Raw genomic sequence first — 182,557 nt, forward strand, 5'->3', positions numbered from 1 at the left:
AAAGATCTGTCGACGATTATCGGTAACTTAGCACCTAGCTTTTCTCCCAGTCGTCAGAAGATGAGCAACACAGGTGAAACCTTAAGAGGTCGTCCACCACTTATCATGATCGATGGCGTACCTCAATCTAACCCACTCCGTAGTGGCGGGCGTTCGGGCCAGACTATCGATCCGGCCATGATCGAACGTATCGAAATCATCCATGGCGCCAATGCTATGCATGGATTAGGTGCACAAGGCGGCATCATCAACTACATCACCAAGAAAGCGACTGGTGATAATGAGCATCAAGTGAGCTTCGATGTCACTATGCCTAACAACTTAGAATCCGATGGCATCAGCTTCGGTACTAGCTATTCCTTCTCAGGTGAGTCAGACCAGCTAGATATGATAGGTTCTGTCAGCTACCGCAATAATGGCGTCTATTATGATGCTAATGATCAAATGATCGGCGTCGACACGACTCAAGGCGAGTCCATGGACAGTCAGAGTGCCGACTTCTTCATTAAGCTAGGTCATAACTTCGATGAGTCTCGCCTAGAGTTGATGGTTAATCACTATAATATGGAAAACAACGGCGACTATATGGCCGTGACAGGTGATAAAGAAAACGATATTCCAACTGGTGCCATCAAGCAAGAGCAGCCATGGGAAGCGGCTAACAACCAAGTTACCACCACCAGCCTGACCTATACCCATGAAGATATCGCTGGCCAGCAGCTGCACCTTCAATTTTTCAATCAAAACTTCGAAGCCGTATATGGTGGTGGTTGTTGGTCTGACTTTTACGATCCAAGTATGGAAGGCAACGATCAAGTCACCGTCTGCGGTACCGGCGATAATGGTGAGTCTCTCTATTATGAGCAGTCTCGTAACAAGTCAGTTAAGTGGGGCATGAAAGCCTCTATGATCGCCAACAATATCGCCGAGTCAGGTATTAACTTAGCCTATGGTATCGATATGTTCAGAGATACCACAGAGCAAGATATGGTGGTTAGCGGCGCCTCTTGGGTACCTGAAAGCACCTACGAAAATATTGCGCCCTTTGCTCAGCTTGATTATGATCTTATCGAAAACCTAACCCTATCCGGTGGTGTGCGTTACGAATATGCCAAACTCAAGGTCAATGACTATAAGACCATGTACGGCTATGGCGACAAAGAGATCCAGGGAGGTTCACCTGACTTCAATGAGACTCTGTTTAATATAGGCGCTTCATATCAGATAAACCCATCGATTAGACTCTACACCAGCTTCAATCAGGGATTCGGCATGCCGGATATCGGCCGTGTCCTACGTGATGGCGATAGCTTCCCAGATGAGAATCCTAGTATCGATGACTCACTAGCCCTAACACCAATAGTCACAGACAACATAGAGTTTGGCGCAGACTATCAGGGAGAGTACTTCACCGCCAAAATCGCCTTTTATCGCTCATCAACCGACTACGGCAGTCGCATGGTAGAGAAAGAGGATGGCAGTGGTTCATTCGTGGTTAAACGTGAAAAGAGCGTTATCGATGGCCTAGAATCTAATATCACTGCCTATATCGGTGACTATGATGACGTCGGCGTTAATATCGCCATACAGAATGGCGAATATGATTCAAACGATGATCAGAGTGTCGATACCGACTTAGACGGCGCCAATATCTCACCAAACCGTATCAACCTGTTCTGGACCCATAACTTCGACAACGATATCTCGACTCGAGTTCAGGCGAACTTCTTTATGGACAAAAACTTCAAAGATGCCAGTGATGAGGTTTACTCGAGCTTCGATGGCTACACAACTGTGGATGCATCAGTTGCCATTCCTGTGTATAGCGGCACTTTGAGCGTGGGAATTCAAAACCTGTTGAACGAAGATTATTATACTTATTACTCACAGACAGTAGGCAAAGATACTCGCTACTTTAAAGGCATGGGCCGCACAGCTACCATCGGCTTCACCATGCCATTCTAAAAGCTAATACCGATTGGTATAAGTCCAAGAAAATCATCAATAAAAAACGCAGCCATTGGCTGCGTTTTCTCTCTTTCAAGCCAAGCAGTGCTCAGCTTACTCGAATCTAAAAACTACTTAGTCACGACCCATAATGCATGCAGCAAACCTGGAATGAAGAAGAGTATGCATAAGATGATGTTGATCAACAGATCTTTGCCCATACCCGACTTTAGAAATACCGCTACCGGTGGCAATAAAATCGCTATAATAATTAGCAGTAGTTTATTTGTATCCATGAAAATTTCTCCCTTAATAACATCATTTTCGTTTAGGCCAGCCTAATTTCTCAGGCTCAGACCATATTTGCAACTGCTTTATCGTATCCGCAGCTGTAAATTCCTCTCCCTGTGATGGGTAATTCAAGTATCGATAGTCCTTACCACGAAAGCTAAAACTTAAGCTAAAGGCATGTAAGTAACCTCTATCTGACTCTGCGCCTCCATAGAGTTTATCTCCTAAGATTGGGACGCCTATGCTTGCCAAGGCAACTCTGAGCTGATGAGTTTTACCACTCAAGGGCTTAAGCAGATACAAGCGTAAACCTTCGGCCACAGACTGAGAGAAGAATTGCGTTAACGCCGGATTTTCAGTGGTGCGCAGCAACTTGTACATGCTACGTCTGGATTTGGCCATATCACCAACCACCCAGCCCTGCTTCTTCTTCGGTTTACCTTTAGCTAAGGCAACATAGTATTTTTGTATCTTATGCTGGGTAAATAACTCGGTGAACTCAGCCGCAACTCGACTGCTCTTAGCAAACAGGAGTAATCCTGAGGTCAGACTATCCAATCTATGTACGGAGTAGAGCTTAATGCCCAGATCTTGCTCCAGACTTGCCATTACCCCGGCTGAGCCATCTTGGCTATGAAAATGAACATTGGCAGACTTAGCGATCACCAAGAAATCATCTTCATCGAAGACTATCTTATACATTGACTAGCATCCATTATTTTTCCACTATCTATCATTATGTTACCACTAAACCAACAAAATTTGAGAGGCTTGTTGGTATCAAATCTGTAGCACTTAAAAGTTAATACGGACCACTAAACCGGGCTCATTATCACCGAGCGTAACTTTTGCATTATGCCTGACGAGTATCGCTTTCACTAAAGATAGCCCCAGACCCGTGCCCTTATTATGTCGACTAGGATCTAGCCGCACTAAACGTTCGAATACTTTTTCTTTTGCCTCATTAGGAATTCCAGGGCCATTATCACGGATCAAGATCTCTTTACCCGTTTGCACTATCTCTATGGTCGCCCCTTCACCGGCATATTTGATCGCGTTATCCACCAGATTAAATAGTGCCTGAAACAGCAGATACTTATCTCCTGTCACTTTAATATCTTCACCTGTTGCAAGTAATAGCTTCTGTTGATTCAATTCGGCCATTGCCTCAGCCATCTCGAATAGGTCTTCACACATATCCTTGATACTCAGATCCTGCAGTTCTAACGTCTGCTGTCCCTCTTCGATACGTGTCAGAGACAACATGGCATCGAATGTCGCCAAACAGTGATCTAGCTCTTCGGTCAAGATGGCGCAGGCTTCGGGTAACTCCTGGGAGGTCTTGTCAGGAAGCTGCTCCAGACCGATCCTAAGATGAGAAAGTGGTGTCCTGAGATCATGGGCAATATTATCCGTCGCCCCCCGCACTGCAGTCAGATTATTCTCCAGCGTATCGAGTACACCGTTAAATTTTCGCGCCAACATATCGAACTCATCCTGGCGCCAACTCACTGGTAGACGTGTTGAATACTCACCTTTCTCAATCAATCGACTCAGCCGATTGTATTGCACCAACCTACGTAAAATAGCCTTAGAAAACAGGTAACCTAACGCCAACGTCAGCACTATGGTCAACATCAAAGCCGTGATTGCTGCATTGACGAAGCGCTCAATGAGAGTCCCTAACTGATCGGTTCGGGTGGCGATCAATACCGGTCCATAGCGAGTAACCACTAAACCGCCGGTCAAGATATGTAGTTTATCTGGACCGCCGGTCAGAATAGGAAATTCACGGGTCTGGGGCAGCAGGGGCATATCATCGGGAATTAAACTTAACGCGCCTACGAGATCGAAGGAGTTACGCCATACCACCAAGGCGGTATTGGGATCGGCAGTCTTAACTTGAGTGCCGAAACTTCTGCGATCTAACGTCAACGCCATCTGCTGATAGCGGGCTTTTTCCGCCGCCAGATGCTGATCTGTTTGCAACTCCTGCTCATTCATTAATTGGCGGTACATGCCAAACAGCAAGGTACCGATAATCAATGTCACAAGCGCCGAAAAAATAATGGTAATGCGCCATGCACTGCTCTGGTATGGCTTAATGCCCTTCACGGAGGCGATAGCCAGCACCTCTAACGGTCTCGATCAATTCACCGAAACCCAGCTCTTCAAACTTACGTCTGAGCTTGGCGATATGAACATCGATAACATTGGTACGAGGATCGAAGTGATAATCCCATACCGCTTCAAATAACAAAGTTCGGCTGATCACTTGGTTTGGGTGCTCCATCAAATACTTGAGTAACTGGAACTCCTTAGGCTGTAACATAAGCTCGCTACCATCTAGCGTCACCTTACGGGTTAGTAGCTCCATCACCAGATTGCCCACCGATAATTCGGTCTCAGCAGGCTGGGATAAGCCTCTCTGCATTAATTTTTCGGCTCGTACCAATAATTCAGAGAAAGCAAATGGCTTAGTCATATAATCATCGCCGCCAGCACGTAAACCTTTGACTCTCTCATCCACATGGCTAAGAGCAGATAGGATTAACACGGGAGTCTGACTACCGGTAGCCCTTAAAGCGGCCAGTAACTTGAGTCCATCAAGCTGGGGCAACATACGATCCAAGATCAACAGGTCATACTTCATACTAGTTGCAAGCAGCAAACCCTGATGGCCATCACTAGCCGTTTCTATGTTGTGCCCCTGCTCAATAAATCCCTTAACCACATATTCGATTGTGGTTGTATCATCTTCAACGAGTAAAATTTTCATGGTAATAACTTAGTCCCATTTAAGCAGAGGTAGAGGGCGTAACGTCTTAATGTCAAAGGCCATCTTGCTCTTGCCATCGCCATTGATTAGTTTCAATTCCAGATAACTGATGCCAAGATCATGATCTAGTTGTGCTTCGAGTATAAATGCTTGCTTGTCTTTCATGGCCTTATCCACCAAGGTATAGAAAGTCAGTGATTTATCTTCCATCAGATTAACGGCGATGAGTTCATCGCGGTCGTCGGCTTCTAATGTTGACACTTGCTGAGTCACCAGTCGCCCGTCTTTAGCCCTGAATTCAAATTCGGTGACAGTCTCGGCGCTGGTATCTATCATACTTAACTCATAGATCAACTCACCATTTTCAATATCTATCTCAAACTCAGAGATGATACCGGGATAATCTTTTTCAACTTGTAGTAAAAATGCCTGTGGAGTGAGGTTTCCCTCATCGGAAAGTAGTTCAAGAATCGATGTTTCGGCCCAAGCGGCTACCGAAAAACCTGATGATGAAATGAGCACTAAACCAACTAACCAACGAGCCATGGCTCCTCCAGTAAAATCTACGATGCCGCTATCTTATCGCATTAAACCAAGAACAGTTAATTCAATCTAACTCGTCGATGATTCACTTAGGAAATCTTGCTATCTGCTTCACACGTTGAAGCGGCTATGATTCTAAAAATAAACTTAATAAAAATGAACTCGACGTAAAATAACTGACCTGACACGATCGGTTATTCCGCCACTAATTCTATGCTGTCAATCTCAATTTCAATCCCTTGCCATTCATCATCGACCTCGCCTCTCAAGGTGACAGTGGTGTCGCTAGACACTTCGATATCACGCCACAGGGCATTATCGATCTCAACTTCGACTTCACCAGAGTTATCACGAAACAGGTATTTCTCATCACCTAGGCTCTTTATTAGATGACCCGTCAGTACTACAGGAGTGTCATCTTTAGCCTTACTGGCATCGGCGGCAGTTTTTGCTTGAGTGCTGCCACCTGGACCATTGTAAGCGGCAAATGCAGGTAGAGTGAGCACACAAGATAAAATAATGGAACCGGTGAATTTCTTATACATGGCTTGCTCCTCTTCTAGTTAATGTCAATTCTAGACGAATGACTATAAAACCCAGATGGAATCAAGATTAATGTTTGATCATAAAGCTAGGCAGGCTCTAAGATATGAATGAGTTCAGACTTGAGTGCCACGGTGGTTTCTACGCCTTTAGCCAGCTCAAGTTTCTGCGCAAGATAAAGAGGCACCTCGGCGTTGATCTGATGGCGAACTCCTCTCACACTGGCTATGACCCTAGCGCTCTCCCCCATGGTCAACATAGACTCTATGGTGATATCCAACTTATTGAAACTCTTGCACAATCTGCCTTTCTTGATCGAATTGAACCTCACTCCCTGATTGGGTATGACCCAGCGAACCTTAGTGCCAATATCCAGATGTTCGAAATAAGTACTGGCTATGAGATGCTCACCAAATTTAAGCCAAGTGATTTGCCGTTCTTCTTCCTGAGCTATCACACGAGCATCGAAGATATTACGTAACCCCATCTGCTTGGCCACGGCTTCGTTATGAGGACGAACTAATACATCATGAGGCCTACCTTGCTGCAGCATTTTTCCCTGGCTGATAAGGATCATTTTATCCGCCAATAACAGAGCTTCGTTGAGATCGTGGGTCACCATGATAACTGGAATAGCCAGCTGCTCTTTCAGTCTGGCTAGCTCTAAATAGAGACGTTCGCGGGTTTCCCTATCGACTGCAGAGAAAGGCTCATCGAGTAATAGTACCGAAGGTTCACGAGCCAAAGCCCTGGCCAGTGCGACTCTCTGACGCTGCCCTCCCGAGAGGTTTGCCGGCAAACGATCCGGCAAACCATGTAAATTCACCCGTTCGAGCCATTCTTTAGCTCTGCTCTTACGTTCCGACTTGGGAATATGGTCCAATGCGGCCACCACATTTTCCATTGCAGTTAGATTAGGGAACAGACCAAAATGTTGGGGAACATAGCCTAAATGACGTTGTTGGGGTGATAAGCTTAGCTTTTTATCGCTGTCGTACCAGACTTGGTCTCCATAATGTATCTCACCCGATTCAGGCTGATTAAGACCGGCAATCATACGCAGCAAGGTGGATTTACCACCGCCGGAAGGACCGACAACCGCTAAGACCTCACCTGCTTTACAGGTAAATTCGGCATCTAGCTTGATATGTTTCTCTTGTTTTATCAGACAGTAAAGATCAGCTATGTCTTGAGCCATATGCTCTCCCTAACCTTCTTGACATGCTGGTCGTCAGCGCAAGTACTGTGATGGCAAATAACAGCAGTACTAAGGACATCTGGCCGGCACTGGCAAAGTCGAATGCCTGCACACTATCATAAATTGAAATAGCCACAGTCTTTGTCTCTCCTGCAATATTACCGCCCATCATCAAGACCACACCAAATTCTCCCAACACGTGGGAGAAACACAGAACCAGAGCGGTTAATACTCCAGGCCAAACCAGAGGCAGTTCAATTTTGAAGAGTATTTTTAAAGGACTCATGCCACAACAAGCCGCAGCATCGCGAACCTCTTGGGGGACAGACTCGAAAGCACGTTGGATCGGCTGAATGGCGAAGGGAATATTGACTATGATCGAGGCAACCACCAGACCGGAGAAGTGAAATACCAGTTGCTGACCTAAAACCTGCTCCAGAAAGCGCCCAAGCCAGGACTGGCTACCCAAGCCCACCAGCAGGTAATAACCTATCACGGTCGGTGGCAACACCAGGGGCACCATGATCAAGGCCTCGACCCAAGATTTACCGGTGAAGTGATGATAAGCCAAAAAGCGACTTGCCAAGATAGCAAAGGGGATCAAGATGATAACGGTAACGCTGCTAAGCTTTATCGATAACCACAGGGCTTCCCAATCCATAGACTAGTTACCTGTTTCTGGTTGAGACAGCTCAGGTTTAACCAGCTTAGATTTAACTAATGCAGGCTTAACAGTCTCAGATTGATCCGGTTCAGGCAAACCGAAACCAAAGTCACTAAATACCTGACGGGCACTGTCAGACTGAAGATACTGATAAAATACTTTAGCGGTTTCTCCTGCCTTACTGGTCAAAATCATCCGTTGAGTAAGGGGAGTGTGTAGCGCTTCGGGGATCACTTTATAATGCCCCATGGCCTGAAACTGCGGGGCGATAGCTAGGGATAAGGCGATAAGCCCCCCTTGAGTTGAACCACTCACGGCAAACTGAGCCGCTTGGGAGACATTCTCTCCGTAGATAAGCTTAGGCTTAAGGCTATCCCATAATCCTAATCCCTGAAGAACTTCTCGGGCACGCTCGCCGTAGGGAGCATGATCTGGGTTTGCGATCGCAAATCTCTGCAACTTGCCGGCTTTAAGTAAGGATTTTAATCCCTCCAATTCAGGGTCGAGTTCCAGTGGGGAATATTTAGGTGCAGCAATCGCCAGTCGACCCACCGCATAGAGGGTACCTTCACCTAAGCTTGCATCATACTTCTGTAGCTGATGAATATACTTCTCATCGGCAGAAAGGAATAACTGAAAAGGGGCACCGTGTCTGATCTGGGCAACGAAATTCCCCGAAGAACCATAGGAGATATTCACCTTACGGCCCGTATCTTGAGTAAACTGGCTAGCGATCTCATCGAGGGCAAACTTGATATTCGATGCCGCCGCAATCGCCGGAACATCGTCACTCCTAGCCGGTACAGATACCAGGCTAGACACTAACACCACACATACCGATACTAGCTTAAACCAGTGCTTCATCGCTTTTCCCTTACGTTACTTAAATTGACTACAAGTGAGGGCCAAATTTATTCTTTATCCCTTAAGTTACTCTTTTACCCACATTTTGGCGGCTTGCTCATCGGCATCTTTTGCCTCTACCCAGTTTGCGCCTTTATCCCCCGCCTCAAGTTTCCAAAATGGCGCCTTAGTCTTGAGAAAATCGATAAGGAATTCACAGGCGGCGAATGCCGCTTTTCTGTGAGCGCTAGTCACACCGATAAAGACTATCTGTTCACCCAAGGCCATAGTGCCGACGCGATGGATAATGGTGACATTATTTAAAGGCCAACGCTCTCTAGCCTCAACAGCGATTTGATTTAGTACGGCTTCGGTCATGCCAGGATAGTGCTCTAAGGTCAGGTCGGTCACAACACTGCCATCGTTAAAGTCGCGCACTTTACCGACGAAGGTCACTACGGCACCATCGCTGTTATCACCTGCGATCAGTGCATACTCACTGGGCACACTAAAATCTTCGGTCTGGACTCTGACAGCATTTAACTCAGTAGCCATATTAACCTCCAGTCACAGGAGGGAAGAAAGCAACTTCATCGCCGTCTTCAACTGGTGTATCCCAACTACTAATAGTCTGGTTAACCGCGACTAATAACTTATCTGCGGCTAATACTTTACCCCATTTATCATCTTTTGCGGCAAGTTGTGCACGCAAGTCTTCGGCAGTCACGGTGGACTCACTGGCTTCAACGGCAAGTGCACTCTGGCCTAATAGCTCACGAACCTGAGCAAAAAAAAGTACGTTTATCATCTTTATCTACCTTCAGAAACAGGGCTATTTAAACCTTAAAATGACCAGACTTACCGCCACGTTTTTCTAGCAGACGAGTCTGGGATATCACCATATCTTTCTGTACAGCCTTGCACATATCATAAATGGTCAGAGCCGCCACAGATGCTGCCGTTAAGGCCTCCATCTCGACACCGGTTTTACCCGATAGCTTACAAAGGCTAGTGATACGTACACGGTTAAATTCAGGTTGAGCTTCAAGTTCAACTTCAACCTTGGTCAACATCAGCGGATGGCAAAGAGGAATAAGATCCGATGTCTTCTTCGCCGCCTGAATCCCAGCAATACGTGCAGTGGCGAATACATCACCCTTGTGGTGACTACCACTCATGATCATCTCAAGAGTCTCAGGCATCATCTCTATGAAAGCCTCGGCTCTCGCTTCTCTTTCTGTGACAGTTTTATCAGTCACATCAACCATATGGGCATTGCCATCGGCATTGATATGGGTAAATTCACTACTCATTAGATTTAACCTTAAATTTATTCAGCAATTACTTTTCACACGTATCGCAGAGTTACAAACTCCATGCCTTGCATATGACACTTGTGTGGTAATCACTTAAAATGAATGTAGAAATTATATCTGAGGCCTGATGCAAAGTATTATCGGTCAAATACCCAGATAATACTCTAATCAGGCTGCAACAGAGGATTAACCACCTATGGAGGCTAAGTGTTGAGTCACACCGGTAATGCCATCATGAAGGAAATGAGTTTCCTTCTTTGCGGCTAGCTGACCGTGGAGTCGCTCGACCAGTTCAGTCCTTTGATCTTGATGTTGCAACAGATCTCTAAGATCCACACCATTTTCGGTAAACAGGCATAAGTGCAACTTACCTTTTGCCGACACTCTTAAGCGATTACAGCTGGCGCAGAAGTGCTTATCGTAAGGCATAATCAAGCCTATACGTCCCTTATGGTCGTCACGACTGAAATTTTGCGCGGGACCGTCATCCGCTGCTGGTGTATCTAAGCTCCAGCCATCTTCAACCAACTTGGCTCTGATATCGGATCCAGCAAGATGATGTGCCTTGAAATAGTCATGGCCTAAACCTGTCTCCATCAATTCGATGAAACGCAGATCGATGGGCGTGTTTTTAATCCAATGCAGGAACCTTGGCAGATCTTTATCATTTAGTCCCTTGAGTAATACCGCATTGATTTTTACTCGCTCAAAGCCAGCTTCGAGAGCAGCGTCGACACCTCGCATCACCTCATCAAACTTATTTTGACCCGTGATCTGATAAAACATGCGGGGATCCAAACTGTCTATCGACACATTGATACGTCTTAAACCGGCGTCATACCACTCTTTGGCATTCTTTTCTAAACGATAGCCATTGGTTGTCGTTGCGATTGTCTTTATCTTGTCGTTATCGGCAACCACACGAATGATATCGGTGAAGTCTTTACGCATGGTGGGCTCACCGCCTGTGATGCGGATTTTCTGGGTGCCGACTTCAGAGAATGCGCCGATCAGGTTTTCAATTTCATTGAGTCCAAGAAACTGAGCACGACCATCGGGGCGGTAGCCATCGGGGAGGCAGTATGTACATTTGAAATTGCAAACGTCGGTCACCGACATCCGCAAATAGTGAAACCTTCGACCAAATTTGTCTTGTAGTTGAGACATGATCACCTTTCCAAGTTAGGGGAGGTGTGATCATTTCTTTTCACACCCCGGTGGCGTTATTGCCACGGCTTAGCGCCCGTATCTGATGACGTAGGACAAGAAGCTCGGAGAACCGTCAGTGAATAATTATAGGCTTTTTTGCCTTCATTCCCTAGTTTTAAAAGTGCATTACTTGTGCAGGATCAATCGAGCGTTAACAATCTGTGACAGTGCTCACACCTCTTTTTGAATTCAAGTAGACTTAAATCACTGTTTATTCTCTGTGCCATTACATAAATTTAATGTAAGGTGGAGTTAACGATTAAAACACCCGTTTAACGGGGAAAAGTGACCTAAGAGGTGAAGTGATGGAACGCGAATCGATGGAATTCGATGTCGTCATTGTTGGAGCTGGCCCGGCCGGTTTAGCAACGGCATGTAGACTGATGCAGATATCCCAGGACAGTGGCAACGAGCTTACTGTTTGTGTTGTGGAGAAAGGCTCCGAAGTCGGCGCTCATATTCTTTCTGGAGCGGTATTCGAGCCCAAGGTGCTCGGAGAACTATTCAGTGACTGGAAGGAAAAAGGTGCACCACTCCACACTCAGGTCACAGACGACGAAATCTACATGCTCAGTTCAGATCAGAACGCTCGTCTGATGCCAAATTCCCTCGTACCTAAAACCATGCACAACGATGGCAACTATGTCATCAGTGTCGGCAACCTCTCCCGTTGGCTTGCCGAACGCGCCGAAGAGTTAGGCGTCGAGATATTTCCAGGCTTCCCCGCCAGTGACCTGCTGTTCAATGAAGATAACAGCGTCAAAGGCATCATAATCGGTGACATGGGCGTCGACGAAGATGGCCAACCAAAAGATGCTTACGAGCCTGGCATGGAGTTACATGCAAAATACACTATTTTCAGCGAAGGTTGCCGTGGCCACTTAGGTAAACAGCTGATCGAAAAGTATCATCTTGATAACGGTAAGACGCCGCAGCACTACGGTCTGGGCTTCAAGGAGATCTGGAAAGTCCCCAGCGAACAACATGAGCCAGGTAAAGTGGTACATACCGGTGGCTGGCCTCTCACCGAAGGCGCATCGGGCGGTGGCTTCCTCTACCACTTAGAGGATAACCAAATTGCCGTGGGCCTTATCGTTGACCTCAACTATAAAAACCCACATCTGAGCCCTTTCGACGAGTTTCAGCGATATAAAACCCACCCCGTGATAGCCAAGCACCTTCAAGGCGGTGAACGAGTCTGTTATGGTGCCCGGGCCATTACCAAGGGCGGGTTAAACTCACTGCCTAAGATGACCTTCCCTGGTGGACTCATCATAGGCTGTAACGCTGGAACCCTGAATTTCGCCAAGATTAAGGGTACCCACACCGCAATGAAGAGCGGTATGTTAGCCGCTGAGACCATAGCCCATGCATTACAAGCTGGTGTGGACGGCGGTAAAGATCTCGATTGTTATAACGAACGCTTCGAAAAGAGCTGGCTACAGGCTGAGCTATTTAGCTCCCGCAACTTCGGCCCGGCTATGCACAAGTTCGGTACTTATCTAGGTGGTGCGTTTAATTTTATCGACCAAAACTGGTTTGGCGGTAAGTTCCCTATCACCCTAAGGGATGAGCAACCAGATTACGCACAGATGGCGGAAGTTAACGCCTATAGCAAGATTGATTACCCTAAGCCAGATGGGAAACTCAGCTTCGATAAGCTGTCATCGGTTTACCTGTCTAATACCTTTCATGAGGAAGATCAGCTCTGCCACCTGCGCCTCAAAGATGAACGCATCCCAGTGGAAGTTAACTTAGTAAAATTCGACGAACCGGCTCAGCGCTACTGCCCTGCCGGTGTCTATGAAATAATCGAAGAAGCAGGCGAAAGCAAGTTTGTGATCAATGGTCAGAACTGCATTCACTGTAAGACCTGCGATATTAAAGATCCAAGTCAAAATATCACTTGGGTTACTCCCGAGGGCGGCGGTGGTCCGAACTACCCAAATATGTAGCCCCGTTTAAACAAGCTATGCAAAACGCGCCCGTTAATGGCGCGTTTTTTTGGTAAAGATTGTAATAAATAGGTTGCGTATAAGCTAAAAAATAACCATACTCGCATCCCCTAATAAAAGCGCTATCTAAATACCCAAGTGCTTAGTTTATATCTGAAACTCAATATCCTACAAAACAAATCTAATCGAGCAAGCATGGCTATGCTCAATTTTAGATCCTCGGGTCACAAGCCTAATGACATTGACACGATAGCTTTCGTTTCAATCTCAGACTAGTTGCGAAAAAAGAAACTAACTATGCTTACTATCAAACAGAAAATATTACTGACGGTTACGTTAGCCGTGCTGCTATCCACCATACTCGTTGGCGTGCTGAGTCAACGCAGCGCTAAACAAGTCATCGAACAACGTATGTTGACCTCCGAACTACCCAACATGTTGCTGCAGATCCGTAACAAGGTTGAGCTGGATATCTCAACTTTAATGAATGCCGCTGAGCAGCTTGCTAATAGCCCTATGCTGATTCAATGGCTGAAAAATGGCAGACCCGAGGCCGAAGAGGCTCTGGTGGTCGATCAGTTAAAAAAGATAACCCGCCAATATGACCTAGTGCAGGCCTCCTTCGCCGACAGAGATACAGCCGCCTATTATACCCAAGACGGTTTCCTCAGAGAATTAACCCCCGGCCAAGATGCCTGGTTCTTCGACTATAAGAACAGCGGTCAGGAGCGAATGCTTAACGTGTTCACCGAGGCCAACGGTGAAGTAAAGCTGTTTATTAATTACCAGCAGCCCTATGGGCGTGGTTTAGTCGGACTGGCTAAGTCACTGGACGATATGGTTAACCTGCTCAGTTCGTTCAAGATTGAAAAGAACGGCTTCGTCTATCTTGTCGACGCTAAAGGCGAAGTCAAACTGCATCAAGACACTCGCCGTATCGGCAAAAACCTGAGTGGCATATACAATAATCAAGGGAATAACTTACTCAACCGCGATGAATTTAGCCTAACTAAAATTGAACAAGATGGCCAAACCATCTTGGTCGCCAGCAGTTATATCCCCTCCATGGATTGGTATCTGATTGCCCAGGTGCCACAAAATGAAGTCTTCGCTATGCTCGAGGAGTCTGCCTATCAAATTCTGATCTGGAGCCTGATAATCTCTATCATACTCATCTCTTTGGCAGTCTTAGTCGCTAGCTCAATAAGCCAGCCGATAGCTAAGGTCGCTAGCATGCTACAAGATATCGGTGAAGGTGAAGGCGATCTGCGTCAGCGCCTCCCCGTGAAAGGAAATGATGAGTTGGCTAAATTAGCCATGGGGTTCAATAGCTTCATCAGCAAGATCCAGGCATCGATTATCGAAGTCACAGAAACCAGCGAGCAGCTGAGTCAATCAGCTAAAGATGTCGCCAATCAGGCACAGCAAACTTTATCCGATAGCCAACTACAGAAAGACCAAACCATAATGGTTGTAACTGCCATCAACGAGATGGGTGCCACAGTCAATGAAATAGCGGGCAATGCAGCCCTAGCCGCCGATACAGCCAGAAATGCCGACGCTCAGTCTAATACAGGCCAAGAAGTTGTGACCCGAGCCCGTGATACCATCAATCTTCTTTCAGATGACGTTGAACAAGTTGGTGAAGTCATCGAGTCTCTGGCCACACACACTAAGTCTATCGAAAGTATTCTAGATGTTATTCGTGCAGTTTCCGACCAAACCAACTTGTTGGCACTCAATGCAGCTATTGAGGCCGCAAGGGCCGGTGAAGCGGGTCGTGGTTTTGCCGTCGTTGCCGATGAGGTAAGAAGTCTCGCTTCCCGCACGGCAACTTCGACGAATGAAGTGCAGATCATGATTGATAAATTACAGACAGAAGCGACTCGTGCCGTCGATGCTATGACCCAGAGTCGAGCTCGCTCTCAAGAAGGCGTCACCGCCGTCGATGAGGCCAGCCAGTCACTGACAGGCATAAGCGAACAGATAGGGCATATTACCGATATGAATATTCAAGTGGCTGCGGCAACGGAAGAGCAATCGACAGTAGTGGAAGATATCAATCGTAATGTCACCGAGATCAACGATATCACCCAGAGAACATCCGATACCGCCCATGCGGCTGCACAAGCGAGCCAATCTTTGAATCAGTTGGCGAGCCGATTAGATACGTTAGTGGCAGGATTTAAGGTTTAAAATGGCTTAAGTTCCTAGGCTCTAGAGCCTAGGAACTTAAGCTTTTAAATCACCTAGACTCGTGGTTTTATGAAGGTGAGCGACAAGGGATATTTATAACTAATCCCTTCGCTGGCCTTCATTGCAGCGATAACCGTCAGCACTATATCCACTATAGCCAGCAAACCGATCAGGATGAAACCGATACCGATAAACATCAGCACACAACTTATCATCACCCAAATAATCATACTAATCTTAAAGTTCAAACAGTTACGGCCACATTCATCAACAAAGGGGATCTCATCACGCTTCATCAGCCAAACAATAAGCGGCCCGAGTATGCTGCCAAATGGGATGAGGTAGCCGGCAAAACTGGCGACTTGCACCAAGATCCCCATGTTCATCTCATCTCTGGTGAGCTCTTGTACTTCTTCTGTTTGCTCTGTCACTCGTTTCTCTCCTTGAAATATCACATTAACAACGAAATTCTAACTAGCCCCACCACTTATACCGATTGGTATTACACAGGACCAATGAGGCGCATCTGCCAATTTTCAATCTTTTTATTTTCTAGTCGTCTATGCAAGCTATTAACCCAAGAAGTAGCAAGACCTTCACAGGAGGCCAGACGATCATAGCTCTTGGCATCGAATTCAGTAGAAAAATAAATTTTCATGGCATCTCGCACGCTGATATCAGTGCGGCGCTCTTTCAGATAAACACTCGCACCTTGAGTTATCTCACCGGTTTTAACTACACGATAAAACCAGCCACACAAACCACTTGTCTGCATAGCGAGGGCAAATTCTTTATGGCCAAACTGGCTATTTAACTTAAAGCAAGGCGATCTAGGCTGTGTGACTTGAAGCTCGACATCACCGATGGATATGATGTCACCGATATTGATCTGAGTCTCATCCAGTCCTACGGTACTGATATTCTCACCCATGGCTGGCGCATCTTTAAAACCAGCCATCATGTCCCAACGACGATACTGGCCATAATGCTCCCGTGGGAAATGATGCAGCACCCTATCTAGGCCACCATGATGCTTAGGGTCTGCCTGAGCATCACCTATCACACGCTCGCTTTCGACCCGTAGCGAAACAGAAGGCTTTTTATGAGACATTCCACTAACGATACCTGCGGTTTCGCTGAGTTGTTCCCCTAGATAAATCCCTGATAAACGTTTGATCAGTAATTGTCCCGACATCTATCTATTCCTTAAGTTACGGCATATAAAAATAAGCTAGTAGGCTAATACAAATCTGGGCCTGAAGCTATCGACATCTTGTTGCACTGCTTCAGTGAACTAACCTTGAATCAATCGTTCGGTCTAGGTAATGAAATTCACTGCCATGCTACTGAGATAACACCACACGATCCCTACCGTACTCCTTGGCTTGGTATAGGGCAATATCAACGCGATTTATCATCTCCGCAGGGGTCTCATTAGGTAGATATTCGGCGACACCTATACTTACGGTGACATTCAGTTCATGCTCATTCACCCTGATTTTACGCTTGGCTATGGTGTCTCGTATACGCTCGGCAATATCCGCCCCATGGCTCAAATCTATATTAGGCAGCAACAGCAGAAACTCCTCTCCCCCCCAACGACAGACAATATCATGTTCTCGTAACTGGTTTCTTAGTATGTTAGTCACTGTTTTTATAACAAGATCGCCAATACTGTGACCATAATTATCATTCACTCTTTTAAAATTATCGATATCCAACAGCACTATCGAAACACTGGTCTGGTTTTCACTGGCTTCAATTAACGCCTTTTCGAAATACTCTTCAAATACCTGGCGGTTAGCGGCTCCGGTTAACTTATCCGTTGAGGCCATATGTTCTAATTTTCGTTGATAACGACCCAAAGTCAGATTAGCGATGATAAGGATCCCAATAGTGACTAGAAAGCTAATGAGTAAATTTCCCCAGAAAGTGGTCAACAACTTACGCTCACTCTCCACTTCCTCCTGCTCAACGATGAGATACCACTTAAACTCAGGCACTAAACGGCTATTGATATACACAGTCTTACCGTCTCTGACATAAGAGAGAGAGGCGCTGGGGCTAGTTAAAATCCGCGTCGCCAGTTTATCTAATCCCGGCGTGTCTTGCAGTGTCTGACTCCCATTGAAAGAGCCTCCATTTAGCGTGACTTTACCCTCTCTATCGACGAAGAATACGTGACGGTTATATCTTTTCTGATAAAGCTCCACCAGCTTCTTCACTTTATCAACTGCCAAGCCAACTCCAGTAACACCGATAAAGTTACCTTCAAAATCAAAAACTTTATAATTTACATAAACCACTGTACGGCTACTATCCGCCGAATCGGGATCGATATTAATCTCATAAAGTTCAGACTCTGGCAGAGACCGAACACGAAAATACCAGGCATCATCGGGCTCAGTATCTTGGATCTGTTTTAAAATCCCTGTGGAGTGATAATAATTTCTACTCTTCTCTGAGATAAAAAAACTAGTCACGGTATCGTATTTACCTTGGATCTCGCGCAAATACCGGATCAGCTTTTCCGGATCTTGCTCCTCGTCCAGAGTCCAGTCACGAACGAAGGTATCTTGTGCCATCAGAGAAGAGATAAAGATGGGTCGCAGCAGATCTTGTTGAATTTCGGAGTAGATGTTGTCACTTGTGAGCGGCAAGGTATTCTCTTCAATCTGCTCACTTAGAGAGTCATGGGCTACACGGTAACTGATACTGCTGGTTAACAGAAACGCACTCAAGAGTAGAATCGACAGGATCCAGACGAACTTTTTCTTATCATTCCAAGCAGTATTACCCATACTAAGTCATCCATTACGGCAGAAACAGTCATCTTCCGGAAACAGTCAACTTCTGGAAATAGTCATTTCCCAGAAAAAGCCACCCACCAGAAAAGCAACCTTATTATAACAACTTATTAAATATTAACCTGAAATCGCTTGAAATAGCATCGAAATTGGAGAACGGAAATAAGAAACACAATTTGATGGCAGAGTTAGATTGCCGGAATAAAAAAATGCCCTGCTGGGGAGCAGGGCAAAGCACATGATAAAAAACATATAGAAGCCAATGCAGAAAGGTGCAAGTTCAGTCTATAAAGCTAGAATAAAGTTGTAAGGTTACAGGCATATGGCTAAATGATGAGAGATTTATGACACAAAGAGCAGCTCAAGACAGAGCTAAGGAAGTGTCGAATTTTAAGCTGTAAGACTCAAGCTTCTCTATTCAAGATATGTCTTTAATGCTGCTCCAGGAATTGAGCTTTGAGTCGCTACGGCAAATGCTGCCCACTGAGCGCCCTCTTTCATGGCATCTGTGATGGTCAATCCTGTTGTCATGCCATGAATCAGACCCGATGCATAGGCATCACCGGCACCAGTGGTATCGATAACTGTAGAGGTAATCGCCACTACGTGTGTGCTGTCATTGCCAGAATACAGCATTGCCCCATCGACACCGTCGGTAACGATAAAGTACTTAAGAGAGTCCCCAGCTATGCTCAAACCATATTCCCATGGAGATAGCTCACTTCGCCCTGCCATATCAGTCTTAGAGGCGATCAAGATATGACAAGGCCTGAGTCTGTCATCTTTCGCCAGCTGAGCAAACACTAAGCTATGATTCAAGGCGGTTTTAGCCCAACTCACCACGCCTTCCGCCGACGAGTTAAAATACACTGCATCCCACTGAGACCATACAGGCGGAGCGGCTAATTCGAAGATGGGTCTTTGGGGTCTAATGATGGTTCGCTCACCGTCCGGCGTCATCACTAATAACATCTCATTGCTGGTTTCATCGTGCCTTTGGATAAGATGACATTCGATGCCTTGAGTACTCGCCTCAGCTAGCAACCAGTCACCAATCTTATCTCGTCCTACCTGACTAACCAAGGCGACTCTATGATGTGCCCAGACTAATCCTAACCCAGTATTGGCACCTCCTCCTCCCAACCTTTGCCCCCCATCCTGATAATGAAAACGCCCACCAGTTTGCAGGGCTTTATCCAACTGCAGGATACGGTCACAGTTCAAATTAGCAATCAGAAGAATATTGGCCATTAACAGGCTCGCAATAGAGATGTCATAAAATGATGGTAAGGGATTTTTCCAATGTAGCCAACTCTGATTGAGTTAACTTAGTGGTTAGAGCAAGAAAAATTACAGAAGTAGTGAATATTTATAAAGCCTTCTTAATAAAAAATCACTTCACAATATACATGCCTTCACTCTCGGGACTACTGAGCTTAAAACCAAACTTATTATACAAATCAGGCACATCAGCCATCAAGGTAATATAAGCGCCGATAGGTGCTTCACGCTCGAGATAATTCATAATCTGTTGCATTATTTCACGCCCTAAGCCCTGGCCCTGATAATCAGGGTCCACAGCAATATCGACTATTTCAAAGTTCAGTACCCCATCACCAACCACACGACCCATGGCTATTATTTGGTGTTCGAGATTTGAGTCATCGACTCTGACATATACTCCATACAGACTACAAGGCAGGCCTCTCACCACAGCCTCTCTCGGTCTTGGCGTCAGTCCTGAGATGTATCTCAATCTGATAAAGTCATCCACTGGTGCGACTTCTTGTACTACGGATAAGTTAGCAACTAGCTCAGGCATAGGTATTAACCAACACAGGGCCTCCATTCTGAAGCTAACATAGCATATTGAAATTCACTGCCCCAAGCCCCCTTAAAAAACACATTCTCGATAAAATGAGCTTCCCGTCTAAAGCCCACTCTTTCTAACAGCAACCAAGATGGGACATTTTCAGCATCTGTAGTCGCTATCACTCTATGGGGTTTTAGCTGGGTAAATAGGTATGTCAGCAGACCGAGTACGGCTTCGGATGCAAAACCTTGCCCCTGAAAATCAGGCGCGAAGGTGAAGCCTATCTCTATCTGCTCATCATCGATAAAATGAACCGCAAGATCGCCCAGCAACTGACTAGCTTCAACTTTGGAATCCGTTTTCGTGGTGATCGCCAACTGAAACCAGTGGCCTACCGCACCAAATGGCACCCTTTGCATCTCTTCGAACAGAGACAGAGCATCCTGATAGCAATATTCACTCCAACTCTGATACTTAGCCACATCGGGCAAGGCCCTGTAATCGGCAAAAAATTGCAGATCATTTAGCTCAAACTCACGACAGATAATACGTTCAGTCTGAAATAAAACTTTCATATTTAACATCTCCAAAGTGTTGCCAGAAAGAGATTAATCACGACAGGTAATAATTCCCTTTAGGAACCCCGCCAAAGAGTGGCATCGCAGCCTGCATCTGATCTTTAGGGAAATTATCGACTGAAGCCTGATGGGCTTCTACACTTAGCCAACGTTCGATGACGGCAAAAGATTCCGGACTATCCTGTTTCCGAAGTAGATCATAGGAAACACATCCCTTTGACTGGATTATATATGAGCTAAGCGATTGTAAAAAAAGATATAACTCTTCGCTTTTACCTTCGGCAGCCTGAAATTCTCCAATACGCACAATCATCTAAACATCCTTATTAAATGCTATCATTAGTACATGCCAAACTACCTGAAACTGAAATATTTTCAACCGTTTCCAGCGTTTTTCGCAGACTAATACCAATCATAAACATATATATTATTAATGACTTTGATTAGCTAATCTCAATGTAAGAGATCTCTCAAGCCCATGTCAGATATAGATAAATAATCTAATTGATCAAAACCAAGGGGTTTCCCAACCTATTGTTTTTCATTCAAATAAATAATGATCATCTATATTTCAGAAAAAAAAACCTATAATTCTGCATTTACCGCAGCTGTAATTTCGTAGAATAGGCTTAGACCATGGATGAAATTTTAGGATTGTTGAATGGAATCAATAATTAATTTTGAAGAGATCTTAGATCTTGTCGGTAGCCCCGAAAATAGGCTTAAACGTTATCGCGCCTGCGTCAATGAATTTGACCGCCTCCAATATGATGATCCCTTCATCAAACAGATCCGCTTAGAAATCATCCATCTTGAAGAGCAAGTCAAGAAGTTGCAACCCATCTAATAACTCAATAAACACCCAATAAAATGCTTAGTGAACTGTAATTTCGCTAAGCATTTTCACGCCACTCAAATATAAAAAGCATTAACTCATTAGGAAAATCAACAGCTTAATACTTAGATGTGATAAGTAGTTATTACATATCACATGGCTTGAGCGGTTTACGCAGCTGAGCACGCACATTATCCATACCTGAGTAGAACTCTTTCATCATCAAGAGCCCCATCATCTTGCCGTTATCGGTAACAATCAAGTTATCCGGATTTCTTGGGTCATTCTTAATTGCGCCGATCATTTTCATCGAACTCATCTCTTTAAACAGCGCCGTGTCTAAATTAACTCCGAAAGTATCGCGAAAATATTTACGGGATAAACGGCCTGAGAACATGCCTAATAAGAAGCGGTACTGCATCACATCTTTCTTACTGTAATTTTTCTGCTGCTCGACTCCCATACGCCCAGCGGCAATATTATCTTGGTACTTGCGTAATGAAAAATTATTCACATACAAGGTGTCATCTAAGAAGCTAAACGAACCAGATCCTACGCCTAGGTATTCGTCATAATCTATCACGTACTCGTCGAAACCTTCGTCGTTAGCCTTACCGAAGGCCCATGAAGAGAGCTGAGTATATTGACCATTTAAACTGTTTAAGATCTGACGATACTGACGGGCCATATCTCCCTGAGGAGCCGCAAGCTTACCTTTAACGCTTTTACGAGTCTGATGAGTGATCATCAAGGGGTAAGTGGTAATTTGACGTGGATCCAACTTAGAGGCCATATCTAAATCATGTTGAATAATCTCATCGGTCTGGCCTCTGAATCCAAAAATAAGATCGACATTTATAATAGGAAACAACTCTTTAGCCGCCATAATTTTATCAAACGTCTGCTGACCCGAGCCAAACTTCTCGATGCGGTCCGTCATAGTAAGAATATCATCGTTAAAACTCTGCACCCCAATGGACATACGGTCCACTAGTCCCTCTAATTGCTTAAAGCCAGGACTATCTAAATGCTGAGGATCTGACTCACAAGAGACCTCTTTGATACTCGGAAACAGCTTCTTAGCATGCTCTATAGTACGGGCAAGCTCATCTTCCAGCACAGTAGTCGTACCGCCGCCGATGTACATGGATTCGAAGTCGTAACCAAGCGCCTTAACCATATCCATCTCTTTACGCAGGGAGATAAAGTAAGCGCGAGCCTTATCTTCCTTAAACAAGAATCGATGGAAAGTACAAAATGAACAGAGCGTATGACAGAAAGGTACATGGGCATAGAGCATATATTTCTTGCCCTCCACCGGAGCAGGCATCATGTCGGCAGACTGAGTATCGAGTCTCAGGTTTTTATCCACATAGAACTGCATGACACGTTCCATAGCGCCGAGCATCCAATTAGGAACAGTAATATCTGCCTGATATGGCTTAATAATTTCACTGTTTTCTGGTTGAATAATTGATGACATAAAATTCCTAACTGAGCTGGCCTCAGAGAACAAGGTCCATATTGGATTCGAGGAGATAAAGAGGCGCACATCCTATATACGCGGCACAAAAGTATCACTTTAGTTATAGGTAAAACGTGAACTGGTTATAAGTTATGGCAGGGAAGGAAACAATCAATTGGGTTTTGTTAAGCCAGTCATGTTTTAGCCATTGCTCAATAAAGCGCCAGCGGCTATAAGGAGACAAGGTCCAAGTTAAATATGTTCTAGTTAGATTCAGGCTTAACACTAGCAGACATAAAAACACCCCATCAGTTTTCCAATGAGGTGTTTTACTTACTGCTTACTGCTTACGGCTCGAAACTCGCGTCTCGAAACTAAAGCTTATTCCTTATACTTCAGTGTGCCATTTTCTTTGATCTCGTCATACCAAAGATTATGGTGCTGTGTCGCCCAAGTCTCGTCACAATAACCTGACTTCATACATTCCATACCACCTTCAGACATAACCGTAGCCATAAAGATATGTACGATAGAGAAAGCTGTAATCACGATAGCACTGACCGAGTGCAATACTAACGCAATCAGGCTCAATGTACGGCTAGGCTCGAACAAGTTCGGGAATAGCAGTAACATACCTGAAGCCGAGATCAGCAGTCCAAATAGAGCAAAAGCCCAAAACCACAGCTTCTCACCGGCATTAGCAAAGCCTGCGTCTGGGTGCTTGCCCTTAAATGGACCGAAATTGATATAGCCACCAACCACCATCATCCACTTGATATCATACATCTTAGGAAGTTGATTCTTAGCCCATAAGGTAACCATCAAGGCCCAACCTAACATGAAAGGAATCGCCATAAAGTCATGTATCTGCTTGGCAGCATATACAAAACCTGCCCATACATTTTCAGGTATATAAGGTTGGAAGAAAAAACGCCCAGCCAGTAGAGTCAGACCTGTCAATATCAGCAGCAGACACGGAATAGCACCTAGCCAGTGAATGGATACATCAAGCTTAGACCAGCGGTAAACCAGCTTACCTGAGAATCCACCATGCAGCTTAGAGATGCCATTCACCTTGATAAACAAGATAAAAATGATGATCATGCCAAATAGTGCAGCCATCAAAGCAGGTGCAAGCAGATCACTACGTAACTCTAACACGCGTAGATCATAGGTATTGATAGCTTGATTGTGAAACTGACTCTGTGAGCTTGTCTCACCGGTTGCTCCAGCCTGCAATTGAGACCAAATTTGGCCTTCAGTCGCAACAGGCTGCTCAGCTCCCTGCAAAGAACCAGCTTGAGCTAAACCGATAGCACTAAACATCAGTACTAAGGTTAAGCCTATCTGTGTGAACCATGTGTTCATATTACATCCTTAGAAATGCGCAGCAGATCTATTAACCCCAGATTGCATTTTTAGAGCCACGGTATGCCACACGCTCACGGAAGATAGATGAGATAATCTCAGCATCACCCGCCAGTAACGATTTGGTCGCACATAGCTCGGCGCACATAGGTAGCTTACCTTCCGCGATACGGTTTGAGCCGTACTTCTGACGCTCTGCATCTGAATGGTTCTCTTCAGGACCACCGGCACAGAATGTACATTTATCCATCTTACCGCGAGTACCAAAGGCGCCCTTCTTAGGGAACTGAGGTGCACCGAATGGACAAGCATAGAGGCAGTAACCACAACCAATACAAGTATCCTTGTTATGTAGTGTTAAACCGTCTTCAGTCTGGTAGAAACAGTTTGCCGGGCAAACAGCCATACAAGGTGCATCTGTACAATGCATACATGCTACCGAGATAGAAGCCTCACCTCTTTGACCGTCGTTGATAGTAACAACGCGGCGACGTTGAATACCCCACTCTAGAGCCGAGTCGTTTTCGTTCTTACAAGCTGTGACACAACCGTTACACTCGATGCAGCGTTTGGTATCACACAAAAATTTCATTGTAGCCATAATGGCAATTCTCCTAGCTTACGCTTTCTCAATCTGACAAAGCGATGCCTTGGTTTCCTGCATCTGAGTCACAGGGTCATAACCATAAGTCAGTGCAGTGTTCGCAGACTCACCAATAACATAAGGAACCGTACCTTCCGGATAGTTAGCTGCCAGGCTTTCGCCGTGCATCTCGCCCGCGAAGTGGTAAGGCATCCAAGTCACACCAGGTTTAACCCGAGGCGTTACCATAGCTTGGATCTTAATACGACCACCCTCAGCCCCTTCAAGCCAGACATTATCACCATTACGAATACCACGGTCTGCAGCATCTGCAGGGCTTATCTCAACAAACATCTGCTGCTGAAGCTCGGCAAGCCACGGGTTAGAACGAGACTCTTCGCCACCGCCTTCATACTCAACTAGACGACCTGAAGTCAATGCGAGTGGGTACTTAGCTGCCGTGTCTTTCTCTTGGATTGACTTATACAGAGTCGGTAGACGATGCACCTGCATATCATCATAAGTTGGATACTTAGATACGAGATCACGACGAGGGGTATAAAGTGGCTCACGGTGAACCGGAGCCTGATCAGGGAAGGTCCATACGATACAACGCGCCTTCGCGTTACCGTAAGGAATACAGCCATGCTTCATAGCCACACGTTGGATGCCACCGGAAATATCTGTCTTCCAGTTCTTGCCATCGGCTTCGGCTTTCTCTGTCGCGGTTAGATCATCCCACCAACCCAACTGCTTAAGCATCTGAGAGGTAAACTCCGGGTAACCATCGGTGAGCTCAGAACCTTTAGAGAAACTGCCTTCGGCAAGAAGGTTCTTACCTTTGTACTCAACACCAAAACGGGCACGGAAGTTACCGCCGCCATCGAGCACATGCTTGTGTGTGTTATAAAGGATTTGAGTACCTGGATGCTTCTGCTCAGGTGTGCCCCAACATGGCCAAGGTAGACCATAAGTATCACCCTTAGCCGGTCCGCCAACCGCTTCAAGCGTCTTGTTGCTGAATGTACCCCAGTTCTGGGTGTGCATCTTCAAACGCTCAGGGCTCTGACCTGACATACCGATAGTCCACATACCGCGATTAATTTCGCGAGTAATGTCTTCGATAACCAGAACGTCATTAGCGTCTTTAGCGATACGTTTAGTGAACTCTTTTGCAAAGCCAAGCTTCTGAGACAGGCGATACATGATCTCAAGGTCGGTCTTAGACTCAAACAATGGCTCAATCACTTTTTCGCGCCACTGTTGGCTACGGCCTGAGTTTGACACAGAGCCTTCAGTCTCAAACTGAGTACACGCTGGTAGTAAATAAACACCATTCTTACGACGGTGCATAACACCTGCCATAGTCGGGAATGGATCGACAACAACCACTGTATCCATCTTATCTAGTGCATCACGAACTTCACGCTGACGGGTCTCAGTGTTAACCGATTGTCCCCAGAAAAAAGCCATACGAATACGATCTTTCTGCGCTAATGCTTCAGGGGTCTCGAGTACACCGTCATGCCAACGAGAACAAGGAATACCTGGCGTGTTCATTGGCACACGACCTAGGTATTCGTTCTGATCGAAACGAGACTTAACCCAGTCGAACTCAAGATCCCATACATGAGACCAGTGCTTCCAAGAGCCAGTCTTAAGACCGTAGTAACCAGGTAGCGTATCGAATAACAGACCTAAGTCGGTTGCACCTTGTACGTTATCGTGACCACGGAAGATGTTAGTACCACCACCTTGCTTACCCATATTACCTAGAGCTAGCTGAAGAATGCAGTAGGCACGAGTGTTAGCATTACCTACGTGATGCTGAGTCCCACCCATACACCAAACAACGGTACCTGGACAGTTATCGGCCATAAGCTTAGCCGCTTGGTAAACGTCAGCTTCGCTTACACCTGTGACGTGTTCAACTTCTTTAGGCGGGAACTTCTTCGCTTCTTCGCGAATCGTTTCCATCTCGAAAACACGTTCTTTGATAAAGGTCTTATCTTCCCAGCCATTTTTGAATATATGCCAAAGCATACCGTAGATGAATGGAATATCGGTACCCGGACGAATAGCACAGTGCAGGTCAGAGTGAGCCGCAGTACGCGAGAAACGAGGATCGACAACGATAATTTTTGCGTTGTTTTTCTCTTTCGCGATCAGAATATGCTGCATAGCAACGGGATGCGCTTCAGCCGGGTTTGACCCGATGAAGAAGATCGCGTTTGCATTCTGAATATCGTTGAAAGAGTTAGTTTGCGCACCGTAGCCCCAAGTGTTTGCAACACCAGCTACCGTGGTAGAGTGACAAATCCGAGCCGAGTGATCGACGTTGTTAGTGCCCCACATAGCCGCAAATTTGCGGTACATGTAACAGCCTTCGTTAGAAAACTTAGCGCTACCCATGAAGTAAAGTGAATCAGGGCCAGACTCTTTACGGATATCCAGCATCTGGTCGCCAACTTCATTGAAAGCTTGCTCCCAAGATAATTTCTGCCACTTGCCATCAACAAGCTTCATGGGATACTTAAGACGCTTCTCACCATGACCATGTTCACGCAGCGCTGCACCTTTAGCACAATGTCCGCCGGCATTGAATGGATGATCAAATGCAGGCTCCTGACCAGTCCAAACACCATTTTGAACTTCAGCATATAGACCACAACCTACCGCACAAGCACTACATACGGTACGCTTGATCTCGATAGGTGTATCATGTGGAACATCTTTGGCTTCTGCACGACGCATCATGCCTGTACCTAAGAGTGAAGCCGCAGCAATACCACCTGAAGTGATACCGGCATGCTTCATAAACTGACGACGGCTAATGCCTAGAGTCTTCTTGTCGACTTTAGGTGCCTCGTTAGATTTGCGAGTTAACTGCATATCTAAAACTCTCCTAACTAGCTTCTCAAGCTATTGTAATAACTACGTATATGTGTAGTTTCATGATAGCCATTCGCACTTTTTGTGCTCACATTACTCTCGGTTGCTTGAGCGGCACTTATATCAGTAGCGGCAAGGGCGACCGTCGCCGTACCACCTACTGTGAGTGCTTTCAGCAAAGATCTCCGATTCAGATCAGGCTGTTGCTTCTTCATTTTTACTCCTGGGAAGGAATCGTTAAGTATTAAGAATGCTTATTTTCATGTTTGATGCCGACCAAATGCTGTCAATTTGTTAATTCTGTGGTATTGCTCAGCACCAATTTTTATTATCAAAAAGCACCCAACAAATTGCCCAGCCAATATAGGTAAGTTTTATCGAAAGAATATTGATCTAAAACGGATAAGAATCGCTATTAAGCTCACCTGCTTTCTAAAGTGTTAACCCAATCATGTTTTGAAATTTATTTTAATTTTACGACGTAAATATGAGGCTGTGTTCGAGCAGAATTTGTTACTGGAATGTACAAGCAATAAACTGATACTTAAGGCAAAAACCAATTAATAATGGTTTTTATTTCGGCTTTAAACAAGGTACAACATATTCTTAGCACAGTAAAAAATTGACGAGTATCTAACTGTAGTAAAGTGATTCAAGAAAGCGCTAACAAAGCCATAAACATAACCTCCATTTATGATTATCCACAACTACCTGCTCATGACTTAAAATCATGCCAACCATAATATATATTGATTATATATCATGGTTGGTTACGCCTTATAGTGAAGTCAAAGTAGAGTAAAACGAATAAAGGTGGCACAAATTAAAACACTATCGCTGGCATTATTAATAACCGCAGCCTTGGTTTCTTTTGCTACAACCAGAATCCAAAGTGTCATTCATCAACTCGGTAATACACAGGAGATGAAGACTAAACAGCAGGACCTCAGCCTAGAGAAGAAAAAGCTCAGGTTACGGATAGAAAGAATGCTCGTTTCTGAAGAGATGATCAAAAAGTGGCGCGAAGGACATCTGTAACTTAGCTGCAAGTACAGTTAGATATAACCACATATAGAGAGGTGTATAATGTTTTTAAAAATAGTAGAAGTAACACCAGAAGTTGATAGCCTTGTATGCGCAATAATCAAGAGAGTTGGTGAGGAGTACGGGGCTGTTGGGGAAGGCTATGGCCCCTCAGATGCTGAAGTAGAAAATATGAGTCAGCATTATAGCAATATCAATAGCCTCTATTTGGTCGCAAAATTAAATGGAACAGTAGTTGGAGGCTGTGGTGTTGCCCCCTTTAACAAGAGCAGTGACATTTGCGAACTAAAAAAACTATTTCTATTAAAAGAAAGCCGTGGACATGGTTTAGGAAAAAGCCTAACGATAAAGTGTTTAGAGTACGCCAAGCAGCAAGGGTATCAACAATGTTATTTAGATACCCTGTCTAATATGGATTCAGCGATTCGTCTTTATGAAAAACTAGGTTTTGAGCATTTAAGTGAATCTTTGAGCGGAACAGTACATAACGCGTGTGATGTATGGATGCTAAAAACACTATAAAGCCAATCCTTAATATGGCTCTGAGAAGATATAATGAATAACTACAAGTTACTTCGACCGCTATTATCATTATTACAGACGCGAAATTTAACCTTATCAGCCCATCAGCTGAACGTTACACAATCTGCAATGAGCAGGAGCCTGTTGCAAATTAGAGAGGCATTCGATGACCCCATATTAATTCGTGAGGGTCAGAATTTTATATTGACACAAAGGGGGGAAGAACTTCTCATCGAGCTCCCAGGTATACTCACCACGCTTGACTCCCTTTACTTAACTGAGACATTTAACCCGGCAAGCTGTAAACGACGCTTTCATTTAGCCTATACCTCTTTCTTATCATCAATAACGAGTGCTCTAATTTGCTCTGAGCTAGAGAAGGTCTCACCATACCTAAGCATTGACAGCCAATTATGGCAAGGACAGAGTCTCTCCGATGACGAAATGAAAAAGGTAGACTTAGTTGCTTCAATTGCAGATACAATTCCTGAGAATATCTATGGGAAGAAATTGATTGAAGACTCGTATGTAGCTGTCATGTCAAAGAGCTGTACGCTTGCGAATGAGCCTCTTACGCTCGAAAGCTATGTGAGATCTAAACATGTGCTAGTGCGCAGTATTACCAATATCACCAAGCAAGTTGATAAAGTTATGCAGCCTACTGGATATGAAAGAAAAGTATTAGCAAATGTCCCCTCATTTTTCGATGCCTTTAAAGTCATTGATACAACAGAAGCCATCATCACAGTGCCCCGACATATCATTGCTGAGTATTGCAATATCTTTGATTTAAAAGTGAAGCCACTCCCCTTTAAATTAGAAACACACCCATATTATTTACTCTGGCATGCCAAGTATCAAAACGATCCTGAACACAAATGGTTTAGAGAGTTTTGCTTTCCGTTACTAAAGAATTATCTTGAAACTGCAATCGAAAAAGGGCAACAACTGACTTTATCTAAAGTACCTAGAGCCTAGGTTCCTTATAGTATCGAGCTCAAAACACAACAAAGAAAGCTTCGAGTCGCGAGATAGATAGGCTCATCATTCGTTCTCATTGATGCGTCAGCATCACACTCAAGATTTAGATATAAAACTCCCCTTCTACTACGACCTTATAGTTCGAGGATAATCACATCCATATGAAACTACCCTCCAACTACATCCATATAGTCCGGGGATAATCACATCCATATGAAACTCCCCTCCAACTACATCCATATAGTCCGGGGATAATCACATCCATATGAAAAAGCCCCAGCGAACTAAATCGACTGGGGCTTTTTATTAAGTTCCTAGGCCTAGGTTCTAGTTCCTAGGATCTTTGACCTTAATCTTTATATTCTAAACTGCCATTCTCTTTGATCTCGTCGTACCAAAGATTATGGTGCTGCACAGCCCAGTTCTCATCACAGTAACCAGACTTCATACACTCCATGCCACCTTCACTCAATACTGTCGCCATCCAAATATGAACGATAGTAAAGGCGATAATGATGATCGCGCTGATAGCATGTATCAGTAGTGCAGCCATAGAGGCTTCCCGGGGAAGATCAAGACCAGGTAAAACCAGCATGATGCCCGAAACACAGATGAAAAGACCGAACACAGTTAATGTCCAGAACCACATTTTCTCACCGGCATTAGCAAAACCACTGTCTGGATGCTTACCCTTGAATGGTCCAAAGTTGATGTAACCACCAACCACGAGGAACCATTTAAGGTCGTACATCTTAAATGTCTGCATCGGCATCCATTTTACGACGCACAAAACCCAAGCCGCCATGAAAATCGGACCCACATAATCATGGATAGTCTTACTGCCATAGATCATTGCAGCCCATATTCCTTCAGCAACATAAGGCTGCAGAACATGTTTACCTAACATTATGGTGAGACCGGTAAATATCAGCCCCAAACAAGATAGGGCTAGTACCCAGTGGATCCACAAATCGGCCTTAGTCCAACGCAATACCATTTTGCCAGAGAACCCTTTACTTAACTTAGAAGGTCCATTAACAAAATAAAATGCTAAGAAGGCACCGAACACACCTAACACAGCAAAAGCCATCGCTGGGGTAAGATAATTATTTTTAATATCTTTCCCTTGATTGCCAGCGATGTTAATTAACACATTAGCTTCGACACCCTGGGCCGTCGTATAACCTGAATCACCAGCCTTCACTGCACGCCAGAGATCTGCATCGCTGGTTTTAGCATTAGCCATTTGCTGGCTGGTTTGACCATCGGCTGCATATGCAGTCGTGCTCATTCCTAAACCAGCCGCTAACACACTAGTTAACACCAGAGGCAAAACCAACAGTGCAAACAGGCTTCGTAGTGATTTAAAATTCATAGTCACTCCTTATTGGACTTTATTATCGAGCTGCAAAAATCACTCACAGCCCTATAGTCCTAATTGCCCTATGCACTCGTCTGAGGTGTGTAACCCCAGATTGCACCTGGATTGCCACGTGCCGCGGTACGCTCTCTATAGATACTGGATACTATCTCAGCATCACCGGCAAGTAGCGCCTTGGTCGAACAAAGTTCGGCACACATAGGCAACTTACCTTCGGCGATACGGTTAGCACCGTACTTCTGACGCTCTGCATCTGAATGAGTCTCTTCCGGGCCACCGGCACAGAAAGTACACTTATCCATCTTGCCACGGCTACCGAATGCAGTCTTTTTAGGGAACTGAGGCGCCCCAAATGGACATGCATACAAGCAATAACCGCAACCGATACAAGTATCTTTGTTATGCAGCACTATGCCGTCTTCGGTACGGTAGAAACAATCGGCCGGACAAACTGCCTGGCAAGGTGCATCGGTACAGTGCATACATGCCACTGAGATCGACGCTTCACCGGGCTCACCATCGTTAATTGTTACCACACGGCGACGTTGAATTCCCCACTCGAGAGCGGAATCGTTTTCGTTCTTACAAGCTGTGACGCAACCGTTACACTCGATGCAGCGTTTGGTGTCACACAAAAATTTCATGACTGCCATGTTGGCTATCTCCTCATCAAGTTCAGTTAGGCTTTAGTGATCTGACACAAGCTAGACTTAGTCTCTTGCATCTGAGTAACCACATCATAGCCATAGGTCAGTACAGTATTAGCCGATTCGCCAACAACATAAGGTACAGTGCCTTCAGGGTAATATTTACTCAGGTCTTCACCTTCGAATACACCCGCGAAGTGGTAAGGCATAAAGCACTCACCTTCGATAACGCGAGGCGTTACCATGGCTTGAACCTTGATTTTGGCGCCTTCCGGACTGTGAACCCAAACATCATCACCGTCACGAAGACCGCGATCTGCTGCGTCCGCTGGACTGATCTCAATAAACATCTCTTGCTGCAGCTCAGCGAGCCAAGGGTTAGAGCGCGTCTCTTCACCACCGCCTTCGTATTCCACTAAACGACCAGAGGTCAGTGCAATTGGGAAGTCTTTAGCGAAGTCCTGATCCTGAATGGTTTTATACAGGGTAGGAAGACGAGCAACCATACGGTCATCATAAGTCGGGTACTTAGCGACCAGATCACGACGCGGCGTATAAAGTGGCTCACGGTGCAGAGGAATATCATCGGGGAAGTTCCATACGATACAACGTGCTTTGGCGTTACCATAAGGAATACAACCATGTTTAATGGCCACACGCTGGATACCACCAGAGATATCAGTCTTCCAGTTTTTACCTTCGGCATGTTGCTTTTCTTCAGCAGTCAGATCATCCCACCAGCCGAGTTGTTTAAGCATATCAGCGGTAAATTCAGGATAACCATCCTGGATTTCAGAACCTTTAGAGTAAGAACCCTCAGCAAGAATATTATTGCCATCGTGTTCGACACCGTAACGGGCACGGAAGTTACCACCACCATCTTTCACTTCACGATCTGTACGATACAAGATCTGTGAACCTGGGTGTTTCATCTCTGGAGTCCCCCAACATGGCCAAGGTAGACCATAGGTCTCACCTTTTGCTGGTCCACCTGGTGCCTCGAGAGATTTAATATCGAAAGTACCCCAGTTTTCCTGGTGCATCTTCAAACGCTCAGGACTTTGGCCTGTGTAACCAATGGTCCACATACCCTTGTTAAATTCGCGAGTCATGTCTTCGATTAATGGCTCATCACCATTGACCTTAATATGCTTACAGAGTTCTTTCTCTATGCCCCATTTCTTAGCCAATTTATACATGATCACATGATCTGGCTTAGACTCGAACAAGGGCTCGATAACCTGTGTACGCCACTGCAGTGAACGATTTGATGCAGATACTGAACCGTAAGTTTCAAATTGAGTCGATGCAGGAAGCAGATATACACCGTCTGTACGGTTGTGCATCACGCCTGCCATCGTTGGGAATGGATCGACAACCACTACAGTGTCCATCTTATCCAGTGCTTCACGCACTTCGCGACCACGTGTTTCGGTGTTAACTGACTGACCCCAGAAGAATGACATACGTATGTTATCTTTCTGAGCGATCTTAGTCTTGTCTTCCAGTACACCGTCATGCCAACGAGAACATGGGATACCAGTAGAGTTCATCGGCTTTTGGCCTAAGTATTCATTCTGGTCAAAACGGCTCTTAACCCACTCGTAATCCAGATCCCACACGTTACACCAGTGCTTCCATGAACCTGTCTTCAGGCCATAGTAGCCTGGCAAGGTATCGAACAGCAGACCGAAATCAGTCGCGCCCTGTACGTTATCGTGACCACGGAAAATATTAGTACCACCACCAGAGACACCCATGTTACCTAGGGCTAGCTGAAGGATACAGTAGGCACGAGTATTGGCGTTACCTATGTGATGTTGAGTACCACCCATACACCAGACAACGGTACCAGGCTTAGTCATAGCCAGCATCTTGGCTACACGGTGCATCTGAGCTTCAGGGACGCTGGTCACATTCTCAACTTCGGCGGGATTCCACTTAGCCGCTTCCTCGCGAATACGTTCCATACCGTATACACGTTGGTCGATAAAAGTTTGATCTTCCCACTTGTTCTTGAAGATATGCCAAAGTAGACCATAAATATAAGGAATATCAGTACCAGGGCGAATATGTACATATTCATCAGACTTAGCAGCAGTTCGGCTAAATCTCGGGTCGACGACGATGATTTTCGCGCCCCGTTCTTTACCTTCGAGGATGTGCTGCATTGCAACCGGATGCGCTTCACATGGGTTGGACCCAATGAACATCATCACTTTTGCATTACGGATATCGTTAAAAGAATTGGTTTGCGCACCATAGCCCCAAGTGTTTGCAACACCGGCTACAGTGGTAGAGTGACAAATACGTGCAGAGTGATCGACATTGTTGGTGCCCCACATAGCTGCTAATTTGCGGTACATATAGGCTTGTTCGTTAGAGAACTTAGCCGAGCCCATGAAGAATACTGAATCAGGACCAGATTCCTTGCGGATCTCTAATGCCTTACTACTCACTTCTTCTATGGCCTGATCCCAAGAGATCTTCTTCCACTTTCCGCCTTCAAGCTTCATTGGATATTTAAGACGCTTTCCACCATGGCCATGCTCACGTAGTGCTGCACCTTTTGCACAGTGACCACCAGCATTGAAAGGATGATCGAATGCAGGCTCTTGGCCGGTCCACACACCGTTTTGTACTTCGGCATAGATACCACAACCCACAGAACAGTGAGAACATATGGTACGTTTTATTTCCGTTGGTGCATTATGTGGCACCTCTTTCGCTTCGGCTTTGCGCATCATACCTGCGCCAAGCATAGACGCCGCAGCAATACCACCAGTTGCAAGACCTGCAGACTGAAGGAACTGACGGCGGTTTAGACCTAAGGCAGGCTTACTAGCCGTTGTTGCCTGGTCTGTTTTGCGAGTTAGTCGCATCACACACTCCTAATCTTATTGATTTAATATGAATATTTACTAATCAGATCAAAAAGCTACAGTTACTTAGTACGCAAAGATGCGTAATAACTGCGAACATGGTCAGTCTCTTGGTAGCCTTCATCTTTCTCTGTAGTCGGTGCTACAGCAGGCGATGCCGCAAGAGCTTGTCCACTAACAGTTGCAACTGCACCAGCCGCGCTACCAACTGCCAAAGCCTTTAGCAGTTGACGACGACCCATGTCGGAAGCTTGCTTCTTCATAGTGTCTCCTAGTTTTCACTTGGTGTTTTAATTTGGGTCAATAACTTGATGACCCGACTATTTTTGAAGGTTTCCCTTCGGTTTTCTTGTATGTCAGCCCGTCACATTGACACCGAACTGAGATACATGATTCAGCTACTAAGCGTGCCGTTTACGAAGCCAACTCTTGTTTAGTAGATTCAAGGACACCTGTAGTCTCGGTTTTTTCGGCCTCAGAGCCAGGGCAGTTCACAGGAATATTCAGTTGCAACTGCTCAAATTCATTGGCTTCAATCTCGAAGAAAGCCTTAGCTAAGTGAGCTACTGTGGCATAAAAAGCCGCACTTGGCGTTGCCGCTAATGAGGTGCAGAAACGCTCTATCCAGCTACTGAGATGGCGCTGATAGAAGCCCAGTTGGCGATAACCAGGGGCTTCTAGCAATAAAATCCCCATCACCTCACAAAGTGCTGCAACATGATCTTCCGGCTCTTTGACGTTCTCTTCGCGCTCAAAACCAAGCTGCATCAGATCCTGACGTAACATAGCTAATGGCTTGTCCATCAAGGACCCCGTCATAAACCAGCTGGCATAAGGCATGATTTCACCGCTACCGACGCCATAAAAGATATTGAAATATTCTTCTTCCAGCTGCTCACTGGAAAATTGATTCGCGGCCAACTTAAGCGCCGACCATGCCTTGGTCATCTCGCTAGGATCATCGACATCCAGTTCAAGGTTGACAAGAAACTGCAATAACTCTGCACTTGGCTGGCTGCGTAACAGCGCGGCTAATAGCTGATAGATGTCGGCTCTTAACTGATCGTTTTCTGATACTTCTCTTGCTAATTCGGTCATAGCTACACTCTTATCGCAGTTGCTTTTCTGGGTCTTGAAGGATGTCTTCAAACATATCTTTCACACGGCAGTCACTACACATTTTTAAACGCTCTGTATTAGCACTGAATGCGCTGTGTCCACCGATCACTTCCTGCATACGCTGAATCATAGATTTAGTCGCAAATGGAGTACCACAGCGAATACATTCGAAGGGGTCCTCTTCTTTCAATGTCTTGATGGCTTGACGTTCTTGTTTATCTAAATTCATCTGAGAAGTCAGGCTAATGGCATTCTCTGGACAAGCTTTTTCACATAAGCCACATTGCACGCAATCTTGCTCAAGGAAATTCAATGCTGGCTTGTCGCCACCATCGGTCAAAGCTTGTGTCGGACAGGTAGACACACAAGAAAGACACAAGGTACAGCTGTCTGTATTTACACTGACGATACCGTAAGGTAGGTTAGCTTGAGTAAGACAGATCTCTACAGAGTCGGCTTGCTCATTGAGGTGATCAATCGCCGCATATAAGGTGTTACGCTTAGTGGTAGCCACAAATTCACCCGGTACAATCACAGGCCAATCAGAACTCACGGCGATTAAATCAGTAAGAGAAGCTAGGCTAGATTCATCAATCACAGAGATTCGCTCAGGCTGACCTACCTCACTAAGAATATCGTTTGCCAGCTGAAGTTCACCCTTAAGCATCTGGGTCAAGGTCGGCGCAGTAGCTGCAGTATTGAGCACCAGAATCTGACGTGCGCCCCAGGCCAGAGATGACATCCAATGATCTATGCTAGCAACAGTAATCTCTTCCAGGGCAACCGGAATAATTGCGCCAGGTAAATCATTAGCTATAAGTGCTGCACCATTAGCTTCATCATGAAATAAGATCACTGGGGCGATTTGAGCCTGGTCGCTAAAACGAGTGACAAGTTTATGCAGGTAAGAGTGCAGAGCTTGAGGCGTTGGCAGGTCGTAGCTAATCGCGCCTGTAGGACAAGCATTGGTACAGCTACCGGCACCGTGACAAAGATAGGGGTCTATCTCTATCATCTTATCTATGCTTTGAATCGCATCGGCAGGGCAGAAGTTAAGACAACGATTACAACCATCGATACCGTTACGGTTATGGGCACAGATCTCACTGTTCACCTTAACGTAGCGTGGCTTATCAAACTCACCAATCAGTTCAGGAAGTTGGTTAATGGCATCGTCTAATTTAGCTTCATCCTGACCCACGTAGAAATAACCTGGTGGTAGCATTTCTAAGTTGATACAAGGAGATTGACTCAAATCTAAGATAAGATCGAAGTGCGCCTTACGAATAGCCACTAAGCTCAAGTCAGTCACTGTAGCATCTTGCTCATTACCTGAGTCGACTTTAACCTGAAACTGGCCGAGGAAACCTTTGATCTCAATAAGCTTGTTATAGAAACTCTCGACATCTTCGGCGGCAGCCATCACCTTCTCAAGATGGTCTTCATCTTGGCTGGTAATAGATTCATTGGCCAGAATGGCTATTTTGCCCATGTTAGACAATCTAGAAGCCGCTAAACGAGCCAGATCTTCCGGCCCTATAACGAGCACATTGCCCTCAGTGGTGTAGCTGACAGTTGGCGGGATCAAGTTTTGAATGACCTGAGTATTCGCCAACACCTGCTGTCGAACTCCTTGAAGTTCAACTTGGGTATCACTTTTCAAATTTATGCTCACGTTGCGTTCCTGAACAGTTTGGCTGTTGCCATCGGCTGATCGCTAGACTCTTATCACATGTCGGTTAGCGTTTCATTGTTCAATCCTTTGGCTTCATCAGGGCCAAGGTTTCATGCCGAATTTTGCTAAGCTTTATCGCTTTTTGCTATATAGAGTAGCAATTCACATACCAAATCTGTGGTTATTAAACTTATGTAAAATGACGTTAAACGACCGTCTTCTTTGATTCACCCTCAAAATTTGGTGCATTTTGGGTCAAGTCATCACTCTCGATGTCCAAAATGTCCTCAGGTGCTTCACTTTCTAGATTTGTGTCATTGCTCAGGGAGGCGGTTGTGCTTTCATCGGCACTCTCTGTAGCATGGTCTTCAACTACTTGAGCCTGCTCCAGCTCTTCATCTTCTTTTTTGGTCACATGACGGAAAATCTTCTTGGCAATCTCTGCCGACTGTTTCGCACTCAGCTTAGGCTGATTACTGTAATCTAAGGCATATTCGAGTAAGCCATCTATCTCGTTATATTGAGGTTGCTTCCATAGCGATTTTAGCGCGGCCGCCTTGGCGGTTGGATCGACATTTGCCCCCATAAAGCTAGCGAAGCTGCCACCGACTTCAATTTTGTCCGGATCGGGCAAGTCTTCAGCCGTAATCACCTTAGCTTCATCTACCGACTCAGACTCTTGCTGAGATTCAGCGACTTCTCGATCACTAAGGTGTTGCTCATCTGTCTTTGTTTGTGCTTCAGCTGTGGCTGCCGCTTCTGCTAACCTTTCGTCTTCGACTTGTTGGCGGCGTTGAGTCCAGCGAGAGAATAATCCGCTCGATTTATCATTCATTGGCTTGCCGACCCACTAAAGTGATTGGTACTCGGACCCTGATTCTTGCGGCGATTAACATGTTTACGACGATGAGCACTTATCTCGACTTCACCGTGACGGGTAATAAAGGCTTCAATCCAGCAGGCAATAGCTTGTGGCATAGGCAAGTTCAACACAGGAGTATCGCCTTCGAGACAACCCGCCGCGACATTTTGATCTGCCGAGAGCATAGCGGGAACCCAAGTACCGTCTTCGAGTTCGTCACACACTATGTACAACATGGCATTGTCCATATCCAGATTGATACGGTAGCTACCACGCTCATCTTTATGTAGCTCAAGCAGGATAATATTTGAGTTTTCAGGGGCGTCATGAGTCGCAGGTAAAATCTGATCTAACTCCCAGGTCACTGAGGTCCAGCGCCCGACTAGCTTTTCGATTCTCTTAAGAGAAACATGCATGGGCCATTGGCTTTCGGTATGTTTCATTCAATCTCCACCTTACTTATAGCGTGCTTGTCGCGTTTGATAGCGAGTCGTTCAGTAATCACCGCATGAATACCCGCTCGATACCAAAATTCATATCTGCGTATGCGTAGACATCGACTTAGATACCTAGCATTAAGCAATATATGTGCCATGCATTTTATAGAGGATATTTGCGCTAGATCATCAATTCCATACTAAGAGTAGGACAATTTGTCCTAGACGCCATTTTTTATAGGACATAAATGGGCGTTTTAACGGTGAGTAATGAGAGAGATCACGCATTACTTCAAGGATCCAGCGTCTGGGTACAATAATTGCTAAGCTGAATTAGCCAATTTCCAATGATGAGTGATGAACCTTGAGCATACACAAGCCAACCTTGATAAAAACAGCAACCGATGTGCCTCTAACTATTGCCGTTAAGGCGATAAACGAGAACGGCGAACAGGTCGATAAGCATATCGCCTGTGAGCGCCCACTCACGGTTTATCTTAACTGGCAGCCAATTGTGACCTTGATGACCTTAGGAGCAAGAGCCGAGGCATTAGCCTTAGGTTATTTGAAAAACCAAGGGTTTATCTCCCAGCTCGATAAACTTGAATCTATTATTGTCGATTGGGAAGTCAGTTCTGCAGCGATTATCACCAAGGAAAGCACTGCCGATTTAGATGAGAAATTATCGGAAAAAACCGTTACCTCAGGCTGCGGTCAAGGCACAGTTTATGGTGGTTTTATGGATGGTCTGGATGAAATAAACCTACCGACACCACAAATCAAACAAAGCATGATCTATAGCCTGCTTAAGAACATCAGTGAATATAATGAAACTTATAAGAATGCCGGTGCCGTACATGGTTGCGGACTTTGCTATGGCGATAAGATTGTCGATTTCGTTGAAGATGTTGGTCGCCATAATGCGGTAGATACCTTAGCCGGTGAGATGTGGCTAAATGAAACCCAAGGTGAGGATAAGCTCTTCTACACCACAGGGCGTCTAACCTCAGAAATGGTAATTAAAGTGGCCAAGATGGGTATTCCCGTCTTGCTATCCCGTAGCGGCGCAACACAGATGGGCCTGGAGCTGGCACAACAACTAGGTATCACCATGGTAGCCAGAGCCAAAGGAAAACATTTCCTTATCTACAACGGCGCCGACAACATAGAGTTCGATGCAATACCTCCCAAGCGCCCCTCAAAATAGTAAATTTAAACTAGGGACGCTTTACAATCTTGGCTGCATGAAGCAGCCAAAGTACACACGAAATGGAAACTGTAATGACAGAGCCGAGTAAACTCGTCTACATGAGCGCCAAGCAAGTTGCTGAGTATCTAGATCTGAATGAAAAGAAGGTCTATGCGATGGCAAACGATCGCATTCTTCCCGCGACTAAGGTTACCGGGAAGTGGCTTTTCCCTAAAATTTTGATCGATCGTTGGGTAATGGACTCATGTCATAGCGGCATGCTGTCAGACAGGATGCACATCACAGGCAGTGATGATCCCTTACTGTCTATGCTGGTCTCTCGATTAATGACTCAGATAGGTAAGAGCGACCTTATCAGTTATAGCTCAACGGGTTCTCGTATGGGTTTGGACTTATTGTCCCGGGGCTACGCCGATGTATGCACACTACACTGGGGGAGTGTAGATGAGCGCAACATCCGCCATCCGGCACTGCTAAAAGGTTACCCGAATCATCAGCAATGGGTGATGATCCACGGCTACACACGTCAGCAGGGCCTGATGATGCGTACAGAGATGCATCATAGATGCCAGGAAGAAGACCAGATTATCTCTCTCCCCTGGCGCTGGGTAGACAGACAAGCCGGTGCAGGTAGCCAGCAACACCTGGAACACTGGCTCATGAAACAAGGCGCTGCCCTAACCCATATCAATGCCAATGTTACCGCGTATAGCGAGCGCGAACTCGCTGGCTTCATAGCCCGCGGCGATGCCGACATAGGTTTCGGCTGTCAATCGGTCGCCATGGAAAGCGGCCTAAGCTTCGTGCCACTAATCACCGAATCATTCGATTTTGTTATGCCACAGGGGATCTACTTCAGACGCCAGTTACAGCACCTGTTCGATATGATATCGAGCTCGCAAACCAGGCAATTGGCCGCCTCACTGGGTGGGTATGATTTGACTGATTGCGGCAAGTTGCTGTGGAATCCTTCATAACGGAAGGTTCGAGGTGTTAGAGTCTAGGGACGAGGTGCGAGGTAGGTAAAGCTAAGACGACGCTTCGCAGGTAGACGGCCTTTGGCCTATTAGGAATTGTCAGTTAACAATTATCTAAGTAACTTCTGTTAACGTCTGGCTTTATGACTACTTAGCTAGTTAGTAGATAACCATGAGTACATGGTTATCTATCGCCTCCAGCGGGGCATGTGCAGATACTTCTGCAAGACGCCGCAAGTACAGTCCCTGTAGGCTCTGTCAAAACGTCCCTGTTTTGGAAGCTCGCAGCCGGATATAAAAACCCAAACGTACCTCTTTGAAAGTTAGTATTTATTCTTTATTTTACCCTATGCCCTAAAACGGGTTTTGTCGCAAACTGAGATCTCGCCGCTATAATTTGAGGGCGCAAGATCTCTCAGATACAATTAGGCCGCCAAAGAATAAAATTGTTCCCATGGTGTCATCATTTCAGTAGTGTCCATTTGTCCTTGCTTAATCATGGACCAAAGCTCAACACCCACCAAGGTCGATTCAGCCCCTTCCCAAGACTTCCAGCCCAAACATTGGTGCATTTTCCCTTTCACTTTTCGATGGCTTTGCTCGACAATATGATTCAAATATTTAACGATCAAAACCTCAATCATAAACAGCATATCCCCAGACAGCCAAAGACGAATATTGATGGTATCTAATGCTGCGGCATTCGCACCACTTTTATCAATAACGACCTTTCCAGGTAAACCATGTTGATCAATGGCTTTATTGAAAAATACCCGTGCCGCTGGCTCATCACGGGTTTCACTCAAATAAAAGTCGATAATAGCGCCGAATTTATCCACGGTTCGATAATAGTAAACCCACCGACCTTTAATTTTATGTAGGTTTCGTCCATTCGCCAAGAGCCAGAGACTCGACGTTTTTTCTTCTTAAATACGGCTTCGAGTTGCGGCGTATATTTGATCACCCAGCGGTTCAGGGTTGAGTGATCAAAATGGATATTACGCTCAGAGAACATCTCTTCAATTTCTCGGTAACTGAGTTTATAAGCCAGGTAATAACGAAGCGCCTGCATGATGATATCTGATGGATAATGTCGCCCTGAGAAGTTGAGGGTCATGCAGTAGATGCTCCAAGTTGATGTTTGAATATCATCAACTCCTTAGCTTGCGTCGTCAACTTTGCGACAGAACGTCGCTTTGTCACTGTGGGCTCTTTATCTAGGATTAGGAGGAGGTGATACTAAGGTAGATCACGACTTCATTATCTCTATTTCGCCTTCACCAATACCAATACCAATACTTTTGATGCTAATCCCGGTGTTAAGCAGCGCAATAATATTACTAATCATCAGCAGTTTATGTTCAAGTTTAATCACTAGAGAATATCAGCTCAGCAAAACATAACGTTCAAATTGAAACGGCAGTTTCGCCTAGAGACTGCTAGTATCTTGATTCATTATCTCCGATAGCAGTCCAATCATACTCAACCTTAATATGACTACTTACGAGACTATTAGTCTCGATAATTCTAGCCCCGATATTTAGCCCATAGCGCCTGTTGCTTGGGCGTGAGGTAACTCCAAGCCAACACGCGAGTGAGCTTGTTACCTTGGGCCATATCTATGGTCTTTATGCTAACTGCACCCGCCTTTTCGAGAGCGACATAGCTAGGTTTCAGGTTTTCTTTCTTCGATACTAGGCTAGTAAACCACAGGCATTGGGTCTTAAAGTCGGCGCTCTCACGGATCATATTGAACAGGAACTGCTTCTCTCCTCCTTCACACCAGAGCTCAGCCTTCTGACCGCCGAAGTTAAGATCTACATTTGCGCCCTTAACCTTAGCAGCTTCGCTTTGGTGCCCTTTTGCCGTACGGTTAGCCGCGAGATTCTTTAGCTTACGCTGACTTCCCTCACCCGCCTCGGCCAGAGACGAATGAAACGGTGGGTTGCATAAAGTCACATCGAATCTGTCATCGGCTTTGATGATGCCATGGAATACTTTTTGATGATCGGTTTGCAGTCGAGTTTTAAACTTGCCTTGCAAGCAAAGATTCGCCTCAATAACCGACTCCACATTGGCAATAGAAACCGTGTCAACATCGCTAGCGGTAAACTGCCACCCATAGGATTGAATGCCTAAGAGGGGATAGATACCATTGGCTCCGGTGCCTATATCCAGCGCCTTAATCTTATAGCCAGTCGGGATGCTATTAGCTTTGGTTGCAGCTTTAGTTGAACTATTCTTTAAAACTGGGACATTTTGTTCACTTTGACTTTCTTCTGACGGCTCTAGGCTGATTTGTTGTTGAATATTTCCGGCAAGCAGGTCGGCAAGATAGTGAATATAATCCACACGTCCAGGAATTGGTGGACACAGAAATCCCTGAGGAATATCCCAAGACTCGATGTGATAATGAGCCTTAAGTAGCGCTAGGTTAAGCGCCTTTACTGCCAGAGGGTCAGAAAAATCGATAGATAGATTACCGTAAGGGTTTGGCCTCACGAAGATCTTTAACTCAGGGCTCGCGCCAATAAGCAGCTCAAAATCATAACCATCTCTATGTAGATTTCTCTCATGAAGACCTTTTTTATCGGCCGCTTGTACCGACTTAGGCTTATGTTCTGTAGGCTTGCTCTTCTGCCTAATAGACTTTTGCTTGTGAGCGGTTGATTTAACCTGAGGTTGGTTTTGCTTGCCCTTAACTGAACGGGTTTTGGTATTCGATTTAGGTGCCTGTTTGGGAGCTGATTTTGTCATAGGATCTCAGCCATTGGTCAATTCACAACGGCTCATAAATAAGAACTGAATTTTAGATAACTTAATTAATCGTAAAGATATTTAGTGAACAGTAAATTAACCACAATCGGTCGGCCGACCTCTTGTTCCATGAGTCGATTAACTGTGTCATAGCATTCGCGGCGGATCTCCTCACGCCCAGTTAAGGATTTTACCTTATCAGCGGTTTGACTGCCCATTATCTCCAATATCGATGCACGCAAAAGAGGGTCATGATGCTCTAATGCGATCAAGTCTTCAGGATCTTTAACCATCAACTCGATTCCTATGCGCACGAAGCCCAGTTTTTTTCCGTTGGAGATATAGTTAGTGATCAGATCGGGTTCGAACCCATAGTAGGCATAGTTATCAACAATCTCCTCGTCTTCTGCATAAACGCCAACACTGAAGCTGCTAACGGCAAAAATAAACAAGAGGGATGCGAATTTTCTAAGATAACTTGATCTCATATCGAACCTTTTCATATTGAACTGTATCTCCTTTGAATCCACTAATCTTTCTGACTAACCAATGACGGCATGATAGACTGCAGCTGTTTCTAAGCCGTATTGTACCGAGAAATAGATGAGTGTGACTAGGTTAAGCTTTCCCTATGGTGAATCAATTCAATGGTTTTCGCCAGAACAAATCTCTGAACTCCCAGATTCCCCACTAAGTGAATGGTTGCTTTCATCAGGAAGTCTAACCCAAAAATTACGTTCTCACTGTACCAAGTTCGAAGTAAAGGTGCTTGGAGAGGGAAAATTAACCCCTTTCAGAGGTGAGTTTCCAGCTCAGAGACAAGCCTGGGTTAGAGAAGTATTACTCTGTCTCGACGACGTGCCTTGGATATTTGCCCGCACCTTAATCCCGGCAAACTTACTCGAGAAGAAGGAAACAGATTTCCTCACCCTTGGTACCCGTCCTTTAGGTGAACTGCTTTTCTCCAGCGATGACTTCACTCCAGGCAGAATAGAAGTGGCCCACTTTACCCCCTGCCAGCAACTTGCCCAATTGACCCAGTCCCTTAAGCAGCCCGTTACTCAGGAATTATGGGGACGTCGCCGATATTTCTCCTATGACGGTGAACAGCTCATCGTCAGTGAAACTTTTTTACCCGCTGCGCGCCAGCTCATAGAACAGATGTGAGCTTATGCCTATCGGTATTTTTTAGTTGAAGCCTTAAAAACAAAAACGCCCATTTGGGTAATGCCGGTAAGTTAAGAAAAAATATTGATAAAATAAGGGCTACAGGGGATTTAATCTAAATCTGGCTGTAGCCCTTACTCGTTCTGCTGTTAGTCAATGATTGCTACACAAATTCCGTTAATTCAGAAAGTGAATAAAAAGTGATTATGTATGCAAAATAGTGACTAAGTGATCGGCATTACCCATTTGGGCGTTTTTTAGTTTAGTCATCTAATGCCAATCTATGTAGCATCAACTTAATAACGCCTTCTTCTCAATCCCATCAGAGCCAGTAAACCTAAGCTTAGCCAACCTAGGCTACCACCGCCTGAGTCTCCGGAAGGTGTTACGACCGTAGCTGTCACATTGACAGGCGTACTCTGACTACTCACCACACCTAGGCTATCTGTTACTGTCATCATCACAGTATAAGACCCAGCTGAAGCATAGGTGTGGCTGGGAGATTGCGCTGTACTCGTCTGGCCATCGCCAAAGTTCCACAGGTAGGTTATAGCGCCTTCACCACCTGTAGTTGTATCGGTAAACGTCACACTAAGATCACTGCTCGAAAAGGTGAAACTGGCTTCAGGAGGCACAGGTAAATCAACAGTAATAGTCTGGCTGCTCACGACACTCGAGCCTAATCCATCGGTCACAGTTAGGCTAACTGTGTAGCTGCCTGAGGTTTCATAATTATAGGTTGGCATTTCCTCGGCACTGGTGGCTCCAGTTACACCAAAGCCCCACAAGTAAGAGTAATTTCCGTCACCACCAGTCACAGTTGCACTAAACACGACTGTACCAGCTACTTCCTGGCTTGTAATGAAGCTCGATGCTAAGTCTGATGCTGGAGGTGGAGTCGTAGCGCCACCATAATTAAATCTAACTGTCGCCGTGGACGAATCACCACTCTGTGCCACCACTTCCATGGTCAAGCCAAGTTCAGGCAAGATAATGCCAGACTGAGGCTGAGTCGGTGCACTGTAGTCTTGACTATCATCAAACATAGAGATGGACGACAGATGATTATCCCCGGCATAGCTGGATTGATTAAACATGCTGAAAGTCGCATCTCTAACCTGGGTGTCAGAATCTTTTGTACCTATAAGGTTCTGATCTGCGTCTATAACGCCAATCAAGCCTGCACCGGGGTGAGCATTAGAGTTATTATCGGAGTAACTAAAGTTCTCCAACCACATAAGCACGCCTGGCTCATAAGAGTGACTATCAAGTCCGGCATCGACACCGTTATGGCTTCGAAGTTGAACAATATAGCGGCGAGCCGCCCCAGGACGTTCACCATCAATACGCGAGAAGCCATTTAGCATCATAGTATTTGGCGTTTCCCCATCATCACTGTAAATTTCAGATGCACCACTTTTAATCTGCAGGTCATCTATGACAAACCCGTAATTACCAGCATTTTCGTCTGTCTTATAGACAATACTAAACTGGGCGTTAGTTCGACCAGCATAGGCACTAATGTCATATTCAAGATCTACCCAGTTATTGGGGCCTTCTGCACCAAAAATAATGCCTGAATCCCCCGTAATAATATCCCGGGCCATATTAACGGTATTGCTCGCCTTAGTGTGATTACCCGATATTGCGACTCCATCTACCATCACCTGAGCATAGTCATAGTTTATTTCAATATTCCAATGGGCTTTCATGGTCAACGTTAATGGCGTCGAGATTGGCAAGTCAATTTCGAATGATAAGGCATTGTTAATCAAATGCCCTTGGCCGGAGTAGTACTGATAAACACCGCCATAGGGCTGCTTAAAAGGAATAGTCGCCGACGGTAGTGGAATAGATACTTGATTCACCAATGAGTGATTTATCGCCTCATTTATGACAACATCAAGACCCGATGCTCCTATGCTACTTAGTAAGATTTCCTGCTCATTAATCCACCGCCCTTTATATCTATCCTGCAGATAAGAACGGGCATAGGGACTAAAACCTGTTGGCTCAGTTCCTGCGATAGTACCTGTCCAGCTGCCTGCGGACATCACAGACCAAGAACCAACCGGAGATCCATCACCAGTGTTACTGGTATCGTATTCATCGGGTAGACCAAGATCATGGCCAAATTCGTGTACAACTACGCCAGCTGCGGCATCGATCGGCTGTATTGTGTAACCGAAGACCTTCTTACCCGTACCAGGAATCAAATATCCTGGACTAGCTCCAGTAGAAACAGAGGAACTATGAGACCAAATCGCGTCCGCACCATTATTTCCTAATACGCCTCCTCCAGCTTCTTCACCTATGCTGGAATGAAACAACATAACATGATCGATAAAACCATCTGATTCATTGAAGTTGCCATCACCATCGGCATCGAATGGATCTTCAACATCATAGCTGGCCAGTTCAGAAGGTGACATGCCTACCACTGCCAGAGTCACGGCTTCCTTAACCAGAACGTCCACCGCCTTATCATCATTGTTATTATCGGGATCGTTACCACCATAGAAGGCAGCATTGTTGGCCGCGGTAAACCAACCTTTAATATCACCAGTAAAGTTGAAACGCTCACCAGATTCGGCTTGATAGTATTGATAGCCAGTCAGCAGATTTTGACCTTGAGGGCCAGTAAAACCAGTGGTAGAGAACATCAGATCATTGTAGTGAGACACTGGATAATTAGCATAAAACATAGGCGTATCACTAGCTGACAAGCGATTATTATCGAATGGCAGATCCGGGAAATCGATAAGAATCCCTAAGACCTTTACTGTCTTGGTGATGTCGGCATCGGCTAAGGTACCGACCATCTTTGCCATCGAATTGCGCTTAAATTCTTTACTCTGAGCCAGAGACTTGAGCCTGGCCTTCTCAAACTGGGCCTCAATCAAGCGTCCCTTACTCTGGAAACTGGTGGCTCTAAGAGTAAATTTATCGACGGCGGCACGCTTATCAGCTTCGCTGGCATCGGCAGCAAGCTCTCCCCGTTTTATTAGCCAATATTGAATCTGCTCTCTGTTGATCACTCCAGCATCTGCCCATGAAGTCGAAGCAAATTGGCCTGAGGACAAAGCAGGCGAAGACTCAAGCTTAGCATCAGTTTCTTTCGCCAATAGACTTGTTGAGGCCGTAACACTCAATATCAGGGATAATGACAAACTGATTAATGAACGCCTGCTTATATTATTTATTCTCTTCATAATGGCTTAATTCCTTCAGGCTTAAATTTGTTACAATCCTTAAAAGCTTGCTGTTTATTGCGGATAAATTCGGCGACTTTCTCATCGGCCTCTTCCAGGCTCATCTCGGGTGTAATGACACCACTCTTAATCAAATTCGATTTAAGTTTAGACCTATCCCGGATAGGTGGCATGGAACCACAGGAAATTATCTGTTTCTTGTCATTGGCCAGTTCTACAGAATGGGCATCGGGGCTTATCGTATTGCTCGATTCAATACTTTGCAGCCCTCGAGTATTGTCAGCCTCCTGAGGAATTGAAGAGCATGACGTCAAAAAAGCCAAAGATAAAATGCCCAGAAAAATGGGCATAAGTGATATAAAACGGATTAAGGAGAGAAGTCTTCTCATAGGTAACCAAAACAACATAAACAGAACAAAACATTAACAGCACTTTCGTCTGAGTTACAGTGAAAGTCCAATATTTACCTTGTTAAATTACAAGGTTCTGGCGTAAACCACAGAAAACAATGAAATTATCAAGCATCACAGCTTAAACAATGACTTACACGCATTCAATTGTAATAAGAAGTCACCATAATGGACTATTTATTCAACCACTCCTGATAAATCAACAACAAGACTGACGCCGACCAACTAAAATTAGTGCAATGCAAGCCATCTCCAGTCAGAGGGTCATAATTTTCCCTGATTGGAGCCTGAGAAAGTATACCCTCACCTTCCTCTACCAAGCGCTTCGCCAAAGTTTCAGCCTCAATTTGATAGCCATACTTCTCGAGTCCCAATAGGCCAAACAGGGCTTGATCCAGCCAAACGGGTCCACGCCAATACTTAGTGGCAGAAAAATTGGGGCTATCGGCACTCACGGTAGGGAATGGGATTTTAGTCGAAAATTGCTGATCACTAAGCTGACCTTCCACCATAATTTTTGCTTGTTCCGCTGTTGCCGCACCGGCCCATAGAGGCAACCAACCTTCGACTCCCTTACCTGCATCGATAAGCAACTTACTCTCTTTACCGTCGAAACGAATATCGTAGAAGAAGCCTGTCTTCTCATCGAACATCTGCGTCTGGATCTGATTTTTAAGCTTATCGGCCTCGGTTGTCCATTCACTGAATTGTTTATCTAAACTCTGCAATTTCGCCATCTTGGCCAAAATCACTTTCTCGGCATAGAGATAAGCATTGAGATCGACTGATTCCTGAGATAATGAGTAGCCGATCACCTCCCCCTGATTATTTCTGTTCTCCAATACTTGCACGCTACCATCGTCATCAAACCTGGGGGCGTTATCCATACCCGACTCCCAAGCAGCCGCCTCGATAATAGCCTCGCGGTTTAGCTGACCATTTTTCAGGTGAGCCGGATGTAGGTTGGCGCCATACTCAGCTAAACCATTAGCATTATGATCTCGGTTGCGATACCACCATGCATGATAGGCCACCAGCTTAGGGTACATCAGCTTCACGAAACTCAGGTCTTGGCTCTGCTGGTAAATTTCCCACACGGCCCAAGCAGCGAGCGGTGGTTTACCGTTACGTTCGTTCCAGTTGCCACCTTCTCCGCCTCTTTCTGTATCTCGGTTATAAAAAATGGCATCAGGCAAATTCCCCTCATCTTGGGGTCGAACCTTATCTTGGACAGTAAACTGATAATCAAACATAGAAAGGACATTAGACTTGGCCAATTCAGGGTCAAAATGAGACAGGGCGACCGCCTGCTTCCAGCTATCCCAAGCCCAGACGCCATTAAACCATTTGTAAGTGATCGAAGGCGTGACCGCGTCATGTTTGATTGCCCCTGCCGGACTGCGCCAGTTATGCAGTAAGGTCACCATGCTCTTAGCGGCTAACTTACGAAACTCAGGTATACCTTTATCTACGCCCTTACTTATCCTCTGCAGCCATAAGAGTCGGTTTTCTGCCAGTAATTGCTTCTGCTTAGTCCAATTGATATCCCCATGAGCCAACTTTTCCTGCTGAGTGTGAAAGTAACGCTGCGCACTCAAAACCTCTAGATTCTGGCCCGCCTTTAAAAGTAACACCTGAGTTTTAGCCATATAGCCATTGTTCTCGGATACAGTGATTTCAGTCTTGGGGCTAAACCAAAGTTCAAAACTGGCATCGGCTAGCTGTATATTCCAGGTATCCATGATGGGGTTAAGCTGCCAAGCCACGCCGTTGCTCCAGGTATCGACCCGCTTAACTAATTTATACTTGTCTAATTTGGGATGAGATTGAAACGGGGTACCTGACCAGGTTAATTGCCATTGCTGATCTTTTTTTGAGTGATTCACTAGCTTAGTCGTCACCACAGAGGTGCGGTTATCACTATAGTTAAGAGACAATAACACAGAGATTTCAGGCCAATCGAACTCTTGATACAAGCCATCGGGCTTACTATAGATACGGCTCTGCTTCGCCTCGCTAAAATCCAGCGTCTTCCCTGTAGACGGCTCCTGAAGAGTCAGCTTCTGTATGCTATCACTCAAGTGCAAACTGTACTCTTGGGCAATAAATAGTGGGCCGGTGAAACTGCCGTAATAATCCGGAGTGTCGGGCAGGTGGAAACCATGCCAGGCACCTTTATCTACATAGGTTGAGGCGATCTTTAGATTCCCCCTCTCATCCCGCTCCTCCATAGAAATGGGCGTGCCTTGATAGGGTAAAAGATCACGATATTCGACCGAATCGATGGCCGACAGATTAGATACACATAAGAGAAGACAAGAAAGCATGAAAATCACAGACTATTGAATACAATATACTGAGTATGTGATCAACTAGGTTTTGATGCAAGGGTCGCAACAAAAGGTAAACAAAAGTCAGCTGTTTAGAAGAAGGCCCCAGGATCTTGACCCTAGGACCTAGAATCGCGCTCTACTGAGCAGCTTGCCCCATATGGGCCATATAGCTGGCTATGCCATCGAGGAACATCTGCACCGATATCATCACCAACACCATCCCCATCAAGCGCTCGACCGCTGTCAGGCCTTTCTCGCCTAACACCTTAGTGAACACTTTATAGAAGAGTAAAATAACCGCACTCACGCCCCATGCAGCCAGTAAAGCAATAGTCCAATCTAACATTCTCGAACTGTCTGTATGTGCCAACAAAATAAGTGCCGCGAGCACCGAAGGCCCGGCCATCAGAGGGATCGCCATCGGCACGATAAAAGGCTCCTCACCCGCCGCCAGACCGACCACACCTCCAGGTTGTGGGAAAATCATCCTGATAGCGATTAAGAACAAAATAATGCCACCAGCGATGCTGACCGACTCAGATCTCAGGTTAAGAAAGTTAAGAATAGCTTCACCGGCAAAAAGAAACAGCAGCATGATACCAAGTGCAAATAGCAGCTCACGTATCAAGACTCTACGCCTTTTCTTCGGATCGATATGACGTAATATGGACGCGAAAATAGGCAGATTCCCTAGGGGATCCATGATAAGGAACAACATTACAGCAGCAGAGAAAGTATCCATAGAAACTTAAGGCCTGTCTTTTGAGCGCAAGGGTCTGTCTATATATTCTATAACTATTTGGAAACAATCAGATAGATAAATTACACAGGAAAGAGCACAAGCCATCAAATGATCAATCAGCTGTTGCTAAGCCTGATGCAAACATTGTTAACTTCAACACGAATAAAACCCGTAAAACAGCTCAATATCAGCTTTATTGACAGACTCGATGTAAATAGTTCTCGCTTACCTGCTTATTTTCCAGAAACTGGTATACTGTCCTGTCATTTTCTCAGGTCTCAGCTAAACAAATCATGCTCTATCTATTAGCCAGCTGTATCGCACTACTATTAGGTCCTATCTTCTATCGATTCTTTTCGGCAGAACACGGACTACAGAAAGGCCTGGACGGATTTATATTCGTTTCCCTAGGCGGACTTGTGCTGCTACATATTTTACCTGAGCTATTGGAACATGGCGGCTTCCTGGCAATCATCTTCGTCATAATAGGCATGTGGGGACCCACCGCCAGCGAAAAGCTGTTTCATCGTTATTCAGAGGTTACTCATAACCTCACCCTCACTTTAGGCATAGGTGGATTACTGCTGCACACCATCACTGACGGCGGTGCCATGGTGCTTGCCCAGCAAGATGACGTCTCTATTTTACTCGCACTAGGCATCATATTACATCGTCTGCCCGTGGGTCTTGCTATCTGGTGGCTAGTAAAGCCCCAAATAGGCAGTCGTTGGGCCATGGCAGTATTAGCCGCCATGATGGTGCTAACTGGCGTCGGATATTTTGCCGGTGAACAGATGCTGACTCAACTCAGTCTGGATAATACCGTATATCTACAAGCCTTCGTGACAGGTTCTATACTGCATGTCGTATTACACCAACCCCATGGCCATCATTCACAGGATGAAACCAGTAACGATAACCAGGAAAAATATGAGTATCATGCCGGTATTGGTAGCTTAATCGGCATAGGATTACTATTCCTACTCTTGATGATGGACTCGGGTGGACACGAGCACCATCACCATGGTCATAGCACGGAGCAACTCGTCGACTGGATGATGACTATTGGACCTGTGCTCTTGCTCAGTTATGCGGTCGCCGGAATCAGATTTAAGCTAGGTTTGTCGCCTCAGAGTAGCCATCTGGGCAAACGTTGGTTACAACGACTCGCAGGGCCAGAGGCCTTGATCATCACGGCCTTCCTACTTGGCCCCTTGGTGGCACTATTCCAGTTAATTAGCTTATTGGCTATCGGAGCCTTGCTGACTTTTATCCGAGTAGAACCGACAGATCCTCATCTTTCTATCCCAGAGTCTCCACTGCGTTTTGGCTTCGCCCACATAGTAGACAGGAGCGCACCTTGGATTTTACTTAGCTTAGTTCTGGCTAATCTGATTGGCCATCCTTCGGTACCATTAGAGAACCCGATTATTCAAGTGGCTGTGCTTATGGTGCTTTTCTTGCCAATGCGATTCTGTAACTTAGGCGGAGCGGTGTTAGCGCTATCTTTGGCATACAGTGGCTGGAGTATGCCTGCCGTTATGCTAGCTCTGGTGGCAGCACCAATCTTCAACTTGGCTCAGCTTAAACTAATGAGCTGGACACAAAGATCAGCAGTCATTGGACTCATCATCGCCATCTTAGCCATAACGGCACTGATACAGCCTAAATGGAGCATGATGATGACAATGCCTGAGTCACTGAGCATGTTATCTCTGATCGTTTTAGCCTGCTTATTTGCCGCTAGCCTGCTACGTTTAGGCCCGAGAAAATTTATGGCCCGTATCATGTTGCTAAAGTCTAAAACTCATAGTCATGATCACGGCGGCCATAAGCATTAAAGTTACATGAGTAATAAGCGATAAGTTGTAAGCTTTAAGTCAAAGCAGCTCGAGCCAAGGCCTCTCAATAAAAAGCCTAGCGAGCTGCGAGCTTGTCATCCCGGCGATGCTTTTAGCCGGAATCCAACTCTAAGACTTCTGAATAACAGCAGAAACTCAAACCACTAGCTTTCGATCTTACTTACAGCTTAAGACTTACCACTAACACCTCAACCCTTAACTTAGTTTGTCCTCGCAGCTCGAAACTCGTCACTTTCTTTACTTTTCCTTTGTCAAAAGCTGCAAATAAATAGCATTCGATTCAAATCAGGTATAAATTCAAAATATCTCTCTTCGATTTAGACCATCTATGTGCATTTTGTTTATAGCGCTGAACAAGCATCCTAAGTATCCCTTGATTGTGTGTGCGAACCGCGATGAGTTTCATCACAGACCCACAGAGCAGGCACATTTTTGGCAGCCAAATAATGAAATCTTAGCAGGTAAAGATCTCGAGGCGGGGGGAACATGGCTTGGCATCAATAGACGAGGCGGGTTCGCTGCATTAACTAACTTAAGAGATCCCCTAAGGCAGCAGAGTGAGATGAGAAGCCGCGGTGAACTAGTGCTTAAATCTCTCGAAGCCCACAGCCAGATAACACCTGACTGGCTCAAAGAACATGGCAGTCACTACAATCCTTTTAACCTGATCTATGGAGACGTAAGCAAGCTCTACTGCTTTAACAGCATAGCCAACTCTCTCACTCGACTAGATTCGGGGTTCCACTCCATTAGCAATGGAGCTTTAGACGATATCTGGCCCAAGATGTCTCGTGGCACACAAGCACTACAAGCGTCTATTTCAAGTTGTGAGGAACCCGATATAGACACTCTACTCACAATAATGAAAGATGAAACCCGCGCCGAAGACACTGAGCTGCCACAAACAGGTATTGGGCTAGAGTGGGAAAGGCTACTCTCTTCTATCTATATTAAGCATGAGGAATACGGCACCCGCTCAACCAGCATTATGTTGCAGGATAACGCAGGGAATAGTCGCTTTGTAGAGGTGAGATATGACGGCAAGGGTCGCAATCTAGGACGGCAGGAATTCCATATTTCTGGCTAACAGCACCAATACAGTAATTGAGACTCTTATCCCAAAGTGAATTCAAAATATTTGAGATAGTAAAAGCCTAATTTTTGATTTAAAAAGGGAAGCAAGATGAAAAAAGGATTAGCCATCATTGGACTGAGTGCGCTGGTACTAACAGGCTGCTCAACTCAAACTAGTAATGAAGCTGGAACTGGAATAGAAAGTATAACTAAAGCAGAAAACTCCTCTGCTCATGTAACTTGTGAGCATAAAGTCAGTATGCCCGGAAGCTGGACAGAGTCAGAGGTTTCACCAGATGCCGAGAAAGCATTAAACTCAGTATTGATGCAGATGAACACCACAGCTAAGCTTAAACAAGTATTGAGGGTGCAGACCCAAGTCGTTGCGGGGGTGAACTATGCTATCGAGTTTGAATTTGATAATGGTGAAATCTGGCACACTCAGGTATTTCGTAGTCTGGAAGGCTACTATTCTATGACGAAGCCTGCAGTTCAGGGGCGCTTACCCGACATTTGCCATAAGAAATAACTGGCATTAGGTTTTATTTTAAAGCTTGAGTCGCGGCTTCAGTCTTAGCAGCCACTCTTTTTCCATTCCGAGCTAAATGCTAATCTGAGGTGTGGTCATGGGTAATAACCCAACGATCATCTATCTTCTCAACCAGTAATGTAAACACGCCATTGGGCTTATCTTTGGCTCGAGTTAATTCCCAGCGCCCCACCACGATTGCCGCATAGTTGCTAAGCATCTTGGTGTCCTTGATAGTGAACTTCAAGTGGCCTAAAGTCGCCTTATCAGGATAGTTCTTCTTATAAGCCGCTAATGTTTCAACCCAGCCATAACGAAACTTCTTGCCGGAAACAAAACGCATCTTCTCGTTATTCCAATAACCTTGCATGTAGCCATCGAGATCCCCCCGGTTCCACGCAGCTTCCTGCTCAGATAATATATGCGCAATATCATCGCTTGGCACGGCTGAGGCGCTAAATGCCAGTAGCATTAATAGAACCGTAAGTCCTTTTTTAAACATGGTTTTCTCCATAAATACGAGATAGGCTATAGTATATATTAACTCAATGAGTGAAGTCATAAAGTCTATGACTAATATGTTGAGTACTTCGATAGATTAAAAGGATTATTTGCCTTTAGTTATGTTTCAGTATTTTTGTAAATTCATCTTAAAATTCTTTGGCTGGAAAATTTCTGGTTCATTGCCTACAGACCACCAATATGTAGCTATCCTTGGCCCCCACACCAGTAATTGGGACTTTATCGTCGGCCTATTAGCCCGCGGAGCCTTAGGTGCTAAGGTTAATTTTCTCGGAAAAAATCAGCTTTTTATTCCGCCATGGGGCTGGTTCTTCAAAGCTGTCGGCGGAACCCCGGTAGACAGAAGTAAATCCAATAACTTAGTCGATGGCGTGGTCCAACTCTACCAATCAAACCCTAACTTCTCACTGGCATTGGCACCGGAAGGGACTCGCAGCCCGGTAAAACGATGGAAAACGGGGTTTTATCATATTGCCAGTAAGGCTGGCGTGCCTATAGTTACCGTGGGATTAGACTTCGGCACTAAGACTGTGATGATCCCTGAGGGGGTACCGACCACAGATGATATGCAACAGGACATGGATAAAATAATCGGCTTCTACCGATCCATCAAGGGGCGTCACCCTAAAGTGATACCGGATTTCACTCGCTAATTTAAACGGGCAGAGAGCTTAATCTGATTCTCTCTGCTTGAATTGTTTGTAAATCTGCTTCTCCAGCACTTGTAGCTGCACATCTATGCTCGCATCTATAATGCCGACCTCGGTTTCCAATATACAGCCGCCATTCTTCAGACGAGCATCGGCAACCACCTCCACATAGCCCACCTCAGGAAATGCCGATAAGACTTCACTCACCCTCTCTTTGACTTGAACAACCTGCTCAGGATTGACATGCAATATCACCTGTTTCTGATTACTCACCAATTGCAATGCCTCTCTCACAACAGTGAGTGTCACCTCCACATCATCGAAGCCTTGCAGAATTGTCCCTACACAAGACAACACAGCCTGGGTAAGAGTCTTCTCCGATGAAATATAAAATCGATTACACTGAGCAACAGTATCGACTATCACCTCTGCGCACTCTTGCTTAGCCTGCTGCTGGCCATCTTCATAGCCACGTAATTTCTCTTGCTCATATACGGACTCGGCATCTTTAATTATCTGTGCAGCCTTAGCTTGCGCAGCTTGGATAAGATGCTCCGACTCCAGAAAATGCATATAGTCTGCTGACTTAAGAATTTTCTGACCCGGTACTAAATTAAGGTTATCGGTATCTACTTTAACAAATGACAGCATAGTGGAATAACTCGCTTAGATATTTTCTTAATTAGTTGATATGCCAGCACCCTATCTGCAATTTTTACATCACCAGCCGACGTAAAAAATGGATTCAGTTCATAGGGAAGCTTAAGCTTCAACCCTTTAATCAAATCAAGCTGACTTGAATCCAATAAAGAGGTGACGAAGGTGATACCACTGGCTTCGAAGTAGTTGACAGGTATAGACTCAGGTAAGGCCTTATCCCACTCATCTGGCCAATTTGATAGAAGAAACTGAGTCTGGTTCATACAAAACTGATAACCAGATGTACTCATACTCTCCAGCAGCTGCTGCCGGGGTAACTTCAAAACAACTTGTTTGCACGCTTGGCGGTGAAGGCTGATCCCAATATAATGCAGTAGTAGTCTCAACTCCTCAGTGGGCAACAAGGCGATGAAGCGCACGGGATGAGAGAACTCGGCAACAAGTAGAGGCTTTAACCCGGCGGCTCCCAAGAACCATTGATTTAACCTTGAATTATTCCGCCAGTCCGGTAATCGCGATATATGTCCAGCGTGTGGAATATGCTCAAGCCAGCTCTCATCGATATAACTTAAGGGCCGAAACTGGTATCTGTGCAGACACGCTTCATAATCCAGATTGGCCGGCCCATCCCCTTGCATCACAAGCACTAGCGGCCGCTCTCCTTTTGACTCCAGAAATATGTCGCCAGGTTGGTCCCAATTAACATCAAAAAGAAGAAAACGATAAAACCCATGAAGCGGTTTTCTGACGATGCAGTCATCTTGATTGAGAGGATATTAACCATTTTTTGTTGACTGGATACCAAGCGACTCTGGAGCGCGGGGACTAAGACAACACTGATACGATCATAATTTAGCCCCTCGATACTATTGTTCACTAACAACTTAATTTGAGGCACCAAAGACTCAATCTCTATATCCGGGGCATGCTTAATGAATACCGAAGCCGAAGAGTTCACTTCCCTGCTTCGTCCCCGCCTTCTCTCTTCTTCGGGATTAACGATATGAACCCTAGCCGTGATCACGCCATCGATTTGAGATAGAGTCGAAGAGATCTCCTGAGACTTAGCAAACATTAGACGAGCTCGCTCCTCCAAAGGAGAAGAGATCAGCCCCTCATCAGGAAATATATCCTCCAGACTGACAAATTGGTCTTTGGGATAGCCCTGGCTCTTCAAGGTCGCGAGTGCTAATGATAGTTGCGACTCCTCAACCATTAACTTCACCTTACCATCGCTATCGGGTAACTTCTGCGTACTTATTCCAGCGATTAATAAGATGGCTAACATCTCATTACCCTCTTTCTGGGATAAGCCATTATAGAGCTCGGTTTGACAAGCCGTTAGCATGATCATGCAGCTAAGCAGCACAATTTTGAACATTCTGTTTATCATCTTTACTGCGCTTTCATCAAGGTTTCGATATTTTGACTCGTCTTACCCGCCGTCTTGGCGATTAACTCTTCTTGCATGGTGATCCGGGTCAAGGCCCACTGAATTTCCATCAAGGCCGCAGGATCGTCGATCCCTGAGCTCATGGCTGTTTGTAAACTTTCCGTGGCTCCGGATAACTGCTTCTTCATATCGACGATCTGATCTAACACAGATTCGCCCAAGCCATTATCGACATTTGATTGCATCGCCTGCTCAAACTCGGCAACTGCGCCATGTTCGGCAATTTGTGAATCTTGTAACTGCTCGATGCTGGTATTTAACACCTGAGTAAAATTAGCGTCAATCATAAATAGCCTCCTAAAATATGTCTGGGCGTACCGTGTTAGTCATCATATTGCGTAACATGCTATTAAACTGAATCAGATGGCCTAATTCCCCCCGAATAAGATCGACCAGAGCCGCATTTTCTGGATCGCCTTTTAACTGAGCCCAAGCTTCCCAAAGCGCCGTCTCACGTCGGGCGCTGAGACGAAACTCAGACTTCAACTCGGCCTTCAGTTCTTCACTGGAAGTCGGAGGCGATGCCTGTAACCGACTAATAAAGTCGACACTAACCAACTCCTGTAGACGCTCACTCAACCCTGTCTGACTGCCGGATTTAGCTCGATTTAACGCAGACCAGAGCGCCTTATCGGCCATGGCTTTATCATCACCGAATGCCTGGTGTAACGCCCCTGAAATCTGCGTTCCAGATGGATTATCCAGTGCGGAAATTTCCTTATAAAAGGCATCAATTTCAGGATTAGCGCCGCCTTTCACATCGGCCGCCTTGGCTGTTTTTTTTACCTGCACCTTGGCAGGCTCAGACAAGGCTTGCTCCAGCCTAAATTGATCATCTCTGTTTACGGCTCGAGTACTAACATCCGCAGTATGCTGTACTTGACTCAGATCCGTATTAAGTTCAATCACTAAGGTGCCTGATAGCTAGTTGCAAATGCCTGGAGACTCTGGGAGCTAGACTGAGCCGCCTTTGCCAACCAAAAATCCAGCTTAGTTGCTAAACCCAACTCATCGGCACACAGAACGGTAAAACAGATCAGGTCCTGATGCTCTAAAGCCAAAGGCTCGAGCAGATCGAGTGCAGCCTGATATTGACCACGATTCATCAAGCTCAATGAACGTATGCTAGCAACGATCTCAGTAAACTGACTATCCGAAGACAGAGATGCGGCTATACTTTCCGCCTGTGAGTATTGATGCTGACCGATTGCTATCATGGCTAACTCAGCCAGTAGTTTCTTAGTTTCAATCTTCATAGGAAACCTTCTACACTTTTTGCATAATGCTCATCATCACATCTTTAATCGACTTAACGACTGTCGAGCGTATGTTGTACATCACAGACCAACTGTTGATCGCATGTTGTAACTCGGCCAGTTTAGCCGGGTCATCGGCTCCCTCACCCGAAACACCGCCAATTTTAGCCTTAACATTTGCATTCGCCGAGGCTAAGGCCACATCTATGCTGCTCACTACCGTGTTCAGATCCAGTTCAGCTGGACCTCCTGTGCCTGTCGGTCCTGTTCCGCCTACACCAGCCATAAAATTCCCCTTTATTTAGATTGGATTTGGTCTAACACTTGGTTAGCGGCATCTAGCGCCGCTAAATCTTTAGTTAGTTGTGTATATTCTTCGGGTCGACAACCAGCGTTCATCTGACGCTTAGTCCAGTTAGATGAATCCTGAAGATCTTGTCGAATACCCTGTATCTCTTTATCCGCATCATTGGCGCGCAAGCGCGCTTCCAATGTCGTCATACTGACTGGCGACGCTGTCATTTATGCCTCCAAAATTAATGGTAATTTGTTGATCTCCTTTGGCGATATCGATGCCAAATTCAGAGATCCTCATAATAAGATAGCCCGCTGGTGTACGTGTGCCTTGGGTATAGCGATTGTTATCGGCTAGTACCACATATGGCACAATCCCAAAATTTGCAGCCCGTACGATAAAATCGATATTTGCCCCTTTGCTTACCTTAGGGATCGACTTGAGTACCAGATAAGGCTTATCGCCAAATTTCTCTCTAAAATCTCTGGCCACCTGATAGAAGGCGGTACTTTCCACTTCGTTAAGCTCACCTCTAGCCTCAATTCTATCTGCGGCTTTAACCAGCTGTAACTTGGCTAACAGGTTGACGCCTTTCAGCATCTCTTTAAGCTCATCCAGGTAAGCACCGGCTCTTTGTAGTTCAACTTTCCATGCCAGCAAACCCGGTATATCACTCTCGATTATCTTCTCTACCTGGCTCCACCGGCTGGCATCATCTATATAGCCGGTCAACAGAATCGTACCTGCCGAATCGCCATTTTTGACCTGTACCTGCTGATAACCTAGATTCCCCAGAATGAACTTCACCCCACGACGTATGGTGTCCATCGCCCTCAGGTTACTCTTATAATTAACCCCCAAAGATTCGATCTCATTAAGAAGCTGAATTCTTTGAATATTAGTTTCAACATAGCCTTCTAGCTCCACTTGATTGGCTAAGCCATTCCATTCGACTCGCACATCATCGAGTTGCAAGTTTTCCAATGCATTACGAACCAAGACAATAGGTTCGGCCTCTGTTACGAGTGCATTCTTATCAGTATTTGAGTCCTGCATTTTGATCACTAAAAACGTACAGGGGATCAGGCTCAGTAACAGGCCTACCAATAAGGACTTCCGCCATGAATTTACCGATTGATTAACCACCTTATGCTTAATCTCACCGGCTTGAGGAATCGAGGCTTGCCCCAATTCATCTTCCTGCCAACCAACTATAAAACATAGGGCGCCGAGCCTGACCGAATCTCCCCGGGCTAAGACCAAACTTGAATGAGCTTGTTTCTGCTCATCATTAATGAAGATCTGACAGTCCTGAGGAAGCTCGACTAAGGTGATCACCTCCCCAACGGATAGAGTCACATGTTTGGCATCAATATCTCTGTCCGATAACACGATATCGGCGTTCAACTCATCACTACCTATAATGAATTCACCGGCACTGAGAGGTAATTCAACCTGAGCGTGGCTTCCCGATAGCAGTTTAATTTTCCATTGGGTCATTTGGTTCACCTATTCAGTCGGAAAAAAACAGCTAAGATCTGATTCATCACACTCACCGGGCACTATTCTCGCTCCCATCTCACCCGTGGGCAGTCTGCAGTCCTGACGGCGGGAACTTATTTCATCACCGAGCAGTCCCTGCTGCTGTTGAACTGCCTCCTCTGTTGTTTGACAGCGATAAAAGCTCAAAGCAGACCGGAAACTTTGGTTCAGATTTGAAATGTCTTCGATCCCAACCATCTGGCCGCGCAAATCTTGGTTATTACCCACCACGATATTATTACCTAGGCCTTGGGTAATGATTCTGGGCTCTACGATGAATAAGCGTACCGTTCGTCTCTTAGTGTTCGCTTGCGAACGAAACAGTTGACCCACCCAAGGTATATCGCCCAACCAGGGAACTTTACGTAATCTCTGGGTGATCTCATCACGATATACCCCACCAATGAGTAAGCTCTGCCCTTGCTTTACCGTAGCTAAGGTACTCATCTCTGTTTTACGAGTTGAGGGCACCCCATTGATTGCACCATCGGGAATTTGAGAACCGTCTTCAATCTGCAGACTCAAGTTAATATCTGGTCTGGCTGTATTCCTGTCGCCCACTATTCTGGGGATCACCTTGAATACCATTCCAGATGTTACCTTCTCAAGAGACTGCGACTTCTCACCGATCAATTGAATGTAGAAGGTCTCGCTTGTACTCAATACCGCTTGTACATTTTCTTGTGTCAGCAGAGTCGGTCGGGACACTATCTGGCCGCTACCTTCTTGCTGTAGCAGGTTAACTTGAGCGAGCAGGTAGTTAAGATTGGTTTTATCCAATACTGAGCTAAAATCCAGGCCATTGCCCAGGGTAATATCACCTGTAGTATCGCCTGTGGTATTGATATCGATAATTTGGTTATCACCAGCCTCGATACCTACGGTCCAATCGACCCCTAGTTGTTCGAGTTCGTTGACACTGATATCTATGATCGACAAACCTATTTCAATTTGACGTTGAGGCTTATCCAACTGTTGGATCAACCGACGATAAAGCGGCAATCTGGAGCGGGAGTCACGAACGATAATCGAATTAAGCCCAGGCTCGGCCTGCACTTTAGCCCCGTTACGAAAACGACTCTTCCCCTGAGTTTCCGCGTCTGAATCGGCTTCTCCCTCAGATTGACTCACTATATTGGCATCGACGCCCGATAGGATATTTTCTAATATGGTGGCAACACCGGGCACTATGATCTCTTGTTCGCGATAACTGATACTCCTATCGGTAGCAGAGGCATATTTAAGCGGGATGATCTCGATATAGAAATCATCATTCTTAGCCACTTGCTGACTCTCGTGGAGCTCTAATACTTCGGCAACTTGGGTCACCAGCTGCACATATCTGGGGGGACCTGCAAGGTAAACACTGCCTTTTCCGGTTATCGCTCTCCAGCCAAACCTTTCTTCCCAAATCCCGGTAGACTCTAAGGTCTCCTGTAGATCCTCAACCGGTACTTGATTCAACTGAATCAACTTAGACTGAGTTTCCACCGCCTTATAAACATATAAAACAGCACCATCGTAATACCAGGTCAGGTTGTATAGACTGGCTAAATAATTCAAGAATGCTTCGGGATCATCCGGTGAAAATCGACCACTTATCTGCTCAGAGACTTGTCCGCTTACCGCAGCTGAGACGCCATAATTAGTCGCAAAGTTAGTGATGACATCCCGTAATGAATCATTATTAGCGTAATATTTAAAATCACGATCCACCCAGTCCAATGGCTGTGCCAAAGCCGCCATGGACAGCAAGCTTAAGCTTATGCCCCACAAGGCTCTTGAGTAACTGCCTGGGTTAATCCATTTCATTAAGGTAACCACACACGGTTTTGATCCGAACTTGATAAAGTATGCTGCTGCATTAGCTCTTGATATCTCTCGGCAATATCCACCTGATGATTCACCATAGTGATAAAAGTACTAGGTAAGACTTCAGCCTCGACGCGCTGGATCAGGGTCAAACGGTTCATTTCATTTATTGCCAACACAGATGTATGGGCTCTCACATTCACCAGCGCCTGCTGCATGATCTTTTCCAGTGCACTTTCCTGTTGATAATTCAAACCTTGGGACAGATCACAATTAAGATCGCTCTCAATAATCAGCCAACCATGACTTAGATAAAATTCCACTGCAACATCATCGAAGCTGAGGTTATATCGCCCATCAGAATTAGCAACGAAGCTTGCTTGATTCAAGTCTTCACTCAAGGAAGCCAGTAGAGCGCTTAATGTTTCTTCTAGCTTCATTGGCTTACTTGCTTCCATAGGGGACTTATCAGATAACTCTTGGCTCTTTCCACTTCGAAAAGGGTATTGGATGGCATCGAATTGGCGTTTATCAACCAATGACCTAAGCTGGTGTGATCAGTTTCATGACCTAAAGCCAGATCATTTATCATATTCAACACACCAGTTAACTCTGGTAAATCCGAGGAGATACTGGCTAAACAAGAGGAGAACGATTGCGAACTAACTCCATGTAAAATCAGCTCATTAAGATTAAAAAGCAAAGTATCCACAACCTGCTTTCTATAGACTTTCAGTGCTTGGACGGAAGGCTCGAGTCGTGACAATTTCAACTCACACTGCTCTAGCCCGTTACAGGCTTCGCTTACATGAGCTTCTAAATAGGCTTTATTAACATCATTAACCACTAAGCCACGCCAAAACTTCACTTTAGTCTCTAATTGAGATTTTAAGATCACTAAGGCCTGATACTCACCAAGCAAGCCTTCATCATGATTATCATTTTTCTTCAATAACCAAGACTCGAAAGATTGATGTACCAGCTTGGCTAGCATCTCGATATGCCCCAGATTAAACTTGGGCGTCAAACCTGCGTTAACCTCGGATAAGAGCTCGTGCATCTGATATTTTTGGCTGTGTCTAAAAATATCGGCACTGATTTTCAGGAATATTTTTAAATCACTCTTAGTAAGAGAGATACCAAAGACGACACAGGCGTTTATGTAGTCACTAGCCAAGATACAATCGAGAATACGCCTCTCTATGACGCGTTTTAGCAAGAGTAGCTGCTGCTCACTCACCACCCCAATCTCGACCAGATTTTTGTGGCTTACATTGACAACTGATGAGGCCAAAGACAAATTAGTCCTAGAGCCGGATGTATCACCCGTCACTAAGCTAATTTTTCGTCCTTTAAATTTTGACTTATTCATCGATTCCCATGTCATTACACTTCCTCAGATAGTATTCATGACCAATTTTATAGTCGTTATCATTTTCAGGCTTACACAAAACGTCTGAAAATTTTAGTCTGAAGACAAACTCAGCTGTGTACGCACCTTACTCGGGGTGATCCCGAAGCGACGGCGATAACTCTGCGTAAAATAAGACTGACTGGAAAACCCAGCTTCGATAGCAATATCGACAATGCGCGTTTCACTGCTCAACAACAGGTTATAGGCATATAACAAGCGTCGTTCGGTGATCCAGGCTCGAGGGGAAACCCCAAAGACTTCATGGAATAACTCTTTAAACGTAGTCAAGCTTGCACCAAACTCTCTGGCATACTCACTCAACTTCCACTCTTTCAAGTAATGTTTTTCCATAAATGCATGCAGACGATCCGCAGAACGAGTCGTTTGCTGCCGTAGCAAACGACACAAGTCACCGCCTGAACTGGAATGAACGATCAGTAACAGCAACTCCTCGAGTTTTAGCTCATACAAGATGCCTGGCAACTTAAATTCGATCACAGAAAACAGACCATCCAGAGTCTGCTTTACTAACTCATTTATCGATAACTTAGCGACAACTCTCGATTGTTGGCCAACGGCAACAAAAGATGCGAGCGTTTCAGCATGACGCTGAACGAATGATTTAAGAAAATCTGTATTAAAAAAAACAGAAATAGTCTCAACCTTTTCCGCGCTAGTCTCACAAAAATATTCAAAAAGATATTCACCTCTGCGTATGAAACTCGCTTCACCAGCTTGAACGGTCAAGGTTTCATCTGCGGATTGAATAGTGATAGATCCCACTTGGACATACAGTAAAACATCGTCTTGAACCGTCTTAACTTCTGAACCACCAGAAGCAATACAATCACATACAAGACTCGTATTTATTTGTAAATCACATTGAGAAACAAGTTCGATTGGATTCCCCATAACCCCTTCTTACAGCTTCTGTATTTTATTTCGCCATGCATAACATGGTCGAAGAATAAGTTTACTCAATCAATGTCGAGTGTATTTTTAGGCATTTAGTCTTGTTGTTTTTATAGTTATCGCAGGTTGATATTTAACCAACCCAAATACGAAGCGAAGCATTCTAGTCTTATATTTAATAAAAAAAAAGACAATATTTCACATACCAAGCTCAATCCAAATTAAGATTTAACTTAATCCTTTTAAAAATAAAGCATTAGACACAAGTAAAAAAACACCCAACATAAAACTTTACCACCTAACCACCAAGAGCAACAAACATGACTAAACACATCCACAATAATTAACACCCACATAAGAAAGAGCTAATAACAAATAAATTTCACCTTATTAAATAAAAATAAAGCTCACTTATTAACCAGTGGGTCAATTTAAGTTTTAGATACTTGTTAAAAAGTAAGCAAATTGGAACAACAGCATAAATCACTCAATAGGCTTAAAGCCCCAAACCTTGATTGGCACCACTTAAAGAACAAACAATCATCAACAAATGTTAAAAACCACATAAATCTATAAAAAGCGGCTAGTTATAGTAAATCTAAAGCCAAAGATTACCGCCAAAACAAAAACAATAGAGTAAAAAATCAAGGTGAAACATATATAGAGAGAATTAATAGTCAAGATAAATGAATAGAAAATCGATAATAAAAAGCAAGGTGAAAAATATATACAAACACGGCAAGCACAAATTGATACATTTATATAGGAAGGGAAGTTTGGTGAGAGCCAAAAACCAAAGCCAAGACTAATTGAGGTTATTATTTGAGACAAATTAATATGTACGAAGGTACTAGATAATACGATTTCTAGCTGCTTCAGAGTGTTTATGGCTTAAAAAAAAAGATTTCAAACGAAAATAACAGCCAGATAAAGTATTAAAGAAATCATGAGGAAAGTTAATTAAGAGGGGAAGTATCGATAATAAACCTCAATAGTTCAAAGGTTATTCAATGGGATGATTTCAAGATTAAATCTAATTCGCTAACACCTAAGTGATACAGATACTCTGAACTGCCAATCCCCTTCAGTCTGCCATTAACCTCTAACTTAGCCTCAATCAACATAGGCCCCTGACCGGATTGAATCGGTGCAACGGCAAAAAAATAACGAACTGGCAGATGACTATTCTGGTAAACCTGTTTGGCGACAACCAATTGTTGACCTTCATATTCCATATATAAGGTGACGGTCAACTTAGAAGCATGAGCCGGGACATAGTTTGCGGCAGAAACCCAACCTGTCACATTGGCCCCTTGTTCCGAGTTCGTTTCAACTCGATTAGTCGTAGCGATAGGCTGTAGCACTCGAGTTACACTGACATCGACACAGGCACTTAGCAAACTAGCCCCCATTAACACCATAGATAATTGTTTAAACTTCACTATTCCCCTCATCTCTTCTCGCAAGCTTTTATGCCAATTACTGTCCAAAAGAATAGCACGAAGCATTCAAGCCGATAGCTGGTGAGAGATATGGCGACCACCAGCTAAAAAATCACAGCGAATTACAACAATTATTCGACCTACATATTGATAAAATGGCGCAATTATTGTTCAGCACTCCCCTTGCTTTAACAGGACTTAACTATGGATGTATCGCTAAAAATTAATTCCATTTTACAAAATTTTGGTGACAGCATAGGTCTTACAGATCTGGCTTTAAAAGATAATTCAGTCAGCCTTTCATTCGATGACAAGCTTGTTGTTCGCATCATCTATCAAGCTGAAAATGAGTTACTGATCTTCGAAGCCCAAATCACCGAATGCGCCAACCTGGATGATGCCATTTTACGCTCTTTGCTTGCATTCAATTATCACTGGAGTGAGCACAGGCTCGTATTCGGACTCAATTTGGAAGAGCAGCAGCTTTGCCTCTACCAACATATCGATGTCGAGACTCTCGACCTCGCTCAATTTGAAACGATATTGGCCGAACAAGTAGCACAAGCAGAGAGGTGGGCAGAACTCTTGAATATCGAAGATTTAGAGCCTGAAGCTGAACTCGAACGCCATCATTTGACTAATATCAGTGGGATCAAGGTATAGATATTATGGCTAATAATATCGGTGACAAACAAGGTGTGATCTACCAGACACCACAGACTCAAACTGAAGCAGCTAAGGCCCCTTCTGTATTGTTTAAGGATAAGAATGTCGGCTTAGTCTCTCAAGCTAGCCCCTTAGTCTCGAAACAACTATCAGCTCAAAGGCTACGCCACTTGCTTATCGACAGATTCCCCCAAGTACCTCAACAGAAAATTGATGAGTTATTCACAAATACGACCGATGAAATATCAACAAAATCGTTGAAAGATAGGCAGATAAAACAAGTCTAATAGCGATTGATATAGAAATTGAAAATGAGTGAGATATTTAGAAGTGAATAAAAAAGTGGTGAATCAATTCACCACTTTTTAGTATTAGCGAAATGCTTAGGCTGGAGTTGATGCCGCTTTCCAAGCCTGATTATAACTATCACCGATAGCACGCAAGATATCACGTACCTCTTTTAAGAAGTTATCATCGTAGCCGATACGGTCATCCGCCTTCTGCTTCTCTGCCTGACTTAAGGTACCTTCCGCCTCTTCCTCTTTTTGGGAGGCCTGAGCTTCAGTTTGATAAACACTACCGATATTATTCGATACTTGTCCAACACCTTGTAAAACAGCATTACGGGCTTGGCCACGAGAATCTCGAGCCTTGAGCAAGGTATCTATTTCAAAGTTTTGTTGACCCAGCTTCTTTATCTCAGACTTGGTTCCACGCAAAGCCCCGGCCACATTCTTGCCGTCATCTTGCAAGCCTTTCAGGGTATCTTTAAAATTCTGCTGTTGTGCAAGTTGATTGTTAACCTTACCGCTCTCCCCTAGCTGATTAATGCTCTTCTTGGCCGATAATGCACCCATAACGGCGCTGGTGACCGCAAGAACACCACTGACTACAGCCATGGCAATCAGAGCTCCCTTAGCACTTCTTAACTCACTCGCTTGAGCCTTTATCGAAGCAACTGATGCCGTTGTGGCTATATCCCGCTGAGCAATATTTAGCTCCCGATTATCCTTAGCCAGTTGAAACAATAAGATCATCAGCTCGAAAATATCCGATAATGCCCCCTTGCTGCTTGGCTCACTCTTGCCACCAACACCCACAGAGCTCAGAAACTCACCTAACGCCTTCTGTACCAGCTCGACCGCACTACCTATATTGGCCTTAAACTCTTTAGAATTAACCGACTCCAACAGCTGTGTTAGCTTGGCAGTCTGAAGCGGATCTAAAGCTGATAGGGGCGCTTCGAGTACGACTCGGTTACCTTGCTTAATACTGAGTAACTCAGAGCCTTCTGCCGCTGCTTGGGTCGTCTTATTGGAATTAACCTGATTGATCGAAGTGACATCACCCACAGAAGTCAGGGTTGTCGCACCATTTTGTATTACTAAACTCATAACTTACTCCTATACCGCCGCAGGACGGCTTAAGATCTCTTTCATAGAGTCACCATTAGCATTAATCATCTGCATGATCATCTGCATGACTTCCTGAAACTCCTGACTCATACGACTGATCTCCTCTTTGAGACGATCTATAACCGCTCGCATGGCCAATACCTCGGCCCTACTATCTTCAGTCTCGGCCTGTTTACCTACGGCATTAGCCTGAAAAGCAGTATTAACCGTACTCGCCGTACCTTGAGCAACGTTGGCACCGGTTTCGGTAATCGTAGATATGGTTCTGACCTTAGTGGCAGCGGTACCAAATTTATTAATTGCGGTGCCTAACTTGGCAAGGTCATCTAACTTATCGGCGACCTTTGTCAGTCCGGATGCTATTTTGGTACTCACTTTTCCGGCAAGCTGAGCGGCTTTACCTACGGCTGCGCCGCCAAACGAAGCCACGGTACTCACCACAGCCGAAATAATTTCTAGTGCCATCATCACTTTCTGAAATGCTTCGACATTAATGCCGGCATCTTTAAGCGCACTCTGTACTGCAGGTTCTTGTAATACCTGTGAGACGATACCAAATACGCCTCCGGCAATCATGGCTGCACCTGCTACAGCGCCTACACCCGTTGCTATCATTACTGCGCCAATAATAATCGACAAAGCAGCACTAATATAACCAAAAATCTTGCCAAAAAGACCTGATTTTTTAGCCTCTTGAGCCGCTTCTTCAGATTCTTTTATCTTGGTTTGGTTATCTTTCATCTGAGCTTCGTTCTCAGATCTAACACGTTTTATCTCTTCGGATTTTAACTTATTCTGCGCCCTTTCAAGCTCAGTGGTCGTCTTGGCTAACTCAATTTCAAAGTCTTCCACCGAAGATGCAGACAGAGCAATAAACGCACTGCCGATACCGTATTCGGCACCTTTAGCTAGCTCTTTAGGTAGACCCGCACCATTTTGAAATGAAGAGGTTAAAAACTTAGCAAACATATCACCGGTTTTATCCAATAAATCCTTAACGGCCTGCTGATTGCTATTCATCAACGAGCTGAGTTCATTGAAGGTTTTATCGGCGCTAGTAAGGGAACTGGTATTCATAAGCGGGTTAGGTTTATCCAGCATGACCCCCTGCTTATTGATGCCAACAGAAACTTGTTGCTCGGTATTTCTACTTACCGTAACTCCTTGTTCCTGCTGTTTCCCCAACTTAGCATTGGTGATCCCTTGATCCGTATCCAAGAGCGCTGCACTCTGAGCTAACGGATTAGTTAACGTGATCTGATTCATTATGTAACTCCTTGTTTAGTTATCTCCTCCAGCATTGCACTGGCTCGCTGCGCCAGCTCGGAGTAAGCTGGCTGTTTCTTTGCTAAATGACTGGCGGTATAAAACCCACTCTCGGCCGCTTCCATATTGCCCAGAGCTAAGTGACATTCTCCGGCATGGAAAGGGGCCCTAGGTTCATTAACATCAATCAAGGTGGCAAAACTGTAGGCGTCGACGGCTAACTCATACTGCTTCATCTCTTGACGGCAGGCTCCCAGCCCCATGAAGAATCGCACCTGATAATGATCTAAAGTACATAAGAGCTGAAATATCTTATGGGACTCATCATATTTAGCCGACTCGTAATAATTAAAGGCGACGGCATACATCTGCTCTATGGCATCATCGGGAATATTACGTAACATCCCCATGGTACCGCCATCTTCCAGAAATGAGAGCAGCTCATCTTCGTAATTGCTATCTTGTGTTTGTGTTTGTGTTTGTTCAGCCATAACGGATCCTATATTTGACGCAATATGTCCTGCATCACACTGTGATATTTCTGCACGAAACGATTTATCGCCTCGACGGTGCTGTTGTAGGTAGATGATATTTGATTCAGTTCTGTGGTCTTAAGGCTGACATCATCGTTGATAAGCTTAGATTTATCTGAGATAGACGTACCTAAGTTAGGCAGTTGCTCCTTTAAATCATCGCCTGAATATTTATCCTTAGCAGTGATGCCTATCGCCGTTAAAAAATCTTTACTCGATATAGAACCTGAAGTGTTTTTCGTAATACTTTTTAGCTTTTCATAGACGTCGGATGCCTTGTAATCGGCATCATTATCGAAGCCAAAATCACTATAAGTGAGCGCATCGGTTGGTTTGTATTCCGAGCCATTAGCCAGAGCTGCGTGTAACTTACTCTGGATGGTTCCATAGATTTTTAACTCATTGGACAAGCCTTTTAGCTCTTCCTGAGCGGCGTCACGTTTAGCTTGGTTGGCAAACAATCTATCTTGGTATGTCACTAAAATAGGACTATCTAATCGCTCAGAAAATACCGATAGCAGGGCAAGATGTTTCATATCTGAAGCATTAATCTTCTGGCCAGCAGGCACTGCACCTATGGTTTTTTGAAACAGGGATTCTAGATCTTGATTCAGCCTAGTAAATAATGGACCATCTGTTTTCAACAAGACTTGAGGATCTTGACCAGTTGAAGCTAACTGATTGACGACTAAGCTCCAGAAACGTTGAAAATCACTCAATTTCTGCTCAGGGGTGAGATCTGCGCCCGTCTTGGGCTCAAAAATATCATTGTCAGCGTCTAACCAGGTGCTGGAAGCTTTCAACTTATCCTCTATCACTTTAGCAAAAGCTATCAGATCAGCTAAGTTTTGGCCTTGTGACGCCTGCATCACCTGAGAAACGATGTCAGCCGGAGTTGTAGCTATAGGACTTATTGCCATACTTTCATTCCTTAGTTAAATCATCATGCCACGCATCATGGTCGGTCTACGTTTCTTGCTATCCTTGACGCCCAGAGTGGGATTGGCTGCCAATGCAGCTCGTCGCTGACGATGCACTTCATGGAGTAATTCTTTCTCCGCCTGTTGCGTCAGCTTAGGATCCGTGGTCTGGTTATCAAAAATGGCACTGGCAGCTAGATGACTCACTCCTAAACCTGCAAGCATCTCGCTTACCAATTCAGTTCTTTGATCCGCATTATCTATCGCCTTCTGTGCCTCGGCGATTGTAGCCACTAGTAGGTTATTTTCAGGTTCTGCCATATGCTCTCCATAGTAAAATGTGAATCTTTTTAAGGCTGTAACTCAGAGGCGTAAAATTATCACTTTGTGAAAACCAACAGCCAGATCAATGGATATTCCTCAGGTTGGCTAACAGAAGGGAGTATTGTCCCGTTTCCATGTCCAGCTCAGCTCCCGTGTGTTGGTAATAGCGTGCCAACCTCTTATTACTGAGACGACTACCACGAAATACATCCACCTCGCCTTCCAGACGATACCCTTTACCAAACACTTGGATGGCAGCCTCTGCCAAGATATACAGAGGTTTAAAGGGGCTACTCAGGCCAACTTTTGAATCTTTACGGCTGAATTTGACTATGAGTACTCGCTTACGCTCCGGCTCGACACGATAAACTAATAGGGCTTGATCCAACTCGATGGCCGTTCCCAGCTCTATGTCCGTCTGTTGCCAATAATAAGGTGAAATTTGATAACCTAGATCGATAAAATACTGGCTCAAGCAGTCATGATGCTTACTCACATTCCCACCCTGCCCAATGGCTGAATGTTGATCTGTTGCGTCAGCTCCTGAAACGACAGCACGGGAAGGTCGTAGTAATCCGCTTCGATTAATTTACGTACATAACGGCGTATATCCATGGACACCACCATCACAGGCTTATTATTCATCTTGCTTAAGTCACCCACGGTCAGCTTAACTTTTGAAAGAAACTCCTGGGTGACAGACGGATCTAAGGCGAGGTAGCTTCCTGCAGAGGTCTGGCGTACACCATTACGTATGGTTTCCTCCAGTTGCTGATCGAGTAAGTATGCCGGCAACACATTCTGGCCATTGGAATACTTGTAGCAGATGTAACGCTTGAGACTAGTACGTATATACTCGGTTAACTGCACCACATCTTTCTCTTTCTGACCCCACTCCACCATAGCCTCGAGTATGGTGCGCAAATTTCTGATGGAGATATCTTCCGATACCAATCTCTGCAGGATCTCTGTCATCTTCTGTAGTGGCACCATACGTTGGGCTTCTTTGACCAACTCACCATAACTTGCCTCCATCTCTTCCAGCAGATAGCGCGCCTCCTGTATTCCGACAAAATCTTCGGCGTACTCTTTAAGCACGTGGGACAGGTGATAAGTTAAGATCCGATCTGGGGTAAGGAAGCCGATACGCGATTTATCTAAGGTGTCCAACTTGCTATCCTTGACCCAGATAGTATCGATACTTGGCAGGAAATTTTCATCCCTGTCGTAATCTATATTCAATAGCTCAAGCTGCTCCGAACCTTCGGTCACCAGCAACTTCTCTTTGACTATTCGCCCCCTGGCAACAGGCACTTCCTGCAGATGAATCACATATTCTTGATTACTTAAGTTGGCATTAAAACGTAAGTGAATACCGGGAAATGGTACCCCGAGATCCAAATACAAAGCCCTTCTCACCCTGACGAGTTCATCATTAAGCGAGATGGCCTCTAGATGAGACTGTAAACTGGCATCTATGTCGATCATCAAGGGCACAGTTAAGGCAAACTCCTCCTTGTTACCTAGCTTATTACCACTATTTTGCGTTGGGGCTTTTTTAGACTTAGCCGTTGGCGCACCAGCACCATTGGCTAAGAAAGCAGGTAAATCATCAGACTGATTAACCTGCTGCTTTTTATAGTTAAAATTAATTAAAGCGCCGCCGCCCCCCACGATCAGAGCTAGAATAAGAAAGGTCCCGGTGGGAAAGCCCGGAATAAATGCAAACAGAATAAGCAGGGCACCGCCGATCATCAGGGCTCTTGGTTGTGCGGTGACTTGCTCACCAATTTCAGATCCCATATCCGATGCATTGTCATTATCGACACGGGTGACGATCATGCCTGCCGTGATGGCAATAAGCAGCGCAGGGATCTGAGAGACCAGACCATCACCTATGGTCAATACGGAAAAGAGCTGCAATGCCTCGGCCGCCGACATGCCCTTCTGGGTGATGCCTATGGTCACCCCCCCAAGAATGTTGACGAAGATAATCACTAAACCTGCGATGGCATCTCCCTTAACAAACTTCATCGCACCGTCCATAGAGCCATACATCTGACTCTCTCTCTCGATCACTGAACGGCGCTCTCTGGCCTCATTAACATCGATAACACCCGCGCGCATGTCACCATCGATACTCATCTGCTTGCCAGGCATGGCATCGAGAGAGAAACGCGCACTCACTTCAGCGACACGCTCCGAACCCTTAGTGATCACCAAAAATTGCACTATGGTGATGATCAAGAAGATAACCAGCCCCACAATCAGGTTGCCGCCGACAACGAAATTACCGAAGGTATAGACGATCTGACCCGCATCGGCTTGTAACAGAATCAGTCGCGTGGTGGTGATGGATAACGACAACCTGAAAATAGTCGTGATCAACAGAACCACAGGAAAAGCCGAGAACTCCAGAGGCGACTTGATATAAATGGCCAACATCAGCAAGACAACGGCTATGGTGATATTGATACCAATCAAAACATCCACTAATGCTGTTGGCAGCGGGAGAATCATCATAAAGATGACCCCGAGGAGTAAAACCGCCAACATGATATCTTTGCGCTGACCGACTTTGTTCAACACATTTATTAAATTGTTCATTGTGTACCGCTTAATTGTTCTGGCTGGCTGTTTACATTCATATCGATATAGAAGCCATAGGCTTCTCTCGCCTCTATTGTTTTATCTAAGCGCCAATAAGCACGACTCAGGCAAAGAAACAGGGCGGGCTTATCTGAGTCTTTACTTTCAACGAGTAATGTCCGGCACAATTTAACTGCAGATTCATATTCTTCCGCCTCCAGACACGCGAGTGCCAAGGTATATTGGGCGGGTTTAAACTCGGGGGCACACAAGACAAGCGCTTTAAGCAAGACAACAGCCTTCTCAGGATGTTGGTACTGCATCTGTAAACACCCATGCAGGTGCAGGACTTCTATCTGGGATTGATTTAATACCGACACTTTACACTCTCAGCAATAGGTGAAAGGCAAGGGACAGATAGTCTTGATCTAGCTTAGTCTGCTTCATTAGGGCTAGCGCATCTTGCAAGTCATCAGAATTTAGCTGGCTGGCTAATAGCTCGAGTTGCTCTGTGATTTCCTTAAACCTAGCTTGATACTGTTTCGGCCTCAGCAGACTCATATCACTGATTTTAGGATTAGATAGAGATTTTAAGGTGCGCTCACCCGGTGACAGCTCATAGAGCTTATCTAAATGTGAGGGAATAGCTTCCCCGTCGGGTGGCAAGCTAAAGCGTGCTGGAAATGAATGTTCTAGCTCATCATTCGAGTGAAAACTGAGGTGCTCTATGCCTATATGGGCAGATGTAACTTTACTCATCTCGCTTCGATCTCATCATGTAAACGGCTCAACAAGCCAAATGCTTGTTCTATCATCGGCAAAGTCACATCCTTGACGGGAATACTCGCCGACAAGACCAAAGACTCTTGACCTAACATGCCGCTTCTTACCATATAGGGCCAACCTTGCCCTATATGGCACAAGCGCAGGGCCTTAACTTGCGCCTCGCTACGATGATGCCACTCGAGATCACGGATCAGAAATAACACCAGGTGCTCCTGTACCACTTCGATATTCAATAAGCCTCTCTGCTCGAAAGAGAGTTGCACGATTGCCGATGCCGAAAAGTCAGAGACCACACCGGAAATACGACAGAACTCATCGACCGCACTATTAATCCAATCCATCAAACATATCCTCTTCCTCTTCAATGGCTCGGTCTTGAGCTTGTTGTGCCGCATTAATCATATTTTGACGTTGCTCTTCATCGGCAAATATCTCAGGTGGAATTAAGCGTATAAGCTTTTTTACTTCACGGAAAAATGAAATTTTCTGTGATATTTCGACCAGACTCGCCTTATCTGCCAGTCCCCAAATTTGATCTGAGCCCACCCATCTCTGCTCTACCAGATAGATAAGATCGGTCAAAAAATCAGTTGTCTTGTAAGCCATCCTGCCTATGCCGCCGGTGCTATCTTGACTCGCTCGAAAAGCTGAGCGACCTGTTCATGCAGGCCATTGATCACTTTTAACTTTTTAATATCATTCATGATCTGCTGTAACTTACTCTTATCTATCGATGAACCTTGTACCTGAAGATCTGCGCTCAAGCCCTTGAGTAGAAAACCAATGGCTTCGGTGACTTTTTTATCGCCAAAGCGTGCCAGCACTTTTTCGAAGGCATCCCCTAGGCCCGTATAATCCAGTACCGAATCACGATAGAAATCACGTAGCCCCTGCAGATCACCAATTTCGTTATCTGAACTAGCCTCTAAAGCGGCATCATAAACATTCAAGCCAGCTTTTATCTGTGGCCCCTGCTCCTTGGCCATCTTAGCCAAGCTAGCGTTAATCAACGCCAGCAGAGCCTTAGCCTCAGGTTTACCAGTTAACTGCTTTTTTGCTTCACTCAAGGCAACAAACTGCTCGCTGGCATCTCCCGAGTAACTACCTAAATAAGCCAGCAGCTGGTGAGCAACAGTCACATTTTGTTTGCTTAGATTACTGACAAAGTCTTTTAGTTTTTGCTGTTTTTCGAGATCGGGGACCTTCTTCAGGTACTCCTCGACCAGGGCGTGGATCTCAGAAACCGTACCATAATCGTCCTGAATTTTTCGCTTACTGATATCTTTCTCAACATATTCGGAAGCTTTAAATGTCAGCTCTTCTGCGGCATCAAGCAAAGATTTAGCATCGGGCACCAACTTAACAATATCACCGCGATAATTGCCTGAATTGATTGCTGTTCCAAGGGCTCCATTAGCCGAATTCTGTGCTAATACATTGCGGGTAAGATCGGCAGCTATCGTGCCAGTATTGATGCCAGGCATAGAATAAACTCTGAGAATTATTGATGTTATAAGTGTAAAAAATGGAAGAGAAAATCGATGCCAAAATCAGTCGTAATTTTGTAGTTAAAAAGCCTAAACTTAAACAAGAAATTTATTGCGTCATCAGCCGGTGTATTTTTATGGGATAGGAATCAAAAGGTGAACCCCAAGGCCGATGGTAACAACACCAGTCGTAAATTTGTAAGTTAGCAAGCTTAAACCAAATAAAAAGAAGGAGAAATTTTCGCCTTCCTCAATCCCAGCTATAGTTCCATAGCCCATTACACAAATTGTATTGAGCCACTGACCATCCTTGGTAAATTCTGGATATCTTGCTGCTTAGCCCTATAAAGAAAGTCATACAAGTACAACTTGAATGCTAGGGAATCAATTTGTTTTTCTATTGTACAATCAGACGCAACTTTTTAAGACTTCGTCAAATTTTACAACAGATGAGAATTCGCCCAACCTCAAAATTAAATCAGGATTTTTAGTCTGAATTTAGACGTTTTTCTACAAACTTACTGCCCAAATTTGATATATGTTTTTGACCAGCCTGCTTATGATCTCAACATATGAATACCGACTCCAATTCACTCAAAGTTGATCTGAGTTACATCCCGGAAACGATTAAACAGGCTGCAGAAAAAGGCAGGCTGATTCAAATCCGTGGCAGAGTAACCCAAGTTACCGGCACCATCATTAAAGCTGTGGTGCCAGGCGTTCGCGTGGGTGAGCTTTGTGAACTTAAGAATCCAGATCAGTCCCTCTCCTTGTTAGCTGAAGTTGTTGGTTTTCAACAACATCATGCCTTGTTGACGCCATTTGGCGATATGCAAGGGATCTCATCGAATACAGAAGTGAGCCCAACTGGCAAGACACATCAAGTCTCCGTTGGCGAACACCTCTTAGGTCAGGTTCTGGACGGACTCGGGCGACCACTCTCTGGCAATCATGTCCACGAGTCGACCCAGTATTATCCTGTGTATCAAGAAGCACCGCCGCCAATGAGTCGCAAGATGATCACTAAACCTATCTCTTTAGGTATCAGGGCCATCGATGGCTTACTCACCTGTGGAGAAGGTCAGCGCTTAGGCATTTTTGCCGGTGCAGGTGGCGGAAAAAGTACCTTACTGGCCAAGATGATTCGCTCTGCCGACGTCGATGTTATAGTGCTGGCGCTTATCGGTGAGCGTGGCAGGGAAGTCAGGGAGTTCATCGAGTCCGATCTCGGTGAAGAGGGCCTTAAACGTTCAGTACTGGTGGTGGCCACATCCGATAGGCCAGCCATGGAACGGGCTAAAGCCGCGTTCGTTGCGACGTCAATTGCCGAGTATTTTCGCGATCAGGGTAAGAGCGTCTTACTCCTGATGGACTCAGTGACACGTTTCGCCAGAGCCCAGCGAGAAATAGGCTTAGCATCCGGTGAGCCCCCGACACGTCGAGGTTATCCGCCTTCGGTATTTGCCGAGCTACCTAAATTGATGGAGCGTTCGGGTCAATCAGATAAAGGCTCGATCACAGCCCTATATACTGTGCTCGTTGAGGGTGATGATATGACGGAGCCCGTTGCCGATGAGACACGCTCGATCTTAGATGGACACATCATTCTCTCCCGCAAGCTTGCGGCTGCTAACCATTATCCTGCCATAGATATACTGCGATCAACCAGCCGAGTGATGAATAATATAGTCACCGCGGAGCAGAAAGCATCGGCAGGAGCATTAAGGGAGTTAATGGCTAAGTACGAAGAAGTAGAGTTACTGCTTAAAATTGGTGAATACCAACCGGGTTCGGATCTCTTAGCCGATAAAGCCATTACTCAGCATGATGCTATCAACGCCTTCTTACGCCAAAGATCTGAAGAACCTAGCGACCTCACTAGTGCCGTCAGTCAAATGACTCAGTTGACTCAGTCATGATCTCACAGCTAATTCAAATAAAGCAGATTAAGGCCGATCGCGCCGAACACGCACTAGGAAAACAGCAGCAGATACTCGCACAGGCGAATGGCCGTTTAAACAGAGCCAACCAAGAGGCAATTGATTATCTGGTCTGGCGCAAAGGAGAGGAGGAACAGCTTTTTTCTCAGGCTAAAGAGTCCTGCCTGAAGTTAAAGGAGTTGGAGCAGTTACAGCAACATATCGCCATTTTACACGACAAAGAGGCCAGCCTGAAACAAGAGGCCGCCGAAATTGAGCTGAGTCGAGATAATGAACAAGACATATTAAGACAGCGCCAAAAAGCCGTGTTATTGGCCAATAAAGCCACAGAAAAATTTAAACTATTGAAGCAACAAGATGACATAGAGCGAGAGTACCGGGCTCAATATCAAGAAGAGATGGAACAGGAAGATCGACGCATCATGTCTAAAGGAGAACTCCCTTGTTAACCCCAAAAGAGATCGTAAAGTCTAACGATAGTCATATTGCACCAAGCACCTCTGCGCCACGAAAAACCGCGAAAGAGAGTGTGATAAACCAGTTTGAGCAAGTCATGAATGCCCCTTTAATCAAGGCTAATTCAGGTGGAAATGTCAGGGAGTCTCAACAGAATCAAACAGGTCTTATGGCCCGAAACGCTAAGGCTATGCCCTTTAGTCCAAAAGGACTCGTTAAGGCCAATCCGGAGCAAGGTTCAACGGCTAACCTTAAACATTCTCAGCCCCGGCATGGTGTCAAAAATGAAAAACTTGATGGCGAAGCAATAGAAAAAGATCCCGAATTATCATCCGGCAATAGCACTAATCACCATGAGACATCGGCTGAAGGTGATATTTCACCCGAGAATAAGCAGATCCATCTCACTGCTGAATCAGGTCAAATTCCAGCGAGCCTTGCAACTTCCGAGGTAAAGCCAATTTCGGATAAATTAGCCACCAGCGATAAACAATCTAATCTGCAAAGCCTAAGTACGCTCGATGCATCATTTTCGCCCTTACCCAATAACAAGAAGAGACCAGTATTAGTCGCCAAAGGGCTAGTGAGTCCGATATTAGCCCAAGTTATTGATCCCAAAATTTCGCTTAGAGAGTTCAATACTCCATCGAGTGATACCAAGTTCCCCCCCCTAGGTAAGCAAGGACCCGAAACACTCAAGGATATGGAAGCTATCCATATCCCAAATCAAGCTAGCAGCCAACTAAACAATGCCCCAGGAAATATTATTCTGGCCAATATCAAGACCAGCGAGCCTATAAACCAACAACTGCACACCTTGGTCAGTCAGCTAGTTGAGCGTATTCAGATCTTAGTGCCCAATATTACCAATCAAGATCGAATCCAACTGATATTAGATAAAGGGCAACTCAAGGGAACAGAAATAACCATTAGCCTGAAAAACAATCAGCTCACTGTCACCTTAATCCATAGCAGTCAAAATGCTGAATTATTGCAGCATATGCGTCCAGAGTTGCTGGATAGATTACAAAGAATAAATATTGACCAGCAGGTTAGAGTTATCACCACCAGCCATGAGCAACAAGCTCATGGGGGACAGCAGGAGCAGGGCCAACAACAGGAATCGAGTCAGAAATCTCGTATTATCCATGATTGGTTAGAGGAGCAGAATGATGCTTAATCTACCGCTTCCTAGCATAAGCGAACAAGAACTCGAGCTGAACAATCGAGTCTATAGCAAGCAATATAAATTCGATGTTGATGAAGGGCTATCTATCGAAGCCGGACTTGCTAAACGTCCCGGCCTGAATGGCTATGAGCTAGAAATCTTTATCGGCTCAAGCAAGATAAGCTGTTTAATCCAAGCCGAACAGGTCCAAGCTTGCCTTGCCGATCTACTCACAAGCACCCCTTTCGCTATCTTGCCAGAAATCCTGCAACTTGAGTTTATCACCGCCGCGCTAACACCTTATCAGGCATTCTTAACCCAAGAGTTTGGCCAGCAACTGGTGCTATCCGCACTTAAATCTGTGGAGTTAAACCCAAGCCAGACTAAAACCGGGTTTATCAATTTTATCCGTAACGGTTCTGGCCTGACTTGCTGGATAGAGAATGATCCCCAGTTTATTTTCTCGGCTCTGCCAGCGGCAGAGTCGGTAATAGGCCCGAGTATAAAACTGCCATTAGCCTTAAGGATTGGCCACACAAGCCTAAGTTTGGATCAGGCTAAGTCTTTAGAAAGCGGCGATATAATTTTTTTTGATTCAAACCACTTAACAGATAACCAAGCCGTGTTGATTATCGCCAACAAACCCATATGGCGTTGCGGCTTGATTGATAATCGAGTCACCATAACTGCACCGGAAACAGAGAAACCTATGTCTTCAGAAGCAAGCGATATTCAATCCCTACCCATCAATATCTCATTTGAAATTGGGGAACAGACAGTCACAGTAGCCGAGTTGAGTCAGTTACAAGAGAACTTTGTCTTTGAGCTGGCTAATTCAGCAGATCAAGCCGTCAAACTCAAGGCCAATGGTCAAGTGTTAGCGACGGGGGAATTAGTGAAGATCAATGAACACTTAGGTGTTCGAATCACTAAGCTAACCAATCAAGAAATCAGCTAGCTATGTTTGAATTACCCGACACTTTCAACCTTATTATCACCTTAGCCTTAATGGCTCTGGTGCCTTTTATCGCGGTAATGGCCACCTCTTTTATCAAGATCGCCGTGGTCTTTTCCTTACTGCGAAATGCCTTAGGGGTGCAGCAGATCCCCCCAAATATGGCCATGTATGGCTTTGCCATCATATTAACCATCTACATCATGGCTCCAGTGGGCTTCGAAACCTTCGATTACATCAAGGAGCACAATGTCAGCATTGATAATACCGACAGCTTCGAAGGCTTTGCCAATGAAGGCTTAGATACCTACAGACAATTCTTGAAGAAACACATACGTGATGCAGAGCAGGATTTCTTTGTCGAAACGACCAAGACATTATGGCCTAAAAAATACTCGGATAGGCTCGAACCTGACAGCCTATTTATCTTGCTGCCGGCCTTTACCGTTAGTGAGCTAACCCGAGCCTTCGAGATAGGTTTCTTAATCTATCTGCCCTTTATAGCCATCGATTTGATCATATCTAACATCTTGTTGGCAATGGGGATGATGATGGTATCGCCTATGACTATCTCCTTGCCCTTTAAGTTGTTGCTCTTCGTGTTGCTCAATGGCTGGACCCAACTCACCCATGGCTTAGTCATGAGTTATAGCTAGGAGCTAAAATGGAAGTTTCTGAAGTTATTCATTTTACCTCACAGACACTAATGCTGGTAATGATGCTATCTATGCCGCCTATCTTGGCAGCGGCAATCGTGGGTACCTTAGTCTCTCTTGTGCAGGCGCTGACTCAGATCCAGGAACAGACATTAGGGTTCGTCGCCAAGTTAATTGCCGTCATAGTCGCCTTGTTTGCCACAGCGTCATGGCTCGGATCTGAGCTATATAATTTTGCCGACATGATCTTCGCAAAAATTCCTCTGATACCATGACAATAGAAGAGTTTCAGCAGTTTTTTCTTGTCTATAGCATGACCTTGCCTAGGTTATTTGGCTGCTTCATCATGCTGCCCATCTTAAGCAAGCAGATGCTAGGCAGCGCCTTGCTTCGTAATGGCGTACTCTGCTCCTTTGCAATATACCTTTACCCAGTGGTGGCGGATCAACCTCATCCATCCAGCGTCGACGGCATCATGTTGGTGATGTTATTGGCCAAAGAAATTTTACTCGGATTACTTATCAGTTTCATCGCCGCAATCCCCTTCTGGGCCATAGAGGCAACCGGTTTCTTCATCGATAACCAACGCGGGGCGACATTGGCTAGTGCCTTTAACCCTGCGTTAGGCCATCAGTCCACCCCCACAGGCGTCCTGTTTACCCAGACCTTAATCACCCTCTTCTTTGTCAGTGGCAGTTTTATTGCTTTTATGGGGGCCATTTTCGACAGTTACCAACATTGGCCCGTGATGACATTTTTTCCGGAAATAGGTGAGCAGTGGGTCGATTTTTTTTACGGTCAATTTGAACAGATGCTAAAACTCTGCGTGCTGATGGCGGCTCCCATCGTGATAGCCATGTTTATGGCTGAATTTGGGCTAGCCTTGATTAGCCGCTTCGCACCTCAGCTCAACGTTTTTGCCCTTTCCATGCCCATTAAGAGTGGCATAGCGAGCTTCTTGCTCATCATCTATGTCGTCACCTTGATGCAATTTTTCAGTAAAGAAATTCTTCAGCTGGCAGATTTCCCCTTTCTGTTAGGGCCAATTATCGGAGCCGACAGATGAGCGGTGAAAAAACCGAACAACCCACGGCTAAAAAAATACGGGATGCCAGAAACAAGGGTCAGGTAGCTAAGAGTAAAGAGATAGTATCTACGGCTATCATACTAATTTTATTCGCCTTCCTTGTCAGTATGTCGAGCTACTACTTAGAACATATCACCAACATCATTATGTTGCCTGCAGTCTATGGGTATCAATCATTCGATAATGCCTTAACCGATATTACCGATGCCTTAATCACAGAGTTACTCTATTTAATCATACCTATCGCGCTTTTAAGTGCTTGCATAGCCGTGGTTTCACACTTGATTCAATTTGGCTTGCTGTTTAGCGCCGAGCCCATTAAGCCAGAACTTAAAAAGATAAATCCGGTAGAGGGCGCTAAACGCATCTTTTCCATTAAAAGTCTGGTGGAGTTTTTCAAATCGATTCTGAAAGTAAGCCTACTAACCCTGATAATTTGGCTTGTGATCCAAGGTAATATTCAAGATATTCTACGTATCCCCCTCTGCGGGGTAACTTGCATCCCTTTGATCTTAGGTACCTTACTCAAGCAGCTTATCCTAACCGCTAGCGTGGGACTGATTATTATCTCCATCGGCGACTATGCCTTCGAGCGTTATCAGCACACTAAACAACTGAAGATGACTAAGGATGAAGTCAAACGCGAATATAAGGAGATGGAGGGTAGCCCGGAAATAAAGAGTAAGCGACGCCAACTGCATCAGGAGATGCAAGCCTATAACGGTCGGGACAACGTTAAACGTTCCAGTGTACTGGTGACCAATCCCACCCATATTGCCATCGGAATTTATTACAATAAAGGCGAAACGCCCTTGCCAGTTTTAACACTCAAAGAGAGAGGTGCTCAGGCACTGGACTTGATTGAGTACGCCAAAGAGTTAGGCATACCAGTTATTCAGAAGGTACCGTTAGCCAGAGCGCTACACGCCGATGCCGAACTTAACCAATATATTCCAACGGAACTGATTCAGCCCGTTGCCGAGGTCTTAAGATGGCTACAGACCTTAGAGCAAGAGCAGTAATACCAATCGGTATAAGCTTCTGCCCTAAGGATGAGTTCATGGGGGAATGACCTAGCCACAGCAGTATAACGGCATTACAAGGACGAGCAGCTAAACGCGAAAGCGGTTAACATCAAAACTAGGCTCTGTAATCACTACCGCCCCTTCCTTCACACTGTCTATCGCTATGTCACTGGCTTGGCTTAACTGCTCGAGTTGCTGGTACACAAGCTCTGAAGCGCCATTGCTCAGAGATTGTCGGCTCCAGATAACTGCACTGTTTGAGTGGGTATCTAAGCCAATAACGGGCTTATACACAGACTGGCTGAACATGTTGAGCTTTAGCAATTCCGTAAGATTAAAATTGTCGATCACACCTATATCACTAAACATCAATAACTGGCCTTCTGGGTGCTCGGTGATATGAGCGACTTGCTCACCTATCTGTAAGCTAGTGATTTTTTCGATCTCAGGCATGGTTAACGATAAAGCCTTATACAGGGATGAGATTGCTTGTTTATATTGTTCGCTCATGGTTCAAATCAACAGTCTAAAAAAAGAAAGCAGTAGACCCGATCTCGAGGGCGGCGACTATCATTATACGTCCGTAATTTGTAGGTTTTAAAAACAAAAAAATCTTGGATTTCAAAAGCTAAAAAACTACGACACATGCTGACATCTTCTGTTTTCAGACCTACATACAATGGCCTCAGCTTCAACGCATTCATCTATTATTAGGAATTAGTATGCCATTATCGTCCGTGAATTCAGTCCCGTTACCCATCTACAAGAAGCTAGAAGATACCCCAGCAACCAATGAGGTTGGCGATCTAAAAGGCAAGAGTGTCGGCTCTGCATCTGCAAATTCTGATGCAGTTCGACTCGCTACTCGCAGCGAAGAGCAGCAAACTGGTAGTCTTAAAAATAAGCTATTATCTAGCCTTTCTCATCTTGGGGAGAAAATTGAAAACTTCTTCAAAAACCTACTTCCAAGTAAAAGTACTAGCGAAAAGACCCAAAGTACAGCGGCTCCTCAAGCTCCATTATCACAAGAGCAAATTGCTAAAAAAATGGCTGAAATTGGTCTAAAGTTAGGTGTCGACGCTTTAGGGACTGCTAAACTCGATATCTTAGCTCAAATCTCCGGCAGTGGGCTAAAAGAGCAACATTCAGAACTCGCAACAGGCAACGGTGCATTGAGATCTGTCGCCACCGGGCTCAAATCCATAGAGAAATTAGGTTCGGCGGAACATCAGGTCAAGGCTAGCCAAATATTCAGCCAAGATGTCGCCGGTATTCCTTTCCAGCAATGGGCAACGACAGGTTCTACCGCCAGTGATTTTGTACAACAGGCATCAGCAGAAAACTTACAGCTTGCCGCTCAGTCTCTCAATGAGATAGCCAAATCCATAGCCGATTTAGCCGAAGATGTGCGTAATTTTCTAAACCCCAATGTTGATAGCGCAGCCATCAGCCCGCAAACAGAGATTACTACTGAATACTCAAATTCTTCTAACAGTGTGGCCAATAGATATGAAGCAGATAATGATTTGGGAATTGGCGGTGGACGTTCCGCTAAAGACCTAGGCCGTAAAACGGCTCTCGATGCGATCAGCTTTCTATCTAAAAGCGTTGCGCCGAGTAAGCAAGTACATATTAGCAGCGACACCATCAACAATTTACAAGATGCTATCGCCTCTAATGATGTTAATTTTTACCAGTTAAAAAATAGTGCCGTGAGCTTCGGCGATCTGCAGACCCTGAGAGAATTGGCCCTATCGACTAATCCTCAAAGCAGCGAGCTCAATGCCGCGGGTAATCTAGGGGCCAGCATCAATGAACTTTCAAGCACGCGTCCTAACTTAGGTAATATTCTAACCAGCGTTCAAACTTTCATAGAAGAATCGAACCAAGCTTGGTCTGAACATAATGAGGATAGACACAAGCAGTTTATGGCCACCAATACAAACCCTGAAAATAAGTATAAAGATAATTCTTTCGACGCCGGACTACGCTCTAAATTTAATGAACAGCTTATGACTAAACAGCTCAGTCAGATGCCAAGCAGTAACATTCAGCAAGCTTATGAACAACTCGATGGGCAGTTTGGCGACAGGATGCGCGGCATTATGGAGTTTTCAGCAGATCAAGTGGGAAAGGCTGACATCAGTGATGTAATGACCTCAGAGGCATTAAAGTACAGTACTGTTATAGATGGGCTAATGGATTCTTTGAATTTGAAACTGAATCCAGATTCAGATAAACCTCTCGGCAAACCAACTAACGTCTCAAACATCGCGCAACTAAGTCCATTGGAACAAGCAGCCTTATCCAGAATCGGCATAACCAAACAGATACTCGAAGAGTAAATAGCTAAAAGTAATTGTTTCATCAACCTTTGCATCGAACTTAAGGACCCCCTTAGATTCGGTGCTTTTTTATCTGCATATAAAGAAATATTCCTCCCCTTAATTCTTACAAAAGATAACTAGCGGCACACATTGCCAATTAAGATTGAGATCGTTATAGTTCCGCCACAACCGAACTCATTTTATACAAAATATGATATTTGATACTTGGCTACTCTACTTCTTCGCCGTACTACTGATAGCCATATCTCCAGGCACCATGGCTGTACTGTCCATGAGCCATGGTATGCATTATGGTAAGACTCGCAGCCTAGCAACCGCCTTTGGTAGTGTCACTTCTGCACTTATTCTAATGATGGCATCTGCAGCAGGCCTAGGTGCGCTACTGAGTGCGACTGAGTACGGTTTTACCATATTAAAATACTGTGGCGCCGCCTATCTAATACTTCTGGGAATAAAGCTTCTACTGACAAAAGCTAGTGGCCAGGGCTTAGATCTACAACACATCAAGAGTAAAGGCACCCCAAAGCAGATGTTCAAACAGGCCTTTATGGTAGGAATAAGCAACCCTAAAGATCTGCTCTTCTTCGCTGCTCTGTTTCCGCAGTTTATCGATATTTCCATGCCACAAGGGCCTCAATTGGCAATATTAGCCGCAACCTGGGCCGTGATAGATTTTAGCTTCGTGATGATTTACGCCAGCATGGCAAATGTACTGGCTCCAAGTCTCAGAACCAGCAATAAACTACATTGGTTCGACAGAACCAGCGGCGGCGTGTTTATCACACTCGCAGCGATATTAGTCACACGGGACAGCTAGACTTAACAGAAAAGTTGTAAGCTATAAGCTCAAGACAAGGCCAAGAAAGCTACGAGTTTCGAGCAAAGTGATCTGAATTACCGAGATTATCAGCCTAGTAAAAATAGGATGTCATCCCGGCAATCTTGTTAGCCGGGATCCAGAATTACTAAAAATCACCATCGAGCTCGTAGCTTAAAACTTACGACTTACAACTCATAGCTACCAAGTTACGGCTCGGCACTAGGAGCTAGAAGCTTCTTTCAAACTTCTAATATCCGAACCCGTTGGAGCCTGAAATGCTCTTAGGCCGAATTCAGGCAAGATGGCGAACACATGGTCGAATATATCCCCCTGAATATCCTCATAAACCACCCAACGAGTATCGTTAGTGAAGATATAGATCTCTATAGGCACCCCTTCTTTAGTCGAGGCGAGTTGACGAACCAGTAAGGTCATGTCTTTGTGTATTCTGTCGTGATTGGCTACAAACTCTTTTAAATAAGCCCTGAAAGTGCCTATATTGGTTAGTTTCCGACTGTTTACTGGCATATCTGCGTCCGAAACATGGCCGTTAAACTCATTGATCTCCTCATCCTTTTGCGCCAGATAATTCTTCAATAGATTAATCTTACTGAGTCTCACTTGCTCCTCATCGGAGAGGAAACGAATCGAATGAATATCGATGAGAATCGAACGCTTAATTCGGCGACCACCAGATTCAGACATGCCTCGCCAGTTCTTAAAGGCATCGGAAACCAGTGAATAAGCAGGGATCATGGTTATGGTCTTATCCCAGTTACGCACCTTAACCGTCGTCAAAGAGACCTCTTCTACTGAGCCGTCGGCGCCATATTTATCCATCTGGATCCAATCACCCGGACTCACCATACGATTAGCGGCCAACTGAATTCCAGCGACGAAGCCAAGAATGGTGTCCCTGAAAACCAACATCACCAAACCAGTCATCACACCTAAGCCACTAAGGAAGTAGACAGGTGATTGATCGGCCAAAATAGAAATAGACACAATTATCGCAACAAAGAAGAGAAATAACTTAAACAGCTGAACGAAGCTCTTTATGGGTAAACGCCGGCTTACCAAGTTAACGTCGGCAATCTCATTGGCTGCATCCAATGAGCTGTATACTGCACGGATCAACAGTATCACTATAGTCACACTCAAGAGGCGATGAATCATGCTGCTCATAAGCGCATGCTGAGTTAATGCCAATGGGACCAATATACTGAGTACGAGAGCAGGAATTAAAAATGCAAACTTCTCCAGCACCTTATGGCGCATGAAGATATCGTCCCAACTCACTTTTGACCTCTTTATGACTATATTCATCGCCCGAACAACACCACGTTTCACGAACAGATAGGCCAATATAGAGACAATAAGGCTGGCAATAACCATCACAGACGTAGAGACACCGTCCGATGGCGTAGTATTAATGCCCCAATTAGATAACCACTGAGTGATCTGTAACCTGATTTCTTGATCCACTATTAACTTCCCTTAGAAATACCGATATCGACAAACTATTACCAACATCTAACAAACACCAACAGAGTTTCCGATATAAAAAAACAACAAAAACACCACAAAGATTTCTTTTATAAGGATTTTTAAAATCCTGCATTGACTGCTGTACAAAGTTTAACAACAATCGACGTCTAAAGTCAGAGAGGATGATGTAGATGACAAAATATTTAATCATGTTGGCTCTTTTAACCACCAGCATACAGGCTCAGGCCAATATTCCAGCAGAAGATCCTAATCCGGGATTTAAGCCTAAAATCGGTATCACCGCCGATTACATACCTGCAATAAATAATATGTACGGTATCACCCTATCGCCTTATCACTACGACAGAGATTATGCTCAGTGGGGCTATTATATCGGCTACGCCAAAAGCAGCGAAGAAGATATGAATCTGACGTCACCGTCAGAAGGTTATACCCAAGACATTATGTGGCGTTTTGGACTAAGTTACAGCCTCACCAACAACTTCAGCATCTATGGTGGTGCAGCGTCTTATACCCATGAAACTCACTTCACAAATGGAAAAACACCTAAAATTGTCGACGGAAAGCCGATATGGGAAGAGGAATCTGACTCGACTTGGGGAGGTGAGGTAGGGCTCAGATATATGATGGATTCGGGTCTGATGCTCAGTACAGGATACAACTCGGCTTCTGAGTCTGCCGTTATCAGTATCGGCTGGGCTATGTAACTCCCCATAGACACAAGTCCCACCTTGCGACAGATATGAAAAATAATGGCTCTTCTCTGAGTCATTATTTCATTATGCCCTCTTTTGTAAATTCCTTATTTTTCCAGTAAGAAAGCGTGATAATTGACCTATCCCATATAAAGCCAATCTGCATAAGTAAGTGGTCTACTCAGCGCTATTTTGGGCAAACTAATTCGAGGCGAATAAGTAATGCAATGGTGCGCCCTTGTGAAGTTATTCAACGAAGAAGTAGGCAGCCCAAAAGCGCCTGAAAGGCGAGTTTTAGCGCTTCTAGTGCGGTGTTAACGAGCTAAAACGTAGAATAACTAAGCTCTTCACTCGTTGCAAAGAACATGGATGTTCTGAATGTCATTAATGCAGGAGTAATTAATCACCTTGCCCCAGAAGCGCTAAACTTTCGCTGAGCGGACACATCTTTATGCAGATTGGTATAATACTAGCTCACACATGTATAATTGATTGTTATCAACCCAAGCAATCTACTTTATTAGGTTCACTCCCATGTATAAACGTCTAAGACTCTTAAGCTCACTCGCCCTGCTAATATTTCTATTTCCCGGCTTAGCTATAGCGGCCAACGAGACTCTAGCCACAGTCACCTTAGAAAATGGTGCCAAGGTCCGTCTTAATGACGATTTCACCTGGGAGTACGTGATCCTCGAGACTCTTCCAGCCACGACCAGTGAAACAAGCGCCCAGACTACCACAGCCATTACAACAATTGCCGTGGGTACAACAAGCACAACCAATACAGCTACTCAAGCGGCCCGTCAAACAATGACAGCCAGCGCGATGTCTCAAGCCGAATTACTTAAATCCACAGCCAAATCTGGGGTTAAAGTCAGTTTTGCTAAGAGCGAGTGGGATGAGGATGGTCGCCTGGGTCTTACCTTCGACTTAGCCAGCAGCAGCTCTGAGCACTATGTGATGATAGAGATGGATGTCACCCTGTACGACGACTCAGGCAAGAAACTCAAGACAGAAACTATCAAGGTATGGCAAGCCATCTTCAGATCACCAGATACTTATCTACGTAAAGGTGAAAATCGCCAGAGCAGAACCTTTTGGCTCGAAGGCATTGACGCCAACCAGTGGTCAAAGCAACTACTCAGCCTCAAAATAGGCGAGATGAATTCGAGAATGTGATCTTAGAAAAGGCACTAGATGGTAGTGAAGGTAAAATCTAACCATCACTACCAGATAACAATAAAAATTAACACTAAAACAAGCAATAAAAAGGGCCTAAAGGCCCTTTCAATATCTATAGTGAATCAATAATTTCAAATCAACCAACTAGTTTCAGATAAAATTTCACCTAGTTTATTTACAAACTTGGTAAAACACCTGCTGGCAAGTAACTGTTAAAACTTGCAGTCATTAGCAGGTCAATCGATGCTTCAATATCTGGAGCGAAGAACCTGTCCTTATCATAATAAGTCACCAGTTCACGAATTTCGGCTTTCGCCTTAGCCACTGCAACACTAGGTTGTAGCGGTGCACGAAAATCCAACCCTTGGGCCGAAGCCAACAATTCAATCGCCAGTACGCCACGGGTATTCTCAGACATATCACGCAGACGACGCGCCGCGAAGGTCGCCATAGAGACGTGATCTTCCTGATTCGCCGATGTCGGCAAGCTGTCTACCGATGCAGGGTGAGCATAAGTCTTGTTCTCTGAGGCCAATGCTGCCGCTGTTACTTGAGCAATCATGAAGCCAGAGTTTACACCGCCATTTTCCACTAAGAATGGAGGCAGTTTAGATAGGTTAGGATCGATAAGCAGCGCGATACGACGCTCGGCGATAGAACCTAGCTCGGCAAGGGCAATAGCCAAATTGTCTGCCGCCATTGCAACAGGCTCGGCATGGAAGTTACCACCCGAGATGATGTCACCCGTGTCCTGAAATACTAATGGGTTATCTGTTACGCCGTTCGCTTCGACTTCAAGCACACCCGCCGCATGACGAATCTGAGTCAGACAAGCACCAAGCACCTGTGGCTGACAACGAAGTGAGTAAGGATCTTGTACCTTCTCGCAGTTAACATGATCTAAGCTAATCTCAGACTCTTCGCCGAGCAGATGACGGAATAGACCGGCAGAATCTATCTGACCCTGTTGGCCACGTGCCGCATGAATACGTGGATCGAAAGGACTACGGCTCCCCATGGCAGCTTCGACGCTCATGGCACCAATCACTGAGCTTGCCGCAAACAGGTCTTCTGCGTTAAACAGGCCTTCAAGCGCAAGTGCAGTCGATGCCTGAGTGCCGTTAAGCAGGGCAAGGCCCTCTTTGGCGGCCAGTTCAATTGGCTCAAGACCAGCAATTTCCAGACCTTCTTTAGCCGTCAAAATCTCCCCTTTATGGCTCATCTCACCTTCACCGAGTATCGACAAGCTCATGTGCGATAGCGGCGCCAAATCACCCGATGCACCCACAGAACCTTTCTCAGGAACACATGGGTACACTTCGGCGTTAACCAAGGCGATAAGGAAGTTGATCACCTCGAGACGAATGCCCGAGAAACCACGACTTAGTGAGTTAATCTTAAGTACCATCATCAGGCGCACAGTGGCATCTTGCATGTACTGACCCGTACCCGCCGCATGAGACAAGACAATAGAGCGCTGCAGTAGCTGCAGATCTTCGGCGGCAATCTTAGTATTCGCCAATAAGCCAAAACCTGTGTTGATACCATAAACCGTGCGGTTTTCATCTAAGATCTTCTGCACTATGCTTGAACTGGTATTGATACCGGCAATGGCGCTCTGTGCAAGTTCAAGGCTCACCTTGCCACGACTGATGTCGCGAATTTGAGAAAGGCTCAGTGTTCCTGGGGTTAATACTAAATGGCTCATTTCTTACTTCTCCAACATAGGCAGATCAAGGCCTTGCTCTTTTGCACAATTCTTAGCGAGTTCATATCCAGCATCTGCATGGCGCATAACACCTGTCGCAGGGTCATTCCACAGCACACGCCCTAGACGCACGGCGGCATCATCACTACCATCGGCAACGATAACCACACCTGAGTGCTGGCTAAAGCCCATACCCACACCACCACCGTGATGCAAAGAGACCCAAGTCGCTCCACTTGCGGTGTTCAATAATGCGTTCATCAAGGGCCAATCAGAAACAGCGTCCGAACCATCGAGCATAGATTCAGTTTCACGGTTAGGGCTGGCAACAGAGCCTGAATCTAAGTGATCACGCCCGATAACGATTGGAGCTGACAGCTCACCACTCTTAACCATTTCGTTGAAGGCTAGCGCCAGACGAGCACGATCTTTCAAGCCCACCCAACAAATACGTGATGGCAAGCCCTGGAAGGCGATACGCTCACGGGCCATATCGAGCCAGTTGTGCAGATGCGGGTTATCCGGAATAAGTTCCTTAACCTTGGCATCTGTCTTATAGATATCTTCTGGATCACCGGAGAGTGCCACCCAACGGAATGGACCAATGCCTTCACAGAACAGAGGGCGAACATAGGCTGGCACGAAACCCGGGAAGTCGAATGCGTTTTCCACACCTTCTTCGAATGCCATCTGACGTATGTTGTTACCATAATCGGTAGTTGCTGCGCCAGCTGCCTGCAGAGCAAGCATGGCTCTGACCTGAACCGCCATGGACTGCTTAGCCGCCTTAACCACAGCCGCTTCATCTTTCTTACGCATCTCGATAGCTTGCTCCAGAGTCCAGCCCTGTGGCAAATAACCGTTTAATGGATCGTGAGCAGAAGTTTGGTCAGTCACTACATCAGGTGTGATACCACGCTCCACCAGCTCGGCGAACACATCCGCCGCATTACCTAGAAGACCGACAGAAACCGGCTTACCGCTCTTGTTGGCCGCATCAATCATGGCCAAGGCTTCATCAAGAGATGTGGCTTTCTTATCGACATATTTAGTACGCATACGGAAATCGATACGAGTCTCATCGACTTCACAGGTCAAAACCGAATAACCTGCCATAGTACCAGCCAGCGGCTGAGCGCCGCCCATGCCACCTAGGCCACCGGTCAAGATCCACTTACCCGCCGACGATCCACCGAAGTGCTGATTAGCCATAGCAACAAAGGTCTCGTAGGTGCCTTGGACTATGCCTTGTGAGCCTATATAGATCCAAGAACCCGCCGTCATCTGGCCATACATGGCCAAACCTTTCTTGTCCAGCTCGTTGAAGTGTTCCCAGTTTGCCCAGTGAGGTACCAGGTTTGAGTTAGCAATGATCACCCGTGGTGCATTGCTATGAGTCTTGAACACGCCAACAGGCTTGCCCGACTGCACCATCAGGGTCTCGTCTTCTTCCAGACGCTGCAATACTTCGATGATCTTGTCATAGCTTTCCCAATCACGAGCAGCACGGCCAATACCGCCGTAGACCACGAGATCTTCCGGGCGCTCGGCAACATCAGGATGCAGATTGTTCATCAACATGCGCATAGGCGCTTCTGTCATCCAGCTCTTACAACTTAGCTTGCTGCCGTGTGGTGCGATTATGCGACGGCTTGGATCGTGTCTCTTATCCATTTCGAAAAACCTCTATTCAATTTATTGATTCTTAATACTCTTTTAGAGAGTTTTGATTTTGTTTATTTGTCTTTTACTTGTATATACATCTTCATTTCACTTTAACTCAACTAATCAATCTTGCTCTATCCATCATTACTACCAAGGCTCTTCGCCACGCAGAGTGGCATCATCGAAATGCGCAGCAGATCGATTTTTAGAACGTTAGGTGACCACCTAATCTGAATCTACTGCCCGGATGAATTAATCTGGCGTAACTCACCACGCCTTTACGTGACCAGGTGCGACGCAAGATCTGTAAACAAGGTTCACTCGCCTGGATCTGCAACTGCTCTTGATTATGCTTATTTGCCACTACGGCTTCTAAGGTGTGTCTCGCCTCGGTAAGCGGTGCCACCAAGGACAGGTATTCGTGGGGGGTCTGAACAGAAAAGTCCTGGAGCAGATAATCAGGAATAAGCTTGGGGTTAACGAAACGTTCCTCAAGCTGTAGCGGAGTCCCCTGCTCACAATGCACTAAGACCGAATAGTAAACAGGACTGCCGGTTTCTAACCCCAGAGCGATGGCAATAGGCGCAATAGCGTCAATCTGAGTCAGCTCAAGTTGCTTAACGCTGTAACCATGGCCTCTGTCTTTTATTTCATCGGCAATGTTACGAATAGCCATCATGGAAGACTGGGACTTGAGCTCGGCGACAAAGGTGCCTAAACCCTGAGATCGCTCGAGTACGCCATCGTCGGTGAGCTCAGTCAATGCACGACGGGCCGTCATGCGGCTGCACTCAAACAGCTCAGCCATCTGGTTTTCAGAAGGCACACGGCTGTGCTCCTCCCACTCGCCGGATTCGATGCGGGCTAAAATATACTGTTTAATTTCTGCAAACTTTGGCGTCGCCATACCTATCCTTAAAACCTGAATTTTGCGATATTAGATCCTAGGTTCTAGAATCTAGGAACTTGTCTTCCACCAATAACGCTTTTCAAACGGTTAAAATTACCGCTATAATCCTAGCTTGTATATACAAGTAAATACAAGTTGGATCACAACTTTATTTCTGAAAGAATAACAACACTTCAAAAGTGAGGAAAAAATATGTCTTGGGATCAGGTTTGGATTGACGTCAATGTAGCGACTATGTCTCCTGCTGTATCAGCACCTTATGGAGCGATAACAGATGCAGCCATTGCAGTAAAACAGGGCAAAATCGTCTGGGTTGGGCCACGTTCCGAGCTGCCTGAGTTTGATGTTTTGTCAACGCCGGTTTACAGAGGCAAGGGCGGCTGGATAACACCTGGGCTTATCGATGCCCACACTCATTTAGTCTTCGCCGGTAGCCGAGCCAATGAATTCGAACTTCGTCTCCAGGGCGCCAGCTATGAAGAGATCGCCCGCAGCGGTGGCGGCATTATTTCAACCGTGAAAGCCTGCCGAGAAGCTAGTGAGGCCGAGCTATTCGAACTAGGGCGCAAGCGCCTCAACGCCCTCGCAAAAGAGGGAGTCACCACGGTTGAGATAAAGTCAGGCTATGGTTTAAACACTGAGACAGAACTCAAACTGCTGCGTGTTGCCCGTGAACTCGGCAAGCATCATCACGTAGACGTGAAGACTACTTTCCTCGGCGCACACGCCATTCCCCCAGAATACAAAGATGACGTCGACGGCTATGTCGATCTTGTGATCAACGAGATGCTACCCGCAGTCATCGAAGAAGAGCTAGCCGATGCCGCCGATGTTTTCTGCGAAAATATCGCCTTTAGCGTCGAGCAGACCGAGCGAGTTTTGAGCGCCGCCAAGAAAGCAGGTTTAAATATCAAACTCCACGCCGAGCAGTTATCAAACTTAGGCGGCTCAGCCATGGCGGCCAAGTTAGGCGCTAAGTCGGTTGATCATATCGAATACCTCGATGAAACCGGCGTTATCGCCCTAAGTAAAAGCGGCACCTGCGCCACCTTGCTACCCGGCGCATTCTACTTCCTGCGTGAAACCCAGATGCCCCCTATCGAACTGCTGCGCAAACATAAGGTGCCCATGGTACTGGCCAGCGACTACAACCCAGGGTCATCACCACTTTGCTCAAGCCTATTGATGCTCAACATGGGCTGTACCCTATTCCGTCTGACACCAGAAGAAGCACTCGCGGGTATGACCCGCAATGCCGCCAAGGCATTAGGTATCGAGGATAAAGTCGGTGTGCTAGAAGCCGGCATGCAGGCAGATTTCTGCTTATGGGATATTACCACTCCAGCAGAGCTGTCCTACACCTATGGGGTAGGTGTATGCCTTGAAGTAGTGAAGGCAGGACACTTGGTTCACCAATAATATGGCAGCCTGAGCGATGAGGCTGATTCATCGTTTGGGTTGGTTTCATCTGGCGATATGGGTACTTGGTGGTTTTATGGTGCCCATGGCCTTCTTTGTGTTTAATGCTTACACCAGCTACAGCATATGAATATGCGAACCACCTATCACTCCATGAAGGCTCATTTTAAACATTTACTCGTAATGTTACCTATCACCTGCCGTGGGCTTACATGCAGATACTTCTACGAGACGCTGTAAAGCCATCCCTGGCCGCTTTACGGTTTCATCCTTGAAACCGAAACTCGTAGCCGCATCAACACTGGATCATTTTCTCTTCGATTTGACAAATTAGCACTTAACAAGCGCTCTTACTCTGCAAGCATTATAGGTGCCCGCTAAATGCACTTAGAGCGATATACCTTCCCCCTAAATCCCACACTTGGAGAGAGCCATCAAAAATTGTTTATCTATACCATATTCGCCACTTGAAGATTGAACGGAATTAGTACCAAACCCAATAACTCTCATTTTTAGTTTAGATCCATGCTTCATTTGTCGAATTATAAGATTAGCTTTTTCACCTGATGTTGCAGTGAATGGACTAGAAATTTTTTGAACATTCAGCATTGTGGCATTTATGGATTCTTGCATAGCTTGTTGATCTATTCCTTCTATATTTTTTAAGTAAGATAGATCAACTGTTTGAGCTGATGAAGCAGAGTAAAAAACGGGTGTTTCTGTATACGAAATTGTAATGGCTTTATTCTGATCGACTCGAATCTGAACATCTCCAACAGGTATGTTGTAGTCACCTTGCACACCAAAAATTACCTCATCGTTTACCTTTTCAATAAAAGGATAATAATGAATACCTCCTAATCCTTTATTGAACCCTTTTCCAAAATCACTCCCATAAATAATTTTACATGTTTTATTATCTGTAAATTCATCAATAGAAACTTTAGAAGTCCACGTCGTGGTGGCGCAACCTGAACACAAGATCACAGATATAAGGAAGTAAAAATTTTTCACGATTTAATTTTCTCTACTAAAGTAATGGATAACGAATCTATATTTGGTGATTAATACATAATATCTTTTTGAACTTAAACAATTTTATTGTTACCTACAAGGTAGAGATTCCATTTATAGAACGAAAGATGAACAAAGTTTGATCTTGCTCAGTTTAGTATAAACGCACATAAGGAAGTTTATTTTTAACTTCAATCGGCCCCTTTTAGAGATGTTTCATTACGACAACTGAAAATATCCTCTAGGTACAATAAATCCCCGTTGGAGGTTGCCGATGGGTGTTGGGATAAATAGTGTGAGACCGACATGGCCGTTCTCGTCCGTCCTTGGACTACACGGCATTCAGGCATCCTGCCTATCAGATGTGGGCCTAATTTTCGGGGGCAGGGTGAATGAAGACATAGTTTTCCGCTTATGAACGAGAGGCAGGGATAGCCGAACTGGATGGAATTATAGGGATATAATTCGGATCATCGGAAGTGTTAGCTACTTATCCATAAGCACTGAGGATCACAACTTCGCCGGGGCGTCATGGTGAATGCAAGGGCTAAGGTCATAACAATGACCTCTCTGAGCGAGAGGTAGGGTGAATATGGCAAAGCCATCGCTAATGAACGAGAAGCATGGAAGCTGAACTGGCACTTGTATAGGACATATTTTACCGAACTGGCTGTTAAACAGGGATGTTGTTGAGAGGACGAGCAGTCCTCCTTGCCCTGGTGTGGAATGGAATTCCACGACTTTAATCCAAACAAAGTTTGGAAATAAATACACAAGCAAACTGAAAAGTTTAGAAGCTACAGCACAAAAAACCTAAGCATGAGCGGTTTAGCTCACTGCACTTCCTTAGGGTCGACTCGCTCCTGGTCCGTGGCCAAAGTATCTTTTGTATGCTTTTGCAAAAGTGACATCGCTTCCATAGCCAACGTCTAGGGCGACCTTAAGTACAGTGTCTCCCGACATCAGTTGTTTCTTCGCTTGGGTCAGCCTCAGATGAGACAGGTATTCCAGGGGGGCTTGCCCAAAATATTGTTTAAAGTGGCTGGCAAAGCTGGCTCGTGAGTAACCACCGACACTCGCCAAACTAGCCAGATCCCAAGGGCTGGCTAGTTGCCCAAATATAGCCTGTAGCACTCTGGCCATCTTAGGGTCTTGCAGGGCTCGAAACAGGCCGAGATCTGTCTGTGTATCCAAGGATAAACTTCTCAACAGGGTGAGAAAGAACAGCTCGCTGAGACGTGACAATATGACATCGCTAGCTTGGGTACCTAGATTAGCCTCCTTGATCAGGCTATCTAAGATACTAATAAGGGTACCGTGTTGATCTTGTTTCTTTAACAGTATGCATTGGGGTAACTGAGTAATGAGTGGATGCTGTTTGTCTTCGCAAAAATCGAAATATCCGCAGATTAATCCTGTGCCATCCACATGTTTGCTGTCTATTGGGTAGGAGACAAAACTAGTGTCATGGTGCTCAGCGTTCGATTGCTCACAGCTATCGATAATATGAGACCCATCATGGGGAAATATCACCAGATCCCCGGTCGATAAGGACTCAGACTGATACTGTTCACAATGTAAGAATGCCTCACCAGAACTTATCAGGTGGAAGCTGGCTAACCCAGAGCCAGAGGTATCCGTGCTCCAGGGATTACACACTAAGGAACGATGAAAAATAGTCGCGTTGAGATGAAATCTCGACAGTAAATCATTAAATATCGACATATTTCCCTCTATTTAGACTGATGAACATAATGCTCAGACTCTCAGACATAGTGTAATTCAAGCCGTTTTTCTATCCTAAATGGGTTGATTCAACTTAAACCCATTAAGGAAGAGATATGAAAAAGTTACTCGCACAGTTTATTGCCCTTACGGCTCTGATAATCAGTGCCAGCGCATTCGCTGCGACACCGGTAAAGAATGCCGAAGGTGTGGTAGAAATACACTTAGATCAGCATGGCGGACACTTCACCGCTAGAGATACCCTGGCATCATTAAAACCGGGAAAGTATCAATTTATTATTACTAACAAGGCTGGAAAACTTGTTGGATTCCAACTGCAAAACTTCACCACCCATGAACCTCTGGATATGTTTCCTCTTGAACCTGGCCAAACACGTAGAACCGATGTAGTAGAAGTAACAGGTGAGGGAGTACGTTTTCGTTGCCCAATCAACCCTACCCCTTGGTACGATATAGACACCATCCAGGGTGCCTAAATCTAGTTAGTTTCCAAGCGTTAACTTGTCAGACAGTTCCTATTAAAAAGTGAGTATGAACAAAGTTAGCTGGCACAAAGAAGAGACCGTGGAGCGGGAAGAGATCTTTCCTCGCTCCCGATATTTTAGATACACAAAGTATAACCCCATCTACACTGGATAACTTGCCTCTCCGATAAATCCAAGAATCAACCAAAGCTAATGCCCCCCTTCATTCTTTTGGCGTAAAGCCTGTACAGAGTGGCGTTATCTCGAAAGATTAACGACCAGTTAACTTATATATTAAGCAGACATTTTAAAAGAGGGATAGACATGAAAAAGTTTCTGCATACAAAATTACTCGGCTTATCTTTACTCGGATTTAGCGCTTTTAGTCAGGCCATGCCTGTCGAAGTGACATTCAATGATTTGAGTCACCCAGAAGCAAATCGATTTCTCGAACAAACATTTGAGGTATTTTTAAATACCCCCAGTGAATTAGATAAACAGCTCTCTGATGACTTTGTGCAAGTTTTTGGCGGCGGGATAAATGACAGAACTGAGTTTTTGGCACACTCAACAGTTCTCTCTGATTCTCTATTAGGTGCAAAAATACATTTTGAAGACGTCAATGTTGATAGTGATGGTGTTATTTCAGAAATTCACACGATTGCTTTAACCAAAAAAGATGGATCAGAAGCGGTATTAAGGTTTTTAGCCTTCTACTATTTTAAGGATGGAAAATTAACTAAGATTGATGAATTGAATACCCTGGTGAAAGGTAGCAGTGAAGATAGTGACATAGGATCTAGGACTGAATAGTTAGCATCTGGCTCAATGATTTTTAAATATTTCAGTCCATTCAAAAGTTAGCGTAAATCTGCCCCAAGCAGATCGGACCGTCTTAGGTTTTATGACTGCACCGTCGATAGTATTGGCACTCCAATGGCTATTTCCATTAACTGATATCCATGGCTGGTCAATGCACAACACACCTAAAATAGGCTCATTGGATAGATGCCTTCTTATGCCGAGTAAGAAGGCCTTCCCTGACAGAAAAGGCACTGATATATTCAGAGCCTTAATGTGCAGCATACCTGTTGAGATAAGTATTAACTAGATTGTCTATTTCTATAATCCTGTACGAAATCATGCTAGTCATAACGATCTGTTTCCGATGAAATTCGAAAGCTGTATTTTGATAATACCCAAAAATATCTAAAAACAGGGGCTAACCATTATGTTCTTTTCTCATACATTGCAAATTGTTGAGGCACAAGAAAAGGCGCCGTTTCATTGCCATAATTCAGCCCAATTAGTTTATGTGCACATCGGCTGCCAAGTGATTTATACACGAGTAAGCAGTATCTTGGCTCTTGCGGGTCAATTAATTTGGTTGCCCCAAAATGTAGAGCATAAAGCAGAAGGCTTGAAACACTCGACCCTATCTCTTATGTATTCTACAGACGCTGACATGATGAATTTGGGTGACAGTATTTGCAGCCTTGAACTGACACCACTGATTATTCAAATCATGTCGATGAAGAAAAATGGGTTATTGCCCAACGGCTCTAAAACCCAGTTGCATTACGACTGGGTCCTTAAAGATCAAATTGCACGAACCTCTCCATCCGCCAGCATGATGACCTCAAAAGGCGAGCTTGACCGGCGTTTACTCCCAGTGATTAATGCTTTAACTAAGGTTCCGAATATTAAGATCCAGCTTGATGAATATGCTGAAACCTGTGGAGCATCAACACGTACCTTAAATCGATTATTCAAACAGCACTTTCAATGTTCATTCCGTGACGTTAGAAGCCGCGTAGTGATGGAAAAAGCCAAACAATTACAACGAGACGGGCAACAGGCGACTCAGATTGCTTTTGAGTTGGGCTATGCCAGCCTCTCAGCATATTCCGCAGCATTTCATGCCTACCGGAGATCTACTTATGAGAATTTGGAGTAAAATCTAACTCTAATGTCGTTTAACTGACTGTGCCAGAAACAAGCAACATCATTAGCATCTGCTATGAATTGAGCCGGGCACGAGTAAATGGATAACCATGACACCATGGTTACCCATCTCTTATTGATGCAAGATTATTTAAAACTGATAGGTAAGATCTAGGCTAAAGGAACGTCCCGGTGCTGGTACACGACCAGCCGGTGAAACGTCTAATCCTCTGAAATAATATTCGTTGTCGAACAGATTATTGACCGACAAGCCCACTTTTAATCCCTTATCATTTTTCTTAAACAGCTCGGTACTGATGTTGAAGTTAACCACGGTATATTCTGGTATCTCCCCCGCCGTGCCCGACTCATTCTCTTCGACGCTGTTGGCTAGATCTGCAAATGATTTACTGTAGTAGTAAGCCATCAAGCCCAGATCCACCTGATCCAAGCTATATAAGACACTGGCAGATAGCTGGTGCTTAGACACATAAGGCAGTTGGTTTCCGGCAAACTCACCCTCGAGTTGCTCTGTGTCCAGATAATTATAGGCGCCAGTTAGCGTCAGATCAGGCAGTGACTCAGGCGAATAGGTGCTTTCCAGCTCTATGCCCTGGTTACGGGTCTCGCCTATGTTAACGAACAGACTAATATCCTTGTCATATTCGGCTTTATTCTCGAAGTCGATACGATAGGCGGCCAAGGTCAGGCTGCTGGTATCGGTCGGCGTGAAACGCACCCCGGCTTCATAGTTCCAGGCCAGTTCCGATTCTAACGTCTGCCCTTCTGGCCATAATTGAGATATCTGTGGTGTACGCAATGAGCGTTGGGCATTGGTGTAAGCAAACCATGAGTCGGAAAACTCATAACCTAAGGTGATACCAGGCAGCCATTCTGTGACATGGTTATCTTGGCTGTAGCCCGCTCCCAGATTAGTGAACTCCATACGCACATCTTCATAGCGAAGGCCCGGCGTTAAGGTGAGCTTGTCATCGAAGAAGCCCAGCTCATTACTGATGTAGTACGCCATGGCATTGGTGTCCATATGCCAGTCTCTCGGGCTGGTAGTGACTAAGGTCGTCTTATCCATCTGATTGAGCTGGTAGCTGATGTCTTCGTTGACGTAACGAACACCGGCTATGATGTTCTGGGTGATATCACCATCAATGTAGATATTTGCCTTAGGCTCTATACCATAAACGGTAAATGTTCTAGGCGAGTTACGTAGATCTGTGGCGGTCTGAGTCGTGTCAGCCCAATGGTTACCTAGATCGCCGTCGGTGTCCTTGCTCTTGTCGTAGAAATCCCACTGAAAGTTACGTGAACTCTTGTTTCCGAAGGTGATCAGCTCGAGTTCGCCATCATCATAGAAGGATGAATCGCCGAGTGTGTGTTTATATTTAATCGTGATACGTTTGGTATCCGCGTTAAATTCATCGTTGGGTCTAAGAGATTGAGTCCTGTCTTCCTCATACGCCTCGGTATTAAGGGCACCGGGTAGCTCAGAAAACGCATCGTAATACTGGAAATTAGCATCGATACTATTGTTGTCGTCTATGTTCCACACAGTTTTTAACATGATGTTCTTCACATCTGTGTCCGAGTGGTCTCTGAATGACTCTCCCTTGGTGAAGTTGGCGTCTAAACGCATAGAAAAATCTTCAGTAACCGCACCACCTGTGCTCAGGTTAGTGTCATAGAGGTTTTTACCGCTACCGAAGAAAGTCATCTTCTCATTGAGGGTCGTCTCCCATTCGGTAGAGATAGGCTTCGAGATCAGGTTGATCACCCCACCTACGTTGTTAGGACCATATTGCACCGAAGCTCCGCCACGGGCCACATCGATACGGTCAATCATAAATAGAGTTGCCGGAAACAATGACTGCCCCGTATGACCGTATGGCGCTAAGGTCATGGGAATACCATCCATCAAGAACTGAGCATAACCACTGCGGCTGCTGTCTAAACCACGCACCGAGACATTAGGTAACACGCCTGTGCCCGTCTCATCCTTAATTTTAATGCCTGGGATCTGCTGTAGTGCGGTATCTATGGATCGCACCGCAGTACGCTCCATCTTGTCATGGGTGATGATACTCCGGTTACCGGCATAGGTTTTCAGATCGGCGACTTCCGAATTCCCCAGCACACTTCCCTTAACCTCCATGACTTCCATGGCGGGGGCATCTTGATCGGCAAAGGCAAAAGGACAGGCAATACTGGCGGTTATGGCCACGGAAAGCGTGGTCAATTTTAATCCCTGGTTTGGCATAAACATGATTATTCCTTGATGTTATTCATCGTGTTTTAAATGTTGCAGCTGGTGCTTCAGCTGTTTGAAAATAAGTCCCCTATCCTCACCTACGAGGAAGGCGGTGATCCCCTGCTTACACCAGGCAGATTTCTGCCCCGGCAGGCGCGGAATCGCACAAAAGGGCACGGCTTGTTGCAGACACAAGCTCGCCATAAAATGGATATTGTCCTGTACCGCCGGATGATTAAATTCGGTGCCTTGTCCCATAGACAAGCTGAGATCCAGTGCCCCTTCGAAGATCATATCGACACCATCTAAATGCAGAATTTCAGGCAAGGCATCAATGCCCTGGGTGTCTTCGATCATCAGACCAACGAAGGTCTCACGGTTTGCAATGTCGATATATTCCTGCAACGGCAAGGTGCCAAACCCGGTATTTCGACCACCTGTAATCCCTCGGCAGCCTAATGGCGGATATTTCGCTGCAGCAATGGCTTGCTTGGCGATTTCCAGACTAGACACCCGAGAAATGACAATCCCCTGAGCACCGGCATCGAGCAATTTTCCTATGTATGCAGGATTGGCATCGGCCACCCTGACCAGTAAAGGGATCCCGGCACTTTCGGCAGCGCGGATCGTATGTGCTACGGCATCATCTGAGATGAGTACATGTTCGGTATCGAGAATGACGAAGTCGTAGCCGGCGTAAGCCAACATTTCGCAAATTATGGGTGAAGGCACTGAGTTGAGCATGCCAAAGAGCGGTTTGCCTTCGGCAAGCTTAGTTTTCAATAAATTGGCTTTTATCATGCTATCCCTGCCACAACAGAAAATGATAATCGTTATTGTTATCATTTAAGTTAATAGGTCAAGTCTTTTTTCTGTGTTTTTTTATCCACTGTTATCATGATGTTACACCATACTGTATTTTTTAGAGACTTTTTAATCTCTTACAGAAAGTAGAAACAAATCATATTCAAACGTAAATGATCTTTATTTGAGAATGGTTTTCATTTAGATTCCTTTTCCATTGCGGTCATTGAACGCTCACTTATTGTACATTCCCAGCAGTCCTGCTCCCCTCACCGGGAGTCAGCGTATTTTATTTTTGTTGATAAGAGATACAGGTATGAAACCACAATTGATTTTGATCACTCATGTCGAAAACCGGGCAGTAACCGAGGGATTCGTCCCCGCCGCCTTGAATATGGGCTATGACGTTTTTTTACTCACCGACCATGGATTAGCACACAAACAATACTTCGCCGGTAAGCAAGCCAGTCCGACCCAGATTATTGAATGTGACGTGTTTAATCCTATGGCAATCATAGATCTGTTACACACATTGGCCATTTCGCCAGCAGTGATATTTTCAAATAGTGATCATCTACAGGCGAGCACAGCCATAGTCGCCGATTACTTCTTTTGCCCCGCTAAAGACTGGCACCTCTGCTATCAGGCGAAAAACAAGGCGGCTATGCGAACCCGGCTTACCAATCAAAATCAACCCAATGTGTGGACACATACCTGGTTAGCGGGGCAGCCATTGCCCAAAAATCTGCCATTTCCTCTAGTAGCTAAGCCCAGAGAAGGAGTCGCCAGCCTGAATGTAGCATTCTGTGACGATCTGAATGCCTTGATAAAATACGCATCAGCCATGGAGCAAACAGATACCTGTATCTTGCTGGAAGCTTATCTAGAGGGACCATTGTTCACCCTAGAAACTTTAGGTGACGGCGAGCATATTCAGGCCATTGGTGGCTTCGATGTTAGCTTGTCAGCCCTACCTCATTTTGTTGAGACTCAAGCTAGCTGGAACGGGCCTGTCAGTCTGAAATATCGCGAGCAAGCCTTGGCTCAAGTGGCGGCATTCGGTGTCAATTTTGGCGTCTGCCACAGCGAATTTATCCTCACAGATCAAGGACCTGTTTTAGTCGAGATAAACTATCGCAGCATAGGCGACGGACGTGAATTTTTACTGGATAAGCTTTTACCTTTCAGCTGGTTCGAAACCATATTATCCCTGCATTCTGGTAAGCCACTTGCCCCCCTGAAGCTCAGTAGTTCCGAGGCAATTATTCGTTATTTCCCTAGCGGAAAAGCGGGTGAGGTACAACTCAGTCCAGCGCCATTCGAATATCTGAATGGTGAGCAAAATATCAGTTTTATACCCATTAAAACTCAAGGCGATAGCGTCAAATTAACTCATTCAAATAAAGATTATCTCGGAGCATTAACCCTGATCGGCCCAGACAGACAAGTGTTGTCAGCCAAGGCAGATGAACTCAGTCGTGAACTACTCTGGGAGCTAAACTAATGTCTTTATCTCAATCCTATATTTGCCAAAGAATCATAGACACCTGCTTACGAGAAAACGTGTGCGAGCTTATGAGCCAAGGTTCTGTGATAAAGCAGCTAGCCAGTGACAAAGATATCTGGCCCGAAGCCCAACCTCAAGCTTGGCTAGAGGTAAGCCATCTTGGAACTAAAACCCTCTACATTCCTCTGACTCCAAGCGATTATATGCAGGAGTGGCGCGCCGTTTCCCCGGCATGGCTTACCCAGGAGGTTCCGGGAGCAAGTCTGAGCTATGTGAAGGGATATCGGCATTGGTTAGAGACCCTGTCCTCAGGTTTGACCCAGGAAGAGAGAGCGCTCTTCAGTCGCTATATTCACGAGGCGGATTGCGCTTCGGAGCAAGATCTTCTCTGTCGTCAGGCATATCAGCAACAGAAACAGGGATTGAGCGCTGAATTTACAAACATGAGCGATTGGCATCATCAGTTATTGTTCGGTGATCAGCTAGCTGCCTATCTGGATCACCCTTATTACCCTACTGCACGGGCCAAAGTAGGCTTCGATGCCGACGCACTCACTCGTTATGCCCCGGAATTCGCACCCAGATTCGAGCTTAACTGGTTGGCAATAGAAAAAAGCCTGGTTTCGCTGACGTCCACGACGCCGGATTGTTGGCCAAGTTTTTCCGATGTAGGGCTCGATATCGGCTACACACAAAGCCACCAGCTATTTCCCTTACACCCTTTGACCTTAGCAGGTCTACCAGAGCTACCTCTAGGGATCTTAATCGCCCCAAAGTCGGCGATTACAGTTCAGCCAACGCTATCGGTGCGCACCTTAGCCCTGGTCGATTTCCCCGGGGTTCATATCAAGGTACCGCTGATGATGGCGACATTGGGGGCGAAGAATATCCGCTCCATCAAACCCAGCACTATCTATGACGGTCATTGGTTCGAACAGACTCTGACCGAACTCGCCGAAAACGATCCTCAGCTGACTCCCCTATTCGAACATGTCGATGAACAGCACGGAGGACATATGGGCGAGCGTAAAGAGTTTGCCTATATCGTCCGCAGCTATCCATTATCTATGCAAGACAAACACTTGGTCGCGGTAGCAGCTCTAGCGAGCGAGATGCCCGATGGACGCCTATACCTGAGTCATCTGGCCGATAGCTACTATGGAGGTGACAGCCAGGCTTGGCTTACCCAATACCTGAGCCTCTTGCTAAAGGTTCACTTACGCCTATGGCTCAAATACGGCATAGCCCTGGAGTCTAATCAGCAAAATGCCGTCATTGCCTATAAAAATTCAAGCTTATCTCTGGTGATGAAGGATAACGACTCGGCTCGCTTACTGGCCAGGCGCTATCAACAATCAGCCCAACATCCTCAACGAGCCGAGCAGAGAGTGACTAGCCTTCTCGATCGCAGAATTCTGGTGGAAGACGATGAGGCGCTAGCACAGATGTTTACCACCATTACTTTGCAACTGGATATCGCCGCCATCATAGAAGCTATGGCGAGCAAAAACTTGGGTGATCGCAAAACCATGTACCGCCATTTACGTCAGCTGTTATTGGCAGAACTCGATGCCTTGGACAGAGATGGAGTCGACACAGAATACGCCCGTCATTATCTGCTGGGACAAACCTATCTGCCGATTAAATACCTGTTGAGTTCCGGCAGCCTGTTGAGTAAAGCCAGCTCGGGAGCCAGCGACGTCAATAAATTCTATGGCCATACGGCACCTAACTTCTTAAGTGAGCGATTCCTATGCGAGTGATCTCCGTGGTGTTGTTCTGCCACTTCTTAACGGCCTTCACCGCTCTAGGCATGCCCCTGTTCCTACCGAGAATGTTGACGAGTCTTGGGGTGAGTAGCTCGGGTTATCTTATAGGCATCATGTTTGTCCTGCCCACCATATGTGCGGCGCTGACAGCCCCCTGGTGGGGACGGTTTGCCGATAAGTTTGGTAAGAAAACCTCGCTGCTGCGGGCACAAGTCGGCCTAGTTGCAGGTTTTCTCCTGTCCGGCTTTGCCGACTCGATCTGGTGGTTTGCCGCCGGACTGATATTGCAAGGGATCAGTGGTGGCACGCTCGCGGCATCAAACGCGTATCTGAGCCGTTTGTTTAAAGACAAAGAACTGGCCAACAGCCTGAACCTGACTCAAAGTTCGGCGCGTTTAGCCTTAGTGTGCGCCCCCATAGCCTTAGGATTATTTACCCATATACAGGACCCCTTAATGATCTACCGGGCTCTGGCCCTGTTGCCTCTACTGGCATTTCTGGTGTGCTGGCGTCTGCCGGACGACACTAAACTTGCAGATACTCGGGCCTATGGCAGCACTAAATCAGCAGCTAAGCCTGGGAAACTGACAGCCAAAGCGGCCGTCATCAGCAGCCAGGCTTTGAATTCGGAAGAGAAGCGACCTTTCTCACACCTGTTATGGCTGCAATTTTTGTTCTGTTTCGCCATGGTGGTCACCTTTCCCTATTTCTTACTCTATAGCGAGCAATTAGGCACTCAGAGCGATGCCCTGAGCGGCTTCTATTACAGCCTGCCCCATCTGGTTTATCTCCTATTTGCCTTTCAGGCTAAAAAGTTAACTTGGTCGGCGAAACAACAGACCCAGCTAGGCTTCGCCTTGTTAGGCCTTGCTTGTTTCGGTCAGTTCTTATTGGTTGAAAGCAGCTGGCTTATCGCCCTGAGACTCCTGTTTGGTTTCGGCATGGTGCTGATCTTCAGTGGCCTCCACCTGTTTGTCAGCCAACGAATTAGTCAAAAACAAGCCGGTTTGAGTTTTGGCCGCTTCGATGCCTGGGGTAAGTGGGCAGGGGTGCTAGCTGGAGTAGGTGCCAGCTACGCCAGTCAATGGGGCTCACTGCATTGGCCCTTCCTACTTGCAGCCCTGAGTTGTGGCTTAGGTCTCTTGGTTCTAATGTTCTTTTTCAATGAGGTACAAGATCATGTCGGTACAACACAAAGCTGATACTTCCCAGACCCTTGACAAATATTGTGCTCAGGCTCATCGGCATATGGCTCAAGATAATGCCATAGCTTGCCTGCTCAATTGTTATATACGGGAATATGCCCTACCCCATAATCAGGTCTGTCTGGACGATAATAATCCTGACTGTCCCATGGCATTTACCCGAGGAGGATTAGCGGGTCATAGCAAGATCAGATTAATCTTCCCCGAGTCAGACGCGGTGTTGATCCTAGTTGCAGACCGCATCAGTTTACTGGGGCGATGCCATTTCATCAGCCAGCCATATCTGAAAAAGATGGGCTCATCCTGGCAGCCTCTCGACTCCCATTTCTTGGCTAAATTCATGCTTAAACACTTGGCCATAGTCACGAATACCGAGTTTAATCATGAGCTAATGGAGCAGATAAGTAACAGTGTCGATGTCACTCAAGCCTTTATTCAAAGAGCTCATGGTCCTTATAAACCACAGACCCAAGCAATGGATGCTTGCTCAGGTCTTATTGCCTCGGAGCAGAGCCTGCTCTGGGGTCATGCGATGCATCCGGCGCCTAAGAGTCGTCACGGGGTAGCATTCGATGACATGTTAGCCTGCTCGCCAGAGATAGGCGCCAACTTCCCCCTCTACTGGTTCAAAGTCGATAAATCTCTGGTCAAACAGCTGTATTGTAGCGAGTCTATGCCTCTGGATATGATCGACAAGCTCCACCCGGCAGAAGAATGCCTGTATCCCTGCCATCCCTGGGAAGTTAAGACCATCATGGCTCAGCCCCTTGTGCAAAAAGCCATAGAGCAAGGCTTACTCTTGCCTTTAGATTCTCTGGGCCACAAGGTTTATCCCACCTCTTCGGTACGAACCTTATACGCCCCAGAAATAAACCGCTTTATGAAATTCTCCATTCATGTACGCCTGACCAATTGCGTACGCAAGAATGCCTGGTATGAATTAGAGAGTGCTATAGTCCTGAGCCGCCTACTGATAGATCTGCAACAGGAAGCCTATTTTCACTGCCCTAAATTCACCCTGATGGCGGAACCTGCTGCCAGCACGTTGGATTTCAGTAGCATAGGAGAAAAAATCAGTGAGACACAGAGCCGCACCTTGAGTGAGTCTTTCGGCATCCTATACAGAGACGGTATCAACAACGAGCTGGAGCAAAAATATCGACCTCAGATGGCGGGGGCCTTATTCGCCTGGGATGTTGATGGCCAGAGTATCTGTCAGGGTCTGGTTGAACGTTTAGCCAAGCAAAGAGACTTAAGTTATGGGCAGATGGCAAATCAGTGGTTTAGTGCTTATTTGGACGCCCTACTACCCGGTGTTTTCTACTATTTTTTCAAGCAAGGTATCGCATTCGAGCCACATCTGCAGAACACTCTGGTTGGTTTCAGCGATGGCCTACCCGCCTTCGTCTGGCTGAGGGATCTGGAGGGAACTAAGCTGCTGCCGAATTTCTGGCCCAGAGAGAGCCTGACAGATCTGTCGGATAGCGCCATCTCCTCCGTCTACTACAGTCGAGAGCAGGGCTGGAACCGTATCGCCTACTGCACACTGATCAATAATGTCAGCGAAGCCATCTTCCATCTCGCTTCCGGTGAGAAAAAATTAGAGCTTAATCTATGGCACAGCCTGAAACAGGCCATAGCCCAGTGGCAGTTGGTCGAAGGGGAGCAAGCAGAGCTACAAGGCCTGTTAGAAGGCGATGATATTCCCTCGAAAAATAACCTAACCACCCGCTTACTCAAACAAGCGGACAAACTCTCTGGCTATAACCGCTTAGCCAGCCCGTTCTCTCACTTAGATCAGGTTTAATCATGGATAGAATTACCCAAGCAATCGATAAACTCACGGCTAAGCAAGATGAACATACACCGCTATGTGCCTACATCTATGATCTCGCCTCTCTACGGGATCACGCCAATGAGATAGTCTCTGCTCTACCGAGAAACTGTGAGTTTTATTATGCCGCTAAGGCTAATCCCGAGGAAAGGATTCTGGAAACTCTGGCACCTCTGGTAGATGGTTTCGAAGCCGCCTCCGGCGGAGAGCTCAATTGGCTGCATCAATGTCAGCCCAAGATGCCTCTTATCTTCGGTGGTCCGGGAAAATTAATCAGCGACTTATCCTATGCGATCGATATAGATATTGAAGCTATTCATGTTGAGAGTTTGCTAGAGCTGCGTCGCATCGCCAGTTTATGCTCACAGAAACAGCGTAGTTGCCGCATCCTGCTACGCATGAATATAGGTCTGGACGGCATAGAACACACTCGACTAACCATGGGCGGTAAGCCCACTCCATTTGGACTGGATGTCGACGCGCTTGACTCAGCCATCGCCATTATCCGCGAGCAACCTCATATAGAACTACTGGGATTTCATTTTCATCTGATGTCACACCAGCTAAACCCTCAGCGCCATCTAGCCTTGATGAAGCTGTACTTCCGCACTTTCAAGCGCTGGTGTCGGGATTACGATCTGAACTTGAGCCTATTGAACGTAGGCGGTGGTATAGGCATAGATTATGCTCATCCAGAACAAAGGTTCGATTGGCGCGAGTTCTGCGCCGAGCTGGCAAACCTTATTGAGCAAGAGTCCATGACAAAAATCAACATACGCTTCGAGTGTGGGCGCTTTGTCACCGCCAATGCCGGTTGCTATGTGATGCAGGTCTTAGACATCAAGCAGAGCCACGGGGAATGGTTCGCCATAGGACACGGCGGCACCCATCACTTCCGCACCCCAGCGGCTCAGAGCCATGATCACCCTTTCTTCGTGCACTCGAGATCGCCAGTAACAGCTGAGTCAGAGCCTGAAACATCGCCCAGTATAAAAGCGCAGAATGTTACCCTGGTAGGCCAACTCTGCACGCCAAAAGATGTGTTAGCCAGACAGCAATATATCGACAAGCTGAATTTGGGGGATTATCTGGTATTTACCCAAGCCGGGGCTTACGCCTGGAACATTTCCCATCAAAACTTCCTAATGCATGCCGCACCTGAGATGGTGTTTCTTGATTAATTAGAGGGGAAGGTAGCCTGAACGATGAGGCAGGCTCATCGTTTAAGCTTGTTTCATCTGCAGCTGTGGGAACTTAGTGGGATTATGATTTCTATGGCTATATTTATATAAGTCACCTAAGGTGAGCTATCTTCGAGTTTAGAGATTACGTTTACACTAGTTAATTAGCTCTAATCCTTCCAATTTAATGTTAAAACATTGATCCAGCTCATTTATTACATCAGGGATACCTTTATTAGCTGGTATCTGGCTTGTTCTTTGCGAATCTATTTCAGCTTTTCTATGTCATAACCTGCTTTGTATGGAGCCGGAGCTATATGGCATTCCTGCACTTCATAAATATGACAAGTGCTTGCACCGTCAGGCGAGGAAAGCGCAATAATTTAGATAAAAGGAACATGCAATGAAACACTCTAAAGAGTTAAGTCAAAGCGAGCACATCAACACCTCTGACAGCATTCCATTCGAGCTTGGTAATATTGTCATTAAGGAAACTGTGCGAACGCTCTTGAGAAAAACAATGGAAGCGAATCCTCAATGTGTAGGGGTATCCCTCTTGCTAGAAAGACATAAAAATCGTGACTGGGGAGAGCTATGCGCCGAGGGGAAAGCAAGGAATGATGAAGCCACAAAATCTGATGGCAGAATCTTCTCCAGCTATGCATTTGATAAAGAGCAGATCTGGATCATCACAGAGCAAGACAAAAAACAACGACTGTCTTACTCATGGATGACTACTGAATCCATTGAAGGCTCTTTCTTAGAAAGTATTTCTTAGAGAACCTTACTTAAAAGGTAGTGCTTACAACCATTTTACATAGGGTAATCTTGTATAGAAAGCTCTACGAAATAGCAATTAAGTAGAGAACGCCAGTTCTCTACTTTTATTCGATGTATTCCTTAAGAAGGACAAAGTAATGATAATAGCCTCTCTGCGAGAGAGGCATGATACCAAACGATTAGAAGCGGTAATGCAAACCGATTCCGTATTGTTTGAGGCTAATATCGGCAAAATAATTATCACGTTCGTCGGACTCAGGGTCTGTTTCACTGGCTTCGTAAAACACTCGCAACGCCAAAGACTCAGTTAAAGTCACATCCACACCCGCACCAAATAACCAACCCGTGCCTTCGTAGCTCTCATCAACATCATCGTCGTTACTATAAGTCCTATTGACTACCAGTCCCGCCTTCAAATAAGCCGTGATATTGTCAGTAAAAGCATGGCGTATCACTGGAGAGATTGTCATCGCCGCCATACGAAAATCCATTTCATCGACAAAACTATCGGTCGCGAAAATGCTCGCTTCAATACCAAAGCTGTCATTAAAGTTATAACCGCCATAAACGCCAAGCCCTACAGCCGACTCATCAAAATTACCTATGTTGTCTTCTATAGCAGTATTATTAACTTGACCACCTAGGTAAAAGCCTAGGTCTTTAGCGGCAAAAGCAGGTGTAGTCACCGTAACCAGTAACATGCCAGCGGTTAACAGAGAGTTGAATTTCATTGCAGTCCCTATATTTGTCTGTTTACTGTATCCAATGTACCAACTACATTGGGCTAACAATAAACCTCCTTAAAAACAGCTGCATATTAACTTTTTACAAACACAAAAACAAAACATCTTCACTAGAAGTCGACACGAGGATGCTAGTTAGCTTTCAAGGAAACGCATGCCACGATTTTAATCCAAGAAAAGTTTGGGAAAGCAACACAGAGAATGTAAGTCGAGTTGAACCACATAAATAGACTTGTCATTAGTGATCATCTTCCATGAAATAAGCAATCACCACTGAAGCAAACACGCTTTAGCTACTTTAAAAAGTAACAAGCTGATCATGCTTGTCTCAAGGGAATAGCTTAAATCGAGTTTTGGCAAATTTAATACAGTCTGAACACCGATTAAGCTAGTAATAGCGGAGATTTCAGCTTAGGATCGACATTGAAAATAACATTATCAGTTACTGGAACAACGATTCCGGGCACATTGTGGAGTAATCATGGGTATCAGAGCCATAGTTGTAGATACAGCAGGTACAACAACCGATCTTAGTTTTATTAAGGATACGCTTTTTCCTTATTCGGCCAAGGCACTCCCCGATTTTCTTAAAGAGAATGAACACAATGTTTTAGTAGAAAACTGCATCTGTGATGTGAGAGATATCGCTCTTGAGCCCGATGCGTCTCTCGAACGTGTTACTGAGATCCTCCAACAGTGGGTGGCCGAAGACAGAAAAGCCACATCACTTAAGACACTACAGGGCCTAATCTGGAAGCAAGGTTATGCCAAGGGCGAGTTCACTGGTCACATTTTCCCAGATTTTATCCAGGCGATAGATGGAATTAAGCAGCAAAACATGCGTATTTACAGCTTCTCATCTGGTTCAGCAGAAGCACAGAAGCTGCTGTTTGCTCACAGTGATGGCGGTGACCTAACGCCTAAGTTTGATGGCCATTTCGATACCCGTACCGGTAACAAATTGTTCAAGCAGGCTTACTGTAATATTATCAACACCATCAGCTTAGCGCCTAAGCAAGTGCTGTATATTTCTGATGTAGTTGAAGAACTTAAAGCGGCTGAAGAAGCGGGTATGCGTACCATGCAGATGGTTCGCTCAAATGATCAACGCACCGGCAGCCATAAGCAAATCTCTAGCTTTGCCGAACTAACGTTCTAACAGCCGAGCATCTTTTTATATAAAAAAGCACTCTAAATTGAGTAATGCCGATCACTTAGTCACTATTTTGCATACATAATCACTTTTTATTCACTTTCTGAATTAACGGAATTTGTGTAGCAATCATTGACTAACAGCAGAACGAGTAAGGGCTACAGCCAGATTTAGATTAAATCCCCTGTAGCCCTTATTTTATCAATATTTTTTCTTAACTTACCGGCATTACTCTAAATTGAGTGCTTTTTTATGCCTGCTTCTATATCCAGCGATTACTTAACCTTGCTTGGTAAAACACTATAGCGCTCTTTTAGCCTGTCCCAGTTTTCCGTTTGTCTGAAATACTCCTCCTCACAATAACTATCTCTTTCAATTTCTAGCTGAGCTTTAGAAATAACTTTGGCGTATTTTTCGGGATCACTGCCGTAAATTAAACACAAGGTACTAAAATATCGCTGGGCATCTAGACTATGTTCATCCCAGAAATGATCATCATCGAACTCTTTAATGTCTTCATCTTCCAGCGAAAACAGATCCGCTGCACTCAAGGCGATATCGGCACCATTATCGAAGGAATTGATGAGCATTAGTGTCGCTAAGGTATCGACCGCATCCTCCTCCTTGCCCAGTACTATGACCTGATTAGCATAAATATAAGCGTGGCCATACTCATGAGATAGAGTGTGCATCAAGGCATCACGGGTTGCATCTTCTGGACTCACACCTGTCTCTTGATAGTTATCATGATGGAAACGTGTATAAACCTCTGTCACAAACTCATAGGGAATCAATATCTGACTGGTATCGGGGTCAAACAGAGGACCATCTTCAGCGCCATAGATTACTGTCAATGCTTGCTTCATGGGAAGTTGCTCATCGAATAAGGCAAGCATCTGTTTTGATATGGGTTTAATCAGCTCTCTGGCTTGTTTATCTTCTGCGCTTTTCACTGCCAGATAACGGTCTGTAACGGCTACCGCATCAAGGCTAATACTCAATAGCGTTAGCCCGACTAACATCAGTCCAGCTGCTTGCGCACCGTATATGTTTGCTTGACGAATTATCAACCCCATAAGCAATAAACCTCATGCCATCTATATAATTTGTTCAACTTGTTGCCACTATGACATGCTGCTATGCTGGCCCTCAAGTTAAACAATCGTTTGAATGACGAGAGGCATCATGTTAGAACAGTTTATCGCGGAAAATCCTGTCCACACAGAGATCAGCGTAGCCTGGGGGGAGATGGATGCCCTACAGCACGTAAATAACGTGGTCTATTTCAAATATTTCGAGACGGCGAGGATCGATTTCTTTAACCAGATTAATTTGCTCGGCGACCTGCAGACCACTCAAGTTGGCCCGATACTCAGCGATAATCATGCCCGCTATAAGCGCCCAGTCACTTTCCCCGACACCTTATTGGTCAGTGTGAAGATTAGCGATATCAAGGCCGACCGTTTCATGATGAATTATACGGTTTTCAGCAAGACTCAAGCAGCTGCCACCACCTTAGGTAGCTCACAAGTAGTAATGTTTAACTTCAAGACAGGCAAGAAAGCAACACTGAGCCCGGAGCTAATCGATGTCCTCAGGAGCTATGAAGAAACCGCTAATGAATAATCCGCATCAGTGTAATGTTGAGATTAACCATCTAGTAGAAGAGCTAGTCCGATATGGTTTAAGTTGGGCTAAATCGGCTAACCTCGAGATTGAGGCTAGCTGCCGGTATGTGCAGAAATTTTTATAGCTTCTTATTTAATAACTATAAAAAACAACAACGAACTATTCTCCAATTAGCTTTTCAAGCTGAGTTTTGACCTCAGCTGAAATTAGCTGACTCTTATCGATACCGTAATCGTAATGCACTAATGTGGTCTTAGCTTCTGCGGTCATCTTGCCGCCCTGCCAGCTCTGCTGGGCCACCTCGAAACTAGAATTACCCACTCGACTGATCCAAGTTTTTACCGATACGGTAGAACCATAATTAGTCGGCGACGTATAGGCTATAGTAAAACCAGCCACTATCAGGTTCCACTGGCTTAGGTCCAGACTAGGATTAAAAATCTCAAATATTGGCTCACGAGCAGCCTCAAACCACACAGGAAGTACAGTGTTATTGATATGACCCAGGCCATCGGTCTCATTAAACCTTGGCTGGATAGTTAAGCTAAAAAAGGTCTCTGACATGATAAACATCCTTTTATTATTCCTGTTGTTCTAGCTTCATTATTGCTTGAGGACATCACGCTGTGACATACATAAGATGCGAAGCAGACAAAGCCGTTGCGAGTGTCGAGGATTGAGCAACAAGACAAAATCTTTGCTCGTAACTCACCGCTCGCAACTCGAGACTTTCTAAGTCCTTAAAAGCTCGAACTTAGCCTCTTACCTGCCATACATAGCACTGATCTCACGTGCATATTTATGATAAATCACCTTACGGCGCAACTTCATGGTTGGCGTGATTAGACCCGCTTCCATAGAGAAGGCTTCCGGCAGTAGGGTAAACTTCTTAATCTTCTCGAAACCAGCCAGATCCCTCTGCAATGTCTTAAGGCGTTGCTCGAAATGCTCGATGACATGACTATGGCGCAATAGCTCCATTGGTGATTCATAATGGATCCCCTTGTCTTTAGCCCAAGTTTCCAGAGCTTCAAATGCAGGTACAATCAAAGCCGAAACATAGTTCTTAGCATCGGCCACGATGGCAACTTGCTCGATGAAAGGACAACAACCCACCTTACCTTCAACACGCTGAGGCGCAATATACTTACCGTTAGAAGTCTTCATCAGTTCTTTGATACGGTCGGTGATAAACAGGTTGCCTTGCTCATCGATACGACCCGCATCGCCAGTTTTTAACCAGCCATTTTCGAAGGTATCAGCGGTTTCTTGTGGACGGTTATAATAGCCGCGCATCACAGTATCACCGCGCACCAGAATCTCGTTATCTTTACCTAATTTGATCTCGACTTCAGGTATTACACAGCCATTAGATCCAGGCACACGATTAGCCAAGGTATTACAGGTGGCTGTTGCCGTCGTTTCTGTCATGCCATAACCACACAACACAGGAACGTCGATACTCTGGAAGAAAGCACTCACAGTAGGATCCAGCGCTGCACCACCAACAGGCATAAACTTGAGTCGCCCGCCCAATACTTGCTTAAGCTTGCTAAACACCAGTTTATCGGCCAATTTCCATTGCAGGTTCAAACCTAATGATGCTTTCTCACGACCTTGACCCACCTCAGACTGCCTATGACCCACATTCATAGCCCAGGAAAACAGCTTCTGACGGGTACTCGGGGCCTTAGAGACTTTATCCTGTACCGCGCTGTACACCTTCTCTAAAAATCTTGGTACCACACAAAGCGTGTGTGGGCGTACTTGGACTATGGCTTCTTTTACCGCCATAGGGTTTTGCAGGTAGACGTTATGACCGCCACGGCTAAGCACGTAGAAGCTCCAGCCTCGCTCGAACACATGACTCAGAGGCAGAAAGGCCAAAGACACGTCACCTGGAGTAAATGGTAGGAAGTTATCGTGCTGACGCACCATAGAGGCAATATTACGGTAATCTAACATCACGCCTTTTGGATCGCCTGTGGTACCTGAGGTATATATCAGGGTAAGCAAGTCATCCAGGTTCGCCGCTTCGAGTCTTTTGTCCAACTCGATAAGCGTCTTAGCTGGATAGCTTTGAGCGATAAGGTCGTCGAAGTAATGATGGTTGTCATTATCTTGTAGGGTGATGCTCTTATCGAACACCACCACCTGTACCAAGCTGCTACATACGTCGGTCAGTTTACAGGCCATCTCATAATGAGCTTGATCGCCAGCGAAAATAAGTTTCGCCTCGGCGTCATCGATAATATAACTTGCCTGTTCGAAGGTACTGGTTGGATAGATTGGTACGACAACGGCACGTGTCTTAAGACAACCAATATCGGCACAGGTCCACTGAGGACTGTTTTGCGCCAAAATAGCTACACGAGCTTGAGTCTCGAAGCCAAAATGAATCAAGGCCTGGGCAACCTGAGTACTGATGCTATCGAAATCACTCCAGCTCACCTGATACCATGGGGCCGCCATTTCGAATCCTTCGAGCGCGATAGCCTCGCCTAGTTGCAGGCTCTGCTGTTTGATTAATCGTGTTAAATGATACTGCTCGAGTGACATACTATTGGGACCTTTTTAGCGTACAGGTGTTCCTCTTTCCAGGTATTTTACGCGAATGGCTCCAAAAAAATAAGAGCAATTGCTCAAATTTTGTTAGTTCGACCACAGAATTGCAAAACTTGTGGTCTTAAACCAGATCGCCTTTCCACAACTTTCTACTTCCCCACCATATAGTTAGTATGGATATACCAACTAAAGCTAGATCTACCGCTAGCCATGGCCAAACGTCGGTTTCTTCGGCAAACATGCGTAAACTTCCTGAAATCCATGCCGAATGTGCAATAATTATCAGCATAGTAGTGGACAGTTGTAGCGCTGTTTTACACGCGCAGCCTACCCCTAAGAGAAAACCACATCCGAAGAAGGTGCTCAATACCAGATGAGACCAGACGACAAGTGTAATCGTTGGATTAAATAGCGAAACCAGAGCCGCTGTAATCCCCATGATCAGAGTGAACAAGACTAACAGGTTAACTTGAGAGCGATTAAACGCATTTATCATTCCCTGCTTACCACTGAAGCCTGGCAACATAAACAGAGTTTCTACCGCTCGCCAACGCTGAATGCGGCTCCAATGCACCATAGTGCAAGCCACACAGCTAAACTGCACTAACATAAACAGCGTCGGTATCTCCACCCCCACCAGCTGAGCCAGCGCCGCAACCATAAGTGTGATTATCGGCATGGCTATAATCAACAGGGCCAGCAAGGGCCCCATAAAGAAATTAACCGGATGAAGATGCTTATCGAGCTTATTGATCAAGGGGTAAGACTTAGCATTAGGCAGCCAAATACCTCCCATCTCCAGCGCATTGAGGTAGATAGTCCTGGCATCGGGATGCCAGCCACTTACCGCGGCTCTTTTCCGTATTCCCCAAGCCAATGCCAAATTAACGATCACCAGCACTGCCATCATCGACGAAGAAACATGTGCAGCTATCGAGTCTATAAAGAGTAAAGATAGATAGAGCAAGATTGACAGATAATACACACTCATCTTTATCTGACACATGTAGACAAAAATTAGCCCTAAGCCAGTCGCTAATAGCAATTGAGAAAATGCCCCTTCCTCACCTACCAATAAACAGATGAAAGTACCGATCGTAAATGAACTCAGCAACATGAAGGCACACTGAAAGAATATATTCTGTCTATATTCAGGAAGCAGTATCGACCACTCTGTCGCCGCCAACCGATTAAGCTGCCAAGCTACCGCAGCCGATACAGAGATTTGCACCATACCTAACATAAGGGGAAGAATCTCGAGCTTATCGAATCCAATAATCGGCACCAGCATCAATAAACCCAGTAGTGCCACTCCCATAAAGCTGGCGCTACCGAGATCGTAGAACCAGAAACGGAGCACACCAGCGAATCGACGCTGCAGCAAATTTAATGACGGCCCATTATCATTCCTGGCCTGAACCAGCTCAGGGTTAGGGCGACTCATCTGTGCAGTTCCATAAACAGCTGTTCAAGGTTTAGAGACTCGGCACTCATATTGGCTGTATTTGAAAAATAGTCATCACAGAAATTATCTACCAACACCTTGTTGCCATGCTGGTTAAGTATATTGAGTCCTTCGGGGATCTCTTCACCATTTGCGAAAGTAACTAGCTTGACCTCTTCACGCACACAGTCCATCTCCTTGAACAGCACCAACTCACCAGACCTCATAAGTGCCAGATGGCTAGCGACACGTTCCAGATCTGAGGTTATGTGTGATGAAAACAGCACGGCCGAATCTGATTCAATGGCAAGCTCGAACAGATCAGACATAAATTTACGTCTGGCTATGGGATCCAAACTAGCAACAGGCTCATCCAGAATAAGTAGTTTAGGTCGGTATGCCATGGCCATGATCAAGGCCAGAGACTGACGCTGACCCACAGACATGCGTTGAACTTGTTGTTTAAGATCCAGATCGAAACGCTCAAGCCAGGTATTCTCAAGCTCTCTGTCCCACTTAGGATAGAAGCCTCTATGTAGTTCTAATGCCCTGGAGACACTGAAACCTTCATAGCCGAAAGGTTGTTGCGGCACATAACCTATCTGGGTCTTGGCCTCTGAACTAAGTTGATTAACCGGCTCACCTAAGGTGGTGATCTCGCCCGAGCTTGGCTCTATGATCCCAAGAGCACAGCGCATTAAGGTCGACTTTCCGGCACCGTTTTGCCCCAATAGACCCACAACCATACCTGGGAACAATTTTATTGAGAGGCTGTTAATCGCAGTCTTATCGTCCTCTGATTTAGCAGAAAAATGCTTGCTGACCTTGTTAAACTCAAGAATCGGCGCTTGGTTCATATCCATCAGTTCAATCCTTTGTTCTTATTCTGTTTATGCTTCTACCACTTTACCAACATCTATCGATGAGCCTTATTAACTCATCACGGCAGATGCCCAACTGTTTGGCCTGGGACACGAGATCATCAACCTCGGGCTTAAGCAGCTGAGCACTCGAGGTTGCCTCGCTAGGTTCACGTTTAGCCACCCTAGTCGGTTGACCACGGCGCCTCTCCAACCATCCTTGCTCAACCAACAACTGCACCGCTCTGGAAACTGTCATAGGATTTACCGATAGGTGTTCGGCCATCTGCCGCACCGAAGGCAGCACTTGCTCTGTTTCTAGCTGGCCACCCACGATTAAACGTACAATCTGTTCGCTCAACTGTCGATATATGGGTTCACCACTACTGGGGTTGACATTTATTAGTTCTAACATTAGCCTTTAGGTACTGTATTAATACATTGATACACCGATACAGTGATACAGTGATAATCTATCATAGATTGAGTAATTTTCAAGAAAGGAATAGCCAGCATGCTTCATGGAAAGCTAAATAGGTCTGAGACAAGAGAGGCCATAAATATAATAAAGGGTAAGCCATTAATGACGCTGATCAGCACACTCGTTATCAGCAGCATTATTCTAAGCCTTCCCGCCTTCGCCTCTGCAGATGCCGATAACAGCGTGAATGACACTGAAGCACCAGCTAGCCAGAATGAACAAACCTGTTATCTGGATGGCCTGTCTGAACAACTCAACTGCGGTTTTATCACAGTGCCAGAGAATCCCGCTAAGCCAGATGGAAAGCAGATAGAGATCCACTACGCAGTGCTCCCTGCAATAAAGAGCGATAACCATTCCGAAGCATTTCTTGCCATCGCGGGTGGTCCGGGTCAATCGGCCATAGATAACGCTGCTGGCTTCAGCCATATGTTCAGAAAGATACGTCAGAGTAGGGATATCTTACTCATAGATCAGCGTGGTACCGGCCGTTCCAACATCTTAAGTTGTGAAGGTGATGGCTTCGAAAGTGCCTTAGCCATTAACGAAGCTGATTTCGATGTGGTCACCGAAACTCAAGCTTGCCTGGATGAACTCGACGCCGATGTTACTCAATATGGTAGCCTAAATGCACTGGATGACTTTGAAGCCGTACGCAAGCATCTCGGCTATAAAAAACTAGATGTATATGGCATCTCCTACGGCACTCGCATGGCACAGCTTTATCTACGCCACTATCCAGAAGTGCTGTCCACCGTCACCATCGACGGCGTCGTCCCGATGCAGCAAAGTGTACTGGCCATCGGCGATGCCATCAGCCGCGCCTTCGATTTACTAATTAAAGATTGCAACACTAATAAGCTCTGCGGCGCTCAGTTTCCAAATCTAAAAGCAGACTTAACCCGTGTCGATGCCAAGCTAGCCATTGCGCCTATGGTCAACCAGGTACGAGACCCGCTAACTGGTGAGGCAACACAGCTCACCATGACACAGGCCAAATTTATGGGCGCTATCAGAATGGCCCTGTACATGCCTAATGTTCGTGCGCTTATCCCACACGCAATCAGCGAGGCGGCTAAAGATAACTTCCAACCTATATTAGGTCTCTATGCGCTCACAATTGATAGCACAGGTATCGCCATGGGGATGCATGCCTCGGTTATTTGTGGCGAAGACTGGCAACGCCTCACGGCTACCGAGCGAGACGCAGCCAACCAAACCTACTTTGGCAAGGAGATGGTGACCACATTCGAACAATCCTGCGCCATCTGGAACATGCCAGCCGTGGATAGCGATTTTTCTGCCCCCATAAGCAGCGATATTCCCACCTTAGTGTTATCGGGAGAGTTAGACCCAGCCACGCCGCCGAGTTGGGGAGAGTTAGCCATGGAAAAACTCACTAATGCCAAACACTTTATCGCTCCCTATGCCACCCACGGAGTCGCCCATCAGTCTTGCGGTAACGACCTTATTGCAGAGCTAGTCGATACTGGAAGCGTGCAAGAGTTAGACGGAGAATGTCTGAACAAGGATGTGAGTCGTAACTTCTATCTCAATGCCAGTACCGTCGAGGAAATCCCCGCACCTGAGAATGAACAAGAGCCAATACAAAAGCCAGAGCAAGCAGTAGCCCAAGGAGCGAGCCATGATTAAAGTATCTAACCTATCTAAGCGTATCGGAGAGGTGCAGGCACTGGATGACCTGAGCTTCGAGGCCAAAAATGGCCAAATAACCGGGCTCCTTGGTCCAAACGGTGCGGGCAAGACAACCTGCTTGAGAACCGTTTTCGGTCTACTTCAGGCCGATGCAGGTATCGCCGAAATAGATGGCTTAGACGTGTCTAAATCACCTATCGAAGCCAAACAACAGCTGGGGTTGTTCCCGGATCCTTTCGGACTCTATGAAAGACTAACACCAAGAGAATATGTGAGTTATTTTGCCGAACTCAATGGCTTGTCGAGAACAGAAGCTAAGACTGCCACTGCTAAAGTGCTCACCCAACTACATATGGATGATATTGCCGACCGTCGCTGCAAAGGCTTCTCCCAGGGTCAACGCATGAAAACGGCACTGGCTCAGGCCATAGTCCACCAGCCAACCAACATCATACTCGACGAGCCGACCCGAGGTTTAGATGTGATGAGCACTCGGGTGCTGAGAGATCTGTTAAGAGAGCTCAAGGATCATGGACACTGCGTCTTGTTCTCTAGCCATGTGATGCAAGAAGTGGCCGCACTCTGTGATCAGGTAATTGTAATGGCAGACGGTAAAGTCGTTGCCGTCGGTAGCCCCGATGAGCTGTGTCGCCAGACAGGGAAAGATTCTTTAGAGGACGCGTTTATCCAGCTTATTGGAACCGATGAGGGAATCGCAGCATGATGAACTTGGTAACAAATAATCAGCAGGATGCACACTTTCAATGCCAGCTTATCGGAACCGATGAGGGAATCGCAGCATGATTAACTTGGTAACAAATAATCAACATGGTGCACACTTTCAATGCCAGCTTATCGGAACCGATGAGGGAATCGCAGCATGATGAACTTGGTAACAAATAATCAGCAGGGTGCACACTTTCAATGCCAGCTTATCGGAACTGATGAGGGAATCGCAGCATGATGAGTAAGATAATAACTATGGTTCGCAAGGAACTTATCGATGCCGCCAGAGACAAGCGCTCAGTCATGGCCGGACTCTATTACGCTATTGGTACCCCTCTGTTGATGTGTGGCATGTTTATGCTACTCATAGGCCAGATGTCGAGCCCGAAAGATCTCAACATCAAGATAGAGAATGCCGATAACGCCCCAGATCTCGTCAAGTACCTATCCAGCCAAGGGATCACCCATGGTGATACTCATAGTACTGATGGCGAAGGCGAGCCCTTAGACGTGAAAGATATCCGTCTGGTGATCGGCGAAGATTATGCCACTCAGATGGCTAAAGGCCTGAGTGCCGAAGTCATACTTATAGCCGATAACTCTAACGAGAAGCTGCAAAACTCTATTCGTCGTCTCGAACGTAACCTGCAGACTTATAGCGCCGAGATGGGCAGCTTGCGCTTAATCGCCAGAGGCATAGATCCACGTGTGGTTCAGCCAATTAAGGTGAAAATAGAAGATCAAGCCACACCAGATTCTAAAGGTGGAGTCATCTTAGGTGTCGCCACCATGACCATGATCTACGCGGTCTTTATCTCGGGTATGAACTTGGCCATAGATACCAGTGCCGGTGAGCGGGAGCGAAATTCATTAGCCTTGCTGCTCAGCCATCCTGTATCGACCCGTAGCATAGTGCTTGCTAAGGTCTTTGCCGTTACTGTGTTCGCCATGTTGGGCCTGCTATTAACCCTAATCATCTCCAAAATATCCTATGCCTATGTTCCCTGGCATGAGCTTGGATTTACGGTAAACATAAGCACAGACTTTATCTTGCTCATGTTATTGATTGGATTCCCCATAGCCATGATGGCCGCCAGCCTACAACTCTTTGTCTCTTTTATGGCGAAGAGCTTTAAAGAAGCCCAGTCCTATCTGACCTTAGTACTCATAGTGCCTATGATGTTGTCGATGGCAGCCAGCTACAACATAGCCCCGGATACCCTACAGTGGCTACCTGTCTCCGGACAGCAACAGGCACTGATAGCCTTTATCAAGGGGCGCGAAATCCCCATGTTGCAGCTAGTACTGTCTTCGGTAGTGACCTTAATTATTGCCTTAGGCCTGAGCTTAGGCATGGAAAGATCACTCAAGAGCGAGAAAATAGTCTTCGGTTTGTAGATAAAAATGTGAGCCCGGGGCGTTCATGCACCGGGCTTATACCAATTGGTATTAATCAAAAGGAGAGTAAAAATGGAAAAAGAACTCATCATCATGGTTATCATGATCATATCTATTGCCAGTGTGACATTTACTGAGGGGTTTAAGCAGTACCTCAAGCTTAAGAAGGTGACAAAGGCCGATATAGATCAAGATGAAATAGAGCTGTTACGCAAGCAAAATCGTCATCTGGAAGAGAGAGTGAATACACTTGAAAAAATCGTTACCGACAACAGCTATGATCTCAAACGAGAGATTAATGCGCTCTAGGTTTATCTCCCTCTACACACCAACATTAAAAGCGGCATTTATGCTGAATTTCAGGAACGACCCACCCTGCTGCGAACTCATGAGTTTTAACAGCAGCTGTGGGTATTAAATTTTTCTCTGTATGCTCTAGGGGTGAGACTCGTCAGCTGGATAAACAACTTTCTAAATGAGCTCACATCTTCGTAGCCAACCCGATCTACTATCTGCTCTAGGGCCAGTTCAGTGGTTTCGAGTAAGCGCTTAGCCTCATCGACACGTAAACGCTGCATATAGCTAGCAGGGGTTTCATTGAGCGCCTTCTTGAAGCGCCTGATCATCGTTCGTTTACCCATAGCAAACTTATCGGCAATATCATCGAGCAGGAAACTCTGTCCTATGTGTGCCTGCATCCAGTTTTGGATTTTAGACACCAATTCATCTTTGTGATTATTAACCCCAACAGATAGATCCATAGACATAAAAGGTTGCTGTGAGGTTCTATTAGGGTCTATTAACAGTATCTTGGCCATCTGATGGGCGATCTGTTCACCGACAAGAATACCTATTAGGTGAAGTGCCAGGCTCAGGTTTGAGGTTGTCGCTCCGGCGGTGTGAATATGTTCATCAGAAATAACTAGTTTATCCATACAGAGATTCACATCGGGAAAATTCCTCTCAAACATCTCCCTTAACCACCAAACTGTCGTTGCCCTGCGACCATTGAGCACGCCAGAGGCGGCTAACATCAAGGTACCGGAGCAATAAGCCGCCACGGGTTTTCCACTGGCAGCAAACACTCTCAGGGGCTCGAACAAAGGTTCAAACTCATTGAGGTAGGCTTGAAACTCCTCTCTGCTAGTCACAAAAGCTGACGCCAGAATAACCGCATCGGCTTCCAAAATATCTTCAGGTTTATCAAGACCTATGGCTGGAATTTGAATATGCTGATTGGTATTCACCGGCTGACCATCATATGAAACCACATGGCAATGAAACAGATCTTCTTTTGCATCTGGATTCATACGCCGCCAATAAGCATTGCAGAAACTAAAAACATCGAGAAAACTGATGATACCGCCAGCAACGACATTACCTGCGGCCAATATTGTGATCTTCTTCATCCTGTCTCTCCTCAAGTTCAATTATCACAACAAAGCTATGACCAAAAAATTGTCACTTTTAACCCTTATTTTGTCAATAATGACACTTTAATAAGTTTTGTCTAGTTTTTATACTGAGATCACACTGGGAGGCTTTAAAGGAAGCTTCTATTGAAACCCATAAAGTTTTGCTGGCTCTTAGCATGAACACTAGTCATAAATAGGAGTAGATGATGTCACAATCAAATAAACATCTGGTGATGAGCCTTAGTTATCTAAGTTTAAGTTGGGCACTGCTCTTTTGGCTGCATTTTAGCACTGAGCCCAACATTTTTGCCCACTTAGTCGCGATACCCAGCTTGTTCATGTTTACCGGGTATAGCGCCTATCAGATCATTAAGAAGGGAACCTAGGGAAAATAATACGCTTCCCCTAAGTAGCTAGAAGGCTAGATTTTAAACTGCTGAACCAAAAGCTGCAGCTCCTTTGCCATCTCGGCTAAGCGCTCACTCTCGGTAGAAGTTGAGTTAGCACCTTCGGCAGCTTCTTCAGCAGCATGATTGATATTAACTATATTAGCGTTGATCTCCTCCGATACCGCCGACTGCTCCTCTGCAGCAGTGGCAATCTGAGTGTTCATCTCGGTTATGGTACCGATAGATTGAGTGATCATCTGCAGAGCCTCACCGGCAGATTTAGCATGGCTCACACTGTCATCGGCATACTTTCGGCTATCTGACATAACACTCACAGCTGTTTTCGCGCCGCCTTGCAGTTTCTCGATCATGGCCTGAATCTCTTCTGTAGACTCTTGGGTTCGACTAGCTAATGTACGAACCTCATCTGCGACCACGGCGAACCCTCTTCCCTGCTCACCCGCTCTAGCGGCTTCGATAGCCGCATTTAGCGCTAGCAGATTAGTCTGTTCGGCAATGCCTTTGATGACATCGAGAATGGTGCCAATTTGATTACTGTCATTTTCTAAATTTTGTATCACTTCGGCAGCACTTTCTATCTCAGCAGCTAAACCAACGATAGTATCCACGGTGTTATTGACGACCTGCATTCCCTCTTTCGACTGGTCATCGGTCTGATTGGCGGCATCGGCAGCATCATTGGCATTTTTAGCCACCTCGACAACCGTTGCCGTCATTTCATTCATCGCAGTAGCCACCATATCCAGCTCATGTCTCTGGCTTTGGACCGAAGCGGCTGTTTCTGAGGTAACCTGTGCCATGCCTAGGGCCGATTTAGCCAGTTGCTTCGAGGTATCAGAAACACTATTGATACTGGATTGAAACTTATCCAACATCAGGTTGAACGCTCTTGAAAGTGCAGCGAATTCATCCTTACTGCTAATTTCTATGCGACGGGTCAGGTCTGAATTCCTCTCTATATCATCGATGGACAGGGTCAAGGTGCGTACAGAATGTAAAATACCTCGCGCAACAAAGAAGAGCAGTAAACCACCAAGCACAAAAGAACATATGGTAATTAAGATCAGTTGCTGTTTCATGTCAGACATCGAGGCTATTGCTGCCTGCTGTATATCCTGCCTTGCATCTTCCTCGGCTTTAACTAGCTGTTTGAAACTAGCTCTAGCCTTGTTAGCAAAAGGACTTGCCCCTTTCCGATATGAACTCCACGCCGCCTGTAATACGTCCGAATTACGGTCAACGGATTTGAGCTGTAACATGCGAGCGCGGCCATCTTCTAAGAATGCTTTTGTCGCTTGTTTAGAATTCGTCATCAACTGATTAAGGCCATTTCTGGCTTCCTTATCGGAGACGATCTTTAGAGATGCTTCAAGATTATCGAAATGGCTATAGATATCTCGAATACGCGTGTCTAACAGAGAGTAATTTTTATCGAAGTCATCCCCAAGCATGATACTCCGTGATAGACGAGAGACATAATTCATGTCTCGACTGATAGATAAGATGTACTTTTGACTGTTCACACCCGCTTGATCATATTCATCAAACTTTTCTGCCACAAAATTAGTATTAACGATGACATCAACCAGTATGGTTACCCCAGCCAAGCCAAAAACTAACATCACAGCCATCAACTTACGTTTGATGCTCCATGAAGATAAAAACTCCATCCCACTCTCCTCAACATTTATACCAATTAATATGATTTCAGCCTAATAAAGTATAGGACATGATTTGATCTATAAGGATAAAACAGCGGAGTTGAAACAGGAGAAGCTAAATTATACAAAAACACTAAAAAGTTATGAAAAACTATAAACAAATCAACAAAAAGCCCGACAATAGCCAGGCCTTAAAAATTATTTTTTTAATATGCTTACTTAGCCTTTGGACGGAATGGTTTGATGACCGACTCGTCACATTCCAAGAAAGGTCCATTCATTAAGTCTATGCAATAAGGAATTGCTGGGAACACAGCATCAAGACACTCCCGAATAGATTTTGGCTTGCCTGGCAAGTTTACAATCAAGGTATCGCCGCGCAGACCCGCTGTTTGACGTGAAAGAATCGCGGTCGGTACAAACTTGAGTGACTCGGCGCGCATCAATTCACCAAAACCTGGCATCATACGGTCACAAACAGCTTCCGTCGCCTCTGGGGTTACGTCACGCTTAGCCGGACCGGTGCCGCCGGTAGTGACAATAAGACTACAGTTCTGCTCATCAGCCATCTTAATAAGCGTTGTTGAAATCACATCTTGTTCATCCGGGATCACCTCATAAACAGGTTCCCACTCAGATGTCAGATATTCATTCAATACTTCGATAATCGCTTTACCAGAGAGATCTTCATAGACGCCTGCACTGGCTCTATCACTGACAGTTACAATACCGATTTTAGCTTTAGTCATCTTAAGTCCTACTGGTGGTGTTATCTTCGGCAAGCCTTATCTATGGCACCGAAGCTGGAGATATTAGTTGCATCTAAACTAGCATGATTTGCGCCCAAAAAATGTGGCTTATCGACAAAAATGAGAGCCGATGCTTCGTATATTAACAATCGAAGGCTAGTTAAGTATTTGATTCTGATCAACAGGGCATAAACAACAGGCTTGAACTAAAAGAGCAACACTAAAAAGCAGTGCTATAGGCTTCTGGACAACCAATACTTACGCTTCCAATAACTATTATTCAGAGTGGATATCATCACACCTTGACTAGTCGATGCGTGCAGGAATTTGGAATGACCCAGATAAATGCCAACATGACGAGTCGACCAGCCCGTTTTGAAAAACACCAGATCACCGATTTTCAGATTTCCCTTAGAAACCTTACTTCCAAGGTTTTTCTGATCTGCCGTGGTTCTGGGTAATTTCTTACCTAGAATATCTTTGTAGGCCAAATACACTAAGGCTGAACAGTCGACACCATGCTTGCTCATGCCACCATAACGATATGGAGTTCCCTTCCATTCACTGTGAAACGCCATCAACCGCTGCTTTAATAGCTGTTCCTTAATCTTAACTGAATCTTGACCTGACGTTTTAGTCTTAGTGGTAGCAATATTGGTTGATGTGCCTGCTTCAACTTGTTCCGGCAACTGACTCGAACACCCGGACATAAACAGTAGAAGCAAGATAACTAAGATGAAAATAGGTCTAAACACATCTGTGCCTCAAAGAAAGTATCAAAAAACAAACAAAGAGAAGTAACTTAAAACCATGTTAACACTGCAGACATTAACAGAAAGTGAACTCAGTATTATTCCTTAATATTTCCATCCCAGTGGAGGTAAACCTTAAACCGCTTGTCCCGCTGCGACACCCGATGACCATGCCCACTGGAAGTTAAATCCACCTAACCAGCCGCTGACATCCATCACTTCACCGATAAAGAACAGCCCAGGTACAGACTTAGCTTCCATGCTTTTCGACGACAGCTCATTTGTGTCTACGCCACCGAGTGTGACCTCAGCGGTACGATAACCTTCAGTGCCATTCATCAAAATTTCCCAGGACTCAAGATCTACTGCAAGTTGTTCCAGCTCTTTATGGACCAGCTGATTCATCACCTTGTTGAGCAGGGCTTCATCAAATAGGGCTTCGACCAGACGTTTAGGCAACCAATGACTCAGAGTATTCCTCAAATTTTGCTTTGGATGATTGGCCAGCACTAGCTCGATTGCGGCTCTGGCATCGATACCAGGAAGCAGATTAATACTAATACTTTCACCTGGCTTCCAAAAGTTTGATATCTGAAGAATTGCAGGACCTGAAAGACCGCGGTGAGTGAAGAGTAATGCTTCACTGAACTGGGTACCATCTTTTGCCGTTATGGTACTGGGGACAGCTATGCCAGATAGCGGTTCAAACTTTAGTTTCTGCTCGGGCTGCCAGGTAAAAGGTACCAGGCCAGCGTAGGTAGGCAATACCTTTAAACCAAATTGCTCGGCAAGATGATAACCCAATGGGCTGGCACCTAGCTTAGGCATCGAGAGTCCACCTGTGGCTATCACTAAAGAATCGCAGCTGTAGATCTGTTGGTCAGTCGCTATTTCAAATTTTCCCGAATCGCCTTGAGTGATTTTACCAATCTCGGTGCGCAGTTTTATCTTGGCACCAGACCATTCACACTCGGTCTGAAGCATGGTAACAATTTCTTTGGCTGAGTCATTACAAAACAGCTGACCGTGATCCCGCTCGTGGTACTCGATACCATGACGCTCGACCAGCTCGATAAAATCGCTGCTGCGATATCTTGCCAGAGCTGACTTTACAAAATGTCCATTGCCACAGATGAAGTTATTCGGCTCAACTTTCTGGTTAGTGAAATTACATCGTCCACCACCGCTGATAAGAATCTTCTTCCCCGCCTGCTTTGCTGCATCCAGTACCAACACATCACGCCCACGGTAACCCGCTGTAGCGGCGCACATCAGGCCTGCGGCGCCCGCACCGATAATAATGACGTCATGATGTTTCACTCAATTCCCCTCAACTAGCCACGCAGCTTTACTGAAATATAACCAAAAAAATAAGGGCGCTATTTTAGCACCCTTTATTCATTTACCGGAGTTAAAGATAGACGTTATTCGTTATCTTGAGTCTCAGATTTTTTCTCTCTGGCTAGCAAGGTTACGGCAGCCTCATGGGGCGTACCGCCCTCATAGAGCACACGATACACCTGCTCGGTGATCGGCATCTCAACACCAAGTCGCTTAGCTAGAGCATAGACTTCTTTGGTATTACGGTAACCTTCAACCACCTGACCAATCTCTTTCTGAGCCTCTTCGACACCTTGACCCCGGCCTAAAGCCAGCCCGAAGCGACGGTTACGAGATTGGTTATCTGTACAGGTAAGTACCAGATCACCTAAGCCTGCCATGCCCATGAAGGTACTAGCTTGGGCACCAATAGCCTCACCTAGACGAGATAATTCGACCAGACCTCGAGTGATCAATGCCGTTCTGGCATTGGCACCAAAGCCGATACCATCCGACATGCCGGCGCTGATGGCGATAACATTTTTAACGGCGCCACCGAGTTGCAAGCCAATGAAATCATCGTTGGCGTAAACACGTAGCCGCTTAGGGCTGTGTAATAGCTCGACTAAGTCTTGAGTAAATCCATCATCGGTTCCGGCAACTGAGATAGCTGTCGGCATACCTGCCGCTAGCTCTTTAGCAAAAGTAGGCCCGGAAAGTACGGCTAAAGGATATTTATCGCCCAACACATCTCCGGCAACCTCTTGTAGTAGACGTCCGGTCTCAGGCTCAAGCCCTTTTGTCGCCCAGACGATACGTGAGTCTTCACGCAGCAGAGGCTTAGCTTGACTCAACACCATGCCAAAGACATGACTGGGAACCACGACCAATATATTATTCGATGCAGCTAGCGCAGTAGCCAAATCGGCTTCAGGAATAAGCAGGTCGGGAAGGGAGATCCCAGGGAGAAATGCCTCATTAGCGCGGTCACGCTTGAGGTTCTCGATACTCTCAGGGTCGTGACCCCATAACAGAGTTCGATGGCCGTTACTGGCTAAAGAAATAGCAAGGGCGGTGCCATAAGACCCCGCCCCCAGTACCGTAATATCGGCAGTATTTTTCATATAACTACTCAGATTTATGCCACTTTATTCGATAATAACATCCGAACAAAGTGGTCGCTATCTGAGCAGCGACTGAAAATGCTGAACAGATACGTTCAGTTTTTAATTACGCGCTTGCTTCTTCAGTTTTTGAAGCTTCTTCTGCACCTGCTTGACGCTGGTTAACGTACTGAGCAAAAAGCGCATCGAAATTAACTGGTGCTAGGTTTAGTTGTGGGAAAGTACCACGAGAAACCAGGCTACCCACTGCTTCACGAGCATATGGGAATAGGATGTTAGGACAGTATGCACCTAGTGAGTGAGCAAGTTGCTGCTCAGTCAGGCCATTGATTGCGAAGATACCAGCTTGCTGTACTTCACAAAGGAATGCAGTTTCATCACCGTTTTTAGCAGTAACAGTCAGAGACAGGACAACTTCAAAAACGTTGTCAGCTAGCTTAGCGCTACGAGTATCAAGATCTAGCTTAACTTCAGGGTTCCACTCTTTCTGGAAAACAGCAGGGCTGTTTGGAGTTTCGAAAGAGATATCCTTGGTGTATACACGTTGGATGTTGAATTGAGGATCTTGTTGTTCGTTATTTGCTACTTCAGCCATAATATTTACCTATCCAATTTATTAGGCTTCAAAATTGAAGCCAATTTAAGGGCTTTTGTTACTTGAGACCTGTAACTCGCTCTCAAACACCATCCCGGGTTATTGTTATTTCTTACTTTTCGTTACTGGCAGATTACTTGACTGCCATTCACCCATGCCGCCTTTGAGGTTATGTACAGATTCAAAACCTGCTTTAACCATCAATTGCGAGGCTTGTGATGACACCATACCTGCGTTGCATACCATTATAATGGGACTTGCTTTAAACTTTTCAAGGGCTGAAAGTTGATTATTTTTAATTTCAGATAAAGGCACATTCAAAGCATCGACAATATGACCCTTCTTAAACTCTGCTTTTTCCCTTACGTCTATAACTTTAGCGTCTTGCTTATTGATCAATAACGTCGCCTGTTGGTGATCGATTGTAGAGACTTTAGAGATGCTGGATTTGAAAACGCTGACGATAAGACCAATAAAAAGACCTATCCAGGCTAAGCTCAGCATAGGGTTCGCTTTCAAAAATTCAATATATTCTTGCATGGTGATCTGCCTACTTCTAAGGGCTGGAAATACAATTAGGGCACAGAGTATACCACTGCGATAGGAGATTGCAGCATCTTGTTGAAGGACAAAAAGTCTGTGAATAAAGAGTGTTAATAAGATAGATGCAAACTCGATTATATCAATCTAGGTAAATTCCTTTTTCAACTAGGCCGTACGTAGTAATATTTATCCAATTTCTGTTTTCAACTTTATCTTTCAAACTTAAAAAGGTACCACCATGACGACACGCAAACGCCCCTTGGCATTGCTGATCCTCGATGGCTGGGGTTACCGCGAAAACACGCAAAAAAATGCTGTTTTCCATGCTAAAACCCCGGTTTTGGATCGACTCAATGCCCAATATCCTAACAATCTAATTTCTGCTTCAGGTTTAGATGTGGGACTACCCGATGGACAAATGGGTAATTCTGAAGTTGGCCATATCAACATCGGCTCTGGACGTATTGTTTATCAAGAGCTTACTCGAATAGGTAAGGCGATTGATGATGGTGAGTTTCAGCAAAACCCAGCTCTACTAGAAGCCATAGATCTTGCTATCGCCAAAGAGGGCGCGGTACACATAATGGGACTATTGTCTCCCGGCGGTGTACATAGCCATGAGAATCATATCGAGGCCATGTGCCGTCTGGCAGTTGAACGCGGTGCTAAGCAAGTATATTTGCACGCGTTCCTCGATGGCCGTGACACTCCGCCACGCAGCGCGAAATCTAGCTTGGCTCATTTTGATGATCTATTTACTAGATTAGGTACCGGCCGGATCGCTTCAGTGATAGGCCGTTATTACGCAATGGATCGTGATAATCGCTGGGACCGTGTGACTTTAGCCTATGACTTGATCACTCAAGGCGAATCTCTGCATCAATACACCAATGCAGTCGACGCACTGGAAGCAGCTTATGAACGTGATGAAAACGATGAGTTTGTTGCAAGTTCGGCGATAACAGACGGGCAAGGTAATGTCGCTAAACTCAGCGATAACGATTCACTAATCTTCATGAATTTCCGTGCAGACCGTGCACGTCAGATCACCCGCAGCTTCGTCGATCCAGATTTCGATGGTTTCCAGCGCAAGGTGACAACAAAAGCACACTTCGTGATGTTGACTCAATATGCTGCCGATATCCCGGCAGTGATAGCCTATCCGGCGACAGAATTAGTCAATACCTTAGGTGAAGTCTTGCAGAGCCGAGATAAAACACAACTACGCATCTCTGAGACAGAGAAATATGCCCATGTGACTTTCTTCTTTAATGGCGGTAAAGAGCAACCATTCAAGGGAGAGGATAGAATACTTATTCAGTCACCTAAGGTAGCTACCTATGATCTGCAACCTGAAATGAGCTCACCCGAGCTGACAGACAAGTTAGTCGCGGCCATCGAGTCTACTGACTATGATGTCATCATCTGTAACTATCCAAACGGAGACATGGTTGGCCATACGGGGAGCTTCGAGGCCGCAGTTAAAGCCTGTGAGGCAGTCGATACCAGTATCGGTCGCGTTGTTGAGGCCTTAGCTAACGTGGGAGGAGAGTGTTTAATCACAGCCGATCACGGCAACGCTGAACAGATGACAGACGAGAAAACCGGCCAGGCACACACGGCTCATACTAGTGAACCCGTACCTTTGATCTATGTTGGACGTGATGCAAGTATCGAAGACGGCGGTCGCTTGAGCGATCTTGCTCCAACCATGTTAACCTTGATGGGAGATACAGTGCCATCAGAGATGACCGGGCGCTCCATAATAAAAATCAAAGAGTAACCACTGACACGTGAATATTCGTTTTTTCAGTAAAGCCAGCATTTTTGCTGGCTTTATCATGCTTTCAACACCACTGCTTGCCTCTGACCTGCAGCAGCGTCAATCCGATCTTAAAGCACTGCAATCACAGATAAGTAAGCAAGCATCGGATTTAAAAAATACCTCTAAACAGCGAGAGAAGCTAATCTCATTGCTGAAGCAAGACGAGAAAGCGATCGCCTCGGCGGCGAGAAAGGTCAATGAAACTAAGACTTCACTATCTACAACAGATAAGAAGCTAGCAGAATTAGATAAACGCCAAAACAAGCTGGATACGCTTAAGAAAACCCAGCAGGAAACATTAGCCAATCAATTAGCCAGTGCCTATTTAGCAGGTAATCATGACTATAGTAAGATGCTACTCAACCAACAGAGTCCCGCAAGCATCGAACGTCTACTCGCCTACTATCAATACTTGAACAATGCCCGCATGGCATCAATCAATGAGCTAAAGCAGACCATTGAAGAGCTCAATGATATTCAAATTGAACAAATAGCCCAGAAAACCCAGCTAAATAAACTCATCCTCAACCAACAGCAGCAAGCGAAACAGCTCAATCAGGAACAAAGCCAAAGACAAAAAACCCTGACGCAACTACAGAGAACTCTCAATAGCAGTGGCGCCAGGCTTGAGCAGCTACAGATAGAGGAAGCCAGCCTCAAACATGTTGTCGAGCAGGCTATAGTAGCCATGAAAAGTAATCCAAAGATGGAAGGCTTATCCCGTAGCAGAAAGCTGACATGGCCGACTAAGGGCCGTATTAAGTCGGGATTCGGCAGCCGTAGATCGGGTCAAGTAAAATGGAAAGGCGTCACTCTCTCGGCTCCTGAAGGTCAGAAAATAACGGCTATTGCACAAGGTAAGGTCATCTATGCCGATTGGTTACGCGGCTTCGGTATGGTGCTCGTGGTCGATCATGGTAAAGGCTACATGAGCCTCTATGGCCATGCTCAAACACTATTAAAAAATGCCGGAGACTCTGTAAATAAAGGAGAATCTATCGCATTAGTCGGTCGCTCGGGTGGACAGACTGAGCCTGGCCTATACTTTGAGGTAAGGCATAAAGGGCAAGCGGTCGACCCGGCGAGATATTGTAAACGCTAGGAAAGATACAGCCCTTAAATATAGGGGCTGGCATGTCAAAATATATTCGCTACCTTTGTTGTATTCTCGTTGGTCTAGGGCTTGGATTATCCGTTACCCTGTCTGGACAAGAAAACGCTGAACAATATCACCATAGTCTCAACTATCCACTCCTACTCGACGTTATTGATACAGTTGAGGCTTACTACGTCACAGAATTAAGCCAGGATGAGCTTATTTCTGCAGCAATCGAAGGGATTTTTGCTAAGTTGGACCCTTATTCCAACTTTCTCGATAAACAAGAATTCTCAAATATCAGAGATGCCAACAAAGGGGAGTATTTTGGTTTTGGCATAGAAATAGCCACCGAAGATGACAAAATAACCATAATTACTCCCTTTGCCGGCTCGCCCGCCGAACGTGCAGGTATAAGAGCGGGCGATCGAATAGTAAAACTCAATAATCATAAAGTCGACTTCAACAAGTTAGATGACCTGCTAAAAGAAATAAAAAATCATAGCCAAAATAATCAATCGATTGTACTCACGCTAGCTCACTCAAATATGAAAACCGTCTATGAAGTTACGCTTATGCCTAGCCTGATCTCAGTCCAGTCAGTCACAGCTGAATTACTAAAAGATAATATTGGCTATATCAAACTTGCCAGCTTTCAAGACAACTCTACCGAAGAAATGGTCAAGCAACTCACTCTGTGGCAGCCACTTAAACTCAAAGGACTAATATTAGATCTGAGGAATAACCCTGGAGGTCTACTGGACCAAGCCATAAATATTGCCGACATTTTTCTTGAAAAAGGAAGAATAGTCTCAACCGAGGGACGATTCTTCGATGCAAACTCAGATTACTATGCCTCACCTCAGACCATGCTTCTGGATATCCCCATGACGGTACTGATTAACAAAGGGTCGGCTTCCGCCTCAGAAGTGCTTGCAGCAGCTTTACAAGATAACAAGAGAGCCAAACTAATAGGCGAGACGAGCTACGGTAAGGGAACCGTACAGAGCTTAATTCCAACATTGATGGAAGGGAATGCAATAAAGCTAACTATCGCCAAATATACCACCCCTAATGGTAGAGATATCAATAGCAAAGGTATTGAGCCAGATATAAAACTTCAATTAGATACTGTCACAAATGAACAAACTATGCCTATAATCGACCAGACTAATGTCCATGATAAAATTGAAAATAATAAGGCTGAAGCAGATCTAATACTGGATTCAGCAATTACATGGATAAAAACTAATTCTTAACGCCTTTTGCTCTTAGTGTAAAAGGTATGGAAAATACCTAACACAGTGCGCTTCTTAATTTTTTGTTTTGCTTCATTTTTTTCAGGTAGCTATGTAAATGCCGCTCAAGTTGCGATCATCATTGACGATATTGGATATCGTCAATCCGATGAAGCCGTACTGACCTTACCCGATAATATTACCCTCTCAGTCCTGCCGCACACCCCTCTCGGCAGTTCCGTTGCGCATATTGCACACCAAAGAGGCTATGAAGTAATGTTACATCTGCCTATGCAGTCACTCAATGGCAAGAAACTTGGGCCGGGAGGGATCACCAATGACATGAGTGAAACAGATGTAAAGCAGATCATAAACCAAGCTTTCGAGAGCGTCCCCTTCGCTAAGGGGGCTAACAATCATATGGGAAGTTTATTGACCCAACTGGATGAGCCTATGCTATGGGTAATGGAAAGTTTAAAACAGAAACAGCTCTACTTTGTCGATAGTATGACAACACGTTTCACTAAGGCTGGTAGTACAGCTGACAAACTAGGGATCCCACAATTAAAGCGACAGGTATTTTTAGATAATGACGTCTCACAAGCCGCTTTAGAGCAACAATTTGAACGTATTATCGCCTTGGCACATAGACAAGGCCAAGTCGTTGCCATAGCGCACCCCTACCCTGAAACCATAGAATATTTACAACACAATCTCCCACGGCTACAACAGGCAGGCATTAGCCTGGTTAAAACCTCAGAACTTCTCCCTTATAGACTCGCAGTAAGTAAAAAGCAGGAGAAGGCGGGCAAAGACGCTACCATCAGATTGAAGTAGCGACAGATATCGCTCTAAAGGCTAACTCTAAGAGCTGATTCTAGGAATAAAATTTAAGAACTGAGTTCAAGTATAGGAATAGATAATTCAGGAAGAAGGTTAATCAACTCCTTATTATTACTTACTATATCCGACAAAGAGTATTGATCTAATACCGTTAAATAAGCCGTAACAGCCTCAGCCAATACACCTCTCAACTGACAGGAAGGCGTTAAGCGGCAGTATGGTTTACTGCAATCAATAGGAGCCAGAGAGTTTTCTAGTACTCTCACTAATTGACCTATATTGATCTCTTTGGGTGACTTACCTAAACGAAAGCCACCACTCTTACCTCGAATAGTTTCTAAATATCCCAGCTTACCTAAATGATGAACTATCTTGGAGACATGGTTAGGTGATAAATCAAAGACCTGAGTTATCTCAGAAATTCGAAATAGCGTCTCTCTGTCAGGCTGAATAGCTAAATACATTAAGGTACGAATACCAAAATCTGTATAACGAGTTAACTGCATTAGGCACCTTAAAAAGTTAGTCTAACTGGTTTGAGCCTCTAAAAAAGAGAGCAAATGAAGAGCTTCAGCGTTAGTACTGCCACAAACATCAATTGTTGCTGAAAAAGAACTGCAAACTTCGGGGCGATCTTTCATCCCAAAAATCATGCATAAATTGTCATCGGATAACTGGATACACCGCTCACCTGCTGGCTTGCCTTCAGGCATTCCAGGGATGGGACTCGTGATCGATGGGGCTATACAGCACGCTCCACACCCAAGTCGACAATTCATAAGATCTTCTCTTTTAACACATTATACCTATTATTGAGTAGCATGATAACCGCAATGAGCACAGCATCTTCTAATAAAGCTAATTCATTTAGACTAGTTTACTCTTTTTGTAACCCTCCCGTCTTTGATTCACAACAAAAGCAACTCATAGGTAGGAAGAATAAAGCTAGAAGAGGATAAGCTCGGAGTGGATGTTGTTAGACGGGACGGCCGTGACACATATAAGTACTAAAAATTAGACCTAATACCAATCAGTAATGAGTTGTGATCTAATATGGTCACCATCAATAACTCGTACCTTGCTTTGAAAAACTACACAGCAGAAGAGATCTTGGCTTTATCTAGAGCTGAAAAAGATCCCCGTAAACGTATCCGATTACTGGCAGTATCTCTATTTTTAGAAGGTCATAATCGAACGGAAGTTACCAAGAGACTTAAAGTAGCCCGTGCCAGTGTAAATGCATGGGTCTCAAAGTATCTTACTTACGGGCTCAAGGGGTTGGACGCCAAAAGAAATAAAGGGCGAGATAGCTACCTCACTACAAAGCAAAAGCAACAATTAATTGAATATATAGAAGCACAAAGCATGAGAGCTTCTGGAGGTCGGTTGACAGGGGATGCGATCTTAAAATATATTCAGCTGCATTTTAATGTTGATTACCATCCGAATGCAATTTATAAGCTACTGGATACGTTGAACTTTAGCTGGATAACCAGTCGTTCTATGCACCCAAAGCAATCAGCTGAAGCCCAAATGGCTTTTAAAAAAGTTCCAACTGGAAACGATCCTTAACATTCCTGGTAGTGTAGGCCTTGATCGGGTCGACATTTGGTTTCAGGATGAAGCTCGTTTTGGACAACAAAACAGCACGACACGCTTATGGGCAAGAAAAGGGTCACGTCCAAGAGCTGTTCGTCAGCAGCAATTTGAGTATGTTCATTTCTTTGGTGCAGTTTGTCCTGAAACTGGAGAAACAGAGGCAATAATTGCTCCCTATTTAAGTAAAGACATCATGCGTCAGCACCTATCGCTGATAGCCAAAAGAACTAAGCCTAGTCGGCACGCTGTAGTTGTAATGGATGGTGCTGGTTGGCATACCAATGATATAGCTGATGAGTTTATCAACCTCAGCATTATAAAATTACCCCCGTACTCACCAGAGCTAAACCCTGTAGAGCAAGTTTGGAGTTGGTTACGGCAACGTCATCTAGCTAATCGCAGCTTTAAAGGATACGAAGATATAGTCGATTCCTGTTCGATTGCCTGGAATAGCTTCATTAGTGATACAAAAAGAGTGATGTCACTATGTCGTAGGGATTGGGCAATTATGACTTAATGTTAAGATGGAATGGTATAACATATTGCTGTTAGGGCTTTTCGTAATGTTGGCGGAGCGGACGGGACTCGAACCCGTGTGCCTTCGGCACGCGTGACAGGCCACTTTCTATTCAAAAGAAGCTAACCAACTGAACTACCGCTCATTTGGTTCTTATCCGCTGTAACGAAAAAAGCCTCTACATTTCTGTAGAGGCTTTCGTCTTTGTGTTGGCGGAGCGGACGGGACTCGAACCCGCGACCCCCGGCGTGACAGGCCGGTATTCTAACCAACTGAACTACCGCTCCTTTAGTAAAGTGCTTGCGCATATTACTAAATTCTTTATAGTCTCTGATTTGTCACTATCAGTAGACTTTGACTTCACTTTCTAGAAAGTGGAAATCAAAATAGACGCCTGGAAATGACCTACTCTCACATGGGGAGACCCCACACTACCATCGGCGCAATTGTGTTTCACTTCTGAGTTCGAGATGGGATCAGGTGGGGCCACAATGCTATGGTTTCCAGACTAATTTGGCGATTACTTTCAGCTTTTAAAAAAAGCTAAAGGTAAAAGAATTTAGAAAGCTAACTGCTGTCACGACTCTGCTTTAAACTTATCGCTTAAAACTTATCACTTACAGCTAAAATAATTGGTCTAACTTAAATCAAATGCTATGTATTCTTTCGAAGTAACAACCATTTGCTACTCTATTTTATAAGAGTAAACCCATCTGGGTTGTATGGTTAAGCCTCACGAGTCATTAGTACAGGTTAGCTCAACGCCTCACAACGCTTACACACCCTGCCTATCAACGTCCTAGTCTCGAACGGCTCTTTAGAGGAATTAAATTCCTAGGGATGACTCATCTTAGGACTCGCTTCCCGCTTAGATGCTTTCAGCGGTTATCGATTCCGAACGTAGCTACCGGGCAATGCTATTGGCATAACAACCCGAACACCAGCGGTTCGTCCACTCCGGTCCTCTCGTACTAGGAGCAGCTTCCTTCAATCATCCAACGCCCACGGCAGATAGGGACCGAACTGTCTCACGACGTTCTGAACCCAGCTCGCGTACCACTTTAAATGGCGAACAGCCATACCCTTGGGACCGACTTCAGCCCCAGGATGTGATGAGCCGACATCGAGGTGCCAAACACCGCCGTCGATATGAACTCTTGGGCGGTATCAGCCTGTTATCCCCGGCGTACCTTTTATCCGTTGAGCGATGGCCCTTCCATACAGAACCACCGGATCACTATGACCTACTTTCGTACCTGCTCGACGTGTATGTCTCGCAGTTAAGCTGGCTTATGCCATTGCACTAACCGTACGATGTCCGACCGTACTTAGCCAACCTTCGTGCTCCTCCGTTACTCTTTGGGAGGAGACCGCCCCAGTCAAACTACCCACCAGGCACTGTCCTCAACCCCGATTCAGGGGCCAGAGTTAGAACATCAAAACTACAAGGGTGGTATTTCAAGGTTGACTCCATCAGAACTAGCGTCCCAACTTCAAAGTCTCCCACCTATCCTACACATGTAGGTTCAATGTTCAGTGCCAAGCTATAGTAAAGGTGCACGGGGTCTTTCCGTCTAGCCGCGGGTATACGGCATCTTCACCGCAATTTCAACTTCACTGAGTCTCGGCTGGAGACAGCGTGGCCATCATTACGCCATTCGTGCAGGTCGGAACTTACCCGACAAGGAATTTCGCTACCTTAGGACCGTTATAGTTACGGCCGCCGTTTACCGGGGCTTCGATCATGAGCTTCTCCGAAGATAACCCAATCAATTAACCTTCCGGCACCGGGCAGGCGTCATACCGTATACTTCCTCTTGCGAGTTTGCACAGTACTGTGTTTTTGATAAACAGTTGCAGCCACCTGGTATCTGCGACTGCCAGCAGCTTAAGGAGCAAGTCCCATCACCGCCGGCAGCGTACCTTCTCCCGAAGTTACGGTACCATTTTGCCTAGTTCCTTCAGCCGAGTTCTCTCAAGCGCCTTGGTATTCTCTACCCAACCACCTGTGTCGGTTTGGGGTACGATTCCTACTAACCTGAAGCTTAGAAGATTTTCCTGGAAGCATGGCATCAACTACTTCAACCCCTTAGGGTCTCGTCATCAGTCCTCAGTCTTGCAATTTAATGCGTATTCCCGGATTTGCCTAAGAATACAACCTACAACCTTAAACGCGGACAACCAACGCCGCGCTAGCCTAGCCTTCTCCGTCTCTCCATCGCAGTTAGCAGAAGTACAGGAATATTAACCTGTTTCCCATCGATTACGCCTTTCGGCCTCACCTTAGGGGTCGACTTACCCTGCCCTGATTAACATTGGACAGGAAACCTTGGTCTTTCGGCGAGGGAGTTTTTCACTCCCTTTATCGTTACTCATGTCAGCATTCGCACTTCTGATACCTCCAGCGTGGGTTACCCCTTCGCCTTCAACGGCTTACAGAACGCTCCTCTACCGCACTAGTGCAAGCACTAGTACCCATAGCTTCGGTGTATTGCTTAGCCCCGTTAAATCTTCCGCGCAGGCCGACTCGACTAGTGAGCTATTACGCTTTCTTTAAAAGATGGCTGCTTCTAAGCCAACTTCCTAGCTGTCTAAGCCTTCCCACATCGTTTCCCACTTAGCAATAACTTTGGGACCTTAGCTGATGGTCTGGGTTGTTTCCCTTTTCACGACGGACGTTAGCACCCGCCGTGTGTCTCCCGAGTAGTACTCATTGGTATTCGGAGTTTGCAAAGGGTTGGTAAGTCGGGATGACCCCCTAGCCTTAACAGTGCTCTACCCCCAATGGTATTCGCTCGAGGCGCTACCTAAATAGCTTTCGAGGAGAACCAGATATCTCCCGGTTTGATTGGCCTTTCACCCCCATCCACAAGTCATCCGCTCATTTTTCAACATAAGTCGGTTCGGTCCTCCAGTTGATGTTACTCAACCTTCAACCTGCCCATGGATAGATCACCGGGTTTCGGGTCTACACCTTGCAACTAAACGCGCAGTTAACACTCGGTTTCCCTACGGCTCCGCTATTCGCTTAACCTCGCTACAAAATGTAAGTCGCTGACCCATTATACAAAAGGTACGCAGTCACGGTCTCAAGAACCGCTCCCACTGCTTGTACGTATACGGTTTCAGGTTCTATTTCACTCCCCTCACAGGGGTTCTTTTCGCCTTTCCCTCACGGTACTGGTTCACTATCGGTCAGTCAGGAGTATTTAGCCTTGGAGGATGGTCCCCCCATGTTCAGACAAGATGTCACGTGTCCCGTCCTACTCGTTTTCATCTATAGTTAGTTTTCATGTACGGGGCTATCACCCTGTGCCGCTGAGCTTTCCAACTCATTCCACTAACACCCTATAGACTTAAGGGCTAATCCCCGTTCGCTCGCCGCTACTAGGGGAATCTCGGTTGATTTCTTTTCCTCCGGGTACTTAGATGTTTCAGTTCCCCGGGTTTGCCTCACATACCTATGTATTCAGTATGTGATACTCACTTATGTGAGTGGGTTTCCCCATTCGGACATCGTTAGCTCAAATGCTTGTTACTAGCTCGCCAACGCTTTTCGCAAGTTACTACGTCCTTCATCGCCTCTGACTGCCAAGGCATCCACCGTATACGCTTAGTCACTTAACCATACAACCCACATAAGTTTGAAACTCATATAAATTACATTGCAACTAATGGTGTTTACTTTCGCCAAAAGAATACTCATGACTCAATCGTTAAAGACCTTTTCTTACAAGAATCTCTAATGAATGAGTCGGCACTTGATTTAAGTGTTTGAGAACTCAATTATTTATTTTTCGCGCTAATGCTATTAACTACTGTAATCGTTATTTCTTACGAAATATCTTTCACAATAGTCCCTTTCACATTAACACTATCAGCTTTCCAAATTTTTAAAGAACGCTAAATCTCGCTTGGAGAATTAGTTTGCTCTAACAAGAACAAGTTATCTGTGTAGACACTCAGCGCACTTTACATGCTCAGAGTTGAGTTAGTCGTATAGGTAAGGAGGTGATCCAGCCCCAGGTTCCCCTAGGGCTACCTTGTTACGACTTCACCCCAGTCATGAACCACACCGTGGTAAACGCCCTCCCCGAAAGGTTAAGCTATCTACTTCTGGTGCAGCCCACTCCCATGGTGTGACGGGCGGTGTGTACAAGGCCCGGGAACGTATTCACCGTAGCATTCTGATCTACGATTACTAGCGATTCCGACTTCACGGAGTCGAGTTGCAGACTCCGATCCGGACTACGACCGGCTTTGTGGGATTAGCTTGACCTCGCGGCTTTGCGACCCTCTGTACCGACCATTGTAGCACGTGTGTAGCCCTACTCGTAAGGGCCATGATGACTTGACGTCGTCCCCACCTTCCTCCGGTTTATCACCGGCAGTCTCCCTAAAGTTCCCACCATTACGTGCTGGCAAATAAGGATAAGGGTTGCGCTCGTTGCGGGACTTAACCCAACATTTCACAACACGAGCTGACGACAGCCATGCAGCACCTGTCTCACAGTTCCCGAAGGCACCAATCCATCTCTGGAAAGTTCTGTGGATGTCAAGAGTAGGTAAGGTTCTTCGCGTTGCATCGAATTAAACCACATGCTCCACCGCTTGTGCGGGCCCCCGTCAATTCATTTGAGTTTTAACCTTGCGGCCGTACTCCCCAGGCGGTCTACTTAATGCGTTAGCTTGAGAACCCAGTGTTCAAGACACCAAATTCCGAGTAGACATCGTTTACGGCGTGGACTACCAGGGTATCTAATCCTGTTTGCTCCCCACGCTTTCGTACCTGAGCGTCAGTCTTTGTCCAGGGGGCCGCCTTCGCCACCGGTATTCCTTCAGATCTCTACGCATTTCACCGCTACACCTGAAATTCTACCCCCCTCTACAAGACTCTAGTTTGCCAGTTCAAAATGCAATTCCCAGGTTGAGCCCGGGGCTTTCACATCTTGCTTAACAAACCGCCTGCGTACGCTTTACGCCCAGTAATTCCGATTAACGCTTGCACCCCTCGTATTACCGCGGCTGCTGGCACGAAGTTAGCCGGTGCTTCTTCTGCGAGTAACGTCACAGATAGCAGTTATTAACTACTACCCTTTCCTCCTCGCTGAAAGTGCTTTACAACCCGAAGGCCTTCTTCACACACGCGGCATGGCTGCATCAGGCTTTCGCCCATTGTGCAATATTCCCCACTGCTGCCTCCCGTAGGAGTCTGGACCGTGTCTCAGTTCCAGTGTGGCTGATCATCCTCTCAGACCAGCTAGGGATCGTTGCCTTGGTAAGCCATTACCTTACCAACTAGCTAATCCCACCTAGGTACATCCAATCGCGAAAGGCCCGAAGGTCCCCTCCTTTCCCCCGTAGGGCGTATGCGGTATTAGCAGTCGTTTCCAACTGTTATCCCCCTCGACTGGGCAGTTCCCTAGGCATTACTCACCCGTCCGCCGCTCGACAGCAAAGTAGCAAGCTACTTCCTGTTTCCGCTCGACTTGCATGTGTTAGGCCTGCCGCCAGCGTTCAATCTGAGCCATGATCAAACTCTTCAATTAAAGTTTTTTGATGCACTTCCTTTCGAAAATGACATCGGCTCAATGAATTATACTGTTTAATGAATCTTGCGATTCATAAGTTTACATATTGCTATGGTCACTCCAGTTACTCTTAAAAAGAGCTTCATCGAGTTAAATTTTTGATTACCGACATTCCGAAGAACAGAAGGTAATTTCGAATAACTCAACACCTGTGAGTGCCCACACAGATTTCTTGTTTTGAATTGTTAAAGAGCGTTGCTAACATGAAGAGCGAATCTTTCAGCAGCAGCCTTGACGCTAGGTCGTTGGCTTGAGGAGGCGTATTCTACACTCTCCGAGGTTGGCGTCAAGGGCTTTTAAAAATTAAATTTTCAAGCGCTTACTTGTTGCCCTGACTGGGTTTCAGCTTCTGTTTAAGAAGACTTGTTTGCCGTGTCAGTGGATGCGCATTATAGGCATGTCAGTCCAGAGCGCAAGGGCTAATCTTAAGAAAGTTAACTAATAACTACTGAGTGGATGTTTAACGGGCGATAAGCTTATTTAAGCGACATATATGTACTTTAAAAGGACTATATAAACGAAAAAGGAGCCTTAGCTCCTTTAATGTATTCTTTACTCGCTATTGATTTAGCCAATAGCGAGCGGTGTTTATACTATTGACGAATGCTATTGGCTAAAGAAGCGGGATTCCTGTGTTGCTTCTATTAATTCATTGTCTGCAGTATTCATTGTCGTAACCTTGAATTTAATTTTGATCATGGGACGTGAAAGTTCGATAGGGTCGACTGCAACACTGACCGGCAAGTTTAACACTTCACCTGCTGCCACTTTGACTTGTTGTGGACCAAACCATTGATACTCAGGTAAACCTTCCACCGACAATTTATATTCGTGAGCCTGTTCGGTTTTATTGAGGACCTTTATGGTAAAGGTGTTCTCAATCAAACCGTCATTGTTGACTCTAAATAGCTGATTTCGATCTCGTATGATATCGCACCTTACAGGTGCAATAGTGGCACTTGCATAGACAAAGACCAATATCATCGCCGTTAACATCACCCCATAGCCGACTAATTTGGGCCTAAGGACCTTCTCTTTAATACCGTCGAGCTTATTCTCTGTGGTATATGAGATTAAGCCTTTGTTATATCCCATTCTATCCATGGTGTTGTCACATGCATCGATACAGGCACCACAGTTAATACATTCATATTGCAGACCATTCCTGATGTCGATTCCAGTGGGACAAACCTGAACACACAAATCACAATCGATACAGTCACCCAAACCAAGCTCTTTGGGATCAGCCTTACGGGATCTAGGACCCCGAGTCTCGCCTCTTTTAGTATCATAACCAACTATAAAGGTGTTCTTATCAAACATCACAGCCTGGAAACGAGCATAGGGACATATATGAATACACATGATCTCTCGCATCCAGCCAGCATTACCATAGGTAGCTAAGGTAAAGAGTACCACCCAGAAATAGATGCCTCCGGTCGCATTTAAGGTAAAGACCTCTATATATACCTCTCTACTGGGAACAAAGTAGGAGACGAAGGTCATTGCCGTTAGCAAGGACATCGCTATCCACGCCGTATGCTTAGCTGTCTTACGCCACAATTTATTAAAATTCCAGGGCAACTGATCTAACTTCATTCGCTTATTTCTCGCCCCCTCCAACTTCTCTTCGAACCAGATGAAGATGAAGGTCCAAACCGTCTGAGGGCAAGTGTACCCACACCAAACCCGACCAAGATAAGTCGTTACGAAGAAGAGTCCGAATGCGGCTATGGTAAATAGTGCAGCTAAGAGTGTCAGATCTTGCGGCCAAATGGTGAGTCCGAAAATATGAAACTTCTGTTCAGCCAAGTTAAACCACACCGCCTGACGGTTTCCCCATGGGATCCAAGGAAGTATGAGGAAAAATGACATAGTAACCCAACCTAGTCTTCTCCTGAGTTTAGTCCACAGGCCGTTGATAGCTCTAACGTAAATTCTATTGCGAGGGTTAAATCGATCTGCTTTACTAGCATCCGGTTGGTGGATTTTAATCCGCTTAGCCTTAGAATAATCCTTATTATTAGACTCAATGCTCATCTTTGTAACCTTACCGCTTTAATCTTGCACGAAAATTAGCTTATTATACCTCTATAGTACATCTAATAAACAAAGTTGGATTTAAAAATGAGAGGCTGGATAATATTAGGGTTAGGAGCTGGTGTACTGTATTACCTGGCAACTGAAACCAATAAGCTAGATGAGCCTATGGCACAAACAGATGCTCTTCTGCTGAAGATAGAGCGTAAGCTAGATGCCATGAGAGGCACTAAGATCATCAGAGTGGATAATAAGACATCTCAACTTAAGAAAGAGATATCCCAACGCATGTCTACCGGGGAACTAGGCGCACTCGATGATATATTGGAATCGGAATACAGTGTACAAACGTTTAAGGATGAATATTGTAGCGGCTCAGCACCAAGACACGAGAGCCTAAGCCGAGATAACCTGCAATATATCTGCGACAAACTCAGGTAACTCCTATCAAATAATCTTAGTCGCCTTATTTACGATCCTGGATTCAATCGGCATTTATCCCAGCCTAGGATTGACCTAGGTTCTGTTTCCGCCTAGCCTTTGGACACAAATGCCATTTAGGTATAACGTTAAAAAGGCTAGAGCAATGACCCAGCAGGTTTCAGACATATTTGATCCCACTCTGTGGGAACAGGTTTCCGGATTCGATTTCGAAGATATTACTTACCATAGAGCTAAAGATCAGGGAACGGTACGTGTTGCTATCAACCGTCCTGAGTGCCGAAACTCTTTCAGACCTAAAACTGTTGATGAACTCTACACTGCTCTGGATCATGCTAGGCAATGGTCAGATGTAGGCTGTGTCTTACTTACAGGCAATGGTCCCTCGGCTAAAGATGGAGGTTGGGCTTTCTGTGCAGGCGGCGATCAGCGCATTCGTGGTAAAGACGGCTACAAATATGAAGGTGCCGAAGGCGGTAAACCAGATCCCGCACGTATGGGTCGTCTGCACATACTCGAAGTTCAACGCTTAATCCGCTTTATGCCTAAGGTGGTTATTGCAGTCGTCCCAGGTTGGGCCGTAGGAGGCGGCCATAGTCTACATGTCGTTTGTGATCTGACTCTGGCTTCGAAGGAACATGCCATCTTTAAACAGACTGACCCAGATGTAGGAAGTTTCGATTCAGGTTATGGCAGTGCCTACTTAGCGAAGATGATAGGTCAGAAACGTGCCCGAGAAATCTTCTTCCTTGGTTTTAACTACAGCGCCGATGAAGCTTTCGACATGGGCATGGTCAACCGCTCTATCCCTCATGCAGATCTTGAAATTGAAGCGCTAAATTGGGCAAAAGAGATCAACTCTAAATCACCAACGGCGATGCGCATGCTGAAATATGGCTTCAATATGGCCGATGACGGCCTGGTTGGTCAGCAGCTCTTTGCTGGAGAGGCCACACGTTTAGCCTATGGAACCGAAGAAGCGAAAGAAGGAAGAGATGCCTTCCTGGAGAAGCGCGATCAAGACTTCAGTAAATTCCCCTGGCACTACTAACACCTCTATATTCTGAACGTAAGTAATACTAAGCCATCAATAACGATGGCTTTATGATTTTCCTGGCTAGAGAATCATCCCGCATATAGACAAAACAAGCGTCAAGGTCAAATTCTAATCGGTTAATGTAATTAAACTCATCTAGTGAACCCTCTTTACCCTGAAGATAGTAATGATTATCATTTAATTAAATCTTATAGAGAGGCTTTCACCATGACTAAAACACTCACCTTTGCCCTATTACATTTCACTGTCGCATTTACTGTGACCTATCTACTAACTGGCAGTGTAATAATAGGCGGAGCCGTTGCTCTAGTAGAGCCAGCTATTAATACGGTTGTTTTCTACTTCCATGAAAAAGTATGGAAGAGAATAGAGAGCCAACAAGAAAACTTGCTCGTAAGCTAGATTACTGGCTTTGAGTAAGTCTAGAGCCGACTATTAACTCATTTTAGTCAGCTAACGACTGGTCATGCTGATGCCAAATGTAACCAACGCCACCAACAGATAGCTGACAAGCTGCTGTCATAAAAGCTTCACAAAAAATTTATCAATTAGCAGCTAAATAGACTTGTTAACAAATGCCACAACCAAACTTAAAATAAGCTTAACCCAGTATAAGTACCACGAGTAACATACCTATATATAGTCTCATAATTTGATCCAAGCTCCCGTAGCTACTAAATCATGGACTCATATCTAACCTTAATAATTCTCCGTATAAAAATCTGTACAAACAGAGTAAAACCTACAAACCAGTAACAAAAAACGATCAAGCCTATTGTTCACTTCATCATGATTCCTCCCCTTCGAAAACACTGTAACTTAACTGTCATATAAGTCTGTCTTAATGCGCTTGCTTCCAGTGAGGAAGTCCTAATTTGAACTTGTATGACAATTTAATAAGAGTGGAACTTGTGATGAAAAAAGTTATTGGTTTATTAGCCGCTGTTAGCTTATTGACAGCACCACTTGCTCAGGCAAGTACTGTGACGGTATCGGGTTCGACCTCTGTTGCACATGTAATGGAAGTTCTCGCCGAGAACTACCAAAAAATAGCGAGCAAGAACGTTGAAGTACAGAGCACAGGCTCTTCTGCTGGCATCCGTGCAGCCAAAGATGGCACCAGCATGATAGGAATGTCATCTCGTAATGTTAAGCAGAGTGAATTGAACTCAGATACTAAAGAAATCGTCATAGCAAGAGACGGTATTGCTGCGGCTGTCAACAATGCCAATCCGGTACAAAACCTAACTCAAGAACAGATCTCGCAGATCTACCGTGGTGAGATTAACAACTGGAGTGAAGTTGGCGGCGAAGCTAAACCAATTGTCGTTGTCACTCGTGAAAATGGATCTGGCACTCGTGGCGCTTTCGAAGAGATAATGAAACTTCAACGTACAGTTAACGGCCATAAAGTCACAGCAATCTCGCCTAGGGCTCAAGTAGGTAATGGTAATGGCATGATAAAGACAATTGTAGCCAACAACCCTTACGCCATAGGCTACATATCATTGGGTAGCGTAGATGACTCCCTTCGTGCAGTAGATGTAAACGGTATTGCCGCAACAGATACCAATATCGCCGCTGGTGATTATCAAATTGCTCGTCCATTCATAGTGTTAATGGACAAGAATGCACATATCAATGCTCAGGACTTCATTAGCTACATACTGTCTGAAGATGGACAGAGCATAGTTGCCGAAGAAGGATATATCCGAGTTCAGTAATAAGTAGATTAAGAAACAGAGGAGCCTAGCTCCTCTTTATTGCTTAAATTCTTTATTTTTAATACCTATCTCACAAATAAACTAAACAAGTGCTCCCGAGGCAAAGTGATGAATACAGCAAGTAAAGTCCGTACCACAGGACTAGAGCTCGCTCCTGCAAAAACATTTGATTGGAAGGAACGATTCTTCCATCTACTCTTTCTTGCTTGCGCTATGGTTGGAGTGATTTCAGTCGCGACCATAGGTTGGTTTGTCTTTCAAGAAGGATTACCCGCCTTTAAAGAAGCTGGCGTATTAAATCTTGTGCTTGGGAAAGAGTGGCTACCACCAGCCTTATACGGCATATTCCCCATGATAATCGCCACGCTTATCTCTACGGCAGGCGCGGTAATCATAGGTGTTCCTATTGCAATTCTTACGGCTGTTTTTCTCGCCGAGCTTGCCCCAAGATGGCTGGCCAATATAGTAAGACCAGCGGTGGAGCTACTTGCAGGTATTCCATCGGTCGTTTATGGTTTTTTTGGTCTGGTCATCATAGTACCAGCCATAGAGACACTGTTTAATATTCCGGCTGGTAATACGATTCTAGCTGGGATCATAGTACTGGCAATAATGATTCTGCCTACGGTTATCACCATTTCAGAAACTTCATTACGGGCACTACCTAGTGTTTATAAAGAAGGAGCGCTGGCATTAGGTGCTTCCCATATCTACAGCATATTCAAAGTACTTATCCCAGCCGCCCGCAGTGGTATCTTTACCGGCGTGGCTCTGGGTATTGCCCGTGCAATCGGCGAGACCATGGCCATTATCATGGTCATGGGTAATGCTCCCGCTATGCCGGGTTCCCTGCTTGAACCAGCAAGAACCTTGACTGCTAACATAGCCATGGAGATGTCTTATGCCACAGGTATTCATTCGAGTGCTCTCTACTCTACTGGCATAGTGCTCTTGGTGTTTATCGTGTTACTCAACGCAAGCTTGCTATACCTGAACCGTAAGAGGAGCTACTAATGCTTCAAGATAAGCGTTTTTTCAACAGAGATGTTCAAGACAAGCTATTACTCGCCGCTATTTGGGGCGCAGCAGCTATCACTATTCTGTTTCTACTCTGGGTCGTGTGGCATATTCTTAGTAATGGTCTGACTCATGTTAGCTGGGAATTTATCACCAGTTCCTACACCCGCATAGGTGAAGCTTCTGGGATATGGGCCATGATAGTCTCGACTGTTTACATGGTGGGCTTATCACTGGCGATAGCGGCACCTATCGGCATAATGACCGCCATCTACCTCACCGAATATGCCAAACCTGGTAGTAAAATAGTCAAGACTATTCGCTTCTGTACCGAATCTTTAGCGGGTATCCCCTCTATCGTATACGGCCTATTTGGCATGACTTTCTTCGTTACCACCTTAGGCTTAGGTTTCTCAATACTAGCAGGCTCACTTACCTTAGCGATGTTGATACTCCCTGTACTTATTCGTACTACAGAAGAAGCACTACTCGCAGTACCTATGAGTTACCGTGAAGGGGGCTACGCCTTAGGTAGCTCAAAAATCTACACCATATGGCGCCTGATATTACCTAGTGCCATGCCGGGAATCGTCACCTCTGTGATATTGAGCATAGGTCGTGTCATAGGCGAGTCGGCGCCGGTTTTCTTAACCGCAGGCATGGTGACTCAAATACCTGAGTCAGTGTTAGATTCTGGCCGCACTTTGACCGTACACTTATATAAACTGACCCAAGAACTCTTTACTCAACATGAATGGGATCAGGCATATGCAACCGCAACAGTCTTGATTGTACTCGTTCTAATTTTAAACCTGGCAACCAAGTTTATTGCCACGCGTATTAATAAAGCATCTTAATGAAGGCCTGTAACATGAATAAATTAGAAGTGAGTAATCTCAACCTTTTCTATGGCGATAACCACGCACTGAAAGATATCTCATTGAAGATCCCATCACGTCAAGTGACGGCACTTATTGGACCTTCAGGTTGCGGCAAGTCGACGCTACTCAGAACCCTGAACCGCATGAACGATCTGGTTGAAGGGGTAAAGATCACTGGCGACGTTAAATTTGATGGAGAAAACATCTATGCGGATGTCGATGTGAAACAGCTTAGAATGCGTGTCGGCATGGTATTTCAAAAGCCAAACCCTTTCCCCATGAGTATTTATGAAAATGTCGCCTTTGGTTTAAAAGCACAAGGGGTCAAAGATAAAAGTAAGTTAGATGCTGTGGTTGAAGAGTCATTGCGAAGCGCCGCACTGTGGGACGAAGTTAAAGACCGCCTGGACTCTGCCGCATTTGGCCTATCGGGCGGGCAGCAGCAACGTCTTTGTATTGCCAGGGCTATCTCGATGCAGCCAGAAGTGATCTTAATGGATGAACCCACCAGTGCACTGGACCCTATTGCCACTCACAAGATTGAGGAGCTGATGGATGAACTGCGTAAAAAGTTCACTATTGTTATCGTGACTCACTCTATGAATCAAGCGAAGCGAATTTCAGATAAGACAGCCTTCTTCTGGATGGGCGAGCTGGTTGAACACGGTGAAACCTCTCAAGTATTTAATCAACCGAGCGACAAACGTACTCAAGGCTATGTCAGTGGTGAGTTCGGCTAATTGAGTTTTAATCGACTTAAACAAAAACCGCCATTTAGGCGGTTTTTAACGGCTTAAAACTGAGAATTACTGCACCAAGGTTAACAAGGGTGTCTGTGTTACCAATTGAAAATCCAAAGCCATGGTCACACTCAAGGCGGTAATGGTTACGATGGAAAAACCAAACACCTGACGTGCCCAGCTCTGCAGATTGATGCCATGGCGATAACCTCTCAATGCCATAGCTAGCCACCACAAGCTGGTAGCACAGGTAACCGCCATAAAGGCGATCCCCGTATAACCTGCCAATGGCAGCAAGGCACTGACTAAGGCAAATACCGCAATATAGAGCACAATATGCAATTTTGCCTTAGTGATCCCTTCCGCCACTGGTAACACAGGAATATTGGCGGCGGCATAATCATTGAAGCGAAAAATGGCAATGGCATAGGAGTGTGGCATCTGCCATAGGCTAAACATCAGCAGTAAAATGGCGGCTCCCGCATCCATCTCACCTCTGACGGCGCAATAACCAACAACCGGCGGCACGGCACCAGAGAAGCTACCTACTAAGGTGCCATATACGGAATGACGCTTCATATACAGGCTATAAACACCCACGTAGACCAGGTAACCAATGGCGGCAAACAGAACCGCCAAGCTATTGGTAAATATCCCCAACAAACTAAAACCGATGATACCTAAGCTTATGCCATAAATCATCACGGCACGCACTGATAGCTCCCCGGTCACAGTGACTCGATTACGGGTTCGCTTCATCTTGGCATCGATGTCACGATCGATACAATTATTGATCGAACACCCCGAGGCTACCACCAAGGACAAGCCAATCATGGTTGTAAACATCAAGGTCAAATCCACATTGCCCTTAGCGGCTAACAAGAAGCCACCAGCGACAGAAATCAGATTCCCCATGATAATGCCAGGCTTAGTGACCTGAACATAAGCTTGTAGACGTGACTTCAATTTTGCAGACATACTCAAACCTTGACTATTCATGATTGTTTCCCTACATCATCAAAGCGTTAGCTGCGTAGATGATCCACACAGATAAGCCCACGACCATGACAATAATCAGGGCGGTGAACAGAAATGAGAATGTATTGATCTTGCCTTCTTTAGAGAAGTCCAAGTGCAAGAAGTACTTTAAATGCACCACTATCTGCACTATGGCCATCACTAGCACTAAACCTAAGGTGAGAGGTTTCTCGAAGTGATGTGTCATGACCGCCCAAAATGGAATGCCAGTTAAGATAATCGACAGTACAAAGCCAACGAGATAAGACTTAACGCTAGCCATGAAATCATCTGAAGTAAGGCTTTCACTTGTATGTGTTTGACTCATCACAGCATCCCCAATAAATAAACCACGGTAAAGACACAGATCCAAACCACATCCAGGAAGTGCCAGAACAAGCTTAAGCAGCCCAAACGTGTGATGCTGCGATTATTTAAACCTGACTTAATGACTTCAAACATCATGATCGCCATCCAGATAAGTCCGGCTGTCACATGCAAACCATGCATGCCAACTAAGGCGAAGAAAGCTGACAGAAATGCACTACGCTGAGGTCCATTACCCTGCTCGATCAGATGATGGAACTCATAGACTTCCATGGAGATAAACGCGCAACCTAAGGCAAAAGTGATCAACAACCAGATCAAGGTTGCAGCCCTCTTCTGATGTTTAGCGCAAATTAAAGCGAAACCAAAAGTAATACTACTGATCAGAAGTGCAGCGGTTTCGATTGCGACGAAGTTTAATTCGAAAATATCTTTACCGGAAACACCACCGTCGGTATTCATATAGAGCACGGCATAGGTCGCGAAAACCGAGGCAAACAAGATGCAATCGGTCATCAGATAAATCCAGAAACCTAATAGCGTGTTACCACTGGTATCATGATGTTCGTCATGATGCTCATCAGCCTGTACAACTTCTATATCTGCTCGGATAGCAATACTCATGTCAGCCCCCTTGCAACCTTATCTAAGTGCGCATTTTCAATTCTGGCAATTTCATCAGGTTGAACGTAATAATCATGGTCATTGCTATAAGCACGGAACAAGAACACCACGAAGGCACTCAGCATTCCGGCGATAGCCAACCAAAGAATATGCCAAATAGCAGCAAAACCTGCGGCGGTAATACCTAAGGCCATCAAGATACCGCTAGAGGTATTTTTAGGCATATGAATTGGCTGATAACTTTCATGTCGCTGATAAGCCTCACCCTTCTCCTTCATGTCGGTAAAGCTGTCTATATCAGACACCTGAGGGTCCTTAGCAAAGTTATAGAATTGAGGCGGTGATGACGTTGACCACTCTAATGTATGGCCATTCCATGGATCGCCTGTGGTATCCATGTTTTGCTCACGATCACGGAAACTCACATACAGTTGTACAAACTGCAATATGATGCCGATGAAGATGATAAAGGCGCCCACAGCTGCAAAATAGATCCAGAAATTCCAAGCAGGATTATCTGTGTGACTGATACGACGAGTCATGCCCATGAAACCAAGCACATACAGAGGCATAAAGGCGGCGTAGAAACCTATCTGCCAACACCAGAATGATGCCTTGCCTAAGCGCTCATTAAGCTTGAAGCCCATGGCTTTCGGGAACCAATAAGCGAAGCCCGCAAAGTAACCAAATACCGCACCACCTATGATGGTGTTATGGAAGTGAGCGATTAAGAACAAGCTGTTATGCAATACATAATCGGCACCCGGCAAGGCCAACAAGACTCCAGTCATACCACCTATGGTGAAAGTCGTCATAAAGCCTAATGTCCACAACACAGGCACTGTCAATCGCAAACGCCCGCGATAGATAGTAAACAACCAGTTAAATAACTTAACCCCGGTTGGCACAGCAATGACCATGGTCATCACACCAAAGAAGGCGTTAACGTTAGCACTCGACCCCATGGTAAAGAAGTGATGCAACCAAACGATAAAACCTAAGATGGAGATGGCTCCACTGGCCCAAACCATAGATTTATAGCCAAATAAGCGCTTAGAAGTGAACGTCGATATCACCTCAGAGAAGATACCGAAGGCAGGTAAAATCAGAATATAGACTTCCGGATGACCCCAAGCCCAAAACAGGTTGATATACATCATGGCGTTACCGCCACCATCATTGGTAAAGAAGTGGAAGCCCAGATAACGATCTAAGGTCAGCATGCCCAACACAGCGGTTAAGATTGGGAACGATGCCACAATCAGAATGTTGGCCCAGGTACAGGTCCAAGTGAAGATAGGCATCTGCATCAACTTCATACCAGGCGCACGCATCTTGAGCACAGTGGCAATAAAGTTAACCCCCGTTAAGGTCGTTCCTATGCCGGATATCTGCAAGGCCCAAATATAGTAATCGACTCCAACTCCGGGACTGAACGACAGCTCAGACAATGGCGGATAAGCCACCCAACCTGTCTTAGCAAACTCCCCTAAGCCCAATGAGAGATTGATCAACAAGGCACCCGATGCGGTGAGCCAGAAGCTTAAGTTGTTCAGGAATGGGAAGGCTACATCCCGGGCACCAATCTGCAATGGCAACACTATGTTCATCAGGCCTATCATAAATGGCATAGCCATAAAGATAATCATGATGATGCCGTGAGCCGTGAAGATTTGGTCATAGTGCTCAGGCGGCAAGTAACCAGCGGCACCATTGGTAGCAAGTGCTTGTTGTGTACGCATCATGATCGCATCAGAGAAGCCACGGATCAGCATCACAAATGCCAACACTATATACATGATCCCTAAGCGTTTATGATCGACGGAGGTGAACCAGTCGTTCCATAATACGCCCCACTTTTTATATTTGGTGATCAAAGCCAGAAGGAGCACCCCAATCACAGCGACGACCGCTAGGGTCACCATTATGATAGGTTCGTCATATGGAATTGATTCTAAAGTTAAATTACCGAAAAAAGACATGATTACTCCGCCCCCTCATGTTTAGAGGTTGAATGTCCAGATTGATGTGACATGTCCATATCCATATCGTGATGCATATACTGCATAACGATATGTTTAAACATACCCTTGCTCACAGAGCCGTAATATTCGACAGGATTATTCTCACTTGGCTTAGCGAGTTGCTGATAACTTTGAGGGTCGAGTCTCTTTCCCTGCTGTTTAAGCTTGGCTACCCAGGCGTCGAAGTCTTTTGCTGTCGGCGTCGCGATAGCTTTAAATTGCATACCAGCAAATCCAGCACCGCTATAGTTAGCCGAGATGCCATCGAAGGTACCCGGTTCATTAGCAATCAGATGCAACTGAGTCGCCATGCCTGCCATAGAGTAAATTTGACTACCTAACTGAGGAATGAAAAATGAATTCATTGCCGTATCGGAGGTGATTTTAAAATTAACCGGCACATTGGCAGGAAAAGCCACCTCATTAACCGAGGCTACGCCCAGTTCTGGATAGATAAACAGCCATTTCCAATTGAGAGAAACGACTTCAACCGTGATAGGTGTTGCCTCATGCTCTAATGGCTTGTAAGGATCCAGATCGTGTGTAGAGGTCCAGGTAATGACACCCAGTATAATCACGATAATAATCGGCACGATCCAGACAACGATTTCAATCGTTTTCGAGTGCGCCCATTTTGGAGCATAAATTTCGTGATCGCGACCATCCCTATATTTCCATGCAAAATATAACGTCATGAAAATAACCGGGATAACGACAATCAGCATCAAGAGGGTTGCCACAATAATGAGATGTTTCTCATCTATGCCTATTTGTCCCTTGGGATCCAGCACACCGCCTTCACAACCAGCCAGCATAAACGTCAATGCAGCCAGTGCAGCCTTACTTAAATTTCTAATTAACAAAGGAAGATTCCTCTAACCTTAATGGTTTACGGCGTAATCCATAGATGATGGGTAGCCGTACAGTTGTGGCCTAACGCAGATAAAACAGACTGGTGATCCATAAAGAGTCCAACCTAAGCCGGCTCAAATCAACAATTCAAAGATCTGTTTAAATTAGCGAATAGCTAAATTTTGAACGAGAAAGATAAGATTATGCGGGAGGGGCACGGCAGCCGTGTGCCGTATGCTCAATGGAGCTGAATTCAAGAGAAGATAATACAGGGAAGCAGTTACTTAAACCTAAGCTATTGAGATATTTGAAAATAAGGTGGATTAAGCGCCACAGGATTTCAATGACTAAAGGGTTAATCAAGAGGCTAAAAAGACTCACACCCAGACATTCAGCAAACAAGCCATCACTCAGAGCCACCAATTCACCGATATCAACATAGCCACCAACAGACACAGATAAACCGTCAGACAGAGACAGCAAAAACACTGACCCTAGAAATAGAGTTAAGTTTGTCTTACCTAAATTGGTAAAGCTTGCTACAGAGCTCAACTTTTCAATAAGGAATTGGAAAACAGTTAATTTCAATGAACGTGTCCGGCTGGGCTTAAAATAGTTAAGTTGATCGAATAAAAAATATTCAGAGCGTGATATAGCGCGGAGAATAACAAAAAGAGGCTATCGAATGAAAGCAAATACCCCTGATAAAGTGGACTTAATATTAAATAAACCTTAATTAACACCTAACAAGCACAGGTTTAGATCAAATTTAACCAAATAAAAACAACTTCAACTCTCAAAATAAGAAAAACCGTGACGATACACATACATTAAAACTAACTAAAGGTGAGCACAAGCACCTTCCGTTAACGCCGCTTAGCTGAATAATCTAGCCATTAATAAAGCAAAAAACCGCCATTTTGGCGGTTTTTTATGACTCAACAGAAGACTTATTCAACCGTCACTGATTTAGCTAAGTTACGTGGCGGATCAACGTCGGTACCTTTAATTAAAGCAACATGATATGACAATTGCTGCATCGAAATGGTGTACATTCAGTGTGATCAATGTGCGCCATAAGCAATGACGCACAAATGGGTCTACTCAACCGTCACTGATTTAGCTAAGTTACGTGGCTGATCAACGTCGGTACCTTTAATCAAAGCTACATGATATGACAATAATTGCATTGGGATGGTGTAAATAAGTGCAGCCATAAACTCATCACAATGAGGCACTGGAATCACCTTCATGGTGTCATCAGATTTAAATTCGGCGTCCACATCGGCAAATACATACATCAGACCGCCACGAGCACGTACCTCTTCCACGTTAGATTTAAGCTTCTCAAGTAACTCATTGTTCGGCGCGACGACAATAACAGGCATATCGGCATCGATAAGCGCTAATGGACCATGTTTCAATTCACCCGATGCATAGGCTTCTGCGTGAATATAGGAAATCTCTTTAAGCTTGAGTGCCCCTTCCATGGCGATGGGGTACTGATCGCCGCGGCCAAGAAAGAGTGCATGATGCTTGTCGGCAAAGTCTTCAGCAAGCTCGGCAATGGCATCATCTAACCCTAGTGCTTGCTCAACTTTTGCAGGCATAGACTGTAGACTCTGAGTGATCTTGGCCTGTAGTTCTGCACTCATGCCGTTATGACGACCGATAACCGCCGTCAGCATTAGCAGGCCGGCTAGCTGAACCGTAAAGGCCTTAGTCGAAGCAACACCAATCTCAGCGCCGGCTTTCATCATGTAAGCCATATCAGATTCACGTACCAGTGACGAACCCGGAGAGTTACATATGGTCATAGTTGCTTTGTAGCCCATCTCTTTAGCCAGACGCAGCGCAGCTAAGGTATCGGCTGTTTCACCAGACTGAGAGATAGTCACTAACAAGCTATTAGGGAACATGTGCGACTTGCGATAACGAAACTCGGAAGCAATTTCCACGTTACATGAAACACCTGCCCAATCTTCTAACCAGTAACGTGCCGCCATACCCGCATGATAGCTAGTACCACAAGCGATGATCTGTACATGTTTAATATCTTTCAGAAACTCAGACGCGTTCTCACCAAAGGCACTGTCTAACACTTGGCCTGCGGCTATGCGTCCTTCTAGTGTATGTGCAATGGCGCGTGGCTGCTCATAGATCTCTTTAAGCATGTAATGACGATACTCACCTTTATCACCGGCATCGTGAGTCACTTCTGACTCTTTTACTTCACGTTCAACGGCGTTACCGTCCACATCATAAATATCAACGCTACGGCGAGTGACTTCGGCAACATCACCCTCTTCAAGAAAAGAGAAAGAACGGGTAACAGGCAGTAGTGCCAGCTGATCCGAGGCGACAAAGTTCTCACCTAGGCCATAACCAATCACTAATGGGCTACCTGAGCGAGCGACTATCATGCGATCCCTGTCGCGACGATCGATAACTACAGTGCCATAGGCACCTTCCAGCTGTTTAACTGTCGCCTGAACCGCTGATAATAAGCTATCGTTAGATTTAAGCTCATGATGAACCAGATGACAGATAACTTCGGTATCAGTGTCAGACGCAAAACTATAGCCTAAGCCTTTTAGCATTTCACGTAGCTTGTTATGGTTCTCGATAATGCCGTTATGAACAACCGCAATATCACCTTCGGATTGATGTGGGTGAGCGTTACGCTCACTGGGCTCACCGTGTGTAGCCCAACGAGTGTGGGCAATCCCGGTTCCACCACTTAAAGGGGCGGCGTCCAGTGCACTGGATAGCTCCTGAACCTTACCCACACGACGAGTACTCGTTAGCTCAGCGTTATTAATAACGGCAACACCAGCCGAATCATAGCCGCGATATTCCAGACGACGTAAACCTTCTACCAGTATTTCAGCCACATCTCTTTGCGCTACCGCGCCAACAATTCCGCACATATTGATACCTAAATTTTTAAATAAATTGAAAGTTAAAATCGAAATTTTTAATTAGTTTGAATAAGGCGCCACGATCACACGTATGCCTTGTTCGGAAATTTTTTCTGCCGCCTCATCGGGCAACTTGTCATCTGTGACGATAACGCTGATATCACCCCAGGGCAGTTCCAGATTAGGTATACGTCTACCTATCTTGTCCGATTCCAGCATAACGATGACTTCACGGGACACTTCGGCCATCACCTTACTAAGCCCAGTGAGCTCATTGAAAGTGGTGGTACCACGTTCGATATCTATGCCATCGGCACCGATAAACAGTTGGTCGAAGTTATAGGAACGCAATACCTGCTCAGCAACTTGGCCCTGAAAAGACTCAGAATGGGGATCCCAAGTACCGCCCGTCATCAAGAGCGTCGGCTCGTGCTCTAGCTCATGAATAGCACTAGCAAGCTGCAAGGCATTGGTCATCACCACCAAACCACGTTTATGACTCAACTCTTGAACTAGACCCGACGTAGTGCTGCCGCTATCTATGATGATGCGATTGTGGTCTTTTATCAGTCTCGCAGCGGCCTTGGCAATATTCTGCTTATTAGCAGAAATAGCTTCGGTGACAACTTGGGTCATCTCTCGAGGAACAGAAACCGCACCACCATAACGACGCAGTAGCAGGCCTGTTTTTTCTAATGCTGTTAGGTCTTTACGTATGGTGACTTCTGATGTTTCGAAACGTAATGCCAACTCATCGACACTCACCTCACCATCCTCATTTAAGAGACTGATTATGGTATGACGTCGTTGCTGAGTATTACGTTTGGTCATTGAAGTTTCACTTATGTTTCGTTTCGAAAGCGGAATTATATTCAAACGAAACTATTTTGCAAATTTATTAATCAGATTATAGACAAATAAATTGATTATACTTTCTTCATTATTGGTGGAAGGACATTTAATAAAGGGCACAGCAGAAATGAAAAAGGCAGCCAGTTGGCTGCCTTTGTAAAAATCTAAAGTATGCGTTTACGTGAGACTTAGAACTTAGCTTCTAACGCTAAACCAAGGTGACGTCCTTCACCTACCGTCACATCGGTAGTTGTACCACCCGCCAAATAATCGGTATCGAATAGGTTCTTCACATTCAGACGAACGCTGACATCACTCCCCATCACATCCATGGTGTATGCCGCGCCCATATCGAAACGTACGTAACCATCTTTAGTCACTGTATTGCTTGTATTAGCGAAACGCTCACCCACATAGATGGCACCGAAGTTGAGTGCCAGCGCATCCGTCATCTCGTAACGAGTCCAGACATTAGCCGACCACTCAGGTGCATCAACAGGCGTCATACCATTAAGCGAGTCACTTTCGGGGCGTACATACTCAGCATTTAGGTACATCATTGAGGCTGTCATAAACCAGTTATCACTGACCTGACCCTGAGCCCCCATCTCAAAACCTTTATGACGCTGCTCACCGCTTTGCGTGGTGATCTTTTCATGGTCAACTGTTGGCACTTCCAAATCTTCAGTGACTGTGACATTGGAGACTGTGATATCGAATACGGCACCGGTTAATAGTAGGCTACCGTCAAACAGCTCCCATTTAGTGCCGATCTCATACTGCTCGCCATATTCAGGTTCCAGATTCATCTTGTCATTCACATCTTTATCGTTATTGACACTACCCTGCGGGGTGAAACTCTTAGAGTAGTTGACATAGATGCTACCGTTAGCCGCAGGCGAATAGATAACACCAAACTTAGGTGAGACAGCGTAACTGTTGTTACCTTCACCCTCTTTCTTCTGCTCGTCATAACGCACACCGGCCAATACCTGCCAACTATCGTTAATGGTGATCAAGTCCTGAATATAGAAACCATAATGCTTATAGTCACTCTCATATTTTCCATCAGGATCATTGTTGTAGTCGAGATCTGGCCTAGGGATAGGCTGACCAGGCATAACAGGCTGTTTCTTATCACCTGACTCTTTCAACTGCCCATAATAATAATCCAACATATTAGCGCCGAGCAGGAACTGATGGTCTAGCCCGCCAGTCGAGAAATTACCAATAAAATCGACATAGCCCGTCTTGTGCTGCCAATCATCGTAACGATCGAATGGGCTAACAGTGTAACCGTCGGTAAATGGATCTTCTGAACCACTTATTAATGACGGTGAAGAGTCCAGGCGCTGGCGATTAAACTGCTGATCGTTATAACCCGCCTTTACCTTCCAATCATCACTGATGTGGTAGGTGATATCGGCGCCCATATTAGTAATAGTATTATCGGTAAACGCCCATGGCTGATCCCAGATGATGTCTTCTCCGCCGATCAAATCACCGCTGCTATCTAACCAACCACCACGGTCGATGCCTGTCTTATCTTGGGTATGATCGTATTTAAGTGAGAGTAATAGATCGTCGGTAATATCAAATTCTAGGTTCAGGTAACCTAACCAGCGATCACGCTCTTGGTTACTGCCGTCCTGATATTCGCGCCAATATTTAGTGTCTTGCTTAACCAGCACAGTGCGGTAACGAATCGTCTCGGCTTCATTGATAGCACCGCCAGCATCTAGTTGAAAACGGGTAGAACCATGTTCATCGGTATCGAAACCAAGGTCAAAAATAGTCTCAGTAGTAGGCTTCTTAGTCACCATATTGATCAAGCCACCAGGACCAGATTGGCCATACAACATACTAGAAGGGCCTTTAAGCACTTCTACCTGCTGCAGAGTTTCTATCGGCTGTACGTAGTGAGACCACTGCTGCTGACCATTGATCAAGTAGCCAGAACCAGAAGAAAGCTCAAAACCACGAATACTGAATACCTGACGGTTCCATTTCTCAGAGCCACCAGTCACACTGGAATCATTGACTAATACTTCAGAAAGGTTAGTAGCCAGCTGCTCATCGATAACGAAATCAGGAATAACCGTAACAGATTGTGGCGTATCCATAAGACTAATGTCGCCGCGCATAGCACCTGAAGCACTGCCAACCTTGTAGTCATTAAAGCTGCGACCCGTTACCGAGATACGCTCGATATTTGCGGTAGAAACTGCTTCAGCCTTTGCCTCTTCTGCGCTTTTATCTTCAGCAAGAACAGGAAAAACAGCAAGGGCAGAGACAACTGCAATGCTAAGTGGTGAGACTTTAAATGAACGAGAAACTAATGACACAGCCAACCCCAATATCGATATAAAACGAAAGTTGGCAGCAATATAAATGAGAATTATTTTTATTTAAGTTTCTTTACGGAAATTTACATTTGACTGTGATCTAGTGCTAAGTTACTAGGTAAATACGCTTATTTACGAAATGATTTTCATAGCTACAACAAATACCTCAAACTCAATAATAAGTTTCCCCCAAAAGCCAAAAACAAAAAAAGCGACCTGTTAACGTCGCTTTTAAATTATTTACTTCAAGCTTATAGCCTACTTAGGCTTTTTAATCGGTCTTGCCCAACCGCTGAGATGACGTTGTTTAACTCGGGTTATCACGAGTTCGTTCTCCGCTACATCACGGGTTATAGTAGAACCTGCGCCTAAGGTGGCACCTTTACCTATGGTCACAGGAGCCACAAGCTGAGTATCACTACCGACAAACACATTATCTTCGATAACAGTGAGATGCTTGTTAGCACCATCATAGTTACAGGTAATAGTACCGGCGCCTATATTCACCCCAGCACCTATTTGTGCATCACCGATATAGGCTAGATGGCCCGCCTTAGAACCCTCGCCTAATACGGCCTTCTTTATCTCAACGAAGTTACCTATGTGGGCATCCGTTTTCAATTCAGCTCCTGGACGAAGACGAGCAAAAGGTCCTGCACTGGCTTTAACACCGACTTTAGCATTCTCAACGATAGAGTAAGGCTTGATCTCGGCATTATCGCTAATCTCACAATCGATAAGAATGGCGCCAGCACCGATAGTCACATTATTACCTATGGTGACTTTACCCTGAATGATGACATTAATGTCGATCATCACATCCATACCAACAGATACATCACCACGGATGTCGATACGTGCAGGATCTCTTAAATTTGCACCTTCGAGCATCAATTTCTCGGCAGCACGAGCTTGATAAGCACGCTCAAGTTGCGCCAGCTGTACTCGGTTGTTGGCACCTTCAACTTCAACAGCCGACTCAGGCTGAGCCGTTGTAATAGCCACACCGTCTTTATTTGCCATGGCGACGATATCTGTCAGGTAGTATTCGCCTTGAGCATTATCTGATGATAACTGGCAGAGCCAGGCTTTAAGTTGCTTACCAGGGGCTGCCATAATACCTGTGTTAATCTCATTAATCCCAAGCTGCTCTGCATTGGCGTCTTTCTGCTCTATGATGCCGACTACCTTGCCTTCCTCGCGTACTATACGGCCATAACCTGTTGGATTAGGCAGATTAACGGTAAGAATCGCCAGACCATTATCGAGACGGGCAGAAAGCAGAGCATCGAGTGTAGATGCTTGAATAAGGGGCACATCACCGTAAAGAATAAGCACGGTATCGTCATCATTGATATTTGGATTAGCCTGAGCCACCGCATGGCCAGTGCCCAGCTGTTCAGCCTGAAGCACCCAATTAAGCTGCTGCTCACCTAAGACACTCTGTAGCTTATTCGCACCGTAGCCATACACTAACTGAATCGTATCACTGCCCGCCTGATGAGCGGTATCGATCACATGCTGTACCATGCTCTTATGGGCAATAGGGTGTAAGACTTTAGGAAGATCTGAGCGCATGCGGGTTCCCTTGCCTGCGGCCAAAATCACTACGTTTAGTGCCATGGAGTTATCCTTGAGCTAATGCTTATCAAAATAATAAAGAAAATGGGGGTAAATTTTGTGGGGCTGATTTTAACGGAAAAACGGGGGAAAAGCGAAGAAGAAGGTTATTGCTAATTGATGCTTATAAGAAATTTATTGGAGCTTGGGATCCAGTAATAAGATAACAGTTTTATATATAAGCTTCATGCATTCCTAAGGCTTTTATGTGCATAACAAACATAGAGAGGGATAAGAAGGTTTGAAGTGACTTCGCGATAAATAACCAAAATTGCAAAAATTAAAGCTAAAAATGACTAAATTGGTAGCGATAAAAAAATATGATGTGCCTAAGTTAATACAAAGGACATCAATATGCCAATTACAGTTCAGGTTCAGAAAAATGCACAATTACTAACAAGTTACATTGATCAGATAACTAAAGCAGATGTAAGCAACAGTCACACTCGAATGGGCGTGCTCGGTAATAAGGTTGTGCAAACTGGAGTGTCAAAAGCGGACTCACAAACAGCTCAAGCACTTTTAGCCCATGTTCGAGATATTGCCTTAACCCAAGATGAAACACGATCTTTATATGCCGCTCAGGCTGATGGTAAGTTTTCCCTTGGATCTGGGAATACAGAAAAAGATGGCTTTGTGCTAAAAGAAATAAAGGGAGAATTAACAGTAAAAGCTGCTGGAATTATTCTAGGCGCAGTGAAGCGAGAGCAAGCAGAACAGGCAGATCAAGCGCCAGCCGTACCTCCAAGAGGTGCACAGCTAGAGCGTGGACCACAAGCTCTTGCTAGTCATCCCCACTTATCGTCGCCAGATGTAAGCAACCATAGCTTGCAAGGTTCTCAGGTAGCTCAAATGTTCTATTCTGAGATTGATGAATTAGGTCTCAAACCGACAGAAATGAAGAGTGACAACATCGCCTTTTGGCCTAGCAGCAGAAAACCAGGCTCATTTGGGGTGAAACTTCCTGGTTCAACTCTGCTTTTAGCAGCCAAGAGTAAAGAACAAGCATTAGAAAAAATTGGGAATGGTATTCAAAATCATCTAGGTAATGATGTGCTTATTTTATCTAGTAAACCCAATAAAGCAGTAAATTCACTGGCTATATGGCCTAGTTCATCAGGGCAAGGATTTAGTGTTAAGTTACCAGGGGTTGGGCTCGCTAGAACAACAAACTTAGAGGCGGCAAAAGCTAAAATTGATGATTACAGAGCCACAACTCACTCACCGCAAGCTCAACAAACTCATGCGGCAAGAAATGTACTGACAACGGCCCCATCTTCACTGGAAGCTGATAGGCAAGAGTTAGATTCAAGATTAACCAACCTTAGGGGTAACTTAAACCCTAAGGCACATCCAGATCTCTATCAGCAGCAACAGCCTGGTACCTCGAAATTGAATCGGTTTGGCGATATACAATCAGCTCAACACACAAATGTTGCGTCAGACTTGAATGCTAACCGAATCAATATTGGTGGAAAAAATATTGCTATCGCGACTCAATATCCATTAGCACATCAGATTGAAAGTCACTTGAAGATGCTAGTACAAAACCGCACTCCGTCGTTAACCGTGTTAACTGAACAAAGTAAAATGAACGATCCAACGAAAGGAATGCAGGATTATTTTTCTAAATCTGCTCAATATGGCAGTGTGCAAACTAAATCTTCATTAGTTGAAACTGTCGATTTTGATGGTATCCATGCCGATGTTTATAAGCTAGTAATTAGAGAACCAGGCCAAAAATCAATTGAAGTCCCAGTTGTTCATATCACTAATTGGGAAGATATGACTGCTGTCGATGCTGAAGTAACTCTGAAAATCACAGCCAAAATCAAAGAGCTAACAGATGAAAAATTAAGCGGGTATCAGTCTATTGGAAGTCGTGCGGTAGGTGATCCTGATAAATTACTACCTGTTGTACATTGCCGTGCTGGTGTTGGCCGTACAGGTCAAATTTTAGGTGCGATGGCAATGCAAGAGCCTGCGAATAAAGCTAGCCTAGAGTCTATCGTGACAGATATGCGTACTAGCCGTAATGGTATTATGGTACAGACAGATAAGCAGCTTGATGTATTGGCTGAAATAGCAAATTCACAGAGTAGAGCTTTAGTTAGCTAATATGAGGTTGATATTCTCTTAAGTGTAAGAGCCAGCAATCTATTACTGGCTCTTGTTGTTTCTGATTGTTGAGTCATGTTTCTTAATAACCTAAAAAATAGCCTCCGTTATTGATAGTGAATAGCGCACTTATTTGGTCTACTTGTCTCATTGTAAAACAGGATGGATATCAAGCATGAGTCAACAATATACACTGGTAATTAGTGAGTTATATAAAGCATTAGGATTAGATGTACCAACCGAGATTGAAGAGGTAATGAGTTTGCAGATTGGAGAGATTATTTGCCATTTAACAGAGCAGCCTACCGATAACTTATTAATGTTTTCTAATCTTGGACCAGTGGACAATTTCGATATACAGCAGCTACTAAAATACAATATGTTTAGCCAAGCTCTACTCAAGCCTGCTCTAGGTATTGATGAGTCGAGCGATAGTATCATTCTTTGGAATCGGCAGTTTTTACCCAATGCCGATAGTAATACCTTATATCAGCAGCTAGAATTACTAAGCCAAGCGAGCGATAACTTAACGACCGATAAAAAGAGGAAAGTCGGCACTAAAACAAGAGTTGAGTTTAATCTTGCTAGTTTTCGAGTTTAATTCTACGGTAATAAGTATTGAAGTTACAAGAGATGAGACAGTAAGCATCCTTCTTTAAACACAAAAAAAGCGCCCTTAGGCGCTTTTTTTCATCAAACAATAACCTTATCTGGCAATGTTCTTCTTGATGGTTTCGACAACACGCAACTGAGCGATAGCCTGGGCTAGCTCAACTGCTGCAGCTGCATAATTGAAGTCTGCACCAGCTTCGGCCATAGCGGCTTCGGCGTGGCGTTTAGCTTCAACAGCTGCTTGCTCGTCAATTTCATCGGCACGCATAACGACGTCAGCCAATACTGAAACAGAAGAAGGTTGTACTTCCAGGATACCACCCGAAAGGTAGAACACCTCTTCTTTTCCGTCTTGCTTGACGATGCGCGCCATGCCAGGTTTGATATTAGTAAGCAGAGGTGCGTGACCAGGCATAATACCCAGGTCGCCTTCTCCACCGGTAACTTGTAGGTGTGCTACAAGACCAGAGTAGATGCTGCTTTCTGCACTTACAATATCAAGCTGTACTGTCATGGCTGCCATCAGTTCTCCTTAAACTAGTGCTGAACACCTAGTTATTTTTTGTTAGCTTTCTCAACGGCTTCGTCGATAGAACCAACCATGTAGAACGCTTGCTCAGGAAGGTGATCGAACTCACCCTCTAGAATGCCCTTAAAGCCACGGATTGTGTCTTTAAGAGAAACGTACTTACCTGGAGAACCGGTGAATACTTCAGCTACGAAGAAAGGCTGTGAAAGATATTTTTCAATCTTACGAGCACGAGCTACGGTAGTCTTATCTTCATCAGATAATTCATCCATACCTAGAATCGCAATAATATCTTTCAGCTCTTTATAGCGCTGAAGTACGGTTTGTACACCGTTAGCAATATCATAATGCTCTTGACCAACAACCAGAGGATCTAATTGACGTGAAGTCGAATCCAATGGGTCAACCGCTGGGTAAATACCCATAGAAGCGATATTACGTGACAATACAACAGTCGCATCTAAGTGAGCGAAGGTTGTTGCTGGTGACGGATCCGTTAAATCATCCGCAGGTACGTAAACGGCTTGAACAGAGGTAATTGACCCTGTCTTAGTCGATGTAATACGCTCCTGAAGTACACCCATCTCTTCAGCCAAAGTTGGCTGGTAACCTACCGCTGAAGGCATACGGCCTAGCAGTGCAGATACTTCAGTACCCGCTAAGGTGTAACGATAGATGTTATCAACGAAGAAAAGTACATCTTTACCTTCGTCACGGAACTTCTCAGCCATAGTCAGACCAGTAAGTGCCACACGTAGACGGTTTCCTGGAGGCTCGTTCATCTGACCATATACCATGGCCACTTTATCGAGAACGCCAGAATCTTCCATCTCGTAGTAGAAATCGTTACCCTCACGAGTACGCTCACCTACACCAGCAAATACAGATAAACCTGAGTGTGCTTTAGCGATGTTGTTAATAAGTTCCATCATGTTGACGGTCTTACCAACACCAGCACCACCAAACAGACCAACTTTACCACCCTTAGCAAACGGACAGATAAGGTCAATAACCTTGATGCCAGTCTCTAAAAGTTCAGTTGTGCTTGATTGATCTTCATATGAAGGAGCGTCACGGTGGATCACATAGCGATCTTCTTCACCGATAGCACCCGCTTCATCAATAGGCTCGCCCAATACGTTCATGATACGGCCTAGAGTCGCAGACCCAACCGGAACAGAAATTGGTGAACCTGTGTTTGTCACCTCAAGACCACGACGCAGACCATCTGAAGAACCCATGGCGATAGTACGAACTACACCGCCACCGATTTGCTGCTGGACTTCCAGCACCAAGCCTTCACTTTTGATCTCTAGAGCGTCATATATCTGAGGTACGGCATCTTGTGGAAACTCAACGTCCACAACCGCGCCAATAACTTGGACAACAGTACCTGTGCTCATGATAAATCCTCTAAAACTTGTATTTGTTACCTTGCCTAAACGGCAGCGGCACCTGAAACAATTTCCGACAGTTCCTGCGTAATCGCAGCCTGACGGGCCTTGTTATAGACCAACTCCAAGTCAGTGATAAGATCACCGGCATTGTCTGTTGCAGCTTTCATGGCGACCATACGAGCCGCCTGCTCAGATGCAATATTCTCGACAACACCTTGGTAAACTTGAGACTCCACATAACGTACCAGTAAGGTATCCAAAAGCTCTTTTGGATCTGGCTCGTATAAGTAGTCCCAATGATGAGACTTCTCATCATCTTCTGACTTAGGCAAAGGTAGCAGCTGCTCGATCACAGGCGTCTGACTCATAGTATTCACAAACTTGTTGAATACCACGTACAGACGATCCAGCTTGCCTTCGTTGTATGCTTCTAGCATGACACGTACTGTTCCGATCAGATCTTTCAACGACGGAGCGTCGCCTAAACCCGATGCAGAAGCAGATACTTTTCCGCCAAAGCTATTGAAGAATTGTATGCTACGTGCACCAATGGGACAGAATTCAACTTCTGCTCCGGCTGCACCTTGCTTCTTCACGTCTGCGACAACCTTCTTAAAAAGATTGACGTTCAGACCACCACAAAGACCACGGTCGGTTGACACAACTATGTAACCAACACGCTTAGCCTCTCTCACTTCCAAATATGGATGCTTATATTCGAGAGAACCTTGCGCCACGTGACCGATAACCTTACGCATATTTTCTGCATATGGACGACTCGCTGCCATGCGATCTTGTGCTTTACGCATTTTGCTCGCGGCAACCATCTCCATTGCAGACGTGATCTTCTGAGTATTTTGAACACTCGCGATCTTGGTTTTAATCTCTTTAGCGTTAGCCATCTTTGCTCTCCAATCTGGACCTGAGGTGCCTTACGACACCTCTTCGATTTACCAGGTTTGGGTTTCGACGAACTTATCGAGGCCAGCCTTCAACTCACCTTCGATGTCAGCGTTATAATCGCCAGTATCGTTGATGGTCTTCATAAGGTCAGCATGCTCGCTGTTCATGTATGAGAGCAGAGATGCTTCGAAATCACCGATCTTATTCAGCTCAACGCTCTGTAGGTAACCTTTTTCAGCTGAGAAAATAGACACAGACTGATCGGCAACGCTCATAGGTGCGTATTGCTTTTGCTTCATTAGTTCGGTAACACGCTCACCATGCTCAAGCTGAGCACGAGTTGCATCATCTAAGTCAGATGCAAATTGTGAGAACGCTGCAAGCTCTCGATACTGTGCTAGTGCGCTACGAATACCGCCAGACAGTTTCTTGATGATCTTAGTCTGAGCCGCACCACCAACACGAGAAACCGAAATACCTGGGTTAACAGCAGGACGTAGTCCAGAGTTAAACAGGTCAGTTTCAAGGAAGATCTGACCATCGGTAATCGAAATTACGTTAGTCGGTACGAATGCAGATACATCACCCGCTTGAGTTTCAATAATCGGTAGAGCAGTCAAAGAACCAGTCTGGCCTTTAACTTCACCTTTAGTGAACTTCTCAACATACTCAGCGTTAACACGTGAAGCACGTTCTAACAGACGAGAGTGAAGATAGAATACATCACCTGGATATGCTTCACGTCCTGGTGGACGCTTAAGCAACAATGAGATCTGACGATAAGCAACTGCTTGCTTAGAAAGATCATCATAGACAATCAGTGAATCTTCACCGCGGTCGCGGAAGTACTCACCCATTGAACAGCCAGAGTATGGAGCCAAGTATTGCAGTGCAGCAGCTTCAGAAGCTGTAGCAACAACAACAATGGTGTTCGCCAATGCGCCGTGCTCTTCAAGCTTACGTACAACGTTAGCAATAGTAGAAGCTTTCTGCCCTACAGCTACGTATACACACTTGATACCAGTATCTTTCTGATTGATGATGGCATCGATTGCTAAAGCGGTTTTACCGATTTGGCGATCACCAATGATCAATTCACGTTGTCCACGACCGATTGGGATCATAGAATCAACGGCTTTATAACCAGTTTGAACTGGCTGAGATACTGACTTACGTTCAATAACACCTGGTGCGATTACTTCAACAGGAGAGAAACCATCGTTGTCGATAGGTCCTTTTCCGTCGATTGGCTCACCCAATGTGTTGACTACGCGGCCTAATAGACCACGGCCAACTGGGACTTCCAAAATACGACCAGTTGTTTTAACTTTGTCGCCTTCTGCCAAAGTGGCATAAGGACCCATTACTACGGCACCGACAGAATCACGTTCTAAGTTCAACGCGATTGCATAACGGTTACCAGGCAGCTCGATCATTTCACCCTGCATCACGTCGGCTAGGCCGTGGATGCGAATGATGCCGTCACTTACTGCAACGATAGTACCTTCGTTGCGAGCTTCACTAACGACTTCGAACTGCTCGATCCGCTGTTTAATCAGATCGCTGATTTCAGTGGAATTCAGTTGCATGCTCAAACTCCCAATTACGATTGCAGCGTATCAGACAGACGCGAAATTTTTCCGCGAACCGAGCCATCTATGACTAGGTCTCCTGCCGTGATAATTACACCAGCAATAAGGCTGGCATCTATGCTGCAATTAAGCTTAACTTTGCGTGCTAGACGTTTCTCTAAAGAAACACTAATATCCTGTTGCTGAACTGAAGTAAGCTCAGTGGCTGAAACTACATTAGCTTCAATCTCTTTTGCCCATTCATGTTTCATTTCAACAAATAGTTGAAATACAGCAGGTAGCGTTTCTAAACGACCGTTTTCAGCCATTACCTTTAACAGGTTTTGAACTTGCTCATTGATCTGCTCACCACAAACTCCGATAAAGAGTTCAGCCAGTTTATCACTGGATAGTGCGCCAGATAGCAGAGGCTGTATGGTGTCGTTTTCACTTACCATAGCCGCGAAGTTCAGCATTTCTGCCCAACTATCTACTGCATTCTTTTCAATAGCGAAGTCAAAAGCTGCCTTTGCGTAAGGACGAGCGATGGTGGTTATTTCAGCCATAACTCAAACTCCTTATTTAAAGTTCAGCAACTAGTTTATTAACTATGTCACTGTGGGCGGCTTCATCAATCGAACGCTCAAGAATCTTCTCTGCGCCAGCGATGGCAAGAGCAGCAACTTGCTTACGCAAGTCTTCTTTAACGCGATTACGTTCAGCTTCAATTTCTGCTTGACCCTGAGCGATGATTTTCGCACGCTCAGTATCTGCTTCGGCTTTTGCTTCATCGACGATCTGAGCTTTGCGTTTGTTCGCTTGCTCAATGATCTCGTTAGCAGTAGCTTTGGCGTCTTTTAGCTGGTCAGTAGCTTTCGCCTGTGCCAACTCAAGGTCTTTGACGGCGCGGTCAGCATCAGCTAGACCGTCGGCAATCCTTTTTTGGCGTTCTTCGATGGCATTCATCAAAGGTGGCCAAACAAACTTCATGCAAAACCACACGAAGATAATAAAGGCAACCGTCTGACCGATTAGGGTAGCGTTGATATTCACAACAGCCTCCTATTTAGTTTAAAGACAGAAGCGTTTATTACAGCATTGCACCAAGAGGGTTAGTGAAAAGCATGAATAATGCGATACCAACACCGATCATAGTTACTGCATCGAGAAGACCCGCAACAATGAACATTTTAACTTGCAGCATAGGAGCCATTTCTGGTTGACGCGCAGCGCCTTCCAAGAACTTGCCACCTAGTAGGCCAAAACCGATAGCGGTACCAAGAGCACCCATACCAATTAGTAGAGCAACAGCGATAGCTGTCATGCCTAATACAGTTTCCATCTCTATCTCCAAATATTCTAAATCTAGTTAGTTTATGATTTAGTAAAAAAAGTTTTACAGCAATCCTTAATGATCTTCATGTGCCATGCTTAAGTAAACAATAGTCAACATCATGAAGATAAACGCTTGTAAGGTAATAACCAAAATATGGAAAATCAACCAACCTAGCTGTAAAGTTACACCTAGAGCCGAAAGTGCCATATTTGCACCATACATCAACGCAATAAGGATGAATATCAACTCACCTGCATATAAGTTACCGAACAGACGCAGTGCCAATGAAATTGGCTTAGCTATCAAAGTAACAGACTCTAACAGGAAGTTGACGGGTATCATTGCCCAATGGTTAAAAGGCTGCATTGTCAGTTCTTTAACAAAACCTGAAACGCCTTTGACTTTAATGCTGTAGTAAATAATCAGCAAAAACACACCGATAGCCATGCTAAAGGTAATGTTTAAGTCGGTCGTAGGTACGACTTTCATGTAAGGGATACCAGCTGCAGCAGCCAGTGATGGGATCCAGTCAACTGGAACCATATCCATGAAGTTCATCATGAATACCCAAACAAAAATTGTCAGTGCCAACGGAGCAATAACAGGGTTGCGGCCATGGAAGGTTTCTTTCACGCTAGAATCGACAAACTCGATGATCATCTCGACAAAACATTGAAGTTTGCCAGGAACACCAGTAGTTGCCTTCTTACCAACGCTACGGAATAGCCATAAGAACAGAACACCAAGCCCAACCGAAAAGAACAACGAATCAATATGCCATGTCCAGAAGCCTTCACCAACACTTAAGTTGGTTAGGTGGTGCTGGATATAGCCCTGCGGTGTTAACGCTTCACCAGTTGCAGCCATGATTCATCCCACTTAACTTTGCTTGAAAAATAAAGGAGCCGTCCAATGCACTATTAACGCTAAGGTATAACAAACAAAAAGTGGCATAAATCCAACCTTCCAATTGATAAACACTAACGAAAACATAGCTATGGTTAACAGCAACTTTACCGCTTCCCCCCAGTAAAAAGTCTTAACAACTTTTGCCGATGAACTTGCTCCCGTATGAGAGAAAGCTAGGGTTGCGAATACAAAATTAGGAAGTACAGCAATAGCAGCACCTGCCAAGGCAGATAGGCCATACTGAACTCCCCACAGAGCGAAAAAGAAAATCGAAGCACTCCCAGCCACCGCCGCCTGCATCAAAACCAACTTATAGGCAGACCACCGGCCACGACGAGCCAAAACTTTACTCAATTTATCCTCTCCGCATTAACGCTTTTTGTTTCGATGACCGGACTACATATATCCGAACACTGTCGAACGACAAAAAAGCTTGCGAAAGTATACCTTTTCAGGCTCTCAAAGCAAGTTTAAGCTGAGGAAAATCGACTCTTTTACCGTGATCTAACGCCAAATATGTAAAAGTACAAATTTAACATATGTCACAAAATTACATAATATGGCGTTAACTTGGGATTTTTAGTGGATTTTATTGATAATACCGTCTAATTCAGCTAGATCTTGATAGTTTATTACTAATTTACCTTTACCCTTTTTATTATGAGTAATGGAAACTTTCGCACCTAGCCTTTCAATTAATTGACTCTCCAGACGGGCGACATCATGATCTTTTACTGGTTTTTCGGCTATTTCAGGTTGGTTTAAGGTTTTATTAACTAATCGTTCAGTTTCACGAACGGATAATTCTTTAGAAGAGACCAGTCTGGCGATATTAGTTTGCTCATCACCTTCGATGGCAAGCAAAGCTCTGGCGTGACCCATGTCGATATCGCCGTACTCTAACATACGTTTTACTGGCTCATTGAGGCCATTGAGACGCAGTAAATTTGAAACTGTTGCGCGAGACTTACCCACTGCATTGGCAATTTGTTGATGAGTCAGCTCAAATTCGCGCATTAAACGATCGAGTGCAATCGCTTCTTCCATTGCATTGAGGTCTTCACGTTGAATATTTTCGATTAGTGAGATGGCTACAGCCGCTTCATCAGGTACCTGCTTGACGATACAAGGCACTTTATCTAGCTTAGCGATTTGTGCCGCACGCCAGCGACGTTCACCGGCGATAATCTCATACATGGTCGCTGAAACTTTACGTACAACAATCGGCTGAATGATACCTTGAGCTTTTATAGATTCGGCAAGCTCTTCGAGTGCTTCGGTAGACATATCTTTACGCGGTTGGTACTTACCTGGCTGCATCAAATCTATGTCTAGCATTAACAAGTCATCTGTTTTTGCCGTAACTTCTGCAGCTTCTTCAACAGAATTCAACTTCTTACTTGCCGCATGGCTAGTACTGAGTAGTGCATCCAGACCTTTACCCAGCCCACGTTTTTTCAATGTCATTTCCACTGCCTTTATTTAAGCTTGTTCTAGCTCTTGATGCTGTTCCGCTCTGCGAATTATTTCGCCTGCCAGTGCTAAATATGCCTTAGCGCCTGCACTCGACTTGTCGTAATACATGGCTGGTGCACCAAAGCTAGGAGCCTCGGCCAACCTGACATTCCTTGGAATGACGGTACGATACACTTTTTCACCGAAGTGCTGCTTAAGCTGATCGGACACATCATTAGCCAAACGATTTCTGGGATCGTACATGGTACGCAGAATCCCTTCGATATGCAGACCTGGATTGACCATGGCACCAATTTTACTGATGGTATCCATTAAGGCTGTTAAGCCCTCCAATGCATAATATTCACACTGCATTGGGACTAAAACCGAATCGGCAGCCGACATGGCATTCACTGTCAGCATGTTCAGCGAAGGAGGACAATCGATAAAAATGTAATCGTAATCGTCTTTAATTGGTGCTAATGCATTTCTTAATCTGATTTCACGGGCGAAGAACTCCATTAACTTGATCTCTGCCGCAGTAACGTCACCGTTTCCTGCGATCAGATCATATTTTCCGCTCGTATCTCTATAAACTACTTCATCGAAAGATTTTTCGTCGACTAACAACTCATAAGCGGTATTCTCGACACTATACTTGTCGATACCACTTCCCATGGTCGCATTCCCTTGGGGATCGAGATCAATTAAAAGCACCTTGCGCTTAGTGGCGGCCAAAGATGCTGCTAGGTTGACACAAGTTGTTGTTTTTCCGACGCCACCTTTCTGGTTAGCTACGGCAATCACTTTACCCACAATACCATCCTGTATTTCGCGTATATGTTATCGACACAATTAAATTCAATACCAAGTTGCTTGAATCACTAAAAGAAAGCAACTGAAACACTATTTTTTAACCACTCTTAGCAGGTGTCTCTGTTCATCCAGACGAGGAACACTGAGTTCGATAACATCAGTGACTTCATAACCTTCAGGGATCTTAGCGAGCTCATCTTCTGCCAATTGCCCCTTAAGAGCATAATAACAGCCGTTATCGGTGGGCAGATGATGGCACCAATGCAGCATATCTTCGATAGAAGCAAAGGCTCGACTAAGTACCCCATCAAACTTTTCTTCTGGCTCATAAGCTTCGACACGACTCTCTACTGAGCTGATATTTTCGATACCTAGATCAAACTGAACCTGCTTCTGAAAGCGAATTCGTTTACCTAAGCTATCCAATAAAACAAAATGTTTATCTGGATTCATTATTGCCAAGGGGATCCCAGGTAAACCCGGTCCGGTGCCTACATCGATAAAGCGTTTTCCCACCAGATGTGCCGACACAGCCAGACTATCCATGATATGTCTGATCAACATCTGCTTAGGGTCTCTAACCGATGTGAGGTTATAGGCCTTATTCCATTTGTTGAGCATCTCAACAAATCCAACGAGCTGTTTCTTCTGCTGCTCGGTGGCAGTCAAATTCATTTCAGCTAGATATTCATCTAATAGGGCTGATAACACGGGATTAATCCTTAATAACAAACTTAAATCGGCATGAACAAGCTATTATGAAGCCGTCAAAAGAGTAAGGGAAGCCTTTCGCGCTTCCCTTACTAACAATTCATGAAAAAGAGTAAGAAATTACGAAGCTTTTCTACGAAGTAAGCCACGTCTCTTCAGATGCACTAATAAAATCGAGATAGCAGCAGGAGTCATACCTGAAATTCTCGATGCCTGACCTATGGTTTCAGGCTTATGCTCATTCATCTTTGCGATCACTTCATTCGACAGTCCAGGTACCTCTTGGTAATCCAGATCTAACGGCAGTCCTGTAGTCTCATGTTTAAGGGCCTTGTCTATTTCATCTTGCTGACGCTGAATATAGCCAGAATATTTAACTTGGATCTGTACTTGCTCAGCTGCACGTCGGTCTTCCAATCCAGGGCCAAAGCCTTCAAGGCTCATCAACTTAGGATAATCCATCTCGGGACGACGTAGCAGATCTTCGAAAGACGCTTCACGTGATATTGGTGTATTTAACTCAGGATTTAGTACACCCAAAAGAGGTGAATTAGGGTGAACCCATAGGCCTCTTAAGCGTTGTAGCTCCAGCTCGATAGATTCACGCTTCTCACTAAACTGACGCCAACGATTATCATCGACCAAGCCAAACTCCCGACCCTTCTCGGTTAAACGCAGATCCGCATTGTCTTCACGGAGCAATAAACGATATTCGGCTCGGCTGGTGAACATACGGTAAGGCTCTTTTGTGCCAAGCGTCGAAAGATCGTCAACTAAAACACCTAAATAAGCCTGATCACGACGTGGGGCCCAAGATTCTTTACCTTGAACCTGCAAAGATGCATTCATGCCGGCTAATAATCCTTGAGCAGCAGCTTCTTCGTAACCAGTAGTACCGTTAATCTGACCCGCAAAGAAGAGTCCGCCGATCGATTTAGTCTCTAAAGAGTTTTTCAGATCCCTAGGATCGAAATAATCATATTCGATGGCATAACCAGGACGAATGATCTGCGCATTCTCCAAGCCCCTTATCGATCTAACCAAGTCTAGCTGTACATCGAAGGGCAGACTGGTCGAAATACCATTTGGATAAATTTCATTAGTATTCAGTCCTTCCGGCTCGATAAATATTTGATGAGAAGTCTTGTCGGCAAAGCGATTAATCTTATCTTCGATAGAAGGGCAATAACGTGGACCAATACCTTCGATAACCCCAGAGTACATAGGGCTACGGTCTAGACCACCACGAATAATCTCATGAGTTCGCTCATTGGTATGAGTCACATAACACGAGATTTGACGAGGATGATCTTTCACATCACCGATAAACGACATCACAGGCAGTGGTGTATCGCCTTTCTGTTCGGTCATAAGATCAAAATTTATGGTATTCGCATCGATCCTTGGTGGTGTGCCCGTTTTTAAACGACCAATTCGGATCGGTAGTTCACGCAAACGATCGGCGAGGGCGATCGATGGTGGATCACCTGCTCGTCCGCCGCTGTAGTTCTGTAATCCAATATGGATCTTACCACTGAGGAAAGTACCTGCTGTCAAAACTACGGTGGGAGCCTCGAAGGCGAGTCCCATCTGAGTAACAACACCTGTGACACGGCCGTTTTCAACAATCAGGTCATCGACGCCTTGCTGAAACAGTCTTAAATTCGGTTGGTTTTGCAGTATCTGTTGGATCTTAGCTCGGTAGAGTGCTCTATCGGCTTGGGCACGAGTGGCTCTAACCGCTGGTCCCTTGCTCGAATTAAGTGTTCGAAATTGAATACCTGCAAAGTCGGTCGCTACAGCCATAGCTCCGCCCAATGCATCAATCTCTTTTACCAGGTGTCCTTTACCGATCCCGCCAATCGCAGGATTACAGGACATCTGTCCTAAGGTATCGATGTTATGTGTCAGCAATAGGGTTTTAGATCCCATTCTTGCTGCGGCAAGGGCTGCTTCCGTACCAGCATGACCACCACCAACAACAATTACATCGAACCGTTCATGAAAATGCATTACAAAACCTTAAATTAAAACTGACGTCGATAAAGAACAAGTGTGAATTCGAGGTGCATATTTTAGCACCTGATGACCCCAAGGTGAAAGATCATTTTAGCTCGTTTGATCCGAAGAGGATCTGCT

At 45.2% G+C, this 182,557-nt stretch carries 176 protein-coding genes, 1 tRNA gene, 3 rRNA genes, 1 pseudogene and 1 riboswitch (1 of these 182 running past the window's edge); of the genes and pseudogenes, 60 read left to right on the forward strand and 121 right to left on the reverse strand.

What is annotated here, in order from left to right; genetic code table 11:
- A protein-coding gene (locus sps_RS26995; protein WP_077755328.1) for a TonB-dependent receptor crosses the window boundary here: on the forward strand, positions 1-1,965 show its 3' portion. Its footprint begins 192 nt before the window's first position; 1,965 of the gene's 2,157 nt are visible here — the last part of the coding sequence; its start codon lies beyond the left edge, outside the window; the stop codon is at positions 1,963-1,965.
- Positions 1,966-2,078: 113 nt separating this feature from the next.
- Here sps_RS26995 and sps_RS27000 read toward each other — a convergent pair whose 3' ends face one another.
- The 13 genes from sps_RS27000 to moaA form a co-directional block, all read right to left on the reverse strand.
- Positions 2,079-2,243 carry a YqaE/Pmp3 family membrane protein gene (locus sps_RS27000; RefSeq protein ID WP_077755329.1) on the reverse strand — a complete coding sequence of 55 codons (165 nt, stop codon included), beginning with the start codon at positions 2,241-2,243 and terminating at the stop codon, positions 2,079-2,081.
- Positions 2,244-2,265: 22 nt separating this feature from the next.
- Positions 2,266-2,940, reverse strand: coding sequence for a TIGR01621 family pseudouridine synthase (locus sps_RS27005; RefSeq protein ID WP_077755330.1), 675 nt, complete (start codon positions 2,938-2,940; stop codon positions 2,266-2,268).
- Between the two features lie 93 nt (positions 2,941-3,033).
- Positions 3,034-4,290, reverse strand: coding sequence for a sensor histidine kinase (locus tag sps_RS27010; RefSeq protein ID WP_179948437.1), 1,257 nt, complete (start codon positions 4,288-4,290; stop codon positions 3,034-3,036).
- Positions 4,291-4,339: 49 nt separating this feature from the next.
- A complete protein-coding gene (locus sps_RS27015) occupies positions 4,340-5,017 on the reverse strand; it encodes a response regulator transcription factor (protein ID WP_077755332.1) in 678 nt (225 codons plus the stop codon).
- Positions 5,018-5,026: 9 nt separating this feature from the next.
- Complete coding sequence (locus tag sps_RS27020) at positions 5,027-5,563, reverse strand: PepSY domain-containing protein (RefSeq protein WP_077755333.1); 537 nt, start codon at positions 5,561-5,563, stop codon at positions 5,027-5,029.
- 191 nt (positions 5,564-5,754) lie between these two features.
- Positions 5,755-6,105: a NirD/YgiW/YdeI family stress tolerance protein gene (locus sps_RS27025; RefSeq protein WP_077755334.1), complete on the reverse strand. Its 351-nt coding sequence runs from the start codon at positions 6,103-6,105 to the stop codon at positions 5,755-5,757.
- Between the two features lie 86 nt (positions 6,106-6,191).
- Entirely contained in the window at positions 6,192-7,301 is a 1,110-nt protein-coding gene (locus sps_RS27030) for an ABC transporter ATP-binding protein (protein ID WP_077755335.1), read from the reverse strand.
- Positions 7,282-7,962, reverse strand: a complete 681-nt coding sequence (gene modB, locus sps_RS27035) for a molybdate ABC transporter permease subunit (RefSeq protein ID WP_077755336.1) — start codon at positions 7,960-7,962, stop codon at positions 7,282-7,284. Before modB ends, sps_RS27030 begins: the two co-directional genes overlap by 20 nt.
- A 3-nt stretch (positions 7,963-7,965) precedes the next feature.
- Entirely contained in the window at positions 7,966-8,829 is an 864-nt protein-coding gene (gene modA, locus sps_RS27040; RefSeq protein ID WP_077755337.1) for a molybdate ABC transporter substrate-binding protein, read from the reverse strand.
- A 66-nt stretch (positions 8,830-8,895) separates the two neighbouring features.
- Positions 8,896-9,363, reverse strand: a complete 468-nt coding sequence (moaE, locus tag sps_RS27045) for a molybdopterin synthase catalytic subunit MoaE (RefSeq protein WP_077755338.1) — start codon at positions 9,361-9,363, stop codon at positions 8,896-8,898.
- A gap of 1 nt (position 9,364) precedes the next feature.
- Complete coding sequence (gene moaD, locus sps_RS27050; RefSeq protein ID WP_077755339.1) at positions 9,365-9,616, reverse strand: molybdopterin synthase sulfur carrier subunit; 252 nt, start codon at positions 9,614-9,616, stop codon at positions 9,365-9,367.
- A gap of 28 nt (positions 9,617-9,644) precedes the next feature.
- On the reverse strand, positions 9,645-10,121 hold the full coding sequence (gene moaC / locus sps_RS27055; protein ID WP_077755340.1) for a cyclic pyranopterin monophosphate synthase MoaC: 477 nt from the start codon (positions 10,119-10,121) through the stop codon (positions 9,645-9,647).
- A gap of 189 nt (positions 10,122-10,310) precedes the next feature.
- Positions 10,311-11,291 (reverse strand): GTP 3',8-cyclase MoaA, encoded by a 981-nt coding sequence (moaA, locus tag sps_RS27060; protein ID WP_077755341.1) that lies wholly within the window; start codon positions 11,289-11,291, stop codon positions 10,311-10,313.
- A riboswitch (molybdenum cofactor riboswitch) is annotated at positions 11,279-11,413 on the reverse strand. It overlaps the preceding gene by 13 nt.
- A gap of 225 nt (positions 11,414-11,638) precedes the next feature.
- On the opposite strand from moaA, the gene sps_RS27065 reads away from it, so the two are divergent.
- Together sps_RS27065 and sps_RS27070 are read left to right on the forward strand one after the other, a co-directional pair.
- On the forward strand, positions 11,639-13,288 hold the full coding sequence (locus sps_RS27065; protein WP_077755342.1) for an electron transfer flavoprotein-ubiquinone oxidoreductase: 1,650 nt from the start codon (positions 11,639-11,641) through the stop codon (positions 13,286-13,288).
- A gap of 297 nt (positions 13,289-13,585) precedes the next feature.
- Positions 13,586-15,484: a methyl-accepting chemotaxis protein gene (locus sps_RS27070; protein WP_077755343.1), complete on the forward strand. Its 1,899-nt coding sequence runs from the start codon at positions 13,586-13,588 to the stop codon at positions 15,482-15,484.
- Positions 15,485-15,537: 53 nt separating this feature from the next.
- On the opposite strand, the gene sps_RS27075 is transcribed toward sps_RS27070, so the two are convergent.
- From sps_RS27075 to sps_RS27105, 7 genes are all read right to left on the reverse strand, one after another.
- Positions 15,538-15,864: a DUF4870 domain-containing protein gene (locus sps_RS27075; protein WP_179948438.1), complete on the reverse strand. Its 327-nt coding sequence runs from the start codon at positions 15,862-15,864 to the stop codon at positions 15,538-15,540.
- 122 nt (positions 15,865-15,986) lie between these two features.
- The gene (locus sps_RS27080; RefSeq protein WP_077755344.1) at positions 15,987-16,679 is read right to left on the reverse strand and encodes an MOSC domain-containing protein; all 693 of its coding nucleotides are present in this window, start codon (positions 16,677-16,679) and stop codon (positions 15,987-15,989) included.
- Between the two features lie 148 nt (positions 16,680-16,827).
- Entirely contained in the window at positions 16,828-18,285 is a 1,458-nt protein-coding gene (locus sps_RS27085; RefSeq protein ID WP_077755345.1) for a sensor domain-containing diguanylate cyclase, read from the reverse strand.
- A gap of 420 nt (positions 18,286-18,705) precedes the next feature.
- Positions 18,706-19,542 (reverse strand): PfkB family carbohydrate kinase, encoded by an 837-nt coding sequence (locus sps_RS27090; RefSeq protein WP_077755346.1) that lies wholly within the window; start codon positions 19,540-19,542, stop codon positions 18,706-18,708.
- A 142-nt stretch (positions 19,543-19,684) separates the two neighbouring features.
- A complete protein-coding gene (locus sps_RS27095; protein ID WP_077755347.1) occupies positions 19,685-20,113 on the reverse strand; it encodes a GNAT family N-acetyltransferase in 429 nt (142 codons plus the stop codon).
- A 5-nt stretch (positions 20,114-20,118) separates the two neighbouring features.
- Positions 20,119-20,679, reverse strand: coding sequence for a GNAT family N-acetyltransferase (locus sps_RS27100; protein WP_077755348.1), 561 nt, complete (start codon positions 20,677-20,679; stop codon positions 20,119-20,121).
- 37 nt (positions 20,680-20,716) lie between these two features.
- Complete coding sequence (locus sps_RS27105) at positions 20,717-20,995, reverse strand: putative quinol monooxygenase (protein WP_077755349.1); 279 nt, start codon at positions 20,993-20,995, stop codon at positions 20,717-20,719.
- 348 nt (positions 20,996-21,343) lie between these two features.
- On the opposite strand from sps_RS27105, the gene sps_RS27110 reads away from it, so the two are divergent.
- The gene (locus sps_RS27110; protein ID WP_077755350.1) at positions 21,344-21,529 is read left to right on the forward strand and encodes a hypothetical protein; all 186 of its coding nucleotides are present in this window, start codon (positions 21,344-21,346) and stop codon (positions 21,527-21,529) included.
- A 133-nt stretch (positions 21,530-21,662) separates the two neighbouring features.
- On the opposite strand, the gene sps_RS27115 is transcribed toward sps_RS27110, so the two are convergent.
- The 5 genes from sps_RS27115 to sps_RS27135 all read right to left on the reverse strand — a co-directional run bounded on the left by sps_RS27115 (position 21,663) and on the right by sps_RS27135 (position 28,040).
- On the reverse strand, positions 21,663-23,000 hold the full coding sequence (locus sps_RS27115; RefSeq protein ID WP_077755351.1) for a coproporphyrinogen III oxidase family protein: 1,338 nt from the start codon (positions 22,998-23,000) through the stop codon (positions 21,663-21,665).
- 363 nt (positions 23,001-23,363) lie between these two features.
- Positions 23,364-24,350: a formate dehydrogenase subunit gamma gene (locus sps_RS27120; RefSeq protein ID WP_077755352.1), complete on the reverse strand. Its 987-nt coding sequence runs from the start codon at positions 24,348-24,350 to the stop codon at positions 23,364-23,366.
- A gap of 31 nt (positions 24,351-24,381) precedes the next feature.
- On the reverse strand, positions 24,382-24,951 hold the full coding sequence (fdh3B, locus tag sps_RS27125) for a formate dehydrogenase FDH3 subunit beta (protein WP_077755353.1): 570 nt from the start codon (positions 24,949-24,951) through the stop codon (positions 24,382-24,384).
- 18 nt (positions 24,952-24,969) lie between these two features.
- Positions 24,970-27,825 (reverse strand): formate dehydrogenase subunit alpha, encoded by a 2,856-nt coding sequence (locus sps_RS27130; RefSeq protein WP_077755354.1) that lies wholly within the window; start codon positions 27,823-27,825, stop codon positions 24,970-24,972.
- Between the two features lie 17 nt (positions 27,826-27,842).
- Complete coding sequence (locus tag sps_RS27135) at positions 27,843-28,040, reverse strand: formate dehydrogenase (RefSeq protein WP_077755355.1); 198 nt, start codon at positions 28,038-28,040, stop codon at positions 27,843-27,845.
- Positions 28,041-28,638: 598 nt separating this feature from the next.
- Here sps_RS27135 and sps_RS27140 point away from each other — a divergent pair.
- Genes sps_RS27140 through sps_RS27150 form a run of 3 tightly spaced genes read left to right on the forward strand, consistent with a single transcriptional unit; the run spans position 28,639 to position 30,369 of the window.
- Positions 28,639-28,863 carry a hypothetical protein gene (locus tag sps_RS27140; protein ID WP_077755356.1) on the forward strand — a complete coding sequence of 75 codons (225 nt, stop codon included), beginning with the start codon at positions 28,639-28,641 and terminating at the stop codon, positions 28,861-28,863.
- 48 nt (positions 28,864-28,911) lie between these two features.
- Positions 28,912-29,391, forward strand: coding sequence for a GNAT family N-acetyltransferase (locus tag sps_RS27145; RefSeq protein ID WP_077755357.1), 480 nt, complete (start codon positions 28,912-28,914; stop codon positions 29,389-29,391).
- A 33-nt stretch (positions 29,392-29,424) separates the two neighbouring features.
- Positions 29,425-30,369 (forward strand): LysR family transcriptional regulator, encoded by a 945-nt coding sequence (locus tag sps_RS27150; protein ID WP_077755358.1) that lies wholly within the window; start codon positions 29,425-29,427, stop codon positions 30,367-30,369.
- A 352-nt stretch (positions 30,370-30,721) separates the two neighbouring features.
- Here sps_RS27150 and sps_RS27155 read toward each other — a convergent pair whose 3' ends face one another.
- The 8 genes from sps_RS27155 to sps_RS27190 all read right to left on the reverse strand — a co-directional run bounded on the left by sps_RS27155 (position 30,722) and on the right by sps_RS27190 (position 39,381).
- Positions 30,722-31,747: a formate dehydrogenase subunit gamma gene (locus tag sps_RS27155; protein WP_077755359.1), complete on the reverse strand. Its 1,026-nt coding sequence runs from the start codon at positions 31,745-31,747 to the stop codon at positions 30,722-30,724.
- 68 nt (positions 31,748-31,815) lie between these two features.
- Positions 31,816-32,406, reverse strand: coding sequence for a formate dehydrogenase FDH3 subunit beta (gene fdh3B, locus sps_RS27160; protein WP_077755360.1), 591 nt, complete (start codon positions 32,404-32,406; stop codon positions 31,816-31,818).
- Between the two features lie 26 nt (positions 32,407-32,432).
- Positions 32,433-35,282: a formate dehydrogenase subunit alpha gene (locus sps_RS27165; RefSeq protein ID WP_077755361.1), complete on the reverse strand. Its 2,850-nt coding sequence runs from the start codon at positions 35,280-35,282 to the stop codon at positions 32,433-32,435.
- 62 nt (positions 35,283-35,344) lie between these two features.
- Positions 35,345-35,545, reverse strand: a complete 201-nt coding sequence (locus sps_RS27170) for a twin-arginine translocation signal domain-containing protein (RefSeq protein WP_077755362.1) — start codon at positions 35,543-35,545, stop codon at positions 35,345-35,347.
- A gap of 151 nt (positions 35,546-35,696) precedes the next feature.
- Positions 35,697-36,380, reverse strand: coding sequence for a TorD/DmsD family molecular chaperone (locus tag sps_RS27175; protein WP_077755363.1), 684 nt, complete (start codon positions 36,378-36,380; stop codon positions 35,697-35,699).
- Between the two features lie 10 nt (positions 36,381-36,390).
- Positions 36,391-38,076, reverse strand: a complete 1,686-nt coding sequence (locus tag sps_RS27180) for a 4Fe-4S binding protein (protein ID WP_149027371.1) — start codon at positions 38,074-38,076, stop codon at positions 36,391-36,393.
- A gap of 205 nt (positions 38,077-38,281) precedes the next feature.
- Entirely contained in the window at positions 38,282-38,911 is a 630-nt protein-coding gene (locus tag sps_RS27185) for a DUF3306 domain-containing protein (protein ID WP_077755364.1), read from the reverse strand.
- Positions 38,908-39,381: a DUF3305 domain-containing protein gene (locus tag sps_RS27190; protein WP_077755365.1), complete on the reverse strand. Its 474-nt coding sequence runs from the start codon at positions 39,379-39,381 to the stop codon at positions 38,908-38,910. The genes sps_RS27185 and sps_RS27190 overlap by 4 nt, the downstream gene beginning before the upstream one ends.
- A gap of 358 nt (positions 39,382-39,739) precedes the next feature.
- On the opposite strand from sps_RS27190, the gene sps_RS27195 reads away from it, so the two are divergent.
- Both sps_RS27195 and sps_RS27200 read left to right on the forward strand, forming a co-directional pair.
- On the forward strand, positions 39,740-40,582 hold the full coding sequence (locus sps_RS27195; RefSeq protein ID WP_077755366.1) for a formate dehydrogenase accessory sulfurtransferase FdhD: 843 nt from the start codon (positions 39,740-39,742) through the stop codon (positions 40,580-40,582).
- A gap of 74 nt (positions 40,583-40,656) precedes the next feature.
- On the forward strand, positions 40,657-41,562 hold the full coding sequence (locus tag sps_RS27200) for a helix-turn-helix transcriptional regulator (protein WP_077755367.1): 906 nt from the start codon (positions 40,657-40,659) through the stop codon (positions 41,560-41,562).
- Between the two features lie 425 nt (positions 41,563-41,987).
- Here the strand turns inward: sps_RS27200 and sps_RS27205 are convergent.
- The 3 genes from sps_RS27205 to sps_RS27215 all read right to left on the reverse strand — a co-directional run bounded on the left by sps_RS27205 (position 41,988) and on the right by sps_RS27215 (position 44,807).
- Positions 41,988-42,679, reverse strand: a protein-coding gene (locus sps_RS27205; protein ID WP_237157961.1) for an IS6 family transposase whose coding sequence is annotated in 2 segments (ribosomal slippage) — positions 41,988-42,433 and positions 42,433-42,679 — 693 coding nt in all. Because the reading frame shifts where the segments join, the coding sequence is not laid out codon by codon here.
- 410 nt (positions 42,680-43,089) lie between these two features.
- On the reverse strand, positions 43,090-44,319 hold the full coding sequence (gene rlmF / locus sps_RS27210; RefSeq protein ID WP_077755368.1) for a 23S rRNA (adenine(1618)-N(6))-methyltransferase RlmF: 1,230 nt from the start codon (positions 44,317-44,319) through the stop codon (positions 43,090-43,092).
- Between the two features lie 65 nt (positions 44,320-44,384).
- Positions 44,385-44,807 carry a flagellar basal body-associated protein FliL gene (locus sps_RS27215; RefSeq protein ID WP_077755891.1) on the reverse strand — a complete coding sequence of 141 codons (423 nt, stop codon included), beginning with the start codon at positions 44,805-44,807 and terminating at the stop codon, positions 44,385-44,387.
- A gap of 115 nt (positions 44,808-44,922) precedes the next feature.
- On the opposite strand from sps_RS27215, the gene sps_RS27220 reads away from it, so the two are divergent.
- Complete coding sequence (locus sps_RS27220) at positions 44,923-45,486, forward strand: chorismate--pyruvate lyase family protein (RefSeq protein ID WP_077755369.1); 564 nt, start codon at positions 44,923-44,925, stop codon at positions 45,484-45,486.
- A gap of 296 nt (positions 45,487-45,782) precedes the next feature.
- Here the strand turns inward: sps_RS27220 and sps_RS27225 are convergent, their stop codons facing one another.
- The 4 genes from sps_RS27225 to sps_RS27240 all read right to left on the reverse strand — a co-directional run bounded on the left by sps_RS27225 (position 45,783) and on the right by sps_RS27240 (position 52,183).
- On the reverse strand, positions 45,783-48,698 hold the full coding sequence (locus sps_RS27225) for an immune inhibitor A domain-containing protein (protein ID WP_077755370.1): 2,916 nt from the start codon (positions 48,696-48,698) through the stop codon (positions 45,783-45,785).
- Positions 48,695-49,021 (reverse strand): hypothetical protein, encoded by a 327-nt coding sequence (locus sps_RS27230; RefSeq protein WP_149027372.1) that lies wholly within the window; start codon positions 49,019-49,021, stop codon positions 48,695-48,697. The genes sps_RS27225 and sps_RS27230 overlap by 4 nt, the downstream gene beginning before the upstream one ends.
- A 260-nt stretch (positions 49,022-49,281) precedes the next feature.
- A complete protein-coding gene (locus tag sps_RS27235; protein ID WP_077755372.1) occupies positions 49,282-51,435 on the reverse strand; it encodes an MGH1-like glycoside hydrolase domain-containing protein in 2,154 nt (717 codons plus the stop codon).
- Positions 51,436-51,577: 142 nt separating this feature from the next.
- Positions 51,578-52,183 carry a YhgN family NAAT transporter gene (locus sps_RS27240; protein WP_077755373.1) on the reverse strand — a complete coding sequence of 202 codons (606 nt, stop codon included), beginning with the start codon at positions 52,181-52,183 and terminating at the stop codon, positions 51,578-51,580.
- 293 nt (positions 52,184-52,476) lie between these two features.
- On the opposite strand from sps_RS27240, the gene sps_RS27245 reads away from it, so the two are divergent.
- The 3 genes from sps_RS27245 to sps_RS27255 all read left to right on the forward strand — a co-directional run bounded on the left by sps_RS27245 (position 52,477) and on the right by sps_RS27255 (position 55,648).
- Complete coding sequence (locus sps_RS27245; protein WP_077755374.1) at positions 52,477-54,024, forward strand: metal transporter; 1,548 nt, start codon at positions 52,477-52,479, stop codon at positions 54,022-54,024.
- 349 nt (positions 54,025-54,373) lie between these two features.
- Positions 54,374-55,132: an NRDE family protein gene (locus tag sps_RS27250; protein ID WP_077755375.1), complete on the forward strand. Its 759-nt coding sequence runs from the start codon at positions 54,374-54,376 to the stop codon at positions 55,130-55,132.
- Positions 55,133-55,228: 96 nt separating this feature from the next.
- On the forward strand, positions 55,229-55,648 hold the full coding sequence (locus sps_RS27255) for a cystatin domain-containing protein (protein WP_077755376.1): 420 nt from the start codon (positions 55,229-55,231) through the stop codon (positions 55,646-55,648).
- 79 nt (positions 55,649-55,727) lie between these two features.
- On the opposite strand, the gene sps_RS27260 is transcribed toward sps_RS27255, so the two are convergent.
- On the reverse strand, positions 55,728-56,150 hold the full coding sequence (locus sps_RS27260) for a YybH family protein (RefSeq protein WP_077755377.1): 423 nt from the start codon (positions 56,148-56,150) through the stop codon (positions 55,728-55,730).
- Between the two features lie 121 nt (positions 56,151-56,271).
- On the opposite strand from sps_RS27260, the gene sps_RS27265 reads away from it, so the two are divergent.
- On the forward strand, positions 56,272-56,823 hold the full coding sequence (locus sps_RS27265; protein WP_077755378.1) for a lysophospholipid acyltransferase family protein: 552 nt from the start codon (positions 56,272-56,274) through the stop codon (positions 56,821-56,823).
- Positions 56,824-56,841: 18 nt separating this feature from the next.
- Here sps_RS27265 and sps_RS27270 read toward each other — a convergent pair whose 3' ends face one another.
- The 14 genes from sps_RS27270 to sps_RS27335 form a co-directional block, all read right to left on the reverse strand.
- Positions 56,842-57,471, reverse strand: coding sequence for an HrpE/YscL family type III secretion apparatus protein (locus sps_RS27270; protein ID WP_077755379.1), 630 nt, complete (start codon positions 57,469-57,471; stop codon positions 56,842-56,844).
- The gene (locus tag sps_RS27275) at positions 57,450-58,118 is read right to left on the reverse strand and encodes a SctK family type III secretion system sorting platform protein (RefSeq protein WP_237158155.1); all 669 of its coding nucleotides are present in this window, start codon (positions 58,116-58,118) and stop codon (positions 57,450-57,452) included. The genes sps_RS27270 and sps_RS27275 overlap by 22 nt, the downstream gene beginning before the upstream one ends.
- Before the next feature lie 8 nt (positions 58,119-58,126).
- Positions 58,127-58,873 (reverse strand): type III secretion system inner membrane ring lipoprotein SctJ, encoded by a 747-nt coding sequence (gene sctJ / locus sps_RS27280; protein WP_077755381.1) that lies wholly within the window; start codon positions 58,871-58,873, stop codon positions 58,127-58,129.
- A 2-nt stretch (positions 58,874-58,875) separates the two neighbouring features.
- A complete protein-coding gene (gene sctI / locus sps_RS27285; protein ID WP_077755382.1) occupies positions 58,876-59,220 on the reverse strand; it encodes a type III secretion system inner rod subunit SctI in 345 nt (114 codons plus the stop codon).
- Positions 59,221-59,230: 10 nt separating this feature from the next.
- Positions 59,231-59,842 (reverse strand): YopR/YscH family type III secretion effector, encoded by a 612-nt coding sequence (locus sps_RS27290; RefSeq protein ID WP_077755383.1) that lies wholly within the window; start codon positions 59,840-59,842, stop codon positions 59,231-59,233.
- Positions 59,842-60,189: a YscG family type III secretion protein gene (locus tag sps_RS27295; protein WP_077755384.1), complete on the reverse strand. Its 348-nt coding sequence runs from the start codon at positions 60,187-60,189 to the stop codon at positions 59,842-59,844. Before sps_RS27295 ends, sps_RS27290 begins: the two co-directional genes overlap by 1 nt.
- 10 nt (positions 60,190-60,199) lie before the next feature.
- On the reverse strand, positions 60,200-60,475 hold the full coding sequence (sctF, locus tag sps_RS27300; RefSeq protein WP_077755385.1) for a type III secretion system needle filament subunit SctF: 276 nt from the start codon (positions 60,473-60,475) through the stop codon (positions 60,200-60,202).
- An 11-nt stretch (positions 60,476-60,486) separates the two neighbouring features.
- On the reverse strand, positions 60,487-60,711 hold the full coding sequence (locus sps_RS27305; protein ID WP_077755386.1) for an EscE/YscE/SsaE family type III secretion system needle protein co-chaperone: 225 nt from the start codon (positions 60,709-60,711) through the stop codon (positions 60,487-60,489).
- On the reverse strand, positions 60,656-61,984 hold the full coding sequence (sctD, locus tag sps_RS27310; RefSeq protein ID WP_077755387.1) for a type III secretion system inner membrane ring subunit SctD: 1,329 nt from the start codon (positions 61,982-61,984) through the stop codon (positions 60,656-60,658). Before sctD ends, sps_RS27305 begins: the two co-directional genes overlap by 56 nt.
- 9 nt (positions 61,985-61,993) lie before the next feature.
- Positions 61,994-63,838, reverse strand: coding sequence for a type III secretion system outer membrane ring subunit SctC (gene sctC, locus sps_RS27315; protein ID WP_077755388.1), 1,845 nt, complete (start codon positions 63,836-63,838; stop codon positions 61,994-61,996).
- Positions 63,838-64,278: a CesT family type III secretion system chaperone gene (locus tag sps_RS27320; protein ID WP_169915956.1), complete on the reverse strand. Its 441-nt coding sequence runs from the start codon at positions 64,276-64,278 to the stop codon at positions 63,838-63,840. The genes sctC and sps_RS27320 overlap by 1 nt, the downstream gene beginning before the upstream one ends.
- The gene (locus sps_RS27325) at positions 64,275-65,210 is read right to left on the reverse strand and encodes a T3SS regulon anti-activator ExsD domain-containing protein (protein WP_169915958.1); all 936 of its coding nucleotides are present in this window, start codon (positions 65,208-65,210) and stop codon (positions 64,275-64,277) included. Before sps_RS27325 ends, sps_RS27320 begins: the two co-directional genes overlap by 4 nt.
- Positions 65,211-65,303: 93 nt before the next feature.
- Positions 65,304-66,164 carry a helix-turn-helix transcriptional regulator gene (locus tag sps_RS27330; RefSeq protein ID WP_077755391.1) on the reverse strand — a complete coding sequence of 287 codons (861 nt, stop codon included), beginning with the start codon at positions 66,162-66,164 and terminating at the stop codon, positions 65,304-65,306.
- Positions 66,165-67,171: 1,007 nt separating this feature from the next.
- Positions 67,172-67,606, reverse strand: a complete 435-nt coding sequence (locus tag sps_RS27335) for a YscW family type III secretion system pilotin (protein ID WP_169915960.1) — start codon at positions 67,604-67,606, stop codon at positions 67,172-67,174.
- 204 nt (positions 67,607-67,810) lie between these two features.
- Here sps_RS27335 and sps_RS27340 point away from each other — a divergent pair, with 204 nt between their 5' ends.
- The gene (locus tag sps_RS27340; protein ID WP_077755393.1) at positions 67,811-68,269 is read left to right on the forward strand and encodes a type III secretion system chaperone; all 459 of its coding nucleotides are present in this window, start codon (positions 67,811-67,813) and stop codon (positions 68,267-68,269) included.
- A 5-nt stretch (positions 68,270-68,274) separates the two neighbouring features.
- Entirely contained in the window at positions 68,275-68,559 is a 285-nt protein-coding gene (locus sps_RS27345; RefSeq protein ID WP_077755394.1) for a hypothetical protein, read from the forward strand.
- Positions 68,560-68,655: 96 nt separating this feature from the next.
- On the opposite strand, the gene sctB is transcribed toward sps_RS27345, so the two are convergent.
- The 12 genes from sctB to sctW all read right to left on the reverse strand — a co-directional run bounded on the left by sctB (position 68,656) and on the right by sctW (position 77,589).
- On the reverse strand, positions 68,656-69,666 hold the full coding sequence (gene sctB / locus sps_RS27350) for a type III secretion system translocon subunit SctB (protein ID WP_077755395.1): 1,011 nt from the start codon (positions 69,664-69,666) through the stop codon (positions 68,656-68,658).
- Between the two features lie 9 nt (positions 69,667-69,675).
- Positions 69,676-70,953 carry a type III secretion system translocon subunit SseC family protein gene (gene sctE, locus sps_RS27355; RefSeq protein WP_077755396.1) on the reverse strand — a complete coding sequence of 426 codons (1,278 nt, stop codon included), beginning with the start codon at positions 70,951-70,953 and terminating at the stop codon, positions 69,676-69,678.
- Positions 70,953-71,444 carry a SycD/LcrH family type III secretion system chaperone gene (locus sps_RS27360; protein WP_077755397.1) on the reverse strand — a complete coding sequence of 164 codons (492 nt, stop codon included), beginning with the start codon at positions 71,442-71,444 and terminating at the stop codon, positions 70,953-70,955. Before sps_RS27360 ends, sctE begins: the two co-directional genes overlap by 1 nt.
- A gap of 8 nt (positions 71,445-71,452) precedes the next feature.
- Positions 71,453-72,406, reverse strand: coding sequence for a virulence-associated V antigen (locus sps_RS27365; RefSeq protein WP_077755398.1), 954 nt, complete (start codon positions 72,404-72,406; stop codon positions 71,453-71,455).
- Between the two features lie 15 nt (positions 72,407-72,421).
- On the reverse strand, positions 72,422-72,727 hold the full coding sequence (locus sps_RS27370) for a hypothetical protein (RefSeq protein ID WP_077755399.1): 306 nt from the start codon (positions 72,725-72,727) through the stop codon (positions 72,422-72,424).
- Between the two features lie 85 nt (positions 72,728-72,812).
- Complete coding sequence (locus sps_RS27375) at positions 72,813-73,226, reverse strand: type III secretion system regulator LcrR (protein WP_169915962.1); 414 nt, start codon at positions 73,224-73,226, stop codon at positions 72,813-72,815.
- Positions 73,223-75,337: a type III secretion system export apparatus subunit SctV gene (gene sctV, locus sps_RS27380; protein WP_077755401.1), complete on the reverse strand. Its 2,115-nt coding sequence runs from the start codon at positions 75,335-75,337 to the stop codon at positions 73,223-73,225. The genes sps_RS27375 and sctV overlap by 4 nt, the downstream gene beginning before the upstream one ends.
- Entirely contained in the window at positions 75,334-75,699 is a 366-nt protein-coding gene (sctY, locus tag sps_RS27385; RefSeq protein ID WP_149027373.1) for a type III secretion apparatus assembly chaperone SctY, read from the reverse strand. Before sctY ends, sctV begins: the two co-directional genes overlap by 4 nt.
- Position 75,700: 1 nt before the next feature.
- A complete protein-coding gene (gene sctX / locus sps_RS27390) occupies positions 75,701-76,078 on the reverse strand; it encodes a type III secretion apparatus assembly protein SctX (protein WP_077755403.1) in 378 nt (125 codons plus the stop codon).
- Positions 76,075-76,446, reverse strand: a complete 372-nt coding sequence (sycN, locus tag sps_RS27395) for a type III secretion chaperone SycN (RefSeq protein ID WP_077755404.1) — start codon at positions 76,444-76,446, stop codon at positions 76,075-76,077. Before sycN ends, sctX begins: the two co-directional genes overlap by 4 nt.
- Complete coding sequence (locus sps_RS27400) at positions 76,433-76,711, reverse strand: TyeA family type III secretion system gatekeeper subunit (protein WP_077755405.1); 279 nt, start codon at positions 76,709-76,711, stop codon at positions 76,433-76,435. Before sps_RS27400 ends, sycN begins: the two co-directional genes overlap by 14 nt.
- A 5-nt stretch (positions 76,712-76,716) precedes the next feature.
- Positions 76,717-77,589 carry a type III secretion system gatekeeper subunit SctW gene (gene sctW, locus sps_RS27405; RefSeq protein WP_077755406.1) on the reverse strand — a complete coding sequence of 291 codons (873 nt, stop codon included), beginning with the start codon at positions 77,587-77,589 and terminating at the stop codon, positions 76,717-76,719.
- Between the two features lie 575 nt (positions 77,590-78,164).
- On the opposite strand from sctW, the gene sctN reads away from it, so the two are divergent.
- The 8 genes from sctN to sctU are packed head-to-tail and all read left to right on the forward strand — an operon-like array spanning position 78,165 to position 84,876.
- The gene (gene sctN / locus sps_RS27410) at positions 78,165-79,511 is read left to right on the forward strand and encodes a type III secretion system ATPase SctN (RefSeq protein WP_077755407.1); all 1,347 of its coding nucleotides are present in this window, start codon (positions 78,165-78,167) and stop codon (positions 79,509-79,511) included.
- Positions 79,508-79,981 carry a type III secretion system stalk subunit SctO gene (sctO, locus tag sps_RS27415; RefSeq protein WP_077755408.1) on the forward strand — a complete coding sequence of 158 codons (474 nt, stop codon included), beginning with the start codon at positions 79,508-79,510 and terminating at the stop codon, positions 79,979-79,981. Before sctN ends, sctO begins: the two co-directional genes overlap by 4 nt.
- On the forward strand, positions 79,975-81,168 hold the full coding sequence (locus sps_RS27420; RefSeq protein WP_077755409.1) for a type III secretion system needle length determinant: 1,194 nt from the start codon (positions 79,975-79,977) through the stop codon (positions 81,166-81,168). The genes sctO and sps_RS27420 overlap by 7 nt, the downstream gene beginning before the upstream one ends.
- Positions 81,158-82,114 carry a type III secretion system cytoplasmic ring protein SctQ gene (gene sctQ, locus sps_RS27425; RefSeq protein ID WP_077755410.1) on the forward strand — a complete coding sequence of 319 codons (957 nt, stop codon included), beginning with the start codon at positions 81,158-81,160 and terminating at the stop codon, positions 82,112-82,114. Before sps_RS27420 ends, sctQ begins: the two co-directional genes overlap by 11 nt.
- A 2-nt stretch (positions 82,115-82,116) precedes the next feature.
- Positions 82,117-82,767, forward strand: coding sequence for a type III secretion system export apparatus subunit SctR (gene sctR, locus sps_RS27430; RefSeq protein WP_077755411.1), 651 nt, complete (start codon positions 82,117-82,119; stop codon positions 82,765-82,767).
- An 8-nt stretch (positions 82,768-82,775) separates the two neighbouring features.
- Entirely contained in the window at positions 82,776-83,042 is a 267-nt protein-coding gene (gene sctS, locus sps_RS27435) for a type III secretion system export apparatus subunit SctS (protein WP_077755412.1), read from the forward strand.
- Complete coding sequence (gene sctT / locus sps_RS27440; RefSeq protein ID WP_077755413.1) at positions 83,039-83,833, forward strand: type III secretion system export apparatus subunit SctT; 795 nt, start codon at positions 83,039-83,041, stop codon at positions 83,831-83,833. The genes sctS and sctT overlap by 4 nt, the downstream gene beginning before the upstream one ends.
- Entirely contained in the window at positions 83,830-84,876 is a 1,047-nt protein-coding gene (gene sctU / locus sps_RS27445) for a type III secretion system export apparatus subunit SctU (protein ID WP_077755414.1), read from the forward strand. Before sctT ends, sctU begins: the two co-directional genes overlap by 4 nt.
- Positions 84,877-84,966: 90 nt before the next feature.
- On the opposite strand, the gene sps_RS27450 is transcribed toward sctU, so the two are convergent.
- Positions 84,967-85,389: a CesT family type III secretion system chaperone gene (locus tag sps_RS27450; RefSeq protein ID WP_077755415.1), complete on the reverse strand. Its 423-nt coding sequence runs from the start codon at positions 85,387-85,389 to the stop codon at positions 84,967-84,969.
- Between the two features lie 212 nt (positions 85,390-85,601).
- Between sps_RS27450 and sps_RS27455 the strand changes: the two genes are divergently transcribed.
- A complete protein-coding gene (locus tag sps_RS27455) occupies positions 85,602-87,224 on the forward strand; it encodes a hypothetical protein (RefSeq protein ID WP_077755416.1) in 1,623 nt (540 codons plus the stop codon).
- A 193-nt stretch (positions 87,225-87,417) separates the two neighbouring features.
- Complete coding sequence (locus tag sps_RS27460; RefSeq protein WP_077755417.1) at positions 87,418-88,044, forward strand: LysE family translocator; 627 nt, start codon at positions 87,418-87,420, stop codon at positions 88,042-88,044.
- A gap of 222 nt (positions 88,045-88,266) precedes the next feature.
- Here the strand turns inward: sps_RS27460 and sps_RS27465 are convergent, their stop codons facing one another.
- On the reverse strand, positions 88,267-89,532 hold the full coding sequence (locus sps_RS27465) for a mechanosensitive ion channel family protein (RefSeq protein WP_077755418.1): 1,266 nt from the start codon (positions 89,530-89,532) through the stop codon (positions 88,267-88,269).
- A 194-nt stretch (positions 89,533-89,726) separates the two neighbouring features.
- Between sps_RS27465 and sps_RS27470 the strand changes: the two genes are divergently transcribed.
- Both sps_RS27470 and sps_RS27475 read left to right on the forward strand, forming a co-directional pair.
- Positions 89,727-90,263, forward strand: a complete 537-nt coding sequence (locus tag sps_RS27470) for an outer membrane beta-barrel protein (RefSeq protein ID WP_077755419.1) — start codon at positions 89,727-89,729, stop codon at positions 90,261-90,263.
- Positions 90,264-90,785: 522 nt separating this feature from the next.
- Complete coding sequence (locus sps_RS27475; protein ID WP_077755420.1) at positions 90,786-91,430, forward strand: DUF3157 family protein; 645 nt, start codon at positions 90,786-90,788, stop codon at positions 91,428-91,430.
- A 178-nt stretch (positions 91,431-91,608) separates the two neighbouring features.
- On the opposite strand, the gene hutH is transcribed toward sps_RS27475, so the two are convergent.
- From hutH to hutC, 3 genes are all read right to left on the reverse strand, one after another.
- Positions 91,609-93,141, reverse strand: coding sequence for a histidine ammonia-lyase (gene hutH, locus sps_RS27480; RefSeq protein WP_077755421.1), 1,533 nt, complete (start codon positions 93,139-93,141; stop codon positions 91,609-91,611).
- 3 nt (positions 93,142-93,144) lie between these two features.
- Positions 93,145-94,815 carry a urocanate hydratase gene (gene hutU / locus sps_RS27485; protein WP_077755422.1) on the reverse strand — a complete coding sequence of 557 codons (1,671 nt, stop codon included), beginning with the start codon at positions 94,813-94,815 and terminating at the stop codon, positions 93,145-93,147.
- A gap of 196 nt (positions 94,816-95,011) precedes the next feature.
- Positions 95,012-95,713, reverse strand: a complete 702-nt coding sequence (gene hutC, locus sps_RS27490; protein ID WP_077755423.1) for a histidine utilization repressor — start codon at positions 95,711-95,713, stop codon at positions 95,012-95,014.
- Between the two features lie 195 nt (positions 95,714-95,908).
- Between hutC and hutI the strand changes: the two genes are divergently transcribed.
- The gene (gene hutI / locus sps_RS27495; protein ID WP_077755424.1) at positions 95,909-97,135 is read left to right on the forward strand and encodes an imidazolonepropionase; all 1,227 of its coding nucleotides are present in this window, start codon (positions 95,909-95,911) and stop codon (positions 97,133-97,135) included.
- 408 nt (positions 97,136-97,543) lie between these two features.
- Here the strand turns inward: hutI and sps_RS27500 are convergent, their stop codons facing one another.
- Both sps_RS27500 and sps_RS27505 read right to left on the reverse strand, forming a co-directional pair.
- Positions 97,544-98,149, reverse strand: coding sequence for a hypothetical protein (locus sps_RS27500; protein ID WP_077755425.1), 606 nt, complete (start codon positions 98,147-98,149; stop codon positions 97,544-97,546).
- An 846-nt stretch (positions 98,150-98,995) separates the two neighbouring features.
- Positions 98,996-99,874, reverse strand: coding sequence for an AraC family transcriptional regulator (locus tag sps_RS27505; protein ID WP_077755426.1), 879 nt, complete (start codon positions 99,872-99,874; stop codon positions 98,996-98,998).
- A 116-nt stretch (positions 99,875-99,990) separates the two neighbouring features.
- Here sps_RS27505 and sps_RS27510 point away from each other — a divergent pair, with 116 nt between their 5' ends.
- The 3 genes from sps_RS27510 to sps_RS27525 all read left to right on the forward strand — a co-directional run bounded on the left by sps_RS27510 (position 99,991) and on the right by sps_RS27525 (position 102,316).
- Entirely contained in the window at positions 99,991-100,371 is a 381-nt protein-coding gene (locus tag sps_RS27510) for a hypothetical protein (protein WP_077755427.1), read from the forward strand.
- Between the two features lie 312 nt (positions 100,372-100,683).
- Positions 100,684-101,172, forward strand: a complete 489-nt coding sequence (locus sps_RS27515) for a nuclear transport factor 2 family protein (protein WP_077755428.1) — start codon at positions 100,684-100,686, stop codon at positions 101,170-101,172.
- Between the two features lie 418 nt (positions 101,173-101,590).
- Positions 101,591-102,316, forward strand: coding sequence for an AraC family transcriptional regulator (locus sps_RS27525; protein WP_077755430.1), 726 nt, complete (start codon positions 101,591-101,593; stop codon positions 102,314-102,316).
- 138 nt (positions 102,317-102,454) lie between these two features.
- Here the strand turns inward: sps_RS27525 and sps_RS27530 are convergent, their stop codons facing one another.
- Both sps_RS27530 and sps_RS27535 read right to left on the reverse strand, forming a co-directional pair.
- Positions 102,455-104,581 carry a TonB-dependent receptor family protein gene (locus sps_RS27530; protein WP_077755431.1) on the reverse strand — a complete coding sequence of 709 codons (2,127 nt, stop codon included), beginning with the start codon at positions 104,579-104,581 and terminating at the stop codon, positions 102,455-102,457.
- 15 nt (positions 104,582-104,596) lie between these two features.
- A complete protein-coding gene (locus tag sps_RS27535) occupies positions 104,597-105,367 on the reverse strand; it encodes an HpcH/HpaI aldolase family protein (protein ID WP_077755432.1) in 771 nt (256 codons plus the stop codon).
- Between the two features lie 319 nt (positions 105,368-105,686).
- Here sps_RS27535 and sps_RS27540 point away from each other — a divergent pair, with 319 nt between their 5' ends.
- The 6 genes from sps_RS27540 to sps_RS27565 all read left to right on the forward strand — a co-directional run bounded on the left by sps_RS27540 (position 105,687) and on the right by sps_RS27565 (position 113,644).
- A complete protein-coding gene (locus sps_RS27540; RefSeq protein WP_077755433.1) occupies positions 105,687-106,874 on the forward strand; it encodes an ATP-grasp domain-containing protein in 1,188 nt (395 codons plus the stop codon).
- The gene (locus tag sps_RS27545) at positions 106,874-108,640 is read left to right on the forward strand and encodes an IucA/IucC family protein (protein ID WP_077755434.1); all 1,767 of its coding nucleotides are present in this window, start codon (positions 106,874-106,876) and stop codon (positions 108,638-108,640) included. The genes sps_RS27540 and sps_RS27545 overlap by 1 nt, the downstream gene beginning before the upstream one ends.
- Positions 108,631-109,848 carry an MFS transporter gene (locus sps_RS27550; RefSeq protein WP_077755435.1) on the forward strand — a complete coding sequence of 406 codons (1,218 nt, stop codon included), beginning with the start codon at positions 108,631-108,633 and terminating at the stop codon, positions 109,846-109,848. Before sps_RS27545 ends, sps_RS27550 begins: the two co-directional genes overlap by 10 nt.
- Positions 109,826-111,658: an IucA/IucC family protein gene (locus sps_RS27555; RefSeq protein WP_169915964.1), complete on the forward strand. Its 1,833-nt coding sequence runs from the start codon at positions 109,826-109,828 to the stop codon at positions 111,656-111,658. The genes sps_RS27550 and sps_RS27555 overlap by 23 nt, the downstream gene beginning before the upstream one ends.
- A gap of 2 nt (positions 111,659-111,660) precedes the next feature.
- Positions 111,661-112,866: a type III PLP-dependent enzyme gene (locus sps_RS27560; RefSeq protein ID WP_077755437.1), complete on the forward strand. Its 1,206-nt coding sequence runs from the start codon at positions 111,661-111,663 to the stop codon at positions 112,864-112,866.
- A 403-nt stretch (positions 112,867-113,269) separates the two neighbouring features.
- The gene (locus sps_RS27565) at positions 113,270-113,644 is read left to right on the forward strand and encodes a hypothetical protein (protein ID WP_077755438.1); all 375 of its coding nucleotides are present in this window, start codon (positions 113,270-113,272) and stop codon (positions 113,642-113,644) included.
- 181 nt (positions 113,645-113,825) lie between these two features.
- Here sps_RS27565 and sps_RS27570 read toward each other — a convergent pair whose 3' ends face one another.
- On the reverse strand, positions 113,826-114,377 hold the full coding sequence (locus sps_RS27570; RefSeq protein WP_077755439.1) for a porin family protein: 552 nt from the start codon (positions 114,375-114,377) through the stop codon (positions 113,826-113,828).
- 493 nt (positions 114,378-114,870) lie between these two features.
- Between sps_RS27570 and mtnC the strand changes: the two genes are divergently transcribed.
- Positions 114,871-115,548 carry an acireductone synthase gene (gene mtnC, locus sps_RS27575; RefSeq protein ID WP_077755440.1) on the forward strand — a complete coding sequence of 226 codons (678 nt, stop codon included), beginning with the start codon at positions 114,871-114,873 and terminating at the stop codon, positions 115,546-115,548.
- A gap of 269 nt (positions 115,549-115,817) precedes the next feature.
- Here mtnC and sps_RS27580 read toward each other — a convergent pair whose 3' ends face one another.
- On the reverse strand, positions 115,818-116,618 hold the full coding sequence (locus tag sps_RS27580; RefSeq protein ID WP_237157962.1) for a DUF4344 domain-containing metallopeptidase: 801 nt from the start codon (positions 116,616-116,618) through the stop codon (positions 115,818-115,820).
- A gap of 109 nt (positions 116,619-116,727) precedes the next feature.
- On the opposite strand from sps_RS27580, the gene sps_RS27585 reads away from it, so the two are divergent.
- Entirely contained in the window at positions 116,728-117,168 is a 441-nt protein-coding gene (locus tag sps_RS27585) for an acyl-CoA thioesterase (RefSeq protein ID WP_077755441.1), read from the forward strand.
- Between the two features lie 31 nt (positions 117,169-117,199).
- Positions 117,200-117,295, forward strand: a pseudogene (locus tag sps_RS29025) (GNAT family protein); the annotation flags it as partial.
- A gap of 35 nt (positions 117,296-117,330) precedes the next feature.
- Here the strand turns inward: sps_RS29025 and sps_RS27595 are convergent.
- The 5 genes from sps_RS27595 to sps_RS27615 all read right to left on the reverse strand — a co-directional run bounded on the left by sps_RS27595 (position 117,331) and on the right by sps_RS27615 (position 122,455).
- Positions 117,331-117,735, reverse strand: a complete 405-nt coding sequence (locus sps_RS27595; protein WP_077755442.1) for an acyl-CoA thioesterase — start codon at positions 117,733-117,735, stop codon at positions 117,331-117,333.
- A gap of 198 nt (positions 117,736-117,933) precedes the next feature.
- A complete protein-coding gene (locus tag sps_RS27600; protein ID WP_077755443.1) occupies positions 117,934-119,730 on the reverse strand; it encodes an AMP-dependent synthetase/ligase in 1,797 nt (598 codons plus the stop codon).
- Positions 119,731-119,857: 127 nt separating this feature from the next.
- Complete coding sequence (locus tag sps_RS27605) at positions 119,858-121,180, reverse strand: hypothetical protein (RefSeq protein ID WP_077755444.1); 1,323 nt, start codon at positions 121,178-121,180, stop codon at positions 119,858-119,860.
- Positions 121,177-122,043, reverse strand: coding sequence for an ABC transporter ATP-binding protein (locus tag sps_RS27610; RefSeq protein ID WP_077755445.1), 867 nt, complete (start codon positions 122,041-122,043; stop codon positions 121,177-121,179). Before sps_RS27610 ends, sps_RS27605 begins: the two co-directional genes overlap by 4 nt.
- A gap of 43 nt (positions 122,044-122,086) precedes the next feature.
- A complete protein-coding gene (locus sps_RS27615) occupies positions 122,087-122,455 on the reverse strand; it encodes a GntR family transcriptional regulator (RefSeq protein WP_077755446.1) in 369 nt (122 codons plus the stop codon).
- A 99-nt stretch (positions 122,456-122,554) separates the two neighbouring features.
- Here sps_RS27615 and sps_RS27620 point away from each other — a divergent pair, with 99 nt between their 5' ends.
- The 4 genes from sps_RS27620 to sps_RS27635 all read left to right on the forward strand — a co-directional run bounded on the left by sps_RS27620 (position 122,555) and on the right by sps_RS27635 (position 126,610).
- Positions 122,555-124,174: an alpha/beta fold hydrolase gene (locus tag sps_RS27620; protein WP_077755447.1), complete on the forward strand. Its 1,620-nt coding sequence runs from the start codon at positions 122,555-122,557 to the stop codon at positions 124,172-124,174.
- Complete coding sequence (locus tag sps_RS27625) at positions 124,167-124,901, forward strand: ABC transporter ATP-binding protein (protein WP_077755448.1); 735 nt, start codon at positions 124,167-124,169, stop codon at positions 124,899-124,901. The genes sps_RS27620 and sps_RS27625 overlap by 8 nt, the downstream gene beginning before the upstream one ends.
- Positions 124,902-125,140: 239 nt before the next feature.
- Entirely contained in the window at positions 125,141-126,301 is a 1,161-nt protein-coding gene (locus sps_RS27630; RefSeq protein ID WP_077755893.1) for an ABC transporter permease, read from the forward strand.
- Between the two features lie 72 nt (positions 126,302-126,373).
- Complete coding sequence (locus tag sps_RS27635) at positions 126,374-126,610, forward strand: hypothetical protein (protein WP_077755449.1); 237 nt, start codon at positions 126,374-126,376, stop codon at positions 126,608-126,610.
- A gap of 86 nt (positions 126,611-126,696) precedes the next feature.
- On the opposite strand, the gene sps_RS27640 is transcribed toward sps_RS27635, so the two are convergent.
- Complete coding sequence (locus tag sps_RS27640) at positions 126,697-127,710, reverse strand: GlxA family transcriptional regulator (protein WP_077755450.1); 1,014 nt, start codon at positions 127,708-127,710, stop codon at positions 126,697-126,699.
- A gap of 209 nt (positions 127,711-127,919) precedes the next feature.
- Here sps_RS27640 and sps_RS27645 point away from each other — a divergent pair, with 209 nt between their 5' ends.
- A complete protein-coding gene (locus tag sps_RS27645; RefSeq protein ID WP_418346697.1) occupies positions 127,920-128,102 on the forward strand; it encodes a hypothetical protein in 183 nt (60 codons plus the stop codon).
- 35 nt (positions 128,103-128,137) lie between these two features.
- Here the strand turns inward: sps_RS27645 and sps_RS27650 are convergent, their stop codons facing one another.
- From sps_RS27650 to sps_RS27680, 7 genes are all read right to left on the reverse strand, one after another.
- A complete protein-coding gene (locus tag sps_RS27650) occupies positions 128,138-129,796 on the reverse strand; it encodes a methyl-accepting chemotaxis protein (RefSeq protein WP_077755452.1) in 1,659 nt (552 codons plus the stop codon).
- A gap of 206 nt (positions 129,797-130,002) precedes the next feature.
- Entirely contained in the window at positions 130,003-130,536 is a 534-nt protein-coding gene (gene mog, locus sps_RS27655) for a molybdopterin adenylyltransferase (RefSeq protein WP_077755453.1), read from the reverse strand.
- A gap of 233 nt (positions 130,537-130,769) precedes the next feature.
- Entirely contained in the window at positions 130,770-131,291 is a 522-nt protein-coding gene (locus sps_RS27660; RefSeq protein ID WP_237157964.1) for an NlpC/P60 family protein, read from the reverse strand.
- Positions 131,292-131,423: 132 nt separating this feature from the next.
- A complete protein-coding gene (locus sps_RS27665) occupies positions 131,424-132,608 on the reverse strand; it encodes a BaiN/RdsA family NAD(P)/FAD-dependent oxidoreductase (RefSeq protein WP_077755454.1) in 1,185 nt (394 codons plus the stop codon).
- Between the two features lie 104 nt (positions 132,609-132,712).
- On the reverse strand, positions 132,713-133,732 hold the full coding sequence (gene gpsA / locus sps_RS27670) for an NAD(P)H-dependent glycerol-3-phosphate dehydrogenase (RefSeq protein ID WP_077755455.1): 1,020 nt from the start codon (positions 133,730-133,732) through the stop codon (positions 132,713-132,715).
- A 106-nt stretch (positions 133,733-133,838) separates the two neighbouring features.
- On the reverse strand, positions 133,839-134,327 hold the full coding sequence (gene secB, locus sps_RS27675) for a protein-export chaperone SecB (RefSeq protein WP_077755456.1): 489 nt from the start codon (positions 134,325-134,327) through the stop codon (positions 133,839-133,841).
- A 105-nt stretch (positions 134,328-134,432) separates the two neighbouring features.
- Positions 134,433-134,867, reverse strand: a complete 435-nt coding sequence (locus tag sps_RS27680) for a rhodanese-like domain-containing protein (RefSeq protein WP_077755457.1) — start codon at positions 134,865-134,867, stop codon at positions 134,433-134,435.
- 241 nt (positions 134,868-135,108) lie between these two features.
- Between sps_RS27680 and gpmM the strand changes: the two genes are divergently transcribed.
- The 4 genes from gpmM to sps_RS27700 are packed head-to-tail and all read left to right on the forward strand — an operon-like array spanning position 135,109 to position 139,866.
- Positions 135,109-136,653 carry a 2,3-bisphosphoglycerate-independent phosphoglycerate mutase gene (gpmM, locus tag sps_RS27685; RefSeq protein WP_077755458.1) on the forward strand — a complete coding sequence of 515 codons (1,545 nt, stop codon included), beginning with the start codon at positions 135,109-135,111 and terminating at the stop codon, positions 136,651-136,653.
- Between the two features lie 58 nt (positions 136,654-136,711).
- Positions 136,712-137,797 carry a murein hydrolase activator EnvC family protein gene (locus sps_RS27690; RefSeq protein ID WP_179948439.1) on the forward strand — a complete coding sequence of 362 codons (1,086 nt, stop codon included), beginning with the start codon at positions 136,712-136,714 and terminating at the stop codon, positions 137,795-137,797.
- A gap of 32 nt (positions 137,798-137,829) precedes the next feature.
- Complete coding sequence (locus sps_RS27695; RefSeq protein WP_077755460.1) at positions 137,830-139,050, forward strand: S41 family peptidase; 1,221 nt, start codon at positions 137,830-137,832, stop codon at positions 139,048-139,050.
- A gap of 45 nt (positions 139,051-139,095) precedes the next feature.
- Positions 139,096-139,866 carry a divergent polysaccharide deacetylase family protein gene (locus sps_RS27700; RefSeq protein WP_077755461.1) on the forward strand — a complete coding sequence of 257 codons (771 nt, stop codon included), beginning with the start codon at positions 139,096-139,098 and terminating at the stop codon, positions 139,864-139,866.
- 53 nt (positions 139,867-139,919) lie between these two features.
- Here the strand turns inward: sps_RS27700 and sps_RS27705 are convergent, their stop codons facing one another.
- Positions 139,920-140,378 carry an Rrf2 family transcriptional regulator gene (locus sps_RS27705; protein ID WP_077755462.1) on the reverse strand — a complete coding sequence of 153 codons (459 nt, stop codon included), beginning with the start codon at positions 140,376-140,378 and terminating at the stop codon, positions 139,920-139,922.
- A gap of 21 nt (positions 140,379-140,399) precedes the next feature.
- On the reverse strand, positions 140,400-140,651 hold the full coding sequence (locus sps_RS27710; RefSeq protein ID WP_077755463.1) for a YkgJ family cysteine cluster protein: 252 nt from the start codon (positions 140,649-140,651) through the stop codon (positions 140,400-140,402).
- Positions 140,652-140,925: 274 nt separating this feature from the next.
- On the opposite strand from sps_RS27710, the gene sps_RS27715 reads away from it, so the two are divergent.
- Positions 140,926-141,988, forward strand: a protein-coding gene (locus sps_RS27715) for an IS630 family transposase (protein ID WP_418346698.1) whose coding sequence is annotated in 2 segments (ribosomal slippage) — positions 140,926-141,414 and positions 141,416-141,988 — 1,062 coding nt in all. Because the reading frame shifts where the segments join, the coding sequence is not laid out codon by codon here.
- Positions 141,989-142,198: 210 nt separating this feature from the next.
- Here the strand turns inward: sps_RS27715 and sps_RS27725 are convergent.
- From sps_RS27725 to ccoG, 5 genes are all read right to left on the reverse strand, one after another.
- Positions 142,199-142,275, reverse strand: a tRNA-Asp gene (locus sps_RS27725).
- A gap of 105 nt (positions 142,276-142,380) precedes the next feature.
- Positions 142,381-142,496, reverse strand: a 5S ribosomal RNA gene (gene rrf, locus sps_RS27730).
- Positions 142,497-142,710: 214 nt separating this feature from the next.
- Positions 142,711-145,615: ribosomal RNA gene (locus sps_RS27735) — 23S ribosomal RNA — on the reverse strand.
- Positions 145,616-145,992: 377 nt separating this feature from the next.
- Positions 145,993-147,537 (reverse strand): 16S ribosomal RNA (locus sps_RS27740).
- Together the 16S, 23S and 5S rRNA genes with 1 tRNA gene alongside form the textbook arrangement of a ribosomal RNA operon.
- 648 nt (positions 147,538-148,185) lie before the next feature.
- Entirely contained in the window at positions 148,186-149,619 is a 1,434-nt protein-coding gene (ccoG, locus tag sps_RS27745; RefSeq protein ID WP_077755464.1) for a cytochrome c oxidase accessory protein CcoG, read from the reverse strand.
- A gap of 87 nt (positions 149,620-149,706) precedes the next feature.
- Between ccoG and sps_RS27750 the strand changes: the two genes are divergently transcribed.
- The 7 genes from sps_RS27750 to pstB all read left to right on the forward strand — a co-directional run bounded on the left by sps_RS27750 (position 149,707) and on the right by pstB (position 155,479).
- Positions 149,707-150,060, forward strand: coding sequence for a hypothetical protein (locus sps_RS27750; RefSeq protein ID WP_077755465.1), 354 nt, complete (start codon positions 149,707-149,709; stop codon positions 150,058-150,060).
- 145 nt (positions 150,061-150,205) lie between these two features.
- Positions 150,206-151,111, forward strand: coding sequence for a 1,4-dihydroxy-2-naphthoyl-CoA synthase (locus sps_RS27755; protein ID WP_077755466.1), 906 nt, complete (start codon positions 150,206-150,208; stop codon positions 151,109-151,111).
- A 213-nt stretch (positions 151,112-151,324) separates the two neighbouring features.
- Complete coding sequence (locus tag sps_RS27760) at positions 151,325-151,519, forward strand: DUF2061 domain-containing protein (protein WP_077755467.1); 195 nt, start codon at positions 151,325-151,327, stop codon at positions 151,517-151,519.
- Between the two features lie 512 nt (positions 151,520-152,031).
- Positions 152,032-152,841, forward strand: coding sequence for a phosphate ABC transporter substrate-binding protein (locus sps_RS27765; RefSeq protein WP_077755468.1), 810 nt, complete (start codon positions 152,032-152,034; stop codon positions 152,839-152,841).
- A gap of 108 nt (positions 152,842-152,949) precedes the next feature.
- On the forward strand, positions 152,950-153,855 hold the full coding sequence (pstC, locus tag sps_RS27770; RefSeq protein ID WP_077755469.1) for a phosphate ABC transporter permease subunit PstC: 906 nt from the start codon (positions 152,950-152,952) through the stop codon (positions 153,853-153,855).
- A complete protein-coding gene (pstA, locus tag sps_RS27775) occupies positions 153,855-154,715 on the forward strand; it encodes a phosphate ABC transporter permease PstA (protein ID WP_077755470.1) in 861 nt (286 codons plus the stop codon). The genes pstC and pstA overlap by 1 nt, the downstream gene beginning before the upstream one ends.
- Before the next feature lie 14 nt (positions 154,716-154,729).
- Positions 154,730-155,479, forward strand: coding sequence for a phosphate ABC transporter ATP-binding protein PstB (gene pstB / locus sps_RS27780; RefSeq protein ID WP_077755895.1), 750 nt, complete (start codon positions 154,730-154,732; stop codon positions 155,477-155,479).
- Positions 155,480-155,545: 66 nt separating this feature from the next.
- Here pstB and cyoE read toward each other — a convergent pair whose 3' ends face one another.
- The 10 genes from cyoE to glmU form a co-directional block, all read right to left on the reverse strand.
- Complete coding sequence (gene cyoE, locus sps_RS27785; protein WP_077755471.1) at positions 155,546-156,478, reverse strand: heme o synthase; 933 nt, start codon at positions 156,476-156,478, stop codon at positions 155,546-155,548.
- Between the two features lie 10 nt (positions 156,479-156,488).
- A complete protein-coding gene (gene cyoD, locus sps_RS27790; protein WP_418346699.1) occupies positions 156,489-156,824 on the reverse strand; it encodes a cytochrome o ubiquinol oxidase subunit IV in 336 nt (111 codons plus the stop codon).
- The gene (gene cyoC, locus sps_RS27795; protein ID WP_077755473.1) at positions 156,824-157,447 is read right to left on the reverse strand and encodes a cytochrome o ubiquinol oxidase subunit III; all 624 of its coding nucleotides are present in this window, start codon (positions 157,445-157,447) and stop codon (positions 156,824-156,826) included. Before cyoC ends, cyoD begins: the two co-directional genes overlap by 1 nt.
- Positions 157,444-159,429 carry a cytochrome o ubiquinol oxidase subunit I gene (cyoB, locus tag sps_RS27800; RefSeq protein ID WP_077755474.1) on the reverse strand — a complete coding sequence of 662 codons (1,986 nt, stop codon included), beginning with the start codon at positions 159,427-159,429 and terminating at the stop codon, positions 157,444-157,446. The genes cyoC and cyoB overlap by 4 nt, the downstream gene beginning before the upstream one ends.
- A gap of 2 nt (positions 159,430-159,431) precedes the next feature.
- Positions 159,432-160,334 (reverse strand): ubiquinol oxidase subunit II, encoded by a 903-nt coding sequence (gene cyoA / locus sps_RS27805; RefSeq protein ID WP_077755475.1) that lies wholly within the window; start codon positions 160,332-160,334, stop codon positions 159,432-159,434.
- Between the two features lie 190 nt (positions 160,335-160,524).
- Positions 160,525-160,911: a hypothetical protein gene (locus sps_RS27810; RefSeq protein WP_077755476.1), complete on the reverse strand. Its 387-nt coding sequence runs from the start codon at positions 160,909-160,911 to the stop codon at positions 160,525-160,527.
- A 512-nt stretch (positions 160,912-161,423) separates the two neighbouring features.
- Positions 161,424-163,253: a glutamine--fructose-6-phosphate transaminase (isomerizing) gene (glmS, locus tag sps_RS27815; RefSeq protein WP_077755477.1), complete on the reverse strand. Its 1,830-nt coding sequence runs from the start codon at positions 163,251-163,253 to the stop codon at positions 161,424-161,426.
- 51 nt (positions 163,254-163,304) lie between these two features.
- The gene (locus tag sps_RS27820) at positions 163,305-164,075 is read right to left on the reverse strand and encodes a DeoR/GlpR family DNA-binding transcription regulator (protein ID WP_077755478.1); all 771 of its coding nucleotides are present in this window, start codon (positions 164,073-164,075) and stop codon (positions 163,305-163,307) included.
- Positions 164,076-164,284: 209 nt separating this feature from the next.
- Positions 164,285-166,441, reverse strand: a complete 2,157-nt coding sequence (locus sps_RS27825; RefSeq protein WP_077755479.1) for a TonB-dependent siderophore receptor — start codon at positions 166,439-166,441, stop codon at positions 164,285-164,287.
- A 258-nt stretch (positions 166,442-166,699) separates the two neighbouring features.
- Positions 166,700-168,064 (reverse strand): bifunctional UDP-N-acetylglucosamine diphosphorylase/glucosamine-1-phosphate N-acetyltransferase GlmU, encoded by a 1,365-nt coding sequence (gene glmU / locus sps_RS27830; RefSeq protein ID WP_077755480.1) that lies wholly within the window; start codon positions 168,062-168,064, stop codon positions 166,700-166,702.
- A gap of 351 nt (positions 168,065-168,415) precedes the next feature.
- Between glmU and sps_RS27835 the strand changes: the two genes are divergently transcribed.
- Together sps_RS27835 and sps_RS27840 are read left to right on the forward strand one after the other, a co-directional pair.
- Positions 168,416-170,179 (forward strand): protein-tyrosine phosphatase family protein, encoded by a 1,764-nt coding sequence (locus sps_RS27835; RefSeq protein ID WP_149027375.1) that lies wholly within the window; start codon positions 168,416-168,418, stop codon positions 170,177-170,179.
- A 175-nt stretch (positions 170,180-170,354) separates the two neighbouring features.
- Positions 170,355-170,780 carry a CesT family type III secretion system chaperone gene (locus tag sps_RS27840; protein WP_077755481.1) on the forward strand — a complete coding sequence of 142 codons (426 nt, stop codon included), beginning with the start codon at positions 170,355-170,357 and terminating at the stop codon, positions 170,778-170,780.
- A gap of 105 nt (positions 170,781-170,885) precedes the next feature.
- Here the strand turns inward: sps_RS27840 and sps_RS27845 are convergent, their stop codons facing one another.
- The 13 genes from sps_RS27845 to mnmG form a co-directional block, all read right to left on the reverse strand.
- Positions 170,886-171,314, reverse strand: a complete 429-nt coding sequence (locus tag sps_RS27845) for a F0F1 ATP synthase subunit epsilon (protein WP_077755482.1) — start codon at positions 171,312-171,314, stop codon at positions 170,886-170,888.
- 32 nt (positions 171,315-171,346) lie between these two features.
- A complete protein-coding gene (gene atpD / locus sps_RS27850; RefSeq protein ID WP_077755483.1) occupies positions 171,347-172,723 on the reverse strand; it encodes a F0F1 ATP synthase subunit beta in 1,377 nt (458 codons plus the stop codon).
- Between the two features lie 35 nt (positions 172,724-172,758).
- Positions 172,759-173,619, reverse strand: a complete 861-nt coding sequence (gene atpG, locus sps_RS27855; protein WP_077755484.1) for a F0F1 ATP synthase subunit gamma — start codon at positions 173,617-173,619, stop codon at positions 172,759-172,761.
- Between the two features lie 48 nt (positions 173,620-173,667).
- Positions 173,668-175,209 (reverse strand): F0F1 ATP synthase subunit alpha, encoded by a 1,542-nt coding sequence (atpA, locus tag sps_RS27860; protein WP_077755485.1) that lies wholly within the window; start codon positions 175,207-175,209, stop codon positions 173,668-173,670.
- A 14-nt stretch (positions 175,210-175,223) separates the two neighbouring features.
- Complete coding sequence (gene atpH, locus sps_RS27865) at positions 175,224-175,757, reverse strand: F0F1 ATP synthase subunit delta (protein WP_077755486.1); 534 nt, start codon at positions 175,755-175,757, stop codon at positions 175,224-175,226.
- A 16-nt stretch (positions 175,758-175,773) separates the two neighbouring features.
- The gene (gene atpF, locus sps_RS27870; RefSeq protein ID WP_077755487.1) at positions 175,774-176,244 is read right to left on the reverse strand and encodes a F0F1 ATP synthase subunit B; all 471 of its coding nucleotides are present in this window, start codon (positions 176,242-176,244) and stop codon (positions 175,774-175,776) included.
- 37 nt (positions 176,245-176,281) lie between these two features.
- Positions 176,282-176,533 carry a F0F1 ATP synthase subunit C gene (gene atpE, locus sps_RS27875; protein WP_011639455.1) on the reverse strand — a complete coding sequence of 84 codons (252 nt, stop codon included), beginning with the start codon at positions 176,531-176,533 and terminating at the stop codon, positions 176,282-176,284.
- Between the two features lie 66 nt (positions 176,534-176,599).
- Complete coding sequence (atpB, locus tag sps_RS27880; RefSeq protein WP_077755488.1) at positions 176,600-177,394, reverse strand: F0F1 ATP synthase subunit A; 795 nt, start codon at positions 177,392-177,394, stop codon at positions 176,600-176,602.
- A 12-nt stretch (positions 177,395-177,406) separates the two neighbouring features.
- Entirely contained in the window at positions 177,407-177,790 is a 384-nt protein-coding gene (locus sps_RS27885) for an ATP synthase subunit I (RefSeq protein ID WP_077755489.1), read from the reverse strand.
- 225 nt (positions 177,791-178,015) lie between these two features.
- A complete protein-coding gene (locus tag sps_RS27890) occupies positions 178,016-178,903 on the reverse strand; it encodes a ParB/RepB/Spo0J family partition protein (protein ID WP_077755490.1) in 888 nt (295 codons plus the stop codon).
- A 15-nt stretch (positions 178,904-178,918) separates the two neighbouring features.
- A complete protein-coding gene (locus sps_RS27895; RefSeq protein WP_077755491.1) occupies positions 178,919-179,707 on the reverse strand; it encodes a ParA family protein in 789 nt (262 codons plus the stop codon).
- Positions 179,708-179,797: 90 nt separating this feature from the next.
- Positions 179,798-180,418 (reverse strand): 16S rRNA (guanine(527)-N(7))-methyltransferase RsmG, encoded by a 621-nt coding sequence (gene rsmG, locus sps_RS27900; RefSeq protein ID WP_077755492.1) that lies wholly within the window; start codon positions 180,416-180,418, stop codon positions 179,798-179,800.
- A gap of 120 nt (positions 180,419-180,538) precedes the next feature.
- The gene (mnmG, locus tag sps_RS27905) at positions 180,539-182,431 is read right to left on the reverse strand and encodes a tRNA uridine-5-carboxymethylaminomethyl(34) synthesis enzyme MnmG (protein ID WP_077755493.1); all 1,893 of its coding nucleotides are present in this window, start codon (positions 182,429-182,431) and stop codon (positions 180,539-180,541) included.
- Between the last annotated feature and the right edge of the window lie 126 nt (positions 182,432-182,557).

The organism is Shewanella psychrophila, assembly GCF_002005305.1.
GTDB classification, from domain to species: Bacteria; Pseudomonadota; Gammaproteobacteria; order Enterobacterales; family Shewanellaceae; genus Shewanella; species Shewanella psychrophila.

What these genes read in the sequence shown, in the direction of transcription:
- sps_RS27000 (WP_077755329.1), bottom strand. Translation starts at nt 2,243, where the DNA reads ATGGATACAAATAAACTACTGCTAATTATTATAGCGATTTTATTGCCA.
- sps_RS27005 (WP_077755330.1), bottom strand. Translation starts at nt 2,940, where the DNA reads ATGTATAAGATAGTCTTCGATGAAGATGATTTCTTGGTGATCGCTAAG.
- sps_RS27015 (WP_077755332.1), bottom strand. Translation starts at nt 5,017, where the DNA reads ATGAAAATTTTACTCGTTGAAGATGATACAACCACAATCGAATATGTG.
- sps_RS27020 (WP_077755333.1), bottom strand. Translation starts at nt 5,563, where the DNA reads ATGGCTCGTTGGTTAGTTGGTTTAGTGCTCATTTCATCATCAGGTTTT.
- sps_RS27025 (WP_077755334.1), bottom strand. Translation starts at nt 6,105, where the DNA reads ATGTATAAGAAATTCACCGGTTCCATTATTTTATCTTGTGTGCTCACT.
- sps_RS27030 (WP_077755335.1), bottom strand. Translation starts at nt 7,301, where the DNA reads ATGGCTCAAGACATAGCTGATCTTTACTGTCTGATAAAACAAGAGAAA.
- modB (WP_077755336.1), bottom strand. Translation starts at nt 7,962, where the DNA reads ATGGATTGGGAAGCCCTGTGGTTATCGATAAAGCTTAGCAGCGTTACC.
- modA (WP_077755337.1), bottom strand. Translation starts at nt 8,829, where the DNA reads ATGAAGCACTGGTTTAAGCTAGTATCGGTATGTGTGGTGTTAGTGTCT.
- moaE (WP_077755338.1), bottom strand. Translation starts at nt 9,363, where the DNA reads ATGGCTACTGAGTTAAATGCTGTCAGAGTCCAGACCGAAGATTTTAGT.
- moaD (WP_077755339.1), bottom strand. Translation starts at nt 9,616, where the DNA reads ATGATAAACGTACTTTTTTTTGCTCAGGTTCGTGAGCTATTAGGCCAG.
- moaC (WP_077755340.1), bottom strand. Translation starts at nt 10,121, where the DNA reads ATGAGTAGTGAATTTACCCATATCAATGCCGATGGCAATGCCCATATG.
- moaA (WP_077755341.1), bottom strand. Translation starts at nt 11,291, where the DNA reads ATGTCTCAACTACAAGACAAATTTGGTCGAAGGTTTCACTATTTGCGG.
- sps_RS27065 (WP_077755342.1), top strand. Translation starts at nt 11,639, where the DNA reads ATGGAACGCGAATCGATGGAATTCGATGTCGTCATTGTTGGAGCTGGC.
- sps_RS27070 (WP_077755343.1), top strand. Translation starts at nt 13,586, where the DNA reads ATGCTTACTATCAAACAGAAAATATTACTGACGGTTACGTTAGCCGTG.
- sps_RS27075 (WP_179948438.1), bottom strand. Translation starts at nt 15,864, where the DNA reads ATGGGGATCTTGGTGCAAGTCGCCAGTTTTGCCGGCTACCTCATCCCA.
- sps_RS27080 (WP_077755344.1), bottom strand. Translation starts at nt 16,679, where the DNA reads ATGTCGGGACAATTACTGATCAAACGTTTATCAGGGATTTATCTAGGG.
- sps_RS27085 (WP_077755345.1), bottom strand. Translation starts at nt 18,285, where the DNA reads ATGGGTAATACTGCTTGGAATGATAAGAAAAAGTTCGTCTGGATCCTG.
- sps_RS27090 (WP_077755346.1), bottom strand. Translation starts at nt 19,542, where the DNA reads ATGGCCAATATTCTTCTGATTGCTAATTTGAACTGTGACCGTATCCTG.
- sps_RS27095 (WP_077755347.1), bottom strand. Translation starts at nt 20,113, where the DNA reads ATGCCTGAGCTAGTTGCTAACTTATCCGTAGTACAAGAAGTCGCACCA.
- sps_RS27100 (WP_077755348.1), bottom strand. Translation starts at nt 20,679, where the DNA reads ATGAAAGTTTTATTTCAGACTGAACGTATTATCTGTCGTGAGTTTGAG.
- sps_RS27105 (WP_077755349.1), bottom strand. Translation starts at nt 20,995, where the DNA reads ATGATTGTGCGTATTGGAGAATTTCAGGCTGCCGAAGGTAAAAGCGAA.
- sps_RS27110 (WP_077755350.1), top strand. Translation starts at nt 21,344, where the DNA reads ATGGAATCAATAATTAATTTTGAAGAGATCTTAGATCTTGTCGGTAGC.
- sps_RS27115 (WP_077755351.1), bottom strand. Translation starts at nt 23,000, where the DNA reads ATGTCATCAATTATTCAACCAGAAAACAGTGAAATTATTAAGCCATAT.
- sps_RS27120 (WP_077755352.1), bottom strand. Translation starts at nt 24,350, where the DNA reads ATGAACACATGGTTCACACAGATAGGCTTAACCTTAGTACTGATGTTT.
- fdh3B (WP_077755353.1), bottom strand. Translation starts at nt 24,951, where the DNA reads ATGGCTACAATGAAATTTTTGTGTGATACCAAACGCTGCATCGAGTGT.
- sps_RS27130 (WP_077755354.1), bottom strand. Translation starts at nt 27,825, where the DNA reads ATGCAGTTAACTCGCAAATCTAACGAGGCACCTAAAGTCGACAAGAAG.
- sps_RS27135 (WP_077755355.1), bottom strand. Translation starts at nt 28,040, where the DNA reads ATGAAGAAGCAACAGCCTGATCTGAATCGGAGATCTTTGCTGAAAGCA.
- sps_RS27145 (WP_077755357.1), top strand. Translation starts at nt 28,912, where the DNA reads ATGTTTTTAAAAATAGTAGAAGTAACACCAGAAGTTGATAGCCTTGTA.
- sps_RS27150 (WP_077755358.1), top strand. Translation starts at nt 29,425, where the DNA reads ATGAATAACTACAAGTTACTTCGACCGCTATTATCATTATTACAGACG.
- sps_RS27155 (WP_077755359.1), bottom strand. Translation starts at nt 31,747, where the DNA reads ATGAATTTTAAATCACTACGAAGCCTGTTTGCACTGTTGGTTTTGCCT.
- fdh3B (WP_077755360.1), bottom strand. Translation starts at nt 32,406, where the DNA reads ATGGCAGTCATGAAATTTTTGTGTGACACCAAACGCTGCATCGAGTGT.
- sps_RS27165 (WP_077755361.1), bottom strand. Translation starts at nt 35,282, where the DNA reads ATGCGACTAACTCGCAAAACAGACCAGGCAACAACGGCTAGTAAGCCT.
- sps_RS27170 (WP_077755362.1), bottom strand. Translation starts at nt 35,545, where the DNA reads ATGAAGAAGCAAGCTTCCGACATGGGTCGTCGTCAACTGCTAAAGGCT.
- sps_RS27175 (WP_077755363.1), bottom strand. Translation starts at nt 36,380, where the DNA reads ATGACCGAATTAGCAAGAGAAGTATCAGAAAACGATCAGTTAAGAGCC.
- sps_RS27185 (WP_077755364.1), bottom strand. Translation starts at nt 38,911, where the DNA reads ATGAATGATAAATCGAGCGGATTATTCTCTCGCTGGACTCAACGCCGC.
- sps_RS27190 (WP_077755365.1), bottom strand. Translation starts at nt 39,381, where the DNA reads ATGAAACATACCGAAAGCCAATGGCCCATGCATGTTTCTCTTAAGAGA.
- sps_RS27200 (WP_077755367.1), top strand. Translation starts at nt 40,657, where the DNA reads ATGACAGAGCCGAGTAAACTCGTCTACATGAGCGCCAAGCAAGTTGCT.
- rlmF (WP_077755368.1), bottom strand. Translation starts at nt 44,319, where the DNA reads ATGACAAAATCAGCTCCCAAACAGGCACCTAAATCGAATACCAAAACC.
- sps_RS27215 (WP_077755891.1), bottom strand. Translation starts at nt 44,807, where the DNA reads ATGAGATCAAGTTATCTTAGAAAATTCGCATCCCTCTTGTTTATTTTT.
- sps_RS27220 (WP_077755369.1), top strand. Translation starts at nt 44,923, where the DNA reads ATGAGTGTGACTAGGTTAAGCTTTCCCTATGGTGAATCAATTCAATGG.
- sps_RS27225 (WP_077755370.1), bottom strand. Translation starts at nt 48,698, where the DNA reads ATGAAGAGAATAAATAATATAAGCAGGCGTTCATTAATCAGTTTGTCA.
- sps_RS27235 (WP_077755372.1), bottom strand. Translation starts at nt 51,435, where the DNA reads ATGCTTTCTTGTCTTCTCTTATGTGTATCTAATCTGTCGGCCATCGAT.
- sps_RS27240 (WP_077755373.1), bottom strand. Translation starts at nt 52,183, where the DNA reads ATGGATACTTTCTCTGCTGCTGTAATGTTGTTCCTTATCATGGATCCC.
- sps_RS27245 (WP_077755374.1), top strand. Translation starts at nt 52,477, where the DNA reads ATGCTCTATCTATTAGCCAGCTGTATCGCACTACTATTAGGTCCTATC.
- sps_RS27250 (WP_077755375.1), top strand. Translation starts at nt 54,374, where the DNA reads ATGTGCATTTTGTTTATAGCGCTGAACAAGCATCCTAAGTATCCCTTG.
- sps_RS27255 (WP_077755376.1), top strand. Translation starts at nt 55,229, where the DNA reads ATGAAAAAAGGATTAGCCATCATTGGACTGAGTGCGCTGGTACTAACA.
- sps_RS27260 (WP_077755377.1), bottom strand. Translation starts at nt 56,150, where the DNA reads ATGTTTAAAAAAGGACTTACGGTTCTATTAATGCTACTGGCATTTAGC.
- sps_RS27265 (WP_077755378.1), top strand. Translation starts at nt 56,272, where the DNA reads ATGTTTCAGTATTTTTGTAAATTCATCTTAAAATTCTTTGGCTGGAAA.
- sps_RS27270 (WP_077755379.1), bottom strand. Translation starts at nt 57,471, where the DNA reads ATGCTGTCATTTGTTAAAGTAGATACCGATAACCTTAATTTAGTACCG.
- sps_RS27275 (WP_237158155.1), bottom strand. Translation starts at nt 58,118, where the DNA reads ATGCAAGGGGATGGGCCGGCCAATCTGGATTATGAAGCGTGTCTGCAC.
- sctJ (WP_077755381.1), bottom strand. Translation starts at nt 58,873, where the DNA reads ATGATAAACAGAATGTTCAAAATTGTGCTGCTTAGCTGCATGATCATG.
- sctI (WP_077755382.1), bottom strand. Translation starts at nt 59,220, where the DNA reads ATGATTGACGCTAATTTTACTCAGGTGTTAAATACCAGCATCGAGCAG.
- sps_RS27295 (WP_077755384.1), bottom strand. Translation starts at nt 60,189, where the DNA reads ATGAAGATTGAAACTAAGAAACTACTGGCTGAGTTAGCCATGATAGCA.
- sctF (WP_077755385.1), bottom strand. Translation starts at nt 60,475, where the DNA reads ATGGCTGGTGTAGGCGGAACAGGACCGACAGGCACAGGAGGTCCAGCT.
- sps_RS27305 (WP_077755386.1), bottom strand. Translation starts at nt 60,711, where the DNA reads ATGACAGCGTCGCCAGTCAGTATGACGACATTGGAAGCGCGCTTGCGC.
- sctD (WP_077755387.1), bottom strand. Translation starts at nt 61,984, where the DNA reads ATGACCCAATGGAAAATTAAACTGCTATCGGGAAGCCACGCTCAGGTT.
- sctC (WP_077755388.1), bottom strand. Translation starts at nt 63,838, where the DNA reads ATGAAATGGATTAACCCAGGCAGTTACTCAAGAGCCTTGTGGGGCATA.
- sps_RS27320 (WP_169915956.1), bottom strand. Translation starts at nt 64,278, where the DNA reads ATGAAGCTAGAAGAAACATTAAGCGCTCTACTGGCTTCCTTGAGTGAA.
- sps_RS27325 (WP_169915958.1), bottom strand. Translation starts at nt 65,210, where the DNA reads ATGAATAAGTCAAAATTTAAAGGACGAAAAATTAGCTTAGTGACGGGT.
- sps_RS27330 (WP_077755391.1), bottom strand. Translation starts at nt 66,164, where the DNA reads ATGGGGAATCCAATCGAACTTGTTTCTCAATGTGATTTACAAATAAAT.
- sps_RS27340 (WP_077755393.1), top strand. Translation starts at nt 67,811, where the DNA reads ATGGATGTATCGCTAAAAATTAATTCCATTTTACAAAATTTTGGTGAC.
- sps_RS27345 (WP_077755394.1), top strand. Translation starts at nt 68,275, where the DNA reads ATGGCTAATAATATCGGTGACAAACAAGGTGTGATCTACCAGACACCA.
- sctB (WP_077755395.1), bottom strand. Translation starts at nt 69,666, where the DNA reads ATGAGTTTAGTAATACAAAATGGTGCGACAACCCTGACTTCTGTGGGT.
- sctE (WP_077755396.1), bottom strand. Translation starts at nt 70,953, where the DNA reads ATGAATCAGATCACGTTAACTAATCCGTTAGCTCAGAGTGCAGCGCTC.
- sps_RS27360 (WP_077755397.1), bottom strand. Translation starts at nt 71,444, where the DNA reads ATGGCTGAACAAACACAAACACAAACACAAGATAGCAATTACGAAGAT.
- sps_RS27365 (WP_077755398.1), bottom strand. Translation starts at nt 72,406, where the DNA reads ATGGCAATAAGTCCTATAGCTACAACTCCGGCTGACATCGTTTCTCAG.
- sps_RS27370 (WP_077755399.1), bottom strand. Translation starts at nt 72,727, where the DNA reads ATGGCAGAACCTGAAAATAACCTACTAGTGGCTACAATCGCCGAGGCA.
- sctV (WP_077755401.1), bottom strand. Translation starts at nt 75,337, where the DNA reads ATGAACAATTTAATAAATGTGTTGAACAAAGTCGGTCAGCGCAAAGAT.
- sctX (WP_077755403.1), bottom strand. Translation starts at nt 76,078, where the DNA reads ATGAGTAAAGTTACATCTGCCCATATAGGCATAGAGCACCTCAGTTTT.
- sycN (WP_077755404.1), bottom strand. Translation starts at nt 76,446, where the DNA reads ATGGATTGGATTAATAGTGCGGTCGATGAGTTCTGTCGTATTTCCGGT.
- sps_RS27400 (WP_077755405.1), bottom strand. Translation starts at nt 76,711, where the DNA reads ATGGCTTACAAGACAACTGATTTTTTGACCGATCTTATCTATCTGGTA.
- sctW (WP_077755406.1), bottom strand. Translation starts at nt 77,589, where the DNA reads ATGCCTGGCATCAATACTGGCACGATAGCTGCCGATCTTACCCGCAAT.
- sctN (WP_077755407.1), top strand. Translation starts at nt 78,165, where the DNA reads ATGAATACCGACTCCAATTCACTCAAAGTTGATCTGAGTTACATCCCG.
- sctO (WP_077755408.1), top strand. Translation starts at nt 79,508, where the DNA reads ATGATCTCACAGCTAATTCAAATAAAGCAGATTAAGGCCGATCGCGCC.
- sctQ (WP_077755410.1), top strand. Translation starts at nt 81,158, where the DNA reads ATGATGCTTAATCTACCGCTTCCTAGCATAAGCGAACAAGAACTCGAG.
- sctR (WP_077755411.1), top strand. Translation starts at nt 82,117, where the DNA reads ATGTTTGAATTACCCGACACTTTCAACCTTATTATCACCTTAGCCTTA.
- sctS (WP_077755412.1), top strand. Translation starts at nt 82,776, where the DNA reads ATGGAAGTTTCTGAAGTTATTCATTTTACCTCACAGACACTAATGCTG.
- sctT (WP_077755413.1), top strand. Translation starts at nt 83,039, where the DNA reads ATGACAATAGAAGAGTTTCAGCAGTTTTTTCTTGTCTATAGCATGACC.
- sctU (WP_077755414.1), top strand. Translation starts at nt 83,830, where the DNA reads ATGAGCGGTGAAAAAACCGAACAACCCACGGCTAAAAAAATACGGGAT.
- sps_RS27450 (WP_077755415.1), bottom strand. Translation starts at nt 85,389, where the DNA reads ATGAGCGAACAATATAAACAAGCAATCTCATCCCTGTATAAGGCTTTA.
- sps_RS27455 (WP_077755416.1), top strand. Translation starts at nt 85,602, where the DNA reads ATGCCATTATCGTCCGTGAATTCAGTCCCGTTACCCATCTACAAGAAG.
- sps_RS27460 (WP_077755417.1), top strand. Translation starts at nt 87,418, where the DNA reads ATGATATTTGATACTTGGCTACTCTACTTCTTCGCCGTACTACTGATA.
- sps_RS27470 (WP_077755419.1), top strand. Translation starts at nt 89,727, where the DNA reads ATGACAAAATATTTAATCATGTTGGCTCTTTTAACCACCAGCATACAG.
- sps_RS27475 (WP_077755420.1), top strand. Translation starts at nt 90,786, where the DNA reads ATGTATAAACGTCTAAGACTCTTAAGCTCACTCGCCCTGCTAATATTT.
- hutH (WP_077755421.1), bottom strand. Translation starts at nt 93,141, where the DNA reads ATGAGCCATTTAGTATTAACCCCAGGAACACTGAGCCTTTCTCAAATT.
- hutU (WP_077755422.1), bottom strand. Translation starts at nt 94,815, where the DNA reads ATGGATAAGAGACACGATCCAAGCCGTCGCATAATCGCACCACACGGC.
- hutC (WP_077755423.1), bottom strand. Translation starts at nt 95,713, where the DNA reads ATGGCGACGCCAAAGTTTGCAGAAATTAAACAGTATATTTTAGCCCGC.
- hutI (WP_077755424.1), top strand. Translation starts at nt 95,909, where the DNA reads ATGTCTTGGGATCAGGTTTGGATTGACGTCAATGTAGCGACTATGTCT.
- sps_RS27505 (WP_077755426.1), bottom strand. Translation starts at nt 99,874, where the DNA reads ATGTCGATATTTAATGATTTACTGTCGAGATTTCATCTCAACGCGACT.
- sps_RS27510 (WP_077755427.1), top strand. Translation starts at nt 99,991, where the DNA reads ATGAAAAAGTTACTCGCACAGTTTATTGCCCTTACGGCTCTGATAATC.
- sps_RS27515 (WP_077755428.1), top strand. Translation starts at nt 100,684, where the DNA reads ATGAAAAAGTTTCTGCATACAAAATTACTCGGCTTATCTTTACTCGGA.
- sps_RS27525 (WP_077755430.1), top strand. Translation starts at nt 101,591, where the DNA reads ATGTTCTTTTCTCATACATTGCAAATTGTTGAGGCACAAGAAAAGGCG.
- sps_RS27530 (WP_077755431.1), bottom strand. Translation starts at nt 104,581, where the DNA reads ATGTTTATGCCAAACCAGGGATTAAAATTGACCACGCTTTCCGTGGCC.
- sps_RS27535 (WP_077755432.1), bottom strand. Translation starts at nt 105,367, where the DNA reads ATGATAAAAGCCAATTTATTGAAAACTAAGCTTGCCGAAGGCAAACCG.
- sps_RS27540 (WP_077755433.1), top strand. Translation starts at nt 105,687, where the DNA reads ATGAAACCACAATTGATTTTGATCACTCATGTCGAAAACCGGGCAGTA.
- sps_RS27545 (WP_077755434.1), top strand. Translation starts at nt 106,874, where the DNA reads ATGTCTTTATCTCAATCCTATATTTGCCAAAGAATCATAGACACCTGC.
- sps_RS27550 (WP_077755435.1), top strand. Translation starts at nt 108,631, where the DNA reads ATGCGAGTGATCTCCGTGGTGTTGTTCTGCCACTTCTTAACGGCCTTC.
- sps_RS27555 (WP_169915964.1), top strand. Translation starts at nt 109,826, where the DNA reads ATGTCGGTACAACACAAAGCTGATACTTCCCAGACCCTTGACAAATAT.
- sps_RS27560 (WP_077755437.1), top strand. Translation starts at nt 111,661, where the DNA reads ATGGATAGAATTACCCAAGCAATCGATAAACTCACGGCTAAGCAAGAT.
- sps_RS27565 (WP_077755438.1), top strand. Translation starts at nt 113,270, where the DNA reads ATGAAACACTCTAAAGAGTTAAGTCAAAGCGAGCACATCAACACCTCT.
- sps_RS27570 (WP_077755439.1), bottom strand. Translation starts at nt 114,377, where the DNA reads ATGAAATTCAACTCTCTGTTAACCGCTGGCATGTTACTGGTTACGGTG.
- mtnC (WP_077755440.1), top strand. Translation starts at nt 114,871, where the DNA reads ATGGGTATCAGAGCCATAGTTGTAGATACAGCAGGTACAACAACCGAT.
- sps_RS27580 (WP_237157962.1), bottom strand. Translation starts at nt 116,618, where the DNA reads ATGGGGTTGATAATTCGTCAAGCAAACATATACGGTGCGCAAGCAGCT.
- sps_RS27585 (WP_077755441.1), top strand. Translation starts at nt 116,728, where the DNA reads ATGTTAGAACAGTTTATCGCGGAAAATCCTGTCCACACAGAGATCAGC.
- sps_RS27595 (WP_077755442.1), bottom strand. Translation starts at nt 117,735, where the DNA reads ATGTCAGAGACCTTTTTTAGCTTAACTATCCAGCCAAGGTTTAATGAG.
- sps_RS27600 (WP_077755443.1), bottom strand. Translation starts at nt 119,730, where the DNA reads ATGTCACTCGAGCAGTATCATTTAACACGATTAATCAAACAGCAGAGC.
- sps_RS27605 (WP_077755444.1), bottom strand. Translation starts at nt 121,180, where the DNA reads ATGAGTCGCCCTAACCCTGAGCTGGTTCAGGCCAGGAATGATAATGGG.
- sps_RS27610 (WP_077755445.1), bottom strand. Translation starts at nt 122,043, where the DNA reads ATGGATATGAACCAAGCGCCGATTCTTGAGTTTAACAAGGTCAGCAAG.
- sps_RS27615 (WP_077755446.1), bottom strand. Translation starts at nt 122,455, where the DNA reads ATGTTAGAACTAATAAATGTCAACCCCAGTAGTGGTGAACCCATATAT.
- sps_RS27620 (WP_077755447.1), top strand. Translation starts at nt 122,555, where the DNA reads ATGCTTCATGGAAAGCTAAATAGGTCTGAGACAAGAGAGGCCATAAAT.
- sps_RS27625 (WP_077755448.1), top strand. Translation starts at nt 124,167, where the DNA reads ATGATTAAAGTATCTAACCTATCTAAGCGTATCGGAGAGGTGCAGGCA.
- sps_RS27630 (WP_077755893.1), top strand. Translation starts at nt 125,141, where the DNA reads ATGAGTAAGATAATAACTATGGTTCGCAAGGAACTTATCGATGCCGCC.
- sps_RS27635 (WP_077755449.1), top strand. Translation starts at nt 126,374, where the DNA reads ATGGAAAAAGAACTCATCATCATGGTTATCATGATCATATCTATTGCC.
- sps_RS27640 (WP_077755450.1), bottom strand. Translation starts at nt 127,710, where the DNA reads ATGAAGAAGATCACAATATTGGCCGCAGGTAATGTCGTTGCTGGCGGT.
- sps_RS27645 (WP_418346697.1), top strand. Translation starts at nt 127,920, where the DNA reads ATGATGTCACAATCAAATAAACATCTGGTGATGAGCCTTAGTTATCTA.
- sps_RS27650 (WP_077755452.1), bottom strand. Translation starts at nt 129,796, where the DNA reads ATGGAGTTTTTATCTTCATGGAGCATCAAACGTAAGTTGATGGCTGTG.
- mog (WP_077755453.1), bottom strand. Translation starts at nt 130,536, where the DNA reads ATGACTAAAGCTAAAATCGGTATTGTAACTGTCAGTGATAGAGCCAGT.
- gpsA (WP_077755455.1), bottom strand. Translation starts at nt 133,732, where the DNA reads ATGAAAAATACTGCCGATATTACGGTACTGGGGGCGGGGTCTTATGGC.
- secB (WP_077755456.1), bottom strand. Translation starts at nt 134,327, where the DNA reads ATGGCTGAAGTAGCAAATAACGAACAACAAGATCCTCAATTCAACATC.
- sps_RS27680 (WP_077755457.1), bottom strand. Translation starts at nt 134,867, where the DNA reads ATGCAAGAATATATTGAATTTTTGAAAGCGAACCCTATGCTGAGCTTA.
- gpmM (WP_077755458.1), top strand. Translation starts at nt 135,109, where the DNA reads ATGACGACACGCAAACGCCCCTTGGCATTGCTGATCCTCGATGGCTGG.
- sps_RS27690 (WP_179948439.1), top strand. Translation starts at nt 136,712, where the DNA reads ATGCTTTCAACACCACTGCTTGCCTCTGACCTGCAGCAGCGTCAATCC.
- sps_RS27695 (WP_077755460.1), top strand. Translation starts at nt 137,830, where the DNA reads ATGTCAAAATATATTCGCTACCTTTGTTGTATTCTCGTTGGTCTAGGG.
- sps_RS27705 (WP_077755462.1), bottom strand. Translation starts at nt 140,378, where the DNA reads ATGCAGTTAACTCGTTATACAGATTTTGGTATTCGTACCTTAATGTAT.
- sps_RS27710 (WP_077755463.1), bottom strand. Translation starts at nt 140,651, where the DNA reads ATGAATTGTCGACTTGGGTGTGGAGCGTGCTGTATAGCCCCATCGATC.
- ccoG (WP_077755464.1), bottom strand. Translation starts at nt 149,619, where the DNA reads ATGAGCATTGAGTCTAATAATAAGGATTATTCTAAGGCTAAGCGGATT.
- sps_RS27750 (WP_077755465.1), top strand. Translation starts at nt 149,707, where the DNA reads ATGAGAGGCTGGATAATATTAGGGTTAGGAGCTGGTGTACTGTATTAC.
- sps_RS27755 (WP_077755466.1), top strand. Translation starts at nt 150,206, where the DNA reads ATGACCCAGCAGGTTTCAGACATATTTGATCCCACTCTGTGGGAACAG.
- sps_RS27760 (WP_077755467.1), top strand. Translation starts at nt 151,325, where the DNA reads ATGACTAAAACACTCACCTTTGCCCTATTACATTTCACTGTCGCATTT.
- sps_RS27765 (WP_077755468.1), top strand. Translation starts at nt 152,032, where the DNA reads ATGAAAAAAGTTATTGGTTTATTAGCCGCTGTTAGCTTATTGACAGCA.
- pstC (WP_077755469.1), top strand. Translation starts at nt 152,950, where the DNA reads ATGAATACAGCAAGTAAAGTCCGTACCACAGGACTAGAGCTCGCTCCT.
- pstA (WP_077755470.1), top strand. Translation starts at nt 153,855, where the DNA reads ATGCTTCAAGATAAGCGTTTTTTCAACAGAGATGTTCAAGACAAGCTA.
- pstB (WP_077755895.1), top strand. Translation starts at nt 154,730, where the DNA reads ATGAATAAATTAGAAGTGAGTAATCTCAACCTTTTCTATGGCGATAAC.
- cyoE (WP_077755471.1), bottom strand. Translation starts at nt 156,478, where the DNA reads ATGAATAGTCAAGGTTTGAGTATGTCTGCAAAATTGAAGTCACGTCTA.
- cyoD (WP_418346699.1), bottom strand. Translation starts at nt 156,824, where the DNA reads ATGAGTCAAACACATACAAGTGAAAGCCTTACTTCAGATGATTTCATG.
- cyoC (WP_077755473.1), bottom strand. Translation starts at nt 157,447, where the DNA reads ATGAGTATTGCTATCCGAGCAGATATAGAAGTTGTACAGGCTGATGAG.
- cyoB (WP_077755474.1), bottom strand. Translation starts at nt 159,429, where the DNA reads ATGTCTTTTTTCGGTAATTTAACTTTAGAATCAATTCCATATGACGAA.
- glmS (WP_077755477.1), bottom strand. Translation starts at nt 163,253, where the DNA reads ATGTGCGGAATTGTTGGCGCGGTAGCGCAAAGAGATGTGGCTGAAATA.
- sps_RS27820 (WP_077755478.1), bottom strand. Translation starts at nt 164,075, where the DNA reads ATGACCAAACGTAATACTCAGCAACGACGTCATACCATAATCAGTCTC.
- glmU (WP_077755480.1), bottom strand. Translation starts at nt 168,064, where the DNA reads ATGGCACTAAACGTAGTGATTTTGGCCGCAGGCAAGGGAACCCGCATG.
- sps_RS27835 (WP_149027375.1), top strand. Translation starts at nt 168,416, where the DNA reads ATGCCAATTACAGTTCAGGTTCAGAAAAATGCACAATTACTAACAAGT.
- sps_RS27840 (WP_077755481.1), top strand. Translation starts at nt 170,355, where the DNA reads ATGAGTCAACAATATACACTGGTAATTAGTGAGTTATATAAAGCATTA.
- sps_RS27845 (WP_077755482.1), bottom strand. Translation starts at nt 171,314, where the DNA reads ATGGCAGCCATGACAGTACAGCTTGATATTGTAAGTGCAGAAAGCAGC.
- atpD (WP_077755483.1), bottom strand. Translation starts at nt 172,723, where the DNA reads ATGAGCACAGGTACTGTTGTCCAAGTTATTGGCGCGGTTGTGGACGTT.
- atpG (WP_077755484.1), bottom strand. Translation starts at nt 173,619, where the DNA reads ATGGCTAACGCTAAAGAGATTAAAACCAAGATCGCGAGTGTTCAAAAT.
- atpA (WP_077755485.1), bottom strand. Translation starts at nt 175,209, where the DNA reads ATGCAACTGAATTCCACTGAAATCAGCGATCTGATTAAACAGCGGATC.
- atpH (WP_077755486.1), bottom strand. Translation starts at nt 175,757, where the DNA reads ATGGCTGAAATAACCACCATCGCTCGTCCTTACGCAAAGGCAGCTTTT.
- atpE (WP_011639455.1), bottom strand. Translation starts at nt 176,533, where the DNA reads ATGGAAACTGTATTAGGCATGACAGCTATCGCTGTTGCTCTACTAATT.
- atpB (WP_077755488.1), bottom strand. Translation starts at nt 177,394, where the DNA reads ATGGCTGCAACTGGTGAAGCGTTAACACCGCAGGGCTATATCCAGCAC.
- sps_RS27890 (WP_077755490.1), bottom strand. Translation starts at nt 178,903, where the DNA reads ATGACATTGAAAAAACGTGGGCTGGGTAAAGGTCTGGATGCACTACTC.
- mnmG (WP_077755493.1), bottom strand. Translation starts at nt 182,431, where the DNA reads ATGCATTTTCATGAACGGTTCGATGTAATTGTTGTTGGTGGTGGTCAT.